This window comes from Pseudonocardia sp. P-1 (genome assembly GCF_058111925.1).
On record NZ_CM176614.1, the window covers coordinates 1,478,373 to 1,703,557 of the forward strand.

Annotated in this window: 222 protein-coding genes and 5 pseudogenes (2 of these 227 cut by a window edge); 83 read left to right on the forward strand and 144 right to left on the reverse strand. The window is 74.6% G+C overall.

Translation table 11 applies throughout. The annotated features are described in order from the left end of the window. On the forward strand, positions 1-822 hold the 3' portion of the coding sequence (locus tag AC0GKK_RS07070) for a glutamate synthase subunit beta (RefSeq protein WP_489883432.1). It extends 630 nt beyond the left edge of the window; the window shows 822 of its 1,452 coding nt (coding positions 631-1,452); the start codon falls outside the window, past its left edge; the stop codon is at positions 820-822. Positions 823-882: 60 nt separating this feature from the next. On the opposite strand, the gene AC0GKK_RS07075 is transcribed toward AC0GKK_RS07070, so the two are convergent. Next, positions 883-1,137 carry a hypothetical protein gene (locus AC0GKK_RS07075; RefSeq protein ID WP_405418485.1) on the reverse strand — a complete coding sequence of 85 codons (255 nt, stop codon included), beginning with the start codon at positions 1,135-1,137 and terminating at the stop codon, positions 883-885. A 392-nt stretch (positions 1,138-1,529) separates the two neighbouring features. Between AC0GKK_RS07075 and AC0GKK_RS07080 the strand changes: the two genes are divergently transcribed. Next, complete coding sequence (locus AC0GKK_RS07080) at positions 1,530-1,928, forward strand: DoxX family protein (RefSeq protein WP_476654194.1); 399 nt, start codon at positions 1,530-1,532, stop codon at positions 1,926-1,928. A gap of 103 nt (positions 1,929-2,031) precedes the next feature. Beyond that, complete coding sequence (locus AC0GKK_RS07085) at positions 2,032-2,928, forward strand: DUF2188 domain-containing protein (protein WP_489883433.1); 897 nt, start codon at positions 2,032-2,034, stop codon at positions 2,926-2,928. A 63-nt stretch (positions 2,929-2,991) separates the two neighbouring features. On the opposite strand, the gene AC0GKK_RS07090 is transcribed toward AC0GKK_RS07085, so the two are convergent. Then, positions 2,992-4,152, reverse strand: a complete 1,161-nt coding sequence (locus tag AC0GKK_RS07090; RefSeq protein ID WP_405418489.1) for a PIN domain-containing protein — start codon at positions 4,150-4,152, stop codon at positions 2,992-2,994. Between the two features lie 54 nt (positions 4,153-4,206). Between AC0GKK_RS07090 and AC0GKK_RS07095 the strand changes: the two genes are divergently transcribed. Beyond that, positions 4,207-4,779 (forward strand): maleylpyruvate isomerase N-terminal domain-containing protein, encoded by a 573-nt coding sequence (locus tag AC0GKK_RS07095; RefSeq protein ID WP_489883434.1) that lies wholly within the window; start codon positions 4,207-4,209, stop codon positions 4,777-4,779. A 32-nt stretch (positions 4,780-4,811) separates the two neighbouring features. Here the strand turns inward: AC0GKK_RS07095 and AC0GKK_RS07100 are convergent, their stop codons facing one another. Further along, the gene (locus tag AC0GKK_RS07100) at positions 4,812-5,090 is read right to left on the reverse strand and encodes a hypothetical protein (protein WP_489883435.1); all 279 of its coding nucleotides are present in this window, start codon (positions 5,088-5,090) and stop codon (positions 4,812-4,814) included. Between the two features lie 146 nt (positions 5,091-5,236). On the opposite strand from AC0GKK_RS07100, the pseudogene AC0GKK_RS07105 reads away from it, so the two are divergent. Both AC0GKK_RS07105 and AC0GKK_RS07110 read left to right on the forward strand, forming a co-directional pair. Then, positions 5,237-6,207: pseudogene (locus AC0GKK_RS07105) on the forward strand (IS481 family transposase). A gap of 372 nt (positions 6,208-6,579) precedes the next feature. Next, positions 6,580-7,704, forward strand: a complete 1,125-nt coding sequence (locus AC0GKK_RS07110; protein ID WP_489883436.1) for an alpha/beta hydrolase — start codon at positions 6,580-6,582, stop codon at positions 7,702-7,704. 7 nt (positions 7,705-7,711) lie between these two features. Here AC0GKK_RS07110 and modA read toward each other — a convergent pair whose 3' ends face one another. Then, the gene (gene modA, locus AC0GKK_RS07115; RefSeq protein ID WP_489883437.1) at positions 7,712-8,509 is read right to left on the reverse strand and encodes a molybdate ABC transporter substrate-binding protein; all 798 of its coding nucleotides are present in this window, start codon (positions 8,507-8,509) and stop codon (positions 7,712-7,714) included. A gap of 355 nt (positions 8,510-8,864) precedes the next feature. Between modA and AC0GKK_RS07120 the strand changes: the two genes are divergently transcribed. Beyond that, on the forward strand, positions 8,865-10,016 hold the full coding sequence (locus AC0GKK_RS07120; RefSeq protein WP_489883438.1) for a hypothetical protein: 1,152 nt from the start codon (positions 8,865-8,867) through the stop codon (positions 10,014-10,016). A gap of 28 nt (positions 10,017-10,044) precedes the next feature. On the opposite strand, the gene AC0GKK_RS07125 is transcribed toward AC0GKK_RS07120, so the two are convergent. From AC0GKK_RS07125 to AC0GKK_RS07135, 3 genes are all read right to left on the reverse strand, one after another. Continuing rightward, positions 10,045-11,175 carry a regulatory protein RecX gene (locus AC0GKK_RS07125; protein ID WP_489883439.1) on the reverse strand — a complete coding sequence of 377 codons (1,131 nt, stop codon included), beginning with the start codon at positions 11,173-11,175 and terminating at the stop codon, positions 10,045-10,047. A gap of 98 nt (positions 11,176-11,273) precedes the next feature. Beyond that, on the reverse strand, positions 11,274-12,326 hold the full coding sequence (gene recA / locus AC0GKK_RS07130) for a recombinase RecA (protein ID WP_073578091.1): 1,053 nt from the start codon (positions 12,324-12,326) through the stop codon (positions 11,274-11,276). A 259-nt stretch (positions 12,327-12,585) separates the two neighbouring features. Further along, entirely contained in the window at positions 12,586-12,780 is a 195-nt protein-coding gene (locus tag AC0GKK_RS07135) for a DUF3046 domain-containing protein (protein ID WP_476654187.1), read from the reverse strand. Positions 12,781-12,858: 78 nt separating this feature from the next. Between AC0GKK_RS07135 and AC0GKK_RS07140 the strand changes: the two genes are divergently transcribed. Then, complete coding sequence (locus AC0GKK_RS07140; RefSeq protein ID WP_167379121.1) at positions 12,859-13,020, forward strand: hypothetical protein; 162 nt, start codon at positions 12,859-12,861, stop codon at positions 13,018-13,020. A 9-nt stretch (positions 13,021-13,029) separates the two neighbouring features. On the opposite strand, the gene AC0GKK_RS07145 is transcribed toward AC0GKK_RS07140, so the two are convergent. After that, positions 13,030-14,292 carry an MFS transporter gene (locus tag AC0GKK_RS07145; protein ID WP_489883440.1) on the reverse strand — a complete coding sequence of 421 codons (1,263 nt, stop codon included), beginning with the start codon at positions 14,290-14,292 and terminating at the stop codon, positions 13,030-13,032. 81 nt (positions 14,293-14,373) lie between these two features. Here AC0GKK_RS07145 and AC0GKK_RS07150 point away from each other — a divergent pair, with 81 nt between their 5' ends. From AC0GKK_RS07150 to AC0GKK_RS07185, 8 genes and pseudogenes are all read left to right on the forward strand, one after another. Then, complete coding sequence (locus AC0GKK_RS07150; protein WP_073578093.1) at positions 14,374-14,895, forward strand: hypothetical protein; 522 nt, start codon at positions 14,374-14,376, stop codon at positions 14,893-14,895. A 60-nt stretch (positions 14,896-14,955) separates the two neighbouring features. After that, positions 14,956-19,311 (forward strand): annotated as a pseudogene (locus tag AC0GKK_RS07155) (ATP-dependent helicase); the annotation flags it as partial. 369 nt (positions 19,312-19,680) lie between these two features. Further along, positions 19,681-20,040: pseudogene (locus tag AC0GKK_RS07160) on the forward strand (hypothetical protein); the annotation flags it as partial. 147 nt (positions 20,041-20,187) lie between these two features. After that, positions 20,188-20,346, forward strand: a pseudogene (locus tag AC0GKK_RS07165) (DUF2848 family protein); the annotation flags it as partial. A 127-nt stretch (positions 20,347-20,473) separates the two neighbouring features. Further along, positions 20,474-20,833 (forward strand): DUF2848 family protein, encoded by a 360-nt coding sequence (locus AC0GKK_RS07170; RefSeq protein WP_405418508.1) that lies wholly within the window; start codon positions 20,474-20,476, stop codon positions 20,831-20,833. Positions 20,834-20,970: 137 nt separating this feature from the next. Further along, positions 20,971-21,372: a DoxX-related protein gene (locus AC0GKK_RS07175; protein ID WP_489883441.1), complete on the forward strand. Its 402-nt coding sequence runs from the start codon at positions 20,971-20,973 to the stop codon at positions 21,370-21,372. 134 nt (positions 21,373-21,506) lie between these two features. Further along, positions 21,507-22,970 (forward strand): glycosyltransferase family 39 protein, encoded by a 1,464-nt coding sequence (locus AC0GKK_RS07180; RefSeq protein WP_489883442.1) that lies wholly within the window; start codon positions 21,507-21,509, stop codon positions 22,968-22,970. 39 nt (positions 22,971-23,009) lie between these two features. After that, positions 23,010-23,885, forward strand: coding sequence for a DNA-formamidopyrimidine glycosylase family protein (locus AC0GKK_RS07185; protein ID WP_489883443.1), 876 nt, complete (start codon positions 23,010-23,012; stop codon positions 23,883-23,885). A 121-nt stretch (positions 23,886-24,006) separates the two neighbouring features. On the opposite strand, the gene AC0GKK_RS07190 is transcribed toward AC0GKK_RS07185, so the two are convergent. The 4 genes from AC0GKK_RS07190 to rimO form a co-directional block, all read right to left on the reverse strand. Next, complete coding sequence (locus AC0GKK_RS07190) at positions 24,007-24,855, reverse strand: PspA/IM30 family protein (protein ID WP_489883444.1); 849 nt, start codon at positions 24,853-24,855, stop codon at positions 24,007-24,009. A gap of 189 nt (positions 24,856-25,044) precedes the next feature. Continuing rightward, the gene (locus AC0GKK_RS07195) at positions 25,045-25,416 is read right to left on the reverse strand and encodes a helix-turn-helix domain-containing protein (RefSeq protein ID WP_062401203.1); all 372 of its coding nucleotides are present in this window, start codon (positions 25,414-25,416) and stop codon (positions 25,045-25,047) included. A gap of 135 nt (positions 25,417-25,551) precedes the next feature. Further along, positions 25,552-26,169, reverse strand: a complete 618-nt coding sequence (gene pgsA, locus AC0GKK_RS07200; protein ID WP_062401201.1) for a CDP-diacylglycerol--glycerol-3-phosphate 3-phosphatidyltransferase — start codon at positions 26,167-26,169, stop codon at positions 25,552-25,554. Then, the gene (rimO, locus tag AC0GKK_RS07205) at positions 26,166-27,662 is read right to left on the reverse strand and encodes a 30S ribosomal protein S12 methylthiotransferase RimO (protein ID WP_405418515.1); all 1,497 of its coding nucleotides are present in this window, start codon (positions 27,660-27,662) and stop codon (positions 26,166-26,168) included. The genes pgsA and rimO overlap by 4 nt, the downstream gene beginning before the upstream one ends. 52 nt (positions 27,663-27,714) lie before the next feature. On the opposite strand from rimO, the gene AC0GKK_RS07210 reads away from it, so the two are divergent. Then, a complete protein-coding gene (locus AC0GKK_RS07210) occupies positions 27,715-28,236 on the forward strand; it encodes an amino-acid N-acetyltransferase (protein WP_405418516.1) in 522 nt (173 codons plus the stop codon). Between the two features lie 2 nt (positions 28,237-28,238). On the opposite strand, the gene AC0GKK_RS07215 is transcribed toward AC0GKK_RS07210, so the two are convergent. After that, on the reverse strand, positions 28,239-28,676 hold the full coding sequence (locus AC0GKK_RS07215) for a hypothetical protein (RefSeq protein ID WP_489883445.1): 438 nt from the start codon (positions 28,674-28,676) through the stop codon (positions 28,239-28,241). Between the two features lie 120 nt (positions 28,677-28,796). Between AC0GKK_RS07215 and AC0GKK_RS07220 the strand changes: the two genes are divergently transcribed. Next, positions 28,797-29,183, forward strand: coding sequence for a PadR family transcriptional regulator (locus AC0GKK_RS07220; RefSeq protein WP_412763222.1), 387 nt, complete (start codon positions 28,797-28,799; stop codon positions 29,181-29,183). Here the strand turns inward: AC0GKK_RS07220 and AC0GKK_RS07225 are convergent. The 10 genes from AC0GKK_RS07225 to AC0GKK_RS07270 all read right to left on the reverse strand — a co-directional run bounded on the left by AC0GKK_RS07225 (position 29,098) and on the right by AC0GKK_RS07270 (position 35,745). After that, a complete protein-coding gene (locus AC0GKK_RS07225) occupies positions 29,098-29,397 on the reverse strand; it encodes a gas vesicle protein K (protein ID WP_489883446.1) in 300 nt (99 codons plus the stop codon). The two genes, AC0GKK_RS07220 and AC0GKK_RS07225, sit on opposite strands and share 86 nt — an antisense overlap. Then, complete coding sequence (locus AC0GKK_RS07230; RefSeq protein ID WP_062401191.1) at positions 29,387-29,596, reverse strand: gas vesicle protein; 210 nt, start codon at positions 29,594-29,596, stop codon at positions 29,387-29,389. The genes AC0GKK_RS07225 and AC0GKK_RS07230 overlap by 11 nt, the downstream gene beginning before the upstream one ends. Then, positions 29,593-30,336 carry a GvpL/GvpF family gas vesicle protein gene (locus AC0GKK_RS07235; protein ID WP_208819469.1) on the reverse strand — a complete coding sequence of 248 codons (744 nt, stop codon included), beginning with the start codon at positions 30,334-30,336 and terminating at the stop codon, positions 29,593-29,595. The genes AC0GKK_RS07230 and AC0GKK_RS07235 overlap by 4 nt, the downstream gene beginning before the upstream one ends. Before the next feature lie 3 nt (positions 30,337-30,339). Then, complete coding sequence (locus AC0GKK_RS07240; protein ID WP_455752473.1) at positions 30,340-30,885, reverse strand: gas vesicle protein; 546 nt, start codon at positions 30,883-30,885, stop codon at positions 30,340-30,342. Between the two features lie 9 nt (positions 30,886-30,894). Then, positions 30,895-31,812, reverse strand: a complete 918-nt coding sequence (gene gvpO, locus AC0GKK_RS07245) for a gas vesicle protein GvpO (protein ID WP_489883447.1) — start codon at positions 31,810-31,812, stop codon at positions 30,895-30,897. 358 nt (positions 31,813-32,170) lie between these two features. Continuing rightward, a complete protein-coding gene (locus AC0GKK_RS07250; protein ID WP_073578106.1) occupies positions 32,171-32,413 on the reverse strand; it encodes a gas vesicle protein GvpG in 243 nt (80 codons plus the stop codon). Next, a complete protein-coding gene (locus AC0GKK_RS07255) occupies positions 32,413-33,165 on the reverse strand; it encodes a GvpL/GvpF family gas vesicle protein (RefSeq protein WP_251784775.1) in 753 nt (250 codons plus the stop codon). Before AC0GKK_RS07255 ends, AC0GKK_RS07250 begins: the two co-directional genes overlap by 1 nt. Next, positions 33,162-33,551: a gas vesicle protein GvpJ gene (gene gvpJ, locus AC0GKK_RS07260; RefSeq protein ID WP_062401185.1), complete on the reverse strand. Its 390-nt coding sequence runs from the start codon at positions 33,549-33,551 to the stop codon at positions 33,162-33,164. Before gvpJ ends, AC0GKK_RS07255 begins: the two co-directional genes overlap by 4 nt. A 36-nt stretch (positions 33,552-33,587) precedes the next feature. Continuing rightward, entirely contained in the window at positions 33,588-34,865 is a 1,278-nt protein-coding gene (locus AC0GKK_RS07265) for an SRPBCC family protein (RefSeq protein WP_489883448.1), read from the reverse strand. Next, positions 34,858-35,745: a hypothetical protein gene (locus AC0GKK_RS07270; protein WP_489883449.1), complete on the reverse strand. Its 888-nt coding sequence runs from the start codon at positions 35,743-35,745 to the stop codon at positions 34,858-34,860. Before AC0GKK_RS07270 ends, AC0GKK_RS07265 begins: the two co-directional genes overlap by 8 nt. Before the next feature lie 483 nt (positions 35,746-36,228). Here AC0GKK_RS07270 and AC0GKK_RS07275 point away from each other — a divergent pair, with 483 nt between their 5' ends. From AC0GKK_RS07275 to AC0GKK_RS07285, 3 genes are read left to right on the forward strand one after another with little or no spacing between them, the layout of a single operon-like run. Beyond that, a complete protein-coding gene (locus AC0GKK_RS07275) occupies positions 36,229-37,089 on the forward strand; it encodes a helix-turn-helix domain-containing protein (RefSeq protein WP_489883450.1) in 861 nt (286 codons plus the stop codon). Further along, entirely contained in the window at positions 37,086-37,472 is a 387-nt protein-coding gene (locus tag AC0GKK_RS07280) for a VOC family protein (protein ID WP_405418530.1), read from the forward strand. The genes AC0GKK_RS07275 and AC0GKK_RS07280 overlap by 4 nt, the downstream gene beginning before the upstream one ends. 3 nt (positions 37,473-37,475) lie before the next feature. Beyond that, positions 37,476-37,937: a tRNA (cytidine(34)-2'-O)-methyltransferase gene (locus AC0GKK_RS07285; protein WP_208819473.1), complete on the forward strand. Its 462-nt coding sequence runs from the start codon at positions 37,476-37,478 to the stop codon at positions 37,935-37,937. Here the strand turns inward: AC0GKK_RS07285 and AC0GKK_RS07290 are convergent. Beyond that, a complete protein-coding gene (locus AC0GKK_RS07290) occupies positions 37,930-38,790 on the reverse strand; it encodes a GntR family transcriptional regulator (RefSeq protein ID WP_489883451.1) in 861 nt (286 codons plus the stop codon). The two genes, AC0GKK_RS07285 and AC0GKK_RS07290, sit on opposite strands and share 8 nt — an antisense overlap. A gap of 95 nt (positions 38,791-38,885) precedes the next feature. On the opposite strand from AC0GKK_RS07290, the gene AC0GKK_RS07295 reads away from it, so the two are divergent. Next, entirely contained in the window at positions 38,886-40,037 is a 1,152-nt protein-coding gene (locus tag AC0GKK_RS07295; protein WP_489883452.1) for an FAD-dependent monooxygenase, read from the forward strand. 10 nt (positions 40,038-40,047) lie between these two features. On the opposite strand, the gene AC0GKK_RS07300 is transcribed toward AC0GKK_RS07295, so the two are convergent. The 5 genes from AC0GKK_RS07300 to AC0GKK_RS07320 form a co-directional block, all read right to left on the reverse strand. Beyond that, a complete protein-coding gene (locus AC0GKK_RS07300) occupies positions 40,048-40,962 on the reverse strand; it encodes a YceI family protein (protein WP_405418535.1) in 915 nt (304 codons plus the stop codon). A 133-nt stretch (positions 40,963-41,095) separates the two neighbouring features. Further along, entirely contained in the window at positions 41,096-43,687 is a 2,592-nt protein-coding gene (locus AC0GKK_RS07305; RefSeq protein ID WP_489883453.1) for an FtsK/SpoIIIE family DNA translocase, read from the reverse strand. A gap of 79 nt (positions 43,688-43,766) precedes the next feature. Further along, a complete protein-coding gene (locus AC0GKK_RS07310) occupies positions 43,767-45,455 on the reverse strand; it encodes a ribonuclease J (protein ID WP_208819522.1) in 1,689 nt (562 codons plus the stop codon). Positions 45,456-45,633: 178 nt separating this feature from the next. Continuing rightward, positions 45,634-46,665, reverse strand: a complete 1,032-nt coding sequence (gene dapA, locus AC0GKK_RS07315; RefSeq protein ID WP_405418536.1) for a 4-hydroxy-tetrahydrodipicolinate synthase — start codon at positions 46,663-46,665, stop codon at positions 45,634-45,636. 40 nt (positions 46,666-46,705) lie between these two features. Further along, positions 46,706-47,332 carry a TIGR03085 family metal-binding protein gene (locus AC0GKK_RS07320; RefSeq protein WP_208819483.1) on the reverse strand — a complete coding sequence of 209 codons (627 nt, stop codon included), beginning with the start codon at positions 47,330-47,332 and terminating at the stop codon, positions 46,706-46,708. 166 nt (positions 47,333-47,498) lie between these two features. Between AC0GKK_RS07320 and AC0GKK_RS07325 the strand changes: the two genes are divergently transcribed. Together AC0GKK_RS07325 and AC0GKK_RS07330 are read left to right on the forward strand one after the other, a co-directional pair. Further along, positions 47,499-48,812, forward strand: coding sequence for an MFS transporter (locus AC0GKK_RS07325; protein ID WP_489883454.1), 1,314 nt, complete (start codon positions 47,499-47,501; stop codon positions 48,810-48,812). Between the two features lie 189 nt (positions 48,813-49,001). Continuing rightward, positions 49,002-49,745: a Crp/Fnr family transcriptional regulator gene (locus tag AC0GKK_RS07330; RefSeq protein ID WP_482636946.1), complete on the forward strand. Its 744-nt coding sequence runs from the start codon at positions 49,002-49,004 to the stop codon at positions 49,743-49,745. A 39-nt stretch (positions 49,746-49,784) separates the two neighbouring features. On the opposite strand, the gene thyX is transcribed toward AC0GKK_RS07330, so the two are convergent. Further along, positions 49,785-50,549 carry an FAD-dependent thymidylate synthase gene (gene thyX, locus AC0GKK_RS07335; RefSeq protein WP_346107521.1) on the reverse strand — a complete coding sequence of 255 codons (765 nt, stop codon included), beginning with the start codon at positions 50,547-50,549 and terminating at the stop codon, positions 49,785-49,787. Between the two features lie 151 nt (positions 50,550-50,700). On the opposite strand from thyX, the gene AC0GKK_RS07340 reads away from it, so the two are divergent. From AC0GKK_RS07340 to AC0GKK_RS07350, 3 genes are all read left to right on the forward strand, one after another. Next, positions 50,701-51,273 carry a toxin-antitoxin system HicB family antitoxin gene (locus AC0GKK_RS07340; RefSeq protein ID WP_489883455.1) on the forward strand — a complete coding sequence of 191 codons (573 nt, stop codon included), beginning with the start codon at positions 50,701-50,703 and terminating at the stop codon, positions 51,271-51,273. Then, positions 51,270-52,481: a DUF4097 family beta strand repeat-containing protein gene (locus AC0GKK_RS07345; protein WP_489883456.1), complete on the forward strand. Its 1,212-nt coding sequence runs from the start codon at positions 51,270-51,272 to the stop codon at positions 52,479-52,481. The genes AC0GKK_RS07340 and AC0GKK_RS07345 overlap by 4 nt, the downstream gene beginning before the upstream one ends. A 65-nt stretch (positions 52,482-52,546) precedes the next feature. Then, positions 52,547-52,771, forward strand: coding sequence for a hypothetical protein (locus AC0GKK_RS07350; RefSeq protein WP_489883457.1), 225 nt, complete (start codon positions 52,547-52,549; stop codon positions 52,769-52,771). Positions 52,772-52,775: 4 nt separating this feature from the next. On the opposite strand, the gene AC0GKK_RS07355 is transcribed toward AC0GKK_RS07350, so the two are convergent. Both AC0GKK_RS07355 and AC0GKK_RS07360 read right to left on the reverse strand, forming a co-directional pair. Beyond that, positions 52,776-54,023 (reverse strand): winged helix-turn-helix domain-containing protein, encoded by a 1,248-nt coding sequence (locus AC0GKK_RS07355; RefSeq protein WP_489883458.1) that lies wholly within the window; start codon positions 54,021-54,023, stop codon positions 52,776-52,778. A 118-nt stretch (positions 54,024-54,141) separates the two neighbouring features. After that, complete coding sequence (locus AC0GKK_RS07360) at positions 54,142-55,035, reverse strand: dioxygenase family protein (protein WP_489883459.1); 894 nt, start codon at positions 55,033-55,035, stop codon at positions 54,142-54,144. A gap of 169 nt (positions 55,036-55,204) precedes the next feature. On the opposite strand from AC0GKK_RS07360, the gene AC0GKK_RS07365 reads away from it, so the two are divergent. Beyond that, entirely contained in the window at positions 55,205-55,735 is a 531-nt protein-coding gene (locus AC0GKK_RS07365) for a GNAT family N-acetyltransferase (RefSeq protein WP_489883460.1), read from the forward strand. A gap of 4 nt (positions 55,736-55,739) precedes the next feature. Here the strand turns inward: AC0GKK_RS07365 and dapB are convergent, their stop codons facing one another. Further along, the gene (dapB, locus tag AC0GKK_RS07370; RefSeq protein WP_062404383.1) at positions 55,740-56,444 is read right to left on the reverse strand and encodes a 4-hydroxy-tetrahydrodipicolinate reductase; all 705 of its coding nucleotides are present in this window, start codon (positions 56,442-56,444) and stop codon (positions 55,740-55,742) included. A gap of 191 nt (positions 56,445-56,635) precedes the next feature. Next, positions 56,636-57,115, reverse strand: coding sequence for a DUF456 domain-containing protein (locus tag AC0GKK_RS07375; RefSeq protein ID WP_062401153.1), 480 nt, complete (start codon positions 57,113-57,115; stop codon positions 56,636-56,638). 230 nt (positions 57,116-57,345) lie between these two features. On the opposite strand from AC0GKK_RS07375, the gene AC0GKK_RS07380 reads away from it, so the two are divergent. From AC0GKK_RS07380 to AC0GKK_RS07395, 4 genes are read left to right on the forward strand one after another with little or no spacing between them, the layout of a single operon-like run. Further along, complete coding sequence (locus tag AC0GKK_RS07380; RefSeq protein WP_489883461.1) at positions 57,346-58,329, forward strand: ABC transporter permease; 984 nt, start codon at positions 57,346-57,348, stop codon at positions 58,327-58,329. Between the two features lies 1 nt (position 58,330). Further along, complete coding sequence (locus AC0GKK_RS07385) at positions 58,331-59,287, forward strand: ABC transporter permease (protein ID WP_178376794.1); 957 nt, start codon at positions 58,331-58,333, stop codon at positions 59,285-59,287. Continuing rightward, entirely contained in the window at positions 59,284-61,356 is a 2,073-nt protein-coding gene (locus AC0GKK_RS07390) for an ABC transporter ATP-binding protein (protein ID WP_489883462.1), read from the forward strand. The genes AC0GKK_RS07385 and AC0GKK_RS07390 overlap by 4 nt, the downstream gene beginning before the upstream one ends. 44 nt (positions 61,357-61,400) lie before the next feature. After that, positions 61,401-63,089 (forward strand): ABC transporter family substrate-binding protein, encoded by a 1,689-nt coding sequence (locus AC0GKK_RS07395; protein ID WP_218623120.1) that lies wholly within the window; start codon positions 61,401-61,403, stop codon positions 63,087-63,089. Positions 63,090-63,239: 150 nt separating this feature from the next. Here the strand turns inward: AC0GKK_RS07395 and AC0GKK_RS07400 are convergent, their stop codons facing one another. The 8 genes from AC0GKK_RS07400 to AC0GKK_RS07435 all read right to left on the reverse strand — a co-directional run bounded on the left by AC0GKK_RS07400 (position 63,240) and on the right by AC0GKK_RS07435 (position 71,335). Then, positions 63,240-64,550, reverse strand: coding sequence for a M16 family metallopeptidase (locus AC0GKK_RS07400; protein ID WP_489883994.1), 1,311 nt, complete (start codon positions 64,548-64,550; stop codon positions 63,240-63,242). A gap of 79 nt (positions 64,551-64,629) precedes the next feature. Continuing rightward, a complete protein-coding gene (locus AC0GKK_RS07405; protein ID WP_405418556.1) occupies positions 64,630-66,915 on the reverse strand; it encodes a polyribonucleotide nucleotidyltransferase in 2,286 nt (761 codons plus the stop codon). Between the two features lie 242 nt (positions 66,916-67,157). Beyond that, positions 67,158-67,427 carry a 30S ribosomal protein S15 gene (rpsO, locus tag AC0GKK_RS07410; RefSeq protein ID WP_020621572.1) on the reverse strand — a complete coding sequence of 90 codons (270 nt, stop codon included), beginning with the start codon at positions 67,425-67,427 and terminating at the stop codon, positions 67,158-67,160. Between the two features lie 167 nt (positions 67,428-67,594). Continuing rightward, positions 67,595-68,125, reverse strand: a complete 531-nt coding sequence (locus tag AC0GKK_RS07415; RefSeq protein ID WP_489883463.1) for a 2'-5' RNA ligase family protein — start codon at positions 68,123-68,125, stop codon at positions 67,595-67,597. A 12-nt stretch (positions 68,126-68,137) separates the two neighbouring features. Further along, the gene (locus AC0GKK_RS07420) at positions 68,138-68,677 is read right to left on the reverse strand and encodes a hypothetical protein (protein ID WP_489883464.1); all 540 of its coding nucleotides are present in this window, start codon (positions 68,675-68,677) and stop codon (positions 68,138-68,140) included. Positions 68,678-68,742: 65 nt separating this feature from the next. Further along, entirely contained in the window at positions 68,743-69,705 is a 963-nt protein-coding gene (locus tag AC0GKK_RS07425) for a bifunctional riboflavin kinase/FAD synthetase (protein ID WP_489883465.1), read from the reverse strand. Between the two features lie 64 nt (positions 69,706-69,769). Further along, positions 69,770-70,666 (reverse strand): tRNA pseudouridine(55) synthase TruB, encoded by an 897-nt coding sequence (truB, locus tag AC0GKK_RS07430; protein ID WP_489883466.1) that lies wholly within the window; start codon positions 70,664-70,666, stop codon positions 69,770-69,772. 9 nt (positions 70,667-70,675) lie between these two features. After that, positions 70,676-71,335 carry a response regulator transcription factor gene (locus AC0GKK_RS07435; protein WP_489883467.1) on the reverse strand — a complete coding sequence of 220 codons (660 nt, stop codon included), beginning with the start codon at positions 71,333-71,335 and terminating at the stop codon, positions 70,676-70,678. Between the two features lie 118 nt (positions 71,336-71,453). Here AC0GKK_RS07435 and AC0GKK_RS07440 point away from each other — a divergent pair, with 118 nt between their 5' ends. Then, on the forward strand, positions 71,454-72,926 hold the full coding sequence (locus AC0GKK_RS07440) for a cation:dicarboxylate symporter family transporter (protein ID WP_179760696.1): 1,473 nt from the start codon (positions 71,454-71,456) through the stop codon (positions 72,924-72,926). A gap of 121 nt (positions 72,927-73,047) precedes the next feature. Then, positions 73,048-74,826 carry a sensor histidine kinase gene (locus tag AC0GKK_RS07445; protein ID WP_482636935.1) on the forward strand — a complete coding sequence of 593 codons (1,779 nt, stop codon included), beginning with the start codon at positions 73,048-73,050 and terminating at the stop codon, positions 74,824-74,826. 163 nt (positions 74,827-74,989) lie between these two features. Here the strand turns inward: AC0GKK_RS07445 and AC0GKK_RS07450 are convergent, their stop codons facing one another. The 9 genes from AC0GKK_RS07450 to rimP all read right to left on the reverse strand — a co-directional run bounded on the left by AC0GKK_RS07450 (position 74,990) and on the right by rimP (position 84,391). Continuing rightward, complete coding sequence (locus AC0GKK_RS07450; protein WP_489883468.1) at positions 74,990-76,465, reverse strand: MATE family efflux transporter; 1,476 nt, start codon at positions 76,463-76,465, stop codon at positions 74,990-74,992. Next, positions 76,462-77,103, reverse strand: a complete 642-nt coding sequence (locus tag AC0GKK_RS07455) for a class I SAM-dependent methyltransferase (RefSeq protein ID WP_374231413.1) — start codon at positions 77,101-77,103, stop codon at positions 76,462-76,464. Before AC0GKK_RS07455 ends, AC0GKK_RS07450 begins: the two co-directional genes overlap by 4 nt. Positions 77,104-77,232: 129 nt before the next feature. Next, on the reverse strand, positions 77,233-78,231 hold the full coding sequence (locus AC0GKK_RS07460; RefSeq protein ID WP_476654163.1) for a DHH family phosphoesterase: 999 nt from the start codon (positions 78,229-78,231) through the stop codon (positions 77,233-77,235). Then, complete coding sequence (gene rbfA, locus AC0GKK_RS07465) at positions 78,228-78,674, reverse strand: 30S ribosome-binding factor RbfA (protein ID WP_476654162.1); 447 nt, start codon at positions 78,672-78,674, stop codon at positions 78,228-78,230. Before rbfA ends, AC0GKK_RS07460 begins: the two co-directional genes overlap by 4 nt. Before the next feature lie 144 nt (positions 78,675-78,818). Continuing rightward, positions 78,819-79,112, reverse strand: coding sequence for a DUF503 domain-containing protein (locus tag AC0GKK_RS07470; RefSeq protein WP_062401124.1), 294 nt, complete (start codon positions 79,110-79,112; stop codon positions 78,819-78,821). A 69-nt stretch (positions 79,113-79,181) separates the two neighbouring features. Next, the gene (gene infB, locus AC0GKK_RS07475) at positions 79,182-82,211 is read right to left on the reverse strand and encodes a translation initiation factor IF-2 (RefSeq protein WP_489883469.1); all 3,030 of its coding nucleotides are present in this window, start codon (positions 82,209-82,211) and stop codon (positions 79,182-79,184) included. A 97-nt stretch (positions 82,212-82,308) separates the two neighbouring features. Next, a complete protein-coding gene (locus AC0GKK_RS07480; protein WP_179760700.1) occupies positions 82,309-82,695 on the reverse strand; it encodes a YlxR family protein in 387 nt (128 codons plus the stop codon). A gap of 35 nt (positions 82,696-82,730) precedes the next feature. Then, on the reverse strand, positions 82,731-83,774 hold the full coding sequence (gene nusA / locus AC0GKK_RS07485; RefSeq protein WP_489883470.1) for a transcription termination factor NusA: 1,044 nt from the start codon (positions 83,772-83,774) through the stop codon (positions 82,731-82,733). Beyond that, positions 83,771-84,391, reverse strand: a complete 621-nt coding sequence (gene rimP, locus AC0GKK_RS07490) for a ribosome maturation factor RimP (protein WP_405418569.1) — start codon at positions 84,389-84,391, stop codon at positions 83,771-83,773. Before rimP ends, nusA begins: the two co-directional genes overlap by 4 nt. Before the next feature lie 322 nt (positions 84,392-84,713). Here rimP and AC0GKK_RS07495 point away from each other — a divergent pair, with 322 nt between their 5' ends. Further along, positions 84,714-85,259 (forward strand): hypothetical protein, encoded by a 546-nt coding sequence (locus AC0GKK_RS07495; RefSeq protein WP_489883471.1) that lies wholly within the window; start codon positions 84,714-84,716, stop codon positions 85,257-85,259. Beyond that, positions 85,256-85,738: a ferritin-like domain-containing protein gene (locus tag AC0GKK_RS07500; RefSeq protein ID WP_062401114.1), complete on the forward strand. Its 483-nt coding sequence runs from the start codon at positions 85,256-85,258 to the stop codon at positions 85,736-85,738. The genes AC0GKK_RS07495 and AC0GKK_RS07500 overlap by 4 nt, the downstream gene beginning before the upstream one ends. Positions 85,739-85,751: 13 nt before the next feature. Here the strand turns inward: AC0GKK_RS07500 and AC0GKK_RS07505 are convergent, their stop codons facing one another. Then, the gene (locus AC0GKK_RS07505) at positions 85,752-86,819 is read right to left on the reverse strand and encodes an aminotransferase class V-fold PLP-dependent enzyme (RefSeq protein WP_489883472.1); all 1,068 of its coding nucleotides are present in this window, start codon (positions 86,817-86,819) and stop codon (positions 85,752-85,754) included. A 37-nt stretch (positions 86,820-86,856) separates the two neighbouring features. Between AC0GKK_RS07505 and AC0GKK_RS07510 the strand changes: the two genes are divergently transcribed. Both AC0GKK_RS07510 and AC0GKK_RS07515 read left to right on the forward strand, forming a co-directional pair. After that, positions 86,857-87,267, forward strand: a complete 411-nt coding sequence (locus AC0GKK_RS07510) for a secondary thiamine-phosphate synthase enzyme YjbQ (protein WP_208826695.1) — start codon at positions 86,857-86,859, stop codon at positions 87,265-87,267. A gap of 408 nt (positions 87,268-87,675) precedes the next feature. Then, a complete protein-coding gene (locus tag AC0GKK_RS07515; RefSeq protein ID WP_489883473.1) occupies positions 87,676-88,140 on the forward strand; it encodes a hypothetical protein in 465 nt (154 codons plus the stop codon). 64 nt (positions 88,141-88,204) lie between these two features. Here AC0GKK_RS07515 and AC0GKK_RS07520 read toward each other — a convergent pair whose 3' ends face one another. Next, a complete protein-coding gene (locus AC0GKK_RS07520; RefSeq protein ID WP_489883474.1) occupies positions 88,205-89,950 on the reverse strand; it encodes a proline--tRNA ligase in 1,746 nt (581 codons plus the stop codon). 66 nt (positions 89,951-90,016) lie between these two features. Here AC0GKK_RS07520 and AC0GKK_RS07525 point away from each other — a divergent pair, with 66 nt between their 5' ends. Continuing rightward, the gene (locus AC0GKK_RS07525) at positions 90,017-90,439 is read left to right on the forward strand and encodes a PPOX class F420-dependent oxidoreductase (protein ID WP_073578140.1); all 423 of its coding nucleotides are present in this window, start codon (positions 90,017-90,019) and stop codon (positions 90,437-90,439) included. 47 nt (positions 90,440-90,486) lie between these two features. Here AC0GKK_RS07525 and metX read toward each other — a convergent pair whose 3' ends face one another. Beyond that, positions 90,487-91,623, reverse strand: a complete 1,137-nt coding sequence (metX, locus tag AC0GKK_RS07530) for a homoserine O-acetyltransferase MetX (protein ID WP_489883995.1) — start codon at positions 91,621-91,623, stop codon at positions 90,487-90,489. Positions 91,624-91,648: 25 nt separating this feature from the next. Further along, positions 91,649-92,959, reverse strand: coding sequence for a bifunctional o-acetylhomoserine/o-acetylserine sulfhydrylase (locus AC0GKK_RS07535; protein ID WP_489883475.1), 1,311 nt, complete (start codon positions 92,957-92,959; stop codon positions 91,649-91,651). 277 nt (positions 92,960-93,236) lie between these two features. Here AC0GKK_RS07535 and yaaA point away from each other — a divergent pair, with 277 nt between their 5' ends. From yaaA to AC0GKK_RS07555, 4 genes are all read left to right on the forward strand, one after another. Next, positions 93,237-93,986 (forward strand): peroxide stress protein YaaA, encoded by a 750-nt coding sequence (yaaA, locus tag AC0GKK_RS07540; protein WP_405418574.1) that lies wholly within the window; start codon positions 93,237-93,239, stop codon positions 93,984-93,986. Positions 93,987-94,024: 38 nt separating this feature from the next. Continuing rightward, positions 94,025-94,495, forward strand: coding sequence for a hypothetical protein (locus tag AC0GKK_RS07545; RefSeq protein ID WP_489883476.1), 471 nt, complete (start codon positions 94,025-94,027; stop codon positions 94,493-94,495). Between the two features lie 246 nt (positions 94,496-94,741). Continuing rightward, positions 94,742-95,668, forward strand: coding sequence for an RIO1 family regulatory kinase/ATPase domain-containing protein (locus AC0GKK_RS07550; RefSeq protein ID WP_489883477.1), 927 nt, complete (start codon positions 94,742-94,744; stop codon positions 95,666-95,668). A 247-nt stretch (positions 95,669-95,915) separates the two neighbouring features. Continuing rightward, complete coding sequence (locus AC0GKK_RS07555; RefSeq protein WP_489883478.1) at positions 95,916-97,700, forward strand: DEAD/DEAH box helicase; 1,785 nt, start codon at positions 95,916-95,918, stop codon at positions 97,698-97,700. Between the two features lie 45 nt (positions 97,701-97,745). On the opposite strand, the gene AC0GKK_RS07560 is transcribed toward AC0GKK_RS07555, so the two are convergent. Further along, a complete protein-coding gene (locus AC0GKK_RS07560) occupies positions 97,746-98,174 on the reverse strand; it encodes a LapA family protein (protein WP_178376818.1) in 429 nt (142 codons plus the stop codon). A 188-nt stretch (positions 98,175-98,362) separates the two neighbouring features. Here AC0GKK_RS07560 and AC0GKK_RS07565 point away from each other — a divergent pair, with 188 nt between their 5' ends. Continuing rightward, positions 98,363-99,295, forward strand: a complete 933-nt coding sequence (locus tag AC0GKK_RS07565; RefSeq protein ID WP_489883479.1) for an SCO6745 family protein — start codon at positions 98,363-98,365, stop codon at positions 99,293-99,295. Positions 99,296-99,302: 7 nt separating this feature from the next. Here the strand turns inward: AC0GKK_RS07565 and AC0GKK_RS07570 are convergent, their stop codons facing one another. After that, complete coding sequence (locus AC0GKK_RS07570; protein WP_178376820.1) at positions 99,303-99,767, reverse strand: GNAT family N-acetyltransferase; 465 nt, start codon at positions 99,765-99,767, stop codon at positions 99,303-99,305. A 54-nt stretch (positions 99,768-99,821) separates the two neighbouring features. Between AC0GKK_RS07570 and AC0GKK_RS07575 the strand changes: the two genes are divergently transcribed. Next, positions 99,822-101,213, forward strand: a complete 1,392-nt coding sequence (locus AC0GKK_RS07575) for a mycothione reductase (protein WP_405418579.1) — start codon at positions 99,822-99,824, stop codon at positions 101,211-101,213. A gap of 3 nt (positions 101,214-101,216) precedes the next feature. Here the strand turns inward: AC0GKK_RS07575 and AC0GKK_RS07580 are convergent, their stop codons facing one another. Beyond that, positions 101,217-102,026, reverse strand: coding sequence for a lysophospholipid acyltransferase family protein (locus AC0GKK_RS07580; RefSeq protein WP_226355786.1), 810 nt, complete (start codon positions 102,024-102,026; stop codon positions 101,217-101,219). A 352-nt stretch (positions 102,027-102,378) separates the two neighbouring features. Between AC0GKK_RS07580 and AC0GKK_RS07585 the strand changes: the two genes are divergently transcribed. The 7 genes from AC0GKK_RS07585 to AC0GKK_RS07615 are packed head-to-tail and all read left to right on the forward strand — an operon-like array spanning position 102,379 to position 109,168. Continuing rightward, positions 102,379-103,107 (forward strand): alpha/beta hydrolase, encoded by a 729-nt coding sequence (locus AC0GKK_RS07585; RefSeq protein WP_405418581.1) that lies wholly within the window; start codon positions 102,379-102,381, stop codon positions 103,105-103,107. Beyond that, positions 103,104-104,411, forward strand: coding sequence for an NAD(P)/FAD-dependent oxidoreductase (locus tag AC0GKK_RS07590; RefSeq protein ID WP_489883480.1), 1,308 nt, complete (start codon positions 103,104-103,106; stop codon positions 104,409-104,411). The genes AC0GKK_RS07585 and AC0GKK_RS07590 overlap by 4 nt, the downstream gene beginning before the upstream one ends. Then, positions 104,408-105,184: a DUF1365 domain-containing protein gene (locus AC0GKK_RS07595; RefSeq protein ID WP_208822470.1), complete on the forward strand. Its 777-nt coding sequence runs from the start codon at positions 104,408-104,410 to the stop codon at positions 105,182-105,184. The genes AC0GKK_RS07590 and AC0GKK_RS07595 overlap by 4 nt, the downstream gene beginning before the upstream one ends. Then, on the forward strand, positions 105,181-106,488 hold the full coding sequence (locus AC0GKK_RS07600; protein WP_489883481.1) for a class I SAM-dependent methyltransferase: 1,308 nt from the start codon (positions 105,181-105,183) through the stop codon (positions 106,486-106,488). The genes AC0GKK_RS07595 and AC0GKK_RS07600 overlap by 4 nt, the downstream gene beginning before the upstream one ends. 12 nt (positions 106,489-106,500) lie before the next feature. Continuing rightward, positions 106,501-107,865 carry a class I SAM-dependent methyltransferase gene (locus AC0GKK_RS07605; protein ID WP_489883482.1) on the forward strand — a complete coding sequence of 455 codons (1,365 nt, stop codon included), beginning with the start codon at positions 106,501-106,503 and terminating at the stop codon, positions 107,863-107,865. Further along, positions 107,862-108,671, forward strand: a complete 810-nt coding sequence (locus AC0GKK_RS07610; protein ID WP_405418587.1) for a DUF1295 domain-containing protein — start codon at positions 107,862-107,864, stop codon at positions 108,669-108,671. The genes AC0GKK_RS07605 and AC0GKK_RS07610 overlap by 4 nt, the downstream gene beginning before the upstream one ends. A 32-nt stretch (positions 108,672-108,703) precedes the next feature. Beyond that, a complete protein-coding gene (locus AC0GKK_RS07615) occupies positions 108,704-109,168 on the forward strand; it encodes a peroxiredoxin (protein WP_178376828.1) in 465 nt (154 codons plus the stop codon). Between the two features lie 24 nt (positions 109,169-109,192). Here the strand turns inward: AC0GKK_RS07615 and map are convergent, their stop codons facing one another. The 10 genes from map to dxr all read right to left on the reverse strand — a co-directional run bounded on the left by map (position 109,193) and on the right by dxr (position 118,741). Beyond that, the gene (gene map / locus AC0GKK_RS07620; protein WP_073578284.1) at positions 109,193-110,050 is read right to left on the reverse strand and encodes a type I methionyl aminopeptidase; all 858 of its coding nucleotides are present in this window, start codon (positions 110,048-110,050) and stop codon (positions 109,193-109,195) included. Positions 110,051-110,075: 25 nt separating this feature from the next. After that, positions 110,076-110,459, reverse strand: coding sequence for a DUF3054 domain-containing protein (locus AC0GKK_RS07625; protein WP_224403194.1), 384 nt, complete (start codon positions 110,457-110,459; stop codon positions 110,076-110,078). 57 nt (positions 110,460-110,516) lie between these two features. Beyond that, entirely contained in the window at positions 110,517-112,349 is a 1,833-nt protein-coding gene (locus AC0GKK_RS07630; protein ID WP_489883483.1) for a penicillin-binding transpeptidase domain-containing protein, read from the reverse strand. 52 nt (positions 112,350-112,401) lie between these two features. After that, positions 112,402-112,848, reverse strand: a complete 447-nt coding sequence (locus tag AC0GKK_RS07635) for a MarR family winged helix-turn-helix transcriptional regulator (protein ID WP_345642839.1) — start codon at positions 112,846-112,848, stop codon at positions 112,402-112,404. A 39-nt stretch (positions 112,849-112,887) separates the two neighbouring features. Further along, positions 112,888-113,598 carry a CPBP family intramembrane glutamic endopeptidase gene (locus AC0GKK_RS07640; protein WP_251784820.1) on the reverse strand — a complete coding sequence of 237 codons (711 nt, stop codon included), beginning with the start codon at positions 113,596-113,598 and terminating at the stop codon, positions 112,888-112,890. 101 nt (positions 113,599-113,699) lie between these two features. After that, a complete protein-coding gene (locus tag AC0GKK_RS07645) occupies positions 113,700-114,533 on the reverse strand; it encodes a GNAT family N-acetyltransferase (protein WP_251784821.1) in 834 nt (277 codons plus the stop codon). A 45-nt stretch (positions 114,534-114,578) separates the two neighbouring features. Then, positions 114,579-115,736: a flavodoxin-dependent (E)-4-hydroxy-3-methylbut-2-enyl-diphosphate synthase gene (gene ispG, locus AC0GKK_RS07650; RefSeq protein ID WP_174565920.1), complete on the reverse strand. Its 1,158-nt coding sequence runs from the start codon at positions 115,734-115,736 to the stop codon at positions 114,579-114,581. Between the two features lie 55 nt (positions 115,737-115,791). Continuing rightward, positions 115,792-116,283, reverse strand: a complete 492-nt coding sequence (locus tag AC0GKK_RS07655) for a phosphatase domain-containing protein (RefSeq protein ID WP_489883484.1) — start codon at positions 116,281-116,283, stop codon at positions 115,792-115,794. Next, a complete protein-coding gene (locus tag AC0GKK_RS07660) occupies positions 116,280-117,599 on the reverse strand; it encodes a M50 family metallopeptidase (RefSeq protein WP_345642852.1) in 1,320 nt (439 codons plus the stop codon). The genes AC0GKK_RS07655 and AC0GKK_RS07660 overlap by 4 nt, the downstream gene beginning before the upstream one ends. Continuing rightward, a complete protein-coding gene (dxr, locus tag AC0GKK_RS07665; protein ID WP_489883485.1) occupies positions 117,596-118,741 on the reverse strand; it encodes a 1-deoxy-D-xylulose-5-phosphate reductoisomerase in 1,146 nt (381 codons plus the stop codon). Before dxr ends, AC0GKK_RS07660 begins: the two co-directional genes overlap by 4 nt. 73 nt (positions 118,742-118,814) lie before the next feature. Here dxr and AC0GKK_RS07670 point away from each other — a divergent pair, with 73 nt between their 5' ends. The 3 genes from AC0GKK_RS07670 to AC0GKK_RS07680 are packed head-to-tail and all read left to right on the forward strand — an operon-like array spanning position 118,815 to position 120,278. Continuing rightward, positions 118,815-119,102 carry a DUF2631 domain-containing protein gene (locus AC0GKK_RS07670; protein ID WP_168172194.1) on the forward strand — a complete coding sequence of 96 codons (288 nt, stop codon included), beginning with the start codon at positions 118,815-118,817 and terminating at the stop codon, positions 119,100-119,102. A 7-nt stretch (positions 119,103-119,109) separates the two neighbouring features. After that, positions 119,110-120,090 (forward strand): non-homologous end-joining DNA ligase, encoded by a 981-nt coding sequence (gene ligD, locus AC0GKK_RS07675; protein WP_476654148.1) that lies wholly within the window; start codon positions 119,110-119,112, stop codon positions 120,088-120,090. Positions 120,091-120,101: 11 nt separating this feature from the next. After that, the gene (locus tag AC0GKK_RS07680; RefSeq protein WP_208822450.1) at positions 120,102-120,278 is read left to right on the forward strand and encodes a hypothetical protein; all 177 of its coding nucleotides are present in this window, start codon (positions 120,102-120,104) and stop codon (positions 120,276-120,278) included. Here AC0GKK_RS07680 and mug read toward each other — a convergent pair. Next, on the reverse strand, positions 120,275-120,847 hold the full coding sequence (mug, locus tag AC0GKK_RS07685) for a G/U mismatch-specific DNA glycosylase (protein ID WP_251784826.1): 573 nt from the start codon (positions 120,845-120,847) through the stop codon (positions 120,275-120,277). The two genes, AC0GKK_RS07680 and mug, sit on opposite strands and share 4 nt — an antisense overlap. Before the next feature lie 89 nt (positions 120,848-120,936). Between mug and AC0GKK_RS07690 the strand changes: the two genes are divergently transcribed. Next, positions 120,937-122,001, forward strand: a complete 1,065-nt coding sequence (locus AC0GKK_RS07690) for an ATP-dependent DNA ligase (protein ID WP_489883486.1) — start codon at positions 120,937-120,939, stop codon at positions 121,999-122,001. A gap of 125 nt (positions 122,002-122,126) precedes the next feature. Continuing rightward, complete coding sequence (locus tag AC0GKK_RS07695; RefSeq protein WP_489883487.1) at positions 122,127-122,993, forward strand: endonuclease domain-containing protein; 867 nt, start codon at positions 122,127-122,129, stop codon at positions 122,991-122,993. 58 nt (positions 122,994-123,051) lie between these two features. Here the strand turns inward: AC0GKK_RS07695 and AC0GKK_RS07700 are convergent, their stop codons facing one another. Continuing rightward, positions 123,052-124,044 carry a LacI family DNA-binding transcriptional regulator gene (locus tag AC0GKK_RS07700; RefSeq protein ID WP_251784829.1) on the reverse strand — a complete coding sequence of 331 codons (993 nt, stop codon included), beginning with the start codon at positions 124,042-124,044 and terminating at the stop codon, positions 123,052-123,054. Between the two features lie 159 nt (positions 124,045-124,203). On the opposite strand from AC0GKK_RS07700, the gene AC0GKK_RS07705 reads away from it, so the two are divergent. Genes AC0GKK_RS07705 through AC0GKK_RS07720 form a run of 4 tightly spaced genes read left to right on the forward strand, consistent with a single transcriptional unit; the run spans position 124,204 to position 128,554 of the window. Further along, a complete protein-coding gene (locus AC0GKK_RS07705) occupies positions 124,204-125,601 on the forward strand; it encodes an ABC transporter substrate-binding protein (protein WP_226369757.1) in 1,398 nt (465 codons plus the stop codon). After that, positions 125,598-126,536 (forward strand): carbohydrate ABC transporter permease, encoded by a 939-nt coding sequence (locus AC0GKK_RS07710; protein ID WP_373324099.1) that lies wholly within the window; start codon positions 125,598-125,600, stop codon positions 126,534-126,536. Before AC0GKK_RS07705 ends, AC0GKK_RS07710 begins: the two co-directional genes overlap by 4 nt. After that, positions 126,536-127,399, forward strand: a complete 864-nt coding sequence (locus tag AC0GKK_RS07715) for a carbohydrate ABC transporter permease (RefSeq protein ID WP_224403201.1) — start codon at positions 126,536-126,538, stop codon at positions 127,397-127,399. Before AC0GKK_RS07710 ends, AC0GKK_RS07715 begins: the two co-directional genes overlap by 1 nt. A 30-nt stretch (positions 127,400-127,429) precedes the next feature. Next, a complete protein-coding gene (locus tag AC0GKK_RS07720; protein WP_062401042.1) occupies positions 127,430-128,554 on the forward strand; it encodes an ABC transporter ATP-binding protein in 1,125 nt (374 codons plus the stop codon). A gap of 87 nt (positions 128,555-128,641) precedes the next feature. Here the strand turns inward: AC0GKK_RS07720 and rlmN are convergent, their stop codons facing one another. Next, positions 128,642-129,751, reverse strand: a complete 1,110-nt coding sequence (rlmN, locus tag AC0GKK_RS07725; RefSeq protein ID WP_489883488.1) for a dual-specificity RNA methyltransferase RlmN — start codon at positions 129,749-129,751, stop codon at positions 128,642-128,644. A gap of 31 nt (positions 129,752-129,782) precedes the next feature. After that, a complete protein-coding gene (locus AC0GKK_RS07730; RefSeq protein ID WP_337830210.1) occupies positions 129,783-130,361 on the reverse strand; it encodes a hypothetical protein in 579 nt (192 codons plus the stop codon). 171 nt (positions 130,362-130,532) lie between these two features. Here AC0GKK_RS07730 and AC0GKK_RS07735 point away from each other — a divergent pair, with 171 nt between their 5' ends. Beyond that, positions 130,533-131,015, forward strand: a complete 483-nt coding sequence (locus AC0GKK_RS07735; RefSeq protein ID WP_482636911.1) for a Rieske (2Fe-2S) protein — start codon at positions 130,533-130,535, stop codon at positions 131,013-131,015. A gap of 22 nt (positions 131,016-131,037) precedes the next feature. Here the strand turns inward: AC0GKK_RS07735 and AC0GKK_RS07740 are convergent, their stop codons facing one another. From AC0GKK_RS07740 to rpsB, 5 genes are all read right to left on the reverse strand, one after another. After that, the gene (locus AC0GKK_RS07740; RefSeq protein ID WP_482636910.1) at positions 131,038-131,790 is read right to left on the reverse strand and encodes a class I SAM-dependent methyltransferase; all 753 of its coding nucleotides are present in this window, start codon (positions 131,788-131,790) and stop codon (positions 131,038-131,040) included. Continuing rightward, the gene (locus AC0GKK_RS07745) at positions 131,787-132,722 is read right to left on the reverse strand and encodes a phosphatidate cytidylyltransferase (protein ID WP_308818468.1); all 936 of its coding nucleotides are present in this window, start codon (positions 132,720-132,722) and stop codon (positions 131,787-131,789) included. The genes AC0GKK_RS07740 and AC0GKK_RS07745 overlap by 4 nt, the downstream gene beginning before the upstream one ends. A 5-nt stretch (positions 132,723-132,727) precedes the next feature. After that, positions 132,728-133,285 carry a ribosome recycling factor gene (gene frr / locus AC0GKK_RS07750; RefSeq protein ID WP_020622047.1) on the reverse strand — a complete coding sequence of 186 codons (558 nt, stop codon included), beginning with the start codon at positions 133,283-133,285 and terminating at the stop codon, positions 132,728-132,730. A 101-nt stretch (positions 133,286-133,386) separates the two neighbouring features. After that, positions 133,387-134,202, reverse strand: coding sequence for a translation elongation factor Ts (tsf, locus tag AC0GKK_RS07755; RefSeq protein WP_062401035.1), 816 nt, complete (start codon positions 134,200-134,202; stop codon positions 133,387-133,389). A 93-nt stretch (positions 134,203-134,295) separates the two neighbouring features. After that, the gene (gene rpsB, locus AC0GKK_RS07760; RefSeq protein ID WP_062401033.1) at positions 134,296-135,159 is read right to left on the reverse strand and encodes a 30S ribosomal protein S2; all 864 of its coding nucleotides are present in this window, start codon (positions 135,157-135,159) and stop codon (positions 134,296-134,298) included. Positions 135,160-135,991: 832 nt separating this feature from the next. Between rpsB and AC0GKK_RS07765 the strand changes: the two genes are divergently transcribed. After that, positions 135,992-136,438: a M23 family metallopeptidase gene (locus tag AC0GKK_RS07765; RefSeq protein ID WP_224403203.1), complete on the forward strand. Its 447-nt coding sequence runs from the start codon at positions 135,992-135,994 to the stop codon at positions 136,436-136,438. Here the strand turns inward: AC0GKK_RS07765 and AC0GKK_RS07770 are convergent. The 10 genes from AC0GKK_RS07770 to trmD form a co-directional block, all read right to left on the reverse strand. Then, a complete protein-coding gene (locus AC0GKK_RS07770; RefSeq protein ID WP_482636908.1) occupies positions 136,395-137,438 on the reverse strand; it encodes a FliA/WhiG family RNA polymerase sigma factor in 1,044 nt (347 codons plus the stop codon). The two genes, AC0GKK_RS07765 and AC0GKK_RS07770, sit on opposite strands and share 44 nt — an antisense overlap. Then, on the reverse strand, positions 137,413-138,486 hold the full coding sequence (locus AC0GKK_RS07775; RefSeq protein ID WP_482636907.1) for a tyrosine-type recombinase/integrase: 1,074 nt from the start codon (positions 138,484-138,486) through the stop codon (positions 137,413-137,415). The genes AC0GKK_RS07770 and AC0GKK_RS07775 overlap by 26 nt, the downstream gene beginning before the upstream one ends. A 31-nt stretch (positions 138,487-138,517) precedes the next feature. After that, complete coding sequence (locus tag AC0GKK_RS07780) at positions 138,518-139,699, reverse strand: DNA-processing protein DprA (protein ID WP_482636906.1); 1,182 nt, start codon at positions 139,697-139,699, stop codon at positions 138,518-138,520. Further along, positions 139,696-141,210, reverse strand: coding sequence for a YifB family Mg chelatase-like AAA ATPase (locus AC0GKK_RS07785; protein ID WP_251784839.1), 1,515 nt, complete (start codon positions 141,208-141,210; stop codon positions 139,696-139,698). Before AC0GKK_RS07785 ends, AC0GKK_RS07780 begins: the two co-directional genes overlap by 4 nt. Beyond that, the gene (locus AC0GKK_RS07790) at positions 141,210-141,572 is read right to left on the reverse strand and encodes a YraN family protein (RefSeq protein WP_062401027.1); all 363 of its coding nucleotides are present in this window, start codon (positions 141,570-141,572) and stop codon (positions 141,210-141,212) included. The genes AC0GKK_RS07785 and AC0GKK_RS07790 overlap by 1 nt, the downstream gene beginning before the upstream one ends. 134 nt (positions 141,573-141,706) lie before the next feature. Beyond that, complete coding sequence (locus AC0GKK_RS07795; protein ID WP_020627284.1) at positions 141,707-142,030, reverse strand: DUF2469 domain-containing protein; 324 nt, start codon at positions 142,028-142,030, stop codon at positions 141,707-141,709. Beyond that, the gene (locus tag AC0GKK_RS07800) at positions 142,027-142,797 is read right to left on the reverse strand and encodes a ribonuclease HII (protein ID WP_482638685.1); all 771 of its coding nucleotides are present in this window, start codon (positions 142,795-142,797) and stop codon (positions 142,027-142,029) included. The genes AC0GKK_RS07795 and AC0GKK_RS07800 overlap by 4 nt, the downstream gene beginning before the upstream one ends. Positions 142,798-142,889: 92 nt before the next feature. Then, positions 142,890-145,151 (reverse strand): signal peptidase I, encoded by a 2,262-nt coding sequence (gene lepB / locus AC0GKK_RS07805; protein ID WP_489883489.1) that lies wholly within the window; start codon positions 145,149-145,151, stop codon positions 142,890-142,892. A 42-nt stretch (positions 145,152-145,193) separates the two neighbouring features. After that, entirely contained in the window at positions 145,194-145,550 is a 357-nt protein-coding gene (rplS, locus tag AC0GKK_RS07810) for a 50S ribosomal protein L19 (RefSeq protein ID WP_060714490.1), read from the reverse strand. Positions 145,551-145,948: 398 nt separating this feature from the next. Then, on the reverse strand, positions 145,949-146,725 hold the full coding sequence (trmD, locus tag AC0GKK_RS07815; protein ID WP_482636904.1) for a tRNA (guanosine(37)-N1)-methyltransferase TrmD: 777 nt from the start codon (positions 146,723-146,725) through the stop codon (positions 145,949-145,951). 51 nt (positions 146,726-146,776) lie between these two features. On the opposite strand from trmD, the gene AC0GKK_RS07820 reads away from it, so the two are divergent. Then, complete coding sequence (locus tag AC0GKK_RS07820; protein WP_178376860.1) at positions 146,777-147,535, forward strand: MgtC/SapB family protein; 759 nt, start codon at positions 146,777-146,779, stop codon at positions 147,533-147,535. A 31-nt stretch (positions 147,536-147,566) separates the two neighbouring features. On the opposite strand, the gene AC0GKK_RS07825 is transcribed toward AC0GKK_RS07820, so the two are convergent. The 18 genes and pseudogenes from AC0GKK_RS07825 to AC0GKK_RS07910 all read right to left on the reverse strand — a co-directional run bounded on the left by AC0GKK_RS07825 (position 147,567) and on the right by AC0GKK_RS07910 (position 166,846). Beyond that, a complete protein-coding gene (locus AC0GKK_RS07825; RefSeq protein ID WP_405418616.1) occupies positions 147,567-148,112 on the reverse strand; it encodes a Clp protease N-terminal domain-containing protein in 546 nt (181 codons plus the stop codon). A 13-nt stretch (positions 148,113-148,125) separates the two neighbouring features. After that, a complete protein-coding gene (locus AC0GKK_RS07830) occupies positions 148,126-148,341 on the reverse strand; it encodes a helix-turn-helix domain-containing protein (protein ID WP_482636903.1) in 216 nt (71 codons plus the stop codon). Between the two features lie 94 nt (positions 148,342-148,435). Beyond that, a complete protein-coding gene (gene rimM, locus AC0GKK_RS07835; protein ID WP_062401014.1) occupies positions 148,436-148,987 on the reverse strand; it encodes a ribosome maturation factor RimM in 552 nt (183 codons plus the stop codon). Further along, positions 148,984-149,214, reverse strand: coding sequence for an RNA-binding protein (locus tag AC0GKK_RS07840; RefSeq protein WP_149663515.1), 231 nt, complete (start codon positions 149,212-149,214; stop codon positions 148,984-148,986). Before AC0GKK_RS07840 ends, rimM begins: the two co-directional genes overlap by 4 nt. Positions 149,215-149,219: 5 nt before the next feature. Beyond that, positions 149,220-149,723: a 30S ribosomal protein S16 gene (gene rpsP, locus AC0GKK_RS07845; RefSeq protein WP_062401012.1), complete on the reverse strand. Its 504-nt coding sequence runs from the start codon at positions 149,721-149,723 to the stop codon at positions 149,220-149,222. A 147-nt stretch (positions 149,724-149,870) separates the two neighbouring features. Continuing rightward, a complete protein-coding gene (locus AC0GKK_RS07850; RefSeq protein WP_476654140.1) occupies positions 149,871-150,836 on the reverse strand; it encodes a CPBP family intramembrane glutamic endopeptidase in 966 nt (321 codons plus the stop codon). Beyond that, positions 150,833-151,950 (reverse strand): annotated as a pseudogene (locus AC0GKK_RS07855) (amidohydrolase family protein). Before AC0GKK_RS07855 ends, AC0GKK_RS07850 begins: the two are co-directional and overlap by 4 nt. A 15-nt stretch (positions 151,951-151,965) precedes the next feature. Further along, positions 151,966-153,534: a signal recognition particle protein gene (gene ffh / locus AC0GKK_RS07860; RefSeq protein ID WP_489883490.1), complete on the reverse strand. Its 1,569-nt coding sequence runs from the start codon at positions 153,532-153,534 to the stop codon at positions 151,966-151,968. Positions 153,535-153,544: 10 nt separating this feature from the next. Beyond that, positions 153,545-154,258: an AAA family ATPase gene (locus AC0GKK_RS07865; protein WP_489883491.1), complete on the reverse strand. Its 714-nt coding sequence runs from the start codon at positions 154,256-154,258 to the stop codon at positions 153,545-153,547. A gap of 217 nt (positions 154,259-154,475) precedes the next feature. Next, positions 154,476-154,814, reverse strand: a complete 339-nt coding sequence (locus AC0GKK_RS07870) for a P-II family nitrogen regulator (RefSeq protein WP_251784847.1) — start codon at positions 154,812-154,814, stop codon at positions 154,476-154,478. Further along, the gene (locus tag AC0GKK_RS07875; RefSeq protein WP_489883492.1) at positions 154,811-156,103 is read right to left on the reverse strand and encodes an ammonium transporter; all 1,293 of its coding nucleotides are present in this window, start codon (positions 156,101-156,103) and stop codon (positions 154,811-154,813) included. Before AC0GKK_RS07875 ends, AC0GKK_RS07870 begins: the two co-directional genes overlap by 4 nt. Positions 156,104-156,202: 99 nt before the next feature. After that, a complete protein-coding gene (locus AC0GKK_RS07880; RefSeq protein ID WP_405418625.1) occupies positions 156,203-158,602 on the reverse strand; it encodes a [protein-PII] uridylyltransferase in 2,400 nt (799 codons plus the stop codon). 138 nt (positions 158,603-158,740) lie between these two features. Beyond that, positions 158,741-159,079 carry a P-II family nitrogen regulator gene (locus AC0GKK_RS07885; RefSeq protein WP_062401001.1) on the reverse strand — a complete coding sequence of 113 codons (339 nt, stop codon included), beginning with the start codon at positions 159,077-159,079 and terminating at the stop codon, positions 158,741-158,743. 3 nt (positions 159,080-159,082) lie between these two features. Next, the gene (locus AC0GKK_RS07890; protein ID WP_237454072.1) at positions 159,083-160,342 is read right to left on the reverse strand and encodes an ammonium transporter; all 1,260 of its coding nucleotides are present in this window, start codon (positions 160,340-160,342) and stop codon (positions 159,083-159,085) included. 289 nt (positions 160,343-160,631) lie between these two features. Next, positions 160,632-162,335 carry a signal recognition particle-docking protein FtsY gene (gene ftsY / locus AC0GKK_RS07895; RefSeq protein WP_489883493.1) on the reverse strand — a complete coding sequence of 568 codons (1,704 nt, stop codon included), beginning with the start codon at positions 162,333-162,335 and terminating at the stop codon, positions 160,632-160,634. A gap of 56 nt (positions 162,336-162,391) precedes the next feature. Next, positions 162,392-165,997, reverse strand: a complete 3,606-nt coding sequence (smc, locus tag AC0GKK_RS07900) for a chromosome segregation protein SMC (RefSeq protein ID WP_489883494.1) — start codon at positions 165,995-165,997, stop codon at positions 162,392-162,394. Between the two features lie 79 nt (positions 165,998-166,076). Further along, positions 166,077-166,493, reverse strand: coding sequence for a VOC family protein (locus tag AC0GKK_RS07905; RefSeq protein ID WP_308818454.1), 417 nt, complete (start codon positions 166,491-166,493; stop codon positions 166,077-166,079). Between the two features lie 62 nt (positions 166,494-166,555). Then, positions 166,556-166,846, reverse strand: a complete 291-nt coding sequence (locus AC0GKK_RS07910) for an acylphosphatase (protein WP_405418629.1) — start codon at positions 166,844-166,846, stop codon at positions 166,556-166,558. Between the two features lie 22 nt (positions 166,847-166,868). Here AC0GKK_RS07910 and AC0GKK_RS07915 point away from each other — a divergent pair, with 22 nt between their 5' ends. Further along, positions 166,869-167,666, forward strand: coding sequence for a CAP domain-containing protein (locus tag AC0GKK_RS07915; RefSeq protein ID WP_489883495.1), 798 nt, complete (start codon positions 166,869-166,871; stop codon positions 167,664-167,666). A 7-nt stretch (positions 167,667-167,673) separates the two neighbouring features. Here the strand turns inward: AC0GKK_RS07915 and AC0GKK_RS07920 are convergent, their stop codons facing one another. The 6 genes from AC0GKK_RS07920 to kdpF all read right to left on the reverse strand — a co-directional run bounded on the left by AC0GKK_RS07920 (position 167,674) and on the right by kdpF (position 175,528). After that, a complete protein-coding gene (locus AC0GKK_RS07920) occupies positions 167,674-168,387 on the reverse strand; it encodes a response regulator (protein ID WP_489883496.1) in 714 nt (237 codons plus the stop codon). Continuing rightward, positions 168,384-170,888, reverse strand: coding sequence for a sensor histidine kinase (locus AC0GKK_RS07925; RefSeq protein ID WP_482636893.1), 2,505 nt, complete (start codon positions 170,886-170,888; stop codon positions 168,384-168,386). The genes AC0GKK_RS07920 and AC0GKK_RS07925 overlap by 4 nt, the downstream gene beginning before the upstream one ends. Before the next feature lie 20 nt (positions 170,889-170,908). After that, complete coding sequence (locus tag AC0GKK_RS07930; protein ID WP_482636892.1) at positions 170,909-171,520, reverse strand: potassium-transporting ATPase subunit C; 612 nt, start codon at positions 171,518-171,520, stop codon at positions 170,909-170,911. Further along, complete coding sequence (gene kdpB / locus AC0GKK_RS07935) at positions 171,520-173,622, reverse strand: potassium-transporting ATPase subunit KdpB (RefSeq protein WP_482636891.1); 2,103 nt, start codon at positions 173,620-173,622, stop codon at positions 171,520-171,522. Before kdpB ends, AC0GKK_RS07930 begins: the two co-directional genes overlap by 1 nt. Before the next feature lie 149 nt (positions 173,623-173,771). Then, positions 173,772-175,442: a potassium-transporting ATPase subunit KdpA gene (gene kdpA / locus AC0GKK_RS07940; RefSeq protein WP_482636890.1), complete on the reverse strand. Its 1,671-nt coding sequence runs from the start codon at positions 175,440-175,442 to the stop codon at positions 173,772-173,774. After that, positions 175,442-175,528: a K(+)-transporting ATPase subunit F gene (gene kdpF, locus AC0GKK_RS07945; RefSeq protein ID WP_062400985.1), complete on the reverse strand. Its 87-nt coding sequence runs from the start codon at positions 175,526-175,528 to the stop codon at positions 175,442-175,444. The genes kdpA and kdpF overlap by 1 nt, the downstream gene beginning before the upstream one ends. 346 nt (positions 175,529-175,874) lie before the next feature. On the opposite strand from kdpF, the gene AC0GKK_RS07950 reads away from it, so the two are divergent. Both AC0GKK_RS07950 and AC0GKK_RS07955 read left to right on the forward strand, forming a co-directional pair. Further along, entirely contained in the window at positions 175,875-176,267 is a 393-nt protein-coding gene (locus AC0GKK_RS07950) for a hypothetical protein (protein ID WP_482636889.1), read from the forward strand. 44 nt (positions 176,268-176,311) lie between these two features. Continuing rightward, positions 176,312-177,358: a magnesium and cobalt transport protein CorA gene (locus AC0GKK_RS07955; protein WP_062400981.1), complete on the forward strand. Its 1,047-nt coding sequence runs from the start codon at positions 176,312-176,314 to the stop codon at positions 177,356-177,358. Positions 177,359-177,398: 40 nt separating this feature from the next. Here AC0GKK_RS07955 and AC0GKK_RS07960 read toward each other — a convergent pair whose 3' ends face one another. Next, positions 177,399-178,586, reverse strand: coding sequence for an HAAS signaling domain-containing protein (locus AC0GKK_RS07960; RefSeq protein ID WP_476654129.1), 1,188 nt, complete (start codon positions 178,584-178,586; stop codon positions 177,399-177,401). Continuing rightward, positions 178,583-178,900 carry a PadR family transcriptional regulator gene (locus AC0GKK_RS07965; protein ID WP_178376874.1) on the reverse strand — a complete coding sequence of 106 codons (318 nt, stop codon included), beginning with the start codon at positions 178,898-178,900 and terminating at the stop codon, positions 178,583-178,585. The genes AC0GKK_RS07960 and AC0GKK_RS07965 overlap by 4 nt, the downstream gene beginning before the upstream one ends. Before the next feature lie 203 nt (positions 178,901-179,103). Between AC0GKK_RS07965 and lysA the strand changes: the two genes are divergently transcribed. Beyond that, on the forward strand, positions 179,104-180,438 hold the full coding sequence (lysA, locus tag AC0GKK_RS07970; protein ID WP_489883497.1) for a diaminopimelate decarboxylase: 1,335 nt from the start codon (positions 179,104-179,106) through the stop codon (positions 180,436-180,438). 12 nt (positions 180,439-180,450) lie between these two features. Here the strand turns inward: lysA and mutM are convergent, their stop codons facing one another. The 6 genes from mutM to AC0GKK_RS08000 all read right to left on the reverse strand — a co-directional run bounded on the left by mutM (position 180,451) and on the right by AC0GKK_RS08000 (position 184,910). After that, positions 180,451-181,329 carry a bifunctional DNA-formamidopyrimidine glycosylase/DNA-(apurinic or apyrimidinic site) lyase gene (gene mutM, locus AC0GKK_RS07975; protein WP_482636887.1) on the reverse strand — a complete coding sequence of 293 codons (879 nt, stop codon included), beginning with the start codon at positions 181,327-181,329 and terminating at the stop codon, positions 180,451-180,453. Positions 181,330-181,335: 6 nt separating this feature from the next. Next, the gene (rnc, locus tag AC0GKK_RS07980) at positions 181,336-182,085 is read right to left on the reverse strand and encodes a ribonuclease III (RefSeq protein WP_208821126.1); all 750 of its coding nucleotides are present in this window, start codon (positions 182,083-182,085) and stop codon (positions 181,336-181,338) included. An 8-nt stretch (positions 182,086-182,093) separates the two neighbouring features. Beyond that, positions 182,094-182,276, reverse strand: coding sequence for a 50S ribosomal protein L32 (gene rpmF / locus AC0GKK_RS07985; RefSeq protein ID WP_020626225.1), 183 nt, complete (start codon positions 182,274-182,276; stop codon positions 182,094-182,096). Positions 182,277-182,346: 70 nt separating this feature from the next. Then, positions 182,347-182,922: a YceD family protein gene (locus AC0GKK_RS07990; RefSeq protein WP_489883498.1), complete on the reverse strand. Its 576-nt coding sequence runs from the start codon at positions 182,920-182,922 to the stop codon at positions 182,347-182,349. A gap of 26 nt (positions 182,923-182,948) precedes the next feature. Then, a complete protein-coding gene (locus AC0GKK_RS07995; protein ID WP_489883499.1) occupies positions 182,949-184,037 on the reverse strand; it encodes a MinD/ParA family ATP-binding protein in 1,089 nt (362 codons plus the stop codon). A gap of 105 nt (positions 184,038-184,142) precedes the next feature. Continuing rightward, positions 184,143-184,910 (reverse strand): AraC family transcriptional regulator, encoded by a 768-nt coding sequence (locus AC0GKK_RS08000; protein WP_489883500.1) that lies wholly within the window; start codon positions 184,908-184,910, stop codon positions 184,143-184,145. Between the two features lie 61 nt (positions 184,911-184,971). Between AC0GKK_RS08000 and AC0GKK_RS08005 the strand changes: the two genes are divergently transcribed. Together AC0GKK_RS08005 and AC0GKK_RS08010 are read left to right on the forward strand one after the other, a co-directional pair. Beyond that, on the forward strand, positions 184,972-185,469 hold the full coding sequence (locus AC0GKK_RS08005; RefSeq protein ID WP_405418655.1) for a VOC family protein: 498 nt from the start codon (positions 184,972-184,974) through the stop codon (positions 185,467-185,469). 138 nt (positions 185,470-185,607) lie between these two features. Continuing rightward, on the forward strand, positions 185,608-186,807 hold the full coding sequence (locus AC0GKK_RS08010; protein WP_489883501.1) for an MFS transporter: 1,200 nt from the start codon (positions 185,608-185,610) through the stop codon (positions 186,805-186,807). A gap of 46 nt (positions 186,808-186,853) precedes the next feature. Here AC0GKK_RS08010 and AC0GKK_RS08015 read toward each other — a convergent pair whose 3' ends face one another. From AC0GKK_RS08015 to AC0GKK_RS08045, 7 genes are read right to left on the reverse strand one after another with little or no spacing between them, the layout of a single operon-like run. Then, positions 186,854-187,606, reverse strand: a complete 753-nt coding sequence (locus tag AC0GKK_RS08015) for a DivIVA domain-containing protein (RefSeq protein WP_062400965.1) — start codon at positions 187,604-187,606, stop codon at positions 186,854-186,856. A 59-nt stretch (positions 187,607-187,665) separates the two neighbouring features. Then, entirely contained in the window at positions 187,666-188,148 is a 483-nt protein-coding gene (gene coaD / locus AC0GKK_RS08020; RefSeq protein WP_073578201.1) for a pantetheine-phosphate adenylyltransferase, read from the reverse strand. A 30-nt stretch (positions 188,149-188,178) separates the two neighbouring features. Beyond that, the gene (locus tag AC0GKK_RS08025; RefSeq protein ID WP_489883502.1) at positions 188,179-188,913 is read right to left on the reverse strand and encodes a GntR family transcriptional regulator; all 735 of its coding nucleotides are present in this window, start codon (positions 188,911-188,913) and stop codon (positions 188,179-188,181) included. A gap of 20 nt (positions 188,914-188,933) precedes the next feature. Then, positions 188,934-189,713: a glucosamine-6-phosphate deaminase gene (locus AC0GKK_RS08030; RefSeq protein ID WP_489883503.1), complete on the reverse strand. Its 780-nt coding sequence runs from the start codon at positions 189,711-189,713 to the stop codon at positions 188,934-188,936. Further along, complete coding sequence (locus tag AC0GKK_RS08035) at positions 189,713-190,876, reverse strand: N-acetylglucosamine-6-phosphate deacetylase (protein WP_253068168.1); 1,164 nt, start codon at positions 190,874-190,876, stop codon at positions 189,713-189,715. The genes AC0GKK_RS08030 and AC0GKK_RS08035 overlap by 1 nt, the downstream gene beginning before the upstream one ends. Then, on the reverse strand, positions 190,873-191,139 hold the full coding sequence (locus AC0GKK_RS08040) for an HPr family phosphocarrier protein (protein WP_062404348.1): 267 nt from the start codon (positions 191,137-191,139) through the stop codon (positions 190,873-190,875). Before AC0GKK_RS08040 ends, AC0GKK_RS08035 begins: the two co-directional genes overlap by 4 nt. A gap of 26 nt (positions 191,140-191,165) precedes the next feature. Continuing rightward, positions 191,166-192,446 carry a PTS transporter subunit EIIC gene (locus tag AC0GKK_RS08045; protein WP_489883504.1) on the reverse strand — a complete coding sequence of 427 codons (1,281 nt, stop codon included), beginning with the start codon at positions 192,444-192,446 and terminating at the stop codon, positions 191,166-191,168. 167 nt (positions 192,447-192,613) lie between these two features. Here AC0GKK_RS08045 and AC0GKK_RS08050 point away from each other — a divergent pair, with 167 nt between their 5' ends. From AC0GKK_RS08050 to AC0GKK_RS08060, 3 genes are read left to right on the forward strand one after another with little or no spacing between them, the layout of a single operon-like run. After that, positions 192,614-192,844, forward strand: coding sequence for a PTS sugar transporter subunit IIB (locus AC0GKK_RS08050; RefSeq protein ID WP_020626212.1), 231 nt, complete (start codon positions 192,614-192,616; stop codon positions 192,842-192,844). Then, positions 192,841-193,290, forward strand: a complete 450-nt coding sequence (locus AC0GKK_RS08055) for a PTS sugar transporter subunit IIA (protein WP_073578206.1) — start codon at positions 192,841-192,843, stop codon at positions 193,288-193,290. The genes AC0GKK_RS08050 and AC0GKK_RS08055 overlap by 4 nt, the downstream gene beginning before the upstream one ends. Next, positions 193,287-193,955: an HAD family hydrolase gene (locus AC0GKK_RS08060; protein WP_489883505.1), complete on the forward strand. Its 669-nt coding sequence runs from the start codon at positions 193,287-193,289 to the stop codon at positions 193,953-193,955. The genes AC0GKK_RS08055 and AC0GKK_RS08060 overlap by 4 nt, the downstream gene beginning before the upstream one ends. A 7-nt stretch (positions 193,956-193,962) precedes the next feature. Here AC0GKK_RS08060 and rsmD read toward each other — a convergent pair whose 3' ends face one another. Then, positions 193,963-194,517: a 16S rRNA (guanine(966)-N(2))-methyltransferase RsmD gene (gene rsmD, locus AC0GKK_RS08065; protein WP_208821105.1), complete on the reverse strand. Its 555-nt coding sequence runs from the start codon at positions 194,515-194,517 to the stop codon at positions 193,963-193,965. 21 nt (positions 194,518-194,538) lie between these two features. After that, positions 194,539-197,919: a pyruvate carboxylase gene (locus tag AC0GKK_RS08070; protein WP_489883506.1), complete on the reverse strand. Its 3,381-nt coding sequence runs from the start codon at positions 197,917-197,919 to the stop codon at positions 194,539-194,541. A 272-nt stretch (positions 197,920-198,191) separates the two neighbouring features. Here AC0GKK_RS08070 and AC0GKK_RS08075 point away from each other — a divergent pair, with 272 nt between their 5' ends. Further along, positions 198,192-198,839, forward strand: coding sequence for a hypothetical protein (locus tag AC0GKK_RS08075; RefSeq protein ID WP_489883507.1), 648 nt, complete (start codon positions 198,192-198,194; stop codon positions 198,837-198,839). Between the two features lie 4 nt (positions 198,840-198,843). Here AC0GKK_RS08075 and AC0GKK_RS08080 read toward each other — a convergent pair whose 3' ends face one another. After that, positions 198,844-201,027: an ATP-dependent DNA helicase RecG gene (locus AC0GKK_RS08080; RefSeq protein ID WP_489883508.1), complete on the reverse strand. Its 2,184-nt coding sequence runs from the start codon at positions 201,025-201,027 to the stop codon at positions 198,844-198,846. Beyond that, complete coding sequence (locus AC0GKK_RS08085; RefSeq protein ID WP_489883509.1) at positions 201,028-202,836, reverse strand: DAK2 domain-containing protein; 1,809 nt, start codon at positions 202,834-202,836, stop codon at positions 201,028-201,030. It lies immediately after the preceding gene. A 157-nt stretch (positions 202,837-202,993) separates the two neighbouring features. Here AC0GKK_RS08085 and rpmB point away from each other — a divergent pair, with 157 nt between their 5' ends. Next, entirely contained in the window at positions 202,994-203,185 is a 192-nt protein-coding gene (rpmB, locus tag AC0GKK_RS08090) for a 50S ribosomal protein L28 (RefSeq protein ID WP_020627372.1), read from the forward strand. A gap of 72 nt (positions 203,186-203,257) precedes the next feature. On the opposite strand, the gene AC0GKK_RS08095 is transcribed toward rpmB, so the two are convergent. From AC0GKK_RS08095 to AC0GKK_RS08105, 3 genes are read right to left on the reverse strand one after another with little or no spacing between them, the layout of a single operon-like run. Then, positions 203,258-203,863 carry a DUF1707 SHOCT-like domain-containing protein gene (locus tag AC0GKK_RS08095; RefSeq protein WP_251784870.1) on the reverse strand — a complete coding sequence of 202 codons (606 nt, stop codon included), beginning with the start codon at positions 203,861-203,863 and terminating at the stop codon, positions 203,258-203,260. A gap of 10 nt (positions 203,864-203,873) precedes the next feature. Continuing rightward, a complete protein-coding gene (locus AC0GKK_RS08100) occupies positions 203,874-204,554 on the reverse strand; it encodes a uracil-DNA glycosylase (RefSeq protein ID WP_346106270.1) in 681 nt (226 codons plus the stop codon). Then, entirely contained in the window at positions 204,551-205,075 is a 525-nt protein-coding gene (locus tag AC0GKK_RS08105; protein WP_489883510.1) for a gamma carbonic anhydrase family protein, read from the reverse strand. The genes AC0GKK_RS08100 and AC0GKK_RS08105 overlap by 4 nt, the downstream gene beginning before the upstream one ends. A 190-nt stretch (positions 205,076-205,265) precedes the next feature. Between AC0GKK_RS08105 and mbhE (AC0GKK_RS08110) the strand changes: the two genes are divergently transcribed. From mbhE (AC0GKK_RS08110) to mnhG (AC0GKK_RS08135), 6 genes are read left to right on the forward strand one after another with little or no spacing between them, the layout of a single operon-like run. Next, complete coding sequence (gene mbhE / locus AC0GKK_RS08110; RefSeq protein ID WP_489883511.1) at positions 205,266-208,004, forward strand: hydrogen gas-evolving membrane-bound hydrogenase subunit E; 2,739 nt, start codon at positions 205,266-205,268, stop codon at positions 208,002-208,004. After that, complete coding sequence (locus AC0GKK_RS08115) at positions 208,001-208,309, forward strand: sodium:proton antiporter (RefSeq protein ID WP_062400935.1); 309 nt, start codon at positions 208,001-208,003, stop codon at positions 208,307-208,309. The genes mbhE (AC0GKK_RS08110) and AC0GKK_RS08115 overlap by 4 nt, the downstream gene beginning before the upstream one ends. Next, positions 208,306-209,835 carry a monovalent cation/H+ antiporter subunit D family protein gene (locus tag AC0GKK_RS08120; protein ID WP_489883512.1) on the forward strand — a complete coding sequence of 510 codons (1,530 nt, stop codon included), beginning with the start codon at positions 208,306-208,308 and terminating at the stop codon, positions 209,833-209,835. Before AC0GKK_RS08115 ends, AC0GKK_RS08120 begins: the two co-directional genes overlap by 4 nt. Beyond that, complete coding sequence (locus AC0GKK_RS08125) at positions 209,745-210,236, forward strand: Na+/H+ antiporter subunit E (protein WP_489883513.1); 492 nt, start codon at positions 209,745-209,747, stop codon at positions 210,234-210,236. The genes AC0GKK_RS08120 and AC0GKK_RS08125 overlap by 91 nt, the downstream gene beginning before the upstream one ends. Beyond that, complete coding sequence (locus tag AC0GKK_RS08130) at positions 210,233-210,505, forward strand: MrpF/PhaF family protein (RefSeq protein ID WP_226355704.1); 273 nt, start codon at positions 210,233-210,235, stop codon at positions 210,503-210,505. Before AC0GKK_RS08125 ends, AC0GKK_RS08130 begins: the two co-directional genes overlap by 4 nt. Further along, the gene (mnhG, locus tag AC0GKK_RS08135) at positions 210,502-210,870 is read left to right on the forward strand and encodes a monovalent cation/H(+) antiporter subunit G (RefSeq protein ID WP_251784874.1); all 369 of its coding nucleotides are present in this window, start codon (positions 210,502-210,504) and stop codon (positions 210,868-210,870) included. The genes AC0GKK_RS08130 and mnhG (AC0GKK_RS08135) overlap by 4 nt, the downstream gene beginning before the upstream one ends. Here mnhG (AC0GKK_RS08135) and mnhG (AC0GKK_RS08140) read toward each other — a convergent pair. The 11 genes from mnhG (AC0GKK_RS08140) to AC0GKK_RS08190 all read right to left on the reverse strand — a co-directional run bounded on the left by mnhG (AC0GKK_RS08140) (position 210,786) and on the right by AC0GKK_RS08190 (position 222,854). Continuing rightward, complete coding sequence (mnhG, locus tag AC0GKK_RS08140; protein WP_307799284.1) at positions 210,786-211,256, reverse strand: monovalent cation/H(+) antiporter subunit G; 471 nt, start codon at positions 211,254-211,256, stop codon at positions 210,786-210,788. The genes mnhG (AC0GKK_RS08135) and mnhG (AC0GKK_RS08140) overlap by 85 nt on opposite strands. After that, positions 211,238-211,504 (reverse strand): MrpF/PhaF family protein, encoded by a 267-nt coding sequence (locus tag AC0GKK_RS08145; RefSeq protein ID WP_062400930.1) that lies wholly within the window; start codon positions 211,502-211,504, stop codon positions 211,238-211,240. The genes mnhG (AC0GKK_RS08140) and AC0GKK_RS08145 overlap by 19 nt, the downstream gene beginning before the upstream one ends. Beyond that, positions 211,501-212,283, reverse strand: a complete 783-nt coding sequence (locus tag AC0GKK_RS08150; RefSeq protein ID WP_489883514.1) for a Na+/H+ antiporter subunit E — start codon at positions 212,281-212,283, stop codon at positions 211,501-211,503. The genes AC0GKK_RS08145 and AC0GKK_RS08150 overlap by 4 nt, the downstream gene beginning before the upstream one ends. Further along, entirely contained in the window at positions 212,280-213,875 is a 1,596-nt protein-coding gene (locus AC0GKK_RS08155) for a Na+/H+ antiporter subunit D (protein ID WP_489883996.1), read from the reverse strand. The genes AC0GKK_RS08150 and AC0GKK_RS08155 overlap by 4 nt, the downstream gene beginning before the upstream one ends. Positions 213,876-213,916: 41 nt before the next feature. Beyond that, positions 213,917-214,375: a Na(+)/H(+) antiporter subunit C gene (locus tag AC0GKK_RS08160; protein WP_062400925.1), complete on the reverse strand. Its 459-nt coding sequence runs from the start codon at positions 214,373-214,375 to the stop codon at positions 213,917-213,919. Then, positions 214,372-214,956: an MnhB domain-containing protein gene (locus tag AC0GKK_RS08165; RefSeq protein WP_489883515.1), complete on the reverse strand. Its 585-nt coding sequence runs from the start codon at positions 214,954-214,956 to the stop codon at positions 214,372-214,374. Before AC0GKK_RS08165 ends, AC0GKK_RS08160 begins: the two co-directional genes overlap by 4 nt. Further along, positions 214,953-217,325 (reverse strand): hydrogen gas-evolving membrane-bound hydrogenase subunit E, encoded by a 2,373-nt coding sequence (gene mbhE, locus AC0GKK_RS08170; protein WP_489883516.1) that lies wholly within the window; start codon positions 217,323-217,325, stop codon positions 214,953-214,955. The genes AC0GKK_RS08165 and mbhE (AC0GKK_RS08170) overlap by 4 nt, the downstream gene beginning before the upstream one ends. A 173-nt stretch (positions 217,326-217,498) precedes the next feature. Then, entirely contained in the window at positions 217,499-217,933 is a 435-nt protein-coding gene (locus AC0GKK_RS08175) for a GNAT family N-acetyltransferase (RefSeq protein WP_345654176.1), read from the reverse strand. A gap of 61 nt (positions 217,934-217,994) precedes the next feature. After that, on the reverse strand, positions 217,995-219,215 hold the full coding sequence (locus AC0GKK_RS08180; RefSeq protein WP_476654115.1) for a cytochrome P450: 1,221 nt from the start codon (positions 219,213-219,215) through the stop codon (positions 217,995-217,997). A 226-nt stretch (positions 219,216-219,441) separates the two neighbouring features. Continuing rightward, positions 219,442-220,623 (reverse strand): MFS transporter, encoded by a 1,182-nt coding sequence (locus AC0GKK_RS08185; protein WP_251784878.1) that lies wholly within the window; start codon positions 220,621-220,623, stop codon positions 219,442-219,444. Positions 220,624-220,703: 80 nt separating this feature from the next. After that, a complete protein-coding gene (locus AC0GKK_RS08190; RefSeq protein ID WP_489883517.1) occupies positions 220,704-222,854 on the reverse strand; it encodes a malate synthase G in 2,151 nt (716 codons plus the stop codon). A 175-nt stretch (positions 222,855-223,029) separates the two neighbouring features. On the opposite strand from AC0GKK_RS08190, the gene AC0GKK_RS08195 reads away from it, so the two are divergent. Continuing rightward, positions 223,030-224,484, forward strand: a complete 1,455-nt coding sequence (locus tag AC0GKK_RS08195) for an FAD-binding oxidoreductase (protein ID WP_208821073.1) — start codon at positions 223,030-223,032, stop codon at positions 224,482-224,484. Positions 224,485-224,540: 56 nt separating this feature from the next. Continuing rightward, on the forward strand, positions 224,541-225,185 hold the 5' portion of the coding sequence (locus AC0GKK_RS08200) for an FAD-binding oxidoreductase (RefSeq protein WP_476654112.1). The gene runs 501 nt beyond the window's last position; 645 of the gene's 1,146 nt are visible here — the first part of the coding sequence; its start codon is at positions 224,541-224,543; its stop codon lies beyond the right edge, outside the window.

Consider the following 225,185-nt stretch of genomic DNA (forward strand, 5'->3'; position numbering starts at 1 on the left):
CGGGCCTCGGTCGACGTCGGCACCGACATCACCGTCGAGCAGCTGCGGGCCGACTTCGACGCGGTCGTCCTCGCCGGTGGCGCGACGGCGTGGCGCGACCTGCCCGCCGACGGCCGCGACGCCGAGGGCGTCTACCAGGCGATGGAGTTCCTGCCGTGGGCCAACCACGTGCAGCAGGGCGACATGGACGCGCCGCCCATCTCCGCCGAGGGCAAGGACGTCGTGATCATCGGCGGCGGTGACACCGGCGCCGACTGCCTGGGCACCTCGCACCGTCAGGGCGCGAAGTCGGTGACCCAGCTGGAGATCATGCCGACGCCGCCGGAGCACCGCACCGACGGCATGCCCTGGCCGACCTACCCGATGGTCTACCGCGTCTCCTCGGCCCACGAGGAGGGCGGCGAACGCCTGTTCTCGGTCAACACGACCGAGTTCGTGAAGGACGCCGACGGCAAGCTCGCCGGCATCCGGATCGTCGAGGTCACGCGCGGCGAGAAGGGCTTCGAGCCGGTCGAGGGCACCGAGAAGGAGCTCCCGGCCCAGCTGGTGCTCCTCGCGATGGGCTTCGTCGGCCCGGAGAAGGGCGCCCTGCTGAACGACCTCGAGGTCGATCTCGACGAGCGCGGCAACGTCGCCCGCGACGACCGCTACATGTCCTCGGTCGACGGTGTGTTCGTCGCCGGTGACATCGGCCGCGGCCAGTCGCTGATCGTGTGGGCCATCGCCGAAGGCCGCTCCGCGGCCGCCGGTGTGGACGAGTGGCTCACCGGCCGCTCGGTGCTGCCCCGCCCGATCAACCCGGGCGACCGCCAGATCGCCTGACGTCGTACACGCGCACGAGGGGCCCGGCCGCACAGGCCGGGCCCCTCTCGTGTGTCGGGGTCAGTCCACGCGTTCCAGCTCGTACGCGTCGTCGCCGATCCAGATCCGCACGCCCTCGGCGTCGTCGGAGATGTAGCCGTCCTCGTCCTCGCCGAGCTCGCGGATCGCGCCGAGGGCGAGCCGGTCGAACTCCACGACGCCGTCACCCACGTCGACCGGCCGGTACTCCCGGGCCAGCATGGCGGTGCGGCACTGCGTAGCCAGCCACGTCGCGTTCTCCGTACCGACCTCGACCCGCCACCGCTCATCGCGCATGCGACGAGTATGCCCCGGATCTCTCCGTCCGTCGCCGGTCTTCTACCGGCGATCGTGACGGAATGCTCCCCGCCGGACGCACACCGCGATCCGCTCCCGCCCGTCGCGGGGGCGGCGCCGCTCACGGTGGCGGGCGAGACAGGGGCCACTGCACCCACAACCCGACGGCGGGTCGGGCGTTGAACCCCGTGACCGGCATCTGCAGAACCGGGAGCCCCTGTCGATGCCGGGCACCATCGGGTCATCGGGTACCGCGGCCACGCGCCGCGGGCCCGATGCCCGGTGGTGTATCCCGCGCCGGTCGCCGCGCGCGGCGATGAGTTCTCCGGGGCCCGCCGGTCGTAGGCGGTGAGTGCCCCGGAACCGCCGGGGCCGTGCCCGCGGAGGCCACCATGACCGCCCCCTCCCCCACCCGTCGCATGCCGGTCGCCGCACACCGTGCGCTGTGGGTGCTGCAGATCCTGCTCGGCCTGTTCTTCGTCCTGGCCTCGGCGCTGCCGAAGTTCTGGGGCGACCCGTTCGCCGTCGCGATCTTCGACGGGATCGGCCTCGGACAGTGGCTGCGCTACGTCGTCGGGTTCCTCGAGCTGGCCGGCGGGATCGGCCTGTGCACCCGGCGCCTCGCCGCCCCGGCCGCCTCCGGGCTCGTCCTGCTGATGATCGGTGCGGCGCTCACCCAGGCGTTCGTCCTGCACGGCGGGGCCCTGGTCGTCATGCCGCTGGTCCTGGGCGCCCTGGCCGCCGTGATCGCGGTCGCGCGACGGAACGAGACGCTCGCCACGCCTCGCTGACCTGCGTTTACGCACAGCGATCATCGGGCATCTCCAGGGAGAGAAGACCGATCCGGACACCCCGGTTCGCCCGAGTCAGTCCCGCAAGGGGGAGGAACCCGGCATGGCCGACCGCCACGTCAAGCCGGTCGACGACGGCTGGACCGTCGAGAAGGAAGACGCCCAGCGCCCGAGTGCCCGTACGAGCACCCAGGCCGAGGCCATCACCCGGGCGGTGGAGATCATCGCCAACGACGGCGGCGGCAACCTCGTCGTGTACGGCACCGACGGCTCGGTGCGCGAACGCCGCTCCATCGACTCCGACGCCGACGGCGGCACCGCCACGAAGGCCGTCGCGAGCGCCACCGCCACCGGGGCCGGCGACACCGCGTCGAAGGCCGCCGAGACCACGGGCAAGGCCGCCGACAAGATCGGTGCCGACACGAGGACCACCGCCAAGAAGGTCGCCGGCGAGACCGGTGACAGTGCGGCGAAGGCCGGCGAGACCGTCAAGAAGGGCGCCGACAAGGTCGCCGCCGAGGCCCGCAAGGTCGACGACCAGGGCAAGGACCCGAAGAAGGCGGGCAAGGCCGCCGCCGAGGCCGCGAAGGCCACCGGCGAGCAGCTGGCCGGGAACGCCCAGCGCACCGGAAAGCAGGTCGCCGGCGAGGTGTCGGCGTCCGCGGAGCGGTCCGCCGCCACCGTCGAGGCCGTCGCCGAGCAGGGTGCCGACTCCGCGGTGCGCACCGCGGACCGGGCCGCGCGCGTGAGCGCCCGCGTCGAGGACGACCTCGACGACACCGGGGCCCGCCTGGCCCGCCGGCTCTACGAGAACGGCGAGCGTGCCGCCTCGCAGCTGGACGACTTCGCCCTGCGCGTCTACAAGCCGCTGAACCCGATCCGGTTCACCAGCCGCGTCGCCGCCGGGGCGGTCGCCACCGCGTTCGGGGTGACCGGTGCGGTCACCTCGCGCGCGGGCAAGCTGTTCCAGCGCGGGACCCGCAAGGCCGCAGGCCGCTGAGTCCCCGTCGTACCGCGACCGCGCCCCCGCCGACCCCGTCGGCGGGGGCGCGGTCGTCTGCGGTCAGGACGTCGGGCGCAGCACGTAGTCGCCGGTGTCGTCGCTCCACTCCATCGCGATGAGGTCCCGGGCGCGGGCCGCCTTCGCGAAGGACAGGAAGCTGCCGAAGCCGTAGCGCTTCTCGGAGAAGTCGGGCACCCGCTTGCGGAGCTGGTTCTTCAGCCCGGACAGCTGCGGCGGGTCCCCGGCCGCGGCGATCCCGCGCACCACGTCGACCAGCAGCGCGAACGCGTCGTGGTCGGCGTCCGGGTCGTCGGGCAGCGCCACCTCGGGGTCGCCCTGCGCCGCACCGGTGGTCAGCGTGACCGCACCGCGGTCCTGCAGGTGGCGCAGCAGCTCGCCGAAACCGCGGAAGCCGTGGTCGGCCTCGTCGAACGTGGGGTCCTTGCGCAGGATCGCGCGCTTGAGCCGCGACGCCAGCACAGTGCCGTCGGCCTGCCGGGCGAGACCGCCCAGGGTGCTGACGACGAGCCCCGCGACGTCGCGCTCCTCGGCGCCGGTGGTGGCGGTGTCGTCGCTGCCGTCGGAGAAGGTCACGTCGAACGGGTCCGGCGGGACGATCGGGGCCGGTTCCGGCTCCGGCGCCGGGACCGCGACCGGAGCGGGCGTCGACACCTGTCCCACGGCCGGGGCCGGGCGGGGACTCCCCCGGCGACGACGCGGCGGCGCGGGCGCCTGGGTCGGCTCGACACCGGGGAGCCGGTCGTAGAACAGGAACTCGTCGCAGGCGGGCGGCAGCAGCGCCGAGGTCGAGGACTGCACCCCGATCCCGATCACGCGTTTGTCCAGCTCGCGCAGCTTGTGCATGAGCGGGGTGAAGTCGGAGTCGCCGGTGCCGATGGCGAAGGTGGTGATGAACTCCCGCTCGTAGGCGAGCTCGATCGCGTCGACGGCGAGCTTGATGTCGGCCGCGTTCTTGCGGGAGCCGCCGATCCGCTGCGGGATCTCGATGAGCTCCACCTGGGCGCGGGCCATCAGGCGGCGGTCCTCGTCGAAGGAGGACCAGTCGGCGTAGGCGCGGCGGACCACGACCCGCCCGCGTTCGGCGAGCGCGTCGGCCACCGGGCCGAAGTCGAAGGGGACGACCCCGAGCCCGTCGCGGGCGCCGATCGCGAGATTCTCGTAGTCGAGCAGCAGTGCGATGCGTTCGTCCTCGTGGGCCACCGCGGAAGCCTAATGCGCTGGCCCGGATGCCCGCCCGCAGGGCACGGTGCTCCGATGCGCGCGGAGGACGTCGAGGACGCGGTGACGATGATCGTCGGAGCCCTGGGGACGGTGCCCGACGACGGCTGGTCCGCCCCGGCCGGACCGCTCGACTGGTCGTGCCGCGACACCGTGGTGCACGTCGCGGACGACCTGTTCGGCTACGCCGCCCAGGTGGCGCTCGCCCCGCCCGACGACTACCCGCCGTTCGGGATCGTGGTGCCCGGCGGCGTCGGCACCGCCGGGCTGCTGCAGGTCGTCGCGACCGGCGGGGCGATGCTCGCCGCCGCCGTCCGGACCGCACCCGCGGGGGTGCGCGGCTGGCACCCCTACGGCGACGCCGACGCCGCCGGGTTCGCCGCGATGGGCGTCACCGAGGTCCTGGTGCACACCCACGACATCACCCGGGCCACCGACCCGGCGTGGACGTTGCCGGCGGCGCCGTGCCGGGGCGTGCTCGCCCGGCTGTGGCCGGACGTCGACGCGGGCGACGACCCGGCCGGGGCGCTGCTGCACCACACCGGCCGGGCGTCGTGGCGCGGTGTGCCCGCGCCGGTCCGGTGGCGCTGGCACGGCGCGCCGCGCTGAGGGCGGTGCCGGGCGTCGGTGGGCGCGGGCGGTCAGCCGCGGTCCGTCTCCCCCTGCGACCCGCCCAGCGGCTGTTCGGCGACCTGACCGGTCCACGCGGCACGCGCCCCGGAGTCCCCGATCCGCACCGTCGTCACCACCGCCCCGACCGCGACGACGACGGCCAGCACGGCCACGACCACCGTCGCGACGGTCCCGCCGGGCGCCGTCCCGGCCGGGACCTCCGGGGCCCCGCCGCCGACCGTCGCGGGGACGCGGCGCGCGGCCCGGACCGCCACGACGTGGCGCACCGCGACCACGACGGCGACCACGGCCAGCCCGGCGGCCCACGGCAGCAGCCCGTCGCCTAGCTGTAGTGCCCATGACCGTTGTTGACGGCGTGGCGGCTTGAAATCAGGGAGACCTCCGGGCGAGGTGTGAGTTGTCGACGCTCACCCCGAACCACCCGGAGGTCTCCGTGGCCCACCGTAATGCCCGCCTGACCGAGCACGGACGCAAGCTGCTGGTCGAGCGTGTCATCGACCACCGACGCCCGGTCGCCCACGTCGCCGCCGAACTCGGGATCTCCCGCGCGACCGGTCACAAGTGGATCGCCCGCTATCGCGCCGAAGGCGAAGCCGGACTACGCGACCGTTCCAGCCGCGCCCACCGCATCCCCGGGCGCACCCGACCCGAACTCGAACAGCAGGTCCTCGCGCTACGCCGCGAACGCAAACTCGGCCCGCACCGCATCGGACCACTACTCGGCCTGCCCGCCTCGACAGTGCACGCGATCCTGACCCGCCACCAGATGTCACGGCTGGCCTGGATGGACCGCCCCACCGGGCAGGTGATCCGCCGCTACGAACGTGAACGCCCCGGCGAACTCGTCCACGTCGATGTGAAGAAGCTCGGCCGGCTACGCGACGGCGGCGGCTGGCGGGTCCACGGCCGCGACAGCCTCGAACGGCGTCGCGCCCGCTACGGCCCCGAGTCGGTTTCGACTTCGTCCACGCCGCGATCGACGACCACACCCGCCTGGCCTACGCCGAGATCCACCCCGACGAACGCGCGCAGACCTGCGCCGGGTTCCTCCGCCGGGCGGCGTCGTTCTTCGCCGAGCACGGCATCGCCCAGGTCGAACGGGTGATGACCGACAACGCGCTGGCCTACCGGCGCTCCGCGGCCTGGCGCGAGGCACTGACCGAGATCGGCGCCCAGGCCCGGTTCACCCGCCGCTACCGCCCACAGACCAACGGCAAAGCCGAACGGTTCAACCGAACACTGGCCGAGGAATGGGCCTACCAGCGTCCTTTCACCAGCAACGACGAGCGCGCCGCCGCGCTACCGGACTGGCTACACACCTACAACCACCACCGCTGCCACACCGCCATCGGCGGCCGACCACCCATCACCCGCGTCAACAACGGGGCTGGGAGTTACACCTAGCTCGGTGTGGGCCCGGATGAGCGGGGTCCGCGGCAGTCGGTGCTCCAGCCACTCCCCCGCCTCGGTGGTCACCGGGACCAGGGCCAGGGTGGCCGCGGCGAGCACCACGGTCGGCCAGACCAGACGCACCCGCGCCGCGGGCCAGACGGCGACCAGCACCAGCCCGAGGGCGGTCAGCGGGACCAGCACCACGACGCCGTGCACCAGCAGGATGTGCGCCGGCAGCCCGGCGATCGTCGACTCCACACCGACGACGCCAGGACCGGCGTCACCCCTCCGGACAGTGAACTCAGCAGATCCTCACCGGGTTCTCACCCGGGTCTCACAGCGGCAGGGGATGATCTCGCGGGCACGACACGAGGAGAACGGTCCATGGACGCCGGCACCACCGGGATCGACGCGGTCCCGATCACCACGTGGCAGTTCGTGACGGGGTTCGTCCTCGCCGGTGTGGTGCTCCTCGTGCTGACCGTCCTGGGGGTGCGGTGGGCCGGGCGGTCCCGGCACCGGTCGCTGCGGATCCTCGCGCGGCTGGGCGCGACGGGTGTCGTCGCGGTGGTGCTGTCGGCGAACGTCCTGGTCGGGGTGAACGCCGGGCTGGACTACCTGCGGACCGTCGGCGACGTGGCCGGGACCGGGCCGGTGGAGGGGATCGGGGTCGCCCAGCTGCTGCTGAGCCGGAAGGTCCCGGCCACCGGTCAGGTCGTGCAGATCCCGATCCCGGGCACGGCGTCGCACTTCGCGGCCCGGCCCGCGGTCGTGTGGGTGCCGCCCGCCTGGTACGAGCGGCCCCGGCCGCAGCTGCCGGTGATCGTGCTGCTGCACGGGACCCCCGGCCGTCCGGTGGACTGGGTGGACTCCGGGGGCGCCGCCGACGTCGCGAACGCCTGGGCCGCCCAGCACCACGGGGTGGCACCGATCCTGGTGATGCCCGACGTCAACGGGACCTACACCGCGGACTCCGAGTGCGTCGACACCCCGACCGCGAAGGTCGAGACCTACCTGACCCGCGACGTGCCCCGGGTGGTGAGCAGGCTGCTGGGGACACGGCCGCCGGGGCCGTCGTGGGCGGTGGCGGGGTTGTCCGAGGGCGGCAGCTGCGCGGCGATGCTGGCGCTGCGCCACCCCACGGTGTTCGCCGCGTTCGGTGACTACGCCGGACTGCTCGGCCCGCGGGTCGGGGACTCCAACGGTGGAGTCCCGGACACCGTCGCCGGGCTGTTCGGCGGGTCGCAGGCCGCGTTCGCCGCACACGACCCGGCGACGCTGCTGGCCGTGAACCGGGTCCCCGGGATCGCCGGCTGGTTCGAGGCGGGTGACGCCGACACCGACCCGGCCGCCGCCGCGCGCACACTCTCGGCGGTGGCGACCCGGGCCGGTGTCGAGAACCGGCTGGTGATCGTGCCCGGGGGCGGGCACGACTTCGACCTGTTCTCCCAGGCGCTGTCGGACTCCTACCCCTGGCTCGTGGGACGGGTGTCGGACCCCGCGCCCTGACCCGGGGTCAGGGGGCGCCGAAGCCGGCCGCCCCGAGGACCTGACGGCCCTCGTCGCCGTTCACGAACTGCACCCACTTCTGCGCCAGCTCGGCGTTCCTCGTGTTCGTCAGGACGACGATCGGGTACTGGTTGACCGCCTCCGACGCCTGCGGGATGTCGACGCCCTGCGCCTGCCCCTTTGACGCGGTGACGTCGGTCCGGTAGACGAGCCCGGCGTCGGCGTTGCCGGTGGTGACCTTCTGCAGCACCGACTTGACGTCCTGCTCCTCGGAGACGGGCGTGATCTCCACGCCGGCGGCCTTCTCCACCTTCTCCGTCGCCGAGCCGCACGGCACCTGCGGGGCGCAGACCACGGTCCGCAGACCGGGCCTGCCCAGGTCCTGCAGCGACGCGATCTGCTTCGGGTTCTGCGGCGCGACCGCGATCTGCAGGGTGTTGGTGGCGAAGACCTCGGGCTGCCCCTGGGCGTTGCCCGCGTCGGTCACCTTGGTCATGTTGTTCTGGTCGGCCGAGGCGAACACGTCGGCCGGGGCGCCCTGGTTGATCTGCTGGGCCAGGGCCGAGGACCCGGCGAAGTTGAACACCACGTCCGTGCCCGGGTTGGCGGCCTCGAACTTCTTCTCCAGGTCACCGAACGTGCCGGTCAGCGACGCCGCGGCGAACACCGTCAGCGTGCCGCCCTGCGCCTCGCCGCTCGGCTGCGCGGCGGTCCCGCCGCCCCCGGCTCCCCCGCCGCAGCCCGCCAGCGCGAACAGCGCCGTCGCCGCCAGCGCGGCGCCGGCCACTCGTCCTCTGATCCTCACGAACACCCTCCCGGGATCGACTCCTCGCGCCGTTCGCCGATCACGAACTGCGGCTCGGCGGGCATCTTATGCACGCAATCACCGGTTACGCACTATCGATCGGCACGCAGGACCGGATCTCCGCCGCGCGGCTCGACTGTGGACTCTCAGTGATCGCTCAGCGTCCTCTGGGCTTGCTCTGCGCAACGGCCGGAAGGGTCACCCGCGGCGGCGGATCGTGCCGCCACGACGCAGGAGGACGACGGCGCATGGTGCTGGAGACGCTGGTCCCGCCGGGGGCCCCGGCCCCGGGGACGACGGCGGTGGGGGCGCCCCGCGGGCGGGACGGGTCCACCCCGTGCCCGGCGGTGCGGCGGTGAGCGCGGTCGAGACCACCGTCGGGATCGCACCGGGCCCGGAGCCGTCGCGGCGTCGCCGCCGCAGGCGTCGGGCGGGTGCCGTGCTGGGGGTGCTCGTGGTGCTGCTCGGCGGCGCGGGCGCCGGGATGGGCGCGGTGACGCTCGCCGCGCCCCCCGGTACCGGGCCGGTCGAGGCGACCGCCGAATGGGCCCGCGACCACGGGCTGAACTGGCTGGTCACCGGCCTGGAGAAGCTCCAGTACGCCGTGGACACGCCGTCCGAGGGCGGTACCCCGGCCGGCGGGATCCCGCGGGCTCCGGGTGCGCTGTCCGACCCGGCGACGACGCCGCCGCTCGCCCCGGTCGCGGCGGGAGCCCCGCTGCCCGGGGAGGGCGTGTGGCAGACCGTCGTCGCCGCCCACGGGCGGCCCGCGGTGCAGGTGACGACGCTGCGGGTCGACGACACCCACACCTCCTACCTCGCCGGGGTGCTGCGGATGGACCCCGCGCTGGTGCGGGGCACCCTGCACCCGGGCGTCGGCGAGCCCGCCGGGCACTGGCACGCGTCGACGTCGCTGGCCGGGAGGGCGGGTGCCGGCGTGGCGGTGGCGTTCAACGGCGGGTTCAAGCTGTCCGACCCCAGTCGCAACGGCTACTACGCCGAGGGCCGCACGGTCGCGCCGCTGCTGCCCGGCAAGTCAGGCCTTGTCCTGCACACCGACGGCCGGGCCGACGTCGGGGCCTGGGGCACCGAGGTCGGGATGGGGCCGGACGTCGCGAGCGTGCGGCAGAACCTGCTCCCGCTCGTCGACGACGGCGCGGTGAACCCGACGTGCGCCACCGGCGGCACCGCGGAGTGGGGCAGCACGGTCGGGCAGAACGCGTTCGTCCACCGGTCCGGGTTCGGCGTGACCGCCGACTGCGCCGAGGTGTACGTCGCCGGACCGGCGCTGTCGGTGTGCACGCTGGGCAGGCTGCTCGCCGACGCCGGCGTGGTCCGCGGCATGGAGCTGGACATCAACCCGGCCTGGGTGAGCGGGACCTACTTCCACGACCGGCCCGGGCACACCCCGCAGGGGTTCGCGCTGTTCCCGGCCGAGCAGGTGCCGCCCACCCACTACCTCGCGCCGACGATGCGGGACTGGTTCGCCTGGTACCTGCGGTCGTGACCGGGCGGTGGGTCCCTCCCGGGACGGGTCAGTCCTCGGGCGGGGCCTCGCCCAGCTCGTCGGCCTCCGCACCGGCGGCGGCGATCTCCTCCTTGACCACCCCGTAGGCGACCCCGGGCCCGTAGCCCTTGCGCGCGAGCATGCCGACCAGCTTGCGGGCGCTGGACTGCCGCTCCTCGCGGCTCCCGACGGGCAGGCTCCGCAGCCGCCGTACGACGAGCTCGCGGGCCCGGTCGCGTTCGGAGTCGTCGTCGATACCGGTGAGCGCCTCGTCGGCGATCTCGCGGTCGACGCCCTTGCGGTGCAGCTCCATCGCGATCGCCCGCTTGCCGAGGCCGCGGTGGCGGTGGCGGGACCGGACCCACTGTTCGGCGAAGGCCTGGTCGTCGACGAGTCCGACCTCGTCGAACCGGTCGAGGACGCGGTGCGCGACCTCGTCGGGGATCTCCTTGCGACGCAGCGCGTCGCCGAGCTCCTTGACCGTGCGGGCGCGGTCGGTGAGCAGGCGCAGGCAGATGTCGCGGGCGCGGGTCTCCTGCTCCTGCGGTGTCTCGACGCGTGGGGTGGCGTCCTCGCCCCGACGTCTCCCCCGGCCACGGCCCTCTCCGCGGCGCCGGCCACGGGGGGTGGTGCTCTCCTCGACCGGGTCCGGCCCGGTGTCCTCGGGCGCGGCGGCACGGTCGGTCGCGCCTGCCACGGCGGCCGGACGCCGACGCGCGGTCGCGCCGTCGCGACGGGGTCCGCTGCGGCGAACGCCCCGTCCGGACAGCTCCTCGAAGGAGACCACACGGGGTGAGCCGGGTCCCGCACCGCCGACGCCGCCGTCGGCGCTCTCCCCGGAGGCCGGGTCGAGCCCGGGGCCGGGGCCGGGGCCGGGGCCGGGGCCGTCGAGGGTCAGCCTGCGGACCGGGGCGGGGGCCGCCGCCCCGTCCGTCGCGCCGTCCGCCGCCGGTCCCGTGGACCAGGCAGCCGGCGGGTCGGTCGCCGTCGTGGGGGCCTCGTCGGCACCGCTCAGCGCGGCGAACGAGACCTGGTGGGGGCTCGTGTCCCAGCCGGGGACCGCCGGGGGCTCGGCGACGGACTCGTCCGGCTCACCGCCGGTCGGGTCGGCGGTCCGGATCGCGGGCGGATCCTGCTCGTCGGTGACCGACGGGGTCACGCCGAACAGTTCGTCGAGCGGGACGGTGCGGGGCCTGACCGGCTCCGCACCGTCCCGTCCGGACGTGCCTCCGGACCCGTCGCGCTCGCCGGCCACGCTCAGAAGTCGACCGGGGCCGGGAGGGGCTCGACCGGGCTGGTCTCCTCGGCGTCGACGACGGCGCCGATCCCCAGCTTCTCCTTGATGCGCTTCTCGACCTCGGCGGCGACGTCCGGGTTCTCCTTGAGGAACTTGCGGGCGTTCTCCTTGCCCTGCCCCATCTGGTCGCCCTCGTAGGTGTACCAGGCACCGGACTTGCGGATGATCCCCTGCTCGACGCCCACGTCGATCAGCGAACCCTCCTTGGAGATGCCGACGCCGTAGAGCACGTCGAACTCCGCCTGCTTGAACGGCGGGGCCACCTTGTTCTTCACGACCTTGACCCGGGTCCGGCTGCCGACCATGTCGGTGCCGTCCTTCAGGGTCTCGATGCGGCGGATGTCCATGCGGACCGACGCGTAGAACTTCAGCGCCTTACCACCGGTCGTGGTCTCCGGGGACCCGAACATCACGCCGATCTTCTCGCGCAGCTGGTTGATGAAGATCGCGGTGGTGCCGGAGTTGCTGAGCGCACCGGTGATCTTCCGCAGCGCCTGGCTCATCAGCCGGGCCTGCAGGCCGACATGGCTGTCGCCCATCTCGCCCTCGATCTCGGCGCGCGGCACGAGCGCGGCCACCGAGTCGATGACGATGATGTCGAGCGCGCCGGAGCGGATCAGCATGTCCGCGATCTCCAGCGCCTGCTCACCGGTGTCCGGCTGGGAGACCAGCAGGTCGTCGGTGTCGACGCCGAGCGCCTTGGCGTACTCCGGGTCGAGCGCGTGCTCGGCGTCGATGAACGCCGCGACGCCTCCGGCGGCCTGCGCGCTCGCGACGGCGTGCAGCGCGACGGTCGTCTTGCCGCTGGACTCCGGGCCGTAGATCTCGACGACGCGGCCGCGCGGGATGCCCCCGACGCCGAGCGCGACGTCGAGCGCGATGGAGCCCGTGGAGATGGCACTGATCGGGACGCGGGTCTGGTCGCCCAGGCGCATCACCGATCCCTTGCCGTGGTTCTTCTCGATCTGGGCGAGGGCGAGTTCGAGCGCCTTGCCGCGGTCCGGAGCGGACATCTCTTGACTCCTCGCTGGTGGTCGACGATCGGGTCCTGCTGGTGTCTTTCGGGGAGGCACACCACAACGGTATGGGGTACCCCTGACAGTTACGGGCCCGGATCGGCGCCTGTGGACAACTCGTCCGACACCGCGCCGCAGGACCGGTACCGCGAGCCCTGGCGGAACCGTAGACGAACACGCGTTCGATCCGACACCGCGACACGCCGACCGGGCACCCACGGGAGCCGAGCGGTCCCCACGACCGCCCGGGACGCCGCTACCGCCGTGCGGGTGGGACCTCGTAGGCCGCGCAGACCGCGCGCCAGACCCGGCGCAGGTCGAGACCCGCCTCGATCGCCTGCTCGACGGTCCGGCCGCCGAGGTCGGAGAAGACGTGGTCGCGGGACAGCGACGCCGCCCGCACCGGCCCGAACTCGCCCTCCATCAGTTCCCGGAAGTGGCTCAGTCGCACGCCCGCGAGGGTAGACGGGTCACCCGTTCCGTGTGGTGTCCGCCCGTTGACGGCCCCGGAGCCGGTAGCCTGGGTGATATGTCCGAACTGCTCGCGACCGTCCCGGTCGACGTCGCCGACGAGGTCCTCGCGACGACCGGCATCGGGTCGCCCCTGGCGTGGCAGGTCGTGTCGCTGCTCGCGCTGCTGTCCGCGCTGGTCGTGCTGGTGCGCTGGTGGCTCCACCAGCGCCGTCGCTGAGGGTCCCGCTCAGCCGGCCGCCGGGCGTCCCGTGCGGGCCGGGCGCGCGACCACCAGCAGGAACGGCACCGTCGCCACGACCACCAGCGCGCCGAGCAGCGCGTAGGACGACACCGTCACGAGCACCCCGGCCACGATCCCGGCGGCGGCGCCGGCCAGGTTCATCGCCACGTCCACCGAGCCCTGCACCCGCGGCCGGTCGGCCACCGCCAGCGACGCCGTGAGCTGCGCCGACCCGCCCACCACCGCTGCCGACCAGCCCAGACCGAGCAGCACCAGGCCCACGGACAGCAGGCCGGTCGAGGTCGGCGCGGCGAGGGCGCAGACCACCCCCGCCAGCGGCAGCAGCACCCCGGCACCGGCCAGCACCCGGGCCGGTCCGAGCCGGTCGGCGAGCCACCCGAACAGCGGGCTGAGCGCGTACATCCCCGCGATGTGCAGGCTGATCACCAGCCCGACGACCGACAGCGCCGCGCCGCCGTGGTCCATGTGCACCGGGGTCATCGACATCAGCCCGACCATCACCGCGTGCCCGAGCACGATGCCGACCGCGCCGAGCAGCGCGGGGCGCGAGGCCCGCAGCACCGCCCACGGCCGCACCGCCGCGGCCCCGGGCGCGGTGGCCGGCGTCCCCGCGTGCTCCCGGGCCCGCAGCAGCGGGTCGGGCCGCAGACCCAGCCACCCGGTCAGGGCCGCCAGGGCGAAGGCGACCGCGCAGAGCAGGTACGGACCGGCGACACCGGGCAGCCCGGCCGACACGGCCACGGCGGCCGGCGGACCGAGCAGGTTCGGCCCGGCGACCGCACCGACCGTCGTCGCCCACACCACCAGCGCGAGCGCGCGGCCGGCCCGCGCCGGCGCGGCCAGGTCGGTGGCGGCGTAGCGCGCGGCGAGCCCGACCGCCGTCCCCGAACCGATCAGCAGCAACGACACCAGCAGCAGCGCCACCGAGCCGGTCGTCGCCGCGACGACCGCACCGACCGCACCGAGCAGTCCCACCAGGTGACCGCCGACCAGCGCGGGACGCCGTCCCCGGGCCTGGGCCACGCGTGCGACGACGGCGGCCGCACCCGCCGCGCCCAGCACGCTCGCCGTCGACGCGACGCCACCGACCGCGGGCGAGCCGGACAGCCGGGACGCGACCAGCGAGCTCGCGGCGATCGAGGTCGCCACGGCCGTCCCGCCGAGCACCTGCCCGATCGCGAGCACCGCCAGCAGGCGGGGCTGGGCGGGGTCCTGCGGCGGGGAGGCGGCGTCGGGTGCGGCGGTCACGGGCGGATGCTGCCGTGCCACGGCCGCCGCGCGCCAGGGCGTTACGCTCCGGCCCGGCCACACGAGCGGAGGACGGTGGACATGGCGGGCACGACCCCGAACACACGCAGGTCGGCGGGCACGGACGACGCGGAGCTGCAGAACGCCTACCGCATGGTCTCCGACGTGCTGGCCGGAGCGGTGCGCGAGACCCTCGCCGCGCCGGGGCCCGACCCGGCCCGGTTCGCCGTGCGCAGGCTGACCGCGGTCGACCGGGACATGCCGCCGGACGCCACCCCGCCCGGCTGGTCGCTGGCCTTCCTGGTGCTGGCCGACTGGTACGACGCCGCCCGCACCGCGCTGGCCGACCACGACGACCGCTCCGAGCGGGCACTGGGCTGGATCGGGAGCAACCTGGGCCCGCGCTACGCAGCCCGGGCCCGCTACACGGTCGCCCCGCTCGTCGACCCGGCCGACGCCCGCGAGACCTCGCACTACGTCGACGCGCTGGGCGTGGACTTCCTGGCGTCGATGGTCTGGACGGTCGCGGCGGTCGTCGCCGAGTTCCCGGCCGAGGACACCGCGGAGGTCTGGCCCCGCACGAGGGCCGACGCCGCCCGCTGACGTCGCAGGTCACGCCCGGTCCGACGGGCGCTCGACGGGTGACTGTCGGACCCCACCCGCATGATGGTCGGCGTGACCGCACTCGAGGGCTTCTCCCCCGCCACCCGCCAGTGGTTCGAGGGGGCCTTCGCCGCGCCCACGGCGGCCCAGGAGGGCGCCTGGTCCGCGGCGCAGGCCGGGCGCAACGCGCTCGTCGTCGCGCCGACCGGGTCCGGCAAGACCCTCGCCGCGTTCCTCTGGGCGCTGGACCGGCTCGCCGCCACCCCGCCGCCCGCCGAGCCGAAGCACCGCTGCCGGGTCCTCTACGTCTCACCGCTCAAGGCGCTCGCCGTCGACGTGCAGCGCAACCTGCGCTCGCCGCTGACGGGCATCCGCCAGGCCGCACAGCGGCTCGACGAGCCGGTCCCCGACATCACCGTCGGGATGCGCACCGGCGACACCCCGGCCGACGAGCGACGCCAGTTCCAGCGCACCCCGCCGGACGTGCTGGTGACCACCCCGGAGTCGCTGTTCCTGCTGCTCACCTCGGCCGCGCGGGAGTCGCTGCGCGGGGTGACGACGGTGATCCTCGACGAGGTGCACGCCGTCGCCGGGACGAAGCGGGGGGCGCACCTGGCGGTGTCGCTGGAACGCCTCGAGGAGATCACCGAGGCCACCCCGCAGCGGATCGGGCTCTCGGCGACCGTGCGCCCGGTGGACGAGGTCTCGACGTTCCTGTCCGGCACCCGCCCGGTCGAGGTCGTGCAGCCCGCGATCCCCAAGACGATCCGGGTCGAGGTGCAGGTCCCGGTGCCCGACCTGGCCGCGCTCGACGAGCGGCCCGCCCCGGGCAGCACCGACGAGGAGGTCGTCGGGTCCGCCGCGGGCACGGCGCGCAAGCCCTCGATCTGGCCCGCGGTGGAGGAGCGGCTGCTCGGCCTGGTGCGCGAGCACCGTTCGACCATCGTGTTCTCCAACTCCCGCCGGCTCGCCGAGCGGCTCACCTCCCGGCTGAACGAACTCGCCGCCGAGCAGGAGGCCGCGGCCCTGGAGGAGGCCGCCGACCTCGACGCCGACGCCCCGGGCGCGTTCCCGGCCGAGGCGGTCGGGCAGTCCGGGGTGGGCGGCGGGGCCGCGCCGACGGTCGCCAAGGCCCACCACGGCTCGATGTCGCGCGACCAGCGGACCCTGGTCGAGGAGGAGCTGAAGTCCGGCGTGCTGCCGTGCGTCGTCGCGACCTCCAGCCTGGAGTTGGGCATCGACATGGGGGCGGTCGACCTGGTCGTGCAGGTCGAGGCGCCGCCGTCGGTCGCGTCCGGGCTGCAGCGGGTCGGGCGCGCCGGGCACCAGGTGGGCGCGGTGTCCGAGGGCGTCGTGTTCCCGAAGTACCGCGGGGACCTCGTGTCCTGCGCCGTCGTCGCCGAACGGATGACGACCGGGTCGATCGAGTCCACGCGCTACCCGCGCAACCCGCTCGACGTGCTGGCCCAGCAGATCGTCGCGATGGTCGCGATGGAGTCGTGGCAGCTGTCCGACCTCGCCGCGACGATCCGCCGGGCGGCCCCGTTCGCGGCGCTGCCGGACTCCGCGCTGCACTCGGTGCTGGACATGCTGGCCGGGCGCTACCCGTCCGAGGAGTTCGGCGAGCTGCGCGCCCGCATCACCTGGGACCGGGTCACCGACGAGCTGCGCGGCCGCCCGGGCGCGCAGCGCCTGGCCGTCACCTCCGGCGGCACCATCCCCGACCGCGGCCTGTTCACCGTCATGACCCCGGGCGGCGCGGACGGCGCCGGGTCGCGGGTCGGCGAGCTCGACGAGGAGATGGTCTACGAGTCCCGCGTCGGGGACACGTTCCTGCTGGGGACCTCGTCGTGGCGGGTCGAGGACATCACCCACGACCGCGTGATCGTCACCCCGGCGCCGGGGGTGCCCGCCCGGATGCCGTTCTGGAAGGGCGAGTCGATCGGGCGGCCGCTGGAGCTGGGCCGGGCCGTCGGCGCGTTCGTGCGCGAGATGTCCGGGCTGGCCGACGCCGACGCCCGGGAGCGCGCCGGCGCGGCCGGGCTCGACGAGTGGGCCTGCGACAACCTGCTGTCCTACCTGCGCGAGCAGCGCGAGGCGACCCGGCACGTGCCGAGCGACCGCACGATCCTCGTCGAGCGGTTCCGCGACGAGCTGGGCGACTGGCGCCTCGTCGTGCACTCGCCGTTCGGGGCGCAGGTGAACGGGCCGTGGGCGCTGGCGATCGCCGCCCGGATGCGGGAGCGCCGCGGGGTCGAGGTGAGCGCGTCGGGCGCCGACGACGGGATCGTCCTGCGCCTGCCGGACGCCGTCGACGACAACGGCACCGAGGTCGTCCCGAGCGCGGAGGACGTGCTGCTGGAGCCGGGCGAGATCGAGCAGATCGTCGTCGCCGAGCTGGGGAACTCGGCGCTGTACGCGTCGCGGTTCCGGGAGTGCGCCGCGCGGGCGCTGCTGCTGCCCCGGCGCGACCCGCGCCGCCGCAGCCCGCTGTGGCAGCAGCGGCAGAAGTCGGCGCAGCTGCTGAGCGTCGCGGGCAAGTTCGAGCAGTTCCCGATCACCCTGGAGGCGATGCGGGAGTGCGTGCAGGACGTCTACGACCTCCCCGGCCTGCGCGAGCTGATGGGCGACGTCGCCGCGCGGAAGGTGAAGGTCGCCGAGGTCGAGTCGTCGCAGCCGTCGCCGTTCGCGCGCAGCCTGTTGTTCGGCTACGTCGGGATGTTCCTCTACGAGGCCGACGCGCCGCTGGCCGAGCGCCGCGCGGCCGCGCTGTCGCTGGACTCGACGCTGCTGGCGGAACTGCTTGGCTCCGAGGCGATCCGGGAGCTGCTCGATCCGGAGATGCTGGCCGAGATCGAGGGCCAGCTGCAGCGCACCGACCCGGACCGGCACGCCCGCGACATGGAGGGCGCCGCGGACCTGCTCCGCTTCGTCGGCGACCTGTCCGAGGCCGACGGGCGGGCCCGCGGTGTCGACCCGGCGTGGCTGGCGCAGCTGGAGCGCGACCGCCGGGCGCTGCGGGTGCGGATCGCCGGCGAGGAACGGTTCATCGCGATCGAGGACGCCGGCCGGATCCGGGACGCGCTGGGCACGGCGCTGCCGGTCGGGGTGCCGGAGGCGTTCACCGAGCCGGTGCCCGACCCGCTCGGGGATCTCGTGCTGCGCTGGGCGCGCACGCACGGGCCGTTCACCGCCGCCGAGCTCGCCCGCCGCTTCGGGCTGGGCGTGGCCGTGGTCGCCGGGGTGCTGGAGCGGCTCACCGGCACCGGTCGGCTGATGAAGGGCGAGCTGCGCCCGCAGGCGTCGGTGCCCGCCGGTTCCGGCGGCGAGCTGGAGTACTGCGACGCCGAGGTGCTGCGACGGCTGCGGCGCGCGTCGCTGGCGAAGCTGCGGCACGAGGTCGAGCCCGTCGAACAGCGGGCGCTGGGCCGGTTCCTGCCGCAGTGGCAGGGCGTCCAGGTGCGGTCGGGCTCCGAGCGGCGAGGCCGGGTGCGCCGCGCACCGGGTGCCGAGGACGTGCTCGGTGTGGTAGAGCAGCTCGCCGGGGCGCCGCTGCCGGCGAGCGCGGTCGAGTCGCTGGTGCTACCGGCCCGGCTACCGGGCTACACCCCCGCGCTGCTCGACGAGCTGACCGCCGCCGGTGAGGTGACCTGGGTCGGGTGCGGCGCACTGTCCGGGCAGGACGGCTGGCTGGCACTGGCCCCGGCCGACGTGGCGGACCTGCTGCTGCCCGCCCCCGACCTGGACACCGCGGGCAGCCCGCTGCACACCGCGGTGCTGGCCGCGCTCGGGCTGACCGACCCGGCCGCGCTGACCGACCCGGAGGCCACACCGGACTCCGGGGGCGGCGCGCTGTTCTTCCGCGAGCTCGCGACCCGGGCCGGGGTGCTGCTGACCGAGCAGGACGAACCGGCCCCCTCCGACGACGACGTCGTCGCCGCGGTCTGGGACCTGGTCTGGGCGGGCGCGCTCACCAACGACACGCTCGGCCCGCTACGGGCCCGGCTGTCCGGGGGCGGCGGGCGGCGTGGCGCGTCCGGGCGGCAGGGCGGGGCGCACCGCACGGCACGCCGGCCGGCCCGCGGGCGCTACGCGCAGCTGCGTGCGGGGAGGCCGTCGATGCCCAGCCGGACCGGGCCGCCGTCGGTCGGCGGGCGCTGGTCGGTGGCCGTGCCGCGCGAGCCCGACCCGACCCGCCGTGCGCACGCCACCGCGGAGGCGTTCCTGGAACGCCACGGCGTGCTGACCCGGGGCGCGTTGGGCACCGAGCGGGTCACCGGCGGGTTCGCCGCGGTCTACAAGGTGCTCCGGGCGATGGAGGAGTCCGGCCGGTGCCGGCGCGGCTACATCGTCGAGGGGCTCGGCGCGGCGCAGTTCGCGGTACCGGGCGCGATCGACCGGGTCCGGGCCCTCGCCGGGACCGACGGCGGCCCGTCCCCCGCCCCGCCGACCGGTCCGCGCCGCCTCGGTGCCGGGCCAGGCGCGGTCGTCGCCGACCCCACCGACCTCGCCGGTTCCGCCGACCCGGCCGGGTCCGTGGACCCGACCGGGGACGGCGAGCCCCTGCCCGACGACCTCTCCGGCGAGGCGGCCGGGTTCCCGGGCTCCGACGACCTCGCCGGCGACGTCGCGGGGCTCCCGCACGGCGACGACCCGTACGCGGGAGTGCCCGACGACCTGCGGGGCGGCCTGGGCGGGCTCGGCGGCGCCGGCCGCCACGGCGAGTTCGACGGCGCCGGTCGCCGCCCGCAGTCGCCGCGGGAGGCGTGGCGCGAGCTGTCCCGGGTGGTGCTCGCCGCCACCGACCCCGCCCAGCCCTACGGCGCGGCCCTGCCCTGGCCGGAGACGACCGGTGAGACCCGGCACCGCCCCGGTCGCAAGGCCGGCGCTCTGGTCACCCTGGTCGACGGGGCGCCCGCGCTGTACGTCGAACGGGGCGGGAAGTCGCTGCTGTCGTTCACCGAGGACCGCGACGAGCTGCGCGCCGGCGCCGAGTCGCTCGCCGGGGCGGTGCACGAGGGCTGGCTCGGGTCGCGCGCCGTGGAGCGCGCCGACGGGCAGGACTCGCTGGTCTCGGCGCTGTCCGAGGTCCTCACCGAGGCCGGGTTCCGGGTGACGCCGAAGGGGCTGCGGCTGCGGGCCTGACCGGGCACCTACCCCCGTCGGACGCCCGCGGCCGGACCGTGGGGGGTGCGGCCGGGGCAGGCGCGCGGGCGGCCGGAGTCGGTACACATCTGACGGAGGTCCCCCGTGACGCTCGAACTGGCCCTGCCCGACGGCAGCACCCGCTCGGTGGAGGTCCACCGGGTCTTCAACGCCGGGTACGCCGGACGCGCCCAGGAGGAGGTCGCCGCGCACGTCGCCGAGCTGGCCGAGCTGGGCGTGCCGGCCCCGGACACGGTGCCGGCGCTCTACCCGGTCTCGCCGTACCTGGCGTCGCAGACCGACCGGGTCCCCGCCCAGCACGGCCGGACCTCCGGCGAGGCGGAGTGGGCGCTGGTCGTCGGTGACGACGTGACCGGACCCGCTGCTGACCGTCGCCTGCGACCACACCGACCGCGCCCTGGAGGTGCACGGCGTGGCGTGGAGCAAGAATGCGGGTCTCGACGTCCTGGGCCGGAAGGCCTGGCGGCTGTCGGAGGTCGCCGACCGGCTCGACGACATCACCCTGCGCGCGTGGGTCCGTCACGGCGGCACCGAGGAGCTCGTGCAGGACGCGACGCTGGCCGCCCTGCTCCCGCCCGGGTACTGGGTCGGTCTGCTGCGCGAGCGCGGCTGGCTGGTGCCCGGCACCGTCCTGCTGTCGGGGACCGTCGCGATGAGGTCGGGGGTCGACCAGTTCGCCGACGCCTGGCGGGTGGAGCTGCACGACCCGGCCACCGGCGACACGATCGGCCTGGCCTACGAGGTCGACCGGCTCCCGGAGCCGATCGGCTGACCGGCCGCCCGGCGGGGACCGGTCAGCAGGTCCGGTGGACGTGGCCGGGATCGCCCGCGGGCACCCGGCGCCGACCGTGACGCCCGCCGCATCGGCGGGCGCGGCCGCCGCCCGTACCGGGTGGCACCATCGCTGTCATGATCCGTCGCTCCCCCGGCACCCCGTCCCGCGACCGGCGTCTCGCTCTCGGGCTCGCGGGGCTGCTCGGCACCGCCGCCGTCCTGCACGTGGTGCGTCCCGAGCCGTTCGACTCGATCGTGCCGCGCAGCCTGCCCGGGGAGCCCCGGTTCTGGACCTACGCCTCCGGGGCCGCCGAGGGCGCCGTCGCCGCGGCGGTCGCGCATCCGCGGACCCGGCGTGCGGGCGGCTGGGCCGCGGCAGCGCTGTTCGTGGCGGTGTTCCCGGCGAACGTGTCGATGGCGCTGCACTGGGACCGCAAGGACCTGCTGTACCGGGCGATCGGCTGGGGACGGCTGCCGCTGCAGGCCCCGCTGGTGCTGTGGGCGGTGCGGATCGCCCGCAGCGCCCCGCGCGGCTGACCGGAGGGTGGACCGCCGGTAGACCGAAGTCGATCGTCCACCGCCCGATGCCCGCTGCACCGGACGGACCCGCCGGGGTCTGATGGCGCCGGGCCCGGGACCGCCGGTGTCCACGTCGTCGCTCGGGGGGACACATGACGTCGTCGACCACGGTCCGGGACTCCGCCGCTGCACCCACGGCGGTTCCGCGGCTCGCGCGGCTGCCCGTCGGGATCGTCGCCGGGGTGGTGGCCGTCGTCCACCTCGTCATGGGGGCGCTGGGGCGCGGGTACTGGTTCGACGAGGCGCTGATGCTGGCGATCGGACGGCACCACCTCGACTGGGGGTCGGCCGACCAGCCCCCGGTCGCACCGGCGCTGGCCGGGCTCGCCGACGTCCTCGCACCCGGGGTGAACGGGGTGCTGCGGATCGCGCCGTCGCTGGCGACGGCGGGTGCGGTCGTCGTCGCCGCACTGATCGCCCGTGAGCTGGGCGGCGACCGCCGCGCCCAGGTCCTCACCGCGCTCGCCCAGGCCACCGGGCTGTGGGTGACGCTGTTCGGGCACTTCCTCACGCCGTACTCGCTGGAACCGCTGCAGTGGGCGCTGCTGCTGTGGCTGCTGGTGCGCTGGACCCGCGTGCGCGACGACCGGCTGCTCCTCGCCGTCGGCCCGCTCCTCGGCCTGGCCGCGCTGACGAAGTTCCAGGTGATCCTGCTGGGCGCGGTGCTGGTCCTCGCGATCGGCCTGGCCGGGCCGCGGGCGATGCTGCGGCGGCCCGCGTTCTGGTGGGCCGCCCTGCTCGGTGCACTGATCGCGTCACCGACACTGGTGTGGCAGGCCGTGCACGGCTGGCCGCAGCTGCGCATGACGTCGGTCGTCGCGCAGGAATCGGTGCTGTTCGGCGGGCCGGGCCCCAACGCGGTGGCGATGCTCCTGCTGGCCGGGCTGCTCGGCACCGTGCTCGTCGTGGTCGGGGCGGTCGCGGCGTTCACGGCGCCGCGGCTGCGGCCGTACCGCTTCGTCGCGGTGACCTTCCTCGTGCTGTGGATCGTGTTCGCGGTGACCGTGGGGCGTGCCTACTACCTGTGCGGTCTGCACGGTGCCGTCGCCGCGCTCGGGGCGGTGTGGTTCCAGGAACGGCGCGCGACCGGGCGACGGCGGTGGTCCTGGGTGGCGTGGCCGGCCGGGGTGCTGTCGGTCGCCCTCGCCGCGGCGATGCTGTCCGCGAGCGCCGGGGCGGCCGACCCCGCCGTGCCGGAGCGGATCGTCGGCGAGGTCGCCCGCGTCCGCGACGGGCTGCCCCCGGACCAGCGGGACCGCTCCGTCGTGGTGGGCGGCTCGTACATCTTCGCCGCCTACGTCGACACCGCCGACCCCGCGCTCGGCCTGCCGCCCGGGTACAGCGGCAACCGCAGCTACGGCTACTTCGACCCGCCCCCGGACGACCACGACGTCGTGATCTTCCTCGGCAGGGACCCCGGCCTGCTGGCGCCCACCGGGGTGGTACTGCGACCGGTCACCGACCTCGGCGACGGGAACCGCGTCTGGCTGGGCGAGGGCATGACGCACCCGTGGTCGCAGGTGTGGCCGCAGCTGCGGACGCTCGTCGTGGACTGAGCCCGGCCGGTCCGGGCCCGCCCGGGTAGCGTCGCGGTCGTGCCCGAGGGAGACACCGTGTACCTGGCCGGCAAGCGGCTGCACACCGCGCTGTCCGGGCACGAGCTGCTGCGCGGCGAGCTGCGCCATCCGCGCCTGGTCGAGCACGACCTGGCCGGGCTGACCGTGACCGGCGTCGTCTCCGTCGGCAAGCACCTGTTCACCCGCTTCGACGACGGCCGCAGCCTGCACAGCCACTTCCGGATGGACGGTTCCTGGCACCTGTACCGGCCCGGCATGCGGTGGCGCCGGGTCGCGCACGAGGCGCGCGCGGTGCTGGAGACCGCCGACCGGGTCGCCGTCGGGTTCGCCCTGCACGACCTGGAGCTGCTCCCCACCGACGACGAGGAAACCCTCGTCGGGCATCTCGGGCCCGACCTGCTCGACCCGGAGTGGGGCCCCGTCCACGACGCCGAGGCGCTGCGCCGGATGACCGCCCGGGCCGACCACCCGCTCGGGCTGGTGCTGCTCGAACAGCGGGTCATGGCCGGTCTCGGCAACCTCTACCGCAACGACATCTGCTTCCTGCTCGGGCTCACGCCCTGGGTGCCGATCCGCGACGTGCCCGACCTGCCCGGGGTCATCGACCTGTCGCGGCGGCTGCTGTCGTCGAACAAGGACCGCCCGGAGCAGACGACGACCGGCTCGCTGGCCGCCGGCGAGGCGCACTGGGTGTTCGAGCGGCCCGGACGTCCGTGCCGCAGGTGCGGGACCCGCATCCGGACCGCCGACCAGGGCGACGACCACCGGGCCCGGGTCACCTACTGGTGCCCGCGCTGCCAGACGGGACCGTCCCCGCGGCCGGTGCGCCGGGCCACCGGCCCGCGCCGCGGTGCCCCCGGGCGACCGCCGCCCGGCGCCGCCCGCACCCGCTGACCCCTGCTGCCACGGGCGCCACCGCCGGCCGGGGCCCGCGGAGGGCCGCCCGGGCCCGGACACACGTCCGCCGCGGTCCCTGGGCGGGGCCGCGGCGGACGGTGCGGAACGGGCGAGCGGCTCAGGCGGTGCCGGGCTGCTGCTGGTTCTGGGTGTTCTGCTGCTGGGCCGGCGCCGGCGTGGACGGCAGCTGCTGCTGCGGCTCCCCCTGGCCCACCTGCGGGGCCTGCTGGCCCCCGGCGATCGGCGCCCCCGACATCGACGCCCGGATCTGCTCCAGCCGCGACATGCCGGCCATGTCGGTGGTCGACTGCTGGACCTCCAGCATCCGGCCCTGCACCGAGTTCTGGGCCAGCTCCGCGGACCCGAGCGCGGTGGCGTACCGCTTCTCGATCTTGTCGCGGACCTCGTCGAGCGAGGGGGCGTTGCGCGGCGCGGACAGCTCGCTCATCTGCTGCAGCGACTTCGCGGCCTGCTCCTGCATCTTGGCCTGCTCGAGCTGGCTGAGCAGCTTGGTGCGCTCGGCGATCTTCTGCTGCAGCATCATCGAGTTCCGCTCGACGGCCTGCTTGGCCTGTGCGGCGGCACCGATCGACTGGTCGTGCAGCGTCTTGAGGTCCTCGACGCCCTGCTCCGCGGTCACCAGCTGGGTCGCGAAGGTCTGCGCCGACTGCTCGTACTGCTGGGCCTTCTGCTCGTCGCCCTGGGAGCGGGCCTGGTCGGCCAGCACGAGTGCCTGCCGCGCCGACGACTGCAGCTTCTCGATCTCTCCCAGCTGCCGGTTCAGCTTCATCTCCAGCTGGCGCTGGTTGCCGATCACCGCGGCCGCCTGCTGCGACAGCTGCTGGTGCTGGCGCTGGGCGTCCTCGATGGCCTGCTGGATCTGCACCTTCGGGTCGGCGTGCTCGTCGACCTTCGACGAGAACAGGGCCGACAGATAGCTGAAGAACTTGGTGAATCCGTTGGCCATCTCTGCGCGTCCTCCGCCTGCGTTCGCTCGCGACCGTGCCCGCCACCACGGCGGGCGTGCGGACCCCGGACCGACCCCGCGTTCCCCCCGTGGTCGGCACCGGACCTCCGGCCCTGTCCATCCTGGCATCGCTGCCGGTCTGTCCGCACCCTACCGCGCAGGAGCGGTCGGCCGGGGCGGGCCGTGCGATCAGGCGGCCGAGGCCACCGGCCCGCCCGAGGACGCCGGTGCGGCGACCACGGAACCCGGCCGCCCGGCCAGCCGCAGCTCGGCGTGCCGCTGCCCGATCGGGACGAGCACGTCGTCGCGACGGCCCGCGGCCGCGGCGGACGTCGCCGTCGCCATCTCGGCGGCGACGGTGGTCAACAGGTCCGGCACGGAGACCCCGAGCGCCTCGCAGATCGCCGCGAGCAGCTCGCTGGAGGGCTCCTTGCGCCCGCGCTCGACCTCGGAGAGGTACCCGAGGCTCACCCGCGCGGCCCGCGAGATGTCGCGCAGCGTGCGCCGGCGCGCGGTGCGCACCTCACGCAGCCCACTGCCGATCGCTTCCCGCAGCAGCATGTGCCCTCCTCGACTGCTCCCCGGACACCCGGTGATGTCTCACCGTACCGACTTCCCCGGTTCCCACGCGCCGTGACGCTGTCCGCCCACGGCGAACACCTCAACGCCGCGCGGGCCCCGGATCGTCCCCGCAGGTCAGGCGGGCCGGGGGCGGACAGCCTTGCGGACGTAGTCGGCGCCGGTCACCACCGTGAGCACCAGCGCGACGGCCATCACCGCCCACTGGAGGACGAGCACGGCGGTCGCGGCGGCGGTACCGGGGCCCAGCAGCTCCGGCAGCGGCAGCAGGAACAGCCCGATCGCGACGGTCTGGGCGACGGTCTTGGCCTTGCCACCGCGGCTGGCCGGGATGACCCCGCGACGGCGGATCACGACGAAGCGCAGCGCGGTGATGCCGAGCTCGCGGACGACGATCACGATCGTCACCCACCAGGGCAGCACCCCGAGGATCGACAGCCCGATCAGGGCGGCGCCCATCAGGGCCTTGTCCGCGATCGGGTCGACCAGCGCACCGAACCAGGTGACGAGCCCGCGGCTGCGGGCCAGCTGGCCGTCGAGCCGGTCGGTGGCCGCCGCGATGACGAACACGGCGAACGCGACCAGCCGCCACACCACGTCCTCGCCGCCGTCGACGAACAGCGCGACGACGAACACCGGGACGAGCAGCAGCCGCAGGACGGTCAGCGCGTTCGCGATGTTCAGCAGCGGCGGGTCACCGACTCCGGCGGTGCCCCCGGCCGGGTGCGAGCTCATCCGGCTGCGGAGGCCGCCGGGACGGCCGCGGCCGGCACACGCGGGTCGAGCAGTTCCAGGGTCTCCACCAGCAGGTCGACACCCTCGGTGTCCACGACGCGGCAGCGGACCAGGTCACCGGGTCGCAGCGAGTCCGGCTCCGGGCCGTCCTGCGCCGCCCCGACGACGGTGGACTCGCCGTCGGCGTCGGGGCCCTGGTGCGCGGCGCGGCCGGTGCAGTCGTCCTCGTCGCTCTCCCCGGACTCGACGAGCACGACGACCTCGGTGCCGATGCGTTCCTCGGCGCGCTGTTCCATCAGCTCGTCGACCAGCGCGGAGATCCGCGCGACGCGGGCCTGCACCTCGGCCGGGTCGACGTGGCCGTCGTAGCCCTCGGCCTCGGTGCCGTCCTCGTCGGAGTAGCCGAACACACCGACGGCGTCGAGCCGGGCACCGGTGAGGAAGGCCTCCAGCTCGGCGAGGTCCTCCTCGGTCTCGCCGGGGAACCCGACGATGACGTTGGAGCGGATCCCGGCCTCCGGGGCGAGCGCGCGGATGCGCTCGCAGAGGTCGAGGAAGTCGGTGCGCGACCCGAAGCGGCGCATCCGGCGCAGCACCCGCGCCGACGCGTGCTGGAACGACAGGTCGAAGTAGGGCGCGACGCCCGGCGTGGTCGCGATGACCCGGAGCAGGTCGGGCCGCAGCTCGGCCGGCTGCAGGTAGGCGACCCGGATCCGCTCGATCCCGTCGATCCCGGCGAGCTGCGGGAGCAGGTCGACCAGCGCGCGGGTGCCGCCGGGGAGGTCCTTGCCGTAGCTGGTGGAGTTCTCGCTGACCAGCACGATCTCGCGCACGTCCTGCCGGGCGAGCCAGGCGGCCTCGCCGAGCACGTCGGCCGGCGGGCGGGACACGAAGCTGCCGCGGAAGCTCGGGATGGCGCAGAAGGCGCAGCGGCGGTCGCAGCCCGACGCGAGCTTCAGCGACGCGACCGGTCCGCCGGACAGGCGGGTGCGCGCGATGTCGGGCACCCAGTCGTGACCGGGGACCGAGACGTCCGCCGCCGCGGCCGGGCGCTCGACCGGCGAGATCGGCAGCAGCGTGCGGCGGTCGGTGGGGACGTGCGGGGCCGGGGCGTGCCCGCCCAGGACGTCGCCGAGGCGCTCGGCGAGCTCGGGGTAGGCGTCGAAGCCGAGCACCGCGTCCGCCTCGGGCAGGTCGGCGGCCAGCTCGGCGCCGTAGCGCTCGGCGAGACAGCCCACGGCGACGACCTTCGCCCCCGCCGGGCGGGCCACGTCCGAGGCGGCCAGCACGGTGTCGATCGAGTCCTTCTTCGCCTGCTCGACGAATCCGCAGGTGTTGACGACGATGACGTCGGGGCTGCCGTCCTCGGCGTCGACCAGCTCCCAGCCGGACCCGGCCAGGCGGCCCGCGAGCTCCTCGGAATCGACCTCGTTGCGCGCGCAGCCCAGCGTCAGCAGGGCGGCGCGGCGGGGTGCGTTCTCGGGGGAAGCCACGGGTACCAGGGTAGACGCCGGGTCCGACGGCCCCGGTCTAGGCTCTCCTGCCGTGCCCGAGCCCGTCCCCGCCCCGGTTCCCGACGTGGTCGTCCGCCGTGCCCGCACCCGCGACGTCCGCCGGATCCGCGAGCTCGTCGACGAGTACGCGGGCACGGTGCTGCTGGCCAAGGAGACCGTGACCCTCTACGAGGCGGTCCCGGAGTTCCTCGTCGCCGAGGTCGACGGCACGGTCGTCGGCTGCGGCGCCCTGCACGTGCTCTGGGAGGACCTGGGTGAGATCCGCACGGTCGCGGTGTCGCCGTCGGTGCTGGGCCGCGGGGTCGGGCACCGCATCGTCGCCGCCCTGATCGACGGCGCGCGCGAGCTCGGGCTGGAGCGGCTGTTCGTGCTCACGTTCGAGAAGCAGTTCTTCGCCCGGCACGGCTTCGCCGAGATCGACGGGACACCGGTGTCGGCCGAGGTGTTCGCGGCGATGCTGCGCAGCTACGACGCCGGCGTCGCCGAGTTCCTCGACCTCGCCCACGTGAAGCCGAACACCCTGGGCAACGTGCGGATGCTGCTCACCCTCTGACCTCAGCCGGTGGCGGCCCTCACCGCCGCGACCACGGCCCACACCAGCGCGGCGACGATCGCGACGACCAGTGCCACCAGCAGCAGCACCGGCGCCAGCGCCACGACGACGCCGATCAGCACCTTCGCCGCGGTCCCGAGCGCGGCGAACCCGCCCTTGATCGCGCCCCACACCGGGTTGTCACCGCGGGCGAGGGCCTTGCCCGCCCCGAGCGCGGCGCCGAGACCGGGCCCGCCGTCGGCCGCCATCCGCTCCAGTGAGTCGGCCAGGCGGTCGACCTGGTCGCAGGCGAGCGCGGCGAGCCGGTCGACGAGTGCGGCCAGGAGCCGCTCCCCGGCGTCGCGCAGCTGCGTCGTCGGGTCGGGCGGCGCCGGCGGGGTCGCCGTGCGCGGCGCCCGGGCCTGCGGGACCGCGGGGGCCTCCTGTGTCGCGGTGCTCATCGGGTCCTCGCGGGTACGGCCATCACGATCGGTCCTCTCGGTTCCGGGTGTGTGTCGGTTTCCGCCCGCCCGGGCGGGGGAACGCTGCAGTTCGAGCCGACGAGCGGAGGGAGCGCGCCCATGCGGCCACCGGACCGGTCGACGCTGGACCTGCTGCTCCTCGGCGCGATCCACGACGCCCCCGGCGACGGGGCCGCGGTCCGCGACGCCGTGCTCGACCGGTCGGGCGGCGCGCTGGTCCTGTCGGCGGGCCCGGTGTACCGGGCACTGCACCGGCTCGAACGGAACCGGCTGGTGCGACGCCCGGCCGGCAGCCGCGGGTACCGGCTGACCCCGGGCGGGGAGCGGGTGCTGAGGTCGCGGACCCGCGAGTTCGAGGCGCACGTGCGGGCGGTGCGCGCGGTGCTGCCCGGCGGGGGTGTCACGAGCGGTGCCGGGGCAGCAGCGGACCGAGCGGGCCGAGCTCGAGGTTCAGGTCCGCCGCGGTCAGACCGAACTCCGCGGTGAGCTCGTCCATCGCCTCCTCGAGGTGCATGAGGGCGGTGCCGAGGTCCTCGACCTCGTCGTCGGTGAGGTCGCCCTGCTCGACACGGCGCAGCGCCTGGCGCTCCATGAGCTGACGCAGCAGCTCGACGATCGTCAGCACCAGCTTCATGAGGTCGCGGCGGACGGCGTCGCGGTCGATGTCGACCCGGCCGCCGGGACGCGGGTCAGGCGTCATCGGGCGGTTCCTCCCCCGCCTGCCGCCCGGCCGGGGCGATCGACACGATCAGCGCGCGCAGCGAGATGCGGATCAGGTCCACCCCGGCCAGCGAGACGGTGACGTCACCGGCCAGCACGACCCCGCCGGCGAGCAGCCGGTCCAGCAGGTCGACCAGCGCGACCTCGCGGTGGGCGAGGCCGGTCTCCCCCGTGCTCACCGCTCCTCCTCGACGAACGAGTACGGCACCCACGGCCCGGTGACCTCGACGGTGAGCCCGGCGCCGTCCGCGGCCCCCGTGACGGCGGCGCGCCAGGTGTCGCGGTCGGCGTCGTCGACCAGGTAGGCGCCGTTGAGGACCATCGGCTCGGTGCGTCCGGTCAGCGCGGGGGCGTGCAGCCGGTGCCGTCGCGTCGTCACCGCGGCCCGCGCCGCCGCCTCGTGCAGCCGTTGCGCCGCGGCGTGGGCGGCGTCGTCGTCACCCGCGACGCGGTCGAGCTCCCGGCGACGGCGGCGCAGGTACTCGGCCCCGGACGACGCCCGCCCGGCGTCACGGCCCTCCGGCCGCGGCGTGGCGTAGGCCTTCACGCCCCACTCGGTGCGGCCCCGGAGCCGGTCCAGGACCTCGGCGAACGCGGTGTGCCGTTCGGTCAGCACGGCGCGGACCCGGTCGTCGTCGCGGTAGACCGTCGCGAGGGCGAGCGGCGCGACGACGGTGCGCGCACCGAGCGCGTCGACGACGGCGTGGTGCTCCCGCGCGGTGGTCGCCAGCCAGGTCAGGTCCTCCAGCCGGGCGGTCAGGGCGCTCTCGCCGAAGTCGGACTCGGGGACGGTGCCGGTGGCGGCCCAGAGCGCGTCGCCGCCGGTCACCGTGTGCACCGGGCGGCCGCCGATGCCCGTGAGCCCGGCCAGGTCGGGCGGGGCCGCGTCGCCCACGGCGTAGACGTAGGTCAGGTCCACGGCTCAGTCCTTCCCGCGTGCCGGGCGACGGGTGGTGGTCGTGCGGCGCCGCCGGGTGGCGGCGGGGCGGGTGCGACGCGGTGGGGCCTCGGGTCCGTCCTCGTCCCGGTCCGCGACGGCCCGGTCGATCGACCTCTCGACGGCGGCGTCGTCGGCCCGGGCCGACTCCCCGTCGGGACCGTCGTGGGTGTCGTCGGACGGCGTGGACCGCTCGTCGGCGGGGAGCAGGCGTTCGAGGCGCTCCACCCGGTCACGCAGCCGTGCGTTCTCCTCCTCCAGCTCGTCGCGGCCGCCCGACAGCGTCGGGTCGCGCTCCCACCAGTCGATGCCCATCTCCTTGGCGCGGTCCACCGAGGCCACGACCAGGCGGATCTTGATGGTCAGCAGCTCGATGTCGAGCAGGTTCACCTGGATGTCGCCGGCGATGACGATGCCTTTGTCCAGGACGCGCTCGAGGATGTCGGCCAGGTCGGTGCCCGACTGCCGGGGTGGTTGCTCGGTGCGCCGCTGCGGCGCACCGGGGCTGCTCCAGCGGACGGCGTCGCTCATGGTCCTCCCTCAGTCGTCGTCGCCGCGGCCGCGCGGGTAGCGCCGGACCCGCTGGTACGACATCAGCTCGGCCTCGTCGTCGAGCTCGGCCTCGTAGACGGCGAGGACGTCGGAGGAGTCGGGGATGCGCTCGGTCTCGACGACCTCGACACCGACCAGCCAGCTGTCGTCCTGCCTGCGGACGAACGTGACCCCCTCCGGTGCGCGGCCGGTCATCTCCACGATCTGTTCGACGGCGGCGCGGGCGGCCGCGCGGGCGCCGATGCGACGCCGGGGTGGGTCGGGTCGCTCCTCCGGCTCCTCGTCCTCGGAGTCCCCGGGCTCCTCGTCCTCCGTCACCTCGTCGTCCGGTCCCTCGTCCTCGGGGAAGTCGTCCTCGTCGGAGCCGTCGTCCTCGTCGGAGCCGTCGTCCTCGTCGGAGCCGTCGTCTTCGTCGGAGCCGTCGTCCTCGTCGGAGCCGTCGTCCTCGTCGGAGCCGTCGTCCTCGTCGTCGGCACCGAGCTCGTCCGCCATCGGCTCGGGCTCCTCCTCCTCCTCGGACTCGGGATCGGGATCGGGCTCGTCGACGTCGAGATCGGACTCCCGGTCGTCCCCGGTGTCGGTGTCGGCCCCGTCGCCGGGCCGGACCTCGTCCCCGGTCCCGTCGTCGGCCCCGGTGTCGTCCAGGACCTCCTCGTCCTGGTCGCCCACCGGCTCCCGGTCCGGCTCGTCGCGGCCGGCGCGTCCCCGCCGCGGGCCTCCGCCCGCCGGGCGACGCCGCCGCTGCGGGGGCTGCTCCTCCGTGTCGTCACGGCGACGTCGTGGCGTCGCCGAGGCCCGGTCGCCGTCGCGGGGCCGGGTGCGGCGCGCGGGCCGCTCCCGGGTCGCACCGTCGTCGCCGGACCGGCGACGACGGGCGAGCTCGTCCCCGGCGGAGCGACGACGCACCGGCCGCTCGCCGGTGTCGCGACGCCGCTCGGACCCGCCGTCGGGTGCACCGCGTCCGTCCCGCGCCGACGGCGCGTCGGCCGCCCGGTCGTCCGCGGTGTCGGAGCGGCGGCGCGACGACCCGCCGTCGGCCCGACGGGGCCGCCGGGGCGGTGGCCCCCCGTCCGCCGAACGGCGGCGCGGCGCGGCGTCGTCGTCCCCCGACCGGCGGCGGGGCGGGTCCTCCCCGTCCCGCGACCGACGCGGCGGAGCCTCCCCCGCCCGTCGCCGCACCGGAGCCTCCGATCCGTCCCGCCGACGGGCCGGCTCTCCCGACCTGCGACGACGCGGTCGCTCGTCGGACGGCCGGTCCTCCGGCTCAGCCACGGCCGTCCCCCGGTCGCCCCGTCAGCCGGGCCAGCAGGACCTCCTGACGCGCGTCGCGGTCGGCCTCGGAGATCTCCCCCTGCTCGTAGGCCCGTTCGACCTCGTCGATCTGCCGGCGCACCGCGACCGGGTCGTAGAGCCGGGCATGGGCCTGGTCCTGCAGCTGCTCCCCCACCCAGACGACGCCGCGCAGCGGTGCGAGCGGCAGCCCGAGCAGGCCGCGCAAGAGCCCCATCAGCCCTCGGCCTCCGGTGGTTCGGGCAGGAAGTCGTACGGTGCGACCGGGCCGATCAGGCGCAGCCGCACCCGCTCGTCCCACTCGTCGCCGAGCGCGTCGACGGCCTGCTCGAAGTCGCCGACCCGGTCGCGGTGCACCAGCAGCGCCAGCTCGACGGCGCCGTCCTCGGCGGCGGGCTCCTTCACCGACGTCGCGACCGCGAACGGGCCCAGCCGCTCCACGGCGAGGTCCGCGTCGTCGGACCGGATGCGCTCGACGTGGCCCGCGATCGCCTCACCGAGCCGGATGCGCTCGTAGTACGTGGCGTCCGGGTCCTTGCCGCGCACGGCCTCACCGAGCTGCTGGATCTCCGGGTCGGCCTCGACGATGCCCGCCACCAGGCGGTCGGAGTCGTAGCGGCCGGTCAGCACGAACTGTCGGCAGCCGTCGAGCTGCTCCAGCGCCCAGGCGAAGTAGTCCTGGTGCGCGGCGAGGAGCTCGTCGACGACGGCGCGGTCGTCGTCGACGACGCCGCCGAACCGCATCGGCAGCACGGTCGTGCTCCCGGCCAGGGTGTTCACGGTGCGCTCGTGGGCCAGGAGGTCCTCGCGGCTGCCCAGCGGGGCGTCGCGCGGGACGTCGCTGACGACTGCGGCGAGCCGCCCGTGGTCGATCACCGCCACCTCCTCACCGCCGCCGACGGGGGTCAGCCCCTCGGGCAGGTCGATGTCGGCGGCGACGACGGCGTAGACGTAGGTCGCGCTGCTCACCCGCTCTTCTCCTTCCGCGAGCGACGCTCACCCCGGAGGTCGTCGAACTTCTCCTTGCCCGCCTCGATCACTCCTTTGGTGGCTCCTTTCGAGACCCCTTTCGAGCCGCCCTCCGAGATGCCGCTGACGACCTCGCCGAGGTCCTTGCCGCCCTTCTGGTGCAGGTCGAGGCGGTTGGTGGCCTCCGCGAACCGCAGGTAGGTGTCCACACTGGCGACGACGATGCGGGCGTCGATCGTGACGAGCTCGATCCCGACCAGCGACACCTTCACGAAGATGTCGATGACGAGACCCTTGTCCAGGATCAGGTCGATGACCTGGGCGAGGTCGCCCTGCGGGGCGCGGTCGACCCGGCCGCCGCCCCCCTGTCGATGGCTGACGGTCACGGTGTCCGTCCCTCCGTTCGCAGGTGCCGGGCCGGGTCAGGCACGGGAGCCCGCCGTGCGACGGCGACGGCTCCCGGCCCGTCGGCCGCCGTCCTCCTCCGGCTCGGGCTCCTCGGCCTCGGCCTCCTCCGGCTCGGCGTCGTCGTACTCGGGGTCGTCGTACTCGGGGTCGTCGTACTCGGGGTCGTCGTACTCGGCGTCGTCGTACCCCGGGTCGGGCTCGTCGGCCGGTTCCTCGTCCACGGCCCCGTCGTCGGCGAGGTCGTCCTCGTCGAGGTCCTCCTCCGCGTAGTCGTCGTCCTCGACCGGTTCCTCGTCGGCGAGGTCGTCGTCCTCAGCGAGGTCGTCGTCGTACTCGGCGTCCTCGTAGTCGTCGTCGTACTCGGCGTCCTCGTCGTCGTCGTACTCGGCGTCCTCGTCGTCGTACTCGGCCTCGCGCTCTTCCTCGAGCCCCTCCTCGTGGGTCTTGACGACCTCGCTGTCGCGGATCTCCCCGCGCCAGCCCTCCAGCTCCTCGCGATTGAGCAGGGTCTCGACCATCACGTGCCGGCCGTAGTGCTTGAACTCCAGCCGGGCCCGGCGGCCGACGGCGCGCCAGATGTTGCCGGTCTTCTCGAACAGGCCGACCGGGTAGTACTCGAGGATCAGCACGACGCGGGTCAGGTTCGGCGCGAGTTCGTGGAACGACACGCACCCGTTGGCATAACCCTTGGCACCCTGCGAACGCCAGATGATGTGGGTGTCCGGAATCTGCTCGATGATCGTCGCGCTCCAGGTGCGCTTCGACCAGAACACCTGGGCCTTCCAGTTCGTCTTCTCGTCGGACTCCTGGTCGACCGACTGCACCTTCTTCATGAAGGTCGAGAAATCCGCGAACTGCGTCCACTGGTCGTAGGCGACCCGCACCGGGACACCGACGTCGAGGTGCTCGACGATGTTCATGAACTTGAACTTGCCGCGGCCCCCGCCGGAACCACCGCCGCCGGAGCCGCCCTCGGAGTCCTCGGAGTCGTCGCCGCCGAGCCCGACGGCCCCCATCACCTTGTCCTTGACGGCCGAGAACCCGCCCTTCACCGCGTTCGTCACCGGATTGCCCCCCTCCTCCGAGCCACCCCCGCCGAGGGCCGCGCCCAGACCCGTCCCGCCGTTCTCGGCGACGCCCGTCAGCCGCTCGGTGAGTCCCTCCACCTGGTTCATCGCGGCGCCGACCGCACGGTCGGCGGCCGCCTTCAACAGCAGCTGCCCGGCCTGTTTCAGGCGGTCGGTGGGCAGTTGGTCCAGCACCGAGGTGCTGCCGTCCCGCTCCTCAGCCATCGGCCCGCGCCTCCGACTTCTTCGTCGCACGCCCGCCCGAGCGCGGCGCCCGGCCGTTGCGCGAGCCGCCCTTGCCCGACGACCCCGAGGACGACGAGGACGACGACTCGGAGCTGCGGCCCGAGGAGGACCGCGCGGTCCGCCGGGCCGGGGCCGCGCGGCCCTCGGAGTCGGAGTCGGAGTCCGACGACGACCGGCTCGACGATCCCGCACGTCCCGACGACGACCCCGAGCCCGACGACCGTGCGGTCCGCCGGCGCGGGGGGTCCTCGGAGTCGGCGTCGGCCGACCGCGGACGGCGCGCCTTCGACGTCGTGCCCGCGACCGCCCGGCCCGCTCCCCGCGTCGCCGACCCGGCCGCGCGGGTGGTGCCCTTCGCGGCCCGGCCGACCACCGGAGCCTCCCCGGCGGCGTCGGTCGTGTCCCCGACGGCGTCGGTCGCGCCCTCCGCGGTGTCCCCGGCGGCACCGGCGGCAGCACCGGCGCCCTCGACGGCCGCACCGGCCGCGTCACCGGTCTTCTCCACACCCGCCCCGGCGGCGTCACCGGCGGCGCCGGCGACCTCCTCGACCGGCCTGCCGAGGTTCTCGACCCGCTCGACGAGCGAGTTGGTCAGCGCCTCGAGCCGGTTGCCGGCCGCGGACACCGCGGCCTGTTTGCCCGCCTCGAACAGCCGGCCGCGCACGGCGTCGGACAGCCGGGTCAGCTCCGGCGACCCCGCCACCACCTTCGACGCCTGCGACACGACTCCGGCAGGCGTCAGATTCAGCTTCCGCCCGGCGAGCGCACCCCCGAGCATGATCGCCAGCTTGGCCTTCTTCGTTCTTCCCAGCACATAGCCGCCGACGACGGCCATTCCGATCTTGGAGGCGTTACTCATGACCCCGTCCCTCTCCATTGAGCGATTACCGGACAGCACCCCGGAACGCCCCGCGTTCCCCACTCCGAATCGGAACCATGACACACCACGAACCGATCTGCCTCCCCCGACGAATACGGACCGGGAGATCTCACAATTCCGATCTTGCCGACCCGGTGTCATTTCGATCTCCAGAGAGATCGAATGGACATGGGATCGATTAAGGAAATGTTTCGTCCGAACGGAGCGATTGGGCGACGACCGCCCTAAGATCCATTCCGTGAAGAGCCCTGTCCACTACGACGGACGGCCGCGTGCGACAACCGCTCACTTTTCGGCCCAGCGGCCGTTCTCAGGATCGCCGGGCACCCCCGGTGGACCCCCGTCGACCGTTCGACGAACGACCGCGGAACACCTGGCGGCACGGGCGCGTCCGGGCGTCGCCGACGATCGTCCGTTCCGGACTCCCGGCCTCCCCGTCCCGGCGGCGCTACCCTGGCCCGTATGTCCGACGGGGCCCGGCGCTGGCGTCCCTCCGTCCGCCTGCGCCCGCTCGTGTCCGGGATCTGGTGCTGGTCCTCCCCCGCGGGTCCGGCGGGGACGCACCAGGGCGTGTCGAGCGCCCACCTGACCGTCGTGCTCTGCCTGGACGGTGCGGTCGACCTGCTCGCCGCTCCGGATCCGCGGCGCGGCCCGGGCCGGTTCGCCGCCTCGGCAGCCGGCCTGCACGCCGCACCCGCGGTGCTCGCGACCGGCCCCCGGCAGGCCGGGATGCAGCTGGAGATGACCTGGCGCGGGGCCCGCACGCTGCTCGGACTGCCCGCCGGCGAGCTGGCCGGCGACGTCGTCGACCTCGCACTGCTCCTCCCCGGCCTGGACACCCTGCTGGACCGGCTGCGCGCCGAGCCGGGGTGGGCCGGGCGCTGCGCGCTGCTCGACGCCGCACTGTGCGCCGTCGCCGACGCCCGGGACCGTCCGGGCGACGCGCCGCCGGAGGTGGTGCGCGCCTGGGAGCTGCTGGCCCGCAGCGGCGGGACCGCGCGCGTCGCGGACGTCGCGGGGGAGGTCGGCTGGTCGCAGCGCCACCTCGGTGAGCGGCTGCGACGCGAGACCGGGCTCGCGACGAAGACCGCGGCACGGGTCATCCGGTTCGAGCGGACGTGCACGCTGCTGCGCCGCCCGTCGGCTCCCCCGCTCGCCGAGCTGGCCGCGATCTGCGGCTACGCCGACCAGCAGCACCTGGCCCGCGACTTCCGCGACCTGGCGGGCACCACCGCGTCGACCTGGCGGGCCGAGCGGGTCCGGCCGGCGGCTCCGATTCGTCCACGACCGCGGAGCCCGTCCCCGGCACCCTCGCACCCATGAGCGACCTGCCCGGCCTCTGGCCCAGCCTGTCCAGCCCCGACCCGCGCGCCCTGGTCACGTTCCTGACCTCGGCGCTGGACTTCACCGAGCGCGCCGTCCACACCGGCGACGACGGCACGATCGTCCACGCCGAGCTGGTGCGCACGGGGTCCACCGGTGCCCCCGGCGGCGTGATGCTCGGCCCCGCCCACGACGGGTGCCGCCCACCCGGCGGCGCGGCCGTCCACCTCGTCTGCGACGACCCGGACGCCCTGTTCGCCCGCGCCGTCGCGGCCGGTGCCACCGTCGTGCACGCGCCCTTCGACGCCGACTACGGCAGCCGCCTGTTCGAGATCGCCGACCCGGACGGCAACCACTGGAGCGGGGGCACCTGGTACGAGTAGCGCGTGGTCCGCCTCGCCCTGCACACCCCGGAGATCCCGCCGAACACCGGCAACGCGATCCGGCTCGCCGCGAACACCGGCGCCGAGCTGCACCTGGTCCGGCCGCTCGGCTTCTCCCTCGACGAGCGCTCGGTTCGCCGGGCCGGGCTCGACTACGCCGACCTCGCCGAGGTCGTCGTGCACGACGACACGGCCGCGTTCGCCGGCTGGGTGCGCGCCGCGGGGGCCCGGGTGTTCGCGTTCGTGCCGGGCGCGCCGGTCCGCTACACCGACGTCGCCTACTCCGACGGGGACGTGCTGCTGTTCGGCCGCGAGTCGACCGGGCTGCCGCCGGAGGTGGCGGGCGCGGACTGGGTGACGGGCACGGTGGCGCTGCCCATGCGGCCGTCGAACCGCTCGCTGAACCTGGCCAACGCCGCCGCCGTCGCCGTCTACGAGGCGTGGCGGCAGCAGGGGTTCAGCTGATCCCGTCGAGGAACCGGGCGATCCCGGTGTCGAGGACCCGCTGCAGGTCGTAGGGGTGGTCCCCGATCCGGCGCAGCGCGGGCCCGCCGTGGCGCCGCAGCGCGGTGCGCAGCCCGGGGTCGTGGTCGGCCCAGGTGTCGGCGTCGACGCCGGTGTCGGCCTGCGCCTCCTGCTCCGCGGCCAGGGTCAGCGCCATCCCCCGCACGAACCCGGTCAGCGCCAGGTGCAGGTCGAACCGCTCCACCGGGTCGGCGACGACCTCCTCCAGCGCGGCGAGCTCGAACTCGGCGAAGCGCAGCAGCGACGGCAGCGCCTGCGGACGGGACAGCGACAGCACCCGCGCGAGCCACGGGTGCCGCCGGTGCACCCGCCACTGCGCGTGCACCGCCCCCTCCAGCCGGGCCCGCCACGGCCCGTCGGCCGGGGGCAGCACCAGCTCGGCGAACGCCGCCTCGAGCATCGCGAGCAGCAGCTCGTCGCGGCTGCGGACCAGCCGGTACAGCGACATCGTCGGCACGCCGAACGCACCGGCGAGGCGGCGCATGGACAGTGCGGCCAGGCCCTCGTCGTCGGCGATGCCGATCGCGGTCCGCACCAGCCGGTCCGTGTCCGGCGGCCGCACCGGACCCGGGTGTCCCGCCGGCCCGGCGACGACGGAACCGACCCGGGCCGTCGTGTGCAGCACACCCTCCTCGCGCAGCCGGGTCAGCGCCCGGGCGGCGGTGGACATCGCGACGCCGTGCTCGGCCACCAGCGCGCGCACCGACGGCGCACGGTCCCCGGGGCGCAGGTCGCCCGCCTCGATGCGGGCGCGCACCGCGGCCGCGACCCGGTCCGTCGGCGACCCGTCCACCGCACCTCCCTGTACCACCTGTACCGCTACAGGCCAGGCGTCGTCCCAGCTCGTGAGGTCATGGTGATCTCGTACACCGTACCGAGGGAGGACGCATGACCGACATCCTGATCAGCGGGGCCGGCATCGCCGGGGCGACACTCGCGTGGTGGCTGCGGCGGCACGGGTTCCGGCCCGTCGTCGTCGAGTCGGCGCCGGGACCGCGGCCCGGCGGGCAGGCCGTCGACGTCCGGGGGCCCGCGCTGACCGTCGTCGACCGGATGGGGCTCGGAGCCGCGCTGCGGGCCGCACGCACCGCGATGGACGGCATGTCCCTGGTCGACGAGGACGGCACCGAGGTCTTCCGCAGTACCGAGGTGACGCTCACCGGCGGGCCGGTCGCGAGCGACGACGTCGAGATCCTCCGCGACGACCTCGCCGCCCTGCTCACCGGCGCGCTCGACGGCGTCGAGCACCGGTGGGGCGACCGCGTCGTCGCCCTCGACCCGGACCCGGCGGGCGGTACCCGGGTCCGCTTCGCGTCCGGCACCGAGGAGCACTACGACGTCGTGGTGGGCGCCGACGGCCAGCACTCCGGCGTCCGGCGCCTGGCCCTGGGCCCCGACGACGACGGCCGGCTGGTCCCCCTCGGCCAGCACGTCGCCGTGTTCACCCTGCCCAACACCTTCGAGCTGAGCCGCTGGCAGGTGTTCCTGCAGCGCCCCGACGCGATGGCCGGGCTCTACACCGCCCGCGACGACACCGAGGTCCGGGTGATGCTCGGCTTCTCCGACCCGGACGCCACCTACCACCACCGCGACCTCGGGGCGCAGCGCGCCCTGGTGGCGCGGCACTTCGCCGGCGGCGGCTGGTGGCTGCCCGAGCTGCTCGCCGGCATGACCCGCGCCGAGGACCTGTACCTCACCCCGGTCACCCAGGTGCGGCTGCCGGTCTGGTCGCGCGGTCCGGTCGCGCTCGTCGGCGACGCCGCCTGGTGCCCCACGCTGCTGTCCGGCCTGGGCACGACGCTGGCCGTGGTCGGCGCCTACGTGCTGGCCGGCGAGCTCGCGCGCTCCAGCGGCGACCCCGGGCCTGCGGCCGCCGCCCACGAGCGGCGGATGCGCGGCTGGGTGGAGGCGAACCAGGAGCTGGCGCTGACCAACGCCGCACGCGTCCGGGAGCTGACCGCCCCGGACGCCGCCGCTCCCGGGCTCGCCGAGCACTGGGCCGCGACCGCCGCCACGGCCCTCACGCTCCCGGAGTACTGAGCACCGGAGGTCAGGACTGCCGGATCGCCTGCACGTCGAGCTGGATCTGGATCGTCGACCCGACCACGGGCAGTCCCTTGGCGATGGTCTGCTGCCAGTTGAGCGTGTAGTGCTCGCGGTGCAGCTGGGTGGTGGCCACCGCGCCGACCCGGTCACCGTTCCACTCCGCGGTGCCCAGGAACGTGGTGTCCAGCGAGACGTCGCTGGTGAGGCCGTGCAGCGTGAGGTCGCCGTCCACGGTCCACCGGTTCCCGCCGTGCGCGACGAAGCGCACGCTGGAGAAGCGCAGTTCGGGGAAGCGTTCGACGTCCAGGAAGTCGGCCGAGCGCAGGTGCGTGTCGCGGGCTGCGACATTGGTGTCGACGCTGGCCGCGTCGATCACGACGTCCACCGAGGACTCCTCGAACGGCTCGGCGATCCGGATCTGCCCCTGTAACCGGTTGAACCGGCCGTACACCTTGGACATGCCGATGTGCCGGGCGACGAAGCGCACCGAGCTGTGGTCGCCGTCGATCACGAAGACGCCGGGGCGCGGCGGGCGCAGCGCCGGGTCCTCGCCGAGGACGATGTGGCCCATGTCGGCGTGCTCGCCCCAGGACACCTCGACGACGTCGGTGACCTGCTGGTAGCCGCCCGCCTCGACGCGCACCCGGTACCGGCCGGGCATCAGCGACGCGGCGAACCGGCCGAACGGGTCGGTCTCGACGTACACCGCACGCCGGTCGGCGGGGTCCATCACGGACACCTCGGTACCGGCCAGGGCACCGCCCTGCTGGTCGCGGACCTGGCCGGACAGCACTCCGCCGGTCAGCGGAATCGGGACGAGCGCGTGCCGGTCGGTGGTGCCCCGCGCCGGGCGACGACGGTCCTTCTTCCTCCAGAACACCAGCCAGAACCTCCCCTGCCCGGCGACGACGGGCAGCACGACGTACGGTCGCCGGCCGGCGACCCCTGGTCACTCTGGCACGAACGTGACCGTTCCGTTAACCCGTCGGCCCGAAAAGTCGATCACCGACGGTGTCGGGATCATCACCGCCCCGCAGCCGTCACCCGCGGCGTCACTCGTCGTCGTCGGCGATCTCGCCGCCGTCGGCGGTCCCGCCGCCGCGGATCAGGAGGAGAGCACCCTCCAGCTCGTCCGGCTTGACCAGCACGTCGCGGGCCTTCGAGCCCTCCGAGGGGCCGACGATGTTGCGGGTCTCGAGCAGGTCCATCAGCCGGCCCGCCTTCGCGAACCCGACCCGCAACTTGCGCTGCAGCATCGAGGTCGACCCGAACTGCGAGCTGACGATCAGCTCGGTGGCCTGCAGCAGCAGGTCGAGGTCGTCACCGATGTCGGCGTCGATCTCCTTCTTCTCGCCGGCCTTCTGCGCGGTGACGCCCTCGGTGTAGCTGGGCTCGGCCTGCTCCTTGGTGAACGCGACGACCTTGGAGATCTCGTCGTCGTCGACGAAGGCGCCCTGCATGCGGACCGGCTTGCCGGCGCCCATCGGCAGGTAGAGCGCGTCGCCCATGCCGATCAGCTTCTCCGCGCCCGGCTGGTCGAGGATGACCCGCGAGTCGGTCAGCGACGACGTCGCGAACGCCAGCCGGCTCGGGACGTTGGTCTTGATCAGACCGGTGACGACGTCCACCGACGGCCGCTGGGTCGCCAGGATCAGGTGGATCCCGGCCGCACGCGCCTTCTGTGTGATCCGGACGATCGCGTCCTCGACGTCGCGCGGCGCGGTCATCATGAGGTCGGCGAGCTCGTCGACGATGCACATGATGTACGGGTAGGGCCGGTACACCCGCTCGGACCCGGGCGGGGCGGTGATCTCCCCGGTGCGGACCTTGCGGTTGAAGTCGTCGACGTGGCGGACCCGGTTGGCCTGCATGTCCTGGTAGCGCTGCTCCATCTCCTCCACCAGCCAGGACAGCGCCGCGGCGGCCTTCTTCGGCTGGGTGATGATGGGCGTGATCAGGTGCGGGATGCCCTCGTAGGGCGTCAGCTCGACCATCTTCGGGTCGATGAGGATCATCCGGACCTCGTCCGGCGTGGCCCGCGTCAGCAGCGACACCAGCATCGAGTTGACGAAGCTGGACTTACCGGAACCGGTGGAGCCCGCGACCAGCAGGTGCGGCATCTTAGCCAGGTTCGCGACGAGGTAGTGGCCCTCGATGTCCTTGCCCAGGCCGATGCCCATCGGGTGCTGCTCGGCGCGGGCGTTGCCCGAGCGCAGCACGTCGCCGAGGCGGACCATCTCGCGGTCGGTGTTGGGCACCTCGATGCCGACCGCGGACTTGCCGGGGATCGGCGCGAGCAGCCGCACGTTGTCGTTGGCGACGGCGTAGGCGAGGTTGCGCTGCAGCTGGGTGATCTTCTCGACCTTCACCGCCGGGCCGAGCTCGATCTCGTAGCGGGTGACCGTCGGGCCGCGGGTGAAGCCGGTGACCTGCGCGTCGACGTTGAACTGGTCGAGGACCCCGGTGATCGCCTCGATCATCGCGTCGTTGGCGGAGCTGCGCGACTTCGGCGGCGGCCCGGACTCCAGGGTGTCCGCCGGCGGCAGGATGTACTCGGTGTCGGACTGCGGCTCGCGGATCGCCATCGAGAGCTGCTCTCCCTCGAGCGGCTCGTCCGCGACCTGCGGCGTCTCGACGACGGGCTTGCGCGGCTTCGTCGCCGGCGGTGCGGCCGCGGCGGGGACGGCGGCGGGGGCCTCCTCGTCCGGGACCCCGGGCAGCGACGGGTCCACCGGGGCCGGGGCGTGCTCGCCCTCCTCCGTCCGGAACGCGTCGGCCTCCGCGGCCCCCTGCCTGCGCCGCGCCGGGCGCCGCTTCTTCGGGGCCTCCGCGGCGTCCCCGGCCTGCCCGTCCCGCTCGGCGACGGCGTCGGCCACCGTGCGCGGGCGGCCCGCGCCGGTGTCCTCCTCGTCGTCCTGCTCGGGCGGCAGCTGTCCGGTGAGCCTGCGGAAACGGTCCGGCAGCTCCCGCACCGGGATGCCGGTGACCAGCAGGACCGAGTACAGCGTCAGGAGGACGAGAACGGGGACGGCCGTCCACAGGCTGAGCCCGGCCTTCAGCGGGGTCCCCGCGACGTAGCCGACCGCGCCGCCCGCGCCGCGCCAGGCGTCGGGCTCGGCGGGCGCTCCGGCGCCCAGGTGCACCAGCCCGAGCACGCCGAGGGCGAGCAGCAGGCTGCCGGTCACGATCCGCGGCCGGGCCTCCGGGTGCCCCTCGGTGGTGACCAGCACGATGCCGATGCCCAGCAGGATCGCCGGCAGCGCCACGCCGGCCTGGCCCATCACCGCCTGCACGAGGAAGGTGAACCAGTAGCCGACCGAGCCGCCCGCCTGCCACCACAGCCCGGCGGCGGCGATGACGGCGAGCACGAGCATGCCGAAGCCGACGCCGTCACGGCGGTGCGCGGGGTCGATCTCGCGGGTGCGCCCGACCGCCCGTCCGGAGGCGCGGACGGTCTTCGCCACGCCCCGGCCGACCGCGTCGATCCCGCGGTCGACCAGGTCCGGGCCCTGGCGCCGGGCCGGTGGCCTGCGGCCTGCCGACGGGCGCTTGCGGGCGGTGGACGCGCGCGAGCCCGACCGCCCCGAGCCGCGGCCCGCGGCCGCAGTCGTGGTGGTCCTGCCCGTGCCCGTGCGTCCCGCCATGTCACACACGGTAGCCCGGTTCGGTGATCGAACCGGGGACCGACGCGGGTGTGGAGGGGTCGACGACCCCTCCACACACTCAGACGGCGATGACCGTGGGGACGATCATGGGGCGGCGGCGGTAGGTGTCCGACACCCAGCGGCCGACGACGCGCCGCACGCCCTGGGCGATCCGGTGCGGGTCGGTGACGTTCTCGTTCTCCAGCCGGGACAGCTCGTCCTCGACCAGCGACTGGGCGGCGTCGAGCGCCTTGGGGTCGTCGGAGAACCCGCGGCCGGACAGCGTCGGACGCGACAGCGCACGGCCGGTCTTGTGGTCGATCGCCACGTTGATCGCGATGAAACCGCCCTCGCCGAGCGCGATGCGGTCACCGAGAGTGGTCTCGCCCACGTCACCGACCGACAGCCCGTCGACGTAGACCTGCCCGACCTCGACCCGGCCGGTGATCGCCGCGCGGCCGTCGACGAGGTCCACGACCACGCCGTTCTCCGCGATGACCACCGACTCCTCGGGCACCCCCGTGCGACGCGCGAGCGCGGCGTTGGCCCGCAGGTGGCGCCACTCCCCGTGCACCGGCATGACGTTCGACGGGCGCACCGCGTTGTAGAGGAACAACAGCTCGCCGGCCGGGGCGTGCCCGGAGACGTGCACCTTGGCGTTGCCCTGGTGCACGACGGTCGCGCCGAGCCGGGTCAGCCCGTTGATCACGCCGAACACGGCGGTCTCGTTGCCCGGGATCAGCGAGCTGGCCAGGATGATCGTGTCGTCCGGACGGATCGTGATGCTGCGGTGGTCCCCGCGCGCCATCCGGGACAGCGCGGCGAGCGGCTCTCCCTGCGATCCGGTGGAGACGAGCACCAGCTTCTCGTCGGGCAGGCGCATCGCCTCGTCGATGTCGACGAGCAGCCCGTCGGGGATGTTCAGCAGCGAGTGGTCGTCGGCCAGGCCCATGTTGCGGACCATCGAGCGCCCGGTCAGGCACACCTTGCGGCCGTGCGCGTGCGCGGCGTCGAGCACCTGCTGGACGCGGTGCACGTGGCTGGCGAAGCAGGCCAGGATGATCCGCGACGGCGCCCGGCGGACCAGGTCGGAGATGACCGGCCCGATGTCGGCCTCGGGGGTGACGAAGCCCGGCACCTCGGCGTTGGTGGAGTCGACCAGGAACAGGTCGACGCCCTCCTCGCCCAGCCGGGAGAACCCGCCCAGGTCGGTGAGCCGCCCGTCGAGCGGGAGCTGGTCGAGCTTGATGTCGCCGGTGTGCAGCAGCAGCCCGGCGGGCGTGCGGATCGCGACGGCGACGGCGTCGGGGATCGAGTGGTTGACCGCGAAGTACTCGCAGTCCCACCCGCCGTGGGACACCCGGTCGCCCTCCTTGATCTCCTGCAGGTGCGGGGTCAGGCGGTGTTCCTTGCACTTGGCCGCGACCAGGGCGAGCGTGAACCGGGACCCGACGACGGGGATGTCCGGGCGCATGCGCAGCAACCACGGCACGGCACCGATGTGGTCCTCGTGGCCGTGGGTCAGCACGAGCGCGTCGATGTCGTCGAGGCGGTCCTCGATGGTCCGGAAGTCGGGCAGGATCAGGTCGATGCCCGGCTCGGAGTCGGACGGGAACAACACGCCGCAGTCGACCACGAGCAGCCGGCCCTCGTACTCGAAGACGGTCATGTTGCGACCGACCTCGCCGATGCCGCCGAGCGCGTAGACGCGCAGGCCACCCCGCGCGAGGGCGGGTGGCGGGGCGTCCGGGAGCTCCGGGCGCTCGATGTCCTCCGGCGGTGCGGAGAGCGTCCGGCCGGGCCGGTTGCGTCGGTCGTTGCGCTGGGGACTCACAGGGGTTCGTGCCTCACATGGGTTCGTGTTCTCTGGTTCGTGTTCTCGGGGCCCGCCCGGGTGCGGAGCCGGCTCGTGCTCAGGTGCGGTACGGATGCTCCGTTCGCTCCGCTCACGTTCGGTGGTACGCGACCTCGGCGCCGATGTCGGCTGCGGTGCGTCCGCCCAGGGCACCGTGGCCGGGCTGGTAGGCGGGGGCGTTCGGGCGGGCCTGCGGGTCCAGCGCCACCCCGGCGACGGCGAGGTCGCCGGCGATCGCCGCGACCTGGTCCTCGGTGGCGGGCGGCAGCGGCAGCCGGGTGTCGCCGACGTCGATGCCGCGCAGCCGCAGTGCCGTCTTGGCGAACACCGCGCCGCCGACCCGGCCCATCCCGCGGATCACCGGGAGCATCGCGTAGTGCAGCGCACGGGCCCGCTGGTGTTCACCGGCGTGGTAGGCGTCGATCATGGCGCGCAGCCGGTCGGCGACGACGTGGCCGATCACGCTGACGAAACCGACCGCCCCGACCGAGAGCCACGGCAGGTTCACCGGGTCGTCGCCGGAGTAGTAGGCCAGCGTGGTCGTGGCGAGCACCTCGGTGCCGACCCGCAGGTCGTTGCGTGCGTCCTTCACCGCGACGATGCGCGGGTTCTGCGCCAGGCGCTGGAAGGTGTCGACATCGATGCCGATCACGCTGCGCGGCGGGATGTCGTAGAGCATCACCGGCAGGTCGCCAGCGTCGGCGACGGCGGTGAAGTGGGCGAGCAGTCCCTCCTGCGGCGGCCGCGAGTAGTACGGCGTCACCACGAGCAGTCCGTGCGCACCGGCGCGCTCCGCGCTGCGGGCCAGCTCGATCGAGTGCGCGGTGTCGTAGGTGCCCGCCCCGGCGACGATCGTCGCCCGGTCCCCCACCGCCGACACGACGGCGCGGATCAGCTCCGACTTCTCGGTGTCCGACGTCGTCGGTCCCTCACCGGTCGTGCCGTTGACGACCAGCCCGTCGTTACCGAGATCGACCAGGTGGTTCGCCAGCTCCTCGGCCTTCGCCAGGTCCAGCTCGCCGTCGGCGTCGAACGGCGTGACCATCGCGGTCAGCACCTCGCCGAACGGTCGGCGCGGCGGGTGCTGCTGCCCGCCGGGGGCGGGATCGGGACCGGTGCTCATGACTGGTGACGGTACCGCCCGGAGGACCGGCGGTTCCCGGTCACATGCCGGACGGGGCACCCCGGTAGGCCTCCACGTCGGCGGGCAGACCGGTCACCTCCACCCGCGCGGCGTCCCGGCCGAAGGCGTGCAGCACGAGCTCGGCGGGCTCACCGGTCACCGTGACCACGCCGAACCCGGTCGCGACGACCTGGGTCGCGCCCTCCGGACGGGCCAGGACCAGGCCGACCGGGCTGCGCCGGAACAGCAGCTTCGCCTGGTTCGCGAGCAGGTTCCACAGCTGCCCGTCACGCTCCGGGTCCGACGGGCGGGGCTCCCAGCCGGGCTCCCCGCGGCGCAGGTCCTCGTGGTGGACGAAGAACTCGGCACCGTTGGCGATCTCGTCGACCTTGCCGACCTTGAACGGCGACCACGCGGGCGGCCCCTTGCGCAGGTCGTCGATCATGTTCGGCCAGGCCGCGGACGCGTAGCCGTCCATCGCCTTGTCGGTCATGCCCGACAGCGCGGGCACCACGATCCCCGCGGCGTTCCACGGCTGCCGCTCGCGCACCAGCAGGTGGGTGAGCAGGTCCCGGGCGTTCCACCCCTCGCACAGCGTCGGGCGGTCGGGGCCCGAGCGTTCGAACTCGGCACACAGGGCGGCACGTTCGGCGGTGGCAAGGCTCACCGCCCCCAACCTAGTCCGGCCCGCTCCGGGCCGCACCGCGCGACGAACGGTCGACAAACGGCTGACGGAACGCAGGCCATCTGTAGCCGGTGATACAGATCTCACCCTTCCGTGTCCCGATACTCCGATCCGTCCCACTCCATGCTTCTCGACGGGGAGAACACACGTGACGAACGCTGTCGCCACGCAGCCGCCGCGGTCGATGCGCAAGATCGCACTCGCGAGCATGACCGGCACGGTCATCGAGTTCTACGACTTCTTCATCTACGGCACCGCCGCGGCCCTGGTGTTCAACAAGGTCTTCTTCCCCGAGCTCGGGGCGGCGGCCGGTACCGCCCTCGCCCTGGCCACCTTCGGCGTCGCGTTCGTCGCGCGCCCGTTCGGGTCGATCCTGTTCGGCCACTTCGGCGACCGGCTCGGCCGCAAGGGCACGCTGGTCACCACGCTGCTGCTGATGGGGTTCTCGACGCTGGCCATCGGCCTGCTGCCCACCACCGGCACGATCGGCGTCCTCGCGCCGATCCTGCTCGTGGTGCTGCGCATCCTGCAGGGCCTCGCCGTCGGCGGCGAGTGGGCCGGTGCCACGCTGCTGACCGCGGAGAACGCCCCGACCAAGGCGCGGGGCAAGTACGCCCTGTTCCCGCAGCTCGGCCCGTCGGTCGCGTTCGCGCTGGCCTCGGCGACCTTCCTGGTCACCGCGCTCACCATGAGCAACGAGGCGTTCCTCACCTGGGGCTGGCGCATCCCGTTCATCGGGTCGGTGCTGCTCGTCGCGGTCGGGCTCTACGTCCGCCTCGCGCTGGAGGAGACCGCCACGTTCAAGAACAGCGGCCCGGTCTCGACCAGGCTGCCGGTCACGGAGGTCTTCACGACCCGGACCGCCGCGGTGTTCCTCGGCGCCGGCTCGACGACCGCCGTGTTCGCCTTCTTCTACATCGGCGTCACCTACCTGACCAGCTACGGCACCCAGCAGCTCGAGCTCCCGCGCACCTCGGTGCTGGCCATGGGCATCGTCGGCGGCCTGGTCTTCGCCCTGACGACGATCGCCTCCGCGATCCTGTCCGACCGGGTCGGACGCCGGAAGATGGTCGTGGGCGGCAACATCGCCTCGGTCGCGGCCGGCCTGCTCGCGTTCCCGATCATCGACATCGGCACCGTGTGGTCGTTCGGTCTCGGCCTGTCGCTGGTGCTCGGCGTCGTCGGCATCGCCTACGGCCCGATCGGCGCCCAGCTCCCGGAGCTGTTCCCGACCCGCTTCCGCTACACCGGCGCCGGGATCGCCTACAACCTCGCCGGCGTCTTCGGCGGCGGCGTGGTCCCGCTGTTCGCCGCGGCGCTGGCCGCGTCGACGCTGGGCAGCCTCGGCATCGGCCTGCTGCTCTCGGCGGTCTCGCTGATCAGCCTGCTCTGCACGCTGGCCCTGCCGCAGACCGACGCGGACTCCCTCGCCGAGCAGGACGCACAGCTCGCGGCCGCCTGACCGGCCACCGGTGCGGCCCGTCCGGGCGGGCCGCACCGCACCCCACCCGGTGCCGGCGGCCGCCGGCCGGCACCCCCGGACCCGACGGCCCGGACGCACCCCTCGGCGTCCGGGCCGTCCACCTACCCGCAGGCGCCCGAGCCCGCTACCGTCCGGACGGACCAGCGGCGACGGCCGGGAGGCGGGACCATGAGCAGCGGCGCGGCACGGCGGCCCGACGGCACCGTGCGCGCGCTGCCCGCCCCCGACCCCGACGACCACCCGGTCTCACCGTTCCTGACCGCCCCGTGGACGTCGCTGACCTCGCGGATCGCGCAGCTGGGCAGCCCCCGCCACTACGCCCGCGGCGAGCACGTCTACACCCAGGGCCAGCTGTCGTCGCGGTTCCACCTCGTCGTGTCCGGGCGGGTCCGGATCTACCTGCACCGGCCCGACGGCTCGGAACGCTCCCTGGCCTACGCCGAGCCCGGCGCCAGCCTCGGCGAGGCGGCCTGCGTCGACGGACGGCCGCGGCACCTCGCCTCGGTCTGCACCCGGCCGTCGGAGATCGTCTCGGTGACCCGCGACGCGTTGCTGACCGCCGCCCGCGACGAGCCGGAACTGCTGCTGGAGATCACCCGCCGGATCGCCTACAAGCAGCGGGTCATGCAGCTGCACGTGCTCATCGAGGGGCTGCCCGCCCGCGAGCGGATCATCCTGCTGCTCGGCCACCTGGTGGAGGCCTACGGCGAGATCGCACTCGACGAGGTGGCCCGGCTGTCGATCCGCCCCGCCGTCGACGAGCTGGGGCTGCTCGTGGGGCTCACCCGGGTCACGACCAGCCGGGAGCTGTCCCGGCTGGTCGCGGAGGGTCTGCTGGAGAAGGAGGGACGCGGGTTCGTCGTGCGGGACCTGCCGGACCTGCGACGACGGGTGCACGCCGTCCTGGCCTGAGCCGGTCCCCGGCTCCGATGCCCGCTCGGCGAGCCTCGCTCAGCCCTCGGCCACCAGCGGGCTGGAGGCGATCTCGGTGCCGTCGGCGAGGGTCTGGATCTGGAAGTCCGCGAACACGTTCGGCACCTCGGCCTGCAGCTGGCGCAGGCACTCGACGGCGAGGTTGCGGATCTCGACGTCGGCGGCCTCGGAGGCGCGCATCGCGATGAAGTGCCGCCACGCCCGGTAGTTCCCGGTGACGACGATCTTGGTCTCGGTGGCGTTCGGCAGCACCGACCGCGCGGCCTGGCGGGCCTGCTTGCGCCGCAGCGTGCCGTTCGGCACGTCGGCGAAGCGCGCCTCCAGACCCTCGAGGAGCCTCTCGTAGGAGGCGAGCGCGTCGGCCGAGGCCTGCAGGAACAGCTCGTGCAGCTCCGGGTCCTGGGCGATGACGTCGGGCTCGACCATCGCGGCGTCACGCTCGGGGACGTAGCGCTGCGAGAGCTGGGAGTAGGAGAAGTGGCGGTGCCGGATCAGCTCGTGGGTCAGGGAGCGCGAGATGCCGGTCAGGTAGAAGCTGACCGAGCCGTGCTCGAGGACCGAGAGGTGCCCGACCTCGAGGATGTGGGCGATGTAGCCGGCGTTGGTCGCGGTGCGCGGGTTCGGCTTGGTCCACGACTGGTAGCAGGCGCGGCCGGCGAACTCGGCCAGCGCCTGGCCGCCGTCGGCGTCGGTGGACCACGGGACGTCCGCGGGCGGGGTGAACTCGGTCTTCGCGACGAGCTGCACGGTCAGCGGGACGGTCTTCGGCGCGGTCTCCGGCATGCCGCGAGGGTAACGACCGGCGTCCCCGGCACCCGCCGGGCCCCGCGCCCGCACCCACGGTGGCGGCCGCGGCACCCCCGGTGCCCTGCGACGTCGCCATCGACGCCACGAACGGGTAGCGTGATGTCACCAGTGACGCCATAGTGGTGTCATGGACCTCACGCCGTATGTCGCGCAGCTGCGCGACGATCTCGCTGCCGCGGCGGCCGCGGGTGACGAGCAGACCCGCCGCACGGCGGCCCTGCTCGGCTCCGCGATCGAGCCCGCCGCCCGGCTCGCGATCATGAACGCCCTGTCCGACCTGGCCTCGGAGGCGACCGCCGCGCTCGGCGACCGCTCGGTCGAGGTCCGCCTGCACGGCCGGGAGGTGCGCGTGTCGGTGTCCGGGGGTGACCCGGAGCCCGGGCACGCCCCCACCCCGGACCCGGCCCCGGCGAGCGAGGGGACCTCGCCGTTCGGCGGCTTCCCGTTCGGCGGCGGCGCCTCCGGTGGCCCGGCCTCCGGTGGCTCGCCGTTCTCCGGTGACGCCGGGGACATCAGCCGGGTCACCCTGCGCATCGTCGAGCAGATCAAGGCCCAGGCCGAGCGTGCCGCCCAGTCCCAGGGCGTCTCGCTCAACACCTGGGTGTCCCAGGCGGTGCAGGGGGCACTGGCCGGCGCGGAGGGACGCACCGGCCGTCCGCACCGTGACGGGCGCAACCTGAGGGGATGGGTGCAGGGATGAGCGACGAGCGGACGGGCCCCGGGCCGGACGACGGCAGCGGTGACGCCACGCACGGCGGCGACGCCCACACCGGCTCCGACAGCGGCCCCGGCGGGGAGGGCGGCGGCTCCCCCGGCGCGAGCGGCGCCGACGGCGGCGGCACCGGCCCCGCGCCGACCGGCGACACCGACAGCGCGGGCTCCGGCGGCGCAGGCTCCGGCGGCGCGGGAGGCGACCACGGCTCCACGGGCGGCACCGGCCCCGCCGGCACCCCCTCCCGCAGCGAGCGGTTCGACTGCGCCGGCGCCGCCGAGATCGAGGTGACGACCGGCGCCGGCCGGGTCCGGATCGACCTGGTCGACGGGGCCGGCGAGGTCCGCGCGGAGGTCACCGCCGACCGCAGCGCCGCGCCGTGGTCCGGCGGCCTCGGCGGGCTGCTGGACTGGATCGGCAGCTCGATGACCGGCGGCTCCGGCGTGCCCCGGGCCGGGGTGGGCTGGTCCGGCCGCGGGTTCGACCCGATCGTCGGCGCCCCGTGGGAGGCCACCGGCGACCCGTCGGCGGACGCCGTCGACGCCGTCACCGTCGAGTGGTCGGCCTCGTCGCGACGCCTGGTGGTGCGCGGGCCGGACGACCCGGCCCTCGGCGCGGTGCCGCTCGTGGTCACCGTCTCCGCCCCCGCCGGGTCGCGGCCCGCGGTGCGGACCGGCGCGGCCTCGGTCGAGCTGACCGGCCGGGCGTCCTGGGCCGCGGTGCGGACCGGGTCCGGCGCGGCCCGCGTGGCCCAGGTGCACGGCGACGCCGACGTCACCACCGGGTCGGGGTCGATCGACCTGGGCACGTGCTCGGGCCGGGCGCATCTGCGTGCCGGCTCCGGCAGCGTCGAGGCCGGGTCGCTCGGCGGCGCGTCGCGCATCCGGACCGGCAGCGGCGACGTCCGCGTCGGCGAGCTCACCGCGGACCTCGAGGTGCGCTCGGGGTCGGGGGACGTCGTCGTCGCCGACGCGGTCTCCGGTGACGTCCGGCTCGGCACCGGGTCGGGGTCGGTCCGGGTCGGGGTGCACTCCGGTGTGGCCGCCGAGCTGGACCTGTCGACCGGGTCGGGCCGCGCCCGATCCGAGCTCGACGTCCGCCACGACACCCCGTCCACGGCGCCCGCGGTGCGGCTGTCCGGACGCACCGGCAGCGGCGACGTCCTCGTGACCCGGGCGTCGGCCGCCGCGGTCTGACCCTGCGACGGTACCTCGCTTGTCGAGATGATCGGCGAACGAGGTACCGACGTAGGCTCGGCGTCGTGGACCGCACGCCGGAGTGCGCGATCCGCTCCGCCACGGGCGACGAACCGCACCGCGCGGTCGAGCCCGGGCGCGCCGAGGCCGCGGCCGTCGTCGTCGGCTACCTGCGGGCACTCGACGTGCCATGGGCGCTGTCGGCGTTCCCGGTGCCGGCCGACGCCACCGAGGAGCAGGTCGCCGAGCACCTGGACACGATCGCCGTGTTCCGCCTCGATCCCGCCTGACCCCTCAGCGGGCGGCGACCTCGGCACGGAGCTCGGCGGCCAGATCGCCCCGCTCCCCCACGGCGACGCCGTCGAGCCCGAGCCAGCGCGCCATCGTCGCGAGCTCCCCGGCCAGCTCGGCCGCGATCCGCGGGCGCGGGGCGCTCGCCCCGGGCTCGGCGAACGCGCCGGGCACCCGCAGCACCCCGGCCGCCCGGTCGGCCTTGAGGTCGACCCGGCCGACGAGCTCGCCGTCGAGCAGGAACGGGAAGACGTAGTAGCCGTACTCCCGCTTCGGCTCCGGCACGTAGATCTCGATGCGGTAGCGGAACCCGAAGATCCGCTCGGTCCGGTCCCGCTCCCACACCAGCGGGTCGAACGGGCACAGCAGCGCCCGCCCGGTCACCGCGCGCGGCACCCGGGCCGCCGGGTCCCGGTAGGCGGGCCGGTCCCAGCCGCGCACGCTCACCGGCTCCAGGGCACCCGCGTCGACCAGCTCGGCGATCGCGGTGCGGGTGCGGTCCGGGCCGAGACGGTAGTAGTCGCGCAGGTCGGTCTCGGTGCCGATCCCCAGCGCCGACGCGGACTTGGCCACGAGCTCGCGAGCGGCGTCCGCCGGGTCCGGCCCGGGCAGTGCCAGGATCTCCGGCGGCAGGACCCGCGAGGGCAGGTCGTAGCGGCGTTCGAAGTGGACGCGCGTGCCGACCGACAGCTCCCCCGTCGCGAACAGGTACTCGCAGACCCGCTTGACCTCCGAGCGTTCCCACCAGGTCGCGCCGGGCGGGCGCGGACGCACCTCACCGGCCCGGCCGGCCGGGGCCAGCGCCTTCTCGATCGCCCCGGCGCCCATCGGCCCCGCCTCCGCGACGACGTCGAGGATGTCCCCGGCCAGCCGCGGGTGCTTCTCCAGCAGCGGTCCGTAGTGCTTCCACCACCGCCGCGGCAGCGTCTCGTGGGAGAGCAGCGGCCGGTCGACGACCGGGACGAGGCTCGCCTCGTGCGCCCAGGTCTCCACCAGCAGCCGCGGGCGGCGCGCGTCGGGCGACCAGGCGGCGTCGTCGAGGAGGGCCGCGGGATAGGCACCGAGCCTGCTGAACAGCGGCATGTAGTGCGCGCGCACCGCGATGTTGACCGAGTCGAGCTGCAGCAGCTTCACCCGGTCCAGCACCCGCCCGAGATGACGACGGGTGACCGGCCCGGACGGCCGCGGGTCGGTGAAACCCTGGGCCGCGAGGAACGTCCGACGGGCGACGTCGGCGGAGATCGTGCGCACGGCCGGGATGCTGCCACGGGGCACCGACAGGATCCGGTACCGCCCGGACCGGCGGCCGGGCCGCACCACACCCGGCGGTACCGGACCCGCGGCACCGCGCCGGGTGACTTCCGGCCGGTCAGCTGCCGGGCGGCGGGCCTCCGGGGCCGCCGGCGCCCGGCCCGCCCCCGCCCGGGGCGCCACCCGCGGTCGGCTCGGTGGACAGATCGACGGCGGCGGTCAGTGCGACCGTGTAGCCCGTGGCCGGATCGCCGGTGACGGTCGCGAGCTGGAGGGCGCCGCCGTCGTCGCCGAAGACGTTGTCGGACGCCAGGCTCAGCTCGGCCAGGTTGGACACCGACTGCTCGTATCCCGTGGTGGCGTAGACGGTGTCGCAGTCGGCCTGCGGCAGGGCGACCTGCGAGGTGGCGACCGCGTTGGCGGCGTCGGTGATGTCGGCCTCGGAGGGGTAGACCTCGAAGTGGATGTGCGGCCAGCGCCCCGTGTAGCAGGCCGGGAAGATGCTGGTGAAGCGCACCTTCCCGTCGCTGCCGGCGACCTGGACCCCTCGCAGGTAGTTCTCGTCCTCCAGCCCCTCGGAGTACAGGGAGTACCGACCGTCGCGATCGCAGTGCCAGACGTAGACCGCGGCACCCGCCATGCCCGCGGCGGCCATGTCGGTGATCGTCAGCTCGAGGGTCATCGGCACCCCGGCCGCGGTCGCCGAGCCGGTGCCGAAGCTCGACCGGATGTCGCTGCGGACCACCCCGGACTCGGTGAGCACGTTCGCACCGTTGGTGCCGTCACCGGGGTACGGGCCGGCCGTCTCGTCCGGGATCTCGCCGGTCGTGGTCGCGGTCGTCGCCGACGGAGCCGCGGTGCCGCAGGCCGCGAGCCCTGCGGTGACGGCGCCGACGCCGAGCACGGCCAGCATGCGGCGCCTGCTCAGCAGGGTGCCGAGGTCGAACCCGAGGCCCTGGTCGACGACCTCGTCGTCGGGGCGGGGCAGATCACGGCCCTGGTAGCGGGGCATGGCGGGTCCTCCGGTGCGTCGTCGTGCGGAACTGTCGTGCGGAACCTGTCGTACGGAACCGACGACGACGGTAGGAACCGGGCATGGGACGCGGATCGGAACGACCTGTGCGCCGGCTGTGCACCCGGGCGGTGACGCCGGCGACCAGGGCGCACGGTAGGCATGTCCCATGGCCACCGCGACCGTCCGCCCCGCCACCGACGACGACGTCGGCGCGATCATGGCGATCCAGGACCGCACCTGGCGCACCGCCTACGCCGGGCTGCTGCCCGAGGAGGCGTTCGCCGGGCTCACCTCGGACGCCGCACGCTCGCACTGGAGCGACGCCGTGCACGCCGGGGACGGCTTCCACCTGTTCGTCGCCGTCGAGGGGGACGAAACCGTCGGGTTCGCCGCCGCCGCCCGCTACGCCGGGGCCGACGGGCTGGCGATCGCCGAGGTCAGCACGCTGCTCGTGGAGCCGCGCTGGGGCAGGCGCGGGCACGGCGGTCGGCTGCTCGCCGCCGCCGCGGCCGCGCTGCGGGAGTCCGGCTCGGACTCGGGGCGCACCTGGGTGGCCGAGGCCGACGCCGCCTCACGGAACTTCTACAGCCGCGCCGGCTGGGCGCCCGACGGCGCGGTGCGCACGCTGGACACCGGCACGTCGACGCTGCGCGAGGTCCGCCACTCCGGGACGCTGGACCTGCACCTGGTCGGCTGAGGGCTCAGCCGAGCCCGAGCAGCGGCTCCAGGCCGATCGTCAGGCCGGGGCGGTCGCGGACGGCGCGCACCGCGAGCAGCACGCCCGGCATGAAGCTGGTCCGGTTCATCGAGTCGTGGCGCAGTGTGAGCACCTCACCGTCGGTGCCGAGGATGACCTCCTGGTGCGCGATCAGCCCGGGCATCCGGACCGCGTGCACGTGGACGCCTTCGACGACCGCGCCGCGGGCGCCGTGCGGGTCGTCGGTGGTGGCGTCGGGTACCTCGCCGAGTCCGGCCTCGCGTCGTGCCGCGCCGATCACCGACGCGGTCCGCGCGGCGGTACCGGACGGCGCGTCGACCTTGCCGGCGTGGTGCAGCTCGACGACCTCGGCGGAGTCGAAGAAGCGGGCGGCCTGCGCCGCGAAGTGCATCATCAGCACGGCGCCGACCCCGAAGTTCGGGGCGACGAGCACGCTGCCGGAGCCGCGCTCGTCGAGGATCGCGCGGACCTCGTCGAACCTGGCGGCGTCGAAGCCGCTGGTCCCGACGACGGGCGCGACCCCGCGCGCCAGGCACTCGCGGATGTTGGCGATCGCGGCGCCGGGGTGGGTGAAGTCCACGGCGACGTCGGCGCCGTCGAGGGCGGACAGGTCGTCGCCCGCGTCCAGCGCGGCGACCAGCTCGGTGTCCCCGGCGGCCTCGACCGCCCGGCACACCTCGGAGCCCATCCGGCCCTTCGCCCCGAGGACCGCCACCTTGATCGTCCCGCTCACCCGTACACCTCGCGCACCTCGACGTCGTGGACCGCCGCGGAGTCTATGCAGCGACCCGGCGTGATCCCGGATCCGGCACCGGACCGGTCGCACGCCGGTGCGGACGGGGCCCGGTCCGCGACCGCGGGGCACGGTCGGCCGGGGCCTCAGCCGACGACCAGGCCGCCGATCCACACCGCGACCGTCACCAGCCCGGCCGCGAGCTCGATGAGGATGCTCCAGCCGACGGCGGTGAGCGCCTCGCGTGCCGAGCGCCAGGCGGTGGCGGCGTCGGGCAGGCGGGCCAGCTCGGCCAGCCACACCCCGAGCACGAACCCGAGGAACAGCCCGACGACGGGCACGACGAAGAACCCGACGACGCCGAGCGCGAGCCCGGCGAGCAGGGTGCGGGTCGGTACCCCGGAGGCCTTCAGCCGTCGCCCGGGGAGCAGGTACTTCGCGACCTGACCGGCGACGGTCACGAGCACCGCGATGCCGAGCACCCACCAGCCGACCGCGTCGCCGCGCGGGACCGCCCAGACCGCCACCCCGCCGACGATCAGCAGCGGCCCGGGCAGCACGGGCAGCACGATCCCGGCCAGGCCGACGAGCATCATCAGGCCGGCGACGACGGCGAGGGCGGTCATGGCGCCCAGCCTGCCAGCAGGTCACACGCGTCGAGCGGACGAACCCGCGGTGACGACCGGCTGTCATCATCACGAATGGGTAAACGCTGTGAACCGGGTCTACCGATTTCTGGTACTGGCGTGCCAGCCTCGATGTGACCCGAAACAGTGACACCCGCTCACCTGCGGTCGTCCCACCACCCGCGCGCTGCCGGTCACCACCGCACCGCGGACGAACAGAGAAGAGCAGCGTGCTCCGGTACCTCCTGCGCAGGGGCGCCGGGTGGCTCGCGATGATCGTCGTCGCGACCAACCTGGTCTACTTCCTCGCGAACTCGTTCCTCGACCCCCGGGTCAACTACCTGCAGTTGCGACCGCCGCGCACCGACGCGGAGATCGCCCGGTCGCTGGGCCAGTACAACCTGGACTCGAACGTCCCGGTCCTGGAGCGGTGGTGGATCTGGGTCACCGGGATCGTGACCCGCTGGGACTGGGGCACCAGCCCGATCGGCGACCCGGTGAACGCGCAGGTGGCGTTCCGCGTCGTGGTGTCCGGGCAGCTGGTGTTCTTCTCGCTGCTGCTGTCGATCGTGATCGGGGTGGCGCTCGGGGTCTACTCGGCCCAGCGCCAGTACCGGCTCGGTGACCGCGCCGCCCAGCTGACCTCGGTGTTCACCCTGAACATCCCGTCGGCGGTCGCGGCGCTGGCGGTCGTGTTCGTCGCCATCGCGATCAACCAGGGTGTCGGCGGGACGCTGTTCTACGTCGCGGGGTCCGAGTCGCCCGGGGTCACCGGGTTCTGGCCGCTGCTCCTCGACCGGGCCCAGCACCTGGTGCTGCCGACGATCTCGCTGCTGGTCATCTCCTACGCGGGTTACCACCTGCTGCAGCGCTCGATGCTGCTCGACGTGGTCAACTCCGACTACGTGCGGACCGCACGGGCCAAGGGGCTGACCCGCAGGCAGGCCATCCGGCGTCACGGGCTGCGCAGCTCGATGATCCCGGTGGCCACGCAGGTGGCATTCGCGATCCCGGCGCTGTTCACCGGTGCGGTGATCACCGAGAAGACCTTCGCCTGGCAGGGCATGGGCGACTACTTCATCCGCACCATCTCGACCAACGACATCCACGGCGTCGTCGCCACGGCGGCGTTCGGCGCGGTGACGACGGCGGTCGGCGCCATGCTCGCCGACATCGCGGTCGTCGCCCTCGACCCGAGGGTGCGGGTGGGCTGACATGAGCCTGAACATGCCCGAGCTCGCCCCCACGGTCGGCGACGGCGCCGACGACGGCCCCGGGGCCACCGCGCCCCGCCGTCGCCGGGGCGCCCGCGCCGCACTGGTCTGGCGCCGCTACCGGCGCAACCGGCCCGCGATGGCCGGCCTGGTCGTCTTCGGACTGCTGGTGCTGTTCTCCCTGGTCGGCGGCTTCCTCTCCCCCTACGACCACACCGACGTCGACTTCGCGGCGCTGACCGCGGCGCCGTCGCTGGACCATCCGCTGGGCACCACCGCCGGCGGCAACGACGTCTACGCCCAGGCCGTGCACGGCCTGCAGCGCTCGCTGACCATCGCCGTCACGGTCTCGCTGCTGACCACCCTGATCGCCGCGGTGGTCGGGGCGGGCGCGGCCTACCTGGGCGGCGGGCGGACCTGGGCGCGGCGCGGCGAGCGCGCTCTGCTCACCGTCGTCCACTTCCTGATGGTGGTGCCGTCGTTCCTGATCCTGGCGCTGGCCTCGCAGTGGGGGTCGGGCGACTACCGGATCCTGATCGTCGCGCTGACCCTGCTGGGCTGGATGACCACCGCCCGCGTGGTCTGGACGGTCGCGACGACGCTGCGCGAGCGCGAGTACGTCTCGGCCGCCCGCTTCATGGGCGTGTCCGGACCGGGGATCGTGTTCCGCCACCTCATCCCGAACATCGGCTCGCTGCTCATCGTCACCTTCACCCTGAACGTGGCGAGCACCGTGCAGAGCGAGACGGCGCTGTCGTTCATCGGGTTCGGCGTGCAGATCCCCGACGTCTCGCTGGGCACCATGCTCGCCGACGGCGGCTCGTCGATGGCGACCGCGCCGTGGATCTTCATCGTGCCGTCGGTGCTGCTGGTGCTGCTGACGGCGTCGCTCGCGTTCGTCGGCGACGGTCTGCGCGACGCCCTCGACCCGACGTCGCGCGCGGGGGGCAGGGCATGAGCACCCCCGTGCTGTCCGTGCGCGACCTGACCGTCGCGTTCCCCTCCGAGGCCGGCCGGGTGGAGGCCGTCCGCGGTGTCGGCTTCGACCTGCTGCCCGGGCGCACGCTCGGCATCGTCGGCGAGTCCGGGTCCGGCAAGTCGGTGACCTCGCTGGCCGTGATGGGACTGCTGCCCGAGTCTGCGTCGGTGACGGGCTCGATCACCCTGTCCGGCCGCGAGCTGGTCGGGCTGTCCGACGAGGCGATGTCCGGGATCCGCGGCGACGACATCGGGATGATCTTCCAGGACCCGCTGTCCTCGCTCACCCCGATCTTCACCGTCGGCGACCAGCTCGTCGAGGCGATGCAGATCCACCGCGACATCGGCCGGGCGAAGGCCCGCGAGCGTGCGGTCGAGCTGCTCGACCTGGTCGGCATCCCCGACCCCCGGCGACGCGTGCGCGCCTTCCCCCACGAGTTCTCCGGCGGCATGCGCCAGCGCGTCATGATCGCGATGGCGATCGCGAATGACCCGACCGTGATCATCGCCGACGAGCCGACGACCGCCCTGGACGTCACCGTGCAGGCGCAGATCCTCGACGTGCTGAAGGTGGCGCGCGACGAGACCGGCGCGGCCGTCGTCATGATCACCCACGACCTGGGCGTGGTCGCCGGGGTCGCCGACGACGTGCTCGTCATGTACGCCGGGCGCCCGGTCGAGACCGCCCCGGTGGACAAGCTGTTCGCCGCGCCGCGGATGCCGTACACGATCGGCCTGCTGGGCGCGGTCCCCCGCGTCGACAGCGTCGAGCGACGCCCGCTGGTCCCGGTGCCCGGCAGCCCGCCCGCGCCGACCGACCTGCCGCCGGGCTGCCCGTTCGCGCCGCGCTGCCCGGTCGCCGTCGACGCCTGCCGCACCGCGGAGCCCCCGCTGGTGCCGGTCCCGGGCCGCGACGGCCACGCCGCCGCCTGCGTGCGGACCGGCGAGATCGTCGACGGCGCGATCGGTGGCGAGCCGGTGTTCGCGGTCCCCGACCTGCCCCTCGGCGACGACCGCGCCGGCGACCGCGAGGACCGTCCCGCGGTGCTGTCGGTGCAGCACCTGCGCAAGACGTTCCCGCTGATGAAGGGGTCCCTGGTGCGGCGCCGGGTCGGGACGGTGCACGCCGTCGCCGACGTCGACCTCGACATCCGCCGCGGCGAGACCCTCGGCCTGGTCGGCGAGTCCGGCTGCGGCAAGACGACGACGCTGCTGGAGATCATGAACCTGCTCCCGCCGGAGGGCGGGACGATCGAGGTCGCGGGCACCGACGTCGCGACACTGCGCGGCCGCGCCGACATCGCCGCGCTGCGCCGGGAGATCCAGATCGTCTTCCAGGACCCGATGGGGGCGCTCGACCCGCGGATGACGGTCGGCGACATCCTCACCGAGCCGCTGCGGGCGGCCGGCTGGACCGACCGGGGGCGGGTCGCCACCCGGGTCGACGAGCTGATGGCGCTGGTCGGCCTGGACCCGGAGCACGTGGACCGGTTCCCGGCGGCGTTCTCCGGCGGGCAGCGCCAGCGCATCGGGATCGCCCGCGCGCTGGCGACGAAGCCGTCGCTGCTGGTGCTCGACGAGCCGGTGTCCGCCCTCGACGTCTCGGTGCAGGCGGGGGTGCTGAACCTGCTCACCGAGCTGCAGCGTGAGCTGGGGCTGAGCTACCTGTTCGTCGCGCACGACCTGTCGGTGGTGCGGCACGTCGCGGACCGGGTCGCGGTCATGTACCTGGGCCGGATCGTGGAGTCCGGCGCGGTCGCCGATGTGTTCGGCAACCCGCAGCACCCCTATACGCAGGCGCTGCTGTCGGCGATCCCGGTGCCGGACCCGCAGGTGGAACGCACCCGGCAGCGGGTGGTGCTCTCCGGGGACCTGCCCAGCCCGACCGACGACGCGCCGGGCTGTGCGTTCCTGGGCCGCTGCCCGCTGGCCCGGACGCTGTCCGAGCAGGAGCGGTCCCGCTGCGCCGGGGAGACCCCCGCGCTGACGGTCAAGGACGGCGCCAGCGACGCCGACTCCGACCACCGCAACGCCTGCCACTTCCGCTGAACCACCTCCCACCCCGACACCGGGGGACCGAACGAAGGAGAGACATGCGCAGACCGATCCGACGCGGGGCGATGACCGCCGCCGTCGCGGCGCTGGCCCTGGTGCTGGCGGGCTGTGGCGGGGGTGGCTCCGGCGGGCCCGCGCAGACGGGCGAGTCGCTGTCCACGACGCCGTCGTACAACGCCCAGCCGTACGAGAACGTCAAGGACGGCGGCCAGGTCACCCTGCCGTTCCGTTCGGACCTGAACCCGCAGTTCAACGTCTTCCAAGGCGACATGACCACGGACACCCGGCTCGCCTGGGGGTTCTACAACCCGATGGTCATCACCTTCACGCCCACCGGGGACCCGGTCATCAACCCGGACTACGTGACGAAGGCGGACGCCGTCGACAACGCCGGAAAGACCACCGTCACCTACACGATCAACCCGAAGGCCGTGTTCAACGACGGCACGCCGATCGACTGGCGGGCGTTCGAGGCCACCTGGAAGGCCGACAACGGGAAGGACACCGCCTTCATCCCGAACTCCACCGACGGCTACGACCGGATCACCTCGGTGACCCGCGGCGCCGACGACAAGCAGGCCGTCGTCACCTTCAACGGGCCCAACCCGTGGTGGCAGAGCCTGTTCAACCAGCTCGTCCACCCGAAGGCGGCCACCCCGGACGTCTTCAACAAGGGCTACCTGAACAACCCGCACCCCGAGTGGGGCGCCGGCCCGTACACCGTGGCGAACTACGACAAGCAGAACTCCACCATCACCTTCGAGCGCAACCCCAAGTGGTGGGGCAAGAAGGGCAAGCTGGACCGCATCACCCTGGTCCAGATGGAGCAGCAGGCCAAGATCAACGCCTTCCGGAACGGCCAGCTCGACGCCACCGAGGCCGAGTCCGCCGACTTCCTCGCCCAGGCCCGCTCGGTGCCGAACGCCGACATCCGCATCTCCGGGACCCCGGCGAACTACCTGCTGATGCTCAACAGCACCACGCCGATCCTGAAGGACCCGGCCGTCCGCAAGGCCGTGTTCGACACCATCGACCGCGCACAGCTCGCCAAGATCGCCTTCCAGGGACTGGACTACACCGAGGACCTCGGCGGCTCCCTGACCCTGCAGCCCTACCAGAAGGGCTACCAGGACAACCTCGCGAGCGCCGTCACGTTCGACCCCGAGGCCGCGAAGCAGGGGCTCGACGCGGCGGGCTGGGTCGCCGGCCCGGACGGCGTGCGCACCAAGGGCGGGCAGAAGCTGACCTTCACCTACGTGCAGACCGGTGACACCCCGACCAAGCGCGCCTCGTCCGGCGCCATGGTGGCGATGCTGAAGAACATCGGCGTCGACCTGCAGGTCCGCGTCGTCCCGTCGACCGACTTCTCGAAGGTCCTGGCGAACAAGGAGTTCGACATGGTCTTCCTCGGGTTCAAGTCCTCCGACCCGTACGGCGTGGCCTACATCTGCCAGCAGTACTGCTCGGACTCGACGCTGAACAGCTCCGGCACCGGCACCCCGGAGCTCGACGCCGAGCTGCGCAAGGTCAACACCCTGCCCACCGCCGACGAGCAGTACGCCGCGGCCGCCACGGCCGAGAAGAAGGCGCTCGCCACCTACGGCGTGCTGCCGGTCTACTCCGGCCCGAGCATCTGGGCGACCAAGCCCGGGCTCGCGAACTGGGGTTCGGCGCTGTTCGCCTTCCCGCCGCTGCCCGAGACCCTCGGCTGGCAGAACGGCTCCTGATCGACGACCCCGTGACGGGCACAGAGCCCCGGACCGCCCGGTCCGGGGCTCTGCCCGTCTCACACCCACCACCCCGGGTGCCCCGAGGGTCACTCTCGGGGCCGTAGAAGCCACGAGAGTGACCCTCGGGGCAGGTTCGGGGGAGGTCGGTCAGGCCAGGTCGCGCAGCGCGGCGGGGAGGTCGTCCACGTCGCCGTAGGGGCCCACCACGGCCGCGGTGAGCGGCTGGGCCAGCAGCTCCCCCGCCAGTGCGGCGACCTCGGCCGGGGTGACGGCGTCGATCCGGGCCAGGCTGTCGGCCAGCGACCGCTGCCGCCCGTGGTCCAGCTCGGCGCGGCCGAGCCGGTTCATCCGTGACGCGGTGTCCTCGCAGCCCAGCACCAGGCCGCCGCGCAGGGCGCCCCGGGCACGGACGACCTCGGCCTCGGTCAGGCCGTCGGCCGCGACCTCGGCGAGCACGTCACGCACGACCGCGACGACCTCGCCCAGCCGCTCCGGGGCGCACCCGGCGTACACCGACAGCGCGCCGGCGTCGGCGTAGCGGACGGTCGAGGAGTAGACCTGGTAGGCCAGTCCGCGCTGCTCGCGGACCTGCTGGAACAGCCGCGAGGACAGTCCCCCGCCGAGGGCGGAGTTCAGCACCGCCAGCACCGGCAGGCCGCGCCCGGCCCGGCCCGCGGTGGGCACGCCGAGCATCATGTGGGCCTGCTCGGAGTCGTCGTCGAGCAGGCCGAGGGCTCCGGTGCGCACGGGGCGGGCCCCGGTCGCCGTCCGCGGCGGCACCGGGCGCGCGCCGGTGTGGCCCTGCGCCGCACGGTCCAGTGCGGCGGCGACGAGCTCCGCGACGTGGTCGTGGTCCAGGTTCCCGGCCGCGGCGACGACCATCCGCGGCGCCGTGTACTCCCCGCGCCAGAAGCTGTGCAGGGTGTCGCGGCTCATCGCCCGGATCGAGTCCTCGGAGCCGATCACCGGGCGCCCGAGCGGGTGGTCGCCGAACAGGGTCTCGTCGAACAGGTCGCCGAGCAGGTCCTCAGGGTCGTCGTCGCGCATCGAGATCTCCTCGAGCACGACGCCCCGTTCCAGCGCGACGTCGGTGTGGGCCAGCTCGGCGTCGGTGACGACGTCGGCCAGCACGTCCACCGCCAGCGCCACGTCGGTGTCGAGGACGTGGGCGTAGTAGCAGGTGTGTTCCTTGGCGGTGAACGCGTTCAGCTCACCGCCGACGGCGTCCATCTCCTCGGCGATGCCTGCCGCGGTGCGCCGCCGGGTGCCCTTGAAGAGCAGGTGTTCCAGGAAGTGTGCGGCGCCGGCCTGCTCGGGGGTCTCGTCGACCGAGCCGATCCCGATCCAGATGCCCAGCGCGACCGAGCGGACGCCCGGCACCGTCTCGGTGACGAGCCGGACCCCGCCGGGCAGGTCGCTGCGGCGGACCGTGTCGGTGGTGTCGTCGGCGGTGGCCACGGGCGGCGGGGACACGCGGGCGGCGGCCCGGGAGGAGTCCCGGGCCGCCGCCGCGTGGTCGTTCTCAGGTGCCAACAGTTCAGCTCGGGTTGGCGGCCTCGGCCGGGGCCTCGGCGTCGACGGCGACCTCGGCGGCCGGGGCCTCGGTGACGTCCGCGGAGGCGGACTCCTCGACCACCGGGATCAGCGAGATCTTGCCGCGGTTGTCGATGTCGGTGACCTCGACGCGCAGCTTGTCGCCGACCTTGACGACGTCCTCGACCTTGCTGATCCGCTTCCCGTTGCCGAGCTTCGAGATGTGGACCAGGCCGTCCTTGCCGGGGACGAGCGAGACGAAGGCACCGAACGCGGCGGCCTTGACCACCGTGCCGAGGAACCGCTCGCCGACCTTCGGCAGCTGCGGGTTGGCGATCGCGTTGATCATGCCGATCGCCTCCTCCGCGGAGGGGCCGTCGTTCGCACCGACGTAGATCGTGCCGTCGTCCTCGATCGAGATGTCGGCGCCGGTCTTCTCGGTGATCGAGTTGATCATCTTGCCCTTCGGGCCGATGACCTCGCCGATCTTGTCGACCGGGACCTTCACCGCGGTGACCCGCGGCGCGTACTTGCTCATCTCGTCCGGGCCGTCGATGGCCTCGCCGATCACCTCGAGGATGGTCAGGCGGGCGTCCTTGGCCTGGTTCAGCGCGGCGGCGAGCACCTCGGACGGGATGCCGTCCAGCTTGGTGTCCAGCTGCAGCGCCGTGACGAACTCCTTGGTCCCGGCGACCTTGAAGTCCATGTCGCCGAACGCGTCCTCGGCACCGAGGATGTCGGTCAGCGCGACGTAGCGCGTCTGGCCGTCGACCTCGTCGGACACCAGGCCCATCGCGATGCCCGCGACCGGCGCCTTCAGCGGCACACCGGCGTTGAGCAGCGACATCGTGGACGCGCAGACCGAGCCCATCGAGGTCGAGCCGTTCGAGCCGAGGGCCTCGGAGACCTGGCGGATCGCGTAGGGGAACTCCTCGCGGTTCGGCAGGACCGGGATCAGGGCCCGCTCGGCGAGCGCGCCGTGGCCGATCTCGCGGCGCTTCGGCGAGCCGACACGGCCGGTCTCACCGGTCGAGTACGGCGGGAAGTTGTAGTGGTGCAGGTAGCGCTTGCGCGTCTCCGGCCCCAGCTGGTCGATCTGCTGCTCCATGCGGAGCATGTTCAGCGTGGTGACGCCCATGATCTGGGTCTCGCCACGCTCGAACAGCGCCGAGCCGTGCGCCCGCGGGACGACCTCGACCTCGGCCGACAGCGGCCGGATGTCGGTCAGGCCGCGGCCGTCGATCCGGACCTGGTCGGTCAGGATGCGGCGGCGGACCAGCTTCTTGTTCAGCGAGCGGAAGGCGTTGCCGAGCTCGGACTCGCGGCCGACGAAGCGCTCGCCGAGCTTGTCCAGCACCGACGCCTTGATCTCGTCGGTCCGGGTCTCGCGCTCCTGCTTGCCGGCGATGGTCAGCGCCTGCGCCAGCTCCTGCTCGACGGCCTCGGAGACCGCCTCGAAGGCGTCCGGCTGGTAGGCCGGGAACACCGGGTAGTCGGCGGTCGGCTTGGCCGCGACGTCGGCCAGCTGCTGCTGGGCGACGCACAGGCTGCGGATGAACGGCTTCGCCGCCTCCAGCCCGTCCGCGACGACACCCTCGGTCGGGGCGGTGGCCCCACCGGCGACGAGGTCGATGGTGTTCTCGGTGGCCTCGGCCTCGACCATCATGATCGCGACGTCGTCACCGACGATGCGGCCCGCGACGACCATGTCGAACGCGGCGCGGTCGAGCTGGTCGTGGGTCGGGAAGGCGACCCACTGGGTGTCGGTGCCCGCCTCGTTCGCGATGAGCGCGACGCGGACGCCGCCGACCGGGCCGGAGAACGGCAGGCCGGCGAGCTGGGTGGACGCCGACGCGGCGTTGATCGCCACGACGTCGTAGGGGTCCTTCGGGTCGAGCGACATGACCGTCACGACGACCTGGATCTCGTTGCGGAGACCGTCGACGAAGGACGGGCGCAGCGGGCGGTCGATGAGGCGGCAGGTCAGGATCGCGTCGGTGCCCGGGCGGCCCTCGCGGCGGAAGAACGAGCCGGGGATCCGGCCCGCGGCGTACATCCGCTCCTCGACGTCCACCGTGAGCGGGAAGAAGTCGAACTGGTCCTTCGGCCGCTTCGAGGCGGTCGTGGCGGACAGCAGCATGGTCTCGTCGTCGAGGTACGCGACGACGGACCCGGCGGCCTGGCGGGCGAGCCGGCCGGTCTCGAACCGGACGGTGCGGGTGCCGTAGGTGCCGTTGTCGATGACGGCGGTGCTCTCGTGCACGCCGTCCTCGGAGATGACGTCAGTCATACGGGGGTGTTCTCCTCGTCGTTGGGAGTGGTCTTCGTCTACCCCCACCACCGTGGCGCCGGCTCGATCCCCTGCTGGGCCGGTCTTCGATCGAAGCCCCCGGCCGCGCGTCGCGCTCCGGGGGCCACTACCGAGGACCGGCGGATGTCCGGTCGCCCGAGTGGCGGGCTCTGTTCAGTTGTGTCGCTCGGTGTTACGGAACGACCCGGCACCGGGAACCGGTGCCGGGTCGGCCGGGCGGGTCAGCGGCGCAGACCCAGCTTCTCGATCAGCGCGCGGTAGCGGGCGACGTCCACCTCGCGCAGGTACTTGAGCAGCCGGCGACGACGACCGACCAGCAGCAGCAGGCCGCGCCGGCTGTGGTGGTCGTGCTTGTGCTGCTTCAGGTGCTCGGTCAGGCCGACGATGCGCTGCGTCAGCAGCGCGACCTGGGCCTCGGGGGACCCGGTGTCGGTGGCGTGGGTGCCGTACTGCTCGAGCGTGCTCTTCTTCTCGGCGGTGGTCAGTGCCACTGCTCAACTCCTTCATCCTTGAGACGGTCCGTGGGGCCGTGACGTCCGACGAAACCCGGATGAACCGGGGGGGACGGCAGGAAGTCGGTCTCGGCCGCCACGGACTGCAGCCGGACCCGGTGTGAAACGGTACCAGCGACGGGTGCGCCGACCGCCGCCGACCCGTGTCACCCCGGTGTGCGGTCGGGTGTGCCGGGGCGCAGCGGGACCCGGTGGACCACGGTGTAGCGCGCGCCGGGCTCGCTGCGCACGAGCACCGCCTCCCCCGGTGTCCACCAGGGGCCCGCGGCGATGCCGTCGCCGCCCACGGTCGCGTCCCCGCGGCGCCGGTCCCACCGGGCCAGGGTGACGTGCGGGCGGTACGGCCGGGGCCCCGTCGCACCGGCCCGGGCGGCCAGCTCGGCGAGGGCGCCCGCGGCGGGGCCGTCGCGCTCCTCGACCCCGGCCCACAGCACGCCCGGGAAGGTGCCGGTGCCGGCGATCCGCAGCCGGGGCGCGACGGCGCCGGTCAGCGCGACGTCCAGGGTCGCGGCGCGGGAGTCCGGGTCGTCGTCGCCGTGGAAGCACAGCGTCACGTGCCAGGTCGACGGGCCGGGCCGGCGCGCGCCGTCCGGGAGCGGGGACGGGGCCCCGCCGAGTGCGCGGGTCAGCGCCGCCACCGCCCCGGGCGGCGGCCACAGCGCGGTGAACAGCCGCATCCGCACAGCCTGTCAGCGCCGTCCGGCGGCGGCCCGGCGCAGCACCTCCGCGATCTCCGGGAACGCCGGCGCCAGCTCGGCCGCCGCCGCGACGAGCCGGGCCGGTGCGCTCACCCCGCGCAGCGCGTCCTCCGCGGTCGGCTCGGCCGGGGCCCGTCGCGGTCGCGGCACCGCCGGCCCGGTGGCGGGGGTCTGCTCGGCGCAGCGGCAGGCGCCGGTGGGGCCCCACGGCGTCGGCTCCTGGCGGACCCGGGCCAGCAGCACGTCGCGCTCGGCGTCGGGCACCGGGCCGTGCGCGAGCCGCCGGTCCAGCGCGGTCATCCGGCCCAGCACCGCCGGGTCCCCGATCTTGACCCGGCGCCCACCCGCCAGCTGGGACAGCATCGCCGGGCTCAGCCCGACCGCGGCCGCGAGGCGGGCCTGGGTGATGCCGAGACCGGTCGTGAGCCGGCGGATGCGCTCGTCGAGGGGCTCGCCGTAGATCGCGCTCTGGCGGTCGCGGTTGCGCGCGATCTCCTGCGCCACCGGGTCCGCGGTGCGGAGGTCGTCCATGCCGGACAGCCTCGGCGACCACGCGGTGCGGGCGTGGACGTTCGGCCCCGGCAGGGGGTTTTCACCTAACCCGGAGCCCCGTCGGGTCCGGTCGCGTCGCCGGCCGCGGTGAGGATCTCGCGGCAGGTCGCGACGTCGCGGCCCATCTGCGCGACGAGCGCCTCGATGCCGTCGTAGTGCTCCTGGCCGCGCAGCCGCTCGACGAACTCGACGCCGACCTCGTGGCCGTAGAAGTTCTCGTCGACGTCGAGCACGTAGACCTCGACGGTGCGCACCCGCCCGGAGAACGTGGGGTTGGTCCCCACCGAGACGGCGCCCATCAGGCGGCGGTCGCCGATGCGGAACCAGCCCGCGTAGACGCCGTCGGCGGGGATCGCCGTGTGCGGGGGGCTGGCGACGTTCGCCGTCGGATAGCCCAGGTCACGGCCACGCTTGTGGCCGTGCACGATCACGCCGTCCACCCGGTGCCAGCGGCCCAGCGCGTGCGCGGCGTCGCGGACGGCCCCGGCATCGATGCAGGACCGGATGTAGGTGGAGGAGAAGGTCACGTCGTGGTCGGAGACGAGGTCGAGGGCCTCGCAGGCGAACCCGAAGCGACGGCCCAGCTCGGCGAGGGTCCCGACGTCGCCCTCGGCCCGGTGGCCGAAGGTGAAGTTGCTGCCCACGACGACGACGGCCGCGTGCAGCCGGTCCACCAGCACCTCGTGCGCGAACCCGGCGGGCGCCATCCGGGACAGCGACTCGGTGAACGGGATGACGCAGAAGACGTCCGCGCCCGCCTCGGCCACGAGCTCCGCCCGCCGGTCGAGTGTGGACAGCCGCGCCGGGTGCGTGCCCGGCCGGATCAGCTCGGCCGGGTGCGGGTCGAACGTCACGACGACGGCGGGCAGGCCGCGTTCGTGCGCCCGTTCCACCGCGCGGGCGATCAGCTGCCGGTGTCCCCGGTGCACCCCGTCGAACACGCCGACGGTGACGACGCACCGGCCCCAGCCGGGCGGAACCGCCTCCAGACCACGCCACCGCTGCACGGCCGCGAGCCTAGGCGAACCGGGTGGGATCCCGCGCAGCGGGCGACCGCGGCCGGTCCGGGGCTCAGCCGGCCGGGGCGAGCACGACGACCGGGCGGGCGGCGGCGCCGCGGTCGGCCATCAGGGCCAGCGCGGCGCCGTCCGGGGCGAACACGCCGTAGGTGCCCTCGATCCCGGCCGCGGGCAGCGACTTGCCGAACCGCACGTCGGTGGCGGCGGAGGCGTCGAGGTCGACGCGGGGGAACGCCGTCGCGACGGCCGCGGCGAGGTCCAGCGACAGACCCGGGTCGTCGGCGAGCTGCTCGACGGTGCGCGCGTGCTCCAGGGTGAACGGTCCGACCCGGGTGCGTCGCAGCGCGGTCAGGTGGCCGGCGGAGCCCAGCGCGGCGCCGAGGTCGCGGGCGAGCGCGCGGACGTAGGTGCCCGAGGAGCAGTCGACGGCGACGTCCAGGTCGCACCACGGCCCCTCGCGGCGCACCGCGAGCAGCTCGAAGGCGGACACGGTGACCGGGCGGGCCGGGATCTCGACGGTCTCGCCGTCGCGGACCCGCTGGTAGGCGCGCTTCCCGTCGATCTTGACCGCGGAGACCGCGCTGGGGACCTGCATGATCTCGCCCGTCAGCGCGGCCGTCGCGGCCCGGAGAGCGGCGTCGTCGGCATCGACCGGGACGGGCTCGCCGACGGGCGTGCCCTCGGCGTCGTCGGTGTCGGTGGCCTGCCCGAGGCGCACGGTGGCGGTGTAGGCCTTGGTGTCCAGCGACAGGTGCCCGAGCAGCTTGGTGGCCCGCTCGATGCCGACGACCAGCACCCCGGTCGCCATCGGGTCCAGCGTCCCGGCGTGGCCGACCTTGCGGGTGCCCATGATCCGGCGGAGCTTCCCGACGACGTCGTGACTGGTCGGGCCCCGGTCCTTGTCGACGATCACGAGTCCGGGCGGCGGGGGCGGGTTGCGTGCGGGCACGCCGGGACGCTAACGCGCCAGCCGGTACCCGACTCCACGGACCGTCACCACAACGTCGCGGGTGCCCAGCTTCGACCGCAGCGACGCCACGTGCGCCTCCAGGGTGCGTGCCGCGGAGGCGTCGGCGATCCCCCACACCTGCTCCAGCAACTCGGTACGCGGCAGCACCGCACCCTCGCGGCGGGCGAGCGCGGCGAGCAGGTCGAACTCCTTGCGGGTCAGCGCGACCTCGGCGCCGCCCGCGGTCACCGCGCGCCGGTCGAGGTCGACGACGACGTCGCCGACGCTCACCGTCGCGGCCACCGCCGAGCCGGTGGCACGACGCAGGACGGCCTCGATCCGGGCGACGAGCTCCTCGGTGGAGACCGGCTTGACCAGGTAGTCGTCGGCGCCCGAGCGCAGGCCCTGCACCCGCGCCGCGACGTCGCCGCGGCCGGTGATCGCCAGGATCGGCACCCGGGACCGCTCCCGGATCTCCCGGCAGACGCCGATGCCGTCGCGGTCGGGCAGGCCCATGTCGAGCAGCACCACGTCGGGCTCCCGCTCGGCGACGGCCGCGATGGCCGCGGACCCGCTGGTCACGAGGTCGGTCGGGTAGCCCTGGCGGACGAGGCTGCGGCGCAACGCGTCGCCGAGGATCGCGTCGTCCTCGACCAGCAGCACCCGCACGCCGCCCACCCTAGCCACGCTTTCCTCAAAGCTTCCTCAAGCCCGGTGTCCCCGCGGTTGCCCCACGACACGACCCGACCCCATCGTTTCCCCACCGCACACGTCGAGGAGGACGGACATGGCCGAGGTCGCCAACGCAGACGGCTCGTCCGGGACGGGGTCCACCACCCCCACCCGGACCAAGAAGAAGGTCTACACCCAGCTCTGGTTCTGGGTCATCGTCGGCATCGTCTCCGGGATCCTGGTGGGCTTCCTCGCCCCCGGGTTCGCCAAGGAGACCAAGTGGCTGGCCGACACGTTCGTCCAGATGATCAAGGTCATCATCGGCCCGGTCATCTTCTGCACCGTGGTCGTCGGCATCGCCTCGCTGGGCAACCTGGCCCGCGCCGGCGGTCTCGCCGCCCGGGCGCTGGGCTACTTCCTGGTCATGACCGTCATCGCGCTGACGATGGGGCTCGTCGCGGGCAACGTGTTCCAGCCGGGCGCCGGATTCACCGGCCAGCCGAGCGCGTCCGACCTCGCGAAGGCCACCGACCAGGCCGCGACCGGCAGTCAGGAGTCGGGTGTCATCCCGTTCATCCAGGACTCGCTGCTCCCGCACAGCTTCTTCGGCCCGTTCGTCGAGAACTCGGTGCTGCAGGTCCTGGTGCTGGCGATCCTGTCGGCCTGCGCCATCTCCTCGCTGAACCCGGCCCTGCGCAGCCGCCTGGTCGGCGGCATCGAGGGCATCGCCCAGGTCATCTTCGGCATCATCAAGATCATCATGTGGGCCGCACCGGTCGCCGCGTTCGGCGGCATGGCCTACACCGTCGGCCAGATGGGCGGCGGGTCGCTGGTCAACCTGCTCAAGCTGATGGCCGTGTTCTGGGGCACCTGCGCGGTGTTCGTGGTCGTCGTCCTCGGCGCGGTCTCCTGGGCCGCCGGGTTCAACGTCTTCAAGGTCATCCGGCTGATCAAGGACGAGCTGCTGATCATCGTCGGCACCTCGTCGTCGGAGTCGGTGCTCCCCCGCTTCCTCACGAAGCTCCAGTCCGCCGGTGCGTCGAAGCAGACCGTCGGCATGGTCATCCCGACCGGCTACTCGTTCAACCTCGACGGCACCTGCATCTACCTGACCCTGGGTGCGCTGTTCATCATCCAGGCCGGGGGCGAGGTCCTGCCGATCGGCGCGCAGATCGCGCTGGCCGTGCTCATGGTGCTGACCTCGAAGGGCGCCGCCGGTGTCACCGGCGCCGGGCTGGTCACCCTGGCCGCGTCGCTGCAGGCCTTCGGCGGGGAGTTCTTCACCCCCGAGGCCATCGTCGTCGGCCTCGCGCTGATCGTCGGCATCGACCGCATGATGTCCGAGGGCCGGGCGCTGACCAACGCGATCGGCAACGTCGTCGCCACCCTGGTCGTCGCCCGCTGGAACGGCGAGCTCGACCGTGAGCGGCTCGCCGCGGTGCTCGACGACCCGACGCTGGTCGAGGCCGACATGGAGGCCGCGCACGGTGGCGGGGCCGCGGACGCCGAGATCGACGAGGCCGCCGACGGCGCCGCGAAGCCGGACGCGGACGAGTCCCGTCGCGAGAAGGTCGGCGCGGGCTCCTGACCGGGCACGTCCTCCTCCCATGACCGTCGCACCCCCGCGGAGCCCCGAGGCCCGCGGGGGTGTCGACGTCCCGGCCGGTGCACGGGTCCCACTGCCGCCCCCGCGGTGGCAGGCTGGGCCCGTGCGCCGGCCGCTCCGTTCCTCCCCGCCGCTGCGCCGCTCGCGGCTGGTGCGGCGGCTGTTCCTGCTGCAGGTCGTCACCGTGCTGCTGACCGTCGGCGGGCTCGCCGCGCTCGGCGGCTACGGGGCGAGCCGCCTGGAGCACGACGCCGCGGGCCGGCTCACCACCGGGATCGCGCTGTCGCTCGCCTCGGACCCCGAGGTCGTCGACGCCGTCCGCGACGGCGGCGGTCTCGCCGCCCTCTCCGCCCGCCTCCAGCCCATCGCCGAGCGGGTCCGGCGGGCCACCACCACCGGCTTCATCGTCGTGATGTCCCCGCAGGGCATCCGCTACAGCCACTACAACCCCGACGAGATCGGGCTGCCCTACCAGGGCAACATCGCCCCCGCGCTGGCCGGGCGGACCTCGACCGAGGTCTACACCGGCACCCTCGGGCCCTCGGTTCGCACCGTCACCCCGGTCCTGGTCGACGGCCGGATCGCCGCCGTCGTGTCCGTCGGCGTGCTGCAGACCCGGATCAGCGACCTCGCCCTGCGCTCGCTGCCCGGGATCGTCGCGGCCGCCGCGGCGGCGGTGCTCGTCGGCTCGGGGCTGGCGGTGCTGCTGGCCCGGCGGCTGCGCCGCCAGACCCTGGGGCTGGAGCCCGAGGACATCACCGCCGCCTACACCCACCACGAGGCGGTGCTGCACGCCGTCGGCGAGGGGCTGCTGGTCGTCGACGGCGACGGGCGGCTCGTCGTCGTCAACGCCGAGGCCCGGCGGCTGCTCGGCCTGCCCGGCCACGACTCCCCCGACGACCCCGCCGTACCGGGGCGGCCGCTCGCAGGCCTCGGCATGGATCCTGCCGTCGCCGCCGTGCTCACGAGCGGGCTGCGCTCGGACCTGCGTGACCGGGCCGCCCTGGCCGGGGAGCGGGTGCTGCTGGTCAACAGCAGGCACGCCGGGCCGGCCGCGGGCCCGGGGACGCGGGTGTTCACGCTGCGCGACCGCACCGAGCTGGCCGGGGTGCTGCGCGAGCGCGACGAGGCCCGCGACACCGTCGCCGCGCTGTCGGGCCAGGCCCACGAGTTCGGCAACCGGATGCAGACCGTCCTGACCTTGATCGAGCTCGGCGACACCGCCGACGCCGCGAAGGCCGGAACCGCCGCGCTCGACCGCACCCGCGGCCCCGCCGCGCAGGTCGTGGCCGCGGTCTACGACCCGGTCCTCGCCGCGCTGCTCGCGGACAAGGCGTGGCAGGCCGCCGAGCAGGACGTCATCCTGACCGTCACCGACACCTGCGACCCCGGCGTCCTGCCGGACCTGCGGCTGCCGTTCGCCGCGGACGACCTGGTCTCGCTGGCCGGGAACCTCGTCGACAACGCGATCGAGGTGGTCGCCGGGCGCACCGGGGAGCGGTCGGTCGCGGTCGCGCTGAGCACCCCTCCGGACGACCGCGAGCTGCGGCTGGAGGTCGCCGACAGCGGTCCCGGCGTGCCCGAGGACACCGCCCGCGAGCTGTTCACCTTCGGGTTCAGCACCCGGGCCACGCGCGGCGGCCGCCCCCGCGGCATCGGGCTGGCCCTGGTCGACCGGATCGCCCGCCGCCTCGGCGGATCGGTGACGGTCGGTACCCGCGACGACGGCAGCGGCGCCGTGTTCACCGTGCGGCTGCCGCTCCCGGCCGGGTCCCCCGGGGACGACGGGAACACCGGGCCGCCGGAGGACCCCGGGGCGCCGCTCCACCGGCCGGGTGCCGCCGTCCACCGTCCGGAGACCCCGGCCACCGACCGGGGCTGAACCCCGCCACCACCGGGCCCCAGGCGGGAGGAGCGCCGCGCGGGACGTGGCTCGGTGCCCCGTCCCGGAACCGCCGAGTGGCACGTCATGCACCTCCGGACCTCGTCACCGGGTGCCTGGTGTGCCGCTCGGCCGCCCGGGCTCCGTCGACGGGCCACGCGCGTCAGGCCCGGACCTCCCCCGGGACCGCCCAGCGCCCCGACCGCGCCCGCAGCCCCACCGCGACCAGGCGCACCACCATGAACGCGGCGAGCCCGGTCCAGATCCCGGCCAGCCCCCACCCGAACAGCAGCGACAGCCAGATCATCGGCAGGAACCCGCCGAGCGCGGCGAGCAGCGTCGTGGTGCGCAGGAAGGCCGCGTCACCGGCGCCGAGCAGCACGCCGTCCAGCGCGAACACCACCCCGGCGATCGGCTGCAGCGCGGTGAAGAACCACCACGCCGCGGGGATCGCCGCGAGGACCGCCGCGTCGCGGGTGAACACCGGCGGCAGGACGGGGTAGAGCGCGGCGAACAGCACGCCGAACCCGCAGCCGAGCACGAGGCCGTAGCGGGTGACCCGGGCGGCGAGCGACCGCGCCGGTCCGGTGTCCGCACGATCGCCGTCGGCACCGCGCCCGCCGTCCGCACCGTGTCCACCGTCCGCACCGTGTCCGCCGTCCGCACCGTGTCGGCCGTCCGCACCGTGTCGGCCGTCCGCACCGTGTCGGCCGTCCGCGCCACCCAGGGCGGCCCCGACCAGCGACTGCGCCGCGATCGCGACCGCGTCGAGCACCAGGGACTGGAACACCCACAGCTGCAGCACGATCTGGTGCGCGGCGACGGACTCGGACCCGAATCGGGCGGCCACCGCCGTCGCGGACAGGAAGCAGGCCTGGAACCCCAGCGACCGCACGATCAGGTCGCGGCCCATCGTCGCCTGCGAACGGAGCACCGCGGTGTCCGGGGCGAAGCGGACCGGGTCACCGGCGGGCGCGCGCCGTCGTTCGACGACCAGCGCCCGCAGGAACAGCGACGCCGCGACGGCCTGCCCCGCGACGTTGGCAACCGCCGAGCCCTCCAGCCCCCAGCCCGCCCAGTCCCCCGCCCCGTGCACCAGCAGCGGGCAGAGCAGCGCGGACAGCAGGTTGCCGCCGATCACGATCCACATCGGGCGACGGGTGTCCTGCACCCCGCGCATCCAGCCGTTGCCGGCCAGCGTCACCAGGACCAGCGGGGCACCGAGCAGCGCGATCCGCAGCCACGACACCGCGCCCTCGGCGATCACCGGGTCCCCGGCGAGCAGCCCCGCCAGCGGTGCCGCGGCGAGCTGTCCGAGCACGACGACCAGCAGCCCGACGCCCAGCGCCAGCCAGGTCGCCTGCACACCCTCCGCCACCGCGGCCGACCGGCGCCCGGCACCGTAGAACCGGGCCGCGCGCGCCGTCGTCCCGTAGGACAGGAACGTCAGCTGGGTCGTGACCTGCGCGAACAGCACCGCCGCGACGGCGAGCGAGGCCAGCGGCAGCCCACCCAGCCGCCCGACGACGGCGGTGTCGACCAGCAGGAACAGCGGCTCGGCCGCCAGCACCGGGAGCGCGGGCAGGGCGAGCCGGAGGATGTCACGGGGCCCGCCCGCGATGGGGGCGGACCGGGTCACCGACGGGGACGACGGCAGAGGAAGCAGAATGCGGGCGGCAGGTTGCGCCACACCGTGCGGGTCATCACGACCTCGTCGAACGTGTCGTGCAGGGCCGCCTTGAACCGCCGCGCCGAGGGCATCGGCAGGGTGTGGGAGTAGGCGAACGTCGCGAACGCACCGGTCTCCCCCACCGCCCCGACGACCTGGTCGAGGATCTCCTGCTGCATCGCCCGGTCGAACAGCGACCAGGGCAGCCCGGAGATCACCGCGTCGACCGAGGTGATGTCGCGCTCGGCGAGCAGCGACCCCAGCTTGCGGGCGTCACCGTTCACGACCTCGACGCCCGGGTGGCGGTCCTGCAGGAAGCGGGCCATCCGCGGGTCGAGCTCGACGGCCAGATGCCGGCCCTCCGGCGGGAGCCGCCTGCCGACCTGCGTGGTGACGGCGCCGGTGCCCGGCCCCAGCTCCACGACGACCGGCGCGCCGTGACCCGGCGCGATACGGGCCAGCTTGGCCGACAGCCGCGGCGAGCTCGGCCACACCGCACCCACCTGGGCCGGGTTGCGCAGCCAGGCCCGGAGGAACTCCGGCCACCCGCTGGGCTCGTTGCCGTGACTGTCGTCGCCCCCGCGGGCCGCAGCGGGCTCGGATCGCACCGCTCACCTCCTGGTCTCGCAGGACACGCTACGTGCCCCGGTGCCGCGACACCGGACCGCCCCGAGGTCCATCCGATCGTGGTGTCGCGGCGATGTACCCCGGATGAACCCGATCAACCGGGCACGTGCTCAGCGGGCCAGCTCCGCCCGGAGCAGCTCCAGGAGCCCGTCGCGGGTACCGGAGCGCTCGAACCCGGCGGCACCGGTGTGCCCGCCGCCGCCGAGCGTCGTCGCCACCCGGGACAGGTCCGGGGACCCGTTACCGCGCAGCGACACCGACCACTCCCCCGGTGCCGTCTCGGTCAGCAGCGCCGCCACCCCGCCCCCGGCCGCGGCCTGCAGCGGCCCGACCAGGGCGACCGTGCGGTCCCGGAACCGGGTCGCCGTCGCCACGTCGACGGCGGCCCATACCAGGTCGGCCCCCGCCGCGACGCCCGCCTCCCGGTGCGCCCCGGCCAGCACCGTGGCCTGCGCGGCGAGCCATGCGAACGGCACCGGACCGCCGATGTCCCGCAGCAGCGGCGCGGGCTCGGCACCGGCCTCGACGAGCTCGGCGCCCAGCCGGAGCGCCTCCGCACCACCCCGCCGGAAACCACCGGTGTCGGTGTAGAGCCCCGCGAACAGGGACCGGGCGAGGACCGCGTCCAGCGGGGCGCCCAGCTCGGCGAGCACCGCCCGGACGAGCGTCACCGTCGCCGGGGCGCCCGGGTCGACGAGGTACCGGTCCGTGAACGCCACGAACGACGCGTGGTGGTCCACCGCCAGCGACGACCCGGACGTGTCCAGCACCGGTTCCAGGTCCCCCAGCCGGCGGGACGACGAGATGTCGCAGCAGACCAGCAGGTCCGGCGCGCGCGGCGCGTCCACCGAGGCGACGACCAGCCCGTCGGGGTCGAGGGTGTCGACCAGCCCGGCGGGCACCGGGTCCGGCCCGCCGAACGACACGGTGACCGGGGTCCCCGCGCGGTGCAGCGCCGTGGCCAGGGCCAGGGCGCTGCCCGCGGCGTCCGCGTCGGGCCGGACGTGCCCGACCACGAGCACGTCACGGGCCCGGCGCAGCACCGCCGCGGCCCCGGCCGGGTCGACCGGACCGGGACCCGGGACGGGCTCGTGCGCGCCGCCGGTCACTCGGCGTCGGTCTCCCGCGGGGCCTTGTACGGGTCCGCGTCCCCCGCCGGCGACGCCGTGGCCGCCAGCCGGGCCACCTCCTCGTCGGAGGCGCGGGTGCGGGCCAGCAGCTCCTCCATCCGGCGGGCCGTGTCCGGCACCGCGTCCAGCACGAACGCGAGGCTCGGCGTGTGCCGCACCCCGGTCTGCTGCCCCACCCGGCTGCGGAGCACCCCGCTCGCGCTCTGCAGCGCGGCGGCGGCCCCCGCGGTGTCCGGCTCCTCCTCCAGCGAGGCACCCATGACCGTGTAGAACACGGTCGCCTCGCGCAGGTCGCCGGTGACACGGGTGTCGGTGATCGTCACCATCGCCAGCCGCGGATCCTTCACCTCGCGCTCGAGGGCCTCCGCGACGATCTGCGAGATCCGCTTCGCGAGCTTGCGCGCGCGGGCCTGGTCGACCATGTCCTGCTCCTTCCAGCGGGTCGTGCGAGCCCGAGTCTAGGCACGGGTCGCGGGGTCACGCCGCGTTCGATTCTCGGTCCTGCCGGTTCGTCCCCCGACCGCCGGGACGCGGTGCCGCTGCGTCCGTCCCCCGACCGCCGGGACTCAGTCGTCGTCGGGGCCGAACAGCCGGGTCCGGGCCGACAGCAGCTCCAGCTCGGGGCGGGCGGCCACCAGCCGCTCGCACCGCTCCAGCAGGGCACGGACGTGCCCCGCGTCGGCGGCGACACAGCTCACCCCGATCAGCGCACGGCGGTGCAGGTCCAGATGGCCCGCCTCGGCCGCCGCCACCTCGAACCGGCGCAGCTCGGCCAGCAGCGGACGCACCGCCGAACGCTTCTGCTTCAGCGACCGGACGTCGCCGAGCAGCACGTCACACTCCAGGGAGCCGACGTACACACACACCTCCGCTGACGCCGACGGGGCGGCCGGTGACCGGCCGCCCCGTCGGAGCGCGTTCGTCAGCCGCTAGTCGCGCGGCTTCTCCCGCATCTCGAACGTCTCGATGACGTCGTCGATCTTGATGTCGCCGTAGGTACCGAGCGTCAGACCGCACTCGAAGCCCTCGCGGACCTCGACCACGTCGTCCTTGAACCGGCGCAGCGACGAGATCGGGAGGTTCTCGTGGATCACCTTCGAGTCGCGCAGCAGGCGCGCCCGGGCGTTCCGGCGGATCTCCCCGCTCATCACCAGGCAACCGGCGATCGTGCCGAACTTCGAGGACTTGAAGACCTCGCGGACCTCCGCGCGGCCCAGCTCGACCTCCTCGTACTCCGGCTTGAGCATGCCCTTGAGGGCCGCCTCGATCTCGTCGATCGCCTGGTAGATCACCGAGTAGTAGCGGATCTCGACGCCCTCGCGGTTGGCCAGCTCGGTGGCCTTGCCCTCGGCACGGACGTTGAAGCCCATGACGATGACGTTGTCCGCGATGGCGAGGTTGATGTCGCCCTCGGTGATACCGCCGACGCCGCGGTGGATGACCCGCAGCTCGACCTCCTCACCCACGTCCAGCTTCATCAGGGCTTCCTCGAGCGCCTCGACGGTGCCCGAGTTGTCACCCTTGATGATCAGGTTGAGGGTGTTGGTCTCCTTCAGCGCGGCGTCCAGGTCCTCCAGGCTGACGCGCTTGCGACGGCTCGCCAGCTCGGCGTTCCGCTCGCGGGCACGCCGCCGGTCGGCGATCTGGCGCGCGACCCGGTCCTCGTCCACGACGAGGAACGTGTCGCCCGCACCCGGCACCGACGTCAGACCGATGACCTGCACCGGACGCGACGGGAGCGCCTCGGTGACGTCCTGGCCGTGCTCGTCGACCATGCGCCGGACGCGCCCGGAGGCGTCGCCGGCCACGACCGAGTCGCCGACCCGGAGCGTTCCGCGCTGGACCAGCACCGTGGCCACCGGGCCGCGACCGCGGTCCAGGTGACCCTCGATGGTGACGCCCTGCGCCTCCATCTCGGGGTTGGCCCGCAGGTCGAGCGCCGCGTCGGCGGTCAGCAGGATCGCCTCGAGCAGGGCCTCGATGTTGGTGCCCTGCTTCGCGGAGATGTCGACGAACATGGTGTCGCCGCCGTACTCCTCGGCCACCAGGTTGTACTCGGTGAGCTGCTGGCGGATCTTCTGCGGGTTCGCACCCTCGACGTCGATCTTGTTGACCGCGACGACGATCGGCAGACCGGCCGCCTGCGCGTGGTTGATCGACTCGACGGTCTGCGGCATCACGCCGTCGTCCGCCGCCACCACGATGACCGCGATGTCGGTGGACTTCGCACCACGGGCACGCATGGCGGTGAACGCCTCGTGACCCGGGGTGTCGATGAAGGTGATGAGCCGCTCCTCGCCCTCGAGCTCGGCCGCGACCTGGTAGGCGCCGATGTGCTGGGTGATGCCGCCGGCCTCGCCCTCACGGACGTTCGCCTTGCGGACCGTGTCCAGCAGCCGCGTCTTGCCGTGGTCGACGTGACCCATGACGGTCACGACCGGCGGACGTGCCTCGAGCGCGTCCTCGTCGCCCGGGTCACCGAACTCGATGTCGAACGACTCCAGCAGCGCACGGTCCTCCTCCTCGGGGGAGACGACCTGCACGCGGTAGTTCATCTCCTGGCCGAGCAGCTCCAGGATCTCGTCCGAGACCGACGCGGTGGCCGTGACCATCTCACCGAGGTGGAACAACACCTGCACCAGCGAGGCTGGGTTGGCGTTGATCTTCTCGGCGAAGTCGGTCAGCGACGCGCCACGCGGCAGCCGGATCGTCTCGCCGTTGCCCTTGGGCAGGCGGACGCCGCCCACCGAGGGCGCGGCCATGGCGTCGTACTCCTGGCGCTTCTGCCGCTTCGACTTGCGACCCTTGCGGGCCGGACCGCCGGGACGGCCGAACGCACCCGCGGCACCGCCGCGACCACGCGCACCGCCACCACCGGGACGACCACGGAAACCACCGGCCGGGGGCGGACCACCGGGACCGCCGCCACCGGGACGGAAACCGCCGCCACCGCCACCGGGACGACCGCCACCGGGGCCGCCACGGCCACCGCCGGGGCCACCACGACCGCCGCCGGGGCCACCACGGCCACCGGCACCGGCGCCGGGACGCCCGGCAGCCGGACGCGCGGGCATCATGCCCGGGTTCGGCCGCGGAGGCATGTTGCCCGGGTTCGGACGGGGACCGCCCGAACCCGGAGCGCCGCCCGGACGGGGCGGACGCGGCGGAGCCTCACCGGAACGCGCGGCCGGAGCCTCGGGACGGCCGCCGCCCTGCTGGCCGCCACCGCCCTGCTGGGGCTGCGGCGGGCCGGGACGCGGGCCCGGCTTGGGCGAACCCTGGCCGACGCCGAACGGGTTGTTGCCGACGCGCGGCTGGCGCGGGCCCGGACGGGCGCCACGCTCGCCGGGCTGGCCGGCGGGACGCGGGGCGCCGCCGCCCTGGCCACCCTGTCCCTGTCCCTGGCCCGGACGGGGCGCGGGGGCGGGCTTCGGCGCGGCCGGACCCGGCTTCGGGGCCGCCGGACCGGGCTTCGGCGCGGCGGAACCGGGCCGCGGCGCGGCCGGGGCCTCGGCGGCCGCGGCGGGGGTCTCGACGGCCGGAGCCGCCGGGGCCTGTGGGCCGGGCTTGGGCGCGGCCGGTCCCGGCTTCGGGACGTCGGTGCGCGCCGCGGGCTGCGCCGGCGACGGGGCACCCGGGGTGGGTGCCGCGGGGGCCGGCGGACCCGGACGCGGGCCGGGCTTGGGGGCCGGACCCGGGGTCGGGCGCGACGGCGACGGGGCGCCGGAGCCACCGGCGCGCGGACGACCGCCACCGGGCGCACCGGAACCGCGGCGCTGACCGCCGGCGGCGCCCCCACCGGAGGCCATCGCGTCGCGCAGCTTGCGCGCGACCGGGGCCTCCACGGTGGAGGAGGGGGACTTCACATACTCCCCCAGGTCCTGCAGCTTGCTGAGGACCTGCTTACTGCTGATTCCGAGCTCTTTCGCGAGCTCGTGCACGCGGGCCTTGCCTGCCACTGCTCTCCTCATCCTGACCGGAGGCCGGGCGGCAGCATCCCGCTCGACCTCGAACCTAGTGTCGAAGCACGTTCATGGTGCGATCTTCACTGCTGGCTCATGACTGGTCGACCTTGCTTTCTTCCGATGACGGGTCCGAGAGGTTCCCGGGCCCCAGCGGGTCGCGCGACTCCTGCAGCCACCGCCTGACGGCGGTGACGTCCGGTGCCGAGCGGACGCGTAACGCCCGGGCGAACGCCGAGCGTCGCTCGGCCCTGTCCAGGCACCCCGTCGAGAGGTGCAACCAGGCACCCCGTCCGGGGAGACGGCGGCGCGGATCCGGAATGCAACGTCCGTTCTCCACGACCACCCGCAACAATACGTCGGCCCGTTCCCGGGTCCGGCACCCCACACAGGTCCGGATCGGAACCGACCGGGTGTGCGTGGGCGACGGTCCGCGACCGCGGGCCGGTGACGAGTGTAGCGCAGAGCGGTCCTCGGGCATTCCCTCGCCCGGCCCCTGCTGTTGATCTCCGTCGGTCAGGACGGCTCCCCGGCGGGGTCGACCGGCCCACCGTCGGGGGTGACCGGGTCACGCGGGTCGGCGTCACTGCGGATGTCGATCTTCCAGCCGGTGAGCCGGGCGGCGAGACGGGCGTTCTGCCCCTCCTTGCCGATCGCCAGCGACAGCTGGAAGTCCGGCACGACGACGCGGGCGATCCGGGCGCGCTCGTCGAGCACGGTCACCGAGACCACCTTCGACGGCGAGAGCGCGTTGCCGACGAACTCGGCCGGGTCCTCGGACCAGTCGATGATGTCGATCTTCTCGCCGGCCAGCTCGCCCATCACACCGCGCACCCGGGCACCCATCGGGCCGATGCAGGCGCCCTTGGCGTTGAGCCCGGAGCGGGTCGAGCGCACCGCGATCTTGGAACGGAACCCGGCCTCACGGGCCACCGAGACGATCTCGACGGAGCCGTCGACGAGCTCGGGCACCTCGAGGGCGAACAGCTTCCGCACCAGGTTCGGGTGGGTCCGCGAGAGTGTGATCGAGGTGCCCCGCGGGCCGCGGTTCACGCCGATGACGAAGCAGCGGATCCGGTCGCCGTGCCGGTAGACCTCACCCGGCACCTGCTCGGCGGCGGGCAGCACGGCCTCGGTGCCGCCGGAGAGCTCGACCACGACGACGCCGCGGGCGTTGGCGCGCGCGTCGCGCTGCACGATGCCCGCGACGACCTCGCCCTCCTTGGTGGAGAACTCGCCGTAGGTGCGTTCGTGCTCGGCGTCGCGCAGCCGCTGCAGGATGACCTGGCGGGCGGTGGTCGCCGCGATCCGGCCGAAGCCCTCCGGGGTGTCGTCGAACTCCGGGCCGGGGGTGCCGTCCTCGGAGGCGTCGGCCGCGTCGCGGACCATGACCCGCACCACACCGGTCTTGCGGTCGATGTCGACGCGGGCGTCCGCGTGGTGGCCGTCGGTGTGCCGGTAGGCGGTGAGCAGCGCCGTCTCGATGGCCGAGAGGACCGTCTCGAACGGGATCTCCTTGTCCCGCTCGATCGCGCGCAGCGCGGGGATGTCGACGTTCACCGGTTCTCCTCGTCGCGGACGGTCTCGGCGGCGCCGCCGTCGTGGTTCGTGGGGGCCCCGTCGGCCCCGTCGGTGCTGCCGGACAGCGCGTCCGGGTCGAGCAGTGCGGTCTCGGCGGGCGGTGCGGGCTTGAACTCGACCTGCACCTGGGCGTGCCGGATCCCGGCGAGCGGGATCTCCCGCCGTTCCGGCGCCTTCCGGCCGGGGACCGCGACGGCGACCGTGTCGCCGTCGAGCCGGCCGACCCGGGCCTCGACGACGGTGCCGTCGGTCAGGGTGATCCGCGCCAGGCGCAGGTAGGCCCGCCGCCAGTGCCGGGGCTCGGTGAGCGGCCGGTCGATCCCGGGCGAGGTCACCTCGAGCGTGTACGAGCCCTCGATGAGGTGCTCGTGCGGGTCCAGCTCGGCAGCCGCGGAGCGGCTGAGCCGGGCGATGACGTCGAGGTCGATGCCGGTCGCGGGCGAGGACTCGGGCAGGTCGACGACGAGCTTGACCGAGTGCCGTCGCCCGGCGGTGCGGACCTCCACGGCGTCGATCTCCAGCCCGGCCCCGTGGACCACCGGCTCGAGCACGCCGCGCAGCTGGTCTGCCAGCTGTGCGGGGTCCGGACTGCGCATCGGGTGACTCTCCTCGTGTCAGGGTGCCCGCCGCGGTGGCGACCGGTCGGCGGGGCTTCGGGTGGGCGTCGATCGTGGTGCCGTGACCGCCGGTGGGCGGGCACGTCGGACGCGTGCGGACGGCATGCGACGTCGGCGCCGCACACCGCGACGCGTCCGGCCGGGACCGGACGGTGCCGGTGACGGTGGGGACGGCCGACGAGCCTAGCGCGTCGGCCCGGCGGGCCGCCGGTCGGTGGCCCGTCGGTGGGCGGTCGTCCGCGGCCCGGGCGGGCACGGTCGGTGCCGGGCGGCCCGGCACGTGCTGGCAGCATGACCCGACGTGAACGACCGCGAGCCATCCGTGTCGCCCCGGGTGTCCCCGGCCGGGCCGCCGCCGTCGGTGGCCCCGTCGCCGGTGACCCGCCGCGGCGGTGTCCGCCCGACGCGGCGTCAGGTGCTGGCCACCGCGGCCGCGGTGGCCGCGGTGGTGCCGCTGGCGGGCTGCTCGAGCGCGACGACGCGCACCGAGGACGCCTCCGACGCCCTGCTCGCGCTCGCCGACGCGGCCCGGTCCGACGCCGCGCTGATCGTCGCCGCGGTGACCGGCGACCCGTCGCTCGCGGGCCGGCTGGAGCCGCTGCGCGCGGCCCGGATGGAGCACGCCGCCGCGCTGGACCAGGCGGGCGGGCGCACTCCCGGCCAGATCGCCGCCCCCGCGACACCGCCGTCGGGGGACCTCGCCGCGGTGCGCGACGCGGTCGCCGGGTCGGCCCGCAGCGCGGGCGAGGTCGTCCCCCGAGCCTCGGCGCTGCAGGTGGGTCTGGTCGCGGAGGTCGCCGCCTGCTGCGCCACCTACGCGGCGGTCCTGACCGGGGCGCCGGCGTGAGCGCGGGTCCTCGGCCGCGGCAGTCCTCCGACGACGAGCCGCAGGTCCCCCAGGTCACCGTCGAGGCGCTGCAGCGGGCACTCGCCTGCGAGCACGCGGCGCTGTGGGCGTACAAGATGGCGCTCGCGTTCATCCCGCCGGAGTGGGCGACCCGGGCCCGCGGCGACATCGAGGCCCACACCACCCTGCGCGGCCAGATCACCCAGACCCTGTCCGACATCGGGCAGCGGCCGGTCTCGGCGCAGCCGGCGTACGCGGCCCCGCAGCCCGTCGTCGACGGGGTGTCGGCCGGGGCGCTGCTGGTGTCGGCCGAGACCGACGCGATCGCCGCCTGGCGGTCGGTGACCGAGCGGTCGTCGTCGGTCCCGCTGCGCGAGGCCGGGCTGAAGGCGATGGTCGAGTGCACCGGCCGGCTCGCGTACTGGCGCGGGGTCACCGAGCGGTCCCCCGTCGTGCCGGTGTTCCCCGGCCGCAGCTGAGGGGTCGCGGCGCTCAGCGGAGCGCCGCGGCGGCCGCCTCGACGTCGTCGGGGGTGGTCGACAGGTGGAACGCCAGCCGGGCGGCCCCGTCTCGCACGGCCGCGGTGATCCCGGCCGCGGCCAGCCGGTCGGCGGCCCCCTCGGCGCGCACCGACACGATGGCCGACCCGGCGGGCGGCATCCCGAGCCGCTCGCGCAGGGTGTCGGCGAGACCGACGCAGTGCGCGCGCAGGCCGTCGGCGTCGAGCGAGGCCAGCCAGGGCAGCGTCACCGCGGCGCCGGCGTGGGCGAACCAGACGGGGGCCTCCTCGCCGCCTGCCGGTCCGGGCCGCGCGGGCGGGTCCGGGGTGTAGAGCCCGCCGCCCCAGCGGTCCCGGTTGCCGTACCAGCCCGCGGAGTGCGGGACGGGCTCCGGCCAGCAGGCCCCGGCGGGCGGCCCGTCCACCCACGACGGACGCCGGGCCAGCCAGGCGGTGCCGCGCGGCGCGAGCAGCCACTTGTACCCGGCCCCGACGACGGCGTCGGCGTCGTGCAGACGCAGCGGGAGCCACCCGGCGGCCTGGGTGACGTCGAACAGCAGCCGCACGCCGCTGCGGGCGCGGGCGGCGAGCAGCGCGTCGACGTCGGCGATCGCGCCGTCGGCGGACTGCACCACCGACACCGCGACGAGGTCGTGGTCGGCGGCGTGGGCCGCCAGCTCCGGGAGCGGCACCTCGGTCACCCGGACCCCGCGGTGGGCCTGCACCGCGAACGGCCGGGTCACCGAGGAGAACTCGCCGCGGGCGACGAGCACGCGGGTGCCGTCGGGCACCGACGCGGCGAGCGGACCGATCAGGCCGGAGGTCGTGGCGCCCTGCGCGACGTCGGCGACCGGCACCCCGGTGATCGCGGCGAACCCCGCGCGGGCCGCCTCGACGTCGTCGTCGAAGTCCTTCGGCGAGGCCGCGCCGACCGCCCAGCGCGCCACGACGTCGGCGACCACCGCCGACGCCCGCAGCGGCGGGATGCCGATGCTCGCGGTGTTCAGGTAGCCGGGCCGGTGTGGCAGTTCCCACCCGGCGACGGTGACGGTGTCGTCCACGCTGCCCGAGCGTAGTGAGCGTCCTAGTGTCTCCGGCGTGCACAGCGAGCTGATCGAGATCCGGACCGGTTCCGAGGAGACCGTCGTGGACCTGACGCACCGGATCGAACGCTTCCTGTCCGACTGCGGTGCCGGTGACGGCCTGCTCAACGTCTTCGTGCCGCACGCGACGGCAGGCATCGCCGTCATCGAGACCGGCGCGGGCAGCGACTCCGACCTGCTCGAGCATCTGCGCGAGCTGCTCCCCGCCGACGACCGGTGGCGGCACCGGCACGGCAGCTCCGGGCACGGGCGCGACCACGTACTGCCCGCGTTCGTGCCGCCGTCGACGACGGTGCCGGTGATCGACGGCCGTCCGGCGCTGGGGACCTGGCAGTCGATCTGCCTGGTCGACACCAACATCGACAACCCGACGCGTTCGGTACGGCTGACGCTGCTGCCTGGCTGAGCCCCGCCGCACGCCCCGGACCGCCGGGCGACCACGGCCGCCCGCCCGACGGAACACCGCACCGGGGTCGCGCGACACCGCCGTACGCTGCGCCGGTGACCTCCGGCCGGACGACGACGACCGACCGCCCGGCTCCCGCGACACCGTCGCGCCCGGGCGACCCCTCCCCGGATCCGGGCGACGGCTGCGTCCCGCGCTGGCCGCCGCCGTCGCCGTGCTGGTCGTGGCCGGCGCGGTGGCCGGGCTCGGCGGCATCCGCCCGGACTCCACCACCGCCACCCCGGCCGGATCGGCCGGACCGGCCGCCCCGCACCCGCCCCGGCCGCGGAGCCCGCCGCGTTCGCCGTCACGCCCCCGCCCGGTTGGACGGCCCCGACCGCCGGCGCGCCCGCCCTGGACGTGTTCGGGGTGCCGTTCGCCCGGCTCGCCGAGGCGCCGCCGTTCGCCGCGGGCGACTGCCCCGTCGGCGCCGCGCCGCGCGGGGTCGCCGCGGCCGCACTCGTCGCCGTCCCGGCCGGGACGACGGTCGAGCAGGCCGCGCAGGCGTTCGCCCGCGGCGCCGGGGAGTCGGCCTACGCCGGCTCCGCACCGCAGGTGGCGGTCGGGCCGCCCGGACCACGTCCGGGCAGCGGTGAACCGGGGACGTGGGTCGAGGCCACGGTCCGCACCGACGGCACCGCGTCGGGGGCCGGCGGGTGCCGCGCCACCGACGGCGCGGTCGGTGTGCTGGCGGTCCCTCGCACCCAGGCCCGGGACGGGTCGGTCGGCGTCGCGATGCTGGTCGTCGCCGCGGACGCGGGCGGCGGTTCGGGCGACGCGGTCCCCCGCTCGGCCCTCACCGACCTCGCCGCCTCGGCGGTCCGCCCCGGCTGATCGGAGGAACGCACGGAGCGGGGGCCCCTCCGGCGAGGACCCGCCCGTGCGGTGGCGGTGCCGCTCAGGCCCCGCGGACGATCCCCGCGACGAGCTCGGCGGCACCGGCGCGGTCGATCTCGCTCCGCTCGCCGGTGGCGCGGTCCTTGAGCTCCAGCTTCCCGTCGGCGAGCCCCCGCCCGACGACGACGATCGTCGGCACGCCGATCAGCTCGGCGTCGGCGAACTTCACGCCGGGGCTCGCCTTGCGGTCGTCGAGCACGACCGACAGGCACTGGGCCTCCAGCTCGGCGGCGACGGCCTCGCCGCCCGCCAGCAGCTCCGCGGACTTGCCCGCGACGACGACGTGCACGTCGAACGGCGCCACCGACCGCGGCCACACCAGGCCGGAGCCGTCGTGGGACTGCTCGGCGATCGCGGCGACCAGCCGGGAGACACCGATGCCGTAGGAGCCCATCGTGATCCGGACCGGCTTGGAGTCCGGGCCGAGCGCGTCGAGGGAGAAGGCGTCGGCGTACTTGCGGCCGAGCTGGAAGATGTGCCCGATCTCGATGCCGCGGGCGGCCTCCAGCACGCCGGTGCCGTCCGGGGACGGGTCCCCGGCGCGGACCTCGGCGGCCTCGATCGTGCCGTCCGGGGTGAAGTCGCGGCCCGCGACGAGGTCGACGACGTGGTGGTCGGCCTTGTCCGCGCCGGTGACCCAGGCGGTGCCGGTGACGATCCGCGGGTCCACGAGGTAGCGGACGCCGTTCGCGGCGAGCGCGCCCGGCCCGATGTAGCCCTTGACCAGGAACCCGTTGCGGGCGAAGTCGGCCTCGTCGAGCAGCGCCACCTCGGCGGGCTCCAGCGACGCCTCCAGGCGCTTCATGTCGACCTCGCGGTCGCCGGGGACGCCGATCCCCAGCAGCTCCCACTCGTCCGCGCCGGGCTGCCGGGTCTTCACCAGCACGTTCTTCAGCGTGTCGGCCGCGGTGAAGGTGCGCTCGGTGTGCGCGTTGAGGAAGGTCACCAGCGACTCGATGGTCGGGGTGTCCGGCGTGTGGTGCACCTGCGCGGCGGGCAGCCCGTCGAGCGGGACCGCGGGGGGCGCGGGCGTGGTGACGGCCTCGACGTTGGCCGCGTAGCCGCCGGGACCGCGGACGAAGGTGTCCTCGCCGGTCTCGGACTCGGCGAGGAACTCCTCCGACGCCGAGCCGCCCATCGCACCCGAGGTCGCGGACACGATCACGTAGCGCAGCCCGAGCCGGTCGAAGATCTTCACGTAGGCGTCGCGGTGCTTGCGGTAGGACTCCGACAGGCCCTCGTCGGTGAGGTCGAAGGAGTAGGAGTCCTTCATGAGGAACTCGCGGCCGCGCAGGATGCCCGCGCGGGGCCGCTCCTCGTCGCGGTACTTGTTCTGGATCTGGTACAGGATGACCGGGTAGTCCTTGTACGACGAGTACTCGCCCTTGACCGCGAGGGTGAACAGCTCCTCGTGGGTCGGGCCGAGCAGGTAGTCACCGCCCTTGCGGTCCTTCAGGCGGAACAGGTTCGGGCCGTACTCGGTCCACCGGTTCGTCGCCTCGTAGGGCTCGCGCGGCAGCAGCGCCGGGAACTGGATCTCCTGGCCGCCCATGGCGTCCATCTCCTCGCGCACGACCTTCTCGACGCGGCGGAGCACCGTGAGACCGAGCGGCAGCCAGGAGTACACGCCCGGGGCCACGCGACGGACATAACCGGCGCGGACCAGCAGCTTGTGGCTGGGTACCTCCGCGTCGGCCGGGTCCTCACGCAGGGTGCGCAGGAACAGCGACGACATCCGGGTCAACACCTGCAGAAGGGTAGCGAGGGACCCCGGAGCCGCTCATCCCGGTTCCGGAGCGGGCAGACTCGGGGCATGGGAGACGAACAGCACGAGCTGCTCGCGGGGGCACGCCAGGGCGTCCTCGCGACGATCAAGCGCAGTGGCATGCCCCAGCTGTCGCCGGTGACGCCGTACTACGACCGCGCTGCCGGGACGGTGCAGGTGTCGATGACCGAGGGGCGGGCGAAGACCGCGAACCTGCGGCGGGACCCGCGGGCGGCGCTGTCGGTGGAGAGCACCGACGGCCGCTCCTGGGCGACGGCCGAGGGCCCGGTCGAGCTCGTCGGGCCCGACGACTCGCCCGACGGACCGGCCGTGCAGGCGCTGGTCGACTGGTACCGCGCCGCCGCCGGGGAGCACCCGGACTGGGACGAGTACCGCGAGGTCATGGTCCGGGACCGGCGGGTGCTGATGACGATGCGGGTGCAGCGCGTCTACGGGGAGAACCTGGGCTGACGGCGTTCCGGCCGGTGGCCGCGCCCGGTGGGCGCGGTCCCGGCGGCTCAGACCGCCTCGTCCAGCAGCTCGGCCAGCAGCCGGGCCACCGTCGGCGTCTCCACCAGGAACCCGTCGTGCCCGTACGGCGAGTCGATCACCTTGAGCGGGTCGGCGCGCGGGATGCCGTCGGCCAGCTCCTGCTGGTCGGCGAGCGGGTAGAGCCGGTCGGAGGTGACCCCGGCGACGTAGGTGCGGGCGCTCACCCGCGACAGCGCCGCGGTCACCCCGCCCCGGTCGCGGCCGACGTCGTGGTGGTTCATCGCCTGGGTCAGCCGCACGTAGGACGCGGCGTCGAAGCGGTGCACGAGCTTGTGCGCGTGGTGGTCCAGGTAGGACTCCACGGCGTAGCGGCCGCCGTCGAGCGGGTCCTCGCCCGGCTGCGGGTCGCGGCCGAAGCGGGTCGCCAGCTCGTAGCCCGAGCGGTAGGACAGGTGCGCGATCCGGCGGGCCACGCCGAGTCCGCGCCACGGCCCCTCCGGCGTGTCGTGGTAGTCGCCGCCGTGCCAGTGCGGGTCGCCGGTAATCGCCTGGATCTGCGGGCTCGCCCAGCCGATCTGGTCCGCCGACGACGCCGCGGGCCCGGCGAGCAGGAACAGCCGCCGTACCCGGTCGGGCTCGGTGGCCGCCCACTCCAGGGACCGCATGGACCCCATCGAGCCGCCGATCACGCAGGCGAACGCGTCGATGCCGAGCGCGTCGGCCAGGTACTGCTCGGCGACGACGGTGTCCCGCACGGTGACCGTCGGGAACCGGCTGCCCCAGGTCCGCCCGTCCTGCGCACGGGACGCCGGACCGGTGCTGCCCTGGCAGCCGCCGACCGCGTTCGGCGCGACGACGAACCAGCGGGCCGGGTCCAGCGGTCCGCCCGGCTCGATCAGCCCGGGCCACCAGCCGGACGTCGGGTGCCCGGGGCCGGCGGGGCCCTCCAGGTGCGCGTCGCCGGTGAGGGCGTGCAGGACGAGGACGGCGTTGGAGCCGTCCGGTGCGAGCTCGCCCCAGGTCTCGTAGGCCAGGCGCACGCCTGGCAGCTCCCCGCCGGCCGCCAGCTTCAGCGGCGCGGGCAGGTCGAGGAAGTGGCGGCGGCCGGGGTCGTCCCCCTCCCGCCAGGCGCCGCTGGCGGGAGGGAGCTCGAAGTCGTTCACGGACACCAGGTAATCAGATCCGCTCTCAGGCGCCCTTCGCGGCGCGGAAACCGGCGTCCAGGTCGGCCTTGAGGTCCTCGATGCCCTCGAGGCCCACCGACAGCCGGACCAGGCCCGGGGTCACGCCGGAGGCGAGCTGCTCCTCCGCGGAGAGCTGGCTGTGCGTGGTCGACGCCGGGTGGATGACCAGGCTGCGGACGTCGCCGATGTTGGCGAGGTGGCTGTGCAGCTCGAGGGCGTTCACGAACTTCTTGCCCGCCTCGACACCGCCCCGCAGCTCGAAGGCCACGATCGCGCCGCCGCCCTTGGGCAGGTACTTCTGCTGGAGGGCGTGCCACGGGCTGGACGGGAGACCGGCGTAGTGGACCTGCTCCACCTCGTCGCGCCCCTCCAGCCACTCGGCCAGCGCCTGGGCGTTCTGGTTGTGCCGGTCCATCCGCAGCGACAGCGTCTCGATGCCCTGCAGGATCAGGAACGCGTTCTGCGGGGAGATCGCCGGGCCGAGGTCGCGCAGCAGCTGCACACGGGCCTTGATGATGTAGGCGATCGGGCCGACGGCGTCGGTGAACACCGCGCCGTGGTAGCTCGGGTCCGGGCTGGTCAGGCCGGGGAACTTGGCGGAGTTGGCGACCCAGTCGAACGTCCCGGAGTCGACGATGATGCCGCCGACCGAGGTGCCGTGGCCGCCGAGGAACTTGGTCAGGGACTCGACGACGATGTCGGCGCCGTGCTCGATCGGCCGCACCAGGTACGGGGTCGGGATGGTGTTGTCGACGATCAGCGGAACCCCGGCGGCGTGCGCGACACCGGCGACGGCGGCGATGTCGAGGATGTTCCCGCGCGGGTTGCCCAGCGTTTCGCCGTAGAGGGCCTTGGTGTTCGGCCGGATCGCGGCCTTCCACTCCTCCAGGTCGTCGGGGTCCTCCACGAAGGTGACCTCGATACCCATCTTCGGGAAGGTGTAGTGGAACTGGTTGTAGGTGCCGCCGTAGAGCGAGGCGCTGGAGACGATGTGGTCCCCGGCCTCGGCGATGTTCTGGATCGCGAGCGCCTGCGCGGCCTGCCCGGACGCGACGGCCAGGGCCGCGACCCCGCCCTCCAGCGCGGCGACGCGCTGCTCCAGCACGTCCTGGGTGGGGTTCATGATCCGCGTGTAGATGTTGCCGAACTCGGCGAGCCCGAACAGGTTCGCGGCGTGGTCGGTGTCGCGGAAGACGTAGGACGTCGTCTGGTAGATCGGCGTGGCCCGGGCGTTCGTGGTCGGGTCGGGTGCAGCGCCGGCGTGCACCTGCTTGGTCTCGAACGACCAGTTGGCGGTGGTGTCGGGGTCGGTCACGGTGGGACTCCTCTTCGGGTCGACCGCCGGTGTGAGCGTGCCGAGGCGGGCCGGGCCCGGGTCGGTCGATCGCGGCGGTTACAGGGGCTGTGGCGGGGCGGACGCGTACGTGGGCCCTCGGACGAGCGCGGGTCAGCGGCAGGGGCGACAGGCCGCGCTCGTGATCCGCATGCAGTCGACGTGGATGCGCGCCACCAGGCAGGTCACGGGCCCGAACCTAGTGCGGTCCCCCGGCGGGCACAACGGCCGCGCGCGGCGATCACTAGTCTGATGCGCCGTGCTCGTCCTGCTGCCGCCCTCGGAGACCAAGCGTGACGGCGGCGACGGCCCGCCGCTCGACCTCGCCGCGCTCTCCCACGACGCCGACCTCGGCCCCGTCCGCACGGACCTCTGCGACGAGCTCGTCGCACTGGCCGGCGATCGGCCGGCCGCGCGCGCCGCGCTCGAGGTGTCGCAGCGCCAGGACGCCGAGATCGACCGCAACGCCGCGCTGCGCACGAACCCGACGCTGCCCGCGCTGGACCGCTACACCGGGGTCCTCTACCACGCCCTCGACGCCGGCTCCTTCACCCGCGCCACCCGGGACCGGGCCCGATCCCGGCTCGCGGTGTGCTCGGCGCTGTTCGGACTGCTCGGGGCCGACGACCCGATCCCGCCCTACCGGCTCTCGGCGGGCTCGAAGCTGCCCGGCTCGGGCACCCTGGCCGCGCGCTGGCGACCGGCGCTCGACCCGCTGCTGGCCCGCATCGCCGACGGCGAGCTCGTCGTCGACCTCCGCTCCGGCGGCTACGCCGCGCTCGGGACGGTCCCCGGCGCGGTGACGGTGAACGTGCTGGCCCGGCGACCGGACGGGAGTCGGTCGGTCGTCAGCCACCACAACAAGTCGCACAAGGGCGGCCTGGCCCGGCTGCTGGCGACCTCCCGGGCCGAGCCCGCCGACGCCGGCGCGGTGGCCCGGATCGCGCGGCGGGCGGGACACGTCGTCGAGCGCGACGGCGACCACCTGGATCTCGTCATCCCGGCCTGAACCCGCGCACCGAGTCGGACATACGGCATGATCCGGGCATGGTGGAGCAGCTGAACCTGTGGGTCGCCGCCGTGGGCCCGGTGTGGCAGTTCCTGGCGGTGTTCGTGATCGGCGTGGTGCCGTTCCTGGAGTCCTACACGGGCACGCTGGTCGGGACGGTCACCGGCATGCCGGTGCTCCTCGCCGCCGCCGGGGCGATCGCGGGCAACGTGCTGGCCCTGGTCGTCGCGGTGCGGCTGGGCGACCGGGCCCGGCGGGGACTCGGCCGCCGCGCGTCGCGGCCGCCGTCGGAACGGCGGCGGAAGGTGATCGCCCGGGTGGACCGCTACGGCGTCCCGGTCGCGTCGCTGCTGGCCCCGACCCTGATGGCGATCTCGGTGACCGCGTTCGGGATGGTCGCTGCCGGACTGGACCGGCGGCAGGTCGTGGTCTGGCAGGTCGTGGCCGTCGTGGTGTGGGCGGCGCTGTTCGCCGCGGTCGGGCTCGGCGCCCTCAGCGCCTTCGGCTGAGCGCGGGGCCCGCGCGGGGCGGAAAACCGGTGGCGGGCCGGGACGGCGTCCGGCAGGGTCGCCACCGGCCGGAGGGACCGGTGGCGCGGCAGGGCCGCGCGGTGCGAGCGGGGGGTGCGTACCGATGGCCGTCCGTCGTGTCCGGGTGCGCAGCGCGTACCCGCCCGCACCGTCCCCGTCGCGCGGTACGGCCGGCCCCTGAGGTCCGGCTCCGCGCGGCACCCCCTGCCGCCTCCGGAGCCGCACGTGTACTCGTCCGACCGTCCCGATCCCGTCCGCCGTCGCCGCCGTTTCGACGACGACGAGCCCCGCCCCCGTCCCGGCCGCGCCGACACCGCCGCGCTCGCCCTGGACGGCCGGGCCGGGCACGACCCCGACACCGCCGAGGTCCCCGGCGGTGGTGACCGCTGGTCCACCTGGCCCGGGCTGCCCGCCGGCGCCCGTGGCCCGCACCCCCGCCCCGGCTGGCTGGTGACCGACACCGGCGCCGTCGACCACGAGCGCGGGGTGCTCAAGACCGGCAAGGAGGCCGACGTGCACCTCGTCGAACGCGGACTCCCCGGCCACGACGGGGTGCTGCTCGCCGCCAAGCGCTACCGCGACCCCGCGCACCGCATGTTCCACCGCGACGCCGGCTACCTGGAGGGGCGCCGCGTCCGGCGCTCCCGGGAGACACGGGCGATGGCGCAGCGCACCGCGCTGGGCCGCGACCTCATCGCCGGGCAGTGGGCGGCGGCCGAGTTCGCCGCGCTCGCCCGGCTGCACTCCGCGGGCGCCCCGGTGCCCTACCCGGTGTCGGTCGACGGGACCGAGGTCCTGCTGGAGTTCCTCGGCACGCCCGACGGGCGCGCCGCACCCCGGCTCGCCGGGCTGCGCCCGGACGCGGGCGAGCTGACCGCGCTGTGGCACGACCTCGTCGACGCCCTCGGCGTGCTCGCCGACCTCGGCTGGGCACACGGCGACCTGTCGGCCTACAACGTGCTCGTCCACCACGGCCGGGCGGTACTGATCGACCTGCCACAGGTCGTCGACGTCGTCGGGAACCCGCAGGGACCGGAGTTCCTGGACCGTGACGTCCGACGCATCGGCGACTGGTTCGTCGCCCGCGGGCTCGACCCCGCCGCACCCGGGCGGCTCCTCACCGAGCTGCGGGAACGCACCCTGCTGGGCTGACCCGCCCCGCCGTCCCCCGGGGCGCGACGCGGCGTCACGCGTCGCGCCCCGACGGCCCGGCACCGGGGAGCACGGGTACGGCGCGTAGTGTGGATCGACGAGCGCCCGGCCGCCAGAGCCGCCGGGCCGAGCCCTTCCATCACGGAGCGCGCACCGCGACGACGCGCCGCCGCGCCCGGGCCCGTCGGCCGAGCACACCTCCCCCGAGGTCTCCGCAGGACGTGCCACGTTCTCGAGGAGACCTGTCTTGACCAGGCCGCAGTTCCGCCCGCCGTCGTCCGACGCCGGCGCCACGTCCGACCGTCCCGCCCGCCGGCGGGCCACCCGCCCGTCCGGGCCGTCCGCCGACGGTGGCGCCCACCGCGGGTCGGCCCGGCGCGACGACCGCCGCACCGAGACCCGCGGCGACGACCGCCGCGACCGTCCCGCCCGCGACGACGACCGCCGCGACGCCCCGCGTCCGGCCCGGGGCGCCCGCACCGGCGGCCCCGCCCGCGGCGAGCGCTCCGGCGCCCCCCGTGGGGACCGCTCCGCCCGGGGCGAGCGCTCCGGCGACGGCGGCGGCAACCGCGCCGAGCGTCGCGAGCACCTCCAGGACGGGAGCCGGGTCGACCGCGGCCCCGCCCGGTCCGCGCAGCGCGGCGGTGACCGTCCGGCCGCCCGCCGCGGCCGCCGCGGTGGTGGCGGCGCCGCGGCGTCGCGTCCGGCCCCGGCCCGCGCCGCCGCCCCGAAGGCGGAGCCGGAGCCGCAGTGGGTCGAGCCCGAGGACGGCATGCCCTCGTTCGCCGAGCTGGGCCTGCCCGAGCGCCTGACCAAGGCACTGGCCGAGCAGGGCTTCACCGCCCCGTTCCCGGTGCAGGCGGCCACGCTGCCCGACACCCTCGCCGGGCGCGACCTGCTCGGACGCGGCCAGACCGGGTCCGGCAAGACCCTCGCCTTCGGGCTCGCGCTGCTGGCCCGCCTGGCCGGGGAGCGCTCCCGCCCGACCGCCCCGCGCGGCCTGGTGCTGGTCCCGACCCGCGAGCTCGCCACCCAGGTCGTCGCGGTCCTGGCGCCGCTGGCGAAGGCGGTCGACCTGCGGGTGACCGACATCGTCGGCGGGATGTCGATGAACAAGCAGGTCGCCGAGCTCCGGCGCGGGGTCGACCTGCTGGTCGCCACCCCGGGCCGGCTGTCCGACCACCTGCAGCAGCGCACCTGCGACCTGTCCGAGGTCACGATCACCGCGCTGGACGAGGCCGACCGCATGGCCGACATGGGCTTCCTGCCCCAGGTCCGCGCGATCCTCGACCGCACCCCCGCCGACGGGCAGCGCCTGCTGTTCTCCGCGACCCTCGACGGCGACGTCGACACGCTGGTCCGGCGCCACCTCACCGACCCGGTGACCCGCTCGGTCGCCCCGCCGACCGGCAGCGTCGCGACGATGGAGCACCACGTGCTCGTCGTCGACCGCGACGACCGGTCCCGCGTCGTCGCCGAGATCGCCGCCCGGGAGGGCCGCACGATCCTGTTCGTGCGCACCAAGCACGGCGCCGACCGGATGGTGCGGGTGCTGCGCCGCGAGGGCGTCGCCGCCGGGCCGCTGCACGGTGGCCGCTCGCAGAGCCAGCGCAACCGCGCGCTCGACGACTTCCGCTCCGGTGCGGTGCCGGTGCTCGTCGCGACCGACGTCGCGGCCCGCGGCATCCACATCGACGACGTCGGGCTCGTCGTGCACGTCGACCCGCCCGCCGACCCCAAGGCCTACCTGCACCGTGCCGGGCGTACCGCCCGGGCCGGTGAGGACGGCGTCGTGGTGACGCTGGCGATGCCCGAGCAGCGCGCCGAGGTGGACCTGCTCACCCGCCAGGCCGGGGTCTCCGCCGAGGTCTCGACGATCCGCCCGGGGCACCCGGACCTGGTCCGCGTGACCGGTGCGCGGGAGCCGTCCGGCGAGCCGATCGTCGTCGCCAAGCCGCCGAAGCCGGCGCCCCGCCGCCGCCCGGCCGCGGGCGGGGCCGCGCGCACCGACCGGCCGCGCCGACGGCGCTGACCTCCCCCGGGTCGCGGCAGGCGCCCCGGCCGCGACCCGTGCGGGTCAGCCTCGCCGCGCCTGCCGGCGCAGCTGCAGGATCCGGCCCGTCCCGGGCACGGCGACCAGCAGGATCCCGGCGATCGCGGCGAACAGCAGCGCCACCCCGGTGGGCAGCGTCCCGGTCAGCCACAGGAAGTTGATCGCGACCGGCTCGGTGTTCTGCAGGATGAACACCAGCAGGAAGATCAGCACGACCGCCGAGAGGATCAGCGCGGCCCACAGCCCGCCGGTGCGGGTGTGCGGGATCGCGCGCTTCTCGGTGGTGGCCTCGGAGCCCGGGCCGCCGCCCTCCACCGGCACCGCCACGGTCGGCTGATCGGCCGTGGGGTCGGGTGTGCGCAGCGCCGGATGGGTCGCCGGGTCCGCCGTCGGGTCCTCCGGTCCGACCCGCCCCCAGGCCGGGGAGTCGCCGCCCCGTCGGTCGTCGCTCATCCGTTCCGCCTTCCTCTCCCAGCGTGTCCGCTCGCGCACCCTCCGGTTCCGGGCACGCGCGGGAGTATCGCGCACTCGGCGTCCCGGCGACGGCGACGCGCGGGGCACGCCCGCCGTCCGGTCGTGCGCCACCGGCCGAGGAACTACCGTCGGGCCGGCAGCGCCGCCGAACCCCGCGAGGAGCGCACGTGGACCACGCCGAGGCCGTCCGGGTCTTCTTCGCCGCCGCACCGGAGGGGATCGAGGTGCCCGGCGCGGTGACCGGCGGCGCACCGGCCCGCCGGCTGCGCGACGCGCTCGAACCGGTCGCGATGCACGACGTCTGGTCCTCCCGGGTCGGCGACGCCGTCGGCGCCCGCGGCCTGGACTTCTTCACCGCCTACGTCGGCGGGCGCGGCGGACCGTTCGGCGGCCGGGCGCCGGGGGAGCTGGTCGCCGCCGCGTTCGCCGTGTTCGAGCCCGGGTTCGTCGGCTCCACCTGGGAGGACGCGCTGCGCCTCGTCGACGTCGAGGAGCTGCAGCAGCTGCGCGACGCCGAGACCGCCGCGAGCCTGCGCGCGGTCCTCGGCGAGGAGACCGACGCGGGCCGCGTCGCCGAGGTCGCCGGGATCCTGGAGCGCGCCGTCGACGCGGTGTCCGGCGCGGGCAGGCCGCTGTTCTCCGCCCTGCGTGCCCGGCCCCGTCCGCAGGATCCGGCCGGGCGGCTGTGGCGGGCCGCCGACCTGGTGCGCGAGCACCGCGGCGACGGCCACGTGGCCGCCTCCGTCGCGGCCGGGCTGGACCCGGTGCGGATGGGCGTCCTCGCCGAGCTGTGGGTCGGCTACCCGCTCGGCGAGTACTCCGGCACCCGCGCCTGGCCGCAGGACATGGCCGACGCGGGCGCCCGCAGGCTCGCCGAGGAGGGCCTGACCACCTCCGCCGGGCCCGACGCCGCCCTCACCGACGACGGCCGCCGCTTCCGCGACCGGGTCGAGGCCGCCACCGACGCCTCCCAGGACGACCTGGTCGCCGCGCTGGGCGACGACCTCGACGGCGTCACCGCCGACCTGGACCGCTGGTCGCAGGCCTGCATCGACGCCGGGCAGTTCCCGCCGGACCTGCGCAAGCGGGCCGCGGGCTGAGCCCCGCTCAGGAGCGGCGGCGCTCCATCGGGACGTGCGGGATGCCGTCCTCGACGAACCGCTCCCCCGCCGGCACGAATCCGTGCCGGGCGTAGAACGGCTCCTGGACCTCCTGGGCGTCGAGCACGCAGGGGCGGTCGCCGACCTCGGCGAGCACCGAGTCCATCAGCCGGTGCCCCAGCCCGCGTCCGCGCGCGTCGGCGCGGGTGCAGACCCGGCCGATCCGCAGCACCCCGCCGGGGTCGGCCAGCAGCCGCAGGGTCGCGACGACCGTGCCGCCGTCGGCCAGCCAGTGGTGCCGGGTGCGCGGTTCGAGGTCGCGCCCGTCGAGCTCCTGGTAGGGGCACTCCTGCTCGACGACGAAGATCGCGGTGCGCAGCGCGAGCAGCGCGTACAGGGTGGCCGGGTCGAGGTCGGCGGCCCAGGCGCGGTGCAGGGTCGGGGTCGCCGCGGCCGGTGTGGGAACGGTCATCCGCAGAGGGGTACCAGAGCGTCGCGGGCCCGCGGAAGCGGTTAGCCTCGCGACGTGGCCCACCATGATCTGGTCGTCATCGGCACCGGTTCCGGAAACACCTTCATCGACGAACGCTTCGCCGATCTCGACGTCGCGATCGTCGAGCACGGGGTGTTCGGCGGGACCTGCCTGAACGTCGGCTGCATCCCGACCAAGATGTACGTCTACGCCGCGGACGTCGCCGAGACCATCCGGCACGCGCACACCTACGGCGTCGACGGCACCGTCGACAAGGTCCGCTGGACCGACATCCGGGACCGGGTGTTCGGCCGGATCGACCCGATCTCCGACGGTGGGCGCTCCTACCGGGTCGACCGCAGCCCCAACGTCACCGTGTACTTCGGGCACGCCCGCTTCACCGGCGAGCGCGAGCTGGGCGTCGAGCGCACCGACGGCTCCGGCACCGACACCGTCACCGGCGACCGGATCGTCATCGCCGCCGGGTCGCGGCCGAGCATCCCGCCGCTGGTCCACGACGCCGGCGTGCCGTTCGAGACCTCCGACACGGTGATGCGGGTCGACGACGTCCCGCGCCGGCTCGCGATCCTCGGCGGCGGCTACATCGCGTCCGAGTTCGCGCACGTGTTCTCCGCGCTCGGCGCCGAGGTCACCGTCATCGCCCGCGGACCGAAGCTGCTGCGCCACCTCGACGACACGCTGTCCGACCGGTTCACCGAGGTCGCCACCGCCCGCTGGGACTGCCGGCTGGGCCGTCAGGTCACCGCGCTGTCCGGCGACGGCAGCGGCGGCCCCGGCGAGGTGGAGATCACCCTCGACGACGGCTCCACCGTCGTCGCCGACACGCTGCTCGTCGCCACCGGCCGGATGCCCAACGGCGACCGGATGGACCTGGACCGGGGCGGCGTGACCGTGCACGCCGACGGCCGGGTCGCCGTCGACGAGTACCAGCGCAGCGTGTCCGCGGCCGGCGTGTGGGCGCTGGGCGACGTGAGCTCCCCGCACCAGCTCAAGCACGTGGCCAACCACGAGGCCAAGATCGTCGGGCACAACCTGGCGCACCCGGACGACCTGCGCGCCACCAACCACGACTTCGTCCCGGCCGCGGTGTTCACCGAGCCGCAGATCGCCTCGGTCGGGATGACCGAGACCGAGGCCCGCGACGCCGGGTTCGACATCGCGGTCAAGGTGCAGAACGTCGGCGACGTCGCCTACGGCTGGGCGATGGAGGACCGCACCGGCATCTGCAAGCTGGTCGCGGAGAAGGGCACCGGACGACTGCTGGGCGCGCACCTGCTCGGGCCGCAGGCGTCGACGCTGGTCCAGCAGCTGATCCAGGCGATGGTGTTCGGCCAGACCGTCTCCGAGATCGCGACCGGGCAGTACTGGATCCACCCGGCGCTGCCCGAGGTCATCGAGAACGCCCTGCTCGGCCTGGAGATCTGAGGGTCAGCCGGCGGCGCGCTCGGCCGGGTCGAGCGGCTCGCCGGGCGCCTCCGGACGCGGCCGCGCCTCCGGGTCGTACGTCGTCGCCGGGCGGGTCTCCCCGCGCAGCTCCTCGAGCAGCCCGGTCACCGCGTCCATGATCTTCGCGGTGGCCGCGTCGAGGGTGGTCTTCGTGAGCGGCTTCCCGGCGAACTCCGAGAGGTCCACCGGCGGGCCGAGCGCGACCGTGACCCGCTTGCGCGGGAACGGCGTCGGCTTCCCGTCGGCGGGCAGGAAGTCCTGGGTGCCCCAGTTCGCCATGGGGATCACCGGGGCGCCGGAGCGCAGCGCGATCCGGGCGACGCCGTTCTTCGGCTTCATCGGCCAGTGCCCGGGGTCGCGGGTGTAGGTGCCCTCCGGGTAGATCGCGACGATCTCCCCGCGCTCCAGGGCGTCGATCGAGCCGGTGAACGACTCCGCCGCCCGCTTCGACGACCGGTACACCGGGATGTGCCCGCCGTGCCCGAGCACCCACTTCACCACCGGCACCGACCACAGCTCGCCCTTGGCCAGGAACCGCGGGATCCGGCCGTGCGCGGTGCCGAAGGCGATGTCGAAGATCGGGTCGGAGAACGAGACGTGGTTGCCGACCAGCAGGGCGCCGCCGGTGCGCGGCAGGTGCTCCGCGCCGCGCCAGCCCAGCCGGGTCCCGAAGACGACGAACGGCCAGATCACCGCGATCGCGAGCCCGAACCAGAAGCCCGACCCGCGACGCCGGCGTCGCACCGTCGCCACGACCTTCTGCCACACCGTCAGCTCCGGTGGCACGCCCATCGTCGTCGTCCTCTCCCCGCCCGTCCGTCCGCGGCGCCCGGTCCCGGGCACGCGACCATCTTCGCCCCTCACGACGACCGGATGCGTCCGTGGTCCTACCCACCCCGGCCGCGACCACCGGAGGTGATGCACACCTCACCCGTTCGAGCGATCCCCGCGCGCCGAGATGTCTCGACGAGCGAGGTACTGCGGACCCGATCTAGGGTCGACGGGTACGCACCGGTCGCGGACCGTGTCCGGGCCGACCCGATGTGAGGACGGTCCCACCGACCGGCCACCACCGGGCCGCCGGACGAACACGCGCCGAGACCGTCCCGGTGCCCCGTGCACCCCGTCCCCTGCGAGGCGCCCCGTGCCCGATCCGAGTCCGTGGCTGGAGAACGCCGGCGACCGACACCCCGAACCGGCCGGTGTCGTGCTCGTCGCCCACGGCGGGAAGTCGCACTCCACGGCGCCCGCCCGGCGCGGGCTGGCCCTGCTGCGCATGCTGCCGTTCGCGCACTCCCTGGAGCGCGGCGGGCGCGCCCACCGGACCGGGACGGGCTCGGGCGTCGCGGTGCACCTGCTGCGCTACCGGGTGCGGGGCTGGAACGGCCCGGCCATGGACGCCTACCGCGACGCCGAGTGGGCCGTCCACGAGCTCGCGCGCCGCTACCCGGGCCGCCCGGTCGTGCTCGTCGGGCACTCGATGGGTGCCCGCGCGGTGCTGCGGGCGGCGGGCGCACCCGGCGTCGTCGCGGTGTGCGGGCTCGCCCCCTGGCTGGAGGGCTCCGACCCGGTCGACCAGCTCGCCGGGCGGTCGGTGCTGATCGCGCACGGCGACCGGGAGCGGATGACCGACCCCGCGGCGTCCTACGCCTACGCCCTGCGCGCCCGGTCGGTGACCGACCGGGTCGCCCGCTTCGACGTGCTCGGCGACGGCCACGCCATGCTCCGCCGCGCCGGTGACTGGACCGCCCTGGTGCGACGTTTCGCACTCGGCGAGCTCGGGGCCGAACCCCGTGACCCGGTCATCGCGAACGCCATGGCGGAACCCGCCCCGGCCGGGCTGCGGGTCGCCCTCGAAGGAGTTGACAGGTGAGTGCACCGCAGGCGCGTCCGACCGTCGCCGTGGTCGGCAGCGGGGTGTCCGGTCTGACGGCCGCCTACCTGCTGTCCCGCAGCCACGACGTGACGCTGTACGAGGCCGACGCCCGCCCGGGCGGGCACGCCCACACCCACGAGCTGGCGTCCTCGGACGGCGGGACCACCCACGTCGACTCCGGGTTCATCGTCCACAACGACCGCACCTACCCGAACCTGCTGCGCCTGTTCGGCGAGCTGGGGGTGGCCACCCAGGACTCCGACATGTCGATGTCGGTGCGCTGCGACGGCTGCGGGCTGGAGTACGCCGGTGCCCGCAAGCTGGGTGGTCTGTTCCCGCAGGCCTCCAACGTGGCCCGGCCGGCCTACCTGCGGATGCTCGGCGAGGTCGTGCGGTTCCACCGGCACGCACGCCGGGTCCTGGCCGAGGAGTCCGCCGGCGATGTGACGCTCGGGGCGTTCCTCGCGATCGGCGGCTACTCCCGCTACTTCGTGCAGCACTTCATGATCCCGGTGGTGTCCTGCGTGTGGTCGGCGGGCGCGGCGCTCTCGCTGGACTACCCGGCGCGCTACCTGTTCACCTTCCTCGACCACCACGGCATGCTCGGGATCGGCGGCTCCCCGCAGTGGCGGACCGTCACCGGCGGGTCCCGCTCCTACGTGGACCGTGTCGTCAAGCAGCTCCCGGCGGTGCGCACCGCGACGCCGGTCCGCTCGGTCCTGCGCTCGACCGCGGGCGTCGAGGTCCGCGACGACGCCGACACCGTCGCCGCGTTCGACCACGTCGTGCTCGCGACCCACCCCGATCAGGCGCTGGCGGTCCTCGGCGACGGCGCCACCGCCGACGAGCGGGCCGTGCTGGGGGCGTTCACCTACTCCCGCAACGAGACCTGGCTGCACCACGACACCTCGCTGCTGCCGCGCCGGTCCGGCGCCCGGGCGTCCTGGAACTACCTCAAGCCCGCCTGTGCGGACGCCACGGGCGGGCCAGGCGGATCCGACGGCACCGCGGCCCCGGTCCTGGTCAGCTACGACATGAACCGGCTGATGCGCCTCACCGACCCCGACGACTGGGTGGTCACGCTGAACGGCGCCGGGCGGATCGACCCGGACGCCGTCGTCGCGCGGATGACCTACGAGCACCCGGTGTACACGCCGGAATCGGTGGCCGCCCAGCGCCGCCTGCCGGAGCTGGACACCCCGGTCACCGCCTACGCCGGTGCCTACCACGGCTGGGGCTTCCACGAGGACGGCTGCGCCTCGGGCGTGCGCGCCGCCCGCGCGCTCGGGGTGAGCTGGTGAGCACCCCGGCGCTCTACGACGCCGAGGTCCGTCACGCCCGCCGGCGCGACCTGGAGACGGCGTTCTCGCATTCGATCTACTACTGGCTCGTCGACCTGGACGCGCTGCCGCGGCTGCCGTTCTGGCTGCGCCCGTTCGCCCGCTTCGACGCCCGCGACCACCTCGGGGACCCGGAGCGCGGGATCCGGGAGAACGTCGACACCTACCTGGCCGCGCACGGCATCGACCTGGCCGGGGGCCGGGTCCTGATGCTCGCCCACGCCCGGGTGCTCGGCTACGTGTTCAACCCGATCTCGGTGTTCTGGTGCCACCGCGCCGACGGCACGCTCGCCTGCGTGGTCGCGGAGGTGCACAACACCTACGGCGAGCGGCACTGCTACCTGCTGCACCCGGACCCGTCGGGGCGGGCGGGCGTGGACAAGGAGTTCTACGTCTCGCCGTTCCTCACGGTCGACGGCCACTACACGATGCGCCTGCCCGAGCCCGACGACCGGCTCGGCATCGCGATCACGCTGCACCAGGACGGTGCGCCCGCGTTCGTCGCCACCCTGGCCGGGATCCGCAGGCCCGCGACCACCCGGCAGGTGGCGCGCACGGTGCTGCGCCGCCCGCTGGTCACCCAGCGGACCGCGGCGCTGATCCGGCGCCACGGCATCGCGCTGTGGACGAAGCTGCCGGTCGTGCCGAAACCGGCCCGGCCACCACAGAACCGCGCGGGCCTCCCCGACGAACACTCCACACAGGATCAGCACCAGGAAGGGGTCACGCGATGACCATGCAGCACGACGGGATCGCCGTGCCCACCCCCGGTGGCGTGCGCGGCGCCCGGCCCCGTAGGCACGCCGTGCCCCGCCCCAACGAGGGTGTGTGGCCCGGTCTGGCGACACCGCCCGTGGCTCCGGCCAAGGCCCGGATCGCGGAGTCGCTGTTCCGCAACGCGGTCCGGTCGCTGCCGGTGCGGGTGGTGTTCCCCGGCGGGGAGCGGCTCGGTGCGGGCGGCCCGACCTCGCCCGTCATGCGCATCGAGCGCCCGTCGGCGTTCTTCCACCGGCTCGGCGCGAACTCCAAGATCGGGTTCGGCGAGTCGTACATGGTCGGCGACTGGACGACCACCGACCTGCCCGGGCTGCTCACCCCGTTCGCCGCCCGGCTGTCGACGCTGGTGCCGCCCGCCCTGCAGCGGCTGGGCCGCCGGTTCGCCGAGGCCCGCCGGCCCACCGCCGAGGTCAACTCGGTCGAGGGGTCGCGGGAGAACATCCACCGCCACTACGACCTGTCCAACGAGCTGTTCGCGCTGTTCCTCGACGACACCATGTCCTACTCCGCCGGCTGGTTCGCCGACGGTTCCGACGACCTCGTCCTCGCCCAGGAACGCAAGATCGACGGCATCCTGGACATGGCGGGCGTCGAGGCCGGGATGCACGTGCTGGAGATCGGCACCGGCTGGGGCGGGCTCGCGACGCGGGCCGCGCAGCGCGGCGCCCGGGTCACCACGCTGACGATCTCGCAGGAGCAGAAGGCCCTCGCCGAGGCGCGGCTCGCCGAGGCGGGCGTGGCCGACCGGGTGCAGGTGCTGCTGCGCGACTACCGCGAGGCCCAGGGCTCCTACGACGCCGTCGTGTCGGTCGAGATGATCGAGGCCGTCGGCGTCGAGTACTGGCCGACGTACTTCGCCGCGCTGGACCGGCTGCTCAAGCCGGGCGGGCGGGTCGGCCTGCAGTCGATCACCATGCCGCACGACCGGATGATGGTCGCCCGCAACGACTACACCTGGATCCACAAGTACGTCTTCCCCGGCGGGATCATCCCGTCGGTCGAGGCCATCGAGGACAACCTCGCCCGGCACACCGGCGGGCTGCGCGTCGCCGAGCGCCGGAGCCTGGGCTACGACTACGCCCGCACCCTGGGCCACTGGCGCACCCGCTTCCTCGCGCGGTGGGACGAGGTCGAGGCGCTCGGCTTCGACGAGACGTTCCGGCGGATGTGGGAGTTCTACCTCGGCTACTGCGAGGCCGGGTTCCGCGTCGGCTACCTCGACGTCGTCCAGTTCTCGCTGCAGCGCCGCCCGTCCTTCTGAGAGGTGCCCCCCATGACCACCACCCCCGCGGAGCGCCTCACCTCGCTCCTGGAGGACGTCCTCGGCGCCCCGCTCCCGGTGCGGCTGCGCGCCTGGGACGGCAGCGAGGCAGGCCGCACCGGCACCCCCGACGACCCGAACCCACCGACGGTGATCGTGAACCGCCGCCGGGCCCTGCGCCGGCTGCTGTGGGCGCCGGGCGAGCTCGGCCTGGCCCGCGCGTTCGTCTCCGGCGACCTGTCCGTCGACGGGGACATCGCCGACGGGCTGTCCCGGTTCTGGGCGCTCGCGAAGCCGGGGACCGGTTCGGCGACGCTCGACCTGCGTCAGAAGCTGGGTGCGCTGGGCACCGCGGCCCGGCTCGGCGCCGTCGGCCCCCCGCCGCGACCGCCGGCGTCGGAGGCCCGGCTGGGCGGGCGGCGGCACAGCCGTCGCCGCGACCGCGACGCGATCAGCCACCACTACGACCTGTCGAACGAGTTCTACGCCTTCCTGCTCGATCCGCAGATGGCGTACTCGTGCGGCTACTGGACCCGCGACGAGGGGCCCGGCTACACCCTGGTCGACGCCCAGCGCGACAAGCTGGACCTGATCTGCCGCAAGCTCGGCCTGGCGCCGGGGATGCGGCTGCTCGACGTCGGCTGCGGGTGGGCCTCGCTGCTCGTGCACGCGGCCGAGCACTACGGCGTGCACGCCACCGGCGTGACCCTGTCCGCCCAGCAGCGCGACTACGGCGTCGAGCGCGTCCGCCGGGCGGGGCTGTCCGAGCGGGTGGAGATCCGGCTGCAGGACTACCGCGAGATCTCCGAGCAGCCCTTCGACGCCGTGTCCTCCATCGAGATGGGCGAGCACGTCGGGCAGGAGAACTACGGCGTCTACGCCGCACAGCTGCACCGCATGCTGCGCCCGCACGGACGCCTGCTGCTGCAGCAGATGTCGCGCGGGTCGGTCGGGGCGAACACCGCACCGGGCGGCGGCGCGTTCATGGAGGCCTACGTCGCGCCGGACATGTACATGCGCCCGCTCGGTGAGACCCTCGGGTTCCTGGAGCAGGCCGGGCACGAGATCGTCGACGTGCACTCGCTGCGCGAGCACTACGTGTGGACGGTCCGGCCCTGGCTGGAGACGCTGCAGGCGCACCGCGACACCGCGGTCCGGATGATCGGCGAGGAGCAGTGGCGGATCTGGCTGCTGTACCTGGCCGGCGCCGCGCTGGCGTTCGAGGAGAACCGGATGGGCGTGCACCAGATCCTCACCGTCCGCCCCGGTGCCGACGGCACCTCCGGGCTCCCGCGCAGCCGCACCGGGATCCTGGGGCTCGACCCGGCCGTCGGGTCCGCCCCGGCGGGCGCGCCGTCGCCGGCCGCGACAGCATGACCGGGGTGAACCCGTTCCCCTGGGCGGCGTGGGCCGTCAACCTCGGCGTCACCGCCGTCGCCGTCGCCGTGCTCATGGCCCTCGCGTACGCGATCGGCGTGCGGCGCGGCCGGCACGACGGCGTCGACGTCGTCTGGGGGCTCGGGTTCGTGTGGGTCGCGTTCGTCACCGCGGTGACCGCGACGGCCCTCGACCCGACCGGCGACGGCTGGCGGCGCGCCCTGGTGGTCGTGCTCGTCGCGGTGTGGGGCGGGCGGCTGGCCCGCCACATCGCGCGGCGCAACCACGGGAAGCCCGAGGACCGGCGCTACGTCGACCTGCGCGAGCGCGGCTCGATCGGCCGGCGCGTCTACCTCACCCAGGGCGCGGTGATGTGGGTCGTCTCGCTCCCCGTGCAGGTCGCCCAGTACGGCACCGCGGCCGCCGGATGGCTGGTCGCCGTCACCGTGCTCGGCGTGCTCGTCTGGGCGGTCGGGTTCACCTTCGAGTCCGTCGGCGACGCCCAGCTCGCCCGGTTCACCGCCGACCCCGCGAACCGCGGCGAGGTGATGGACCGCGGGCTGTGGCGGTTCACCCGCCACCCCAACTACTTCGGCGACGCCTGCGTCTGGTGGGGCCTGGGCATCCTCGCCCTGCACCACCCGGCCGGGCTGATCGGCCTCGTCGGGGTCGCTGTGATCACGGCGAACCTGATGAAGGGCACCGGCGCGGCGCTGCTGGAACGCGACATCGCCGACCGGCGCCCCGGCTACGCCGACTACGTCCGCCGCACCAGCGGGTTCCTCCCGCTGCCCCCACGTTCCTGACCCACCCCGCACCCGCGACCCGAGGAGACACCATGGCCGTCGGCGACACCGCCACCGACTTCGAGCTGCCCGACGAGGCCGGCGCACCGCGCCGGCTGTCCGACCTGCTGGCGGCCGGGCCCGTCGTCCTGTTCTTCTACCCGGCCGCGATGACCGGTGGCTGCACGGCCGAGGCCTGCCACTTCCGGGACCTCGCGGCCGAGTTCGCCGAGGTCGGCGCGCAGCCGGTCGGGATCTCCTCGGACCGGCCGGACAAGCAGAACATGTTCGCCGCCGCGAACGGCTTCGGGTTCCCGCTGCTGTCCGACGCCGACCACGCCGTCGCGAAGTCCTTCGGCGCCTACCGCGCCTGGCTCCCGGGGAACTTCCACACCCGCCGCAAGACGTTCGTGATCGGCCCGGACCGCGCGGTCCTCGCCGAGATCGGGTCCGAGACCGACATGAACAAGCACGCCGACGAGGCGCTGGCCCTGCTGCGCGAGCGCGCCGCCGCCTGACCGCACACGCCGGGCGGCCCCGCCTCAGGGCAGGGTCAGGATCTCCGCGCCGTCGTCGGTCACCACGATGGTGTGCTCGAACTGCGCGACCCACGACTTGTCCTTGGTGACGACGGTCCAGTCGTCGTCCCAGGTGTCGTAGTCGATGCCGCCGAGGGTGATCATCGGCTCGATGGTGAAGGTCATCCCCGGCTCGAGGACGGTGTGCACGTCGGGCTGGTCGTAGTGCAGCACGACCAGCCCGGAGTGGAACTCGTGGGCGATGCCGTGGCCGGTGAAGTCGCGGACCACGCCGTAGCCGAAGCGCTTGGCGTAGGACTCGATGACCCGGCCGACGACGTTCAGCTCACGCCCGGGGCGGACGGCCTTGATGGCGCGCATGGTGGCCTCGCGGGTGCGCTCGACGAGCAGCCGCGCCTCCTCCGACACGTCACCGGCGAGGAAGGTCGCGTTGGTGTCGCCGTGCACCCCGCCGACGAACGCGGTGACGTCGACGTTGAGCACGTCGCCGTCGTCGATGACGGTCGTGTCCGGGATGCCGTGGCAGATGACCTCGTTGAGGCTGGTGCAGCAGGACTTGGGGAAGCCGCGGTAGCCCAGCGTCGAGGGGTACGCATCGTGGTCGACGAGGAACTCGTGGACCACGCGGTCGATCTCGTCGGTGGTGATGCCGGGGCGGACGGTCTCCCCCGCGAGCTGCAGCGCCTGGGCCGCGATCTTCCCGGCGTGGCGCATCAGCTCGATCGTCTCGGGCGTCTGGATGTCGCCGCGGCGGCTGCGTGCCGGGGCCGGCTTGCCGACGTACTCCGGACGCGGGATGTGCGACGGCACCTCGCGACTTGGGGTCGGCGTACCGGGGACGAGCAGCGTGCGGGTCGACATGACCCCCATCGTACGTCCGGGGCCCTCAGCGGGTCGGGGTGCGCGGGGCCCGCATCCGCGCGACCGCGGCGGAGATCCCCCGCCAGCCCAGCAGCAGCACCGCCAGCGAGATCGTCGCGACGACCGCGAACGACAGCGGCAGCCGCCCCAGGAACCCCAGCCGCAGCACGAGCCCGACGACCACGGCCCCGGCGAGCACGACCGCCCCGGCGCGCAGCGACGCCGGCGCCGACCGCACCCACGGCGTCGCCCAGGCCGCCGCGACCCCCAGCGCGAACGGCAGCGCGGTGCCGAGCAGGCCGAGCACGCTGTCGGCCTCGGCGTGGCTCAGCCTCCCGATGGCGGCGAACACCACGACGGCGACGAGGTCGGCCACGAACGCCAGGGCGGGGATCCGGCTGGGGTGCACGACGACCAGGGTAGGGCGCCCGGCACGACGCCGTCCCGCCGCCGCCCGGCCGGTCGCTCAGCGCGGGACGCCCGCCAGGAAGCGCGCCGTCATCTGCACCGCGGGCCCGGACGACCCGCCGTCGACGATGAGGGTGGCGAAGGCCAGGTCACCGCGGTAACCGGTGAACCAGCCGTGCGAGCGGTTGCCGCCGTCGGGGCCCGCGTACTCGGCGGTGCCGGTCTTGCCGTACACCTCGCCCTGCCCGGCGGCGGCCCGCGCCGTCCCGGAGGTGACGACGGCGCGCATCATCGGGCGCAGCTGGTCGAGCACCGCGCGGTCCGGGGTGCCCGGCGCGACGGCGGCCTCGGTCGTCGCCCCGCGGATCAGCGACGGCGTGACGGGCGCGCCGTGCTGGACCGTCGCCGACACCAGCGCCATGCCGAACGGGGAGGCGAGGACGTCGCCCTGTCCGAAGCCGTCGCTGGCCCGCTGCAGGTCGTCGGTCGCGGGCGAGACGGTACCGGTGATCGTCGTCATCCCGGGGATCTTCCAGTCCGCGCCGAAGCCGAGCGCCTTCCCGGCGTCCGGGAGGCCGCCGGCGGGCAGGCCGAGGGCGAGCCGGGAGAACGTGGTGTTGCAGGACTGCGCGAACGCCTCGGTCAGCGGCACGGTGCCGAGCACGAAGGAGTCCTCGTTGGGGATGGTGCGCCCGTCGATGACGGTGGTGCCGGGGCACTCGACCGGGGACTGCGGGGTGAGGTTCTCCGCCGGCATCGCCCCGTACGCGGTGACGATCTTGAAGGTGGAGCCGGGCGGGTAGCGGCCGGTCAGGGCCAGCGCGCCGTCGCGGTCGGCGGCCGCGTTCTGCGCCACCGCGAGCACCGCCCCGGTGGACGGCCGGATCGCGACGATCATGGCCTGCTTGGAGTCGGCGTCGACGGCGGCCTGCGCCGCGTCCTGCACGGTGCGGTCGAGCTCCAGGGTGACCGGCTTCCCCGGCCCGGCGGGCTGGCCGGCCACCGAGCGGACGGTCTCGCCGCGGGCGCCGACGACGTCGACCGACCAGCCGGGCGTCCCGCCGGCGGCCTTCTCGATGTCGGCGCGGGCGCCCTGCATCAGCTGCCCCGCGAAGCCCTGGTCGGGCGGCAGCAGCCGCGTCGAGGACACGAACCGGACGCCGGGCAGGTCGTAGATCCGGTCGCGGACCCGCTGGTAGTCGGGCTCCCGCAGCACGACGACGGTGTAGGCCTGTCCGTCCGGCACGGCGTTCGCGCCCGCGGTGATGCTCGACGCCGTGATCGCGGGGTCGATCGTGCCCAATGCGGAGCCGAGCCCACCCGCGGCCTGCCCGACCTGCGCCTTGTCCAGGGTGACGGTGACGACCGGGGTGGGCGCGAGCAGCGTGGCCCCGCCGGCGTCGAGGACGGGCGCCGGGGCGGCGGTCACGGTGCGGGTCACCGGGCGCTGGCCGTCGGTGAGCCCCGGCGCGAACGCCGCGGGCGACCAGTCGACCGCCCAGCCGGTGTCGTTGCCCGCGACGTCGTCGGCGGCGACGAGCGGCAGGTCCAGGGTGTAGTTCCAGGCCCGGCCCTGCCCCAGGTCCCAGGCGACCTCCACCGTCGACGTCGCGCGGTCGCCGTCGGTGCGGGTGCCGGTCACCCGGGCGGTCATGCCGGCCGGGGCGAGGTCGTCGCGGGACTTCTGCAGGTAGGCGCCCGCCGCCTCCGCGTCCGTGGTGTAGACGGCCGCACCCGGCGCGTCCCCCGCGGCCCAGGCCGTGACGTACCGCTCGGCGGTCGTCCCGGCACCTCCCCAGGGGCGCAGCAGCGCCACCACGACACCCACCGCGACGAGCACGACGATCGCGGCGGCCAGGACCAGGGGGCGCTTCCGCAGGGTGGCGATCACGATCAGCGAGTATGCCGCGCCCGGTGTGAGGCCCGGGTGTCCGGGCGCCCCGTCAGTCCTCCGCCGCGGCCAGCGTCTCGCGCACGGTCCGCAGCATCGCGGTCAGCTCGGCGGTCCGGTCCCGGTCGAGCCCGATGGCCTCCGGCGCGGTGAACTCCTGCACCAGCGGCCGGGCACGCTGCAGCGCGGCGCGGCCGTCGTCGGTGAGCTCCAGACCGGCGCGGCGCCCACGGCCGCCCGGCCCGTCGCGGCGGACGAGGCCACGGGCGACGAGGTCGGTGACCAGCTCCCCCACGCTCTGCGGGCGCAGCAGCACGATCCGGGCGAGCTCGGCCTGCGACGGCGGCGGCCCGCCCGTCCGTTCGCGGTCGGCGAGCTCGGCGAGCACGCCGAAGCCGGTCGCGGTCAGGCCGGCCCGGGCGAACACCCGCTGGAACCCCCGGGCGACGACGTGGGCCGTCCGGATGAGCTCCCAGAGCGGCACGTCCTCGTCGGGCACGGACCGGACGCTATCAGGCGCCTGGTAGCTGCCCGTCGCTCACAGCACCCCGGCGAACGCCAGCGCGACGACCTGGGCCATGGCGTTGTGCACCAGGTGCGTGACCACCCCCGGCCACACCGAGCCGCTGCGTCGTCGCAGCTCACCCGCGACCAGCCCGACGACCAGCGCCGTCAGGAACACCACGTTCAGCCCGTGCGCCAGCGCGAAGACCACGGCACTGCCCAGCACACCGACGACGGCGCCGTAGCGCAGCAGCGCCGAGGTCACCACCCCGCGGAACAACAGCTCCTCACCCAGCGGTGTCAGCACCGCGAGGAACAGCAGCGACAGCGCCACCGACCAGGCCCCGCCGCTGCCCGCGTCGGCGTAGGCGCCCTGGATGTTCTCCGGCTCGATCCCGAGCGCGACCATCCCGACCACCAGCAGCCGGCTGACGACGAACGCCAGGACCGCCCCGGCGGCGCCGAGCAGCAGCCAGCGCACGGACGTCGCCCGCACGCCGAACTCCGGCAGCGGGCGACGCCGGACCGCGACGGCCGCGGCGAACCCGGCGATGCCCGCGATCCCCGACAGCGCCGCGAGGAACAGGCCCCCGGCGAGCGGACCGGGGTCGAGGATCCGCAGCACCAGCGGTCCGCCCCCGTAGGCGACGGCGGCCAGCACGACCAGGCCGACGACGACCTCCACCCACCCCGGGCGCGGACCGGTCCCGGTGACGACCGGCGACGCGGAGCTGGAACGGGACACGACGACCTCCCTGCTCGTGGTGGCGCGGCGGATGTCCGCGGCCACGGCCGAGTCGACACCGTGCCGTTGCGGCACGGTCAAGCACCGCGACCCGATCGTGGTCAGAACAGGACGGTGGCGAACCGCGCGACCTGCACGAACCCGACCCGCTGGTACGCGGCCCGGGCCGGAGCGTTGAAGGCGTTGACGTACAGGCTGGCGCAGCGGCCCATCCCGGCGAGCGCGACCGCGACCGCCGACGTCCCGGCCGTGCCGAGCCCGTGCCCGCGCCAGGCCGGGTCCACCCAGACCCCCTGGATCTGGCCGACGGTGCGCGACAGGGCGCCGATCTCGGCCTTGAACACGACCTCACCGTCGTGGAACCGGGCGAACGCCCGCCCGGACGTGATCAGCTCGGCGACCCGGGCCCGGTAGCCCGCCCCGCCGTCGCCCTCCCGGGGGTCGACGCCGACCTCCTCGGTGAACATCGCGACGGCGGCCGGCAGGTAGCGGTCGAGCTCGGAGATCCGGACCGGACGCACCCGGGCGTCGGGCGCGATCATCGGCGGCCGTTCGAGGGTCATCAGCGGCTGGTCGGGCCGGATCTCGCGGGCCGGGCCCCAGCCCGGTGCGAGCTCCTCCCACAGCGGCAGGACGAGCTCGGCCCGCCCCACCAGCGACGAGCACACCCGTCCGGCCCGGCGGGCCCGGTCGGCGAAGGCACGCAGCGCCGCCCGGTCACCGCGCAGCGGCACCAGGTTCGCCCCGGAGAAGCACAGACCGTCCGCCGGGGCCCCGTGGGACCACAGCTCACCGCCCAGCCGCCACGGGTCGAGGCCGACCGCCTCGATACGGGAGGCGACCATGCACGCGGCGACCGGGTCGGCGTCGAGCACGTCGTGCACCCCGGAGCGGTGACGATCGTCGAGAAGCCGTGCTCCGGCCACCCTCAGCACGGGTTCATGATGCCACGTCGACGCCCGTCCGGTACCGGCACTCGCTCAGCCGACGGTCACCTGCGGTTCACCCGTCACACCGTCCACGCTCTCGCCCATCTCCTCGGCGAGCCGCATGGCCTCCTCGATCAGCGTCTCCACGATCTTGTGCTCGGGGACGGTCTTGATGACCTCGCCCTTGACGAAGATCTGGCCCTTGCCGTTGCCGGAGGCGACGCCCAGATCGGCCTCGCGCGCCTCACCGGGACCGTTGACGACGCAGCCCATGACGGCCACGCGCAGCGGGACCTCCATGCCGGTCAGACCGGCGGTGACCTCGTCGGCGAGGGTGTAGACGTCGACCTGGGCGCGACCGCAGGACGGGCAGGAGACGATCTCCAGCTTGCGCGGGCGCAGGTTCAGCGACTCCAGGATCTGCTGGCCGACCTTGATCTCCTCGACCGGCGGTGCGGACAGCGAGACCCGGATGGTGTCGCCGATGCCCTGGCGCAGCAGCGCCCCGAACGCGACGGCCGACTTGATCGTGCCCTGGAACGCGGGCCCGGCCTCGGTGACGCCCAGGTGCAGCGGGTAGTCGCACTGCTCGGCGAGCAGCTCGTAGGCCCGCACCATGACGACCGGGTCGTTGTGCTTGACCGAGATCTTGATGTCGTGGAAGTCGTGCTCGGCGAACAGGCCCGCCTCCCACATGGCCGACTCGGCGAGCGCCTCGGGCGTCGCCTTGCCGTACTTCTCCATCAGGCGCTTGTCGAGCGAGCCCGCGTTGACCCCGATCCGGATCGGCGTGCCGTGGTCCTTCGCGGCCTGCGCGATCTCCTTGACCTGGTCGTCGAACTTGCGGATGTTGCCCGGGTTCACCCGCACCGCGGCACAGCCGGCCTCGATCGCGGCGAACACGTACTTGGGCTGGAAGTGGATGTCGGCGATCACCGGGATCTGTGACTTCTGCGCGATCGCGGGCAGGGCCTCGGCGTCGTCGGCGGACGGGCAGGCGACGCGCACGATGTCGCAGCCGGCCGCGGTCAGCTCGGCGATCTGCTGGAGGGTCGCGTTGACGTCGGAGGTCAGGGTGGTCGTCATGGACTGGACGGAGATCGGGTGGTCGGATCCGACACCGACCGGGCCGACCTGCAGCTGCCGCGTCCTCCGGCGCGGGGCCAGGGTCGGCGCGGGCGCGGACGGCATACCCAGGGAGACGCTCACGACCTCCACTATCCCACCGCGCCGCGGGACCCGCCGTACCCGGTGAGCAGGGGCACTACGTGCGGCCCTGGTTCTCCTGCGCGTCCTGCAGCGTCGAGCTGTGCGGCAGCCAGGTCGCGAGCTCGACCGGCCACCCGTCGGCCTCCAGCACCCGGACGACGGCGGGGTCGTCGTCGAGGATCATCGCGATCTCCCGCTCGCGGGCGAGCAGCCGCAGGACCTCGCGCTTGACGTACCGGGCGGGGCGGTGATCGTCGTCGGGGCGCATGAACAGCGGCCCGGTGGGCAGGCCGAAGCCCCTCAGCCAGGTCTCGGTCAGCCTGCGGTTCCGCTCGGGGCGGCCGGTCAGGTAGACGACGTCGTGCTCGTCCTGGGCCGCGCGCAGCCGGTCCGCGCCCTCGTCGAGCAGGGGGTCGGCGTGCGCGGCGGCGAAGAACTTCTCCCACCGGTGCACGTCGAGGAAGTGCAGCCGGTGCGAGACGTCGGCGAGGACACCGTCGATGTCGAAGACCGCCAGCGGGCGTGCGCCCTCGGGTGCTGCGCTCACCCGAACAGCCGCACCGGGTTGACGATGTCGGCGATCGCGACCATGACCGAGAACCCCAGGAAGACGATCACGAAGACGTAGGCGACGGGCAGGAGCTTGGCCGCGTCGACCGGCCCGGGGTCGGGGCGCCCGAGCAGCTTCGCGGTGTTGCGCTTGATGGCCTCCCAGATCGCCGGGACGATCTGGCCGCCGTCCAGCGGCGGGACCGGGAGCAGGTTCAGCAGGAACAGCGACAGGTTCACCGCGGCCAGCATCATCAGGAACCGGCTGACATCGGCCTGCCACGGGACGTCCTGCTGGGCGAGGATCTCGCCGCCGATCCGCGAGACGCCGACGACGCCCATGGGGCTGTCCTGGCTCCGCTCCTCGCCGAGGAACGCGGCCCCGAACAGGGCCGGGATGCGGGCGGGGATCTGGGTGATCGCCTCCGCCGTGCGGACGACGCCGTTGCCGATCTGAGCGGCGACGTCACCCGGCCCGAGCTGCGTGTACTGCGTGTCGAGCGCAACACCGAGATAGCCCGCCGTCACCGTGGCGTAGGGGTCCGCAGAGCCCCGTGCCGGCAGGACGTTTGGGATGACGTCGACGGTCAGCGGGATCTGCCGGCCGGCCCGCTCCACGACGACCGGGGTGGGCCCCGACGACGCGCGGATCGCATCCTGGAGCGCGGTACCGTCGTCCGGCCCGAACTCCTGCCCACGGACCGACAGGATGCGGTCGTCGGGCTGGACCCCGGCCGCGAGCGCAGGGGCGAGCGGCGCTCCGGCCGGGCACTCCTGCGGGACACCGTCCTGGACCGCGACGGCCGGGAGCACGCACTTCTCGAGCGACTCGATCTGGGTGGTAGCGGTCGGTACGCCGATCCCCATCAGGACCAGGGAAAAAAGCACCACCGCCAGGATCAGGTTCATGAACGGCCCGGCGAACATGACGACGATCCGCTTCCACGGTGACCGCGTCCAGAACTGCCGGTCCGCGTCCTCCGGCCGCACGTCCATCTGCGACTGCGCCCTGGCGTCGTCCATCAGCCCCTGGAAGGGACCGGTGCGACGGTTGCGGCCCAGCGTCCCGCCCTTCGCGGGCGGCAGCATCCCGATCATCCGGACGTAGCCGCCCAGCGGGATCATCTTGATGCCGTACTCGGTCTCGCCACGACGCACCGACCAGAGGGTGCGGCCGAAGCCGACCATGAACTCCGGGACCTTGATCCCGAACCAGCGGGCCGTGGTGAAGTGCCCGAGCTCGTGCCAGGCGATCGACAGCAGCAGCCCGAAGAAGAAGATCGCGATACCGACGACCGTCCAGACGATGGTCACGTTCCCGCCTTCTCGCGCGCGTGGGCGCGGGCCCAGGTCTCGGCAGCCAGCACGTCGTCCACGGTAGCCGGGTCACCCGTCCAGGCGTCGGCCGCCTCCAGCACCCCGCCGAGGAGGTCGGTGACGTCGGTGTAGCCGATCGCCCCGGCGACGAACGCCTCGACGAGCTCCTCGTTGGCCGCGTTGAGCACCGCGGGCAGGCAGCCGCCCGTGGTCCCGGCGGCGCGCGCCAGCCGCACACCGGGGAACGCGTCGTCGTCGAGGGGCTCGAAGGTCCAGCTCTGCGCGGTGTCCCAGCGGCACGGCGCCGAGGCGCCGGCGATGCGGTCCGGCCAGCCGAGCGCCAGCGCGATCGGCAGCCGCATGTCCGGCGGCGACGCCTGCGCGATCGTCGAGCCGTCGGTGAAGGTGACCATCGAGTGCACGATCGACTGCGGGTGCACGGTGACGTCGATGCGGTCGTAGGGCACCCCGAACAACAGGTGCGCCTCGATCACCTCGAGGCCCTTGTTCACCAGCGTCGCCGAGTTGATGGTGATGACCGGGCCCATGTCCCAGGTCGGGTGCTTCAGGGCCTGCTCGACGGTCACGTCCCGCAGCGACGCGCGCGACCGGCCGCGGAACGGGCCGCCCGAGGCGGTGAGGACCAGCCGGTCGACCTCGGACTCCCGCCCGCCGCGCAGGCACTGCGCGAGCGCGGAGTGCTCGGAGTCGACCGGCACGATCTGCCCCGGCGCGGCCGCCGCCGACACCAGCGGACCACCCGCGACCAGCGACTCCTTGTTCGCCAGCGCGAGCCGGGCACCGGTGGCGAGCGCGGCCAGGGTCGGGCCGAGGCCGCGGGAGCCGGTGATGCCGTTCAGGACGATGTCGGCGCCGCACGCGGTGACCAGCTCGGTCGCGGCGTCCGGGCCGTCGAGCACCTCGACGCCGGGCAGCTCCTCCCGCATGCGCGTCGCCGCCGCGGCGGACGCGACCGCGACCCGCCCGACCCGGTGCGTGCGGACCTGGGACACCAGCAGGTCCACGTCCGATCCGCCCGCGGCCAGCCCGGACACCGTGAACCCGCCGGCGCGGGTGATCACGTCCAGGGCCTGGGTGCCGATCGACCCGGTGCTGCCCAACACGACGAGTGACTTCATCACCGCACATCATCCTCGGCCCGCGAGCTGTGCGACGATGACCCCGCACGGAGCCGGAGCAGGAGGACACACGGTGGCCAGCAAGGCAGTGGCGCACAGCGCAACGACCAGCAAGACCCGCGAGATCGCGGTCGCCTCCGGGGTCGACCCGGCCGACGAGCCGTCGGTCGACTGGGGCTGGCACCAGAACTTCCCCAAGGGTCTGCCGATCGCGGCCGCCGTCACCGGCATCGTGCTGCTGCTGTTCACCATCGGGCACCCGGTGAGCTGGACCGAGTTCCTGTTCTCGGCCGTGCCCGCTGCCGTCTGCCTGATCGGCGCGGTCGCGTACCCGGTCTACCGGCGGCGTCGCCGGCTCTGAGCCACGGGTGGCCGCGCGCGGGGCGGGTGAGCCGGTCGAGCTGACGATCGGCGACCGCGTGGTGCGGCTGTCCAGCCCCGACCGCGTCTACTTCCCGGAGCGGGGCGAGACCAAGCGGGACCTCGCCGACTACTACACCGCCGTCGGCGACGGCGTCGTCCGCGCGCTGCGCGACCGGCCGTGCATGCTGCACCGCTTCCCCACCGGCGTCACCGGGGAGAAGGTGCACCAGAAGCGGCTGCCGCGCGGCGCCCCCGACTGGGTGCGCACCGTCCGCGTGACCTTCCCGCGGTACAACCGCACCGCCGACGAGCTGTGCGTCGCCCACCCGGCCGACGTCGTCTGGGCGGTGCAGATGTCCACCGTCGAGTTCCACCCCTGGAACTCCCGCGCCGCCGACGTCGAGTCCCCCGACGAGTGGCGCATCGACCTGGACCCGATGCCCGACGCCTCCTGGACCGACGTCCGCCGCGTCGCCGGCGTGGTGCACGAGGTGCTCGACGAGCTGGGCGCGACCGGGTTCCCGAAGACCTCCGGCGGCTCCGGACTGCACGTCTACGTGCGCATCCCGCCCGACCACGGGTTCGCCGACGTCCGCCGCGCCGCGCACGCGTTCGCCCGCGAGGTGGAGCGCCGCTGCGACCGCGTCGACCTGTCCTGGTGGCGCAAGGACCGCGACCCGTCGACGGTCTTCGTCGACTACAACCAGAACGCCCGCGACCACACGATCGCCTGCGCCTACTCGGTGCGCGGCACCCCCGACGCGCGGGTGTCGGCCCCGGTGGCCTGGGACGAGATCGACGACTGCGAGCCCCGGGACTTCACGATCGCCACCGTCCCGGCACGCTATGCCGAGCTGGGCGACCTGCACGCCGGCATCGACGAGGCCGTGTTCGGCATCGAGCCGTTGCTGGAGTGGGCCGACCGCGACGAGCGCGACGGCGCGGAGACGCCCGATCTGCCCGATCTCGACGGGGGCGGCCGCTAGGCTCGGCGCCCATGGACGACGGGCCACGCAAGGACAGGTTGAACCGCCTCGGGTACGGGATCGGCGGTGGTCTCGCCGTCGGGTCCGCCGTGTGGGTGCTGTCCGGCACGTGGTGGTGGCTGCTGGTCTTCCTCGCCGTCGGCCTGGCGCTCGGGCTGTTCCTGCGCTCGACGACCCCGGGGGCCTAGCCCGGCCCCTGCTCCCGGGCGCGGGCCCGCAGCCGCGCGAACTCGGCGACCATCGCCGCGCGCGACCAGTGCGCGTTGAGCCCCGAGGGGTTCGGCAGCACCCAGATCCCGGTCGTCCCCAGCCGGTCGGTCTGCTCCCCCACCGCCGCGTCGCGCCGCCCGAACGCGGTCCGGTAGGCCCCGATGCCGACGACGGCCAGCCACCCCGGCTCCCGCGCCGCGACGAGCGCGCGCAGCCGCTCCCCACCGGCGACGACCTCGTCGTCGGACAGCTCGTCGGCCCGCGCGGTGGCCCGGGGAGCCATGTTCGTGATGCCGAGCCCGAGCCGCGCCAGCTCGCCCTGCTCGGCCGGGGCCAGCAGGCGCGGGGTGAACCCGGACCCGTGCAGCACCGGCCAGAACCGGTTGCCGGGACGGGCGAAGTGGTGCCCGGTCGCGGCCGACACCAGGCCGGGGTTGATGCCGCAGAACAGCACCCGCAGCGGCGGGTCGCCGGGCCCGGGCAGGACGTCGTCGATCGTCGCGTCCCGCGCCCGCTCCAGCGCCTCCCGGTCGGGCAGTCGTCCCACACCGATCAGTCTGGCGCACCGGGCCGGTCCCCCCTCGGACGGGCGAGCCGGGATGCTCGCGCCGACGATCGAGAGGAGACTCGTCCGCCGTGGACCTGCCCGTGATGCCCCCGGTGAAGCCGATGCTAGCCAAGCCCGCCCCGTCGATCCCCGAGGGCAGGCTCTACGAGCCCAAGTGGGACGGCTTCCGCTCGATCGTCTTCCGCGACGGCGACGAGGTGGAGATCGGCTCCCGCAACGAGAAGCCGATGACCCGCTACTTCCCCGAGGTCGTCGAGGCGGTGAAGGCGCACTTCCCGCCGCGCGCGGTGGTCGACGGGGAGATCGTCGTCGCCTCCGGGAACGCACTGGACTTCGAGGCGCTCCAGCAGCGGATCCACCCCGCGGCCAGCCGGGTGACGCTGCTCTCGACCGAGACGCCGGCGTCGTTCGTCGCCTTCGACCTGCTGGCGCTCGGCGACGACGACCTCACCGCGCGCCCGTTCGCCGAGCGCCGCGCGCTGCTGGAGGAGGCGTTCGCCGGCGTCGCCCCGCCGGTGCACCTCACCCCGGTCACCGACGACACCGCCACCGCGCGCCGCTGGTTCGAGAAGTTCGAGGGCGCCGGGCTCGACGGGCTCATCGCGAAGGACCCGGCCGGGACCTACCAGCCCGACAAGCGCGTCATGACCAAGGTGAAGCACGAGCGGACCGCGGACTGCGTCGTCGCCGGGTACCGGGTGCACAAGTCCGGCCCGGACGCCGTCGGGTCGCTGCTGCTCGGCCTGCACGACGCCCGCGGGGTGCTGGTGTCGGTCGGGGTCGTCGGGGCGTTCCCGATGGCGCGCCGCCGTGAGCTCATGACCGAGCTGCAGCCGCTGGTCACCGACTTCGACGACCACCCGTGGGCCTGGGCGAAGCAGCTGGAGGGCGAGCGGACGCCGCGCAAGTCCGAGACGAGCCGGTGGAACGCCGGCAAGGACCTGTCCTTCGTCCCGCTGCGCCCGGAGCGGGTGGTCGAGGTCCGCTACGACTACATGGAGGGCCAGCGGTTCCGCCACACCACCCAGTTCGTGCGGTGGCGCCCGGACCGCGAGCCCGCCTCGTGCACCTACGAGCAGCTGGAGCGCCCCGTGAACTTCGACCTCGCGGAGGTGCTCGCCGGGCGCGGGTGATCCTTCTCCGCGGAACCCGCGCCGCCCTGCGGGGGACCCTGGACTCCGCGGAGAAGGATCACGACTGCGAACGGCTCCCCCGAGTTCGCCCGTGGCGCGCGCAGTTCCCGGCCAGGGTGCCCCGCATGGACCTGGACACGGTGCTGCGCGGCCAGGACGGCGTGTTCTCCCGAGCACAGGCGACGGCGTGCGGGATCTCGGCGAAGGCACTGCGCAGCCGGGTCGCCCGCGGCGCCGTCGTGGTCGTCGCACCGGGGGTGTACCGGGCGGCGTCGCACCGGCCCACCGCATGGGGACGGGTGGTGGCCGCCGCGTTGTGGGCCGGGCCGGGCGCCGTCGTCGACGGGCCCGCGGCGGCGTTCCTGCACCGGATGTCGGTACCCAGCACCGCGTTCCCGGTCGTGGGGGTGACCGTCCCCGCGCACGCGCGGCGCACACCACCGGACCGGATCCGGGTCCGCCGGCGCACCCTGGACGCGGCGGACCGGACGGAACGGCGCGGGGTCGCCGTCACGGCGCCGGCCCTGACCGCGCTGGAGACGGCCGTCGCCCTCACCGACGGCACCACCTTCCTCGACCGGGTGCTGCAGCGGGGGTTGCCCTTCCCCGAGCTGCTCGCCGCGTTCCAGCGCGGGGTCGGCGCCCACGGCTGGGCCCGGGCCCGCGAGCTCGTCGTCGAGGCCGCCGACCGGGCCGACTCGCGGGCCGAGCGGCGCCTCGTCGCGCACCTGCGACGGGCGGGACTCACCGGGTTCGTCCTCGGGTGGCCCTTCGGTCCGTGGCGGGTGGACGTCGCGTTCGTGGCGGAACGGCTCGCGGTGGAGATCGACGGCTGGGCGTTCCACTCGGACCCGGCCCGCTTCCGGGCCGACCGGCGCAAGCAGAACGCACTGGTCGCCGCGGGGTGGACGGTGCTGCGGTTCACCTGGCAGGACGTCCGGGACCGGCCGGGCGACACGGTGGGCCGGATCCGGTCGGCGGCGCTGCGGTGATCCTTCTCCGTGGAGCCCGGTGCACCCTGCGGGACATCGCACGCTCCGCAGTGAAGGATCATGGGCGGCAGCCGCACGACTCCCGGTGCACGAAGGTCGTCGGCAGCCGCAGCGAGCGCCGCTGCGCCTCGGGCTCGGCCATGCGGCGCAGCAGCAGCCGGACCGCCTCGCGCCCGATGTCCGCGAACGGCTGCGCGACGACGGTGAGGCGCGGGCTGAACGCGTCGGCCCACGGGAAGTCGTCGAACGCGGCCAGCGCCAGGTCCCCGGGGATGTGCAGGCCCAGGTCGTGGGCGGCCTGGACGGCGCCGATCGTCATCGCGTTGTTGCCGGTGACCAGCGCGGCGGGCCGCTCGGGCGAGGCCAGCAGCTCGCGCACGACGACGCGGGCGGGCTCGCTGTCCGAGCGTCCCTCCACCACCGGCCCGGGCGGGAGGCCGGCCCGGCGCATCCCGAGGCGGTACCCGGCGAGGCGCTCGACGGTCGTCGCGAGTCCGGCCAGGCCGGCGACGAAGCCGATGCTCGCGTGCCCGGCCTCGGCCAGGTGGGTGACCAGCCCGGCGACGGGCTCGACGTTCTCCGAGCCGACCTCGTCCAGCTCGCCGTCGAGCATCCGGTCCACCAGCACCGTCGGCACGCCCTGTGCCGCGAGCGCCTCGAGGGTCGCGGTGGAGTCGCCCGAGGGGGCGAACAGCACGCCGTCGACGCGGCTGCGGAGCTGCGCGACGGCCGTCGCCTCGTAGCCCGGGTCGTCGTGCGGGTCGGCGAGCAGGAGGGTGTGCCCGGCCGCGGCGGACTCGTCCTCGATCGCGTGCAGCAGCTCGCCCAGGTACGGGTTGGAGATCGCCGACAGCGCGAGCCCGACGGTCCGGGTGCGCGCGGTCGCGAGCGAGCGTGCGGCGGCGTTGGGTGTGTAGTGCACCTGCGCCATCGCGGCCAGCACCTGCTCGCGGGTGGTCTCCCGGACGGGCCGGGTGCCGTTCAGGACGTGGGACACGGTCGCGGTGGAGACCCCGGCGAGCCGGGCGACCTCGGCCATGGTCGCGATCACGCACCTCCGAGGCGGGTCACGGGTTGGCGACAGCGTACAGGCAACCGGTTGCGCAAGCGGTTACTCCACGCATACCGTGCACCGGTCATACCGGACGGACGTGTCCCGGACCACCCCGTTGCACACCCGTCGGAGCCCTCGACGACGAGGAGAGTGCCCGTGCGCCCGAGAACCAGGTCGCGTCCCGCCGTCCTCACCGCGTTGCTGGCGGTCATCGGTCTCGCCCTCACCGGCTGCGCCGGGGCCGGAACGTTCGGCCTGCCTCAGGGCACCCGGATCGTGACGATCGCGATCGTGTCCAACCCGCAGATGGAGGACGCGATCGAGCTCAGCCCCCGGTTCGAGGCCGAGAATCCCGGCATCACCGTGCGCTTCGTGAGCCTGTCCGAGAACGAGGCCCGCGCGAAGATCACCGCGTCGGTCGCCACCGGCGGCGACGAGTTCGACGCCGTGATGATCTCGAACTACGAGACCCCCCAGTGGGCCCGCAACGGCTGGCTGGTCGACCTCGACCCGCTGATGGACGCCACGCCCGGCTACGACCGGGACGACTTCACACCGACCATCCGCGGCGCCCTGTCCGGCCCCGACGGACACATGTACTCGGTGCCGTTCTACGGCGAGTCCGCGTTCCTGATGTACCGCAAGGACCTGTTCGAGCAGGCCGGGCTGACGATGCCCGCGAAGCCGACCTGGGACCAGGTCGCGCAGTTCGCCGACCGCCTCACCGACCGCGAGCAGGGCCGCGGTGGCATCTGCCTGCGCGGCAAGCCCGGCTGGGGCGAGGTCATGGCCCCGGTCGACGCGATGATCAACTCCTACGGCGGCCGCTGGTTCGACGACCGGTGGAACGCCCAGCTGACCTCCCCCGAGGTGCGCAAGGCGGTCAACTTCTACGTCGACCTCGTCCGCCGCGACGGCCAGGCCGGCGCCGCGGGCTCCGGGTTCTCCGAGTGCGGCAACCAGTTCAGCCAGGGCAACACCGCGATGTGGTTCGACGCCACCGTCGCCGCAGGTCTGCTGGAGGACCCGGCCCAGTCCAACGTCGCCGGGAAGGTCGGCTACGCGCCGGCGCCGACCGGCGTCGACGGCCTGTCCTCGGGCTGGCTGTACTCGTGGGCGCTGGCCATCCCCCGCACCACCGCGGAGAAGGGCCCCGAGCAGGTCGACGCGACCTGGAAGTTCCTGTCCTGGATGACGTCCAAGCCGTACCAGAAGATGGTCGGCGAGGAGCTCGGCTGGACCTCGGTCCCGCCCGGCGCCCGCCAGTCGACCTACCGGATCCCCGAGTACGTCGCGGCGTCGAAGGCCTACGCGCCGCAGACCATCGCCGCGATCAACGCCGCCGACCAGGACCGGCCGACCCGCGACCCCGTCCCGTACACCGGGCTGCAGTTCGTCGGGATCCCCGAGTTCCAGGACCTGGGGACCCGGGTCAGCCAGCAGATCTCCGCGGCCATCGCCGGGCAGCAGACCGCTGACGAGGCCCTCGACCAGGCCCAGCAGTACGCCGAGACCGTCGGCGAGTCCTACCAGCAGAGCGGGGGCGACCGGTGACGACCACAGAGGCACCACCGCAGGCGGCACCGGAACGGCAGACCTCACCGGCCGCGGAACGCCGCGACGGCTGGATCCGCCGGGCACCGCTGCTGCCCGCGCTGATCTTCACGATCATCGTCACGCAGCTGCCGTTCCTGGTGACGATCTGGTACTCGCTGCAGTCCTGGAACCTGGTGCGCCCCGGCAGCCAGCGCTTCGTCGGGCTGGAGAACTACGCGACGGTGTTCACCGACTCGCAGTTCCGCGGCGTCGCGCTGAACTCGATCCTGCTCACCCTGGGCGCGGTCGCGATCGCGATGGTGCTCGGGCTGCTGATCGCGCTGCTGCTCAACCGCGCGTTCCTCGGCCGCGGCATCGTCCGGACGCTGATCATCACGCCGTTCCTGATCACCCCGGTCGCCGGTGCGCTGCTGTGGAAGTCGGTGCTGTTCGACCCCACCTACGGCCTGGTGAACTTCCTGCTCTCGCCGTTCGGCGCCGGGCAGACCGACTGGGTGTCCACCTTCCCGCGGGCCGCGGTGATCATCGCGCTGGTGTGGCAGTGGACGCCGTTCATGATGCTGCTGATCCTCGCCGGGCTCGGCTCCCAGCCGCAGGAGGTCCTCGAGGCCGCCCGGATGGACGGGGCGACCGGGTTCGCGGTGTTCCGCGAGGTGACGCTGCCGCACCTGCAGCGGTTCATCGAGCTCGGTGTCGTGCTCGGCGCCATCTACCTGGTCAACACGTTCGACACGATCTACATGATGACCCAGGGCGGTCCGGGTACGGCGTCGGCGAACCTGCCGTTCTACATCTACCAGCGGGCGTTCCTGGGCTTCGACATCGGCGAGTCCGCCGCGATGGGCGTGGTCACCGTGGTGGCGACGATCATCGTCGCCACCCTGGCGCTGCGCCTGATCTTCCGCAGCTTCTCCGCCGCCGAGGAGGCGTGATGACCGCAGTCGCCGAACGGACCTCCACCCCCGCGACGACGCCGCGGAAGGCGCCGCGCGGGGCCGGGCCGCTGCTGAGCGTGCTGGCCTGGATCGTCGGGCTCGGGTTCTTCTTCCCCGTGCTGTGGATGGTGATGACCGCCTTCAAGACCGAGGCGCAGGCCGTCACGATCCCGCCGACGGTGTTCTTCGTCCCCACGTTCGACAACTTCGCCGAGGTGTTCGGCGGCGGGGTCGGGCCCTACCTGCTCAACTCGCTGTTCGCGACGGTCGCCTCGACGGTCCTGGTGCTCCTGCTGGGCACCCCGGCCGCGTTCGCGCTGTCGCTGCGGCCGGTGCGCAAGACCCAGGACGTGCTGTTCTTCTTCATCTCGACCAAGATGCTGCCGGTCGTCGCGGCGATCGTGCCGATCTACGTCGTCGTGAACTACCTGGGTGCCCTGGACAACATCTGGACGCTCGTCGTGCTCTACACGGCGATGAACCTGCCGATCGCGGTGTGGATGATGCGGTCGTTCTTCCTGGAGGTCCCCAAGGAGCTCCTGGAGGCCGCGAGCATGGACGGGGCGTCGCTGTGGCGCTCGCTGCGCGAGGTCGTGCTGCCGATCATCTCGCCCGGCATGGCCGCCACCGCGCTGATCTGCATGATCTTCGCCTGGAACGAGTTCTTCTTCGCGGTGAACCTGACCGCCTCGCGGGCCGCGACCGTGCCCGTGTACCTCGTCGGGTTCATCACCTCCGAGGGCCTGTACTTCGCCAGCCTCTGCGCGGCGGCCACCGTGGCCGCGCTGCCGGTCGTCATCGCCGGCTGGATCGCCCAGAACAAGCTGGTCCAGGGCCTGTCCTTCGGGGCCGTCAAGTGATCGTGTTCGTGACCAGGATGGGAGCCCGCCGTGGCTGACGTGGTGTTCGACCAGGCATCTCGGATCTACACCCCCGGAGCCAAGCCGGCCGTCGACCGGCTGGACCTGACGATCGAGGACGGCGAGTTCGTCGTGCTCGTCGGGCCGTCCGGATCGGGCAAGTCGACGGCGCTGCGGATGCTCGCGGGCCTCGAGGAGATCGACGGCGGCTCGATCCGGATCGACGGCGAGAACATGGTCGGGGTCCCCTCCCGGGACCGGGACATCGCCATGGTGTTCCAGAACTACGCGCTCTACCCGAACAAGACCGTCGGGGAGAACATGGCGTTCCCGCTGAAGATGGCCGGGATCGACAAGGCCGAGCGCGCGGTCAAGGTCAAGGAGGCCGCCGAGATCCTCGGCCTGACCGACTACCTCGACCGCAAGCCGCGCGCCCTGTCCGGCGGCCAGCGCCAGCGCGTCGCGATGGGCCGGGCGATCGTGCGCGAGCCGCGGGTCTTCCTGATGGACGAGCCGCTGTCGAACCTCGACGCGAAGATGCGGGTGCAGACCCGCACCGAGATCGCGGCGCTGCAGCGACGTCTGGGCGTCACCACCGTCTACGTCACCCACGACCAGGTCGAGGCCATGACGATGGGCGACCGCGTCGCGCTGCTCGCCGACGGGAAGCTGCAGCAGTTCGCCAGCCCGGCCGACCTGTACGACCGGCCGCAGAACGCGTTCGTCGCCGGGTTCATCGGTTCGCCGGCGATGAACCTGTTCACCGCGAAGGTGACCGAGCGCGGGGTGACCCTCGCCGGGCGGGAGGTCGCGCTGCCCCAGGACGTCCGGTCGACGATCGGGGCGCACCAGCTCACCGAGGTGACCCTGGGCATCCGTCCCGAGCAGTGGACGGTCTCCCCCGACGGCGGCGAGGGCATCCCGGCCCGGGTCGACGTCGTCGAGGAGCTCGGGTCGGACGCCTACCTCTACGGCACCCTGGCCGAGTCCTCCGGTGACCTGTCGGCGACGGCGTCGCTGACCGGCTCGCGCGACGACGCCGTCGTCGTGCGGACCGCGGGGCGTACCGGGGCGCGGCGCGGGGACCGGGTCGCACTGACGCCGTCGACCGAGGGGCTGCACCTGTTCCACCCGGAGAGCGGCGACCGGCTCTGAGCGGGTCCGCCCGGCGACGCGAGGGGGTCGCCGGGCGGGCGGGCCCGGACGCGACGCGGCGAGCTGCCGAGGGGGTCGCCGGGCGGGTCAGCCCGGATGCGACGCGGCGAGCTGTCCGCAGGCCGCGTCGATCTCCTGGCCGCGGGTGTCGCGGACGGTGCAGGCGACGCCGGCCGCGCGCACCCGGCGCACGAACTCCTCCTCGACGGGCTTCGGCGAGGCGTCCCACTCGCTGCCCGGCGTCGGGTTCAGCGGGATGAGGTTGACGTGCACCCGGGACGTGCCGATGTGCTGCCGCAGGACCTTCGCCAGCATGTCGGCGCGCCACGGCTGGTCGTTCACGTCGCGGATCAGCGCGTACTCGATGGAGACGCGGCGGCCGGTCGTGGTGGCGTAGCGCCGGCCCGCGTCGAGGACCTCGGCCACCTTCCACCGGTTGTTGACCGGTACGAGGGTGTCGCGCAGCTCGTCGTCCGGGCAGTGCAGCGAGATGGCCAGGGTGACCGGGATCCCCTCCTCGCGGAGCCGGTCGATCGCCGGGACGAGCCCGACCGTGGACACGGTGACCCCGCGCGCGGAGATGCCCAGCCCGTCCGGGGCCGGCTCGGTGATCCGGCGGACGGCGGCGACGACCCGCTTGTAGTTGGCGAGCGGCTCGCCCATCCCCATGAACACGACGTTCGACAGCCGGGTCGGCTCGTCCAGCGCGCCGTCGCGGGCCTGGGCGGCGGCGCGGCGGACCTGGTCGACGATCTCGGCGGTCGACAGGTTGCGCTGCAGGCCGCCCTGGCCGGTGGCGCAGAACGGGCACGCCATCCCGCAGCCGGCCTGGCTGGAGATGCAGACCGTCGCCCGGTCCGGGTAGCGCATCAGCACGCTCTCGGCGAGCACGCCATCGTGGCCGCGCCACAACGTCTTGCGGGTGGCGCCGCCGTCGCAGGCCTTCTCGGTCAGCGGCGTGACCAGCGGCGGGAGCAGCGGGCGCAGCTTCTCCCGGACGTCACCGCCGAGGTCGCTCATGGTGTCGAGGTCGTCGGTGAGACGACCGAACCAGTGGCGGGCCAACTGGTCGAGGCGGAACCGCGGTACGCCGAGCTCCTGCGCGACGGCGGCACGGTCGGCCGGGTCGACGTCGGCGAGGTGGCGGGGCGGAGTACCGCGGCGGGGTGCGTCGAAGACGAGCGGGAGGCTGGACATGGCACCTCCAGTGTGCCAGCCCGGCCGCGGATCAGCGGATCCCGGGGATCCGCACGTTGTAGCGCCGGGACAGGTCCTCCAGGATCCCGAGCCTGCGCGCGGCCGCGACCCACAGCACGATCCCGGCGCAGAGCCCGGTCACCGGCACCGCGGACCCGGTCCCCTGGCCCTGGTAGGTCAGGGCCAGGAAGGCGCCGAACGCGGCGATGAGCAGCACCAGGCCGCCGGTCGCGACGAGGCTGCGCTCCTCCAGCACGGTGGACGCCTGGATCAGCAGCACCCCGACGAGGGCGGCGGACAGGGCGGTGGCCAGCTCGCCGTAGTCGACCAGGGACAGCAGCGACGGAAGCAGCACGACCCCGGCGACGCCGATCACGACCAGCCGCTGCATCCGCCGCTTCCGCTCGGGGTGCAGGGTCACCGCCATCGCGGCGTTGCGCCGGCGCACGATCCACAGGTACGCGGTCAGGAAGATCCCGAGCGCGACGAGGACGGTGGCGAACCCGTTCCCGAGGCCGCCCGCACCGACCACCCAGGCCAGCAGGCCCAGGACGATCTCCAGGCTCGGCACGGGAACGCCCAGCGACGGCTGGCGCATCGTGTACGGCATGCATCCACGGTAGCGAGAGCGGCCCGGGACACGGCGCAGGTGTGGCGGAACGACACACCCGTCCTACCTCGAACCGGACATCATGGGAGGCTCGTCACGTGCCCCGGGTCCCCGAGCCCCGGGCCGCCACCACCACACCGCCGGGCCCGCCCGGCCTCCCCCAGGAGAGCCATGACCCTCCCCACGACGTCCTCCACCGAGCCCGATCCCGCCCCGCGCGCCGGAGGGCCTGCCCTCGGCCGCCGCGCGATGATCGCCGGTGCCGGCGTGGCCGCGATCGGCGCGGTCGCCGCCTGCGGTGGCGGCGGTTCCAGCACCACCGCAGGCGGCGGGCAGGCCCAGACCGGGGACGCCCCGGAGGGCTCCCCCGGCACCGTCCTCGGCCCGGCGTCCGCGGTGCCGGTCGGCGGCGGCGCGATCTACGCCGACGCGCAGGTCGTCGTGACCCAGCCGCAGCAGGGGTCGTTCACCGGCCTGTCCGCGATCTGCCCGCACCAGGGCTGCACCGTCAGCCAGGTCACCGACGGCCAGATCGTCTGCCCGTGCCACAACAGCCGCTTCTCCCTCGACGGCGCCGTCGTCGACGGGCCGGCCCAGCGGCCGCTCGACCCGCGGCAGGTCACCGTCGCGGACGGGTCGATCACCCTGGCCTGAGGCCGCTCCCGGCGCCGCGGGCTCAGGACGGCAGGACGAGGCCGTCGGCGCGGCGCCGGGTGTGGAGCCGGTAGCCCACGCGCACGGTGCGGTCGGCGACGTCGTCGATCGCCCGGCGCGCGGTCCGGGCGGAGAACTCGATGCGCAGGACCTCCTCCAGGTCCGCGCGGGTGTCGAACCGCCAGGTCGAGACGACCCGGCGCAGCGCGAAGCCGTGGGCGGCGAAGAACCGGTCGACCGCGGGCGGGTCGTAGCGGGGCAGGTCGGCACGCAGCCACGTCCCGTACGGCCGCACCGTGAAGTCCAGGTCGACGACGGCGAGCACCCCGCCCGGGCGCAGTACCCGCTCGGCCTCGGCGAGCCCCGGTTCACAGCCCGGCCCGAAGAAGTACGCGGTGCGGGCGTGGACCAGGTCCGCGCAGGCATCGGGCAGCGGGAGCCGCTCGGCGCCCGCGGCGTGCACGGTGATGCGGTCGTCTCCGGCCACGCGCCGTCGTGCCCGTTCGACCAGCGGCGGGTGCGGCTCGACACCGGTGACGGTGGCGGCCTGCTCGGCCAAGCGCGGCAGGTGGAAGCCGTCCCCGCAGCCGACGTCGACGACGTCGGCCCCCGCCCAGCCGCCGGTCTCGGCCCACAGCGCGGCCCAGAGCTCGCCGTCGGCGTCCTGGGCGCGGTTCTCGGTCTCGTAGACCTCGGGCCAGTTCCAGATGTTCGGGCTGGGGATGGCCGGGCCGGGCTTCGGCTGACCGCCGAACCCCTGGTAGGTGCGCTTCACGCGATCGGGACGACGATCCCGAGGATCGCCCAGGCGACGAACGCGGTCGGCAGCAGCGAGTCCAGACGGTCCATCAGACCGCCGTGCCCGGGCAGCAGGTTGCCCATGTCCTTGACGCCGATGTCGCGCTTCACCAGCGACTCGACCAGGTCGCCCAGGGTGGCCGTCGCGACGAGCAGTGCACCGACGAGCGGCCCCCAGTACCAGGGCGCGTCCAGCATCAGACCGATGCAGAGCGAGCCCGCGGCCATCCCGGCGACCAGCGAACCGGCGAAGCCCTCCCAGGACTTCTTCGGGCTGATCGTGGGGGCCATCGGGTGCCGGCCCGCGACGACGCCCGCCGCGTACCCGCCGACGTCGGAGGCGACCACGCAGAGCAGGAAGGTCAGGACCCGGCCCACGCCGTCCGGGGCGACGGTCAGCTGCACGGCGAAGGCCACGAGCAGCGGGACGTAGACCGCGACGAACAGCGAGGCGCTGATGTCGCGCACGAAGTGCGCGGCGCCGGTCCGCATCCGCCACAGCAGGCAGCCCAGCACCGTCGCGGCGAGGGCGACCGCGGCCCCGTAGAGGCCGAACGGCCAGGACAGCCAGACGACGGCCTGGCCGCCGACCAGCAGCACCGGCAGCGAGACCCGGATGTCGGCACCCCGGCGCAGCGCGCCCGCGAGCTCCCAGGTACCCACCGCGGTGACGCAGGCGAGCACCAGGACGAAGCCCTGACGCTGGATCAGCAGGCTCAGCAGGATGATGACGCCGAGCCCGACGCCGACCGCGATCGCCGCGACGAGGTTGCGGCCCAGCCGGGACCGCTTGTACCCCTTCTGCCCCCGGACGGGCTTCGGCACATCCGGAGTCGCCGACACGCCGGCCGGCCCGTCACCGGGGAGGTCGGAGGTCACGGGGACGGCGGCGTCGAAGGAGGAGGGCACCGGGCTCAGACCTCGAGGAGCTCGGATTCCTTGTTCTTGACCAGCTCGTCGATCTGCGCGACGTAGCGGTCCGTGACGCCCTGCAGCTCCTTCTCGGCGCGGGCGACCTCGTCCTCGCCGGCCTCACCGTCACGCTGGATGCGGTGCAGCTCGTCCATCGCCTTGCGGCGCAGGCCGCGGAGCACGACACGCGCGTCCTCGCCCTTGCCGCGGGCGACCTTGACCATGTCCCGGCGCCGCTCCTCGGAGAGCTGCGGGATGATCACGCGGATGATCTGCCCGTCGTTGGACGGGTTGACCCCGAGGTCCGAGTCGGCGATGGCCTTCTCGAGCTGCTTGAGCTGGCTGGCGTCGTAGGGCTTGATGACCGCCATCCGCGCCTCGGGGATCGACACCGAGGCGAGCTGGTTCAGCGGGGTCCACGCGCCGTAGTAGTCCACGACGATCCGGGAGAACATGTTCGGAGTGGCCCGGCCGGTACGCACCGACGCCAGATCGTCACGGGCGACCGTGACGGCCTTCTCCATCTTCTCCTCGACGTCGAAGAGGGTTTCCTCGATCACGGTTGCATCCCCCGGCCTGGTCGTACTCGCTGGCGGTCACGATCCTCTCACCCTCCGCCCGGGCGGTGCGCGGAGCACCACCCGGGCGGGGGTGGGAAGGATCAGTTCTGGCCGACCTCGAAGCGCACGAAGTCGGTGATGGTCAGACCCGCCTCGTCGGCGACGGCCTTGACCGACTTCTTCGGGTCGACGACGGAGGCCTGCTCCAGGAGCACGACGTCCTTGTAGTAGCCGTTGACCCGGCCCTCGACGATGCGGGGCAGGACCTGCTCGGGCTTGCCCTCCTCGCGGGCGGTCGCCTCCGCGATCTTCTTCTCGTTCTCGACGATCTCGGCGGGGACCTGCTCACGGGTCAGGTACTCCGGCCGGGCCGCCGCGACCTGCATCGCGAGACCGCGGGCGGCCTCGGCGTCGCCGCCGTCGTAGGCGAGCAGGACACCGATCTGCGGGGGCAGGTCGGTGGCGCGCTTGTGCAAGTAGACGGCAGCCTGGCCGTCGACCCGGGCGTAGCGCTTCAGCTCGAACTTCTCGCCGATGCGGGCGGACAGGGCCTGCACGGCCTCGCCCACGGTGCCGTCCTCGAGCTTGGTCTCGCGCAGGGCGTCGAGGTCGGCCGGCTTCTCGGCGACCGCGGTGGCCAGGATCTTCTCGGCCAGCGCGATGAAGTCGTCGGACTTCGCGACGAAGTCGGTCTCGCAGTCCAGCTCGACCAGGGTGCCGCCGTCGGCGACGACCAGGCCGTTGGCGGTGGCGCGCTCGGCGCGCTTGCCCACGTCCTTCGCGCCCTTGATGCGGAGGAGCTCGACGGCCTTGTCGAAGTCGCCCTCGGACTCCTCGAGCGCCTTCTTGCAGTCCATCATCCCGGAGCCGGTGAGCTCACGGAGCCGCTTGACGTCGGCGGCGGTGTAGTTCGCCATCGGGTGTCTCTCGTCCTCTGGGTCGTGACGGGAATGGATCACCGGGTCGCGTCCGGCGGGCCCACGGTGCGTGGGCCCGCCGGACGCGCGCACTCAGTTCTGGGTGCCGTTGCTGGTGGAGGCGGGGGCGGCCGCGGCCGCCGCCCCGTCGCCACCGGCGGCGGAGAGGCTGGCACCGTCGGAGCCGACCTCGTTGCCCGCCAGGACGTCCTGCTCCCACTCGGCGAGCGGCTGCTCGGCGGCGGCCTCGCCACCCTCGCCCCGGCGCTGGCCACGGGAGACCAGACCGTCGGCGGCGGCCTTGGCGATGACCTTGGTCAGCAGCGCGGCCGAGCGGATCGCGTCGTCGTTGCCCGGGATCGGGAAGTCGACCTCGTCCGGGTCGCAGTTCGTGTCCAGGATGGAGACGACCGGGATCTTGAGCTTCCGGGCCTCGCCGACGGCGATGTGCTCCTTCTTGGTGTCCACGATCCAGACGGCGGACGGGACCTTGGACATGTCGCGAATACCGCCGAGGGTCTTCTCGAGCTTGTCCTTCTCACGGGTCAGCGTGAGGATCTCGCGCTTCGAACGGCCCTCGAAGCCACCGTTCTGCTCCATCGCCTCGAGCTCCTTGAGGCGCTGCAGGCGACGGTGGACGGTCTGGAAGTTGGTGAGCATGCCGCCCAGCCAGCGCTGGTTGACGTACGGCATGTTGACCCGGGCCGCCTCCTCGGCGATGACCTCCTGGGCCTGCTTCTTGGTACCGACGAACATGATCGTCCCGCCGTGCGCGACGGTCTCGCGCACGAACTCGTAGGCGCGGTCGATGTACGACAGCGTCTGCTGGAGGTCGATGATGTAAATGCCGTTGCGCTCGGTGAGGATGTAGCGCTTCATCTTCGGGTTCCAGCGACGGGTCTGGTGCCCGAAGTGCACGCCGCTGTCGAGCAGCTGCTTCATGGTGACGACGGCCATGGCCTGCGATCACCTCTCGGTCGGGCGCGGCGGATGCCGCGCAGGCGGTTCGTGGGCCCACCGGTCGGTGGACCACCCTGGCGCCCGCGGCGGAGCCGGACCCGCTCCCCCTGGTCACACGTGAGCGTGACGTCGGGATCGCAGGACCGCCCGGCCTCCGCTCCCGACGCCGTACCCTGGGGGGACGGCGCAACGGGCGAGCGGGCGCGCGAAGTCACCACGACGGACGTGGTGCGGGCTCCAGTGTACGCCGGGGCCTCCGGGCCGATCGCGGCGGAGCCCGGTTCCGGCGGCGGCAGTCCACAACCGGCCGGTACGTCCCCAGGACGACGATCCACCCCGGCGACGAGCGGTCGTCGTCGCAGGCTGGACGAGTGCCTCTCCCCTCGCCGTCCGCTCCCCCGCCCCGGGACCCGCGTCACGCGTCCCTTCCCGGATGGCGGACCGGGCTACGGGCGGGGGCGGTGCTGCTCGCCGTGGTCGTGACCGGAGCGGCGCTCGTGCCGCCGGGGGCGGCGGTCGCCGCACCGGCGGTCCCTTCACCGGTGGTCCCGGCACCGGCGGTCCCTTCACCGGTGGTCGCGGCACCGGCGGTCGCAGCAGCGGCGGTCACCGCGCCGGCGGTCGCGGCGTCGGGGACCGCCGTCCCGGCTCCGGGGCCACCTCCCGGGGCCGACGGCGTCCCGCCCCCGCCCGGCGCCGGGCCCGCTCCGGGCGGGCCCCCGGACGGAGCGGGCCCGGCGCCCGCGCCGCCGCGGCCGCCCGGAGCGGGGATCCCGGCCCGGGGGCGGACTACGCCTGGCCGCTGCTCCCGCCCCCGGCGGTCACCGCGGTGTTCCGCAAGCCCGCGTTCCGCTACGGCCGCGGGCACCGCGGCGCCGACCTCGGCGGCTCCCCCGGGCAGGCGGTGCTCGTCGCACGGGAGGGGGTAGTGGTGTTCGCCGGGCGGATCGCCGGGCGCGGCGTCGTCTCCGTCGACCACCCCGACGGGCTGCGGAGCACCTACGAGCCGGTGACCGCCGTCGTCGTCGCCGGGGCGCGGCTCGCCGGGGGCGACCCGGTGGGGACGCTGGAACCCGGGCACATCGGGTGCCCGGTCGCGGCCTGCCTGCACTGGGGCGTGCGCCGGGAGCGGCTCGACCACCTGGACCCACTGGTGCTGCTGCGGCCTCCCCGGGTGCGGCTGCTCCCCTGGGAGGGGGCGCCGGAACCCGCGGAGGACGCTCCGGGCCGGGTCAGCCCGCCAGCGCCGGCCGCATCGACGCCCGCAGCCGGGTGATCACCCGGGCGTGCAGCTGGCAGACCCGGGACTCGGTGACCCCGAGGACCCCGCCGATCTCGGCCAGCGTCCGGTTCTCGACGTAGTAGAGATGCAGGACCAGCCGGTCCCGCTCCCCCAGCAGCCCGATCGCGGCACGCAGCTCCGCCCCGGTCTCCCTCCGGACCGCCGCGGTCACCGGGTCCACCGAGTCGTCGGCCGGGAGCGTCGACAGCGGCGAGCCCGCCGGGCCGACCGCGCCGAGGTCCTCGGCGCTGACCAGGTACATCGGCCGCCGGGCCTGACGGAGGTCGCGCACCGCGACGCCCAGCTCCGCGGCCAGCTCGCCGTCGGTCGCGGGGCGCCCGGCGCGGAACTGCACCGCCTCACGGGCCCGTTCGACCTCGCGGCTGCGCGCCCGCACGGTGCGGGGCACCCAGTCCTGGGCACGCAGCTCGTCGAGCATGGCGCCCCGGACCCGCTGGGCCGCGTAGGCCTCGAAGCGGATCCCGCGGGCGGGGTCGAACCGGTCGACGGCCTCCATCAGGCCGAACGTCCCGGACTGCAGCAGGTCGGCGAGCTCGATCGACGACGGCAGCCGCACCGCCAGCTTCGTCCCCACACCGCGCACGAGCGGGGCGTGGTGCTCGACCAGGCGTCGTCGCGTGGCGGCGCCCCGGGTGGCGAGGAACTCGCGCCACAGCGGCACGACGGCCGGCTCGACGGTCTCGTTCAGGTGACCCGGTGTGGCGTCGGGCGTGTCGCGGGGCGCCCGGCCCGTCGCCGGGACGAGGGCGATGCACGCGGGGGCCGCGCCCGCCGGCGGTCGTCCGGTGGTGGCGTCGAGGGGGCCGCCGCGCGGGTGCCCGGGTGGGTCGGGGACCGGTCCGAGGACGGCCGCGCGGGGCACGTCGGCCCCCGCGGCCCTCCGGTCGAGGGCCGTGGCCAGGGCGGTGGGGAACGCATCGGGACGGCGGGGCGTCGTGGGGGACGCCTCAGGCCCGAGGGTGCGCCTGGTCATGAACCACCTTCAACCGGTCGACGGTCACATGCGTGTAGAGCTGTGTCGTCGACAGCGTAGCGTGACCGAGTAACTCCTGTACGTAACGAAGGTCGGCTCCGCCCTCGAGCAGATGGGTCGCCGCGGCGTGCCGCAGACCGTGCGGTCCGACGTCGGGGACGCCCGGTACCGACCGGATCGCGCGGTGCACGACGGTCCGGGCGACGCGCGGGTCCAGCCGCCCGCCCCGCACGCCCAGCAGCAGCGCCGGCGGCGACGACGGGGTCGCCAGCGCCGGTCGGCCGTGGTCGAGCCAGCGGCGCAGGGCGCGCGCGGCGGGCACCCCGAACACGACGGTCCGTTCCCGGTCGCCCTTGCCCCGGACCCGCAGCGTACGGGCGGACTCGTCGACCGCCCCGACGTCCAGCCCGCACAGCTCCGCGACCCGGATCCCGGTCGCGTAGAGCAGTTCGAGGACCAGCAGGTCGCGCAGCGCCTCCGGGGCGTCCTCGGCCGCGCCGGAGGTCACGGCGGCCAGCACCGCCGCGGTCTCCGCCGCGGCAGGCACCTCCGGCAGGACGGTGCCCGCGCGCGGCGACCCGAGCCGGGCGGCCGGGTCGTGGTCGAGCCGCCCGGTGCGCACCGCCCAGGCGCAGAACGTGCGGGCCGCGGCGGTGCGCCGGGCGACGGTGGCCCGCCCGGCGCCTGCGGCGTGCGTCGCGCCGAGCCGCCGACGCAGGTGGTCCAGGTCGAGCGCACCGAGGCCGGGGAGCCCGCGGAGCAGGTCGGTGAGGTCCGAGCGGTAGCCGCGGACGGTGTGCGGCGAACGGTTCCGCTCGTGACTCAGGTGCCCGGTGAACTCCTCGACGGCGGTGGCGACGTCCGGCGCGAGCCCGTCACCGGCGGCGGCCCCGTCGCTGCCCGCCGGCCCGGCGCTCCCTGCGGACCCGGCGCCCGCGGCACGGGCGCCCGCCGGGCCCACGGCCGGCCCGTCGACCGCGCCGGGGACCGGCTCGGTGGCCGCGGGACCGGACGACCCCGCGGGACCGGGGGACTCTGTGCGCGCCATGCCCGGACGGTCCGCCGCCGCGGGGCCCCGGTCAAGGACCCGCGCGGCGTGCCGGACGCTGCCACAGTCCCTGGTGGTACTCGGCGAGCCCACGGTCCTCCAGTTCGGTCAGTGCCGCGCGCAGCTCGTCGGGTCCGACGCCCGCTGCCTCCCCGATCCGTCCCGGCGGCCACGCGGCCCGGGCGGGCAGCGCGTCGTGGACCGCCAGCACCCGCGGGTCGAGCCCGTCGGTCGGGCGGGACTCCCCCTGCGGCGGCAGGGCGAGGTCCACACCCAGCCGGCCGACGACCTCCAGGACGTCCTCAGGACGTCCGACGAGACCCGCCTGGTGGGAGCGGACCAGCTCGTGGCAGCCGACCGACATCCCCGAGGTCACCGGGCCCGGCACCGCCATCAGCGGGCGCCCGAGCGCGGTCGCGTCGGCGGCGGTGCGCTTCGTCCCGCTGCGTGCCCCTGCCTCGACGACCAGGGTCCCGACACCGAGTGCGGCCAGCAGCCGGTTGCGGACGAGGAACCGCAGCCGCCCGGGGATCGTGCCGGGCGGGTACTCGGTGAGCACCAGTCCGGTCGCGGCGATCCGCTCCAGGAGACCGGTGTGCGCGGCCGGGTAGACGCGGTCCGGGCCGCAGGCCAGCACCGCGACCGTCGCGCCGTCGACGGCGAGCGCTCCGCGGTGCGCGGCGGCGTCGATCCCGAACGCGGCGCCGGAGAGGACCGCGACGCCGCGCCGGGCCAGCGTCGCGGAGAAGTCCGCGGCCACGTTCAGCCCGTACGGGGTCGCGGCACGCGACCCGACGACGGTGACCGACCGGTCGGCGAGCGTCGCGATCTCCCCCGGCCCGCGGGCCCACAGCGCGATCGGGGGCGCGAGGTCGGCCCGCGGGGCCTCGGCGAACGACCGGAACGGCCACGACGGCCAGCCCCGGTCCTCCGGCACGAGCAGCCGGGCCCCGGCTGCCGCGGCCGCCTCCAGGTCGGCCTCGGAGCGGTCGGTACCCCGCCGGGCCGCCGCGGCGCGCAGCAGCTCGTCGGGGACGGCACCGCGACGCAGCCGGTCGGCCGCCTCGACCGGCCCGTACCGGTCGACCAGGGCGACGAGGTGCCGGTTCGGGGGTTCGACGCAGCGCAGCAGGTAGGCGCGGGCGCGCAGGACCTCCTCGGGCACCGTGCCGGCGTCGGTACCCGGGCGGACGGCCGGGACCGGGGCGCTCACGCGGCACCCCGCTCGCGGAAGTACAGCGCCGCGTCGACCAGGCCGCGGTCGGGCCGTTCGGCCCCGGCGAGGTCGCTGAGCGTCCACGCGACCCGCAGAGCGCGGTCCGCGCCGCGGGCACTGAGGTCCCCGGCCCGCAGCCGGGCCTCCAGCGGTGCGATCACCCGGGCGGGCAGTGGGAAGCGGGTCCGCAGGGCGGGGCCGGGCACCTCGGCGTTGCACCGCCACCCGTGCTCCGACCAGCGCGCGACGGCGGCGGCGCGGGCGTCGAGCACCCGGCGGCGGACGGTCGCGGTGTCCTCGCCCCGCTTCTCGGTCACCCGCAGCGCGGTCACCGGCTCCATCGCCACCCGCAGGTCGACCCGGTCGAGCAGGGGGCCGGACAGCCGGGACATGTAGCGGCGGCGGACGTCGGGGCGGCAGGTGCAGTCGCGGTCGATCGGCGGTGCGCACGGGCACGGGTTCGCCGCGAGCACGAGCTGGAACCGGGCCGGGTAGCGCACGGTGCCGTCGGCGCGGGACAGCCGGACCTCGCCCTCCTCCAGAGGAGTGCGCAGCCCGTCGAGGACCGAGGCCGGCCAGTGCGGGCACTCGTCGAGGAAGAGCACACCGCGGTGGGCCAGCGACACCGCACCGGGCCGGGCGACGCCGCTGCCCCCGCCGAGCAGCGCCGCGGTCGACGCCGAGTGGTGCGGCGCCACGAACGGCGCGCACGTACTGAGCGCCCCGCTGTCGCCGAGCCGGCCGGCCACCGAGCGGATCGCGGCGAGCTGCAGCGCCTCGGCGCGATCGAGCTCGGGCAGCAGCCCCACCACGCGCTGGGCCAGCATCGTCTTGCCGGTGCCGGGTGGGCCGACCATCAGCAGGTGGTGCCCGCCGGCGGCGGCGATCTCCAGGGCGCGCCGGGCGTCGTGCTGGCCGAGCACGTCGGCCAGCTCGGGTGCCGCGACGGCCGGGGCCTCCTCCTGCCCGCCGTCGTGCCGGTGCAGCAGCCGGTTGCCCGACGCCCAGTCCAGGACGTCGCCGAGGCTGTCGGCACCGAACGCCTCGATCCCGTCGACCAGCGCGGCCTCGGCGAGCGCGGCTCGGGGCACGACGGCGCGGACCATCCCGGCGTCGCGCGCGGCGAGCAGACAGGGCAGCACGCCGAGCACCGGCCGCAGCCTGCCGTCGAGGGCGAGCTCGCCGAGCAGCGCGGTGCCGCGCAGCCGGTCGGGCGGCACCGCGTCCGCGGCGACGAGGACACCCAGCGCCAGGGCGAGGTCGAACCGGCTGCCGGTCTTGCGCAGGGTCGCCGGGGAGAGGGCGAGCACGATCCGCTCGTTGGGCCAGGTGCGGCCGGAGTGCACGATCGCGGACCGGACCCGGTCCTTGGACTCGTTGAGGGCGGCGTCGGGCAGGCCCACGAGGTGCACGCCGGGCATCCCGCCGCCGATGACCGCCTCGATCTCGACGGGGACGCCGTCGACGCCGTGCAGCGCCACCGACCAGATCCGTGCCGGGGGCCGCATCAGAACGCCGCCGGGTAGTGGGTGAGCGTGACCGGCCGGCCGGGCCGGATCAGGACCGCCACGACGTCGAACCTGATCTCCACCCAGCTCACCCGGTGGGCGGCCATGAACGCCTTCGCCAGCAACCGGATCCGGCGTGTCTTGCGGCGGGTCACCGCCTCGGCGGGCTCGCCGTAGCGGAGCCCGGAACGGGTCTTGACCTCGCAGAACACCAGCCGTTGCTGCGGGTCGACCGCGACGATGTCGATCTCGCCGTGCGTGCACCGCCAGTTGCGGCTGAGCACGACCATCCCGTGTGCCCGCTCGAGGTACTCGGCGGCGGTGTCCTCACCGCGGCGGCCGAGCTCGTCCTTCGCTGCCATGGGTCCACGATCGGGCCGGACGGGCCCGTCGCGGGGGTGGATCGGCAGGCTGTGGACGGATCCGCCGGTTGGGGACGGGCACCGCCGGCCGCGCCGCCGGGGCGGCGGAACCGTCGGTGGGGTCTGCTACGCGCTCAGCCCGGGAACTGGTCGTCGTCGGGGAGCCGCAGGTCAGGGGTGTCGAGCTCCTCGATGTTGACGTCCTTGAACGTCACCACCCGCACGTTCTTGACGAACCGCGCCGGGCGGTACATGTCCCACACCCACGCGTCGGACATGCGGACCTCGAAGTAGACCTCGCCGTCGGCGTTGCGCGGGGCGACGTCGACGGAGTTGGCCAGGTAGAACCGACGCTCCGTCTCCACGACGTAGGAGAACTGGGCGACGATGTCGCGGTACTCCTTGTAGAGCGTGAGCTCCATCTCGGTCTCGTACTTCTCGAGATCCTCGGCGCTCACCGGCCCGCTCCTCCTGTGACGATCTCCAACGACTCCCACGCCCCGACCGTGTCCTCCGGGTCTCCGGGGTCGGGTTCCTGCTCGGGGAGCGCCCCATTGTGGACCAGCCCCGCCGGGGCCTCGCGCCCGGCCACCGCGGCGACGTTCGCGAAGGAGAACCGGTGCTCCGGGCAGGGCCCGTGTGCGCGCAGCGCGGCCTCGTGGTCCGGGGTGCTGTAGCCCTTGTGCACGGCGAAGCCGTAGCGGTCGTGCTCGGCGTCGAGCGCGGTCATGATGCGATCCCGGGTGACCTTGGCCAGCACCGACGCCGCCGCGATGCAGGCCGCCACCCGGTCCCCCTTCGGCACGGCGAGGGCGGGGCGGCCGAAGCCGCGGACCGGGAAGCCGTCGGTCAGGACGTAGCCGGGCGGGACCGCGCTCAGCGCGGCCACCGCGCGACGCATGCCCTCGATGTTGGCCACGTGCACCCCACGGCGGTCGACCTCGGCCGCCGGGATCACGACGACGGCGTGGTCCAGCGCCCGGGCGCGGATGCGGTCGTACCAGTGGTCGCGGGCGGCCGGGGTCAGCAGCTTGGAGTCGGTCAACCCGTCGAGGGCCTTCGCGTCCGCGGGCCGCAGCACCGCCGCGGCGACGACCAGCGGTCCGGCACTCGCACCGCGACCGGCCTCGTCGACGCCGGCGACCGGGCCGAGCCCGTGGCGCTGCAGGACCGTCTGCAGGGTCCAGGTGCCGCCGTCGCGGACGACGGCACGCGGCGGACGCAGCCCGTCGGGCAGGACCCGTACGGGCCGTCGGCGGGCGCGCGGCCGTCCGGTGGGACGGGCGCGGCTGGGCGGAACCGGCACGGTGCTCCCGGTCAGGCTCTCCGGCGCCACCCGTGCGGGGGGCGCGTCGCGGGCAGGAACCGCTCGGCCTCGGCCCGGGCGAGCAGAGCGCGTCGCCGGCCGGCCGCGAGCGGCAGGGTCCCCAGGATGCCCAGCGCCAGCGGCAGCCCGGCGGGCAGCCCCGGGAGGCCGGCCGCCTCGGCGGTGGTCTGCGGGTCGACCGCGCTGACCCAGCCGAACCGGTCGAAGGGCAGCACGATCAGCCGGACCTTGCCGATGATGTTGGCCTCGGGGATGGGGCCGTGCCCGGCCGCCCGGGAGTCCGCGGAGTTGTTCCGTGAGTCGCCCATCATCCAGTACTGGCCCTCGGGGACGGTGATCGGGCCGAACGGGATCTGCCGGGCCGGACCCGCCTCGGGCAGGTAGTAGATGTAGGGCTCCTCCAGCGGCTGCCCGTCGACGACGACCTGGTTCAGCGCGTCGCAGCAGGAGACGGTCTGGCCGCCGACGGCGATCACCCGCTTGACGAAGTCCTTCTCGTCGGGCGGGGCGATGCCGACCAGCGAGCCGAGCGACTGCAGGCCCTTGAGCAGCGGGTTCTCGCTGCCCTCGCCGCTGTAGGTCTCGCTGGCCCAGCCGTCGGTGCCGCGGAACACGACGATGTCGCCCGGGGTGATGTCGGTGAAGTTGTAGGTGACCTTGTCGACGAGCACGCGGTCGTTGTTGCAGCCGGTGCAGCCGTGCAGCGTCGTCTCCATCGAGCCCGACGGGATGACATAGACCTTCGCGAGGAAGGTCTGGATGAGGACCGTCAGCAGGATGGCGACCCCGGCCAGGAGCAGGATCTCCTTCCAGAACGCCGTCTTGGGCTTCTCCTCGCCCGCCGCGGCCGCGGCGGAGCCGCGCCCGGTCAGGGCGGCGATCCGGCCGCCGACGCCGACGGGGCCGCTGCGGCGCGCGGCGCGGCCACCGGTGGCGCGCTCCGGCTCGTCCGTCGCGTCCTGCGGGTCGGCGGGGATGTCGTCGGGGTCCTCTGCCGGTTCCGCCGGGGCGGCGGCCGGGCGACGGCGGCGCGGGGGCCGCGCCGGCGCGTCGGCGCCGGGGTACGGGACGGCGACGGTCCCGGGGTCGGCGTCGACGTCGTCGCCGACCGGGGCGGCGGCCGCGCGGGCGCGCCGCGGGTCGGCCTCCGGAGGCACCCGGCGACGCGTGGTCGCGGCGGCGTCGGGGTCCGGCGGGGCCGGGCGACGGGTGGTCGGGGCCCCGTCGGCGTCCGGTGGGACGGGACGGCGGGTCGTCGGTGCGGAACCGTCGACGGGCGGGCCGACGGGCCGGCGATCGGGGACACCACCGTCGGGGCGGGGCTCCGGGCGGGCGCCGTCGGAGTAGTCGGCGGACGGGCCGCGGACGGGCGGACGGCCGGAGACACGACCGCGCGGGTCGGGGCGGCCGTAGCCCTCGGTCGCGTACCCGTCGGGCCCGCGGCCCTCGGGCGCACGACCGTCCGCCGGGTAGCCGTCGACACCGTGGCCGCGGGGGGTGCGACCGTCGGGGGCGCCGGGCGCGGGACCGGAGGGGCCGAAGCCGGGGGCGGCGGGGGGCCGGCCGTTGCGCCGGGGCGCGTCGGGGCCGCGCAGGGGCGGTGCGGCGGACGGGTCGAACCCGGAGGCCCGGCGACCGGGCCTGCCGTCGGGGGCGGGCTGGTCGGGGCCCGGGCGGACGCCGTGACGTCCGGTGCCCTCGGGGCGCCCGGCCGGCGGCGCCGGATGACGGGGGTCCGGGGCCTGCTCCGGACGGCTGCCGGACGGCGGCCACGGCCTGCCGTTCGGTGCGGCGCCGGGCCCGGGGCCGTCGGGCCGGTTCAGCCGGGCCGCGTAGCGGGCCCGCAGCGTGTCCGGGCCCTCGGTGGCCGGGGCGGGCCGCTCCTCGGGGAGCGGGCCGCCCGCGTCGACGCCGTGCCGCCCGGAACGTCCGGCGGCGAGCTCGTCGAAACCGTTGCGGTAGCGACGCCCGCGGGGACGGGCCTCGTCGGCGCCGTCCTCCGGGCCCGCGTGCCGGGTACGGACCCCGCGCGGTGCGCCCTCGGGCTCACCGTCCGCGGAGCCGTCCCGGGCCGGCACTCCGTGCTGCAGCGCGGTGCCGAGCAGCCACTGCTGCTCGTCACCGTCCGGCTCACCACCGGCGGGCGGCGGGTCCTCGGGGGCCCGCCGCCGACCGGGGCGCTCGGGAACATCGCTGCCGCGATACCGCCGGGGGCGGGCCCGGCGGTCGTCGGGGAGCTCGGGGAAGGCCACGCGTCGAGATTACGTCACCGGTCCGTCACGACAGGGTGACGGTCAGGACGCGGTGGTCTCCCGGCGCTCCTTGATCTTCGCGGCCTTGCCGCGGAGGTCGCGGAGGTAGTACAGCTTCGCCCGGCGGACGTCGCCGCGGGTGGCGACCTCGATCTTCTCGATGTTCGGCGTGTGCACCGGGAAGGTGCGCTCGACGCCGACGCCGAACGAGATCTTGCGGACGGTGAAGGTCTCGCGGGCACCCGAGCCGTGGCGGCGGATGACGACGCCCTGGAAGATCTGGGTACGGGTGCGGTTGCCCTCGATGACCTTCACGTGCACCTTGAGGGTGTCCCCGGGCCGGAAGTTCGGGATGTCGGAGCGCAGGGTCTCCGCGTCCAGTGCGTCCAGGGTGTTCATGTCGACGGTCCGTCCTCGTGTGTCGTTCGTGCGGGTCGTGCGGTGCCGGTCCCGGGTCGATCCGGGATCGCGCCCGGGCCACGGGGCGGTCGTGCCGTACGGCGACGACGCTCCTCACGTGGCGGGCTCGGTACGGCCGGCGCCACCGGCGGGACCGGGGGCACACGTGACCGTCACCGGGCACCACACGCGGCGCTGGCAACCCGTCCATAGTGCCAGACGGGCAGATCGCTCCGGACACCCGGTGGTGCGAGGGCGTCCGGAGCGGCTCCGCGGGCCCGGTCGTACCGGACGGACCGGGCACCGCCGGTCGCCGGTGGAGGCCCGCCGGGCGACGGCGGAACGGCCCCCCGCGCCGGCCCCGGAGCCGGGCCGCGGACGCCCACCGGCGGGAACGCTCAGGTGGTGGGGGCGTCGGCGTCGTCGTCGGGGCGCCGGGCGGCGAGCACGGCGCGGTCGGCGGCGTCCAAGGCGTCCGGCCCGAGCGCGTCGAGCAGGTCGGGGCGCCGGTCCCGGGTCCGTTCCAGGGCCCGGTCGCGCCGCCAGCGGGCGATCGCGGCGTGGTTGCCGCCGCGGAGCACGTCCGGCACGGCCAGGTCCCGCCACACCTCGGGACGGGTGTAGGACGGGCCCTCCAGCAGCCCGTCGGAGAAGGAGTCCTCGGCGGCCGAGCGCGGGTTGCCCAGCACCCCGGGCAGCAGCCGGGCGACGGCCTCGACCATCACGAGCACGGCGACCTCCCCGCCGACGAGCACGTAGTCGCCGATCGACACCTCGTCGACGGTGGTGCCGCGGGCCCGGGCGTCGAGCAGCACGCGCTCGTCGATGCCCTCGTAGCGGCCGCAGGCGAAGACCAGCCGCTCCTCGGCCGCCCAGGCGTGCGCGGTGGCCTGGGTGAACGGCCGCCCTGCCGGGGTCGGGACGACCAGCCGGGCGGGCGGGTCGGGGGTGGCCAGCACGTCGTCGAGGGCCTCGCCCCACACCTGGGGGCGCATCACCATGCCCGGCCCGCCGCCGTACGGGGAGTCGTCGACGGCCTGGTGCACGTCGTGGGTCCAGTCCCGCAGGTCGTGCACGGCGACCTCGAGCAGCCCGCGGTCGATCGCCCGCCCCAGCAGTGCCTCGCGCAACGGCTGCAGGTAGGACGGGAAGATGGTGACGACGTCGATCCGCACGGCGCGGATCGTCGCAGGCGCCCGTCCCCCCGTGCAGAAGGAGGTCATGCGATGTCGGAGTCCTGGGCCGAGCCACTCTGGTCGACGGCGGCGCAGTGGAGCCTGCTGCCGCCGGTGCTGCTCGCCCTGCTCCTGACGACGGCGATCGGCCTGGAGCGCGAGGCCGGCGCGAAGAGCGCCGGTCTGCGCACGCACGTGCTGGTCGGCGTCGGCGCGGCGGTGTTCATGGTCATCTCGAAGTACGGCTTCGCCGACCTGCTCGCGACCGAGCACGTCGCGCTGGACCCGTCCCGGATCGCGGCCCAGATCGTGTCGGGGATCGGGTTCATCGGTGCCGGGCTGATCTTCGTCCGGCAGGACGTCGTGCGCGGGCTCACCACCGCGGCCACGATCTGGCTGGCCGCCGCGGTCGGGACGGCGTGCGGTGCGGGCCTGGCCCCGCTGGCCGTCCTGGCGACGGCGGCGCACTTCCTGGTGACCCGGGGCCTGCAGCCGGTCGCGCGGGTGGTGCGGCGGCACCGTCGCCGACCCCCGGTGCTGCGGATCCGCTACGACGACGGCTACGGCGTCCTGCGCGGGGTCCTGGAGCGCTGCACCGCGGCCGGGTTCTCGGTGGCGGGGGTGGCCGTGCACCGCGGCTCGGTGGCCGCCGACGGCGTCCGGGTCGCGGCGCTGACCCTGCGTCTCGACGGCCGGGGCGACCTGCCCGGCCTGGCCGCCGCGCTGTCGGAGACCGACGGGGTGCGCTCGGCGGAGACCCGGGTCGACCCGACCGAGGACCCGGACGACCCGGACCGCGCCGACGACTGAGCCGACGACTGAGCCGACGAGCGGGCCCGGCTCAGCCCGCCCGGCGGGGCCGCCGTCGCTCGGCGGCGCGCCGGGTCCCGTACAGCGTCATCCCGTGCCGGTCGAGCACCTGCGAGGCCGCGGTGTCCGGGTGCAGCAGCCCGAGCAGGACGTGCTCGGTCCCGATCGACCGGTCGCCGAGCCGGATCGCCTCGCGCAGCGCCAGCTCGAGGGCCTTCTTCGAGGACCGCGCGAACGGGATGTGCCCGGCCCACCACCGTCCGCGCCGCGGACGGTCGAGCGCGCCGGGCCCGAAGCCCGCCTCCACCGCGCTCCGGACGGCGTCGAGGTCGATGCCCAGGGTGGCGAGGGCGTCGGCGTCGCGATCGGGCACGCCGTCCGCCCGGTCGAGCTCCTCGACGACGGCGCGGGCGTCGATCCCGGCCGCGGCGAGGAGCTCCTCCCCCGGTGTGCCGGGGCTGCGCAGGATCCCGAGCAGCAGGTGCTCCGTCCCGATCCGCCCCGCGTGCCTCATCCGTGCGATCTCCTGGGCCAGGACGACGACCCTGCGGGCCTCGCCGGTGAACCGTTCGAACACGTGCGTCTCCCCTCTACACGCCGAGCCTGCGGTACTTCTTGTGCACCGCCTGCCGGCTGATCCGCAGTGCGTCGGCGATCTGCTGCCAGGACCAGCCCTGGTTGCGGGCGCTGGTGACCTGCAGCTCCTCCAGGGACTCCTGCAGCTCACGCAGGGCCACCACCGCCCGCAGCCCCACGGCCGGGTCCGTGCTGGACGCCGCCGCGGCCACCGCCGTCGCATCACTCATGACTGTCAACATAGGTTGACGCTACGAGCATGTCAACCCTGGTTGACACTGCGACCACGAGAACGGCCCGGCACCACAGGGTGCCGGGCCGGGATCAGTCCTCCGGGTCGAGCAGACCGTCGGGCGGGTCGAGGACCACGCGCCCACCCGCCACATCGACGGTGGGCACGATCGCCCCGACGAACGGGACGAGTGCCTCGTGCCCGGCCGGCCGGCGGACGACCAGCAGTGACCCGCCGGGGCCGTGGACGACGTCGGTGACGGTGCCCGCCTCGGTCCCGTCGACCAGCTCGGCCCGCAGACCGGTCAGCTGGTGGACGTGGAACTCCTCCGGGTCCTCCGGCTCGGCGAGCGCGGAGGTCGGCAGCCGGAGCTGGACTCCGCGCAGGGCCTCGGCGGCGTCGCGGTCGGCGACGCCCTCGAAGAGCACGAGCCAGCGGCCCGAGTGGGCGCGCGCACCGGTGACGGTGAGCGGCCCGGGGCCCGCGGCGCGGGGCCGGTGGCCCTGCAGGACGGCACCGGGCGCGAACCGCTCCGCCGGTGCGTCGGTGCGGGGCTCGACGACGACCTCGCCGCGCAGACCGTGCACACGTACGACGACGCCGACCAGGACCTGGCCGGCGTCGTCGGGTGCGGAGCTCGTCACCGGTCGGTGTCGACGACGTCGACGCGCACGCCGCGACCGCCCACACCACCGATGACGTTGCGCAGGGCGGTGGCGGTCCGGCCACCCCGGCCGATCACCTTGCCGAGGTCGTCGGGGTGCACCCGGACCTCGAGGATCCGACCGCGACGCCCGGTGACCAGGTCCACCCGGACGTCGTCGGGGTGGTCGACGATGCCGCGCACGAGGTGCTCGAGCGCGTCCGCCATGAGAGTCACGACTGGGTCGACTCGGTGGCCGGCTCGGCCGCGTCCTTGGTCGCGTCGGCGACGTCGTCGCTCTTCGTCGCGGCCTCGGCCGGGGCGGCGTCAGCGGTCTTGCCGACGCGGTCGCCACCCTTCTTCTTCGGGGTGGTGGCCGCGGTGGTCGGCTCCTCGTTCGCCGCCGCCAGCGCCTCGTTGAAGCGGGCCAGCTTGTCGACCTTCTCGACCTGCGGCTTCAGGGTGCCCTCGGTGCCCGGCAGACCCTTGAACTTCTGCCAGTCGCCGGTGATCTCGAGCAGGTTCTGCACCGACTCGGTCGGCTGCGCGCCGACACCCAGCCAGTACTGCGCACGGTCCGAGTCGATCTCGATCAGGCTCGGCTCGTTCTTCGGGTGGTACTTGCCGATCGTCTCGATGGCCCGGCCGTTGCGGCGCGTACGGGAGTCCGCGACGACGACGCGGTAGTACGGCTGACGGATCTTGCCCAGACGCATCAGCTTGATCTTGACGGCCACGCTGTGGTGCTCCTCGCGAATGTCGATTCGTGCTGCGATGAGTCAGCCGGCCTCGCGTGGGGTTACGGGCTCGCTCACTCGTAGGTGTCGGCCGTGGCAGGTAGAGGGCCGGCCACGGACCCGATCGGCCATTCTGCCAGACGTCGTTCAGACCGCGGGAAAGGCCCCGACCAGCATGAGGGCCAGGGCCAGCCCGGGCAGGAAGTTGTTGACCGCGTGCGCCACGATCCCGGCGGTGACGCGGCCGGTCAGCAGCCGTGCGACCCCCAGCGGCAGGGCGACGACGAACAGCAGCGGCGCGCGCAGGAACTCCAGGTGGGCCAGCGCGAACACCGCCGTGGTCAGCACGAACACGACCCACCGGTTGCCGACCCAGTGCGCGATGGCGTTCCACAGCAGGCCGCGGTAGACGATTTCCTCGCAGACCGGGGCGACCACCACGACGCCGACCATCACGGCCAGCGCGACCGGCCACGTCGTGCGGATGCCCTCGAAGGCGACGCCGACCGAGGTCGTCAGGTCCGGGCCGACCAGGTAGAGGTAGGCCAGCGCGGCCGGGATCGTCACGAACAGCCCGGCGACGCCGATCAGCAGCCCGATGCCGACGTCCTCCCAGCGGAACCGCAGGCCCAGGTCGGCCACGGGCCCGCTGCCGAACACCCGGGTCCAGACCACGCAGGTGAGCGCGGCCAGGATCGTCGGGACGACGATCGCGAGCAGGACCTCCTGCGCGGAGTCGACCTCCCCCAGGCCCAGCGCCAGCAGGAACGACGAGCCGAGGAACACGATCTCGACGACCAGGAAGGCGAGCAGTCCGCGGAACGGTCGCGGCGGGGGCGGCGACGGCTCGATCCCGAACAGCCCGCGCCGCGGCGGCGGACCGTACGGCGCGCCAGGACCGTGGGTCGCCGGACCACCCGGGCCGTACTGCCCGGGCCCGGCGGGGCCGTACTGCCCGGGCCCGGCGGGGCCGTACTGCGCCGGCCCGCCCGGCCACCCCGCGGGCGGCCACCCGGCGGGCGGCGGACCGGCGGCGTCGGACGGGGTGGAGCCGGCCGGGTCGTCGGCGGAGGCTCCGGGCGGTCCCGGCGGCGACCCGGGCGAACTGCTCATGCCCCCGTTGATACCCGACGTCCGCGGATCAGGACCACCGACGGGGCCCGCAGCACGCCGAGATCCCCCGCGGGTCGCGGTCGTACACGACCAGGTCGGCCGGCGCACCGGGCAGCGGACCCGCCGGGCGGCCCAGCCAGGACCGCGCGGCCCAGCTCGCGGCGCCGATCGGGTCCGGGTGCCCGGCGCGGGCCAGCTCGGCGATCTCGTCGGCGATGCGGCCGTGCCGGATGCCGCCGCCGGCGTCGGTGCCCGCGTAGACCGGGACCCCGGCCTCGATCGCGCGCCCGACGGTCTCCCAGGCGTGGGCGTGCAGGTCGCGCATGTGGGCGGCGTAGCGGGGGTAGCGCGTCGCCTTCTCGGCGATCCCGGGGAAGGTCTCGACGTTGATCAGGGTCGGCACCAGGGCGGTGCCACGGGCGGCCATCTCCTCGATGAGCTCGTCCGAGAGCCCGGTGCCGTGCTCGATGCAGTCGATCCCGGCCCGGATCAGCCCGGGCAGCGCCTCGGTGCCGAAGACGTGCGCGGTGACGCGGGCGCCGGCCCCGTGCGCCGCGTCGACGGCCTCGGCGAGCACCTCGTCCGGCCAGAGCGGGGCGAGGTCGGCGTCGTCGGGGCCCGCCGCGCGGTCGATCCAGTCCCCCACGAGCTTCACCCAGCCGTCGCCGCGGGCGGCCTGGGCCCGGACCTCGTCGACGAGCAGGCGCGGGTCGTCGAGCTCGGCGGCGAGCCCGGGGATGTAGCGCTTCGGGCGGGCGACGTGCCGCCCGGCCCGGATGATCTCGGGCAGGTCCTCGCGGGCCTGCAGCGGCGAGGTGTCGACCGGGGACCCGCAGTCGCGCAGCAGCAGGGTGCCCGCGTCCCGGTCGGTGCGGGCCTGCGCCGCGCACTCCTCCAGGTCGGTGACCGGGCCGTCCGGGCCGAGCCCGACGTGGCAGTGCGCGTCGACCAGGCCGGGGACGATCCAGCCGTCGGTGACCAGGTCCTCCGCGCCGGGCAGCGGCTCCGGGCTGACCCGCCCGGAGCCGTCGACGTACAGGTCGGCGCCCGCGGCACCGTCGGGGCCCAGCAGCGTTCCGCGGAGCCGCCACCCCGCGGCCGGAAGATCGGTCATGGGTGGCGACCCTAGCTACTTCTTCTTCCCGAAGTTCAGCTTCGACGGGTCGAACCCGGGCGGCAGCTGGTCGAGGTTGCCCAGTCCGGGCGGGAGCTGCTGCAGGCTCGGCGGCAGGTTCGACAGGTCCGGCGCCCCGGCCGCGGCACGGTTCGCGGGGTTGCCGCTACGCCGGCCCTTCTTGGCCTGCCGGGCCTTGCGCGGGTTCTTCGGGACCTTCTTGGTCGCGCTGCGCCCGCCGCCGCCGAAGCCGAACTGGCCGGCCATCTGCTTCATCATCTTGCGGGCCTCGAAGAAGCGGTTGACCAGGTCGTTGACGTCGGAGACCGACACACCGGACCCGGTCGCGATGCGCTGGCGGCGCGACGCGTTGATGATCTTCGGGTCCTCCCGCTCGGCGGGGGTCATACCGCGGATGATCGCCTGCAGGCGGTCGATCTGACGGTCGTCGACCTGCTCGAGCGCGGCCTTCGCCTGCCCGGAGTTCATCCCCGGGAGCATGTTCAGGATGTTGCCGATCGGCCCCATCTTGCGCAGCTGCAGCATCTGCTGGAGGAAGTCCTCCGGGGACAGCTCACCGGAGCTGATCTTCGCGGCGGCGGCCGCGGACTGCTCGGCGTCGAAGACCTGCTCAGCCTGCTCGATGAGGGTGAGCAGGTCGCCCATCCCGAGGATGCGCGAGGACATCCGGTCGGGGTGGAAGACGTCGAAGTCCTCGAGCTTCTCGCCGTTGGAGGCGAAGAGGATCGGCTGGCCGGTGACCTCGCGGACGCTCAGCGCGGCACCACCGCGGGCGTCGCCGTCGAGCTTGGTGAGCACGACACCGGTGAAGCCGACGCCGTCGCGGAACGCCTCGGCCGTGGCCACGGCGTCCTGACCGATCATCGCATCGACGACGAACAGGACCTCGTCGGGCTGCACCGCGTCCCGGATGTCGGACGCCTGGCGCATCAGCTCCTCGTCGACGCCGAGACGGCCCGCGGTGTCGACGACGACCACGTCGTACTGCTTGTCGCGGGCGTGCGCGATCCCGTCGCGGGCGACGCCGACCGGGTCGCCGGGGCCCTCGGGGAGTTCGCCGGAGCCGGTGGCCCCGGGGTGCGGCGCGTAGGTCGGGACGCCGGCGCGCTCACCGACGATCTGCAGCTGGTTGACCGCGTTGGGACGCTGCAGGTCACAGGCCACGAGCAGCGGGGTGTGCCCCTGCCCCCGGAGCCAGCGCGCGAGCTTGCCGGCCAGGGTCGTCTTACCGGCACCCTGCAGACCCGCCAGCATGATGACCGTCGGCGGTTCCTTGGCCAGGTGCAGCCGCCGCGTCTCGCCGCCGAGGATCGCGACGAGCTCCTCGTTGACGATCTTGACGACCTGCTGGGCCGGGTTCAGGGCCTGGGAGACCTCCGTCCCCCTGGCCCGGTCCTTGATACGCGTGATGAACCCGCGCACCACCGGCAGGGCGACGTCCGCCTCCAGCAGCGCGATCCGGATCTCGCGCGCGGTGGCGTCGATGTCGGCGTCGGAGAGCCGGCCCTTGCCGCGCAGGTCGCGCAGCGTGGATCCGAGCCGCTCGGAGAGGGAGTCGAACACCCTTACCAGCCTACTTGGCCAGCGCCAGTCCCCCACGGGCACCGGAGCGATCGGTGCGACGGACCGAGGACCAGCCGGTCTCGGTGCCCGCCCGCAGGGCGTCGGCGGTGTCCCGGGCGCGCCGCGCGTGCGCCGCGAACGGCCGCGACCGGACCACCCGTCCGCGGGCGTGCTGGCCGTCGAGTGCCTGGTCGGGGGCGGTGTCGAGCCACAGCAGGTGCGGTGCGCGGCCGCCGAGGCGGGCCAGCGCGCGGACCGCGGCGCGCACCCGGGGCGCGGTCGCGGGCAGGTGGACCACGACGGTGTCCGCGGGGCCGAGGGCCGCGGTGACCACCGACGCCCGGTGGGTCAGGTGGGTCAGCCACCGGTAGGCCGGGTACGGCGTCGCGGCCGGGAGCAGCCGTGCGAGCACGGCCCGGGTGGCCCCGGAGTCGAGGACCCGGGTGCCCGCCGGGGCGTCGAGCCCGGCAAGCAGCGTGGACTTGCCCGCCCCCGGCAGGCCCGCGACCAGCAGCAGCGACCGTCCCGGCAGGACGACGACCAGCGGCACCGCCGGGCCGTCGTCGGACGGAGGGCCGGGGCGAACGGGCACGCCGGTGCCGTCGGGATCGGTGCGGCGGTGCTCGGTGGGGCGGTGCTCGGTGGGGCGGTGCTCGGTGGGGCGGTGCTCGGTGTCGCGGGTCGGCGGGACGGCGCCGGTCGGCACGGCACGGGCGGTGGTCATGTGTGGTGAAACGGTCCGGTCGCCCGGATCGTTCCGATCACCCGGTGTGTCCGGCCCGCCGCGGACCGTCCCCGGCCCGGTCCGCCAGGCCGCGAGACGCACGTTCCCGCCCTCCGCGGGGCGCGAACGCGCTGATCAACGCCCCGGTGCGGGTGGGGCGGGCGCCGTGTGGGCCGGGGCGGCGGGGCCGGTGACGATCACCCGGTCGGCCGCAGGGCTACAGGGCGTCGGTGCCGCGCTCCCCGGTGCGGACGCGGACGACGTTCTCCACCGGGACGACCCAGACCTTACCGTCGCCGATCCGGCCGGTGTGCGCGGCGTCGACGACCGCCTGCACGACCCGGTCGGCCTGCTCGTCGTCGACGACGACCTCGACCTTGACCTTCGGGACGAAGTCGACCGAGTACTCCGCGCCCCGGTAGACCTCGGTGTGCCCCTTCTGGCGGCCGAAGCCCTGGACCTCCGAGGTCGTCAGGCCCAGCACCCCGAGCCCCTCGAGCGCGTCCTTGACGTCGCCCAGGACGAACGGCTTGACGATCGCGGTCACCAGCTTCATCGGTCCCCCTCCTCGGTGATCCGCCCGGCCGGCCCGCGGCCCGCCGTGCGCATCGTGCTGAACTCGTACGCGGTCTCGGCGTGCTCGGCCTCGTCGATGCCGCCGTGCTCGTCGTCGGGGGCGGCGCGGAAGCCGATCGTCCGCGACACCACCCAGGCGATCAGCGCCGTCATCCCGAACGCCCAGACCGCCGCGACCAGCACCGACAGCGCCTGCCTGCCGAGCTGCGCGGGGCCGCCGCCGTAGAACAGGCCGTCGGCGCCCGCCGGGTTGACCGCGTCGGTCGCGACGAGACCCAGCATCAGCATGCCGATGACTCCGCCGATCCCGTGGATCGCGACGACGTCGAGCGAGTCGTCGTAACCGAACCGGTACTTCAGCCGGATCGCGAGCTGGCACAGCAGCCCCGCGAGCACGCCGATCGCCAGGGCGCCCCAGGTGTCGACGTAGCCGCAGGCCGGGGTGATCGCGACCAGCCCGGCGACGGCGGCCGAGGCGGCCCCCAGGCTGGTCGGACGGCCGTCGAGCCGGTCCTCCAGGAGCAGCCACGCGACGACGGCGGCGGACGCGGCGGTCATCGTGGTGACGAAGGCGTTGGCCGCGGTGGCCCCGGCGGCGAGCGCGGACCCGGCGTTGAACCCGAACCAGCCGAACCACAGCAGGCCCGCCCCGAGCAGCACCAGCGGCAGGTTGTGCGGGCGCATCGGCTCACGCGGCCAGCCACGGCGGGCGCCGAGGACCAGCGCGAGCGCGAGCGCCGAGGCGCCGGAGTTCACCTCGACCGCGGCGCCGCCCGCGAAGTCGAGGGCGCCGACGGTGTTGACCAGCCAGCCGCCACGCTGCGACACCGCTCCGTCGACGGCGAAGGTCCAGTGCGCCAGCGGGATGTAGACCACGACCACCCAGACCGCGACGAACAGCGTCCACGCCCGGAACCGGGCCCGGTCGGCGACGGCGCCGGACACCAGTGCCCCGGTGATCACGGCGAACATCAGCTGGAACATCGCGAACGCCTGCACCGGCACGTCGCCGACCAGCGCGTTCGGGTCGGTGATCCCGGCCAGCTCGAACCCGCCGATCACCCCGCCGTGCGAGTCACCGAAGGCCAGCGAGAACCCGAACACGACCCAGACGAGCCCGATCACGCCGAGGCAGACGATGCTCATCATCATCATGTTGAGCACGCTCTTGGCACGGACCATGCCGCCGTAGAACAGCGCCAGACCCGGGGTCATGAGCATGACCAGGGAGGCACAGCCGAGCAGGTAGGCGGTGTTCCCGGTGTCCACGTCGACACTCCTCGTCGCACGCCGCACCGGGCGGGCCCGCACCGGCGACGAGCATGATCGTCGCCGGGCCGCCGCTGTTGCAAGGCGACACGACCTGCGTCACGTCGTCGGTCGGGCCTCCCCGCGCCCGGCGGCCACCGTGAGGACCGCCTTCTCGATCTCGCTGCGGGCCGACAGGTCCGGGGACCCGCCGATGCCGAAGGAGTCGACGACCGAGGCGCCGAGGGTCTCGACCCGGGCCCAGACGAGGTCGACCCCGGTCCGTTCGAGCGCGGCGGTGACGTGGTGGAGCAGCCCGATGCGGTCGGTGCCGCGCAGCTCCAGCACGACCGCGCCGGTGGCCTCGTCGTCGAACCACAGCACCCGCGGCGGGGCGGTCCGTTCCACCTCCGGCGTCGACGGCGCGTAGTCGCGTTCCTTGCGGGCCAGCGCCTGCACCAGGTCCAGCGACCCGGCGCGCACCCGCACCAGGTCGGAGCGGACCAGCGCCGGGTCGGGCAGGCCGCCGAACCGCGGGGTCACCGCGAACGTCTCGACCGCGACCCCGTCGGACACGTTCACGTCGGCGGTGTGCACCTGCAGCGAGTGCAGGGCGAGCACCCCGGCGACGGCCGACAGCACCCCGCGCCCGTCCGGCAGCGCGACGGTGACCGACGCGACGTCGCCGTCGCCCGCGAAGCGGACCTGCGGCTCCCCCGCCACCGTGACGGCGTCGACCATCTCCCGGTGGGCCGGGTCCGGCGGGCCGGGCTCGACGAACGGACGGCCGTCGAGCGCGGACAGGCAGCGCCCGGCCAGCCCCTGGATCAGGGTGCGCCGCCACGGGCTCCAGACGCCGGGCCCGGTGCCGAGCGAGTCGGCCTCGGCCAGCGCGCCGAGCAGCTCGAGGAGCAGCGCCACGTCGGCGTCGCCCCGGCCGGTCGGTGCGACCGCCTCGCGCAGCGTCTCGAGCACCCGCGACACCGTCGCCGGGTCCTCCGGGTCGCGACGGGTCGCGGTGTGCGGCAGCAGCAGGTGGTGACGCACCATCGCCGCGAGCAGCACGAGGTCGCCCTCGCGCAGCCCGAGCCGCTCGCCGATCTGGCGGACCAGCGACTCCCCCACCACCGAGTGGTCACCCCCGCGGCCCTTGCCGATGTCGTGCAGCAGCGCGCCGACCAGCAGCAGGTCCGGGCGCGCGACCCGGGTGGTGAGCCGGGCGGCCTCGGCACAGACCTCGACGAGGTGGCGGTCGACGGTCCAGACGTGCGTGCGGTCCCGCGGCGGCAGGTCGCGGACGGCGCCCCACTCGGGGAACAGCCGCCCCCACAGCCCGGTGCGGTCCAGCGACTCGATCACCGCGACGGCGGCCTTGCCGGTCCCGAGCAGGGCGAGCAGCTCGGCCAGCGCGGTCCGCGGCCACGGTGCGCGCAGCTCCGGGGCGGTGTCGGCGAGCCGGGACAGAGTGCCCGCGGAGATCGGCAGCCCGGTGCGGGCGGCGGTGGCGGCGACCCGCAGCACCAGGGCCGGGTCCTTCGCCGCGGACGCGTCGCGGGCGAGCCCGACCTCCCCCGCGTGCTCGACGACGCCGGAGTCCAGCGGCCTGCGCACCGGCGGGCGGCGGAGCGCGGCGAGCCCCCGGCGGGGCAGCGCGTTGCGGGCCTGGCGCAGCCCGACCTCGGCCGCGAAGGCGACCGCGCGGGCCGCACCCGACAGGGCGCGGGCCAGGTCGAAACGGTCCCCGACGTCGAGGATCGTGGCGATGTCGTCGGCCTCCTGGGCGCGCAGGACGTCGCGGGCCCGGCCGGAGAGCCGGTGCAGCTCGGTGCGCACGTCCAGCAGCAGCGCACGGGCGGCGACGACGTCGGGCCCCGGCCGGTCGACGAGCTGGGCGGTGGCCAGGGCGTCGAGCAGCTGCACGTCCCGCAGGCCGCCGTGGCCGTTCTTCAGGTCCGGCTCGATGCGGTGGGCGACGTCGCCGTTGCGCCGCCAGCGGTCGGTGGTGGTGTCGACGATCTCGTCGAAGCGGCTGCGCATCCCGGCCCGCCAGGCCGCGCGGACGGCGTCGCGGACCTTCGCGGTGAGCGTCGCGTCCCCGGCGACGTGCCGCAGCTCCAGCAGCCCGAGGGCCGCCCGCAGGTCGGTCGCCGCGATCTGCACGGCCTGTCCGGGGGTGCGCACCGAGTGGTCGAGCCCGATCCCGGCGTCCCAGAGCGGGTACCAGAGCTTCTCCGCGAGCGCGTCGACGTCGGTCCGGCCGTCGTGCAGGAGCACGAGGTCGAGGTCGGACCAGGGGCACAGCTCGCGCCGGCCGAGCGCACCGACGGCCGCCAGCGCCGTCCCGCTGCCCTCACCGCCGACCCCGAGTGCCGCGCACCGGGAGGAGAGCCAGAAGTCGTGCAGGTCGACCAGCGCGGCCCGCAACGCCTCCGGGCCGTGGTGGTGCCGGCCGTTGGATTCCAGGAGGACCGATTTCGCCTTGACCAGGTCCGCCGCTTCGCCCGACCCGAGGACCGTCATCGCCCCGCGCCACCCGCTTCCTGTTCGTTCGAGTAGTCGACCGCATGCATGCCGTGATGTCCGATTCCAGTCCGGACGGCGGACGGCCCGCCGCACTCCGGGAAGGGAGCACGACGGGCCGTCGCGAGGGACCGTCGGTCAGATGGCGTCGGCGCCGCGTTCTCCGGTACGGACGCGGACCACGGTCTCGACCGGGGTCACCCAGACCTTCCCGTCACCGATCTTGCCGGTGCGGGCGGCCTCGACGACCGCGTCGACGACCTTGTCCTGCAGCGCGTCGTCGACCACGACCTCGACGCGGACCTTCGGCACGAAGTCGACCGAGTACTCCGCGCCCCGGTAGACCTCGGTGTGGCCCTTCTGGCGGCCGTAGCCCTGGACCTCGCTGATGGTCAGACCGAGCACGCCGATCTGCTCCAGGGCGCCCTTGACGTCCTCCAGGACGAACGGCTTGACGATGGCGGTCACGAGCTTCACGGGTCAGACCTCCTGCTTCGCGACGGGGGTGGCCTTCGCCTCGGTGGCCGGCTTCGGCGAGGAGCCGAGACCGCTGCCGCCGCGCAGGCCGGAGAACTCGTAGCCGGTCTCGGCGTGCTCCGCCTCGTCGATGCCGGCCTGCTCGGCCTCGTCCTCGACGCGCAGGCCCAGGGTGGCCTTGACGATGAAGGCGATGATCGCGGTCACGATGCCGCAGTAGACCAGCGTGGCGAGCGCGGCCACGGCCTGGCGCCAGAGCTGGTCGACGCCGCCGCCGTAGAACAGACCGTTGGTCTCGTCGGGGGCGATGTCGGTGGCGAAGAACCCGATGGCCAGGGTGCCCCAGAGGCCGGCGACGAGGTGGACGCCGACGACGTCGAACGAGTCGTCGTAGCCGAGCTTGTACTTCCAGCCGACCGCGTAGGCCGACAGTGCACCGGCGAGGACACCGATGGCGAGCGCGCCCAGCGGGGAGACCGAGGCGCAGGCCGGGGTGATCGCGACCAGACCCGCGACGATGCCGGAGGCGGCGCCGAGCGAGGTGGCCTTGCCGTAGCGGATCTTCTCGATCAGCAGCCAGCCGAGGATGGCGGCGGCCGTGGCGGCGATGGTGTTGGTGAAGGCGTAGGCGGCGGCCCAGTCGGCGGCACCGGACGACCCGGCGTTGAAGCCGAACCAGCCGAACCAGAGCAGACCGGCGCCGAGCATGACCATGGTGAGGTTGTGCGGGCGCATGGCCTCACGCGGCCAGCCGCGGCGCTTGCCCAGGATGATGCAGAGGACCAGGGCGGCCATACCGGCGTTGATGTGGACGGCGGTACCACCGGCGAAGTCGAGCGCGCCCAGCGAGGTGGCGATCCAGCCCTGCTCCAGGTCGAAGACCCAGTGCGCGATCGGGAAGTAGACCAGGACGGCCCACAGGCCGGAGAAGAGCATCCACGCGCCGAACTTCATGCGGTCGGCGGCGGCACCGGCGATCAGCGCGACCGTCAGGATCGCGAACATCGCCTGGAAGCTGACGAAGGCCAGCTGCGGCAGCGTCTCGGCGGCCTGGTCGTTCGCCAGGATCGCGGTGAGGCCGAAGTAGGCGAACGGGTCGCCCAGCAGGCCGCCGCCGAGGTCCGGGCCGAAGGTCATCGAGTAGCCGAACAGGATCCAGAGGACTCCGACGAGGCCCAGCGAGCTGAAGCACATCATCATCATGTTCAGCACGCTCTTGGACCGGGCCTGGCCGCCGTAGAACAGCGCGACCCCCGGTGTCATGAGCAGTACGAGCGCGGCGCTCGCCAGGATCCAGGCGGTGTCTCCGCCGTTGAGGGCCTCTGCAGGCACTGTTCCTCCCATGTCCGTCCATCTGGCTGACTGGGGAGGAAGAATGGTGATCGCGTGTTTCGCATTCGGCGCCTGTCCGTTTCGTAACGGTTAACAGGCGGCCGCGCCGGATGACGGTTGGGTTACCCAACCGGATCCGGAGGACCGAAGGTCATCCGAATGGTCCGGTTCGTGACGTGGCGCACGGTGCGGGCCGTCCGCGACGGCCCGCACCGTGACCTCAGTCGAGCAGTGCCTCGACGAACGCGGTGGGCTCGAACGGGGCCAGGTCGTCGGGGCCCTCACCGAGCCCGACGAGCTTGACCGGCACCCCCAGCTCGCGCTGCACGCGGAACACGATGCCGCCCTTGGCGGTGCCGTCGAGCTTGGTGAGCACCACCCCGGTGACGTCCACGACCTCACCGAACACCCGCGCCTGGGTCAGCCCGTTCTGGCCGGTGGTGGCGTCGAGGACGAGCAGGACCTCGTCGACCCGGGCCTGCTTCTCGACGACGCGCTTGACCTTGCCCAGCTCGTCCATCAGGCCGGTCTTGGTGTGCAGCCGGCCCGCGGTGTCGAGCAGGACGGCGTCGACCCCGTCGTCGGTGCCGCGCTTGACGGCGTCGAAGGCGACCGAGGCCGGGTCGGCGCCCTCGGGCCCGCGGACGACACCCGCACCGGAGCGCTCGCCCCAGGTGACGAGCTGCTCGGCGGCGGCGGCCCGGAAGGTGTCGGCCGCGCCGAGGGTCACCCGGTGCCCGCCCGCGACCAGCACCCGCGCGAGCTTGCCGGTGGTGGTGGTCTTGCCGGTGCCGTTGACGCCGACGACCAGCAGCACCGCGGGCCGCCCGTCGTGCGGCAGCGCGTGCACCGAGCGGTCCTGGCCGGTGCCGAGGGCCTCGACGAGCACGTCGCGCAGTGCGGCGCGGGCCTGCTCGGCGGTGCGGACGCCGCGGGTCGCGATCTGCTCGCGCAGCTTCTCGACGATCTCGGCGGTCGTCTCGGGGCCGAGGTCGGCCTGCAGCAGGGTGGCCTCGACGTCCTCCCAGGACTCCTCGTCGAGGTCGCCGGCGCCGAGCAGGCCCAGCAGGCTCTGGCCGAGCCCGGAGCGCGAGCGCGACAGCCGCCCGCGCAACCGGCCGATCCGGCCCTCGGCCGGGGCGATCTCCTCGGTGGGCGCGCCCGGGGCGACCGGCGCCTGCGGGTCCACCGTCGCCGGACGCGCGACCGGCTCGGTCGGGGCGCTCGGTGCGAGCTCCGGGCGTGCGACCGGCTCGGTCGGGGCACTCGCGGCGGGTGCGGCGGGCGGGGCCGGGATCTGCTCGGTGGTGCCGCCGTCGGGCGTCGCCACGGTCCCGGCGTCCCCGGAGGGGCCCTCGGGGCGGCGGAGCTGGCGGGTGGCCGGGTCCTTGCTGGCCTCGGCCGTGTCGATGACGCGGGCGTCCGGGGTGCCGGTGACGGTCCCGGTCTGCTCGGTGGGGACGGTCGGGCTGCTGGGCGGCGCGGTCGACGGGACCGGCGGGGCGGTGCTGACCGGGATGCCCCCGGGCGGGGTGCGGGCCTCGGTCGCCCCGTCGACGACGGGTGTGCCGCCGGGCGGGGTCCGGACCTCGTCGGCGGTCGGCGCGTCGGCGGCCTCGGCGGGCGGCGCCGGCGCGGCGGGGGTGGCGGGGGCCGGTGTGGCGGCGGTCGGGGCGTCGTCGCCGGGGGCGCGCGGGCGCTCGGGCGCGGTGGCCGTCCCGGAGGAGAACGCGAACCCGCCCCCGGCCTGGTAGCTGCCGCCGGTGCGCGGTGGCTCGTCCGTACCGGTCCCGAGCTCGCGCTGCTGCTCGTCGGACCGCAGGCTGATGCGCCGTCGGCGGGCGATCACCAGCCCGGCGACGACGGCGATCAGCAACACCGCCACGACGATCGCGACGACGATCCAGAGGGTCTGCGTGGTCACAACGCCACCCTGCCACGCCCGGCCGGCCCGCCGTGCAGGACGGGCCGGTCAGCCGGTCAGGAGGCGGGGCGCAGGCGCTGGGAGATGACCTGGGTGATGCCGTCGCCGCGCATCGAGACACCGTAGAGGGCGTCGGCGACCTCCATCGTCGGCTTCTGATGGGTGATGACGATGAGCTGGCTGGTGGTGCGCAGCTCCTCCATCAGCGAGATGAGCCGGCGCAGGTTGACGTCGTCGAGGGCGGCCTCGATCTCGTCGAGAACGTAGAACGGCGAGGGCCGGGCCCGGAAGATCGCGACGAGCAGCGCCATCGCGGTCAGTGAGCGCTCCCCGCCGGACAGCAGCGAGAGCCGCTTGACCTTCTTGCCCGGCGGGCGGGCCTCGACCTCGATGCCGGTGGTGAGCATGTCGTCGGGGTCGGTGAGCACGAGCCTGCCGTCGCCTCCGGGGAACAGCGTCGCGAACACGGTCTCGAACTCGGCGGCGACGTCGTGGTAGGCGGTGGTGAAGACCTCGAGGATCTTGTCGTCGACCTCGCGGACGACGGTGAGCAGGTCACGCCGGGTGTTCTTCAGGTCCTCGAGCTGGGTGGACAGGAACTTGTAGCGCTCCTCCAGCGCCGCGAACTCCTCCAGCGCGAGCGGGTTGACCTTGCCGAGCAGCGACAGGTCCTTCTCGGCCCGCTTGAGGCGGCGCTCCTGGGTGGGCCGGTCGAACGGGACCGGCGGCGGCGCGGAGACCTGCTCGCCGCGCTCGCGTGCGGCCTCGTACTCGGCGGTCTCGGCGGCCGACGGCGGCACCGGGACCTCGGGCCCGTACTCGGCGACGAGGTCGTCGACGCCGATGCCGTGGTCACCCAGGATCTTCTCGGTCAGCTGCTCCAGGCGCATCCGGGTCTGCTGGCGCACCATCTCGTCGCGGTGGACGGCGTCGGTGAGCTTCTCCAGCAGCGCGGTGAGCTTCGTCGTGGTGTCGCGGGCCTCGGTGTGGGCCCGCTCGCGTTCGGCGCGGGCGGCCTGGATCTCGTCGCGCTCGGCGGCCGCGGCGGCCAGGGAGCGTTCGATCCGCCCGGCGGCGACGTGCCCGGCGTCGACGACGAGCCGGGCGACCTCGGAGGCCCGCTCCCGTTCCGCGGCCGCGGCGGCGGCCCGGGACCGGGCGAGGCGCTCACCGTGCGCCTGGCGGCGCAGGGTCTCGGCGCGCCCGGCGATGGCGCGGGCCCGCTCCTCGGCGGTGCGCAGCGCGAGACGGCACTCGACCTCCTCGGAGCGGACCTGTTCGACCCGCTCGGCGGCCTCGTCACGCAGCTCGGTGTCGGGCTCGTCGTCGACCGGGGCGTCGGAGGCCAGCGACAGCTGGTGCTCGGCGGCCTCCAGCTCGATCAGTGAGTCCGACCGCCGCCGTTCGACGGTGTCGCGGCGGTCGCGCAGCCGCTCGGCCTCGGCGCGGGCGGAGGTGACGACCTGTTCGAGCCGCCCGAGCTGGGCGGCGGCGGCCGAGCGGCGCCGGTCGGCGTCGGCGACGGCGGCGCGGGCCGCGGTCAGGTCGGCCCCGCGGGCGGTCTCCTCGGCGCGGGCACCCTCGCAGGTGGGGCGCAGCGACTCCAGCTCGGCGTCGACGGCGTCGCGGGCGGTGACCGCGTCGTCGACGGCGGCCTGCAGCTGCAGCGCGCCCTCCCCGGCACCGGTGCCGCCGCGGGCGGCGTGCGCGGTGAGCAGGTCCCCCTCGGTCGTGACCGCGGTCAGCCCCGGCCGGGCCCCGACGGCGGTGGCCGCCGCGTCCAGGCCGTCGACGACGACCACCCCGGCCAGCAGCTCCCCCAGCGCCGGGGCGAGCGCGGGCGGGGCGGTGACGAGCGCGGCCGCCCAGCGCCCGGCGGGCGGGGCGCCCTCGGGGACCGGGACCGGCACCCGCCCGGCGGAGCGGTCGGCCCCCGCGGCCCCGGCGCCGACGAGCAGCGCGGCCCGGCCCGCGTCACCACGGCGCAGGGACCGCAGCGCGTCGGCCGCGGACACCATGGAGGCGACGGCGACGCCTTCGGCGAGCTCGCCCAGCGCCGCGGCGACCGCGGCCCGCCCGGACGGCTCGACCTCGACGAGCTCGGCGACGGCGCCGAGCACCCCGTCGTCGCCGGAGTCGAGCAGGGCGCCGGTGCCGTCACGGCGGACCAGGCCGACCTGCAGGGCGTCGACCCGGGCGCGCCAGTGCGCGCGGCGCTGCTCGGCGTCGCGTTCGGCGGCGACCAGCTCGGCGACCCGCTCGGCCGCGCTGCGGTGCGCGGCCTCGGCCTGCTCGACCCGGGCGGCGAGCGCGTCGGCGTCCGCGTCGTCCCCGGACACGCCGAGGGACTCCCGCGCGGTCTCCAGCTCGGCCTCGGCCTCGGCGGTGCGGGCGCCCGCCTCGGCGAGCGCCTCGGACAGCCGCTCGATCTCCTCCGCGGTCGCGGCGACGCCGGAGCGCAGCGCGTCGGCCTTCCCGGCGAGGGTGGCGATCCCCGCGCGACGGTCGGCGATGGCACGCACGGCGGCCAGGTGCTCGCGTTCGGCGGCGGCGAGGGTCCGCTCGCGCTCGGCCTTCTCGGTGACGGCCTCGTCGAGCAGGCGCCGGGCGTCGGCGACGGCGGCCACCAGCTCGTCCTCCTGCTCGGCGACCGCGTCGGCCTCGGCCTCGGTCTCGTCCGGGTCGCGGCCGGGGGTGCGCCCCGCCTCGGCCGAGGAGGTGAGGTGGCGGACGCGTTCCTCGGCGAGGCGCACGGTGCCGCGCAGCCGCTCGGCCAGTGCGGAGAGCTGGTACCAGGTGTCCTGGGCGACCTGCAGCCGCGGCGCGTCCGCGGCGAGCGCGGTCTCCAGCTCGTCCTGGCGCCCGCGGGCGACGTCGAGCTGCTCCTCGACCTCGGCGCGGCGGCGCCGGGCCTGCTCCTGGGACGCCTCCTCCCGCAGGGTCTCCTCGGACAGGGTCACGTAGTCGTCGGCGGCCAGGCGGAGCCGGGCGTCGCGCAGCTCGGTCTGCACGGCCTGGGCGCGGCGGGCGATCTCGGCCTGGCGGCCCAGCGGCTTGAGCTGGCGGCGCAGCTCGGCGGTGAGGTCGGTGAGCCGGGTGAGGTTGGCCTGCATCGCGTCGAGCTTGCGGAGGGCCTTCTCCTTGCGCTTGCGGTGCTTGAGGACCCCGGCGGCCTCCTCGATGTAGGAGCGGCGGTCCTCCGGCTTGGACTGCAGCACCCCGTCGAGCTGGCCCTGTCCGACGATGACGTGCATCTCCCGGCCGATGCCCGAGTCGCTGAGCAGCTCCTGCACGTCGAGCAGCCGGGCGCGGGAGCCGTTGATCTCGTACTCGCCGGCGCCGTCGCGGAACATCCGGCGGGTCACCGAGACCTCGGAGTAGTCGATCGGCAGGGCGCCGTCGGAGTTGTCGATGGTGAGGGTGACCTCGGCGCGGCCCAGCGCCGCCCGGCCGGACGTGCCGGCGAAGATCACGTCCTCCATCTTGCCGCCGCGCAGCGCCTTGGCGCCCTGCTCGCCGAGCACCCAGCTGATCGCGTCGACGACGTTGGACTTGCCCGAGCCGTTCGGCCCGACGACGCAGGTGATCCCGGGCTCCAGGCGCAGCGTGGTGGCCGAGGCGAAGGACTTGAAGCCCTTCATCGTCAGCGTCTTGAGGTGCACGGGCGGGGATCTCCAGGTGCGCGGGGGCGACCAGGGTAGCCGGGCGGGCCGCCGTGCCCGACGGCCCGCCCGCGCACCCTCAGGTGGTGGGGGCGGAGGCGTTGACCAGCCAGCGGACGCCGAAACGGTCGGTGAGCTGGCCGAACTCGTCTCCCCACATCTGCTTCTCCATCGGGACGTCGACGACGCCGCCCTCGGCGAGCCCGGCGAAGAAGCCACGCAGCTTGTCCGGGTCGTCGCCGGACAGGCTGACCGAGATGCCCGACGGCGGCCCCACCGGGCGCTGCGGGTCACCGTCGGAGGCCATCAGGGCGAAGCCGTCGGGGGTGCCGAGGTAGGCGTGCATGACGCCGTCCGGCGGGGGGACGGGGCCCTCGGCGCCCATGTCGCCGAAGGTCATGACCTGCAGCTCTCCGCCGAGCACGGAGCGGTAGAACTCCATCGCCTCCCGCGCCTGGTTCTCGAAGTGCAGGTAGGGGTTCATCTGGACGGGCATCGCGACCTCCCGGTGTCGGTGTGGGCACAGGTGTAGACCCCCGCACCGACAGAACTGAGCGGTCAGGCCTCGACGAACCCGGAGAATGCGCCGGACGGCTCAGCCCACTGCTCCGACACCGACGTCACCCGCCCCGGGGTGCCCCCGCCGCGCAGCAGGTCCAGCAGACGGTCACAGGCGGAGCGGTCACCCTCCGCGGTCACCGCGACCCGGCCGTCGGACAGGTTGCGGGCCTGGCCGACGAGGCCGAGCTCGAGCGCCCGCGACCGCGTCCACCAGCGGAAACCGACGCCCTGCACCTCCCCCTGGACCCACGCGATCAGCCGAACGGTCGAATCCGTGTTGCCACTCACAGTGCTGATACGTTACGCGGCCGTGACCCGACGACGCACACCGCGCGCCGCGAGCGCCGTGCTCGGCGGGGTGGGGGCCGGCGCCGTGCTGGCCATGGCCGCCCCGCTCGCCGCACCGGCGCTCACAGCAGTGGGCTCGCCCGACGCCGAACGACCCGGTGGACCGGTCTCCGACACCCGGCCGCTCCGGGCGGTCGGCGCCGCCTACGCGACGACGGCCCCGGCCCCGGCCGGTGACGGCGCCCCGGTCGACGGCGCCGCGCTCGTCCGCGGTGCGCTCGCCGCCGCCCCGGCCGACCCGGGCTCCTCCGCCCGGACCGCGCTCGACGCGCTCTCCGCGCACGAGGTGGCCACCGCCGCGGCCGCCACCGCCGAGCCCGTCACCGGCCGCGCCTCCGGGCCGGGCCCCGCCGCCCGTCCGGCGGTCCCGTCGGCGAGGGGCGCCGTGGCCGGGCTGTCCGGCGAGCTCGCCCGGGTCGTGGAGCTGACCAACGCCGAGCGGGCCGCCGCGGGCTGCGGTGCGCTGCGGGCCGACCCGCGGATCAGCGCGGCCGCCCAGGGCCACAGCGAGGACATGGCCGCCCAGGGCTACTTCGCCCACGACAGCCGCGACGGCCGGGACTTCGCCGACCGCATCACCGCGGCGGGCTACGGCTCCCCCGGTGCGGAGAACATCGCGATGGGCCAGCCGGACGCGGCGACCGTCGTGCAGGACTGGATGGAGTCCCCCGGGCACCGGAAGAACATCCTGGACTGCTCGCTGACCACGATCGGCGTCGGGCTGGCCGACGGGTACTGGACCCAGGACTTCGGCCGCTGAGGCCTGCTCAGCCGTCGAACCGGTACCCCATCCCCGCCTCGGTGATCAGGTACTTCGGCCGCGACGGCACCGGCTCCAGCTTGCGGCGCAGCTGGGCGAGGTAGACCCGCAGGTAGTGGGTCTCGGTGCCGTACTGCGGGCCCCAGACCTCGCGCAGCAGCCGCTTCTGCTCGACGAGCTTGCCGCGGTGGCGCACCAGCAGCTCCAGGATCCCCCACTCGGTCGGGGTCAGGTGCACCTCGGCGCCGTCGGTGCGTGCGACCGTCTTGGCGGCCAGGTCGACGGTGAAGTCCGCGGTGGTCACGACGGCCTCGCCGTCGACGGTCGACACGGCGGCGCGGCGCACCGCGGCCCGGAGCCGGGCCAGCAGCTCGGACATCCCGAACGGCTTGGCGACGTAGTCGTCGGCGCCGGCGTCGAGCGCCCGGACCTTGTCGGTGGAGTCGGTGCGCGCGGACAGCACGATCACCGGCACCGTGCTCCAGCCGCGCAGCCCCTCGACGACCTCGGTGCCGTCGAGGTCGGGCAGCCCCAGGTCGAGGACGACGACGTCCGGATGCCCGTCCGCGGCCGCCCGCAGCGCGGCCGAGCCGTCGGCGGCGACGAGCACCGTGTAGCCGTGCGCGGTGAGGTTGATCCGCAGCGCCCGCAGGATCTGCGGGTCGTCGTCGACGACGAGCACCCGCACCCCGTTCGCGGCGCCGCGCGCGGGCGCGTTCACGACGCCACCACGACGGCCGCGGCGGGCAGCGACACGACGACGGTGAGGCCCCCGCCGGGCGTGTCCTCGGCGGTGAGCTCTCCGTCCATCACCGCGGTCAGCCCGCGGGCGACCGACAGTCCCAGCCCGAGCCCGGCCACGGCGTCGCGGTCGCCGAGCCGCTGGAACGCCGCGAACAGCGCGTCCCGCTCGCGGGGAGCCACCCCGCGGCCGTGGTCGACCACCCGCAGCTCCACCCGGTCGGCGTAGGCGCTGGCCCGCAACACGACCTCGGACCCGCCGCCGTGGCGCAGGGCATTGTCCACGACGTTGGCGACGACCCGGTCCAGGAGCCCGGCGTCGGCGAGCACGTCGGGCACGTCCTCGCCGATCTCCAGCCGGACCCGGTCGGCGCCCTCCAGGCCGAGCAACGCGGTCGCGGCGACCTCGTCGTAGCCGACCGGGGCGAGCAGCGGGGTCACCGCGCCCGCGGCGAGCCGCGAGGAGTCGAGCAGGTTGTCCACCAGCGCGGTGAGCCGGTCCGCGGACTCCTCGACGGTGGCGAGCAGCTCGGCGCGGTCGGCGTCGTCGAGGGGCAGGTGCTCGTCGCGCAGGCTGCCCGCGGCCGCCTTGATCGAGGTCAGCGGGCTACGGAGGTCGTGCCCGACGGCCGACAGCAGCGCCCCGCGGGTCTCGTTGGCCGCCGCGCGCCGCTCGGCGTCGGCGGCGCCGGCCTCGGCACGCTGCCCGCGCAGCGCCAGCAGCGCCTGCCCGCCGACGACCTCCAGCAGCCTGCGATCCGCGGCGGCGAGGGTACGGCCGGTCCCGACCAGGTGCAGCCCCTCGGCGACGACGACGTCGACGTCGGCCTGGTCGGGCCGCGCGCAGTCCCCGGCGTCGCCGGTGCAGGCGACCCGGCGCCACACCCGGTCCTCGCCGCGTTCGAGCAGCGCGACCGACCGCAGCGCCCACCTCTCGCGGACCTTGTCCAGCAGCCGCGGCAACGGGTCGGAGCGGGTCAGCACGGTCCGCGCGAACGACGCCAGCAGCGCCGCCTCCGCCCGGGCCCGCGCGGCCTGCTCGGCGCGCCGCGCCGCCCGGTCGACGACCAGCGCGACGAGCACACCGACCAGCAGCATCGTCGCGACGGTGAGGACGTTGCCCGGGTCGGCGATGACCAGGGAGTACAGCGGCAGGGAGAGGAAGAAGTTCAGCAGCAGCCCGCCGAGCAGGGCGGCGAGCAGGGCCGGGCCGAGCCCGCCGGCGAGAGCGGCGAGCACGGTGGCGAGGAAGTAGAGGACGACGTCGGTGGACAGGTCCACCCACGGTGACAGGACGACGCCCAGCACCGTCGCGACGGCCGGGCCCGCGACGGCGACGACCCAGCCGAGCGCCTGGCGGGACGCGGGCAGAGCGGTGCGCAGTCGCGGCAGGCGCAGCGCACGACCGGCCTCACGGTGGGTGACCATGTGCACGTCGATCGGCCCGGACTCCTGCACGACGCGCGCGCCGATGCCCGGGTCGAACACCCGCGCCAGGCGCGAGCGACGCGACGTGCCGAGCACCACCTGGGTGGCGTTGGTGCCGCGGGCGAAGTCGAGCAGGGCGTCCCCGACCGACTCGCCGACGACGGTGTGGAACGACGCACCGACGCCCTCGGCCATCCGGCGCACCCGGTCGGCGGCGCCGACCTGGCCGCCGGACAGGCCGTCGCCGCGCAGCACGTGCACGGCCATCAGGTCCGCGCCGCCGGACCGTTTCGCGATCCGCGCCGCGCGCCGCAGCACCGTCTCCGACTCCCGTCCGCCGGTCAGCGCGACGACGACGCGCTCGCGGGTCTCCCAGATCTCGTCCACCTGCTTCTCGCTGCGGTAGCGGCGCAGCGCGGTGTCCACCTCGTCGGCGATCCACAGCAGGGCCAGCTCGCGCAGCGCGACCAGGTTGGGGACCCGGAAGTAGTGGGCGAGGGCGGCGTCGACCCTCTCCGCGGCGTAGATGTTGCCGTGGGCGAGTCTGCGGCGTAGCGCCTCCGGGGTGATGTCGACGATCTCGATCTGCTCGGCGGCGCGCACGACGTCGTCGGGCACGGTCTCCTGCTGCCGGGCCCCGGTGATCGTCGCGACGACGTCGCCGAGCGACTCCAGGTGCTGCACGTTGACCGTGGAGATGACGTCGATGCCCGCGGCGAGCAGCTCCTGCACGTCCTGCCAGCGCTTGGCGTTGCGCGAGCCGGGCGCGTTGGTGTGGGCCAGCTCGTCGACCAGCGCGACCTGAGGGCGGCGCGCCAGGACGGCGTCGAGGTCCATCTCCTCCAGCCGGGTGCCGTGGTGCTCCACGACCCGGCGCGGGACGACCTCCAGCCCGTCGAGCAGCGCGGCGGTGCGGTCGCGGCCGTGGGTCTCCACGACACCGACGACGACGTCGGTGCCGCGCCCGAGGCGGCGGTGGGCCTCGCCGAGCATGGCGAAGGTCTTGCCGACCCCGGGCGCAGCGCCGAGATGGATGCGGAGCTCACCCCTCATCCGGCCATTGTCGGCCCTGCTCACCCGCGCGCGTCCCGCACGGACAGGTTGAGTTCGGTGACGTTCACCCGCGGCTCCCCGAGGAACCCGAGGCTGCGCCCGGACGTCGCGGCGGCGACGAGCTCGCCGACGCGCGCGACGGGCAGTCCGGTGACCCGCGCGACGCGGCGCACCTGCAGGGCCGCGTACTCCGGGCTGATGTCCGGGTCGAGCCCGGACGCCGACGCGGTCACCGCGTCGGCCGGGACCGCCTGCGGCGCGACGCCCTCGCGGGCGGCGATCACCGCGCGGCGCTGCTGCACGGCGGCCAGCAGCCCGTCGTCGAAGCCGCCCTTGTTCGACCCGCCGGAGGTGGCGGTGTCGGCCGGGCCGAGACCGTCCTCGGCCTCCGCCGACGCCGCGGGCCGGGTGTGGAAGAACGGGTCGGCGGACGGGTCGGGCGCGACCGGGTCGATCCCGAGCAGCGACGACCCGGTGCCGCCCGGCAGCACCGAGCCCTCGGCCCGGGCCTCCAGGCCCGGGATCCGGGCGACGCCCCAGATCGCGAGCGGGTAGACGATCCCGCACAGGACCGTCATGACGAGGAGCACGCGCAGACCGGTGGCGGTCTGGCGGCGCAGGGTGGTGAGCATCAGATCCCCGGGACGAGACGGACGAGCAGGTCGATGAACGCGATCCCGGCGAACGGGGTGACGACCCCGCCGAGGCCGTAGACGAGCAGGTTGCGGCGCAGCAGCGACGCCGCCGACGACGGCCGGTACCGCACCCCGCGCAGGGCGAGCGGGATCAGCGCGACGATCACCAGCGCGTTGAAGATCACCGCGGAGAGGATCGCGGACTCCGGCGTCGCCAGGCCCATGACGTTGAGCAGCCCCAGCGACGGGTACAGCGCGACGAACATCGCGGGCAGGATCGCGAAGTACTTCGCCAGGTCGTTGGCGACGGAGAACGTCGTCAGCGCGCCGCGGGTGATCAGCAGCTGCTTGCCGATCTCGACGATCTCGATGAGCTTGGTCGGGTCGGAGTCCAGGTCCACCATGTTCCCGGCCTCCTTGGCGGCGGAGGTGCCGGTGTTCATGGCGACGCCGACGTCGGCCTGGGCGAGCGCGGGCGCGTCGTTGGTGCCGTCGCCGGTCATCGCGACCAGCCGACCGCCCTCCTGCTCGCGGCGGATGTAGGCGAGCTTGTCCTCCGGTGTGGCCTCGGCGATGTGGTCGTCGACGCCGGCCCGGGCGGCGATCGCGGCCGCGGTGCGCGGGTTGTCGCCGGTGACCATCACCGTGCGGATGCCCATCGTGCGCAGCTCGGCGAAGCGCTCGGCCATGCCGGGCTTGACGACGTCGGACAGCTCGATGACGCCGAGCACGCGGGCACCGCGCCCGTCCGGGGCGTCGGCGGCCGCGACGACCAGCGGGGTCCCGCCGGCGTCGGACACGGTCTCGACGATGCGGTCGACCTCGGCCCGGTCGGCGGCCTGAGCCCACTCCAGGACCGCGGCCGCGGCGCCCTTGCGGACGACCTCGCCGTCGAGGTCGATACCCGACATCCGGGTCTGCGCGGTGAACGGCACGAACTCCGCGACGGCCTCCGCGGCGTCGGCCTCGGGGGCGAGCCCGTGCTCGGACGCGCAGAGCTCGACGATGCTGCGACCCTCGGGCGTCTGGTCGGCCAGGCTCGACAACCGGGCCGCGCGGGCGAGCTCGTCGGTCCCCGTGCCGCCCACGCCGTGCAGCGCCGTGGCGCGACGGTTGCCGAAGGTGATGGTGCCGGTCTTGTCGAGCAGCAGCGTGTCGACGTCACCGGCGGCCTCGACGGCGCGGCCGGAGGTGGCGAGCACGTTGCGCTGCACCAGCCGGTCCATGCCGGCGATGCCGATCGCGGACAGCAGCGCGCCGATGGTGGTCGGGATCAGGCAGACCAGCAGCGCGGTGAGCACGAGCAGCGGGACCTGCGTGCCGGCGTAGGCGCTCATCGGGGCGATCGCGACGACCGCGAGCAGGAAGATGATCGTCAGGGCCGAGAGCAGGATCGTCAGGGCGATCTCGTTCGGCGTCTTCTGCCGGGCCGCGCCCTCGACGAGCGCGATCATCCGGTCGACGAAGGACTCCCCGGGCCGGGTGGTGATGCGCACGACGATCCGGTCCGACAGCACCGTGGTGCCGCCGGTGACGGCGCAGCGGTCGCCGCCGGCCTCCCGGATGACGGGCGCGGACTCGCCGGTGATCGCGGACTCGTCGACCGAGGCGATGCCGTGGACGACATCGCCGTCGCCGGGGATCGTCTCCCCCGCCTCGACGACGACGAGGTCGCCGAGGCGCAGCTGCGCGCCGGGGACCTGCTCCTCGGCGGCGTCGCGGTCGGCGGGCGAGTCGGTGACCAGCCTGCGGGCGACGGTGTCGCGCTGGGTGGCGCGCAGCGAAGCGGCCTGGGCCTTGCCGCGCCCCTCGGCGACGGCCTCGGCGAGGTTGGCGAACAGCACGGTGAACCACAGCCACACCGCGACGAGCACCGCGAACACGCTCGGGTCCGCGACGGCGAGCACCGTGACCAGCACGGACCCGACCCAGACGACGAACATGACCGGGTTGCGGGCCTGCACGCGCGGATCGAGCTTGCGCAGCGCCTCGGGCAGCGCCGCCAGCAGCTGGCGTGGGGCGAAGGCCCCTCCGGCGACGGGCGCGGGCGCCGGGCCGGACGTCTGCGGCCCGGTGGGTCGCTCGGTGGACACGGACACGGTCTCCTCCGGTCGAGGGGTCCCCCCACCGCCGTCCGCTCCGAGGGTCACTTTCGTAGCGCTGTAAGCCACGAAGGTTCCCCTGGGGGCACCGCCGGAGGCGGACGACGGGGTCGGGGTGGGGGCGGGGGGCGGGGTGGGGCGCCGGCTCACGAGAGGGCCTCGGCGATCGGGCCGAGCGCGAGCGCCGGGAAGAAGGTCAGCGCGGACACGAGCAGGACGGTGCCGCCGACCAGGCCGGCGAACAGCGGGCCGTCGGTCGGGAGCGTCCCCGCCCCGGCCGGGACGCGGCGCTGGCGGGCCAGGGCACCCGCCAGCGCGAGGACGGCGAGGATCGGCACGAAGCGCCCGAAGAGCGTCGCCGTCCCCAGCCCGGCCTGGAACAAGTCGCTGGTCACGGTGATCCCGGCGAACGCCGAGCCGTTGTTGTTGGCGGCCGAGGCCCAGGCGTAGAGGACCTCGGAGAAGCCGTGCGCCCCGTCGTTGTTCAGGGCGTCGGCGGTGCCCGGCAGGGCGATCGCCAGACCGGCCCCCAGCAGCACGAACGCCGGCATGACCAGGATCGACACCGCGGCGTAGGTGATCTCGCGGCGTCCGAGCTTCTTGCCGAGGTACTCCGGGGTCCGGCCGACCATCAGTCCGGCGAGGAACACCGCGATGACGGCGAGCACGAGCAGGCCGTAGAGGCCCGCTCCGACCCCGCCGGGGGCGACCTCGCCGAGCAGCATGTTCAGCAGCGCCACTCCGCCGGCGGCGCCGGAGTAGCTGTCGTGCATCGAGTTGACCGCGCCGGTGGACGTCCCGGTCGTCGACACCGCGAACAGGACCGAGCCGGGGATGCCGAAGCGCACCTCCTTGCCCTCCAGCGCACCACCTGCGGCGAGCGCGGCGGGGCCGTTGGGGTGGGTCTCGGCGAGCCAGGCGGCGGCGAGCATGAGCGCCCACAGGCCGCCCATGACCGACAGCAGGACGACGCCCTGGCGGACCCGGCCGACCATGACCCCGAAGGTCCGGGTCAGCGCGACCGGGATCACCAGCAGCAGGAAGATCTCCAGCAGGTTCGCGACCGGGCCCGGGTTCTCGAACGGGTGCGCGGAGTTCGCGTTGAAGATCCCGCCGCCGTTGGTGCCGAGCTCCTTGATCGCCTCCTGCGACGCGGCCGGGGCCAGCGGGAGGGTGTGCACCGAGCCGTCCACGGCGGTGATCTCCACCCCGGAGCGCAGGGACTGCACGACGCCGGTCGCGACGAGGGCGACGGCGGCGACGACGGCGACCGGCAGCAGGATCCGGGTGACGCCGCGGGTGAGGTCGACCCAGAAGTTGCCGATGCGGCCGTCGTCGTCGCCGCGGGAGACGAACCCGCGGATCAGCGCGACCGCGACCGCCATGCCGACGGCGGCGGACACGACGTTCTGCACGGTCAGGCCGGCCATCTGCACGGTGTGACCGAGCACCTGCTCGGGCACGTAGGACTGCCAGTTCGTGTTGGTCACGAACGACACCGCGGTGTTGAACGCCATCGCGGGCGACACCGAGGTGGCGCCGTCGGTGCCGCGGCCGAACCCGAGCGGGAGGAAGGCCTGCAGCCGCTGCATCAGGTAGAGCAGCGCGATCGAGACGAACGAGAAGCCCAGCACACCCGCGGCGTAGGTCGTCCAGCGCTGCGGGGACGCGGCGTCGATCCGGCAGACCCGGTAGACGAACCGCTCGATCCGCCAGTGCCGGGTGTCGGTGTAGACCCGCGCCATCCAGTCGCCCAGCGGCTTCCAGGTCACGGCGAGCAGCGCCACCAGCGCCGCCGCCTGCGCGAGCCCCGCCATCAGAACCGCTCCGGGCGGAGCAGCGCGATCACCAGGTAGACCAGCAGGGCCAGGGCGAGCACACCCCCGGCGATGTTCGCGATCACAGCTTCTCCATCCCGCGCAGGGTGAGCGCGAGGACGGCGAAGGACGCCACCAGCAACGCGGTGTAGGCCAGGTCGGCCACGGGACTCTCCTCGGTCGTGCCCACCCGCCGGCATGTCCGGCGGGCTGCGGGGATCGTGCGCCGCACCGGGGGTCGTGCCCGCGGCGATGACGGCGGATTGACGCCCACCGGGGCGCGCGTTGACGCGTTCTTGACGCCCGGTGGTGGCCATCACGTCCCCCGGACGGGCGGTCGGTCTCAGGAACCCGTCAACACACGCGCGTGACGACGCCAACACCGCGTCAGGGGCCGGGCCGGTCCGCCGCCGGGGGCGCACGCTCCCGCGCATGCTGCAGCGCCGCCCCGCCCGTCCGGTCCCGCCGCCCCTGCCCGGGGGCGCCGGGTTCGTCGCCGCGATCGCCACCGGCGTCGCCGCGGGGCTCGCCGCCGGTGCCGCGGGGGCCGCCGGTGCCGGGCCCGGCCTCGTCGCCGCGGTCGCGGTCGCCGTCGCGGTGGTGGGGACGGCGGCGCTCGCCGTCGCGACGACGGCGGCCGGTGCGCTGGCCGCCGCGGCGGTCTGCTGGGGGTTCGCCGACGGCTTCGGGCTGCACCGCCTCGCCGAGCTGCACACCGGCGCGCGGGACCTGGAGCTCCTGGCCGGGCTGCCGGCGACCGCGCTGGTGGCCCACCTCCTCGTCCCGGCGGTTGCGCGGCACAGCGCTGGTTACCCTGCTCGGTGACGGCCCGGGCACCCGCCCGGCCGGCCCGGCGGGGAGGTCTGTGCATGTCGGTGATCGACAACGCGGTCTACGTCGACGGCAAGCGGGCGGCGGCGCCCGACTCCGTCGACAGCGCGGTCGAGGCGCTGCAGGGCTGCCGTGCCGACCACGGCGGCGAGGCACCCGCGTTCTGCTGGATCGGCATGCTGCGGCCGGGCGTCGACGAGATCCACCAGGTCGCGGCGGAGTTCGGGCTGCACGCGCTGGCGATCGAGGACACCGTCAACGCCCACCAGCGCCCCAAGCTGGAGCGCTACGGCAGCACCGAGTTCGTGGTGCTGCGCCCGGCCCGCTACGTCGACTCCGACGAGGTCGTCGAGATCGGCGAGGTGCACCTGTTCCTCGGACCGGACTTCGTCATCACCGTCCGGCACGCCGCCGAGCCGCAGCTCGGTGAGGTCCGCGACCGGCTGGAGAGCGACCCGGACCTGCTCTCGCACGGCCCGATGGCGGTGCTCTACGCGGTGCTGGACCGGGTCGTCGACGACTACTTCCCCGTCCTCGACGGCCTGCAGGACGACATCGACGAGATCGAGGTGCAGGTCTTCCGCGGCGACCCGAACGTGTCGCGGCGCATCTACCAGCTGACCCGGCAGGTCATCGCGTTCCAGCGGGCCGTCGAGCCGCTGCAGGAGATCTTCGTCGAGCTGCGGGCCCGGTTCGCCAAGTCCGGCGACGCCCCGGACCTGGAGCTGCGCCGGGCGATGCGCGACGTGATCGACCACGCCACGCGGGTGCGGGAGCGCGTCGAGGGGTTCCGCGACCTGCTCGGCAACATCCTGACGGTCAACTCGACCCTGGTCGCGCAGCGGCAGAACGAGGAGATGACCCGGCTCACCGAGGCGGGCTTCGCGCAGAACGAGCAGATGAAGCGGGTGTCGTCGTGGGCGGCGATCCTGTTCGCGCCGACCCTGATCGCCGGCATCTACGGCATGAACTTCGACGAGATGCCGGAGCTGCACTGGGCGCTGGGCTACCCGATGGCCATCGGGCTGATGCTGCTGCTCGGACTGGGGCTGTACCTGGCGTTCAAGCACAACGACTGGCTCTGAGGGTCGGGCGCCCACCCCCCGTGGACGCCCGGCCCCCGGCTCAGCCGCCGGCTCCGGGCGTGGCCGGTGCCGGGGTCGCCCGCGGTGCGGTCGGCGGCGCCTGCGTACCCGGACGGGCCGCCGTGGTCTGCGGGATCGTCACGACCAGCGGCGGCGGGGGCACGGTCACGCACTCCCCCGACGACGGGTCGGTCGTGCGCACACCCTGCGGGTACGGCCCGGGCGCCGGGACGGTCGAGGTGGCCGCGGAGCCGTCGGTGGGGCAGTGACCGTCGTCGACGGCGAGCGGGCGGCCGTTCTCGTCGAACAGGTAGACCCCGGTCAGAGGCCTGCCGTTCGCGTCGAAGGGCCGCACGTCGGACACCGTGTTCCCGTCCAGGGTCAGCCCCGGCGGCGGCGAGTACGACGACACGTCGGTGGTGCGGTCCTGCCCCTGGGCCGGCACCCCGGCCACCAGCAGGCCCGCGGCCAGTGCGTTCAGCGGCACCACGGCCCACAGCAGCCGGCGGTCGACCGCGCTGCGGCGGCCGAGCAGCACCGACAGCGGCACCGCGGCGACGGCCAGGACGACGGTGATCAGCAGCCCGGCGGACCCGCCCCCGCCGAACACCCATCCGACGAGCCCGGCCGCGACCAGCCCGCGCAGCACCCACCAGCCGGGCTGGAGGGTCAGGACGAACCCGCCGACCCCGCCGTCGGCCCGGGTCCGAGCGATCCGCTCGCGCAGCGCCACCACCGACGGCAGCGCCGCGACCGACGGCTGTCCCGGCCCGTCGGTCCACACGGCGAGCACACCGGCCCCGGCGGCCAGGGCCGCGAGGAACATCGGGAACGACGCCGACGGCCCGACCTGCCACACGGCGGGACCCGCGAGGACCATCAGGCCGGTGGCGCCGAGGAGCGCGGCCACCGCGAACCACGCCCCGCCCGTGCGGGGGCGTCCGGCGGGCGCCTGCGGGGCCGGATAGCCCGCGGCCGCGCGCAGCTCCGCTGCGTAGGCCTCCGGCGTGCCGAGGCGCTCGCGGACCGCGGCCCGGTCGAAGCCGGGGCCCAGCTCGTCGGAGAGGTCGGCGAGGTGGCCCCGCGCGTCCTCGACGATCTCCTCGACCTCCGCCGGGGGCAGGTCGGACAGCGCCTCCCGCAACCCGAGCAGGTACTCGGTGCCGACCGGGTCGCCGATCCGGGTCGTGGCGGCGCCGTCGGGGCCGCCGGTGCCGTCGGTGCTCACGTGCCCACCAGGCCTTCCATCGTGGTGGCGAACGCGCGCCACCGGTCGGTCGTCTCCCGCAGCCGGGCCCGGCCCGGCTCGTTGATCGCGTAGTACTTGCGGTGCGGCCCCTCCTCGCTGGGGACGACGTAGGAGGTCAGCAGGCCCGCACCGTAGAGCCGGCGCAGCGTGCCGTAGACCGACGCGTCCCCCACCTCGCTGAGCCCGGCCGCGCGCAGCGCACGGACGACCTCGTAGCCGTAGCCGTCCCCGCGGTCGAGCACGGCGAGCACCGCGAGGTCGAGCACTCCCTTGAGCAGCTGACTGGTGTCCATCGCACCTCCTTGCGCACCGGAGAGTACTACGCAGTGCGCAGTAGTGCGCGCACCACTGCACCCCGTGCGTGTCAAGGTGCCGCCAGTGGTGGCACCGGCCCCGTCAGGGCGGCGTAGCGGGAACGGGCACGGAGGCGCCCGCGGGGTGACAACGGAGGAGCACGGCGCCCGCACCGGGCGCCCGCCACCAAGGAGTCATCCCGGTGACCCTCGCCGACCTGCTCCCCTCCCTCCGCCCGACGCTGGCCGCCCGCCTCGAGCCGGGCCTGTGGCCGCTCACGACCCGCGCCACCTCCGACGGCGCCCTGCAGATCGGCGGGGTCGACCTCGCCGGGCTCGCCGCCCGCTTCGGCACCCCGGTGCAGGTGCTCGACACCGCCGACGTCCGCGCCCGCTGCCGCGCCTACCGGGCCGCGCTGCCCGACGCCGAGATCGTCTACGCCGGCAAGGCGTTCCTCTGCCGCGGGATGGCCCGCCTGGTCGCCGACGAGGGCTGTTCGGTCGACGCCTGCTCCGGCGGTGAGGTCGCGGTGGCCGCGGCCGCGGGGCTGCCCGGCGACCGGATCGTGCTGCACGGCACCGTCAAGACCGACGAGGACCTCAAGGCGGCGTTCGCCGCGGGCGTCGGGCGGGTCGTGCTGGACTCGGCGGCGGAGGTCGACCGGATCGCCACGCTCGCGCCGCACCGGCAGAAGGTGCTGCTGCGGATCAGCCCGGACGTCGACGCCGGCACCCACCCGGGGTTCACGACCGGCACCGCGTCGTCGTGGTTCGGGATGCCGCCCGCCGAGGCGTGCGAGGTCGCCGGACGGGTGCTGGCCCGCCCCGAGCTGGAGCTGGCCGGGCTGCACTGCCACCTCGGCTCGCAGGTGCCGTCGGTGTCGCGCTACGAGCGCGCCGCGGTCCGGATGGTGGGTGTGATCGCGGCGCTGCGCGCGCGGTACGGGATCACCGTCGCCGAGCTGGATCTGGGCGGCGGCCACGCGGTCGGCTACGCCGAGGGCGAGCCCTGCCTGGCCCCGGCGACGTTCGGCCGGGCCGTGCGGGGCACCCTGGCCCGGACCTGCGCGGCGCACGGGATCGACGAGCCGCGGCTGCTGGTCGAGCCGGGACGCGCGGTCGTCGCCCGGGCCGGGGTGACGCTCTACCGGGTCGGCGCCGTGCAGCGCTGCGGCGACGGCCGCACCACCGTGCTGGTCGACGGCGGCATGAGCGACGACCCGCGCCCCGCCCTCTACGGCGCCCGCTACCCGGTCCGGCTCGTCGGGCGCGCCACCCGGGCGCCGCTGGAGACGGTCCGCGTGGCGGGGCGGCACTGCGAGTCCTCCGACGTGATCGCCGACGGCGTCCGGCTGCCCGCCGACGTCGCGCCCGGGGACCTGCTGGCGGTGCCGGTGTCCGGCGCGTACCACGCGTCGATGGCGTCGACCTACAACCAGGTCCCGCGCCCGCCGGTGATCGCCGTCGCCGCGGGGGCGTCGCTGCCGCTGCTGCGCCGCGACACCCCGGAGGACCTGCTGCGCCGCGACTGCTCCTGACCCCCGCGCCGCTCAGCGACGCGGCCGCGGCGCCGGCTGGCACCGCGGGCAGGTGAACGACGAGCGGTTCATGAACGCGTCCCGGCGGATCGGGGTGCCGCAGCGACGGCACGCCCGGTCCGCCCGGCCGTAGACGTTCAGGGAGCGGTCGAAGTAGCCCGAGGCGCCGTTGACGTTGACGTACAGCGCGTCGAAGGAGGTCCCGCCCTGGGCGAGCGCCTCGTGCATGACGGTCGTCGCGGCGTCGAGGACGGCGTGACCCTGGGCCCGGGTGAGCTTCCCGGTGGGCCGGGTGCCGTGCAGCCGGGCCCGCCACAGCGCCTCGTCGGCGTAGATGTTGCCGATCCCGGAGACGACGGTCTGGTCGAGCAGCGCACGCTTGACCTCGGTGCGACGGCGACGCAGCGCCGCGACGGCGTCGTCGGCCGAGAACGCCGGGTCCATCGGGTCGCGCGCGATGTGCGCGACCGGCTCGGGCACCAGGCCGCCGCCCGCGGCCGCGGCGAGCGGGTGCACCGACAGCCCGCCGAAGGTGCGCTGGTCGACGAAGCGGAGCTCGGGGCCGTCGTCGTCGAACCGGACGCGGACCCGCAGGTGCTTCTCGTCGGGCGCGTCCGGGGGCTCCACCAGCATCTGCCCGGACATGCCCAGGTGCGCGAGCAGTGCGTCGTCGCCGGTGCCCGCGGTGTCCAGCTCCAGCCAGAGGTACTTGCCGCGCCGCGCGGCCGCGGACAGCGTGCGCCCGGTCAGCCGGCCGGTGAAGTCGTCCGCGCCGGTCGGGTGCCGGCGTACCGCGCGCGGATGCAGCACCTCGACGCGGGCGATCCGCCGGTCCAGCACGTGGTCGGCGAGGCCGCGGCGGACGACCTCGACCTCGGGCAGTTCCGGCATCGACGGCTACCGCCCGGAGCCGGCACTCTCGTCGGACAGCGCGTGCCAGGCGATCTCGGCCGCCTTCTGCTCGGCCTCCTTCTTGGTGCGCCCCGCACCGCTGCCGAGGTCACGACCCCCGACGACGGCCGTCGCGGTGAACACCTTCAGGTGGTCCGGGCCCTCCTCGTCGATCCGGTACTCGGGCACGCCGTGCCCGCCGGCGGCGGTGAGCTCCTGCAGGCTGGTCTTCCAGTCCAGGCCCGCGCCGAGCAGCGGGGCACTGTGCAGCAGGTCCGCGAACAGCCGGTGGATCAGCTCGCGGGACGGCTCGAGGCCGTGCGCGAGGTACACCGCGCCGAGCAGCGCCTCGGTGGCGTCGGCCAGGATGCTGGCCTTCGACCGGCCACCGGTCAGCTCCTCACCGCGCCCCAGGTACAGGTACGCGCCGAGGCCGTGCGGCCCGTCGTCCGGCGTCGGCAGCGCCACCGCGACGGTGGCGAGCGCGTGCATGTTGACCACGCTCGCGCGCAGCTTCGCCAGCTGCCCCTCGGGCAGGTCCGGGTGGTCCCGGTAGAGCCGCTCGGTGATCACGATCGACAGCACCGAGTCGCCCAGGAACTCCAGGCGCTCGTTGGTCGGCAGACCGCCGTGCTCGTAGGCGTAGGACCGGTGGGTGAGCGCCAGCGTGAGCAGCGCCTCGTCCAGGTCCACACCGAGTGCGGACAGCAGAGGTGACCGGTCCGTCACCGGACCGGTCACGCTCTTGTCGCCCACTGCTGCGATCAGGCCGGGCTGGTGACCTGACGGCCGTCGTACTGCCCACAGGTCGGGCAGGCGATGTGCTGCAGCTTCGGCTCACGGCAGGCGCGGTTCGAGCAGGCGACCAGGGTCGGCGCAGTGGCCTTCCACTGCGACCGGCGCGCACGCGTGTTCGACCGCGACATCCGGCGCTTGGGAACGGCCATGATGACACTCCTCGGTACTTCGAACGATCAGGTCTGCCCACCGGGGAGCGGGCTCATGTGGAGCCGCCGCTCAGTCGGTGGAGGGCAGGCGCTCACGGAGCGCCGCCCAACGAGGATCCAGTGTCTCATGCCCGTGATCCGACGGGAGATCGGCCCACCTCTCGCCGCACTCGACGCACAGACCGGGGCAGTCCTCGCGGCACAGGGGCGCCATCGGGAGCTCGGTGACGATCGCGTCGCGCACGGTCTGGGTGAGGTCGATGCGCTCGTCGACCAGGCGCGGGATCTCGTCGGCGTCGGTGGTCTCCTCGGTGACCGAGTCCGGGTAGGCGAACAGCTCGCCGATCCGGACCTGCACGTCCTCACCGATCGGCTCCAGGCAGCGCGAGCACCCCCCCGCCAGCCGGGCATCGGCCGTGCCGGAGACGTAGACGCCCTCGGTCACCGACTCCAGGGACACGTCGAGCTCGACGTCGGACCCGCCGGGGACGGTGATCACCCCGGTCAGGCCGATCTCGGCGTCGCCCGACGGCGCGGGGACCGTACGGGCCACGGTGCGCTGGTTACCGGGGCGGCGGGCCAGCTCACGGGTGGAGAGGACCCAGGGGTTGTCGTCGGGACGGTTCTGGCTGCGCGCGGTGTTCATCTCGCGGACCAGCGTACGCGGCCCGTTCAGTCGCGTCGTCGCACGTCGAACGCGTCGGCGACCAGGGCGCCCAGCTCCAGGAACGCGTCCGCGGTCGCCGGGCGGAGCCGGGCCGGGTCGACCCGGCCGCCGGTGGCCAGGTGCGGGTCGTGCGGGACCTCGACGACGCCGCGCACCCGCTGGGCGAAGTGCTCGCGGATCCGCGCGGCGTCGACCTCGGCGCTGCGCCGGTCGCAGGACAGCACGACCACCGCGTCGCGGACGAGGTCGCCGTGGCCGTGTGCGACCAGCCAGTCCAGCGTCTTGCTGGCCCGGCCCGCGCCGTCGACGGTCGGGGCCCCGACCACGACGACCGAGTCGGCGCGCGCGAGGGTGCCCTGCATCGTGGAGTGCACCATCCCGGTGCCGGAGTCGGTGATGATGATGTTGAAGAAGCGGCCCAGGAGGTCGACCACGCGCTCGTACTCGTCGCGGGAGAACGCCTCACCCGAGGCGGGGTCCTGCTCCGAGGCCAGGACCTGCAGGCGCCCGGCGAGGCTGGTGTAGCGGGACACGTCGGTCCAGGTGCCGACCGAGTCCAGATCGTTCAGCAGCTCGCGGACGGTGATCCGGGAGTCGCCGGTGAGGCGGTCGGCGAGCGTCCCGGCGTCGGGGTTGGCGTCGAGGACGACGGCCCGGTCCCCGCGGTGCTCGGCCAGCGCCTGTCCGAGGCAGGCCGCGACCGTGGTCTTGCCGACGCCGCCCTTCACCGACATGACCGCCACCCGGTGCGCCCCGGCCAGCGGCGCGCGGACCCGGTTCAGCAGCCCGGAGCGGAGCTCCTCGGCGTCGCTCGGGCCGGGGTTCACACGGCCGCCGGTGACGTCGTAGAGGGCGCGCCGCCATCCGGTGCGCGGCCGGTCGGGCCGCGCGCGCAGCATGGTGTCCTCACGCAGGTCCGCGGCCGCCCCGGGGTTCCCGCGCGGGGCCTCGGAGCGTGGGAGCTCGGGCCGCGGGGCGTCGGGAGCCGGGACCTCGGCCGGGGGCTGCGCCGGGTTCGTCACAGGGGGTCCTTCCAGCCGGTGCCCGTAGCGTGCCCACCAGGTCGTCGGGTCGGGTTCGGGCCGGCGTGCCATGCGCGGGAGGGTAGTACGGCGGGTGACCTGGATTCCTGCGTCCGGCGTATCCGACCACAGCGACTGCGCGTGGTGAAGCACCTTGTGTCGCAGCGGTACCCGTGATCACCCGGCCGCGCGGGCCGCCTGCCGGGTCGCGCCGGGCGTCTCGCCGAGCACCGCCCGGTAACGACGGGTGAAGTGGGCCTGGTCGGCGTAGCCGAGATCGGCGGCCAGCCCGGCCAGTGCGGTGCCCGGGTCGGTCCGGAGCACCGCGGCGGCGTGCTGCAGACGACGGCACTCGATCAGCCACAGCGGGGTCAGTCCGACGTGGCCGCGGACCAGGCGTTCCAGGGTCCGCGGTGCGACACCGACGAGCTCGGCGAGCTGGTCGGCGCGCAGGACGTCGGCGCGGGACTCGGCCAACGCGCAGGCCCGGTTGACCAGGCGTCCGGCGTCGGTGACCCGGTCCGCCAGCGGGGCGAGCCAGTCCCGCACCGTCGCGGCCGGGTCGCCGGCCGCCACGGCCGCGGTGAGCTCCGCCACCGGCGCGCCGCGGACCTCCTCGGCGGTCCCGCGCAGCGCGGCGGGTGCGGTGGCCGTGAACAGCGGGGTCGCGCCGGGCCGCAGCAGGACGCCGACGACCCACGACCGCCCGGCCAGCTCCCGGATGTCGACGCCGGTGCGCGGCCCGTGCAGCGTCGCGGTGACCGGGTCGGTGACGAGGTTGAACGCCGGGTACTGCAGCACCCGCTGGCGCACCGTGCGCCCCGGCGGGACGTCCCAGCGGGCGGTCCACACCCACCGGACGAGGTCGTCGAGCCCGATGGGCGCCCGGTCGAGCGCGACCTCGGGGGCACCCGGGTTGAGGTGTCCGCGCGACTCGACGGTCATCGACCAACCCCCTGTCGGCAATGTTCAATCCGCGCCGTCGCGGGGCGGGGAGACTCGTCGCATGGAGCTCACGAGCAGTGTCACCGGCGCCCACACCACCGACGGCCGTCCGCACGGGGTCACCTCACTCACCCCGCACCTGGTGGCATCGCCCGCCCGCGCGGCGATCGAACTCTACTGCGCCGCCTTCGGGGCCCGGGTGCTCTCGGTCACCGAGATGGGCGGGATGGTCGGGCACGCCGAGCTGGAGCTGGCGGCCGGCCGGTTCACCGTCTCCGACGCGATGCCCGACTACGGCCTCGTCGCCGCCCCGGCGGGTGACCACCCGGTGTCGCTGTCGCTCGCGGTGTACGTACCCGACGTGGACGCGGCCGTCGCGACGCTGGTCGAGGCCGGGTCGACGGTGCGCGAGCCGGTCTCGACGTTCGTGTCCGGGGACCGGTTCGGCTCGGTCGTCGACCCGTACGGGGTGCGGTGGGCGGTGATGACCCGGGTGGAGGACCTGTCGCCGGAGGAGAGCGCGCGCCGGGTCGAGGAGTGGGCGGCGCAGCAGGGCTGAGGGCACGGCGGCCCGGTCGGCCCCGGCGCCGGACGGTGCGCCGCGGGCCCTCCGGTCCCGGACGCCGATCCGGAACGCCTAGTCTCGGACGGTGATCCTCGCTGCTCCGCTGTCCGTCGTCCCGGCGACCTGAGACCGGTGCTCCGGCCCCGATCGCTCCCGCTGGCCTTCGCCACGGCATCGGTGTCCTTCGTGGTGGTCTGCGCCGCGGCCGGGGTGCCGGCCCCGCTCTACGTCGTCTACCAGCGGTCCTACGGCATCTCGACGGTCGCGCTCACCGGGGCGTTCGCCGTCTACGTCGTGCCGCTGCTGGTGGCCCTGCTGTGCTGCGGCAGCCTGTCCGACCACGTGGGCCGGCGCCGGGTGGCGGTGCCCGCACTGATCGTCGGCGCGGTGGCGTGCCTGGTGCTCGCCACCGTCGACTCGTCCGCACCGTTGATCATCGGGCGGGCGGTCCAGGGAGTGTCGGTGGGGCTCGCGCTGGCCGCGCTCGGCGGCTTCGTCGTCGACCTGGCGCCTCCGGCGCGTCCCGGGCCGGCCGGGGCGATCACGAGCGGCGCGCCGCCGGGCGGCATCGCGCTCGGCGCGCTCGCCTCCGGAGCCGCGGTGCAGCTCGCGCCGGACGGCGCACCCGTCCGGTCCTTCGTCGTCGCAGCGGGACTGCTCGTCGTGGCCGCCGCGGCGCTCGCCCTGCTGCCGGAGACCGCGGTCCGGCGGCCCGGGGCGCTGCGGTCGCTGCGGCCGGAGGTCCGGGTGCCCCGCGCCGCGCGCCGACTGTTCCCGATGGTGTGTGTCGTCGTCGCGGCGACCTACGTCCTCGGCGGGTTCACCCAGGCGCTGGCCCCGTCGCTCGCGGCCTCCGTCCTGGGCCGCGACGACCTGTTCAGCGGCGCCCTGGCCGTCGCCTTCTACCACCTCGCGGGACCGGCGGCGGGGCTCGCGGCCGCCCGGCTGCCCGCCGCACGCGCGCTGACCGGTGGGGCCGTCGTGCTGGCGGCCGGCACCGCCGGGTTCGTCGTCGCGATCGCCCTCGGGAACTTCGCCGCCTACCTCGCCGCCGCGGTCGCGGCCGGGGCCGGGTTCGGTGTCGCGTTCGCCGGCGCGATCCGGGTCCTGCTCGACCGGAGCCCGGAGGGCACGCGCGCCGGCACCCTCGCCGCGGTCTACCTGTACTGCTACCTCGCGGCCGCCGTGGCGAGCCTGCTCGCGGGAGCCGCGGTCGACGTGTGGGGCCTGGCGCCGGTGGCCTCGGTCCTGTGCGGTGTGGTCGTGGTGATGTCGGTCGCGGGTGCCGCCGGGGCCGCGCTCCGGCTCCGCGGCTCGGTGGACCCGGGGTGAGCGCCGCGTCGATGCCCGGCCGGGACCGCCCGAGCCGCCGCGGCCGTCAGTCGATCAGGTCCATCCCGGTGCCGGTGCGGCCCGGCTCCGGGGGCCGTCCGCCGCCGTAGTTCGGGCCGTACTGGCCGCGCCAGATCTGGCTGCGCCCGCGCCCGACGACGCCGAGCGCGTTGTTCAGGGTGGTCTCCAGCTCGCCCAGGGTGGTGTCGACGTAGTCGTCGCACTCCCGGCGCAGCCGGTCGGCCTCGGCGTGTGCGCCGTCGACGATCCGGCCGGCCTCGGCGTGCGCGGAGCGGACGACCTCGGTCTGGGACACCAGCCGGGTCTGCTCGTTCTGCCCGTCGGCGATGAGCCGGTCGTGCGCGGCCCGGCCGGCGTGGCTCATCCGCTCGGCCTCGTCCCGGGCCCGGTCGGTGACCTCGGCGTACTGGCGGCGGCCCTCGGCGACCACGCGCTCCGCCTCGTGGCGGGCCTCGGCCAGGGTGCGCCCGGCCTCCTCCTGCGCCTCGGCGACGAGCCGTTCGGCCTCGGTGCGCGCGTTCTGCAGCGTCTCCTCGGCCTCGGAGTTCGCCGCGGTCCGGGTCTCCTCCGCCTCGCGCTCGGCCTCGGACACGACGTCGTCGCGCCGGTCGAGCACGTCCTGGGCGTCGTCCATCTCGCCCGGGATCGCCTCGCGGACGTCGTCGAGGAGCTCCAGCACGTCGCCGCGCGGGACCACGCAGTTCGACGTCATCGGGACGCTGCGCGCCTCCTCGACGATCGTCACCAGCGCGTCCAGCGACTCGAAGACCCGGTACACGCGACGGATCCTCTCACCGTCACGGGCGCGGACCCGTTATTGGGCGCCGCTCCCGCGTGTCAGGCGAGCCGGTCCAGAAGCCGGGTGTGCACGCTCGGCGGGAGGAACGCGGTGACGTCGCCGCCGCCGCGGGCGACCTCCTTGACCAGTGAGCTCGACACGTAGACCTGACCGGGCGCACCGGGCAGGAACAGCGTCTCGACCCCGGTCAGGTGCCGGTTCATGTGCGCCATCGGGAGCTCGTAGTCGTAGTCCGTCGCCCCGCGCAGGCCCTTGACCATCGCCTGGGCGCCGCGCTCGCGGCAGTAGTCGACGACGAGCCCCTGGAACGACTCGACCCGCACGCCCGGCAAATCCGCGGTGATCTCGGTGAGCATCGCGACGCGCTCGTCGACGGAGAACAGCCCCTCCTTGCGGGGGTTCACCAGGATCGCGACGAACACCTCGTCGAACAGCGCCGCGGTGCGGGCGATGACGTCGAGGTGACCGACCGTCGGCGGGTCGTAGGAACCGGGGCAGACGGCGCGACGGACCTCGGGCATGGCCGGAACCTATCAGCCGGTGATCACCGGTCAGGCCCAGCTGCGGTCCAGCGACATGTGCAGCTCGTAGCGGTCACCGCGGTAGCGCGACACGGTGTACTCGACCGGCCGGTCACCGGAGCTGGAGGTCCGGTCGAACACCAGGATCGGGTGCCCGGCGGGGATCCCGAGCAGGACCGCCGAGGCCTCGTCGGCCTGCTGGGCGGCGACGGTCTGCTCGGCGCGGTCGATGGGGAGCCGGTAGTGCTCCTGCAGGATCCCGTAGACCGAGCCGCTGAGGTCGTGGACCTCGAGGTCGGGGACCTGTTCGGCGTCGTACCAGGCGTCGTCGATCGACATCGGCACCCCGTCGGCGACGCGCAGCCGCCGCAGGTGCCAGCACCTGCCGTCGGGGCCCTGGCCGAGCGCGCGGACGGCCTCCGGCGGTCCGGTGGTGAGCGCGACCTCGAGGACGACCGTGGTCGGGGTCAGCCCGAGCCGGCGCATGTCGTCGTGGAAGGACGCGAGGTGCAGCCGGGAGCGCGCGGTGCGGGCCGCGACGTAGGTGCCCTTGCCGCGCACCCGGGTCAGCAGCCCGTCGCGCTCCAGCTCGCCGACGGCGGCCCGCACCGTCACCCGGCTCACGCCGTGGTCCAGGCACAGCCTGCGCTCGCTGGGGAAGGCGTCGCCGGGCGCGAAGTCCCGCGCGATCGTCTCCGCGAGCAGGATGCGGAGCTGTTCGTGCTTGGGCACGACCCCGTCGCCGATCCGGACCTCGCCGTTCATGGTGCCGTCCACCGTAGCCACTACCGCCCCCGTCCCGGTGCGCCGACCTGCCCGGCCGCGACGGGCCCGGACAGGTCCCCGGCGGCCGCCCGGTCGAGCACCAGCGTGCAGTGCGGGTGGTCGCGCAGCACGGTCGCGGGCACGTCGGTCGTGACCGGTCCGGACACCGTCGCCGCCACGGCCGCGCGCTTGCCCTCCCCGGTCGCGACGAGCACGATCCGCCGGGCCTCCATGATCGTGGCCGGCCCCTGGGTGAGCACCCGGTGCGGCACGTCCGCGGGACGGTCGAAGAAGCGGGCGTTGTCGGCGCGGGTCCGCTCGGTCAGCGTCGCGACCCGGGTGCGCGAGCCGAACGCCGAGCCGGGCTCGTTGAACCCGATGTGCCCGTTGCCGCCGATACCGAGGATCTGCAGGTCCACCGGGCCGCACGCGGCGAGCAGCCGTTCGTAGTCCGCCGCGGCCTCGGCCGGGTCCGCGCGGGTGCCGTCCGGGGCGTGCACCGCGGCCGGGTCGATGTCGAGATGGTCGGTGAGCTCGCGGCGGATGACCTCGCGGTAGGACTGCGGGTGCCCGGCGGGCAGGCCCAGGTACTCGTCGAGCAGGAAGGCGCGGGCCCCGGCGAAGGACAGCCCCTTGTCGCGGTGGCGGCGGACCAGCTCGGCGTAGGCGGGCAGCGGGGAGCTGCCGGTGGCGAGCCCGAGGGTCGGCGGCCGGCCGGTGCCGCGGGCCAGGACGTCGGCGACGGCGTCGGCGACCGCCCGCCCGCAGGCCCGCGGGTCGTCGAGGACCACGATCTCCATCACGCACCCCCGTCGGTGACGGGCAGGCCGGCGCGCAGCACCTGCTGCGGCCGCAGGTCCGCGTCGGTGACGAGCACGTCGGCGCGGTGGCCCGGGGCCAGCGACCCGACCTCGCCGTCGAGCCCGAGCAGCCGGGCCGGGGTGCGGGTCGCGGCGAGCACCGCATCCTGCAGCCGGACCCCCGCGTCGCGCACCGTGGCGCGCACGACGTCGACCAGGCACGCGGTGCCGCCCGCGATGGGCCCGTCCGGGATCCGGGCGACGCCGTCGTCGACCCGGACCTGCATCGTGCCCAGGTGGTAGCGGCCGTCGGGCATCCCGGCCGCGGCCATCGCGTCGGTGACCAGCGCGACCCGGTCCGGCCCGACCAGGTCGAACACCGCGGCGACGGTGTCGGGCGACAGGTGCACCCCGTCCGCGACGAGCTCCACGACGAGCTCGCCCCGGGCGGCCGCGGCCAGGCACGCCGCGACCGGCCCGGGCGCCCGGTGGTGCATCGGGGGCATCGCGTTGAACAGGTGGGTGGCGCTCATCGGCGCGCCGCCCGCCCGTGCGATCCCGGTCGCGGTGGTGCGGGCGTCGGCGTCGGTGTGGCCGATGCTCGGCAGCACCCCGTGCGTGGCGAGCACCGCGAGCAGGTCCGCCGCGTGCGCGGTCTCCGGCGCGTAGGTCACCGACGCGACGGCCCCGTCGGCCTTGGTGAGCAGCTCGTCGAGCAGCACGGGATCGCCCGGGAGGATCGCGCGCGGGTCGTGCGCGCCGCACCGCGCGGCGGCCAGGAACGGGCCCTCCAGGTGGATCCCGGCGAGGTCCCCGGCGACGACGAGCGGGCGCAGCGTCGCGATCCGCTCCGCCAGCACGGTCGGCGGGGCGGAGACCAGCGAGGCGAGGATCGTCGTCGTGCCGTGGGCGCGGTGGTGGGCGACGGCGGCCGCCGCCCCCGCCGCCGTCGCGTCCGGGAAGCCGTGCCCGGCTCCGCCGTGGTCGTGCACGTCGACCAGCCCGGGCAGCAGCAGCGACGACGACGCGGGCGGGAGCGGACCGTCGTACGCCGCGGCCGGGAGGACCGCGACGATCCGGTCCCCCGCGACCGCGACGACCGAGTCCGGGAGCAGCCGGCCGTCGGTGACCACGGTGCCGCGGAGCATGCGGTCTGCCGTCACGCGTCGTGGTCCGTCTCGAGCAGCGTCACGAGGCCGTCCAGCGCAGCCGGGGCGCCGTCGCCGTCGGCCCGCAGCACGACCTCGTCGCCGAAGACGACGCCGAGGGTCATGAGCCCGAGGACACTGCGCGCGTCGACCGGGTCCTTCCCGTCGGTCGCGACGGTGACGGGCAGCCCGGTGGCGGCGGCGGCGCGGGCGAACAGTGCGGCCGGGCGGGCGTGCAGCCCCACCCGGGACGCGACGACGGCGGTGCGGGTGTGCACGGTGCTCTCCTGCTCATCGGCGGCGGTCACCGGTCGGCCTTGCCCGCGGTGCCGGTGGTCCGGGTGGTGTCCGTGGTGCCAGTGGTCTGGGTGGTGTCCGTGGCGCCGGTGGTCTCGTCGTCCTCCCGGCCGGGGGTGCGCAGGTTCCAGCGACGGATCACGAAGCGGAACAGCACGTAGTAGACGACGGCGTAGGCGAGCCCGATCGGGATCAGCCACAGCGGCCGGGTGGCCTGGCCGAAGTTGAGGACGTAGTCGATCGCACCGGCGGAGAAGGCGAACCCGCTGTGGATGTCGAGCGCGTTGACCAGCGCCAGCGAGGTGCCGGTGAGCACCGCGTGGATCAGGTACAGCGGCCACGCCACGTAGACGAAGGCGTACTCGAGCGGCTCGGTGATGCCGGTGACGAAGGAGGTCAGCGCGACCGACACCATGATCCCGCCGACGAGCTTGCGCCGCTCCGGGCGGGCCTCGTGCCAGATGGCCAGTGCGGCGGCGGGCAGCGCGAACATCATGATCGGGAAGAAGCCGGTCATGAACGCCCCGGCGGTCGGGTCACCGGCGAAGAAGCGGTTGAGGTCGCCGCGGGTGCCGTCGAAGTCACCGATGAGGAACCAGACGACCGAGTTGACGATGTGGTGCAGCCCGACGGGCAGCAGCAGCCGGTTGACCAGGCCGAAGATCCCGCCGCCGACGACGGCGTTCTCCCCGACGGCGTTGCCCAGCCCGGTCAGCCCGGCGTTGAACACCGGGTAGACCAGGCTCATGACCGACGCGATCACCATCATCGACACGGCGGTGAGGATCGGGACCAGCCGGCGGCCGTTGAAGAAGCCGAGGAAGGTCGGCAGCGTCGTGCGGTGGAAGCGCTGCCACAGCAGTGCCGCGACCAGGCCCGCGACGATGCCGCCCAGCACCCCGAAGTCGATCGTGGCCTGCTCGCCCTTCGAGTCGAGCACCCCGGGCAGCAGCACCGGGGACAGCGCGGTGAACACGCCGTCCATCACGAGGTAGCCGACGAGGGCGGCCAGCGCGGTGGACCCGTCGGAGCGGCGTGCCCAGCCGATCGCGATGCCGAGCGCGAAGATCATCGGCAGGTGGTCGAACAGCGCGCCGCCTGCCGCGGCGAGCACGGCCGCGGGCTGCTTCAGCGCCTCGACGCCGCCGAGCAGGTCGTCCTGCCCGAGGCGCAGCAGCAGGCCGGCCGCGGGCAGGACGGCGATCGGGAGCATCAGGCTCCGGCCGAGACGCTGCAGGCCGGCCAGCCCGGCCCGTCGTCGTACCGGTTCCGCTGTGGAGGTGCTCATGGGCTCGCACTCCTCGTGAGGGTGTCGGCGACCGGGGCCGGTGCGCGGGCGTTGTGGAGCCGTCGCGTCAGCCGGTACGGTCTGGTTATAACCAGTGAGGGTGCGGGCTGGACGACACCCTGTCAAGACACTGGTCATAACCAGTTGCGACCAGAGGGAGACCTCCTATGAGCAGGGCCGACGACATCGTGGCGGGGCTGGGCGGACCCGGGAACATCACCGACATCGAGGCGTGCATCACCCGGCTCCGGACCGAGGTCGGCGACCCCGGCCTGGTCGACGACGCGGCGTTGAAGGCCGCCGGGGCGCACGGTGTGGTCCGGTCCGGGACCGTCGTGCAGGTCGTGATCGGGCCGGAGGCGGAGAACCTCTGCGACGACGTCCGGGACCTGCTGTGACGTCCGTCGTCGCGCCGGTCGACGGCGCGGTGGTCGGCCCCGCGGGGGTGCCCGACCCGGTCTTCCGCGACGAGCTGCTCGGCGGCGGGACGGCCGTCGAGCCGCCCGCGGACGCCACCGAGGCGGTCGTGCTGGCCCCGGTCGCCGGCACCGTCGCGGCGCTGCACCCGCACGCCTTCGTGATCACCGCCGACGGTGGCCCCGGGATCCTGGTCCACGTCGGCATCGACACGGTCTCGCTCGGCGGGGCCGGGTTCACCACGCACGTCGCGAAGGGCGACGCGGTCGAGCGGGGCGCGCCGGTGCTGACCGTGGACCTCGCCGCCGTGCGGGCGGCCGGCCTCGCGCCGACCTGCCCGGTCGTCGTGCTGGACTCCCCCGCCGGCTCGGTGAGCGCCCCCACCGGGCACACGGTCCGCGCCGGCGACGAGCTGTTCCGCCTGTGACGGGCACCGTTCCCGACGGCGCCCCGGTCGTGTTCGACCTCGACGGCACCCTCGTGCGCAGCGAGCACGTGCACCGCCGGACCTGGGCCCGGTTCTTCGCCGAGTGGGGCGCCGAGGTCGACGACGAGACCTACCGGCACCGGTTCATGGGCCGCCGCGCGGCCGACACGCTGCGCGAGGTCGACGGGCCGTGGCGCGACGCGGACCCCGACGAGCTCGCCGCGCAGCTGGCCGGGCACGGCTCCGCCCTCGCCGACGACGTCGACGTCGTCCCCGGCGCTCCCGCGCTGCTCCGGTCGCTGGCCGGGCGCGGGCACCGGCTCGCGGTGGTGACGAGCGCCCGCCGCGGCTGGGCCGACCGGGTGCTGGGCGAGGTGCTCGATGCGGCACCGCTGGTCGAGCTCGTCGTCACCGCCGAGGACGTCGTGCGCGGCAAGCCGGACCCGGAGGGCTACCTCACCGCGTGCCGTCGCCTCGACGCCGACCCGGCCGGCTGCGTCGCGTTCGAGGACTCCGTTGCCGGGGTGTCCTCGCTGGTCGCGGCCGGGATGGGCACCATCGTCGGGGTCCGGACGACGGCCGGGGACGCGGAGCTGACCGCCGCCGGGGCACACCGGACGGTGCCGGACCTGACGCCCGGCCGGCTGCTGGGCCCGGCGGCCTGATCCGGGCTCAGCCCCCGAGCGAGCCGTGGTGCAGGACGGTGTCGCCGTAGCGGCGGGACCGGCCCGCGGTGAACCCGGCGGGCCAGCCGAACTCACCCGACGACTTCGCCCGCTCGACGACGACCGCCGCACCGGGCGCGAGCCAGCCGTGGGTGGCGGCGGCGGTCAGCCAGCCCGCGAGCTCGTCGTCGGGCACCGCGTAGGGCGGGTCGACGAGCACGACGTCGAACGCCCGCGGCGCGGGCCCGGCCAGCACCGTCCCGGCCCGCCCGGTGACGACCGACCCGCCGAGCCCGACCGCGGCCAGGTTGCGCCGCAGCACCCCCGCGGCCCGCTTGTCCGACTCGATGAACACCGCGTCGGTCGCGCCCCGCGACAGCGCCTCCAGCCCGAGCGCGCCCGACCCGGCGCACACGTCCAGCACGGCGGCACCGCCGAGCCCCGGGTCGTGGTCGAGCGCGGAGAACAGCGCCTCACGGACCCGGTCGGAGGTCGGCCGGGTCCCCGACGGCGGCACGGCGAGCCGTCGTCCGCCCGCCGTGCCCGCGATCAGCCTGGTCATCGCTCCATCGTGCCGTGCGGCTCAGTCCAGCTCGACCAGCAGGTCCCCGCCCTCGACCTGGGTGACCTGCCCGATCGCGAGCCGCTTCACGGTGCCGGCCCGGTGCGCGGTGATCGACGCCTCCATCTTCATGGCCTCGATGGTGGCGACGGTCTGGCCGTCGTCGACGGTGTCGCCCTCGCCGACCTGCAGCGTCACGACCCCGGCGAACGGGGCGGCGACGTGCGCGTCGTTCCCCTTGTCGGCCTTCTCCGCGGCCTTGACCTCGGTCGCGACCGACTCGTCGCGCACCGCCACCGGGCGCAGCTGCCCGTTGAGCGTGGTCAGCAGGGTGCGGTAGCCGCGCTCGTCGGGCTCGGAGACGGCCTCCAGCTCGATGATCAGGGTGACGCCGGGCTCCAGGTCCACGGTGTGCTCGAGGTCCTCCTCCAGCCCGTAGAAGAAGTCCTTCGACGACAGCACCGCGGTGTTGCCGTACTGCTCGCGGTGGCTGTCGAAGTCGTTGGTCGGGCCGGGGAACAGCAGCCGGTTCAGCGTGCGGCGACGCTCGTCACGCAGCCCGCGACGGTCCTCGATGGACAGCTCCGCCTTCTCCGCCTCGGGGCTGCGGCCCTCCAGCGCGCGGGTCCGGAACGGCTCCGGCCAGCCCGCGGGCGGCGAGCCCAGCTCACCGCGCAGGAACCCGATGACCGAGTCCGGGATGTCGAAGCCCGCCGGGTCCTTCTCGAAGTCCGCGGCGTCCACCCCGGCCCCGACCAGGTGCAGGGCCAGGTCACCGACGACCTTCGACGACGGCGTCACCTTCACCAGCCTGCCCAGCATCCGGTCCGCGGCGGCGTAGCAGTCCTCGATCAGCTCGAACCGGTCGCCCAGCCCGAGCGCGATCGCCTGCTGGCGCAGGTTCGACAGCTGCCCGCCGGGGATCTCGTGGTGGTAGACCCGTCCGGTGGGGCTGGCGAGGCCGGACTCGAACGGCGCGTAGACCTTCCGCACCGCCTCCCAGTACGGCTCCATGTCCCCGACCGCGGTCAGGCTCAGCCCGGTCGCGCGGTCGGTGTGGTCGGTGGCCGCGACCAGCGCCGACAGCGACGGCTGGCTGGTGGTGCCGGCCATCGAGGCGACCGCGCCGTCGACGGCGTCGACCCCGGCGTCGATCGCCGCGACCAGCGTCGCGAGCTGCCCGCCCGCGGTGTCGTGGGTGTGCAGGTGCACGGGGAGGTCGAACCGCTCCCGCAGCGCCGTGACCAGCTTCTTCGCCGCGGGCGGGCGCAGCAGGCCGGCCATGTCCTTGATGGCCAGGACGTGCGCGCCCGCGTCGACGATCTCCTCGGCCAGACGCAGGTAGTAGTCCAGGGTGTAGAGCTTCTCGCCCGGGTCGGACAGGTCGGCGGTGTAGCAGAGCGCGACCTCGGCCAGCGCCGTCCCGGTGTTCCGGACGGCGTCGATGGCCGGGCGCATCTGGGAGACGTCGTTGAGGGCGTCGAAGATCCGGAAGATGTCCATGCCGGTGTCCGCCGCCTCCTGCACGAAGGCGTCGGTCACCTCCGTCGGGTAGGGCGTGTAACCGACGGTGTTGCGCCCGCGCAGCAGCATCTGGGTGCAGATGTTCGGCGCCGCGGCCTTGAGCGCGGCGAGCCGGTCCCACGGGTCCTCGGCCAGGAAGCGCAGCGCGACGTCGTAGGTCGCGCCGCCCCAGCACTCCAGCGACAGCAGCTCGGGCATGGTCCGCGCGACGTAGGGCGCGACCGCGACCAGGTCCCGGGTCCGGATCCGGGTCGCCAGCAACGACTGGTGGGCGTCGCGGAACGTCGTGTCGGTGACCGCGACCGCGGTCTGCTCACGCAGCCGGCGCGCGAAGCCCTCGGGCCCGAGCTCGCGCAGCAGCTGCGCCGAGCCGTCCGGCGCGGGCGTCTCCAGGTCGACGCCGGCGGGCAGCTTGTCGACCGGCTCCACGACCAGCGGCCGGTCGCCGTTCGGCTTGTTGACCGTGACCTCGCCCAGGTACTGCAGGATGCGCGAGCCGCGGTCGGCCGACGGACGGGCCTTGAGCAGGTGCGGGCGCTCCTCGATGAAGCTGGTGGTGACCCGGCCCTGCTTGAAGTCCTCGTCCTCCAGCACGGCGGCGAGGAACGGCAGGTTCGTCGCCACGCCACGGATCCGGAACTCGGCCAGCGCGCGACGGGCACGCCGGGCGGCGTTGGCGAAGTCGTGGCCGTGACAGGTCAGCTTGACCAGCATCGAGTCGAAGTGCGCGGAGACCTCGGCGCCGACGTGCACGGTGCCGCCGTCCAGGCGCACGCCCGGGCCGCCCGGGGAGCGGTAGACCGACAGCGTGCCGACGTCGGGCCGGAACTCGTTGGCCGGGTCCTCGGTGGTGATGCGGGTCTGCATCGCCGCACCGGTGAGGGTGATGTCGTCCTGGGTCAGCCGCAGCTCCGGCAGCGTCATGCCCGAGGCGATCCGCAGCTGGGCGATGACCAGGTCGCGGTCGGTCACCTGCTCGGTGACGGTGTGCTCGACCTGGATGCGCGGGTTCATCTCGATGAAGTGGTGCTTGCCGCGCTCGTCGAGCAGGAACTCCACGGTCCCCGCGTTGACGTAGCCGATCTTCCGCGCGAAGTTCACCGCGTCGGCGCAGATCCGGTCCCGCAGCTCCGGGTCCAGGTTCGGGGCCGGGGCGATCTCGACGACCTTCTGGTGGCGGCGCTGCACCGAGCAGTCGCGCTCGAACAGGTGCACGACGTTGCCGTCGGCGTCGGCCAGGATCTGGACCTCGATGTGCCGCGGGTTGACCACGGCCTGCTCCAGGAACACGGTGCCGTCGCCGAACGCGGACTCCGCCTCCCGGCTCGCGGCCTCGATCGCGTCACGCAGGTCGCCGGGCTCGGTGACCCGGCGCATCCCGCGTCCGCCACCCCCGGCGACCGCCTTGACGAAGATCGGGAAGTCGATGTTCTCGGCCGCCGCGAGCAGCTCCTCGACGTCCGAGGACGGCTCGGAGGACTCCAGTACCGGCACGCCCGCCTCCCGGGCGGCGGCGACGGCGCGGAACTTGTTGCCCGTCAGGTGCAGGACCTCCGTCGGCGGCCCGACGAAGGTGATGCCCTCCTCGGCGCAGGCACGGGCCAGATCGGGGTTCTCCGACATGAAGCCGTAGCCGGGGTAGACCGCGTCCGCGCCGGCCTTCTTCGCCGCCCGGATGACCTCCTCCACCGACAGGTAGGCGCGGACCGGGTGCCCCGGCTCCCCGATCTGGTAGGACTCGTCGGCCTTCGCGCGGTGCAGCGAGTTGCGGTCCTCGTACGGGAACACCGCCACCGTCGAGACACCCAGCTCGAACGCGGCCCGGAACGCCCGGATGGCGATCTCGCCCCGGTTGGCCACCAGCACCTTGCGGAACATCGTTCTCCTCATCACGATCGGCGACGACGCCCGTGGCGGCGGGGGTTCCCGCGCGACGGACGCGTGATCCTGACACGACCGGCCAGGTCCCGACCACTGCTCGGGACAGGGTGCCCACACAGCGGGACGTCGCCCGGTCCCGGCGTGCCGGTGGTGCCCCGTGGCGTGGCACGACGTGCCGTCGCGGGCCGGTGCGTGGCGCGATCCGGACACCTCGGGCACCGTGGGGCGGGTACCGGCCCCGTCGGCCGGCGCGGCGGGGAGGTGGTGGCGTGGTGGCCGTGGTGTTCCAGTTGCTGTCGTTCGCGCTGCTGGCGATGGCCGTGATCGGCGCCTACCGGCGGCTGCGCGCCGACCGCGGCCCCGGTCCCGGCCCCGCCCCGGAACCGGCCGCACGTACCGTGCTGTCGTCCGGGGCCGTTGCCGCGGAGCAGGCGTGGCGACGCGCGCGGGCGGAGTTCCAGCGGCTGCGCGCGGAGTTCGCCGCGCACGAGGCGGACCCGCTGGCCGTGCTGCGCCGCCCCGCGCTGTCGGACACCACGGTGGCGGCCACCGCCCGGTTCGTCGACGCGTTCGCCGAGGCCCAGGCGCTGGACACCGACGGCTACCCGGGCGAGCCGCACGCCGGGACCCACGTGCGCGCCGTCGACGCCGCCCGCCGCGCCTGGACCGCCGCGGTCGACGCCGCCGACCGGATCCGGCTCGCCGGGCTGGACCCCGAGGAACGGCGCACCGTCGAGCGGGTGGTGAAGCTGCTGACCACCGCGCGGGACTCCGACTCCGAACCCGAGCGGCTCGCCGCCTACGGCCGCGCCCGCGTCGAGCTGGACCGGCTGGAACGGGCCGGGCGGGTACACCTGCCCCGCCCGGCCCGCGCCCGGCTGGACGCCGCGGCCCGGGGCGAGCTCCCCGGGCCGTGACCGGTCAGGACTTGTCCAGGTAGGCGGCCCGCTCCTCGTCGCCGAGGGTCTCCCCCACCAGGTTCCGCAGCCGCGGGTGGCCGGCCAGGCCCGGGTCGTCGGCGACCAGGTGCCGGGCGTACACCTGGGCCTTCTCGATGACCTCGCCGTGGCGCAGCAGCGACAGCAGCTTGAGCCCCGAGCGGGAGCCGGACTGGCTCGACCCGAGCACGTCGCCCTCACGGCGCAGCTCCAGGTCGAGGCGGGCCAGCTCGAAGCCGTCGGTGGTCCCGGCGATGGCGTCGAGCCGTTCGCGGGCGGCGGTCGCGGCGGGCATGTCGGTGACCAGCAGGCACAGGCCGGGTGCGCTGCCCCGGCCGACCCGGCCGCGCAGCTGGTGCAGCTGGGACAGGCCGAAGCGGTCCGCGTCGAGCAGCACGATCCCGGTCGCGTTCGGCACGTCGACGCCGACCTCGATCACCGTGGTCGCGACGAGCACGTCGAGTTCGGCGCGTTCGAAGGCCCGCATCACGGTGTCCTTCTCCTCCGGCGGGAGCTTGCCGTGCAGGATCCCGACCCGCAGCCCGGCCAGCTTCTCCTCGATCAGCGGGGCGATGTCGAGCACCGCGAGCGGGGCGCGCCGCTCCTCGCCGCCGTCGTCGTCCGGCGGGGGCTCCTCGGCGTCCTCCTTCTTCTCGGCACCCTCCTTCTCGGTACCACCGACCCGGGGGCACACGACGTAGCACTGGTGGCCCGCCTCGACCTCCTCGCGGATCCGCTGCCACACCCGCTCGATCCACGACGGGTGCTCGGCCAGCGGCACGACCGTCGTCGCGACCGGGGAGCGGCCCTTCGGCAACCCCTTCAGCTCGGACACCGCCAGGTCGCCGTAGACGGTCATGGCCACGGTGCGCGGGATCGGCGTCGCCGTCATGACCAGCATGTGCGGGGCCGCGCTCCCGCGGGCGCGCAGCGCGTCGCGCTGCTCCACCCCGAACCGGTGCTGCTCGTCGACCACGACCAGCCCCAGCTCGGCGAAGCCGACGGTGTCCTGGATCAGCGCGTGGGTCCCGACGACGATCCCCGCCGCCCCGGACTGCGCGTCGAGCAGCGCCTGCCGCTTGGCCTTCGCCCCCATCGACCCGGTCAGCAGCGTCACCGCGGTCGTGTCCTCCCCCGCGCCGAGCTCGCCGCCGCGGCCGAGCGCGCCGAGCATCGCGCGCAGCGAGCGGGCGTGCTGGGCGGCGAGGACCTCGGTGGGGGCCAGCATCGCGGCCTGGGTGCCCGCGTCGACGGCCTGCAGCATCGCCCGCAGCGCGACGATCGTCTTGCCCGCGCCGACGTCGCCCTGCACGAGGCGGTTCATCGGGTACGCGCGGGCGAGGTCCGCGGCGATCTGCTCGCCGACCTCCTGCTGGCCCTCGGTCAGCGGGAACGGCAGGTCCGCGTCGAACGCGGCGAGCAGGCCGTCGTCGCGGCGCGGGCACACCGGGGCCGGCCGCGCGACGGCGGCCTCCCGCCGGAGCGCGAGCGCCAGCTGCACACCGAGCGCCTCGTCCCACACCAGGCGGTGCCGGGCGGCGAACAGGTCGGCCTCGGTCTCCGGCACGTGGATGCGCCGCAGCGCCCGCCCCAGCTCGGGCAGCTTCTCCCGCTTCCGCAGCGACTCGGGCAGCGGGTCGGTCGGGTCGTCGATCTGCTCCAGGACCTGGCGCACCGAGCGTGCGATGGCCTGCGAGGTCACCTTCGCGTTCGCCGGGTAGACCGACAGGAACGGGCGCAGCGAGTCGCTCTCCTCGATCTCCTCGAACTGCGGGTGGGTCAGCTGCAGCCGGTTGTTGAACACCCCGACCTTGCCGGAGAACACGCCGACGACGCCCTGCTTGATGAAGCCCTGCAGCTTCCAGCCGTTGAAGAAGGTGGCGTCGAGCTCGCCGCCCTTCTCGTCCCGGATGACGGCCTTGAGCATCTTCCCGCGCCGGTTGCGCATCTCCCGCAGCTCGGCACGCGCCACCGCCGCGACGACGGTGACGTGCTCGCCCGCGACCAGCCCGGCGATCTCGGTGAGCCGGCCGCGGTCGACGTAGCGCCGCGGGTAGTGCCGCAGCAGGTCCCCGACGGTCTCCAGCCCGAGCGGGGCCAGCGCGTCGGCGGCCTTGCGCCCGAGCGGCCCGTCGAGCCTGCTGTCGAGGTCGAACCCGTCGTCCATCTACTCCACTCCCAGCACCAGCGGGTAGTCGCCCTGCTCCCCCCGGTGCACCACGACGTCGACCTCCGGGTGGGTGCGGCGCAGGTCCTCGGCGAACCGCTCCCCGAGCTCGTCGGGGGCGGCCGAGCCGAGCAGCACGGTCACCAGCTCCCCACCCGGAGTGAGCATGCGGTGAGCCAACCACAGGGCACCGACAGCGAGATCCGGGGCGATCAGCACGACCTCGCCGTCGGAGATCCCGAGGATCTCCCCCGGGCGGCAGGGACCGGCCCAGGTGAGCGCCTCAGCCTCGGCGACGGCCAGCCCACCGGTCCGGGTGGCGGCCGCGGCCTCGGCCATCGCGACGACGTCGTCCGGGGCGCGGCGGGCCGGGTCGTGCACCGCGAGCGCGGCCAGGCCCTGCAGCACCGAGCTCGCCGGGATCACCACCACGTCGATGCCCTCGAACCGCACCCGCTCGGCCGCGGTCTCGGTGACCGTGCGCCGGTGCGTGGCACACGGCAGCACCACGACGTGCTCGGCGCCGGTCGCGCGGATCGCGGCCAGGACCTCGTCGACGGTCGGGTCCGGGTCGGCGACCAGCACGTTCCCCCCCGCGGCCCGGGCCAGCGCCCCGGCCCCGCTGCTCTCGATCATCAGCAGGACCGCGCGGTCCCGGGTCGGCGGCGCCGGCGGCAGCGCCTCGATCCGGATCCCCGACGGGCGCCCGACCGCCAGCCCCGCCTCGACCGCGGGCCCGGCCTCGGTGGTGTGCACATGCACCATCACCCCGCCACCGCCGTCCCCGGCGAGGCCGACCGAGTCCCCGAGCCCGGCGAGCCGGGCACGCAGCGTCTCCAGCGCGGCCGGGTCGGGACCGAGCAGCCAGTAGGTGACCTCGTAGACCGGCTGGGGCACCCACGGCACGAGCTCGCCGTCGGCGGTGACCGCCGAGGCCGGGCCGGGCGTCCCCACCTGCGACGACGGCGGCGGCCCCGGATCACCGCCCGCCGCGGCGACCAGCGCGTCCAGCACGACGACCAGGCCCAGCCCGCCCGCGTCGACGACCCCGGCCCGCACCAGCTCCGGCGGTCGCCCGGTGGCCCGGGCCAGTGCGGCCCGGGCCGCGTCCGCGGCCACCCGGGCGGCCTCGGCGAGCGCACCGGTCGTGTCGAGGCCCGCGCCGTCGAGGTCGGCGCGGCCGGACGGGTCGGTGCCCCCGGACGGGTCGGTGCCCCCGGACGGGTCGGTGCCGCCGGACGGGTCGGGCAGGTCGGCGACCCGGGTGAGCTCCGCACCGGCGGAGGACGGCCCGGTGGCCGCCCCGGCCGCCACCCGCGCCGCCACGGCCGCGGCGGCGGCGTCGAGCACGGTGAGCGCGGTCCCCGGGCGCGGCGCGGACACCGCGACGGCCGCCAGCGCCGCTGCCCGCCGCAGCGCCCCGGCGAGCAGCTCACCGGCCGGGGTGTTCGGCCGTCGTGCGGCCGCGGCCTCCAGCTCCTCGGCCAGACCCCGGAACAGCTGGGACAGGATCAGGCCGGAGTTCCCGCGGGCCCCGCGCACCGCGGCCGCGGCCAGGGCCGCCGCGGCGCGCACCGGCCGGACGTCCTCGGCGGCGGGGTCCGCGGCGGGGGCGTCGGCGGCCGGGGAGTCCCCGTCCAGCGGGGCCGAGGCCGCCGCACGGGCGGTCAGCAGGAGGTTCGACCCGGTGTCGTGGTCGGCGACCGGGAAGACGTTGATGCGGTCGATCTCGGCCCGGCCTGCGGTGAGCCGCTCGGCGGCGGCGTCGATCCAGCGGCGCAGCAGCGCGGGGTCGAACGGCGAGGCCACGGGCCCCACACTAGGTGCGCGGAGGCCTCCGGTGCCGCGGGACGGCCCCGCGCGCCGGTCACGACACGGGCGTGGCTAGAATTGAAGGCCGAGCCTCGGCACGTCCGTGCCGAGAATCTGTTCGTGAATCTGTTCGTCAACCCGAGGAGTGTCCGACGTGGCTGCCGTCTGCGACGTCTGTGGCAAGGGTCCGGGCTTCGGCATGTCCGTCTCGCACTCGCACCGCCGCACCCACCGCCGCTGGAACCCCAACATCCAGACGGTGCGCGCCGCGATCAACGGCGGCAACCGCCGTCGGATCAACGCCTGCACCTCCTGCCTGAAGGCGGGCAAGGTGACCCGCGTCTGAGTGCGCGAGACCCGAACCACGATCGAGGCCCGGTCCCCTGGGGACCGGGCCTTCGTCGTTCCCGGGGCCGGATCAGCCGACCACGGACCGCCACCAGCCGCGGCGTGCCCCGCGCACGGTGACCGACCCCATGCCGACCTTGCCGTGCACCACGAGGTGCGGCCCGGCCGCCCCGGGCGTCGCGGGCACCCGGGTCTTCACCTCGCCCCAGGACGCCTTCGTGCCGTCGACGTCGGCGGTGCCGCCCTCGGGCAGGACCAGCACGACCTCGCCCATCCCGAGTGCGACCTCGATGTCGATCCGCGGCGGCAGCGACCGCACCTCGGAGAGGTCGAGGTGGATGGTCCCCATCGACGACGACAGGTGCAGCGCCGCCGGCACCTGCCAGTCCCCGGTGCGCTTGATCGTCCCCGCCGCGGTCGTCAGCCGCACCCGCTCCGACGGCGCGGGCGGACGCGCGGGGACGGGCGCGAGCGCGGTGACCGACGGCGGCAGCCCGCCCGGCAGGTCCGCCAGCGGCGGCTGCAGGTCCCGGGCGACGCGCGCGGCGTAGACCGCGTCGAGCCGTTCCTCCAGCTCGCTCAACGTGATGCGGCCCTCGCCGACCGCGTCGTGCAGCCGGCGGGCCGCCGCCTCGCGGTCGGCGTCCGATATGCGCATGTCCCCCGGGTCGTCCACCCGGTCCAGCCTAGGGCAGCTTCCAGTCGACGGGTTCCCCGCCGATCTCCTCCAGCAGGTCGTTGGCCCGGCTGAAGGGCCGCGACCCGAAGAAGCCGCGGTCGGCCGACATCGGCGACGGGTGGGCCGACTCGATCGTCGGCACGTCGGACAGCAGCGGGGCGAGGTTGCGGGCGTCGCGGCCCCAGAGGATCGCGACCATCGGCTCGGCGTCGCGGGCCACCAGGGCGCGGATCGCCTGCTCGGTGACCTCCTCCCAGCCCTTGTTGCGGTGCGAGGCCGGCTCCCCGGGGGCGACGGTCAGGCACCGGTTGAGCAGCAGCACGCCCTGCTCGGTCCACGGGGTCAGGTCGCCCGAGGTGGGCGCCGGGTGCCCGAGGTCCTCGGCGTACTCGCGGAAGATGTTCTGCAGCGAGCGCGGCAGCGGGCGGGTCTCGGGGGCGACGGAGAACGACAGCCCGACCGCGTGGCCCGGGGTGGGGTACGGGTCCTGTCCGACGAGCAGCACCCGGACCTCGTCGAAGGGCTGCTGGAACGCGCGCAGCACGTTCGCCCCGGCGGGCAGGTAGCGGCGGCCCGCGGCGATCTCGGCGCGCAGGAACTCGCCCATCGCGGTGATCGTCTCGGCGACCGGTTCCAGTGCCTGGGCCCACCCGGCCTCGACGACCTCGTTCAGCGGCTTGGCCATCAGCCCTCCAGCCGGCGCAGCTGCGACGCGAAGCGGCGGCCCCGGTCGACGTAGGACTCCACGGAGTGCCGCCAGCGGTCGGCGGGCACCTCGTAGCCGTCGCGGACCCGGGCGGGCACGCCCAGCGCCATCCGGTACGCGGGCACGTCGGCCTTCGGCGACACCACCGCGCCGGCGGCGACGACCGCGCCCTCGCCGATCGTCGAGCCGTTCAGCACCACCGACCCCGAGGAGATGAGCGCCCGGTCGCCGATGGTGGCCGCCTCGATGTGCACGTTGTGCCCGACGGTCACCTCGTCCCCGATGATCGTCGGCTGCTCCAGGGTGGTGTGGATGATCGACCCGTCCTGGATGCTGCTGCGGGCACCGACCTCGATCCGGCCGTCGTCGCCGCGCAGCACCGCGGTGGGCCAGACGGTGGACTCCGGGCCCAGCGTCACGTTGCCGATCACGACGGCGTCCGGATGGACGTAGGCGGTCGGGTGGATGTCCGGTTCGGCGTCACCGAGCGCGTACAGAGGCACACCGCGAGGGTACGAAGCGCCCGCGGGCCGCCACGCCGGGGGCCCACCCCCACCCGCGGAGACGTGCGCGGCGCAACCGACCGGGGTGACCGGAGACGTCGGTGTGGAAACCCCGTCGAACGGGTAGAAGCTCCCGAGTCATGATCAGGGTGCCCGGCACCCCCGGCCCCCTGGACGGAGGCGCTGCCCGGTGATCCCTCTGGTCACCCTGGGCGGGGCGGTCGCGCTGGCGCTGCTCGCCCCGGTGCTCGCCCGGCTGCTCGGCCGCAACGCGGGCTACCCGCTGGCCGCGGGTCTCGCCGCACTGGCCGTGTACGCGAACACCGCCGCCGGTGACGTCGTCCGCGGGGAGGTCCTCACCGCGGGCGTGTCCTGGATGCCGTCGCTGGGCATCTCCTTCGGTCTGCGGATGGACGGCCTGTCGCTGCTGTTCGTGACGATCGTGCTGGGCGTCGGCGCGCTGGTGATGGCCTACTGCCCGCGCTACCTGGAGTCGTACTACCCGATCGGCACCGTCTACGGACTGCTCACCGGGTTCGCCGCCGCCATGATCGGTCTGGTCACCGCGAACGACCTGGTGCTGCTCTACGTGTTCTGGGAGCTCACCACCGTCCTGTCGTTCCTGCTCGTCAACACCGCCGGACCGGCGGCTGCGCTGCCCGCGGGCCGCGCACTCGTCGTGACGGCGATGGGTGGGTTCGCCCTGCTCGGCGCGGTGGTGATGATCGGCGTCGCGGCCGGGAGCACCAGCCTCGACGTGGTCCTCGCCGACCCGGGCGCGGTGCTCGCCAGCCCCCTGGCCCCGGCCGCGGGGGCGCTGCTGATCCTGGCCGCGGCGACGAAGTCCGCGCAGCTGCCGTTCACGTTCTGGCTGCCCGGCGCGATGGTCGCGATGACCCCGATCAGCGCCTACCTGCACGCCGCGACGATGGTGAAGGCCGGCATCTACCTGCTGATGCGGTTCACCCCGGTCTACGTGCCGTCGGTGGCCTGGTCGGCGGTGCTCGTCCCGCTCGGGCTGGCGACGGCCGTCGTCGGCGCGGTGCTGGCGCTGCGCGAGCACGACCTGAAGGCGGTGCTCGCGCACTCCACGGTGAGTCAGCTGGGCCTGCTCACCGCCGCGATCGGCGTCGGCACGTCCTACGCGCTGTCCGCGGCGGTGCTGCACACCTTCGCCCACGCCCTGTTCAAGGCGACCCTGTTCATGCTGGTCGGGATCATCGACAAGGAGGCGGGCAGCCGCGACGTGCGCGAGCTCGGCGGCCTGCGGAAGGTCATGCCGGTCACCGCGGCGCTGACCGGGGTCGCCGCGCTGTCGATGGCGGGGGTGCCGCCGCTGCTCGGGTTCGTGTCCAAGGAGAACCTCTACGAGGGCTTCCTGGAGGCCGACTTCGCGCCCGGCGCCGGGCCGGTGGCCGCCGCCGTCGCGGTCGTGGCGTCGGCGCTGACCTTCGCCTACTCCGCCCGGATCGTGCACGGTGCGTTCGGCGGCAGGCTCAGCCAGCCCGGCCTGTACGAGCCGTCGTGGGCGTTCCTCGCCCCGGCCGCCGTCGCCGCACTGCTCGGGCTGGTCCTGGGCCCCGCGGTCCGGGTGCTGAACCCACTGACCGACCGGGCCGCCCGCGACCTGGACCCGGGCTCGGAGCCGGTCACGTTCGTGCTCTGGCCCGGCTTCGGCACCGCACTGGTGCTGTCGGTGCTCACCGTCGCCGGCGGCTACGCGCTGTTCCACTGGCGCGACCGGGTCGACCGGGCGCTGGAGCGCCTCCCGGTCCCCGACGGCGCCGCGGTCTTCGACCGGATCCGGGCCGGGGTGCTCGCCCTCGGCGCCCGGGTGGGGCGCCCCGACACCGACCCCTCCCCCGCCGCCGTCCTGGCCCGCCCGGTGCTCGCGCTGCCGGTGCTCGCCGTCGCCGCCGGGGTGGCCCTGCCCGCGCTGCCGCCGTTCCCCGCGCCGGTCACACGGCCACTGGACTGGGTGGTCGTCGTGCTCGTGCTGGCCACGGTCGCCGGGGCCGTGACGACCCGCTCGGTCACCGCGGCGCTGGCGCTGACCGGCTTCGGCGGGCTGGCGACGGCGCTGTGGCTGCTGCTCGCCGGCGCCCCGGACGTCGCGATGACGCTGCTGCTGGTGGAGGTGCTGACCACCGTCGTCGCGGTGCTCGTGCTGCGCGGGCGCAGGGTCCGGCTGCACCGCCCGGCGCGGTGGCGGCGGGCCCCGGCCGCGGTGGCCGCGCTGGCCGCGGGCCTGTCGCTGGGGGCGGCCACCTACCTGCTGACCGGGCGCCGCGAGCCGTCACCGGTCGGCGGGTACCTGCTGGACACCGCGGAGGCCGCCACCGGCGGGACGAACGTGGTCAACACGATCCTCGTCGACTTCCGCGGCATGGACACCTTCGGCGAGGCCGTCGTGGTCGGGGCGGCGGCACTGGGGCTCCTGGTGCTGATCCGGCGCGGTGAGACCGGCACGGAGGGCAGCACCCGCCGACGGGTCGCCACCGACGGCCCGGCCGACACGATCGTCATGCGGGTCGCCAGCCGTGTGCTGGCCCCGCTGATGCTCGTGATGTCGCTGTTCCTGCTCTGGCGCGGCCACGACGAGCCCGGCGGCGGGTTCATCTCGTCGCTGGTCGGGGGCGTCGCGATCGTCTTCCTGCGCCTCGCCCACCGCGGCGACGCGTGGGCGCTGCGCCTGCGGCCCGAACCGCTGGTCGGGTCCGGGCTCCTGCTGAGCCTGCTCACCGGGATCGCGGTGTACCCGCTGGGGCTGCCGTTCCTGACGCCGGTGTACCTGCCCGGCGGGGTGCTGTTGTCGTCGTTCGTGTTCGACCTGGGGATCTACCTGATGGTGGTGGGGCTGATCGTGGCCGCGACCGACCGGATCGGCGGGCGCGCCCGCACCGGCTCCCTGCTGGGGAGCTCCCGGTGACGGCCGCGGTCGTCGTCGCCGTGCTCGTCGCGGGCGGGGTGTACCTGGTCCTGCAGCGCGAGCTGCTGCGCACGGTGCTCGGGTTCGTGCTCCTCGGGCACGGCGTGAACGTCCTGATCATCTCCGCGGGCGGGATGGCGACCCGCGAGCCCGCGCTGCTGGGGCAGCAGGACCGGGCGCAGATGGCCGATCCGCTGCCGCAGGCGTTCGTGCTCACCGCGATCGTGATCGCCTTCGCGATCACGGTGTACCTGCTGGCCCTGCTCAAGGCCGGCGACGAGGACGAGGGCGGGGACCCCCGGTGACCGGCCTCGAGGCGCTCGTCGTCGCGCCGATCCTGGTTCCGCTCGCCGCGGCGGGCCTGCTGGTCCTGCTCACCGCGCGCCCGCCGGGCGGGGGCGGGCCGTTCCTGCTGCCGATGACGGCGCGGCGGATCGTCGCGTTCACCGCGCTCGCCGCGTCGACGGCCGTGTCCGCGGTCCTGCTCGCCGCCACCGCGGACGGCGCGGTGATCGTGCAGCGGCTCGGGAACTGGCCGGCCGGCATCGCGATCCCGCTGGCCGCCGACGCGTTCGGCACGATCATGCTGACCGTCACCGGGGTGCTGGGGATCGCCTGCCTGGCCTTCGCCGCGGTCACCGGGTCCGACACCGACCGTGCGTTTCTGCCGCAGTCGCTGCTGCTGCTCGCCGGAGTGCACGGCGCCTACCTCACCGCGGACCTGTTCAGCCTGTTCGTGTTCGTCGAGGTCATGCTCGTCCCCAGCTACGTGCTCATCGCGACCGGCCGGGGCCCGGAGCGGATCGCGGCGTCGCGGCTGTACCTGACGGTGAACCTGCTGGCCTCGACGGTGTTCCTCGCCGGGCTCGGGCTGGTCTACGGCGTCGCCGGGACGGTGCAGCTCGGCGATCTCGCCGGGCGCGCCGTGACCGACCCGGCGCTGGCCGCGGCGACCGCGGTGATCCTGCTGGCACTGTCGGTGAAGGCCTCGCTGGTGCCGCTGCACAACTGGCTGCCGCGGGCCTACACCGCCGCCCCGGCCGCGGTCACCGTGCTGTTCTCCGGGCTCCTGACCAAGGTCGGCGTGTACGCGTTGTTCCGGATCTACGCGACCGTCTACGACGGCGACCCGCGCTTCCTGCCGATCGTGCTGGTGGCCGCGCTGCTGACGATGGTCGTCGGGGTGCTCGGCGCGGTCGGCGCCGGCGGGATGCGCCAGATCCTGACCTTCCACATGGTCAGCCAGATCGGCTACATCGTGCTCGGCCTGGCGATCTGGACCCCGGCCGGGCTGGCCGCGGCGATCTACTTCCTGGTGCAGTACGTGCTGGTCAAGGCGGCACTGCTGATGGTCGCCGGTGCCGTCGAGCAGTACGTCGGCACCGACACGCTGTCCCGGCTCGGCGGGCTCGCCGCCCGCAACCCGGCGACCGCGGTCGCGTTCGCGGTGTCGGCGCTGAGCCTGGCCGGCATCCCGCCGCTGTCCGGGTTCGTCGCGAAGCTCGCCCTGGTGCTCGGCGCGGTCGACGCGGGCATGGTCACCGCCGCGCTCGTCGCGGTCGGGGTCAGCGTGTTCACCCTGCTGTCGATGCTCAAGATCTGGAACGGCGCGTTCTGGGGCGGCGACGCCCCCGAGCCGGACCCCGGGGGCGGTGCGGGCACCGTGGTCGCACTGCGGGTCCCGGTCCGCGCGGTGGCCCCGGCGCTGGCGCTGGGGGCGCTGTCGCTGCTGCTCGGGCTGTGGGCGGAGCCGCTGCTGGCGCTCTCGTCGGTCGCCGGGCAGGGTCTCGCCGACACCGCCGTCTACGTCGGGGCGGTGGGGGCGCCGTGACGACCCGCCGACGCGCACCCGGCCGCGGCGGGCGCCCGCGCGCCGCGGTGGGGTTCCTGCTGTGGTTCACCGGCGAGTTCTTCCGCGCCAACGCCGTCGTGCTCCGCGAGGTCCTCACCCCCGGGCACGGCATCGACCCGGCGGTGGTCCGGGTCCGGCTGCGGTCGCGGAGCATGATCGAGATCGCGTCGATCATGAGCCTGCTCAGCCTGACCCCCGGCACCCTCGCCCTGAACCTGACCACCGGCTCGCGCAGCCCGGAGCTGCTCGTGCACGGCATGCACGCCTCGGACCCCGAGCAGCTGCGGGCGAGCGTGCACGAGATGGAGGACCGGTTGCTGGCGTTCCTGCGCCGCCCCCCCCCGGGCGTGGTCGACCGCGATCCGGAGGAGACCCCGTGAGCACCCTGTTGCTGGACGCCGGGATCGTCGTACTGGCGCTCGGCCTGCTCGTCGCGGTCGGGCGGGTCCTGGCCGGGCCCACCGACGCCGACCGCGGGCTGGCCGTCGACTACGGCTTCGTGGTCGTCGTCGGGCTGATCGCGTTGCTGGCGCTGCGGCTGGGATCCACCGCGATGCTGGACCTCGTCGTCGTCGCGACGCTGGTCGGGTTCCTGACCACGGTCGCCGTGGCCCGGCTGATCTGGGCGGAGAAGGGGGCGAAGCGGTGAGCGTGCTCGTCGGCGGACCGGTGCAGAACGCGATCGGCGGGATCGTGCTCGGCGCCGGGGTGCTCCTGGTCGCCGCGGGCGCGGTCGGCATGGTGCGCCTGCCCGACGTCTACAACCGCACGAACGCCGTCACCAAGGCCGCCGGGCTCGGGATCGTCGCGATCCTCGTCGGGGTCGCGATCCTGGTGCCCGAGCCCGGGGTGCTGCTGACCCTCGGCGTCGCCGTGGCGCTGCAGCTGTTCACGATCCCGATCGCGAGCTTCGCGATCGGGCACGCCGCCTACCGCTCCGGTGCCCCGTCGACCCCGTCGACGCTGCGCGAGGACGACCCCGGCTCCGCGGGCTCCCGCGGCGACGACGGCTGAACCGTCCGCACCTCCCGGGCGCGCGCGTCGGCGTCGATGTCCTCCCCCAGGTCGTCGACGACGAGTGCGTCCCGGTCGATCGCGCCGCTGCGGTAGGCCGAGCGACCGACCACCTGCGAGATGACCGGCGCCGTCAGCACCTGGAACAGCACGACCAGGATCAGCGTCGAGGAGTTCTCGAACTCCAGGTTCACCGCGACGCCCAGCAGGATCAGCAGCAGCCCCAGGGTCTGCGGCTTGGTGGTGGCCTGCAGCCGGGCGGGCAGGTCCGGCAGGCGGACCAGCCCGAGCGCGCCGAGCAGGCAGGACAGCCCGCCGGCGAGCATCAGCGCGGCGGAGACCACGTCGAGCACGTCGTGCACGCCCATCAGCGGTGCCGCTCCCATCGTTCGACCAGGCGGGCCGCCGTCGCCGAGCCGACCAGCGCGATCAGCGCGACCGCGGCCAGCAGCGGGATGTTCGACCCGTCGGAGTAGATCGCCGCGTACACCGCGGCCGCGGCCACGATGAGCACGACGAACACGTCCAGGGCCGCGATGCGGTCCAGCGTGGTGGGGCCCTTCAGGAGCCGCCACATCGTCAGCGCCGCCGCGGCGGTCAGCATGATCAGTACCAGCGTGTGGACGACGGTCACCGGTCGTTCCTCCCCGCGTCCTCGGCGGTGACCGCGGCGACGGCGGCGGCGCACCGGTCCCGGTCCTCCTGGCTGCCGACGGCGTCGATGACCCGCATCTGCAGCCGCATCATGTCCCGGCGGAGCCGTTCGACGGCGCCGGGCCGGTGCAGGCCGAGTGCGTAGACGTACCAGCGGTGCCGGGCCCGGTCGATCTGCAGCGTGAAGCTGCCCGGGGACAGCGCGCAGGCCGCGACGATCGTCGTCGCGGTGCGGTCCGAGCCGGTGCACAGCGGCAGCCCGACGATCCCGGACCGGGCGCGCGGCCCGTGCCGCAGCGTCACCATGCTGACCCGGATCCCGGAGACGACCAGGTCCGATGCCAGGAACGCCAGCAGCCGCAGCAGCTTCCACGGGCGGAACGGGAGCCGCTCGGGCAGCAGCGGAAGCGGGAAGATCGCCGTCACCGCGGCGCCGACGAGCAGCCCGCCGACGATCGCGGCCGGGGACACGCTCCCCCACAGCAGCACCCAGACCAGCGCCAGCGCCAGCACCTGCGGGATCCGCCGGAGCACGCTCCCGCCGCGGGCGGAGCCGCCCATCGGCTCGGCGACGGTGTCCGGGACCGGCGGGGGCACCCGGGCGGGGGTGCGGTCGGCCTCGGGTGTCTCGCCCGCCTCGGCCGCGCCCATCTCGCGGTCGCGGACGGCCTCCGGGCAGGTCTCGGCGTCGTCGAGCTCGCGCGGGTCCGGTCCGTCGGCCGTGCCCGCGCCACCGCGGCTCGGGGTCTGCTCGCTCACGGGGTCACCTCCGGGGTGTCGCCGGCCGCGGTCCGGACGGTCGTGTTCCCGTCGACGCCGCCGGCCGGCCCGCCGGCGCTGATGGTCCCATCGCTGCCGGGGTCCGCGCCCGGCCCGAGGACGGCGTCGGTGTAACCGGTCCGGTCGTGCAGGTCCACCCCGGCCCGGGCGGTCACCCCGGACAGCGGGCCGGCGAACAGCGCGATCGCGACGCTGACCACGACCAGCGCGGACGCGCCGACGTACATGCCGCGGGCGCTGCGCGCGGTCCCGACGACGAGCTCGTCGTTCGGGTCGTCGTCGGCGAGGGGCTCCTTGGGGGCGCCCCAGAACACCCGCACCCAGACCCGGGCGACGGCGTAGAGGGTCAGCAGGCTCGCCAGCACGACGACGGCGGCGACCAGCGCCCCGGCGAGGCCCGCGCCCGCACCGGCCTGCAGCAGCGCGAGCTTCGCGACGAACCCCGAAGTGGGTGGCAGCCCGGCGAGGGTGATCGCGGGGATCGCGAACAGCACGGCCAGGTGCGGTGCCCGCTGGGCCAGCCCACCCATCTGGGAGATCGACACCGTCCCGGTCCGCCGGGTGATGAGCCCGCTGACCAGGAACAACGTCGCCTGGACCGTGATGTGGTGGACGACGTAGAGCCCGGTCCCGGCGATGCCGTCGGGGGTGTGCAGGGCGAGCCCGAACACCATGAACCCGATGTGGCTGACCAGCAGGAACGACAGCAGCCGGTTGAGGTCGTCCTGGGCGACGGCGCCGAGTGCCCCGACCACCATCGTGACGGCGGCGATCACCAGCAGCAGCGTCGACGGGCTGTCCTGCGGGAACACCAGCGTCTGGGTGCGCAGCAGCGCGTAGATGCCGACCTTGGTGAGCAGGCCCGCGAACAGCGCGGTGACCGGGGCGGGCGCGTTCGGGTAGCTGTCGGGCAGCCAGAAGTGCAGCGGCACGATCGCCGCCTTGATGCCGAACACCACGATCAGCACCAGGGCCAGGACCGCGCGCAGGCCCTCCGGCAGCGCACCCATCCGCCCGGCGAGGTCGGCCAGGTTGACCGTGCCGGTGGCGGCGTAGACGAGCCCCACCGCGGTGAGGAACAGCAGCGACGAGGTCAGCGACACGATCACGTAGGTCATGCCGGACCGGATCCGCGACGCCGACGTCCGCCGGGTGATGAGCACGTAGCTCGACGCCAGCATGATCTCGAACGCGACGAACAGGGTGAACAGGTCGCCGGTCAGGTAGGCCAGCGACACCCCCGTCGACAGCAGCAGGAAGATCGGGTGGAAGGTGGTGCTGGCGGTCTCCCGGCCGTAGTCGGAGATCCGCTGGTCGATCGCGTAGACGAGCACCGCGAGGGTCACCACCGACGAGATGAGCAGCAGCAGCGCCGACATCCGGTCGGCGACCAGCACGATGCCCATCGGGGCCGACCAGCCGCCGAGCTCGGCGACGACCGGGCCGTTCGCGTCGGCCGCGACCAGCAGCACGGCGGCGACGACGCACACCAGCGTCAGGGTCACCACGCCGATGACCCGCTGGGCCGAGGCGCGGCGGCTGACGACGACGCTGCTCGCGGCACCGAGCATGGGCAGCAGCACCGGCAGCGTGACCAGGGCCTGTAGCGGGGTCACCGGCGGCCCTCCTCGAGCTCGTGGGAGTCGGCGGTGTCCTCGGGCTCGGCGTCGGTCTCGTCCGCGGTGCCCTCCTCCATCGCGCCCTTGGGCTTCTGCCGGTCGGCGATGCGGCGGTCCTCCACGTCGTCCTGCACCTCGTCGTGCCCGACGAGCACCCAGGAGCGGTAGCCCAGGGCCAGCAGCAGCGTGGTGAGGGCGAAGGTGATGACGATGGCGGTCAACGCCAGCGCCTGCGGAAGCGGGTCGGTGATCTGCTCGGGCAGCACCGCGTCGAGGATCGGGGCGCGGCCGGGCGGGCCGCCGGAGACCTGCAGCAGCAGGTTCGCGCCGTGCCCGAGCACCACGATGCCGATCAGGATGCGCATGAGCGATCGCTGCATCAGCAGGTAGAACCCGACCGAGTACAGCACCGCGAGCACGATCGCCATGCTCAGGTTGATCGTGGTGTTCATCCGCGGCCACCTCCGCCCGGGACGTCCTCGCCGGCCTCGCGGGCGTCGCGGGCGATGCCGGAGCCGAGCGAGCGCAGCAGGTCGAGCACCACGCCGATGATCAGCAGGTAGACGCCGACGTCGAGCAGCAGGCTGGTCACGATGTCGAGGTAGCCGAACCGGCCGAAGGTGACGGTCCACTTGACCGAGGCGAGCACCGGATCGCCCCAGGCGACCGGGGCCAGTGCGGTGAGCACCGCGACGATCAGCCCGGTGCCGACCAGCACGGGCGGGCGGATCCGGAACCGGGAGCCCAGGTTGTCGTCGCCGCCCGCGATGTGGCGCAGCACGAACGCGAGCCCGGCGACCAGGCCGCCGGAGAACCCGCCGCCGGGGCCGTAGTGGCCCTCCAGCAGCAGGAACACCGAGAACACCAGCACCACGGGGAACAGCAGCCGGGCCGCGGCCTCCAGCACGAGGGTCCGCTCGCGGACGTCCGGGCAGGCGCCGGGGAGCATCCACCGCCCGCTGGGCTGGTCCATCCGGGCCCAGCTCTCGGCGTCCCCCGGCGGGGGTGCGGGCTTCTCCTGCGAGGCCGTCATCCGAGCACCTCCTGCTCGTGCTTCGGCGATCCCGAGCCGCTGCGCACGACCGTGCCGCCCTTCCTCTTGTCGTAACGGGTCGCGAGCACCAGGCTCGCGGTGCCGGCGGCACAGATCAGCAGCACGGTGATCTCACCGACCGTGTCGAGCGCGCGGAAGTCCACCAGGATCGCGCTGATCAGGTTGGTCGCGCCGGCCTCCGGCGCGCCGGCGATGAACGGCCCGGTGGTGGCGGGCGGCAGCGTGCGGGCCCCGGAGAGCACCACGGCCATCCCCGCGACCAGCAGGCCGCCGACCGCGGCGACCGCGGCCTTGGGGGCGCGGACGCGGCGCTCGCTGTCCGGCTCGTCGAAGTGGGCGGGCAGGCGTCGCAGCACGAAGACGAACGCCACCAGGGTGAGAGTCTCGACCAGGAACTGGGCGAGCGCCAGGTCGGGGGCACCGTCGATGACGAACAGGCCGCCGATGCCGTAGCCGACCGCGCCGACCAGCAGCACCGCGGTGAACCGGCGGTGCGCCAGGCACAGCGCGATCGCCGCGACGATCACCATCAGCCCGACCGGGACCTGCATGATCGAGTGGTAGGGCGCCTGGTCGGTCGGGAACGTGCCGGTCACGGCGAGGACCGGGCCGGGCAGCGCGATCAGTGTCGCGAGGATGCAGCCGAGGTAGACCGGCAGCGAGCCGATCTGCAGCCGGCCGGTGACCGTGATCGCCGAGCGCTCCAGCCCGGTCACGACGGCCTCGTACCCGCGCTGGGCGGACACGTGCGGCACCGAGAGGTGCCCGGTCAGGGTCTGTCCGTAGCGGTGCAGGAGGAGCCCGCCGACCAGCGCGACGCCGGTGAACAGCAGCGGCAGCCCGGGGGTGTGCCACAGGGCCAGCTCGTAGCGGGCGGCGTAGGCGTCGCCGAGCGGGGGCAGCGACGCGGCGTAGGAGGCGGCGAGCTGCTGGACCAGCGGCGCGGCGAACCCGGCCGCGATCCCGGTCAGCGCGCACAGCCACGCCGGGCCGGACAGGCCGAGCGGGACCGGGTCGCCGCCGGTGGGGTGCAGCCCCTTGGTGGAGAACGCGCCCCACAGGAACCGTGCGGTGTAGGCGACGGTCAGCAGCGAGCCCGCGACCAGTCCGATCGCCGCGATCCAGCCGCGGACGCCGCCCTCGAGCACGAACGCCTCGAACGCGGCCTCCTTGCCGACGAAGCCGAGCATCGGCGGGAGGCCCGCCATCGACAGGCCGGCGAGCGTGGCGATCACGGCGAGCCCCCGCCGGCGGCGCCCGAGACCGCACAGCTCCCGCAGGTCACGGGTGCCGCAGGCCTTGTCGATCGCCCCGACCACCATGAACAGCGGCGCCTTGAACAGCCCGTGCGCCAGCAGCATCGCGATGCCGGCGAGCCCGGCCACCCGCGAGCCGGACCCGAACAGCACCATGAGGAACCCGAGCTGGGAGACGGTGCCGAAGGCCAGCAGCCGCTTGAGGTCGGTCTGGCGCATCGCGCGCCAGCCGCCCAGCACCATCGTCGCGAGGCCGAGCACCATGACCGGCGCCCACCACACGGGGTGCACCGAGAACGCGGGCCCGAGCCGCGCGACGAGCACGACCCCGGCCTTCACCATCGACGCCGCGTGCAGGTACGCCGAGATCGGGGTCGGGGCGGCCATCGCGTACGGAAGCCAGGGGTGGAACGGCAGCTGCGCGGACTTGGTCAGCGCGCCCAGCAGGATCAGCACCAGCGACACCGACAGCGCGACCGGGCTGTCGGGGGCGAGCGTGCCGGAGGTCGCGGCCGCGGTGATCTCCGGGATCGAGTACGTGCCGGCCAGCTGGCCCAGCAGCACGATCCCGAGCAGCATCGCCAGCCCGCCGAACACGGTCACGACGAGCGCCTGGACCGCGGCGCGGCGGTTCTCCCGGTACTGGCCGCCCTGCCCGACGAGCAGGAACGACGTCAGCGACGTCAGCTCCCAGAACACGTAGAGGGTCAGCAGGTCGTCGGCCAGCACCAGGCCGAGCATCATCCCGGCGAAGGCGACCAGCAGCGCCGCGGAGCGGGCCGCGTCGGTGGAGCGCGGTCCGAAGTACCAGGCCGCGTAGATCATGATCAGCGCTCCGACGCCGGAGACGAGCACGATCATCGCGATCGCGAGCGCGTCCATCCGCAGGCTCAGCGTCAGCCCCAGCTCGGGCGCCCACTCGACGCGGTCGGTCACCCCGCCGGAAAGTGCGGTCGAGGCCTGCGTCATCGCCCACACGAGGGTGGCGGCGAGCAGGGCGGCGCCGGCGCCGAACGCCAGCCGCCGGTGGTACCGGGCGAGCGCGGGCAGGCACAGCGCCAGGACGAGATGGGCGGCCACGACGGCGAGCACCGACACCTCCTGGAGTCACGGGGTCGTTCGGACCAGCGGTTCCGCTCACGTCACGGCCGGACCCGGGGAGCGCCGGAAGAGGCCGCCGCACGATCACCGGAAGGGACGCGGCGACGACGCCGAGGTCATCCTATCGGCGCAACCGGACGTTTCGCCCGTGACCGTACCGAGTCTCACGCCGCGAGCGGTTTGGCGAAGCACCGGGAGCGGGGGTCGTTCCGGTACGCACCGAAGTTGCTGGTCCGACGGTATCCGCTGGTCTCGTACAGCGCGATCGCAGCGGGCTGGCCGTCACCCGTCTCGAGGATCATGCGACGACGCCCGGCGGCGGCGGCCGCACGCTCCAGCGCGACGAGTACCGCCCGGGCGTGTCCCCGGCCGCGGGCGGCGGGCTCGACGTACATCCGCTTCAGCTCGGCGTCGCCGTCACGGCGCGCCGGGTCGGCCGGGTCGGCGTCGACGGCGCGCCACGCCCCGGTCGCGACGGGGACGCCGTCGTCGTAGCCGACCAGGAACAACCCGGACGGGGTCCGGAAGTCGGCCGGGTCGACGGCGGTGGCGTCGCCGTCGCCGTAGACCTCGCCGTAGAACGCCTGCAGCCGCCGCATCAGTGGCGTCACGTCCGGATGGTCGAGCCCCGCCACGCGCAGTTCGAGTTCCCCCACGTCCTCATGATCGGTCCCAGGTGACCGGCAGCGCACGCAGCCCTCCGGTGAGCACGTCCGAGCGCAGCTCCAGCTCGGTGCGCGGCACGGCGAGGCGCAGCGACGGGAACCGGGCGGGCAGCGCCCGGAACACCTCGGTCAGCTCGACCCGGGCCAGGCTCGCGCCCACGCAGAAGTACGGCCCGTGCCCGAACGCGAGGTGCGAGGACTTCCTCTCCGCGTCGAACTCGGTCGCCCCGTCGAAGTGCCGCGGGTCCCGGTTCGCCGCGCCCGGGGCGAGCAGGATCGCGTCGCCCGCCGGGATGTGCACCCCGGCGATGTCGACGTCGGCGTGCGCGTAGCGCGGGATGCCGCCGTTGCCCCCGCTGGGCACCGCCAGCCGCAGGACCTCCTCGACCGCCCCCGGGGCGCGCTCCGGGTCCGCGGCGAGGGCCGCCCACTCCCCCGGGCGGTCCAGCAGCAGGACGGTGCCGGTGTCGATCCGGCCGACCGTCGTCTCGTGCCCGGCGAACAGCAGTCCGGCACCGAGCGCGGCGAGCCGGTCGCGCTGCTCCGGCGCCGAGCCGAGCGCGGCGAAGTCCGACAGCACGTCCTCCCCCGGCTCGTCGTCCTTGCGGTCGACGAGGCCGCGGACGTAGGCGAACAGTGCCTGCGCGGCGGCCTCGGCGCGGGGCCGGTCGTGGAGCAGCCCCAGCTCGCCGGACCAGCGCCGGAACTCCTCGCGGTCGTCGTAGGGGACGCCGAGCAGCTCGCAGATGACCAGCACCGGCAGCGGGAAGGAGAACAGCTCGTGCAGGTCGGCGCCGGGACCGGCGGCCTCGACGACGTCGAGCTGCCGGGCCACCAGCTCCGCGACGTGCCCGGAGAGCCTGCGCATCCGGCGCGCGGAGAACGCGGGCGCGAGCAGTCTGCGCATCAGGGTGTGGTTCGCGCGCTCGGTCTCCGGTGAGTCGCCGCTCGGCCCGCCGAAGATGATCGAGTCGGAGATGCGCGCGGCCCGCTCCGGCTCGGGGTGGCTGCGGCCGAGCCGGTCGTCGGCGAACAGGGCGCGGGCCTCGTCGTAACCGGTGACCAGCCACGCGACATCACCGGCCGGGGTCCGGACCGGGGTGATCGGGGACCGCTCCCGCAGCCGGTCGAACAGTGGCGGGAGCTCGAGGACGTCGTGGCGCGGGAACGGGAGGCGCGGCAGGTCCGTGGCGTCCGGACCGGTGGTGGTGGTCACCCGACCGACGGTACGAGCGCCGGCCGGTGGCCGCCTCCGTCCCGGGGTGGACATCGGGTGGACCCCCGGCCGGGGGCGGCGGCGCGCGCCGACCCCGACGGCCTCCCGGCTCGGACGGCGGGGGATCCGCACCGCGCGCGGTGATCCGCGGCGCGCGCGGACCCGGACGCGCGCGCGGAGCGGATCAGCGCGCGGACCGCGACCACACCGGGGCCGTGGCCACGGGTCAGGGCACCGCGGTCCGCTCCCGTGGGGACCGGCGCACCCGGTGCGCCCCCGCCCAGACCAGGCCCAGGCAGACCGCCTGCACCCCGGCGACGACGAGCAGCAGGACCGGGTATCCCGCGGCCCCGGTCAGGGCGGACAGCAGCATCGGCAGCAGGAAACCGGCGTAGGTCAGCGAGTAGAACACCGCGGTGAGCCCGGCCAGGTGCTCCGGCGCGGCGATGCGCTGGACCTCCTGCAGTCCTGACAGCAGCACGAAGCCGTAGCCGGCGCCGAGCAACGCGGCGGCACCGAACGCGACCGGGACGGAGCGGCCGGCGGCACCCGCCGCGGCCACCACCGTCCCGACGACGACGAGCGCGAGCCCGATCCGGGTGGCGGCGAGCGGCGAGCGTGCGTCGATCGTCCGGGCCGCGGACTGGGCGAGGAAGCCGCAGCCCAGGGTGACGGCGGTGAGCAGCGTCGCGACGAGCAGCCCGTAGCCGCCGACGACGTCGCCGAGCGCGGTCGGCTGCACCGCGAACGACAGCGCGGCGGCGCCGAACACCCACGGCGCGGCGGGCAGCACCAGCCACCGGAAGCGGGGGTGCGCGGCGGCGGGCACCCGCAGGTCGCGCAGCCAGGACCGGGAGCGGCCCGGCACGACCGTCTCCGGGGCCGCCACGAGCCACCAGGTGACGGGGACCATGAGCGCGATGTGGACCAGGTAGGGCAGCTCCATCGGCAGCGGTGCGAACTGCGCGAGCAGCCCGCCGACCAACGGTCCGAGGCCGAAGCCCGCGGTGAGCGCGAGCGCCGCCCGCCGGGCGCCCTCCCCCTCGCCGGACAGCTCCTTGACCCACGTCGTCGCCACCGCCATCGCGACGCCGATGCACAGGCCGAACAGCAGCCTGCCGGCGTAGAGCAGGATCTCGGAGAACGCACCGAGCGCGATGACGGCACTGGCCGGGATCGACGCGGCCGTCGCGGGCAGCAGCACCCGGCGGCGGCCCCAGCGGTCCGACGCGGGCCCGCCGACGAGCAGGCCCGGGGCGAGACCGAGCACGTAGACACCGAAGAACGCGGCGACCACGGTCGGCGAGTAGTGCCCCTGCTCGCGGTACATGACCATCAGCGGGCTGAACTGGTTGGCGCCGTAGCCGACGCCGAACAGCACGGCGGCCGGCCGCGTCCACGGCTTCACGATCGGTCTCCTCCTCGGAACGCGACGACGCCCCCGGGAACCGGTCCCGGGGGCGTCGTCGTCGACGGTGGTGGTGCGGCCTAGGCCGCGGCCTTGGCCCGCTGACGCCAGCGGGTCAGCGTCCGCTCGGTGTAGCCGTTGGGCTCGGTCGCCCCGCTGAACACCAGCTCCAGCGCGGCCTGGAACGACTCGCTGGACTCCAGGTCCTTCGCCATCGCGGGGTAGCCGTCCTCGCCGGCGTTCTGCTCGTCGACGACGGCGGCCATCCGGGCGAAGGTGTCCCGCACGGTCTGCTCGTCGACCACGCCGTGGGCGAGCCAGTTCGCGACCAGCTGGGCGGAGATCCGCAGGGTGGCGCGGTCCTCCATCAGCCCGACGCCCTCCAGGTCCGGGACGGTGGAGCAGCCGATGCCCATGCCGACCCAGCGCACCACGTAGCCGAGGATCGACTGGGCGTTGGTCTCCAGCTCGTGGGTCACATCCTGCGCCGACAGCGACGACGCGTCGGTCACCGGGACCTCGAGCAGGTTGCGGCGGTCCGCGGTGGTGCGGGAGGCGATCTCGTCCTGCACCGCGTGCACGTCGACGCGCAGGTAGTGCAGCGCGTGCAGGGTGGCCGCGGTGGGCGAGGGCACCCACGCGCAGTTCGCACCGGCCTTCGGGTGGCCGATCTTCTGCTCGATCATCTCGGCCATGGCGGCGGGCTTGGCCCACATGCCCTTGCCGACCTGCGCGGTGTGCGCGAACCCGGCCGCGAGCGCGACGTCGACGTTGCGGTCCTCGTAGGTCTTCAGCCAGGTGGTGGACTTCATGTCGCCCTTGCGCAGCACCGGGCCCGCGGCGAAGCAGGTGTGGATCTCGTCGCCGGTGCGGTCCAGGAAGCCGGTGTTGACGAAGATGACCCGGTTCGCGGCCTCGGCGATGCAGGCGGAGAGGTTGACCGTGGTCCGCTTCTCCTCGTCCATGATGCCGATCTTGAGCGTGTTCGCCTGCAGCCCCAGGGCCTCCTCGACCGCGCCGAACAGCTCGACGGTGAGCGCGACCTCCTCGGGCCCGTGCTGCTTGGGCTTGACGATGTAGACGCTGCCCGCGCGGGAGTTGGTGTGCGGGCCCTTCCCCTGCAGGTCGTAGAGCCCGGCGACGGCCGAGACGAGCGCGTCGAGCACGCCCTCGGCGACCTCGGCGCCGTCGGCGGTGCGCACCGCGTTCGTCGTCATGTGGTGGCCGCAGTTGCGGACCAGCATCAGCGAGCGCCCGGGCAGGGTGAGGTCGGAGCCGTCGGCCGCGGTGTACTCGCGGTCCGGGTTGACCCGGCGGGTGACGGTCCTCCCGCCCTTGCGGAACTCGGCGGTCAGGTCGCCGCGCAGCAGCCCGAGCCAGGTGCGGTAGGCCAGCGCCTTGTCCTCGCCGTCCACGGTCGCGACGGAGTCCTCGAGGTCCACGATCGTGGTGACCGCGGACTCGAGCACGACGTCGGCGACGTCGGCGTGGTGCTGGGTGCCGACCCGGGTGGTCGGGTCGATCGTGATCTCCAGGTGCAGCCCGTTGCGGGTCAGCAGGACCGCGCCGCGTCCGTCGCCGTCGACCGGGCGGAACCCGGCGAACTGCGCGGGGTCGGCCAGCCCGACCGTGCCGGTCGCGCCGGTGTCGACGACGAGCCCGTCGGTCGAGGCCCGGTAGGCGGTGGCGTCGGCGTGGCGGCCCTTCGCGAGCGGGAACAGCTCGTCGAGCAGCTCGTCGGCGGCGGTGATCACCTGCGCGCCGCGGCGCTCGTCGTAGCCCTGTGCGAGCTCGCCGTCCTGCGGGAGCGCGTCGGTGCCGTAGAAGGCGTCGAACAGCGAGCCCCAGCGGGCGTTGGCGGCGTTGAGCGCGTAGCGCGGGACGGTCGAGGGCACGACCAGCTGCGGGCCGGGGACCTCGGCGATCTCCGGGTCGACCCGGTCGACGCCGATGGTCGGGGACTTCTCCGGGAGCAGGTAGCCGAGCTCGGTGAGGAACGTCGCGTACTCCTCGACCGACCCGGCCCCGTGCTCGCGGTGCCACTCGTCGATGCGCGACTGGATCTCGTCGCGACGGGCCAGTGCGTCGGCGATCCTCGGGGCGAAGCGCTCCTGGAGCCCGGCCAGGGTCGCCCAGAAGTCGTCCGCCGTGAGGTCGACGTCGGACAGGAGCTCGCCCTCGACGAAGGACCTCAGGTGCTGGTCGATCTGCAGGCCGGCGGTGTCGGCCATCTGTGACCACCCTCTCCGTGTGGATGTCAGAACTGGTCGTATTTCTACCAGTGGATTATCTTTTCCGCATCACGGAAGTGACACGGACCTTGGCCGCGACGTCGAACAGGCGTGGCGTCACCGTGTCGACGTACCCTCCCGTGAGCCCCGCCACGCGCAGCAAGGGAGTGCAGCGATGCCTCTGGCCCGCTCGATCCACGACGAGTTCGTCGCCCTCCTGGGCGCGGCGGACGTGCTCGACGACCCGGTCCGTACCCGCACCTACGAGTGCGACGGCCTGACCGGCAGCCGGGTCGTCCCCGAGCTGGTCCTGCTGCCCCGCACCGCCGAGGACGTCGCCGGGTGCGTGCGGATCTGCGCCCGGCACCGGATCCCGTTCGTCGCCCGCGGCGCCGGGACCGGCCTGTCCGGCGGCGCGCTGCCGGTGGCCGAGGGCGTCGTCATCGGGCTGAACCGGCTCAACCGGGTGCTCGAGGTCGACCCGGAGAACCGGCGAGCGGTGCTGGAGCCGGGCGTCACGAACCTCGAGATCACCGCGGCCGCGTCGCCGTACGGGCTCTACTACGCCCCGGACCCGTCGAGCCAGCAGGTGTGCACGATCGGCGGCAACGTCGCGGAGAACTCCGGCGGCGCGCACTGCCTCAAGTACGGCTTCACCACCAACCACGTGCTGTCGATGGAGGTCGTGCTCCCCGACGGCGAGGTGGTCACCCTCGGCTCGGACACGATGGAGCAGTCCGGGCCCGACCTGCGCGGGGTGTTCCTCGGATCCGAGGGCACGCTCGGCATCGTCACGAAGGTCACCGTCCGGCTGCTGCGCACCCCCGAGGTCATGCGCACGCTGCTGGCGGACTTCCCGTCGGTGTCGGCGGGCGGGCAGGTCGTCTCCGACATCGTCGCGGCCGGGATCGTGCCCGCCGCGGTCGAGATGATGGACGCGCTGGCCATCGAGGCCGCCGAGGGCGCCACCGGCGCCGGCTACTCCCTCGACACCCCGGCCGCACTCGTCGTCGAGCTGGACGGGACCGTCGAGGAGTGCGAGGAGCAGTTCGCGCTGGTCAAGGAGATCTGCGACCGGCACGGCTGCACCCGGCTGCACATCGCGGGCTCCCCCGAGGAGAGGGCGAACATCTGGCGAGGCCGCAAGGCCGCGTTCGCCGCGGTCGGCCGGATCTCGCCGGACTACATCGTCCAGGACGGCGTGGTCCCCCGGACCCGGCTCGCCGAGATCCTCGAACGGATCGACGAGATGGGCACCGACGCCGGGCTGCGCGTCGCGAACGTCTTCCACGCCGGCGACGGCAACCTGCACCCGCTGGTCCTGTTCTCCGCCGCCGAGGGCCAGACCGAGCAGGCCGAGCACCTGTCGGCACAGATCGCGGAGCTGTGCGTCGAGATGGGCGGCTCGCTGTCGGGCGAGCACGGCATCGGCACCGACAAGGCCTGCTCCATGCCGCGGATGTTCGGCGAGGACGACCTGGCCGTCATGCGCCGCATCCGCGACGGCTTCGACCCCGACCACATCTGCAACCCCGGCAAGCTCCTGCCCACCCCGCGGCTGTGCGGGGAGAAGCCGGGGCTCTACCGGCCGCACCCGCTGGAGGAGGCGGGCCTGATCGAACGGCTGTGACCCGTCCGGCCGACCTGTCCGACCGACCCGTACGAGACCCGGAAGGGCCCGACGACATGACACGCGCTGCTCCCACCACGCTGCGCCCCACCTCGGCGAAGGAGGTCCGGGACGCCGTCCTGGACACCCCCGGCCGCCTCGCGATCACCGGCGCCGGCACCGCCACCGGCTGGGCCGGCCGCGCGGCCGACGACGTCGCCGCGACGCTCGACCTCTCCGCGCTGTCCGGGGTGATCCACCACAACCCCGGCGACATGACCGTCTCGGTGCACGCCGGGACCCCGGTCCGCGCGCTGCAGGAGCAGCTGGCCGAGCACGGTCAGCGCCTCGCGTTCGACGCCGCCCGGGTCGCCCGCGGCGCCACGGTCGGCGGGCTCCTCGCCACCGCCGACGCCGGCCCGTCCGCCCTGGTCTGGGGCGGTCTGCGGGACCTGGTCATCGGCACCACCTCGGTACTCGCCGACGGCACGATGGTCCGCTCCGGCGGGCACGTCATCAAGAACGTCGCCGGCTACGACATGGCCAAGCTGATGCACGGCTCCTACGGCACCTTCGGCCCGCTGGTCGAGGTCGTCCTGCGGCTGCACCCGGTCCCGAAGGCCGTCGCCTGCGTGGGCGTCGACGGCCCGGTGGCCGAGGCCGCGTCGCGGGTGCTGGAGCTGATGGCCAGCCCGCTGGAGCCGATCGCCGTCGAGTGGGTG

What these genes read in the sequence shown, in the direction of transcription:
- AC0GKK_RS07075 (WP_405418485.1), bottom strand. Translation starts at nt 1,137, where the DNA reads ATGCGCGATGAGCGGTGGCGGGTCGAGGTCGGTACGGAGAACGCGACG.
- AC0GKK_RS07080 (WP_476654194.1), top strand. Translation starts at nt 1,530, where the DNA reads ATGACCGCCCCCTCCCCCACCCGTCGCATGCCGGTCGCCGCACACCGT.
- AC0GKK_RS07085 (WP_489883433.1), top strand. Translation starts at nt 2,032, where the DNA reads ATGGCCGACCGCCACGTCAAGCCGGTCGACGACGGCTGGACCGTCGAG.
- AC0GKK_RS07095 (WP_489883434.1), top strand. Translation starts at nt 4,207, where the DNA reads ATGCGCGCGGAGGACGTCGAGGACGCGGTGACGATGATCGTCGGAGCC.
- AC0GKK_RS07110 (WP_489883436.1), top strand. Translation starts at nt 6,580, where the DNA reads ATGGACGCCGGCACCACCGGGATCGACGCGGTCCCGATCACCACGTGG.
- recA (WP_073578091.1), bottom strand. Translation starts at nt 12,326, where the DNA reads ATGTCCGCTCCGGACCGCGGCAAGGCGCTCGAACTCGCCCTCGCCCAG.
- AC0GKK_RS07140 (WP_167379121.1), top strand. Translation starts at nt 12,859, where the DNA reads ATGTCCGAACTGCTCGCGACCGTCCCGGTCGACGTCGCCGACGAGGTC.
- AC0GKK_RS07150 (WP_073578093.1), top strand. Translation starts at nt 14,374, where the DNA reads ATGGCGGGCACGACCCCGAACACACGCAGGTCGGCGGGCACGGACGAC.
- AC0GKK_RS07175 (WP_489883441.1), top strand. Translation starts at nt 20,971, where the DNA reads ATGATCCGTCGCTCCCCCGGCACCCCGTCCCGCGACCGGCGTCTCGCT.
- AC0GKK_RS07180 (WP_489883442.1), top strand. Translation starts at nt 21,507, where the DNA reads ATGACGTCGTCGACCACGGTCCGGGACTCCGCCGCTGCACCCACGGCG.
- AC0GKK_RS07190 (WP_489883444.1), bottom strand. Translation starts at nt 24,855, where the DNA reads ATGGCCAACGGATTCACCAAGTTCTTCAGCTATCTGTCGGCCCTGTTC.
- AC0GKK_RS07195 (WP_062401203.1), bottom strand. Translation starts at nt 25,416, where the DNA reads ATGCTGCTGCGGGAAGCGATCGGCAGTGGGCTGCGTGAGGTGCGCACC.
- pgsA (WP_062401201.1), bottom strand. Translation starts at nt 26,169, where the DNA reads ATGAGCTCGCACCCGGCCGGGGGCACCGCCGGAGTCGGTGACCCGCCG.
- AC0GKK_RS07215 (WP_489883445.1), bottom strand. Translation starts at nt 28,676, where the DNA reads ATGAGCACCGCGACACAGGAGGCCCCCGCGGTCCCGCAGGCCCGGGCG.
- AC0GKK_RS07220 (WP_412763222.1), top strand. Translation starts at nt 28,797, where the DNA reads ATGCGGCCACCGGACCGGTCGACGCTGGACCTGCTGCTCCTCGGCGCG.
- AC0GKK_RS07225 (WP_489883446.1), bottom strand. Translation starts at nt 29,397, where the DNA reads ATGACGCCTGACCCGCGTCCCGGCGGCCGGGTCGACATCGACCGCGAC.
- AC0GKK_RS07240 (WP_455752473.1), bottom strand. Translation starts at nt 30,885, where the DNA reads ATGAGCGACGCCGTCCGCTGGAGCAGCCCCGGTGCGCCGCAGCGGCGC.
- AC0GKK_RS07250 (WP_073578106.1), bottom strand. Translation starts at nt 32,413, where the DNA reads ATGGGGCTCTTGCGCGGCCTGCTCGGGCTGCCGCTCGCACCGCTGCGC.
- AC0GKK_RS07265 (WP_489883448.1), bottom strand. Translation starts at nt 34,865, where the DNA reads ATGGCTGAGGAGCGGGACGGCAGCACCTCGGTGCTGGACCAACTGCCC.
- AC0GKK_RS07270 (WP_489883449.1), bottom strand. Translation starts at nt 35,745, where the DNA reads ATGAGTAACGCCTCCAAGATCGGAATGGCCGTCGTCGGCGGCTATGTG.
- AC0GKK_RS07275 (WP_489883450.1), top strand. Translation starts at nt 36,229, where the DNA reads ATGTCCGACGGGGCCCGGCGCTGGCGTCCCTCCGTCCGCCTGCGCCCG.
- AC0GKK_RS07280 (WP_405418530.1), top strand. Translation starts at nt 37,086, where the DNA reads ATGAGCGACCTGCCCGGCCTCTGGCCCAGCCTGTCCAGCCCCGACCCG.
- AC0GKK_RS07295 (WP_489883452.1), top strand. Translation starts at nt 38,886, where the DNA reads ATGACCGACATCCTGATCAGCGGGGCCGGCATCGCCGGGGCGACACTC.
- AC0GKK_RS07305 (WP_489883453.1), bottom strand. Translation starts at nt 43,687, where the DNA reads ATGGCGGGACGCACGGGCACGGGCAGGACCACCACGACTGCGGCCGCG.
- dapA (WP_405418536.1), bottom strand. Translation starts at nt 46,665, where the DNA reads ATGAGCACCGGTCCCGATCCCGCCCCCGGCGGGCAGCAGCACCCGCCG.
- AC0GKK_RS07330 (WP_482636946.1), top strand. Translation starts at nt 49,002, where the DNA reads ATGAGCAGCGGCGCGGCACGGCGGCCCGACGGCACCGTGCGCGCGCTG.
- thyX (WP_346107521.1), bottom strand. Translation starts at nt 50,549, where the DNA reads ATGCCGGAGACCGCGCCGAAGACCGTCCCGCTGACCGTGCAGCTCGTC.
- AC0GKK_RS07340 (WP_489883455.1), top strand. Translation starts at nt 50,701, where the DNA reads ATGGACCTCACGCCGTATGTCGCGCAGCTGCGCGACGATCTCGCTGCC.
- AC0GKK_RS07345 (WP_489883456.1), top strand. Translation starts at nt 51,270, where the DNA reads ATGAGCGACGAGCGGACGGGCCCCGGGCCGGACGACGGCAGCGGTGAC.
- AC0GKK_RS07360 (WP_489883459.1), bottom strand. Translation starts at nt 55,035, where the DNA reads ATGCCCCGCTACCAGGGCCGTGATCTGCCCCGCCCCGACGACGAGGTC.
- AC0GKK_RS07365 (WP_489883460.1), top strand. Translation starts at nt 55,205, where the DNA reads ATGGCCACCGCGACCGTCCGCCCCGCCACCGACGACGACGTCGGCGCG.
- dapB (WP_062404383.1), bottom strand. Translation starts at nt 56,444, where the DNA reads ATGGGCTCCGAGGTGTGCCGGGCGGTCGAGGCCGCCGGGGACACCGAG.
- AC0GKK_RS07375 (WP_062401153.1), bottom strand. Translation starts at nt 57,115, where the DNA reads ATGACCGCCCTCGCCGTCGTCGCCGGCCTGATGATGCTCGTCGGCCTG.
- AC0GKK_RS07385 (WP_178376794.1), top strand. Translation starts at nt 58,331, where the DNA reads ATGAGCCTGAACATGCCCGAGCTCGCCCCCACGGTCGGCGACGGCGCC.
- AC0GKK_RS07390 (WP_489883462.1), top strand. Translation starts at nt 59,284, where the DNA reads ATGAGCACCCCCGTGCTGTCCGTGCGCGACCTGACCGTCGCGTTCCCC.
- AC0GKK_RS07395 (WP_218623120.1), top strand. Translation starts at nt 61,401, where the DNA reads ATGCGCAGACCGATCCGACGCGGGGCGATGACCGCCGCCGTCGCGGCG.
- AC0GKK_RS07405 (WP_405418556.1), bottom strand. Translation starts at nt 66,915, where the DNA reads ATGACTGACGTCATCTCCGAGGACGGCGTGCACGAGAGCACCGCCGTC.
- AC0GKK_RS07415 (WP_489883463.1), bottom strand. Translation starts at nt 68,125, where the DNA reads ATGCGGCTGTTCACCGCGCTGTGGCCGCCGCCCGGGGCGGTGGCGGCG.
- AC0GKK_RS07420 (WP_489883464.1), bottom strand. Translation starts at nt 68,677, where the DNA reads ATGGACGACCTCCGCACCGCGGACCCGGTGGCGCAGGAGATCGCGCGC.
- AC0GKK_RS07440 (WP_179760696.1), top strand. Translation starts at nt 71,454, where the DNA reads ATGGCCGAGGTCGCCAACGCAGACGGCTCGTCCGGGACGGGGTCCACC.
- rbfA (WP_476654162.1), bottom strand. Translation starts at nt 78,674, where the DNA reads ATGGTCGACCAGGCCCGCGCGCGCAAGCTCGCGAAGCGGATCTCGCAG.
- AC0GKK_RS07480 (WP_179760700.1), bottom strand. Translation starts at nt 82,695, where the DNA reads ATGCCCGAGGACCGCTCTGCGCTACACTCGTCACCGGCCCGCGGTCGC.
- rimP (WP_405418569.1), bottom strand. Translation starts at nt 84,391, where the DNA reads ATGCGCAGTCCGGACCCCGCACAGCTGGCAGACCAGCTGCGCGGCGTG.
- AC0GKK_RS07525 (WP_073578140.1), top strand. Translation starts at nt 90,017, where the DNA reads ATGGGAGACGAACAGCACGAGCTGCTCGCGGGGGCACGCCAGGGCGTC.
- AC0GKK_RS07545 (WP_489883476.1), top strand. Translation starts at nt 94,025, where the DNA reads ATGGTGGAGCAGCTGAACCTGTGGGTCGCCGCCGTGGGCCCGGTGTGG.
- AC0GKK_RS07560 (WP_178376818.1), bottom strand. Translation starts at nt 98,174, where the DNA reads ATGAGCGACGACCGACGGGGCGGCGACTCCCCGGCCTGGGGGCGGGTC.
- AC0GKK_RS07570 (WP_178376820.1), bottom strand. Translation starts at nt 99,767, where the DNA reads ATGACCGTTCCCACACCGGCCGCGGCGACCCCGACCCTGCACCGCGCC.
- AC0GKK_RS07580 (WP_226355786.1), bottom strand. Translation starts at nt 102,026, where the DNA reads ATGGGCGTGCCACCGGAGCTGACGGTGTGGCAGAAGGTCGTGGCGACG.
- AC0GKK_RS07600 (WP_489883481.1), top strand. Translation starts at nt 105,181, where the DNA reads ATGACCATGCAGCACGACGGGATCGCCGTGCCCACCCCCGGTGGCGTG.
- AC0GKK_RS07605 (WP_489883482.1), top strand. Translation starts at nt 106,501, where the DNA reads ATGACCACCACCCCCGCGGAGCGCCTCACCTCGCTCCTGGAGGACGTC.
- AC0GKK_RS07610 (WP_405418587.1), top strand. Translation starts at nt 107,862, where the DNA reads ATGACCGGGGTGAACCCGTTCCCCTGGGCGGCGTGGGCCGTCAACCTC.
- AC0GKK_RS07615 (WP_178376828.1), top strand. Translation starts at nt 108,704, where the DNA reads ATGGCCGTCGGCGACACCGCCACCGACTTCGAGCTGCCCGACGAGGCC.
- map (WP_073578284.1), bottom strand. Translation starts at nt 110,050, where the DNA reads ATGTCGACCCGCACGCTGCTCGTCCCCGGTACGCCGACCCCAAGTCGC.
- dxr (WP_489883485.1), bottom strand. Translation starts at nt 118,741, where the DNA reads ATGAAGTCACTCGTCGTGTTGGGCAGCACCGGGTCGATCGGCACCCAG.
- AC0GKK_RS07680 (WP_208822450.1), top strand. Translation starts at nt 120,102, where the DNA reads ATGGACGACGGGCCACGCAAGGACAGGTTGAACCGCCTCGGGTACGGG.
- AC0GKK_RS07695 (WP_489883487.1), top strand. Translation starts at nt 122,127, where the DNA reads ATGGACCTGGACACGGTGCTGCGCGGCCAGGACGGCGTGTTCTCCCGA.
- AC0GKK_RS07715 (WP_224403201.1), top strand. Translation starts at nt 126,536, where the DNA reads ATGACCGCAGTCGCCGAACGGACCTCCACCCCCGCGACGACGCCGCGG.
- rlmN (WP_489883488.1), bottom strand. Translation starts at nt 129,751, where the DNA reads ATGTCCAGCCTCCCGCTCGTCTTCGACGCACCCCGCCGCGGTACTCCG.
- AC0GKK_RS07730 (WP_337830210.1), bottom strand. Translation starts at nt 130,361, where the DNA reads ATGCCGTACACGATGCGCCAGCCGTCGCTGGGCGTTCCCGTGCCGAGC.
- AC0GKK_RS07735 (WP_482636911.1), top strand. Translation starts at nt 130,533, where the DNA reads ATGACCCTCCCCACGACGTCCTCCACCGAGCCCGATCCCGCCCCGCGC.
- tsf (WP_062401035.1), bottom strand. Translation starts at nt 134,202, where the DNA reads ATGGCGAACTACACCGCCGCCGACGTCAAGCGGCTCCGTGAGCTCACC.
- rpsB (WP_062401033.1), bottom strand. Translation starts at nt 135,159, where the DNA reads ATGGCCGTCGTCACCATGAAGCAGCTGCTCGACAGCGGCGTGCACTTC.
- AC0GKK_RS07770 (WP_482636908.1), bottom strand. Translation starts at nt 137,438, where the DNA reads ATGACCAGGCGCACCCTCGGGCCTGAGGCGTCCCCCACGACGCCCCGC.
- AC0GKK_RS07775 (WP_482636907.1), bottom strand. Translation starts at nt 138,486, where the DNA reads ATGGCGCGCACAGAGTCCCCCGGTCCCGCGGGGTCGTCCGGTCCCGCG.
- AC0GKK_RS07785 (WP_251784839.1), bottom strand. Translation starts at nt 141,210, where the DNA reads ATGCGGCCCCCGGCACGGATCTGGTCGGTGGCGCTGCACGGCGTCGAC.
- AC0GKK_RS07790 (WP_062401027.1), bottom strand. Translation starts at nt 141,572, where the DNA reads ATGGCAGCGAAGGACGAGCTCGGCCGCCGCGGTGAGGACACCGCCGCC.
- rplS (WP_060714490.1), bottom strand. Translation starts at nt 145,550, where the DNA reads ATGAACACCCTGGACGCACTGGACGCGGAGACCCTGCGCTCCGACATC.
- AC0GKK_RS07820 (WP_178376860.1), top strand. Translation starts at nt 146,777, where the DNA reads ATGTCGGAGTCCTGGGCCGAGCCACTCTGGTCGACGGCGGCGCAGTGG.
- AC0GKK_RS07830 (WP_482636903.1), bottom strand. Translation starts at nt 148,341, where the DNA reads ATGAGTGATGCGACGGCGGTGGCCGCGGCGGCGTCCAGCACGGACCCG.
- AC0GKK_RS07840 (WP_149663515.1), bottom strand. Translation starts at nt 149,214, where the DNA reads ATGGCGGACGCGCTCGAGCACCTCGTGCGCGGCATCGTCGACCACCCC.
- AC0GKK_RS07850 (WP_476654140.1), bottom strand. Translation starts at nt 150,836, where the DNA reads ATGAGCAGTTCGCCCGGGTCGCCGCCGGGACCGCCCGGAGCCTCCGCC.
- AC0GKK_RS07865 (WP_489883491.1), bottom strand. Translation starts at nt 154,258, where the DNA reads ATGACCACCGCCCGTGCCGTGCCGACCGGCGCCGTCCCGCCGACCCGC.
- AC0GKK_RS07870 (WP_251784847.1), bottom strand. Translation starts at nt 154,814, where the DNA reads ATGAAGCTGGTGACCGCGATCGTCAAGCCGTTCGTCCTGGGCGACGTC.
- AC0GKK_RS07880 (WP_405418625.1), bottom strand. Translation starts at nt 158,602, where the DNA reads ATGACGGTCCTCGGGTCGGGCGAAGCGGCGGACCTGGTCAAGGCGAAA.
- AC0GKK_RS07890 (WP_237454072.1), bottom strand. Translation starts at nt 160,342, where the DNA reads ATGACACCGGGGGTCGCGCTGTTCTACGGCGGCCAGGCCCGGTCCAAG.
- AC0GKK_RS07905 (WP_308818454.1), bottom strand. Translation starts at nt 166,493, where the DNA reads ATGCCCGTCCAGATGAACCCCTACCTGCACTTCGAGAACCAGGCGCGG.
- AC0GKK_RS07925 (WP_482636893.1), bottom strand. Translation starts at nt 170,888, where the DNA reads ATGAGGGGTGAGCTCCGCATCCATCTCGGCGCTGCGCCCGGGGTCGGC.
- AC0GKK_RS07930 (WP_482636892.1), bottom strand. Translation starts at nt 171,520, where the DNA reads ATGCTCACCACCCTGCGCCGCCAGACCGCCACCGGTCTGCGCGTGCTC.
- kdpA (WP_482636890.1), bottom strand. Translation starts at nt 175,442, where the DNA reads ATGGCGGGGCTCGCGCAGGCGGCGGCGCTGGTGGCGCTGCTCGCCGTG.
- AC0GKK_RS07950 (WP_482636889.1), top strand. Translation starts at nt 175,875, where the DNA reads ATGCTGCAGCGCCGCCCCGCCCGTCCGGTCCCGCCGCCCCTGCCCGGG.
- AC0GKK_RS07955 (WP_062400981.1), top strand. Translation starts at nt 176,312, where the DNA reads ATGTCGGTGATCGACAACGCGGTCTACGTCGACGGCAAGCGGGCGGCG.
- AC0GKK_RS07965 (WP_178376874.1), bottom strand. Translation starts at nt 178,900, where the DNA reads ATGGACACCAGTCAGCTGCTCAAGGGAGTGCTCGACCTCGCGGTGCTC.
- mutM (WP_482636887.1), bottom strand. Translation starts at nt 181,329, where the DNA reads ATGCCGGAACTGCCCGAGGTCGAGGTCGTCCGCCGCGGCCTCGCCGAC.
- rpmF (WP_020626225.1), bottom strand. Translation starts at nt 182,276, where the DNA reads ATGGCCGTTCCCAAGCGCCGGATGTCGCGGTCGAACACGCGTGCGCGC.
- AC0GKK_RS07990 (WP_489883498.1), bottom strand. Translation starts at nt 182,922, where the DNA reads ATGAACACCGCGCGCAGCCAGAACCGTCCCGACGACAACCCCTGGGTC.
- AC0GKK_RS07995 (WP_489883499.1), bottom strand. Translation starts at nt 184,037, where the DNA reads ATGGCACGCCGGCCCGAACCCGACCCGACGACCTGGTGGGCACGCTAC.
- AC0GKK_RS08000 (WP_489883500.1), bottom strand. Translation starts at nt 184,910, where the DNA reads ATGACCGTCGAGTCGCGCGGACACCTCAACCCGGGTGCCCCCGAGGTC.
- AC0GKK_RS08005 (WP_405418655.1), top strand. Translation starts at nt 184,972, where the DNA reads ATGGAGCTCACGAGCAGTGTCACCGGCGCCCACACCACCGACGGCCGT.
- coaD (WP_073578201.1), bottom strand. Translation starts at nt 188,148, where the DNA reads ATGCCCGAGGTCCGTCGCGCCGTCTGCCCCGGTTCCTACGACCCGCCG.
- AC0GKK_RS08025 (WP_489883502.1), bottom strand. Translation starts at nt 188,913, where the DNA reads ATGAACGGCGAGGTCCGGATCGGCGACGGGGTCGTGCCCAAGCACGAA.
- AC0GKK_RS08030 (WP_489883503.1), bottom strand. Translation starts at nt 189,713, where the DNA reads ATGGAGATCGTGGTCCTCGACGACCCGCGGGCCTGCGGGCGGGCGGTC.
- AC0GKK_RS08045 (WP_489883504.1), bottom strand. Translation starts at nt 192,446, where the DNA reads ATGAGCACCTCCACAGCGGAACCGGTACGACGACGGGCCGGGCTGGCC.
- AC0GKK_RS08050 (WP_020626212.1), top strand. Translation starts at nt 192,614, where the DNA reads ATGAGCAGGGCCGACGACATCGTGGCGGGGCTGGGCGGACCCGGGAAC.
- rsmD (WP_208821105.1), bottom strand. Translation starts at nt 194,517, where the DNA reads ATGACCAGGCTGATCGCGGGCACGGCGGGCGGACGACGGCTCGCCGTG.
- AC0GKK_RS08070 (WP_489883506.1), bottom strand. Translation starts at nt 197,919, where the DNA reads ATGTTCCGCAAGGTGCTGGTGGCCAACCGGGGCGAGATCGCCATCCGG.
- AC0GKK_RS08080 (WP_489883508.1), bottom strand. Translation starts at nt 201,027, where the DNA reads ATGGACGACGGGTTCGACCTCGACAGCAGGCTCGACGGGCCGCTCGGG.
- mnhG (WP_307799284.1), bottom strand. Translation starts at nt 211,256, where the DNA reads ATGGGAGCGGCACCGCTGATGGGCGTGCACGACGTGCTCGACGTGGTC.
- AC0GKK_RS08155 (WP_489883996.1), bottom strand. Translation starts at nt 213,875, where the DNA reads ATGCTCGGTGCCGCGAGCAGCGTCGTCGTCAGCCGCCGCGCCTCGGCC.
- AC0GKK_RS08160 (WP_062400925.1), bottom strand. Translation starts at nt 214,375, where the DNA reads ATGAACACCACGATCAACCTGAGCATGGCGATCGTGCTCGCGGTGCTG.
- AC0GKK_RS08165 (WP_489883515.1), bottom strand. Translation starts at nt 214,956, where the DNA reads ATGACGGCCTCGCAGGAGAAGCCCGCACCCCCGCCGGGGGACGCCGAG.
- AC0GKK_RS08175 (WP_345654176.1), bottom strand. Translation starts at nt 217,933, where the DNA reads ATGCGGCGGCTGCAGGCGTTCTACGGCGAGGTCTACGGCGACGGCGAC.
- AC0GKK_RS08190 (WP_489883517.1), bottom strand. Translation starts at nt 222,854, where the DNA reads ATGGCCGACACCGCCGGCCTGCAGATCGACCAGCACCTGAGGTCCTTC.
- AC0GKK_RS08195 (WP_208821073.1), top strand. Translation starts at nt 223,030, where the DNA reads ATGCCTCTGGCCCGCTCGATCCACGACGAGTTCGTCGCCCTCCTGGGC.